This window comes from Flavobacterium sp. 316 (genome assembly GCF_000967805.1).
Taxonomy (GTDB): domain Bacteria; phylum Bacteroidota; class Bacteroidia; order Flavobacteriales; family Flavobacteriaceae; genus Flavobacterium; species Flavobacterium sediminilitoris.
Genome location: NZ_JYGZ01000001.1, coordinates 455,221 through 685,906 on the forward strand (window position 1 = coordinate 455,221; position 230,686 = coordinate 685,906).

The following is a 230,686-nucleotide window of genomic DNA, read 5'->3' on the forward strand; positions in this document are numbered from 1 at the left end:
CTAGGAGGAACCCCATTAGCAACAATCAATCACACCACCTTGTCATGTTGTAAGCATCCATAAGTAGCTCCACAAAACAATTCAAAGATTCTTTGAAACTGTAAATTTATTTCAAGAGACCACAAACCCACAAACCCACAACCTACAACCGAGAACAAAAAACAAAAAAACTCCCTGCTGAACAACAACAAGGAGTCTAAAAAATAACAGAGATCAAACAATTACAATACATCTAAAATATGCAAAACATTATAAGACTCATTTTTTAAAGAATACTGCACCCCATTAACCTCTTGGAAAAAAGTAATCCCAATCAAAAAAAGTTGTACACCCGTACCCGTAGGAACAGCAGTAGGAGTTAACACCGGTGAAACAGCCGTATAATTAATAGGAACATTCACCACCGCGCTATAAGCCAACTCAGAAACCTCCGTTTCAAAATCAATAGCCAAAGCAGCACTTTGAAAACTCACATGCGTAGCCCCTGGAGGAAAAAGCAATTGCTCAGCCGGAATAAAATCATTAATACTAACACCTCCCGTTGAAGTATCCAATACATAAGGAGCAAAAAACACAGTATTAAACGGAGCATTCGCATTAAAATCAAACCCCTTCAAAACCATCCTTCCCTCAAGAGAAGACAAACCAAGCCCCACTCTTCGCATACCCCTAGAAGAAGTTAAATCCAAATTCTTAATACGAGACATAACCGTTAGCAAACGACTAGAAAGCTTACTATCCTTAGCCTTGAAAACCATACTTCCCAAAGCCAAACGAAGCACCTTGCCACTCTTGCCACTATGCCCAAACTCCGTATTATTCTCGCGAGTACGAACAAAATTCGAGTCATTTTCAATACGCTCCTTAGAGATACCCCCTTTTCTGCGTACAAAAATCTTTCCATTTCTTTTGTAGAAAGTAAGATCCTCAACCGTACCTTCAATCTTGATAATTCCATTAATTTTTGCCATAGCATATAAAATTTAAGTGAAACAAAATGTGATCTCAAAATCACTTGTAAAACCAAAATCAAGCACAATGCCAAAGACCAAAAAAACAACCCAACACTTCTGTAATAGACTGATATTGCCGTTTTTGCCGAAAACAACAACAAGAAAGCTAAAAAAATGTTAATAGATAATTCCTACAAATAATTGGAATAATTATTGTCCTCAAAAAAACTATAAAGCTCTATCAAAGCCTTATCAAAGTCCTATCAAAGCCTAGGATAAGTGCAATAACACACCAGTAAGCAATAATGAAGTATAATCATAAAAATAAACAACATGAACAGAATTTGTATCTACCCAAAAGACATCCAGAGAATAACAGGAAAAAGCGAAAGACAATGCCGAAACATTATTGCTAACATAAAAAAACAACTAAATAAACAAAAACACCAAGTAATCACACTAGAAGAATTTTGTGAATACATGGGACTGCAAATAGATCAAGTACTACAATTCATTAAATAAGCAAGCAAATTACCACAATTCAAATGTAAAGGCAGTAATTCAAATAAGCGGTAATAGTAATAAAAATAAATAAAAAACAATTTCAAAAGAAGAAACACAAAACATTCTAATACTAAACTTCTTACAAGACCTTATTTTTGGGATATTTAACTCTTTTAAAATTTTGATAGTTATAGAAAATAAAATTCACAAAATTGTATTAAAAAAAATGTAATAAATTAAATACATTTGAGTTATTGATAAATAAACTTTTAAATTCAATATTTTTAGATAAATAAATGATTAAATCACCAACTCATAAAATATGTTTTATTGTTTTAAATATTTTAATAGTTTCTTTTGTTTCCTGTAATACTTTAAAAGTAAGTAAACACACAAATAAATACATAGAATATACTCATAACATAAATAAAGCAGAATCATACGTTTTGAATGGAGAAAACAGCAAGGCCTTAACGTATTATTCAAAAGCCCTAAATATAAAAGTAAAACCAATTGCTAAAAATTGTTTTACCGCAATGCAAGTAGCAGCCGTTGAAAATGATAAGAGACAATTTAAAAAATTCCTTATAAATGGAATGGAAAGAGGATTATTACCTGAATATTTTTATAAAGATACCTTATTAAATGAATATATAAATAAACATGTTGGTAAGGATTTTATTAAAAAAAAATTTCAGCTAGCTAACCAAAAATATAAAAACCAAATCAACCAATATATGGTTGACACAATTAATAAGCTTTCAGATTTGGATAATAAATGGAAGATACATTATTTAGACTCCTTGTCAAACATAGATACAGTTAATAAAGCACTTTATGAAAAAAAATATGATTCCATCGTTAAAGAAATTGTCGAAAATAAATTAATTCCAATAATTCAAGAACACGGATTCCCAGAAGAAAGAATGATTGATGTATATCGTATAGGAAGAAAAAACTCATATAGTTATACATTTGGAAATAACAAAGCGAAACTCATTTTAATTCATTATTACACTTTTCCAAGAGAAAATAATAATATTAACAATTTATTAAAAGAAGAAGTCTATAAAGGAAATTTACCATCAGATTTATATGCTGAAATTATTGACTTTTATGCTTTAAAAAGCGATTCTAAAAGTTATTATAACGAATGGCATCAAACAAAAGATTCAACTTTATTTGAAGAAATAGATCGTAAAAGATTAGAAATTGGTTTATTACCATTCAACGAAAAAGCAAAGAAATACGATAGAGGGAAAAAGACATGTAAAGAAATCAGAGAAAATAAAGCATATAAACAAATTAAACTTTTTTATTGGTGTGGATAAATAATTGATACTTTACAGTTTTTATACGTAGGTTTTTAGATTATCTGTGTAAAAAATCAATTTTCTTTTTGATACATTAAGCTATCTAAAACAGCAAGGTCTGCTTTAATTTTAGATATATTTTGACTAAAAGTAGCAATAGAAAAAAGTATGATGATGATTTGAAGTAGTTTTTTAATGTTATTTCCAAAATTCCCACCATTTTCGACTGCTAAGATTTATTGTAACATTGCCTATTTCATCAATATCCCAAATTGAAGTTGATTCAATTGTTATTGTATTTCTGTCTAAAAAATCAGAGATTTCTTCATTAAAATTCAATGTTTTATTTCCTAATCGGGGTATTGGTATAATGTCAGGTGCGTTGTTTTCAATTTTTAATATGCGTTCTTTTAATAACTTTAAAATCTCATTAGAATAAGTTGATTTTGTATTTTTTGGAATATTAAAATTTTCATCAAAATGAAAATAATCAGTTACAAGTATTGAAAAAAATTGTTTGTTCTTTATGTCATAATAAAACATTTCTGAAAATTTTTCATTTGACTGACTAAAAGCAATTTGTAGCCAATTTTGAACCTGTTCTTGATAGGTTATTTCTAATTCAGATTCATTCTCAAGCATAAAAAAATAATTTTAAAAAGTAAATATAAAACATTTCCAAAAACAAAACAGCCTCAATTATAGAAACTGAGGCTGTTTTTTATATCATTTAAAAAATATTATTTCTTCTCAATCCATTCTCTTGCATTAACAAAAGCTTCAATCCATGGAGAAACCACATCGTTTCTATCTTTTGGATAATGTGCCCAGTTCCAAGGGAAAGTAGAACGCTCAATATGTGGCATCATTACTAAATGTCTTCCAGTAACATCACACATCATGGCCGTGTTAAAATCAGAACCATTTGGATTAGAAGGATAACTTTCGTAACCATATTTAGCTACAATATTATATTGGTCTTCGCTATAAGGCAGATTAAACTTTCCTTCACCATGTGAAATCCAAACCCCTAATGTACTTCCAGCTAAAGTTTTCAACATTACCGAATTGTTCTCTTGTATCGTTACCGAAGTAAAACCACTTTCGTGTTTGTGCGAATCGTTATGCAACATTTTACCATGCACTTCATGCTCTGGATTAATCAACTCTAATTCCATCATCAATTGACAACCATTACAAATACCAACCGATAAAGTATCTTCTCTTTTGAAGAAGTTTTTCAAAGCGGTATTAGCTTTTTCATTGTATAGAAAGGCTCCAGCCCAACCTTTAGCACTTCCTAATACATCCGAATTAGAGAATCCTCCAACAGCACCAATGAACTGAATATCTTCCAAAGTTTCACGACCCGAAATCAAATCGGTCATGTGAACATCTTTAACATCAAAACCAGCTAAATACATCGCATTGGCCATTTCACGCTCAGAATTACTTCCTTTTTCACGAATAATAGCCGCTTTTGGTCTTGTTCCACTCGAAATAACAGGAGCCAATCCAGTAAAGTGAGTTGGGAACGTATAGTGCAACGGTTGATTGGCAAAGTTTTCAAAACGTTCTAACGATTTTCCATTTTTGGTTTGCTTTTGATCAAGTAGGAAAGAGGTTTCAAACCACTGTTCTCTATATTGGTTAATGTCAAAAGATAAAAGTCCAAGGTCTAAAGTAGTACTGTTAGAAACTTTTCCTAATTTAAATACTTCAACACCTGCTAAAGCTTTTTCAAAGGCAGCATCGTCTTTGGCTTGTAAAACAATTCCAATGTTTTCTGCAAAAAGGATTTTAACTAAGTCTTTTTCGGCAAACGAACTAAAATCTAATGCAGCACCAACATTTACATCAGCAAAACACATTTCTAATAAAGTAGTAATTAAACCACCACTTCCTATGTCATGTCCAGCAACAATTAAATCAGCTTTTATCGCTTCTTGAATAGCATTGAAAGCCTTTTTAAAGAAAGCACTATCTTTTATGGTTGGAGTTTCACTACCAATCTTATTTTGTATTTGCGCAAACGAACTTCCACCTAATTTAAAATCATCTTGCGATAAATTGATATAGTAAACAGAACCTTTATCGTTTTGGAAAACAGGTTCCACAACTTTAGTAATGTCATTACAGTTTCCAGCAGCAGAAATAATTACAGTTCCAGGAGCAATAACCTCATCATTAGGGTATTTTTGCTTCATAGAAAGCGAATCTTTCCCAGTTGGAATATTAATACCTAATTCAATGGCAAATTCCGAACAAGCTTCAACAGCTTCATACAAACGGGCATCTTCACCTTCATTTTTACAAGGCCACATCCAGTTGGCAGACAAAGAAACCGATTTCAAATTGTCTTTTAAAGGAGCAAAAACAATGTTAGACAAAGCCTCAGCAATAGCATTTCTACTTCCTGCTTTTGGATCAATTAAAGCAGAAATAGGAGAGTGTCCAATAGAAGTAGCAATACCTTCCTTTCCATTATAATCTAAAGCCATGACACCTACATTGTTTAAAGGCAATTGTAAAGGTCCAGCACATTGTTGTTTGGCAACTTTTCCACCTACACATCGGTCTACTTTATTCGTTAACCAATCTTTACAAGCAACTGCTTCTAATTTTAGAACCTCTTCTAAATAAGTAGGTATATTTTCTTGCGAATAAACTATTTCTGAATAATTTCTATCTATCGTTTTATCCGTCATAATAGTTTTAGGAGAACTTCCAAAGAAATCTTCTAAAGCATAGTCCATAGGTTTTGCACCAGTAGTTTTGCTTTCAAACGTAAAACGATGATCACCCGTTACATCACCCACCTGATACATAGGAGCACGTTCCCTGTCTGAAATGCGTTGTAAAGTGTCAATATCTTGTTTACCAATAACCAATCCCATTCTTTCTTGCGATTCGTTACCAATAATTTCCTTGGCAGACAACGTTGGATCACCCACAGGTAATTTGTCTAAATCAATTAATCCACCTGTTTCTTCCACTAATTCTGATAAACAATTCAAATGCCCACCAGCACCATGATCGTGAATAGAAACGATAGGATTGTTATCGCTTTCTACCAAACCACGAATAGCATTAGCAGCACGTTTTTGCATTTCAGGATTCGAACGTTGGATAGCATTTAATTCAATTCCCGAACTAAATTCTCCTGTATCTGCTGAAGAAACAGCAGCTCCACCCATTCCAATTCTATAATTCTCACCACCCAAAATGACAATTTTATCACCTTCTTGAGGTTTCTTTTTTATCGCTTGATCTAATTTTCCGTAACCAATTCCACCAGCTTGCATGATTACTTTATCGTAACCCAATTTACGAGCCTGCTCTTCATGTTCGAAAGTAAGAATAGAACCCGTAATCAAAGGTTGTCCAAATTTATTTCCAAAATCAGATGCCCCGTTAGAAGCTTTGATTAAAATATCCATTGGAGTTTGGTACAACCATTTTCTTTCAGCCATACCATTTTCATAACTTCTGTTGTTAGTCAAACGCGAATAAGAAGTCATGTAAACCGCAGTTCCAGCTAAAGGTAAAGAACCTTGTCCACCAGCTAAACGATCACGAATCTCTCCTCCAGAACCCGTTGCAGCACCATTGAATGGCTCAACAGTGGTTGGGAAATTATGAGTTTCCGCTTTTAAAGAAAGTACCGATTCAAACTCTTTTTTCTCGTAAAAATCAGGTTTATCTGCCGATTTAGGTGCAAATTGCTCCACTTTTGGTCCTTTTATAAAAGCAACATTATCTTTATAAGCCGAAACAATATCATTTGGATTTTCAGACGATGTCTTTTTAATTAATTTGAATAAAGACGTTACTTTTTCTTTTCCATCAATTACAAAAGTTCCGTTGAAAATTTTATGACGACAGTGTTCTGAATTCGCTTGTGAAAAAGCAAATACTTCAGAATCAGTTAACTTTCGTCCTATTTTCGCAGCTAAATTATTTAAATACTCAATTTCCTCATCATTTAGAGCTAACCCTTCTGTTTGATTGTATTTTGCAATATCATCAATTTCAAGAATAGCTTCAGGAGAAATATTAATAGTAAAAATTTCTTGATTTAATTCGGAATATTTCTGAAAAAGCATCGGATCAAAATCTAAATAAGCTTCTGTTACTTTTTCAAATTCTTCAATTCTAATAATGCCTTCAATCCCCATATTCTGAGTAATCTCAACAGCATTAGTACTCCAAGGTGTTATCATGGCAGCTCTTGGACCAACAAAAAAAGCATCAATTGATGCCTGAGTCTTGTTTTGATCATCTACAAGTAAAGAAGCGTTAAAAAGCCAATTTAATTTCGATACAGTTTCTACTGATAGTTCATTTTGAGATTGAACAGCAAATAGAGTAGCAGTTTCGTTTCCGAAAAAATGAATCATTGTGTTGTGTTGTTTTATTCCGTTGTGTCCCATACAATTTGGTCCACTTCAGGCGTTGTTGTTTATGATGCAAATTTATTTTAAAAATATTGAAGTTCAAAAGATATTTGTAGCAACTTGATAATAAAAAATAGAGATGACTCAAAAGGCTTGAATAATCCCAGATTATGCCTTAGACTTTGTTATGAGAGAAAGGGATGCAAAATAGTTGCGAAGTACGAAAGTCTTGACCCACAAATGTAGCATTGGCTGCATTGAGGATGTAAAACCGAATACTGAAGCAAATATAAAGTAGCCCTTTTTCGTAATAGAACTCTAATGTGTAATTTGAGATAATGAGATATTGTCACTTAATTTCTATTCTAAATTAAGACTCCCTTTTTTCTTTCTTTTTTTAAAAAAAAGAAGTAAAAAATAGTTGCATCCATTATTTTTTTGAACAATCTCCAGTATTTCTTTATAATTTCTGTTTAGCTAGAAAGGTTATTTTGGCGTTAGTTCGAGTATTTTTTGTGCAATAAAATGGAATAAAAAAGATCGAGAACGTTAATACATAAGTTCAATGAATAAATATGTGACATTTAAAGTTTTTCGTCAGTTCGAGTATTTTTTGTGCAATAAAATGGAACAAAAAATGTATCAAGAACGTTAATACATAAGTTCGAAGAATAAATATATGACATTTAAAGTTTTCGTCAGTTCGAGTATTTTTTGTGCAATAAAATGGAACAAAAAATGCATCGAGAACATATTAATGATGCTTCTCAATATAATTTCCCTTCATCCCTCTATAGAAAACCACTCGCCTCGAGGCAAAACCGAATGAAACAAAGCGAAGTGACCGATAATCAGATTAAACTTACATCAAGCACACGTTATTTATGTGTCTGTTAAACCTCAAAAACCCGATGTTAAGCTATTCAAATTCTTACAGTTAAACTACATCTAAAAAACAAACTTTCTTTAAATCACTTTAAAAAAGGTTGAGTCTTTATGCTTTTTCAGATTATTTTAAAAAAGGGGAGTTGTGCAGCAGTTACCATTGTTGGCAACAGTATTTTTATTCTCTGTCCTCATCCTTTTTCTCAACAATATAGTCTTCTATATCACTTTCTTCTGTTCTGACTTTTAAAGGGTCTTCAATTAGAATATCATTATAAGTTGTTTCAATATCAGGTTTGATATTTATCAATAAACTTCCTTCTTGCTTAAAAGTTTTTGAAACAAGTTTCCATTTAATAACAGCTTTGGATTCTCTAGGATAAGGTTTCAAAAAAATATCATCAGAAGCAAATGTGTCATCACCAACTAAAATACTTTTTCTAGGAACAATCTCTCCTGTTAAAGAGTCAGAATACAAAAAAGTGTCTGGTATTCTAGGGTTTAAATTTATTAATTCAAAACCTGTTGTTTTTTCATTAGTATCAGATAAGTCAGCGATTTCGCCTTCAAATTCAAGGAATATTTTGTATTCTTCAATTGGTGCATCTCCCGTATTATGTACCCTTAAATAAAATTGACAATAACTATAATTGATTTCAGTTTTGTTAGTGTTTACTGAAATTATACGAGCATAATTTTGTTGTTTCTCTAATAAGTCAAAAATTGGATTACCAAAAAGCGGATTTTGAGGTACGATTTTTTGTTTAAAATGTGTGATTCTTTTTCTAAACTTTGGAACTATTGTTAATTCTGTTGTATTGTCAGGAAAAGTTAAAGCTACTGAATGTGTAGATTTGAAGTTAATGCTATTCACATAGTAATTATAGGTTTCACGATTTTCTTCAATTAAGTCAACAATGTCCTCCCAAGAAAACAAGTGAACTTCAAAAAGATTAGCTTTTTTATGTTCTTGATTTTTTAATCTAACAACTTTTTCGATTTCAGAATCTTTTACGGCTGTAGTTGCAAAATATAGTTTTTTAAGTTTGGGTTCAAAAGATTTTGCTTTTTCAATTTCTCTTTCAATTTCTTTTTCAGATAATTGTTTGTGAGTGTATTCATCTTTTCCTTTGCATTGAATTCCATAATACTCATTATCAAAACTTGGAATTCCATAAACATCAACACCATTTTGTTCTTGACCTGCTCTTCCGTTTTTTTTAATTTCAGGACATTGCCAAATTTCTCCCCAAAGTTTTTTACAAAGAGATTCAAAGTCTTGCCAATTTTCAGGTCTTCCTAATGTCTTAGACGCTTTCATTATTTATATTGTTGCCAACGACCTCGGCTATGAGTAGTTGTGTGGGTTTTCACTTAACTTTGCAAGTACACATCAAACTGAAAATTCTAACGGATTTTCAGAAGTAGGCGAGAATAAGCAATTACTTATAGTCATTGTGTTTGTTGCACAACTCAAATATATAAAAAAGTTGTATAAAAGAAAGTTGTTTTGTAAATTTATTCAAGCAAGGCAAGAAGAGTTTTACTCCACAATTATTTTTTTCGGTTAATTTGTTGGACATGGTTCCAGCGGATAATTTTTACAGAAGTTTATTAACCGAACTCAATTTACATTTTTTATATAAATCCACTAAACATTATTACGGAAAAGAAGGGCAAGAGAGTATTGATCCTGCTGTATTCTTTAAGATTTTGCTGGTAGGCTATTTGAATAACATTAACTCCGACAGACAATTATGCTTATAGCCATTATGCAATAAGCACAGTCGATTAGGAGAAGCAAAATAGTAGATGTTAGCAATTTTCTCATTGATTGGCTTTAATAGTGTCTAAAGATCTCGTATAACTATCAGTTACGGATAATAAATATACGAAGATTTTCGATTTGCCCAAGCGTTAGTAATTCCATGTGGATTCGGACGCAGTCAAATCCCTGTAATTGTGGTTATACTTTGTTACCTACAGTTGTTTTCACTCCGCTTTATTCTTGGCTCACTTTTTTAATAAAAAGAGGTTGTCTTATAAAAACCTTTTAGGTTCTATAAAACAACCTCTATTGGAGTTGTTGTGTTACCAACAATATATCTTAAAACCGTTTATTACAATTATTGAACAACAAATACTTTAGTCGTGATGTTGTTTTCTTTATTTATTTTAACAAGATAAGTTCCTTTTGGAAACGTTGGAAAACGTTCTATACTTACAATCTCTTTTTCAAGTATTTTTTGCCCCACTATTGAATAAATTTCTATGGTAAAATTGTTTTCACCCTCTATTGTAAATGAACCGTTTGTAGGATTTGGAAATATTTTGAAGTTATATTCTTTTATTGTTATGGATAACGCTGTCTTATTTCCTAAGCCATTGCAAGTGTCAATACTGTAAGTATCCCAATCACTATTGCTAAATGATGTTTTAGGAGCTGTTGCTGTGCTTTTTCTTCTTAGGGTAATATCAGAAGCAAAGTTTGATGAACCTCCATTATAAGTGCCTATTATATCAATTAATACTCCATTTTTAAATAATCCTATAGGATCATTACCATTATAAGCCATTTCAGTAGCACTAGTTGTTAGATTTGCATTTGAATAGCAACTTGAAGAAATGGCACTATTAACAATTACATATTTGCCATTATTTGCGATAGTTCCACTCAAAGTTAACCCAGTACTCCAAGAACCAGAACCATTGGTTTGTTTTTTAATAGAATAGGAGGCTAAATTAATACTATTACCTGTTTCGTTCTTAATTTCAATCGCCTTATTGTTTGATGAACCTTCAATATATTCAGATAAATACAAGTCACTTTTTGTAGTGGTATTTCCTCCATCTGGATTGCTACCTCCAGAAGTTCCTCCCCAAATAGCATTTACGTAGCTTGGATTATCAATAAAGGGGTTTCTATTGTTTTGACGAGCATAAATGGCATTGTTTCGTTCAATTTCTCTTGCACTAACAGGATCTTGTGCATGCCATGCTAAAAGCATATTTAGGAAAGGAGTAGTAAAAACCTGTGTACTAGTATTATTAAACATATCGTAATTGTAATTTGCGACTGTATTTTGATAGCGTGTTGCAAAATAAAAATACATACGAGCTATATCTCCTTTAAAAGCATCTATAGGTTCAAAAACAGTCCCAGAATATCCAGAAACAGCACTTGTTCCTAATTTACTTCCATTTCTAGTTGTTATAGATGCTGATGCAACATCTCCGTGAGGATAATTAGAGCGAATACCATTTACTTTTCCATCTGTAGGTGTTATAAAATGAGCATCTGCAACCATTGGAGAAGCAGAATTAAATACAGATTGAGGAATCATGTGTTCCCTATTATAACAATTCCCTTCTACAGAGTAAGTACCACATTGATTTGAACCATAAGTAAAATTATAAGGATCTCTTCCATTTTGAATTTCAGAGTATAAATCGAAAATAGTATTATCATTTTCGTTTTGATGATCCCTGTCAGATGTGCTATATGTAGTCCATAAACCACTATATCCTCTATTGGTATGATTTTTAATTATATTGTAGAGTTGAGTTTTTAGTGTATAACCGCTACCAGTAGCAGCAGAATAATAACCACTTGGAGCTTGTGCGTAAGTAATACAGCTTGAGAGTATTACAAAAAATAATACGTTAATTTTTTTCATAATAGTGTGTTTTGGTTTTTAGTAAAATTAAACACAAAAATTAAATTTAAAATTAACGTATTATTAATTTATTAACATTTTTGTTAAGAATTTTTAAATAAAAGTTATTTTCTTCTTTTTAATAAGATTTCCATCGTTTTATATTCAACATTATCATAACCAGTATCATACATTTCTAATCTATGTGTGTCATTGTCAATATAAGTAATTACTTCTCTCATCACTTTCATTTTTTTTGTTACAGGGTCAATGCTTTGTCCTTCCATTTTTAAAACATTAGACTCCTTATCTAATTTTCCCCTCATAGTAGTAATACCAGAACTCATATTATCTATCCAAGTAGAAATGTATTCTTGTGATGCATTATCAAAAGACATCGTTCCTCTTCCTTCAAATGGCATACCCATAAAATCTCCTTTATGAATCATTTCCTGATGCAATCCATTAAGAATCATTCTATATTGGGCTGTTGCTTTTGTGGTTTCTGGTTGTGCGTCTGCACTCATCCACATAGTTAATTCTTCATCCCAAATACCATTATCCTTAGCTAAGTTTGTATGCATATCTGAAGGAGTCATATAATCCATCCATGCTTTATTTATTGTAGCAGAATCAGGAATTGAAACAGGTTCTTCAATTGCAATTTCTGTAGTATCAATGACTTCTTTAGTTACTTCAGGTTCAGGAGTTTCAACTTTTTTACAAGAAACAATACTTATTGAAACCAATAAGAGAGGTAGTGCTAATTTTTTCATAATTAAAAGTTTTTAGAGTTTGTTTAATCTTTGTTTAATCAAAGATAGTAAAATTATAAGCACCAATATCAGTAGGGTTTATTCTTGGATATCCTAGAATATCATTTGTTCCAGATGAGAAATTAAAATCTGCACTTCCTTTTGCAGCCGAATTTTCACCTATATATAATTGATTATCATTTGGGTTTTTAAAATCCGGTTTATTCGTGTTTGAATTTGTAGCAATTAGACAATTTGTGTATTTACTTCCTGTAAATTGATATTCTGGATGCGATGAAAACTGATTACTAAAATCATTAAATTTTATTAAACAATTATTAAACTGATAATTAAAATTAGAGTCACTTCCTTCTTTTTTTAATGAGATAGAATAGTTGGTAGAACTGTAAATAAGACAATTGTTGAAATTAGCCTGTGTTAAAGCATAAATAGGATTACCATCATAATCATCAATTACGATAGCAGTTTGATTTGGAGTAGGCCAATAGTTAGCAAAAGTACAATGAGTAAAATCATAGTTTCCTCCAAATGTACAAGCTAAACTAGACTGTCCAGAATTATTGATGACTATATTTGAACCTGTAATATTACCTGTTCTGGCTAAAATTCCGACGTTACTAGAATTGTATATTTGAACATTGTTCATGGTTAGTGTTGGAATGTTTGTTTCATCATTTCCTGTTACTAAAAAGCCTACAGTTGCATTTTTTAAGGTTAAATTAGTAATAGTATTATTAACACTTCCTTTAGTTAACCATATCGTTCCCCATTGCCCAGGTATTTCTGAAAAATTAGGTTCTAAACGATCTCCTTCAAAAATAACTTCATTTTCTAAATCATCAGTATTTGAAAGGGTTCCATTAACTTGTAAAGATGCGTTATTTGCAACTATTAACCCTGATTCGGCATGAAAATGTACTCTTGCTCCAGCATCTACAATAAGTGTTTTATTTGAAGGAACAACTGCATAACCATATATTACATAAGGTTTCAAATTGGTCATGTGCAATTCATTTCCGTTAATCGGATCCGTCTCATCGAGTACAGTTCCTCTAATTTCAATAGGATTTCCATCGTTATCTATTCCTAAATTTATTGTTTCATAAGTAAAACTTTCATCAGGATTTTGTGTTCTTTGAGGATATATGAAATAAGCATCTTGAATTAATGTTACTAATTCTACTTCTTGAGTTTGGCTACCTTCACCAAATAAAATAGTATCAGTATATAAAAAATCAGTTGGATCTGTGTCTATGACATCAGCAGTAACTTCAATAAAAATATACATACTATCTTTGGCTAACATTTCAACACCTTCAAATACTTTTCCAGGAACACCATCTACCATTAATCGATATTTTGAATTATTTCCATTGCCTAATTGTATTTTTGGAATCGAAATATTCTTATTACTTTTATTATAAACCTTTAAAGTGTATGTACTTGAACCAATATTTGTGAAAACAGTATCTAAATACACAGTATCTTTTGAAAAAGCTAAATTTCCAGTACTCGATTCAAAGTCAAAATCATTTCTACAAGAATAGAAAACAGTAAATAATAAGATGAATATATAAAAGTAATTTTTCATTAGATTTCTTAGATTAGCAATTTTGATTTGTAAATGTAATTATTTTTTTAAAAGTATAACGTAGTATATATTGATTTGTTATATGTGATTTTAGTTAGTAAGAATTTGTATTTTTGTGAAAAAGAAGATAATGTTTAATAGAGAAAAAATATTGGAAGTTTGTGAAAAAATGTCTCAAAATACATTAATGCAAACTTTAGAAATTGAATATATAGATGCTGGAGAAGATTTTTTAACAGCAAAAATGCCAGTAAATCCAAGAGTACATCAACCTATGGGATTACTTCATGGAGGAGCAAGTGTAGCTCTTGCAGAAAGTGTAGGTAGTGCTGCTTCAGTGATGTTTATTGATTCAGCAACACAAGAAGTTAGAGGTATTGAAATAAGTGCAAATCATTTAAAAAGTAAAAAAGAAGGAACTGTTTTTGCAACAGCTAAAATTATCCATAAAGGAAGAAGTATTCATTTGTGGGAAATTAAAATTACGGATGAAGAAGGTAGTTTAATTTCACTTTGTAAATTAACCAATATGGTTTTGTCAAGAAAATAATTATAATGCAGAGGATTTTATACGAAGCGAAAACGCAAATTAAAAAAGAATTACCTTTTGTTTTATATGCAAATCCTAATTCTAATAAATTAAATGCTTATTTTCAAAAAAATGATGAATTAGAAGTTTTTAAAGGACAATCTGGATTTGTTTTTGCTCCATTTTCTAATACTGAATCATACATTATTAGTCTTAGCAATAGTAATTTTCTTTCGGAATCTATTAAAAAAATTGAAATTGAAAATATCTTACTTGATATAAGTATTGATCAAAAAGCTAAAAAAAACTTTGAAGATTTAGTTAATAAAGGAATTGTAGAAATTAATAATAATCTTTTTGAAAAAGTAGTTTTATCAAGAAAAGTAGTAGTTCCTGTAAAAATGGATTTTGAAGCTACTTTTTTAAGATTATTACAGAGCTATAACACTGCTTTTAGGTATCTTTTTTATCATCCAAAAATTGGAATGTGGATGGGAGCAACACCAGAACAATTACTTAAAGTAGAAGGGGACAAGATAAGTACAGTTGCATTAGCAGGAACACAGTTGTACAAAGATTCATTAATATGGGAAGAAAAAGAATTGCAAGAACAACAATTTGTGAGCGATTTTATTATTCATGAAATTACACCTTTTGTAAAGAATATTACAATTTCCGAACCTTTTACGGCAAAAGCAGGAACACTAGCACATATTAAAACAACGATAAGTGCTTATTTAAAAGAAAAAGAATCTGCGAATAAATTATTATTTCAAATACACCCAACACCAGCAGTATGCGGATTACCTAAAAAAGAAGCAATGGCTTTTGTGTTGCAAAATGAAGGATATGATAGAAAATTTTACTCTGGTTTTTTAGGAGAGTGGAATATTAAGGATGAATCCAATTTGTTTGTTAATTTAAGATGTATGGAAGTTGAAGAAGAGAAAATTAACCTATATGTAGGATGTGGAATTACAAAAGATAGTAATCCAGAAAAAGAATTTTTTGAAACAGAAAATAAATTAGTTACAATGCTAAAAATAATAAAAGTATAACATGAAAATAGATATTTTAGCTTTTGGAGCCCATCCAGACGATGTTGAATTAGGTTGTTCAGGTACTATTGCGAAAGAAGTTTCTTTAGGTAAAAAAGTAGGAATTATAGATTTAACTAGAGGAGAACTTGGCACTAGAGGTTCGGCCGAAATTAGAGACGAAGAAGCAGCAGCAGCAGCAAAAATACTAGGCGTTACAATAAGAGAAAATTTGAAATTTAGAGATGGCTTTTTTGTTAATGATGAAAAACATCAATTAGAAGTTATAAAAAAAATACGAAAATATAAACCAGAAATTGTATTGTGTAATGCAATTGAAGATCGTCATATAGACCATGGTAAAGGAAGTAAATTAGTAAGTGATGCTTGTTTTCTTTCCGGCTTACCGAAAATTGAAACTATAGATGAAGAAGGTAATAAACAGGAATCTTGGAGACCAAAGCGAGTATATCACTATATACAATGGCAAAATATTGAACCAGACTTTGTTTTTGATATCTCAGGATTCATGGACAAGAAGATGGATTCGGTTTTAGCCTATAGTTCACAATTCTATGATCCAAAATCTAATGAACCAATTACTCCAATTACATCTAAAAACTTCTTAGATAGTATAAAATATCGCGCACAAGACCTTGGAAGATTAGTAGGAGTAGATTGCGCTGAAGGATTTACTGTAGAAAGGTATTTGGCAATCAATAGTTTAGAAAATTTAATATAATTTTTTTATTTTTTATTTGCAGAATCAAAGTTTTGCTGTATATTTGCACTCGTTAAACAAATGGTGATTGTAGCTCAGTTGGTTAGAGCATCGGTTTGTGGTACCGAGGGTCGTGGGTTCGAGCCCCATCATTCACCCTAAAATAAAAAAGTGTTGAAGTAATTCAACACTTTTTTTAGTTTATAGCAATTTGAATTACCATTACAATTCCAATGAATAAGATTAAAACCAAAGAAGTTTGTTTGAATCGTTCTTGTGGTATAAACTGTAAAATGTATTTTCCAATATAAGTACCAATTAATCCAATTATTAGTAAAAAGGGAACATAGATTAAATCGTGTTGGTGTATAAATCCGTTTTTGAAATAAACAATAGTACGTGTAAAATCAATAGCAAAATCGATAGCAGCAGAAGTAGCAATAAAAACGGTTTTTTCTAAATTAAAAGCTGCCATTGTAATACCTCTAATAGCTCCACCAGTTCCTAATAAGCCTGCTGTAAAACCAGATAAAACTCCACCTGTAATAGATTGCTTTGGTCCAGGTTTAATAACCAATTCTTTTTTTATTAGAAATAACAAACTAAAGCCTATTAAGAAAATAGCTAAAATGATTTTTAAAACATAAGAATCCAAATAGTTAGATAATATACCTCCAAGAATAACAAAAAGAACAGAAGGAACACCTATATATAACAATAATTTTTTATCCAATCCTTTTCGGAAAAGTGCAATTTTACTTAAATTACTAGATAAATGAAAAATAGCAGTTAAGCCTAATACCGTTTGAAAATCGAAGAAAAAACTGGAAATAGGGACAAAGAATACAGAAGAACCAAAACCACCAATTGTTCCGATAACTTCTGCTATTAGTGCAAAAAATAAAAAGAGATAATTGATTCTTTCAAACATAGATTCTTTTTTTTCAAATATAAATAAAAAAAACTCCTGAACATCAGGAGTTTTATAAATGTATTTTCTAATGCAAAAATTATAATTTATGCATATTTTGAGATAAAGTCTCAATGAATTTACTAATAGGTCCTTTAATCATCATTGCCATCATAGGGTTAAACTGACCTTCAAAAAGAAGCTGTACTTCACTTTTATTCTCTTCTAAAGAAATAATATTACCAGTTAAAGTAAAAGGTAACTTATCACTTGCAGCACCTAAAACTACTTTTGAATTTGGAGTTTGTTCTTTCATTTTTAATTTTATCTCTGGCATACCTTTTAGACCAAAAATGAAAGCATCTTCACCTAATACTTCAAATTTTGAAATAGTATCAGGCATTAACTTTTCAAAATTTTTAACATCAGTTAAAGCAGTGAATAAATATTCAGAAGATTTATCAACGGTTACTTTTGGGCTTTCTAAATTCATTTTATAGTTATATTTTATATATTATATTTCAACTTTCCAAGTAGAAGGGCTTTTTCTCCATTCTTGTAAATTTATTATTTCATCTTGATCGATATATTTTTTAGTAACAGCTTGTTTTAATAAATTTTCATAATCACTTAATGTGAATAAGTCAATGTTTTCTTCTTTAAAACGATTAATAGAAATATCAAACCCATATGTAAAAATAGCAGCCATTCCTTTTATAATAGCCCCTTCATTTTTAAGAGCTTCAACGGCCAATAAACTACTACCACCAGTACTAATCAAGTCTTCTACCACTACAACACTTTGTCCTTTTTGTAAAAAACCTTCAATTTGATTTTGACGACCGTGTTTTTTAGGTTCAGGTCTTACATATACAAATGGCAATCCCATATATTCAGCAACAAGTATGCCAATACCTATTGCTCCTGTGGCAACACCAGCAATGACATCAGGTTTTCCAAATTTTTTCTCAATATTCTTTGCAAATTCTTCTCTTATGAAATTCCTAACAGGTGGAAATGAGAGAACTATCCTATTATCACAATATATTGGAGACTTCCATCCAGAAGCCCATGTAAAAGGATTTTTAGAATTTAATTTAATTGCGTTTATTTGTAAAAGCAATTCAGCTGTTTTTTCGGCGGTGTTGTTATTAAAAATCATATTGCAAATGTATAAAGTTTTTGTGAACGATAAACCACTTTTTTTGACAAATAAAGTTCAAAAAGAGGTCAACTTTCAAATTTTTCTTTTAGAAAGTATTGATATTAAAAAGTTAATTGTAAAAATGTTTCAAAATAAAATTGAAAAAGCTTTTCTATATCATCCAGATGAAAAATTGATAATGAAGACATTAAAAGCTAAAATTCCAGTTGTAAAAGCAGGAGGAGGTTTAGTTTATAATGAAAAAGGTGAAGTATTGTTTATTTTTAGAAATGGAAAATGGGACCTTCCTAAAGGAGGAACTGAAAAAAATGAAACAATTGAAGAAACTGCAATGAGAGAAGTGGAAGAGGAAACAGGTGTTTCAGGGTTGTCAGTTGTAAAAAAACTCGAAAAAACATACCATGTTTTCAAACGAAACGGGCATTATAAATTAAAACAAACCTATTGGTTTGAAATGAAATCTACCTTTAAAGGTCTACCTAAAGGACAAGAAGACGAGGGAATTGAAAAAGTTGAATGGGTAGAACCAGAAAGGATTCCTGAATTATTAGAGAATTCTTATGAAAATATCAAGTTATTATTTGAAAAAGAAAACGTATAATATTTAGTTAGTAAAAAAAACTAAGGATTCTTAAGATATGATTAAGTTTCACTATTACAAGTTAGATTATTAAATCAAATAGATAAAAAATATTTATATTTGCCTACATGAAATGGTTAAACATCATATTATCTATCTACCTTATTATTTTGTCATGTATGCCTTGTACTGATGATGTAGTTAGTGCTGATGTTTCAAATTCTTCTCATTCTGAGTTAGCTTTAAATCATGAAAACCACTCACATGATGATAAAGAAGACACTTGTCCACCATTTTGTATTTGCAACTGTTGTGGAATACAAGTTATGACTTATTCAACTATTGTAACATTTGATTTTCCTTTTACATTTAAAATAATACAGCCTAAACATACTTTCTATAAATCAACACTATCTTCTAGTTTTTTTGGAAGTATTTGGCAACCACCTCAATTAGTATAATGAAATCCGAATAAGTTCGGATACTATCATTTGGCCTTTAAAGAAAATGTAAAGGCAATTAACTTATTATTTTCATTCATTATACTAAAAAATGTTAGATAAAATCATTCATTTTAGTATCAATAATAAATTTATTATTGGACTATTTACATTTATTTTAGTCATTGTAGGAGTATATTCAACCTATACTTTACCAATTGACGCCTTACCAGATATTACAAATAATCAGGTACAAATAATTACGACTTCACCTACATTAGCTACACAGGAAGTAGAACAATTCATAACCTATCCAATTGAACAATCGGTAAAATCTATTCCAAAGGTTATTGAATTACGTTCAATAAGTCGTTTTGGATTAAGTGTAGTTACCGTTGTTTTTGAAGAAAGTGCAGATATATATTGGGCAAGAGCTCAAATTTCAGAACGGATTAAGGAAGCTGAAAATGTTATTCCAGGAAATTTAGGAACTCCTGAAATGGCTCCAGTATCTACAGGCTTAGGCGAAATTTATCAATATGTTGTTTTTGCAGAAAAAGAGTATGAAGATAAAATAGATATTACACAATTAAGAACTATTCAAGATTGGATTATAAAACCACAACTTATAGGAACAAAAGGTGTTGCTGAAGTAAATACTTTAGGCGGAAATTTAAAACAGTATGAAATTGCCGTTCAACCAGATAAGTTGAAAAGTATGAATACTACAATTACTGAAATTTTTGATGCTTTAGAAAGTAATAATGAAAATACTGGTGGAGCATATATTGATAAAAAACCATATGCCTATTTCATTCGTGGAATAGGAATGGTAAACAGTATAGAAGATATTGAAAAAATAGTAGTTAAAATTCAAAATGGAATTCCAGTTTTAATTCGTGATGTTGCTAAAGTTCAAATAGGAAGTAGTATTCGTTATGGAGCAGTTACAAAAGATGGAAAAGGAGAAGATGTTTCTGGTATGGTAATGATGCTAAAGGGAGAGAATAGTGGGGAAGTGGTAAAATTGGTAAAAGATAAAATAGAGAAAATCAGAAAAACATTGCCTGAAGGTGTTGTTGTTGAACCATTTTTAGATAGAACTGTTTTAGTTGATAATGCCATTGGTACTGTTCAAAAAAATTTAATTGAAGGAGCTTTAATTGTTATTTTCATTTTAGTCTTATTATTAGGTAATTGGAGAGCAGGATTAGTAGTAGCTTCAGTAATTCCACTTGCATTATTATTTGCCATTTCAATGATGAAGCTTTTTGGAGTAAGTGGTAATTTAATGAGTCTTGGCGCAATCGATTTTGGACTTATTGTAGATGGAGCTGTTATTATTGTAGAAGCTATAATTCATCGATTACAGGTAGGTAAAAAAGGGAAACTCTCCAAGCAAGAAATGAATGATGAAGTATATCAAGCTTCTTCAAAAATAAGAAGTAGTGCTGCATTTGGAGAAATTATTATTCTAATTGTTTATCTGCCTATTCTAGCATTAGTAGGAATAGAAGGTAAAATGTTTGGCCCAATGGCTCAAACAGTCTCTTTTGCGATTTTAGGTGCTTTTATTTTGTCTTTAACTTATGTTCCTATGATGTCTGCTTTAGTGCTTAAAAAGCAAACAGGACATAAGAAAAATTTTAGCGATAAAATTATTGAAAAAATTCACAATATTTATGAACCTATTTTAGAAAAAGCATTAAAAATTAAGGTTGTAATTATATCTGTAGCTGTAGGGTTGTTTGCAATTTCGTTATTTATTTTTAATACTTTAGGAGGTGAGTTTATTCCAACATTAGATGAAGGGAATATTGCAACACATGTAATTATTGCTTCTGGTAGTTCACTGTCACAAGAAATTGAAACAACTACAAAAGCAGAACAGATTTTAAAAGCCAGATTTCCTGAAATAAAAATGATTGTTTCTAAAATTGGTTCAGCAGAAATCCCTACAGATCCAATGCCTATTGAAGCAGCCGATATGATGATTATCTTAAAAGATAAAGATGAATGGACTTCAGCAGAAACAAAAGAAGAGTTAATGGAAAAAATGGAACATGCTTTAGATGAAATTCCAGGTGTATTTACCGAATTTTCTCAACCTATTCAAATGCGTTTTAATGAATTAATGACTGGAGTAAGAAGTGATGTTGCTGTTAAAATATTTGGAGAAGATATTGACATGCTTGTTAGTAAAGGAGATGAAGTTGTGCAACTTATTAAAGATATTAAAGGAGTAACAGGAGTAAAAGCCGAACGTGTTGCAGGTTTGCCTCAAATTACAATTCGATATAATAAAGATAAAATGGCAGCTTATGGCTTAAATGTTAATGATTTAAACAGAGTTGTAAGAATGGGATTTGCAGGAGAAAAAGCAGGAGTTGTCTATGAAGGAGAAAAACGTTTTGATTTAGTAGTTCGATTAGAAAGTAATAATAGAAGTGATATTTCAAATTTACAATCACTTTTTGTTACATTACCATCAGGAAACCAAATCCCTTTAAATCAGGTTGCAGAAGTAAACTATGAAGATGGACCTATGCAGATTTCTCGTGAAGATGGAAAACGTAGAATTGTTGTAGGCTTCAACGTTCGTGGTGCAGATGTTAAAACAGTAGTTGAAAAAATTCAAGCTAAATTAGATACGAGTTTAAAATTACCAGATGGTTATTATACAACATACGGAGGACAGTTTGAAAATTTAGTTCAAGCAAATAAAAGACTTTCTATTGCAGTACCAATTGCATTAGGATTAATATTGGTCTTGCTATACTTTACTTTTAAATCAATGAAACAATCTTTATTAATTTTTACAGCTATTCCGTTATCAGCTATTGGTGGTGTATTTGCACTTTGGTTAAGAGGAATGCCTTTTAGTATTTCAGCAGGAGTAGGATTTATTGCTCTTTTTGGTGTTGCAGTTTTAAATGGAATAGTATTAATAGGATATTTTAATCAGTTAAAACAGGAAGGAATGGATAATATTTATGATAGAATTAAAGAAGGAACAAAAGTAAGGTTACGTCCAGTAATTTTGACTGCTGCGGTTGCATCATTAGGATTTTTACCAATGGCAATAAGTAGTAGTGCTGGAGCAGAAGTTCAAAAACCATTAGCAACAGTTGTTATTGGAGGACTTTTGACAGCTACATTATTAACCTTAATTGTGCTTCCTATTCTGTATTATTATTTAGAAAATGGAATAAAAAAATCAATTGGTATAAATACTAAAATTATTCCTATTGTTATACTTAGCTTGTGGTCAATGAATAGCAATGCACAATCTACACAAGAATTGGATATAAACAAAGCAATTGAATTAGGACTAAAAAATAATCAAAATGTTCAAGCTTCTGTTTTAGAATCTAAAATGGCAGAACAGTTAACAAAATCAGCATTTGAGTTACCTAAAACAGATATTTCAGGAACTTTTGGGCAAATTAATACATATTCTAATGATAAAAACTTCAGTATTAGTCAAAGTATTAATCCTTTTCAAATAGGAGCGAAGAAGAAACTGCTAAAAGAAAATAGTAATGCAAGTCAAAACAAATTAGGAATTGCAAAGCAAGAAATGATATTTAGTATTAGACAATCTTGGAATGAGATGCTATTTTTTCAAAAACAAAAAACATTACTTGAAGAACAAAATATTGTAATGCAAAAATTTGTAAAAGCGGCATCACTCAAATATTCAACAGGAGAAACAAATGCACTAGAAAAAAATATAGCAATAGCAAAACAGCAAGAATTAGAACAAAAGATAAAACAAAATAATACCCAAATTTCCATTGAAAAATCAAAACTAAAAATGTTAATGAATTTGGAAACAGATTTTGTAGCAGTTGATACTTCTTTTTTAGTATTACCAATAATTATATTAAAAGATAGCACTTATTTTGAAAGTAACCCTTCATTGCAATTAGCAAACAATCAAATTAAAATAGCAGAAGCAAATCATAAGCTTGAAAAATCAGCTTTGTATCCTGAATTTAGCGCGGGCTATTTTATGCAATCTATGGTTGGTGATCACGAAGTCAATGGACAAACCGTTAATTATGGAAACAACTTAGACTTTAAAGGGTTTTCAGTAGGAATTGCGTTACCCATTTTTGTAGGAAGTACTGTTGCAAAATCAAAAGCAACCAAAACAAGTATTGAAGTTGAACAGAAAAACTTTGAATACCTTCAAGAGCAAATAAAAAGTCAATATGACCAGCAAATGGAACAATTAAATACTTATAAATCATTAACAGATTATTATAGTACCATTGCCATTCCAAATGCAAACGATATTATTAAAAATGCTTCAAAAGGATATCAAAATGGAGCAATATCTTATGTTGAATATGTTAATAGTTTAGAAACAGCTTTACAAATTCAATTAAATAATACAGAAGCTGTTCGTAATTATAATCAAACTGTGATTAACTTACAATATTTAATCAATCAATAACATTAGAAATGAAAAAATCAAAAATCATATATATAATACTTGCTATTGCTACACTTGCTATAATTCTTTATTTTGCTTTTCGTCATACTGAAAATGACGGACATAATCATGATGGGCATAGCCATGATGAAACAGAAACTTTAGCAGAAGAGTCAGTATCAAATATTAAAGAAGTAGAACTAAATGAAGCTCAATTTAAAGCTGCAAATATTGAATTAGGAACTTTTTCTTTAAAAAATTTAAGTGAAGTAATTAATGCTAATGGATATACAAAATTGCCTCCACAAAATCAAGCAGATGTCTCAGTTCATACCACAGGAATCGTAAAATCAATTTTAATAGAAGAAGGTCAATATGTGAAAAAAGGACAAACAATAATAACTATTGAAAGTCCAGAATTTACAAAGTTGCAAGAAGCGTATCTTACTTCAAAGAGCAATTTAGAATTTTTAAAATTAGAATTTGAAAGACAAAAAACATTGAATGATGAAGAAGTGAATTCTAAAAAAGTATTTCAAAAAACAAAAGCAGATTATGAAATAGAAAAAGCTCGTTTTAGCTCTTTGCAAAAGCAACTCAATGTATTTAATATTAACGCAAGCGGACAAACTACTTCAGTTGTAAGTGTTGTTGCACCTATTTCAGGTTATGTAACCGAAATATATATTAAAATAGGCAGTAATGTGGAAATAGGAAAACCATTATTATCTATTGTAGATAATTCAAAATTACATGTTGATTTATTAGTCTATGAAAAAGATTTATATAAAGTAAAAGAAGGACAACAAGTACGATTTATATTAACAAATCAAGATAATGCTGAGGTTAAAGGAAAAATCTTTAGTGTAGGAAAAGCATTTGAAAATGATACCAAATCAATAGCGGTTCATGCCGATATTATTAATAAAGAACAAAGACTTATTTCAGGAATGTATGTAAATGCTTTAATAGATATTGGAACCAATGCAGTAAGTGCTTTACCAATTGATGCTATAGTAAAAGCCGATGGTAAAGAATTTATTTTTATTTTAGAGGAAAATATAGACGAATCAACCAAAAAAGAAAAAACGTTTCATTTTCAACGAATAGAAGTGAAAACAGGAACAAACCAATTAGGTTATGTACAAGCATCATTATTGCAAAAAGTAGATAAAAATGCAAAAATAGCTCTTAAAGGAGCTTATTATATTCAAAGTCACTTAATCAAAAATGAAGGTGGTGGAGGACATTCACATTAAGAACACTAAATATATTTATAAATTTTTAAAGACAAGAAAAATGAGAAAATCAATTGCAATTATGGTATTTGCTATTGCAACATTATCAATGACATCATGTAAAAATGAAGAAAAGAAAGTAGAAACAACAGAAGATCACACAGGTCATGATCACGCAGAAGGAGAGATGCACCTTGCCCATTATGTATGTCCTATGGATTGTGAAAAAGGGAAAGTTTATGAAGAAAAAGGAGCTTGCCCTGTTTGCAAAATGGATTTGGTTGAAGTAGAAAAAAATACTGAAGGACATAATCATTCTGAAGAAGGTCACGAAGGACATAATCATTAATAATAATGCACTTGGAATTACTTTTTAATTCCAAGTGCTATTTTAAACCTAAATTATTATGATTTCAAACAATATTAATTCCACTGATTGTTGTTCAAATGAAACAAAAGTAAATCATAATCATAAAGAAGAAAGCGATCATAATCATGATCATTCAAATGGTAATGAGAGCACTTTTAAAATGTTTTTGCCAGCAATAGTTTCATTTGTATTACTTATAATAGGAATATGTTTTGATAATTATTTTCCTCAGTCATGGTTTTCTGGCTGGACAAGAATATTATGGTATAGTATTGCTTATTTACCCGTTGGATTTCCTGTACTAAAAGAAGCTTTAATTAGTATAAAAAAAGGAGATGTGTTTTCAGAATTTTTTCTAATGTCGATTGCAACACTTGGAGCTTTTGCAATAGAAGAATATCCTGAAGGGGTTGCAGTTATGCTTTTTTATACTGTTGGAGAAGTATTTCAAAGTTTAGCTATTACTAGAGCTAAAACAAATATAAAAAGCTTATTAGATCAACGTCCAGATGAGGTTACTATTTTAGATGAAAACAATAAAACTACAACGGTAAAATCAGAAACTGTAAAAATCGGACAAATCATCCAATTAAAACCAGGAGAAAAAGTAGGATTAGATGGCGTTTTAATATCAGAATTAGCTTCCTTTAATACTGCTGCTTTAACAGGAGAGAGTAAACCTGATACTAAAAAGAAAGAAGATATTGTATTAACAGGAATGATAAATCTAAATACTGTTTCTCAAATAAAAGTGACAACAGCTTATTCAGATAGTAAATTATCTAAAATTTTAGAAATGGTTCAAGATGCTTCTTCTAGAAAAGCACCAACGGAATTATTCATAAGAAAATTTGCTAAAATTTATACTCCAATTGTGGTTGTTTTAGCCATTTTAATATGCTTGTTGCCTATTTTATTTGTTCAAGACTATATCTTTAGTCAATGGTTATATAGAGCTTTAGTCTTTTTAGTAATTTCTTGCCCTTGTGCTTTGGTAATTAGTATTCCATTAGGTTATTTTGGAGGAATTGGAGCAGCAAGTAAAAACGGTATTCTAGTGAAAGGAAGCAACTTCTTAGACATTTTGGCTACAATTCAAAATGTGGTTATGGATAAAACAGGAACCATGACAGAAGGCGTTTTTAAAGTTCAAGAAGTTGTTTTAAAATCAGAATCTAATAAAAATGAAATTTTACAAATAGTAAATACATTAGAAAATCATAGTACACATCCTGTTGCCACAGCTATTCATGAATTTGTTGGAGAAATAGATACGACTATACAACTTGAAAATGTAGAAGAAATCGCAGGTCATGGTTTAAAAGCAACTATTAATAATAAAGAAATATTAGTTGGTAATTTTAAATTAATGGATAAATTTTCTATTTCTTATGATATTGATCCAACGAGTATTGTATATACCACTATTGCTATTGCTTATGGTAATGAATTTATAGGATATATAACTATTGCCGATAGTATAAAAGAAGATGCTTCATCTACAATTAATAAGCTCGAGACATTAGGAATAAAATCAACTATGTTAAGTGGCGATAAAAGTTCAGTTGTACAATTTGTAGCCAAAACATTAAACATTAAAAATGCCTTTGGAGATTTATTACCAGAAGATAAAGTAAATAAAGTTAAAGAAATTATTGCAAAGAACGAAACAGTAGCTTTTGTAGGGGATGGAGTAAATGATGCACCAGTAGTAGCTTTAAGTAATGTAGGAATTGCAATGGGAGGATTAGGAAGTGATGCTACAATTGAAACAGCAGATATAGTCATTCAAGATGATAAACCAAGTAAAATACCAATGGCTATTGCTATAGGAAAACAAACTAAAAAAATTGTTTGGCAAAATATTATTTTAGCATTTGGAGTTAAAGCAATTGTTCTAGTTTTAGGAGCTGGTGGTTTAGCAACTATGTGGGAAGCTGTTTTTGCGGATGTAGGTGTTGCTTTATTAGCTATTTTAAATGCAGTTAGAATTCAAAGAATGAAATTTTAAATTATATAAGCCTCAGGTATAAAAATCTGAGGCTTATAATAATATTTTTAACTATTTTATTCTATAAACAGGATATTGCAAGTGGGCTTTTTCATAATATGGAGAATGTTTATAAACCCAATCTAATTGAGCTGTTCCGTTTTCAGTAAAAGTCTTGTCAGTTTGTTTCTTAGCGTCGAATTCGGCTTTTATAGTAGGGTTTTCATCTAAAAAAACTTTCGCTAAATCTTCAAAAACATAGGCTGAAAAATATTCTTTTTGCTGTAAAATAGGGTCAAAGAAATTCCAGTTGAAATAACTATCAATCGCTTCAGGTTCTAATGTTTCAAGTAAATATTTAACTCCTTTTTGTTGCGTTTTAATTAAAAAATCACCTTTTCTAAAGGCTATTTTTTCTATAGATTTAGAAACTTTAGTATTATAATGACCGTAGTGACCTTCATAAGAGTATTTTGAAGTTTCATAAGCCGTTATTTTATAGCTTTCTACTTCTATTATAGTATCATTTGAAAGGGCTTTCATTTCTATAGCATTCAATTTTAATAAATCTAAAATGGGCCATTGTGATTTTGAAACCACATAATATTCAGGAATTACGACTTCTTTCGTAGCTTTATAATCATTATAAAAAGGTATTTTTTTAGTAAAAGGCTGTTTTTTATCATAATATAAACGATTTTTACCTGATATTTCACTAGGTTTATAATCACCTTTGTATCCTTTAAATTCAATCTTAGAGACTTTGCTAGAATCAATTTCCCATTGTAATGGATATTTCATTCCAACTTTATAGTTCTTCAGGTTTTCCGATTTTAGTTTTTTTATTTTTTGATAATTAGCATCTACATAATTAACTGTACTAACCATATACTCATACGTAACATGAACTCTATCTTTATACGGTTTTAACATGTGTGTTTCTGGAACAGAACCAAGCGAATTAAACAAGGTTGTATAGCCTGTTGCATAGCGTGGAGAGTCCATAAACTGAGCAAAACCATCATCTGGTTTATCACCATGAACATTAACATAAGGAACACTTTCTATTTTTTTCTTTTTCAAATCTTTCATGATACTTGGATGCATTTCATTTTTATAAAATTCTCCCAATTTCCCGCCTAAACGTTCATGCTGAGTAGCAATACAAGTAAATGTGTATTGATAGTCAGCACCATTAGAAACATGATTGTCAATAAACATATCTGGATTAACTAAATGAAAAATCTCTTGAAAACTTCTCGAATTTTTAGAATCCGATTTTATAAAATCTCTATTTAAATCATAGTTACGAGCATTTCCTCTAAATCCATATTCTTCAGGTCCATTTTGATTGGCTCTCGAATGTGAATTACGGTTCAAACTTCCTCCAATATTATAAACAGGAATAGTTACAATAATAGTGTTTTTAGGTACTTTTATTTTAGCAGTTGCTAAATCTCTGAAATACATCATTGTAGCATCAATACCATCTGGTTCACCAGGATGAATACCATTATTAATTAAAATAACAGCTTTATTTTGATAATAATCAAAACTAGTATTTTGTGAGAAAGTAACAATGTGTAAAGGTTCTCCACTGTCTGTTAAACCCATTTCTTCTATCTGAATAGTATTAAATAGGCTAGTTAAAGTCTTATAATAAGCAATACAATCTTCATAAGTAGTTGATTGATTTCCATTTCCATTTTCGAAAGGAGTTTGTAAATTTTGTGAAAAGGTTAATGAAGTAGTTAATAAAAACAGTACTATTTTTTTCATGTTTATAGTTTTTCATTTTACTCAAATGTAAGGAAAAAATACATTCTTCAATTAATTGAATATCAAAATTCGGAAATCGTAAATCAAAGCCTATCTTTGCCAGATGAATAGAAATCCACTTTCCAATAATGTTCTTTTGAATTTAGACATTCAAAGACTAAACGAAATGCAAGAAGTAGCTCAAAATGCTATTTTAAATGATGCGAATGTTTTATTACTTTCTCCAACTGGTTCAGGCAAAACATTAGCTTTTTTATTGCCTATTTTCCAAATGTTGGAAGAAGAAATAAAAGGTGTACAAACTGTAATTTTAGTTCCTTCTCGTGAATTAGGTTTGCAAATTGAACAAGTTTGGAAAAAAATGGGGACTCATTATAAAGTAAATATGTGTTATGGTGGTCATTCAATTGATACCGAGATTAATAATTTAAGTAATCCACCTGCATTATTAATTGGAACACCAGGAAGAATTGCTGATCACTTGGATAGAGGAAGTTTTCAGACTGAAAATGTAAAGACATTAGTTTTAGACGAATTTGATAAATCTTTACAACTAGGTTTTCATGAAGAAATGTCTTATATCATTGGAAAACTAACCAAATTAAATAAACGTGTTTTGGTTTCGGCTACTTCCGGAGTTGAGATACCAAAATATACAAAAGTGGTTAACCCAACTATTCTTGATTTTATTGAAGAGGATAAACAAAATGTAAATTTAGACACTCGTATTGTTTTTTCGAAATCAAAAGATAAATTGGAATCGCTTTTTCAATTGATTTGCTCGTTAAATTCAGAATCGGCTATTATTTTTTGTAATCATCGAGAAGCGGTAGAACGTATTTACGATATGTTGCTTTCAAAAGGAGTACTTTCCACTTTTTATCATGGTGGTTTAGATCAAGACGAACGTGAACGTGCTTTAATACAATTTAGAAACGGAAGTGTTTCGTTTTTAATTACAACCGATTTAGGTGCACGTGGTTTGGATATACCAGAAATGAAACATGTAATTCATTATCATTTGCCTTCCAAAGAAGATGAGTTTACGCATAGAAACGGTCGTACAGCTCGTATGCTTGCAACAGGAACGGCTTATGTAATTATTCATGAAACGGAGAAAAAAACAGACTATTTTGATTATGGGAAACGAAGATTAGATGTTTCTAATGCGAAATCGTTACCTAAAGCTCCTGTTTTTCAAACCCTTTATATTAGTGGAGGGAAAAAGAATAAGTTGAATAAGTTTGATATTGTTGGTTTTCTTTCTCAAAAAGGAGAACTAGAAAAAGACGATATTGGTTTAATTGAAGTGAAAGATTTTATTTCGTTTGTAGCTGTTCGTTATACGAAAGTAAAAGAGTTACTTACCAAAATTAAGGACGAGAAAATGAAAGGGAAAAAGTATAAAATTGAAGTTGCAAGACAAGTGATAAAGAAAGAAGAAGAAGATGTGAAAACCCATCCAAAATTTACATCTCGAAAGGAGAGTAATAGAAGATAATTTATTTTGAACCATTAAGAAATTAAAAATCTGAAGTCTTGATTTCTTAATGGTTTATATCTCTAGTTATTCAAATGTGTTATTATTTGTTTTAAAGCCATTTTTGCTTCTTTCATAACTGGTAGTAAAGGCCAAATGTGTGGCATTTTTTTTCCTTCAATAACTTCAATGGTGTTTTTAGCATCGATTAATTTCTGAACGACTATTTTTTGGTCAGGATACGTAATGTCATTTTCAGCTAAGAATAAAATAGTATTTGGGAATCCATCAAAACTACCATTTATAGGAGAAAGCATTGTATTTTTTAAGTCATTATTTTCAGCACACATTCTTTTAGCACTTAGTACACCATTTTTGGACAGCATAGGATCGATTGCTTCTATTTTGTCTATTTGAGGATTAGACATGGTTGCATCCATTACAGGTGAAACGAGTATAATTTTATGCGGCAATTTATTATTATCTTCAATTAATCTTTGTATTAATGCAGTTATTAAAGTTCCTCCAACTGAATCACCTATAAGTATAATTTGTTTTGAGGAATACTTTTCTAGTGCAGTTTTATAAACCAAATCTATATTTTCTGATATTTCTTGAATTTTGTTTTCAGGAGCTTTTGGGTAATCGCACATCCAAACGATGTGATTTGTTTGTTTAACTATTTCTTTTATAGTATCCCAATGATGCTTAGCAGGACCTGAAATAAAAGCACCTCCATGAATATATAGAAGTAACTTATTAGTAGCTTCATTTTGGTTTATTTCTGTAATTTTAGTTTTTAAAATGGTAAAACGGTGTACATTATTTTTTCTAAAAAAGACATCTTTAGGGTGATGAATATCTTCTTTTCTTATTTTTTTGAAATCAATAGGGTCTTTACTGAATTTTTTTTTAATACCTTTTAGTTTTATAACTAGTAAAGTAATATAATAGCTTAAACTTAGTTTCATAACTAGTAATTCAATTGTATGTAAATATATTAAAAAACAATATATAAAGTCATACAGTTTATACCTGAATTTAAAGTTAGATTTTTTTAATACATTCGCATAAGAACGACAAATAGGTTCAATAAAATATGCAAAAAGAAAAGTGTTTATTATGTAATTCAACTGCAACGGTTTTTTGCGAAAAGCCACATCATTTATTTCACAGATGTGATACTTGTCAAGGTATTTTTAGACCTAAGCATACTTTTTATGATGCTTTTACAGAAAAGAATCATTACGAACAACATAATAATGATGTGAATGATACTGGTTACCAAAACTTTGTTGCTCCAATAGTGAATCAAATTCTTAGAGATTTTTCTTCAGAAGACAAAGGACTAGACTTTGGCTCAGGAACAGGACCAGTCATTTCTAAAATGCTAAAAGAAAAAGGATATCAAGTTGAAAATTATGATATATTTTTTGAAAATGTACCAGAACGATTAATTCAAAAATATAATTATATTTCTTGCTGTGAAGTGATGGAACATTTTCATGAACCTTTAAAAGAATTTACATTACTACATTCTATGCTTTTACCTAATGGGAAATTGTATTGTAAAACAGAACTTTTTAAAAATCAAATGCCTTTTGAAAATTGGTATTATAAAAATGATTTAACTCATGTTTTTATTTATCAAGAAAAAACATTAGATTGGATACAGGAAAAGCTACAATTTAAAAGTGTAGAGGTAAAGGATAAGCTAATTATTTTTGAGAGATGATTTTACTATTGATACTAAAATGATGATTTATTTTTTATTATATCGAGTATAAAGTTCTTTCTGTTTTCAATGCTGTCTTTTAAAACTTCAATCATTTCATAATCATATTTTAAATAAGTTTCTTTCATTTTATCAAATGTAAATAAAGCTTCTTCCCAAGTTTGTTTTCGTTCATTATCAGTTTCATAAATTTCTTTCCATGGTGGAAGAATAAAGACTCTCTTATTGTATTTGTGTTCATGAACTATTTTTTCCATCCTTTCAGATATTGGAATATTCTCCATGTTCATATAACATAAAGTATCTATAATTCCTCTATCAAAAACAACAATTTCATTCTGATTTTCGGAGTGAATTATGTTTTTATAACTTTTTACAGAAGCATTGAACATTAATTCTGCGTAATATTGTTTGTCTTTCCATGGTAATCTATTTCCTTTAATCTTAATTTGATTTTTTATAATTTTTCGAGCATCTTCGGAAACGGTTTGAATACCACATTTATTTAACTCATTTAACAAGTTTGTTTTTCCAACTCCAGGACCTCCTGTTATAACGTATAACTTGTTTTGGATGTTACTCAAAGTATAGTAGGTTAGGATTTGTAAGTATTAAAATTCACTTCGACTTTTTCAAATTTTTCATCTTTTGATAGAATAGAGTTTATTTTGTGTAAACATTCTTGATTATCTTTAGACATTAAGAAAGCTAAGTCCCAAATGTCTTTTGAATATAAAAATGTTCCCATATCTGAATCAATTTCAAATAGATATTCATCATTCATCCAAAGATCGCTAATTTCTGTAATTTTTGGATTTATTTCTACAATTGAATTAAATAAATCAGATATAAAATTTTCATTCTCAACGCCACTAATAAAAGCAATTAATAAATTTTTAGAATTATATTCGGGACGAAAATGGTATTTATATTTTTTGCTTTCCATAGAATTAGAATAGATTCAATTTTTATTGAAATAGTTTAACTTTTTATAGTGTTAGTTCTAGAACTTCACCAGGAAGCCCATCAAAATCTTTAAATTCTTTTGATGTAAATCCATTGTTTGTTAATATTTTTCTTGATGCTAAATTTTTAGGATCTATAATTGCAAAAATTCGTTGAATTGATTCTTGATTTCTCCCAATTTTTATTAATTGTTCTCCAATTTTATTTCCAATTCCTTTTCCCCAATATTTAGGAAGAATCATATAACCAAGTTCAACTTCTGGACTATTCTTTTCTTTAATTTCAAGTTTTGCTAATCCGATAAATTCGTTAGTTTCAGCGTTGAATACTTTAAAATTTCCAAAATGTTCATTAATTTGATTTTTTTCAATTAACTTCTCAAAATCAATTTTTGCTTCATCTACTTCAATTGCTCGTTCAGTAATCATTTCCATTACTTTTTCATTGTTAACCAATTGAAAAAAATAAAGAAAATCTTTTTCATTGAATTTTTCTAATTTAATTTTATTATCCAAAGTTTTAATTTTTATTAACTATTAGTTTGTACTAATTAATTCACTGTTGTGTTAGAATTTATACATAAAGTATTACAAATATAAAACTATCTTTTAGAAAAATATCAGAACTAATTAAGCTTATTTTTAAATAGAGAAGGAGTTATTTTTTATGATTATAATAGTAATGTGTTTTGTTATATGAATGAATAAAAGTGTCTATAAATGGTAATTTTATTTGTTTTTTGCTTCGAAATAATCCCAAGTTAGTTTTGCAATATCAGCAATTATTTTTTCGTTTGTTTCTGCACTTTCTTTCGAGTTCGTTACAAAAATGCTAATAATAAAAAAGTGTCCATTTTTTGTAAATACAATACCAATGTCATTTACTGCTGATGTTAATCCTTCACTGTTTGTATCTGAAGTTCCCGTTTTGTGAGCAACAATTGTTCCTATTGGCAATTTTCCTTTCAATCTTTTATTTCCTGTCCAAGTTTCTGACATCACTTTCCAAATAAAATTATGGCTTTCTTTAGAAAGTAATTTTTTCTTGTTATAATAAAATAATTCTAATAATTCACTTGCGGCTTTAGGTGTTATCCAGTTTTGAAATTGCACATTCCATTCTTTGTGCATTTCTTCTTCTGTTGCTTTTATTGAAATATTTTTAAAATTTATTGAGTAGAAATAGTCTTCAACTTTTTTTGTTCCTCCCAAGAGTTTTAATAATATATCGCAACCAATATTGTCACTGTCAGATACGGAGTATTTAATAACCTCAGATAACGATAATGTTGTTCCATTAGGATATTTTTCTCGAATAGGACTCCATGTATTTTGATGTAAATCTTCTTTTGTAATATTTATTTTTTGATTTAAAGATAATTTTCCTTTGTCAACTTCTGAAAGTACAGCTAGAGCAATAGGAAATTTATATACACTTTGCATTGGCAGGTGTTTGTCTCCATTAATAGATAAAGTATCTTTTGCATTATTTCCAATTATTGAAATTCCGACAGTGGCATTTTTTGTTGCAACTATTTTTTGTATTTTTTGTCGTAATGGTTCTATTGTTTGAGCAAAAGTCTGACAAGAGAGATATAGAATTAGTAAAGTTGTAAAGCGAAATGTCTTAATCATTGTTGTTTTAAATATTTTTAAGTGATTGACAAAAAGTAATTAATATTCAATAATTTGTAATAGTTTATAATTGGGATAAGCTATTATTTTGTTTATCAATTTACAAAATTAAGAAAACGACTTAAAATAAATATCTAAATCGTTTCTGTTTTTATAAACCGTTAATAGTATTATATTTCATCTTCATCATTTTCTAGAAATCTAAATTGATTTGCTTGTTGAAGTTTAGCTAATTGTGTTAATTCTGCTAAATAGTTTTGTTCTTGAATTGAAAAAGTAGTTGCTAATTTTGCAGAACCAGCAGAGCCTATTGCATCAAAAATTTCATCAATAATATTTAATAATGCATCTAACCATTTAGGTAGTTTTATTCCTAATGCTTCTAAAATCATTCGAAATATTTTTTTAATCTCTTTTACAATTCTTGAAAGTCCTAATTTTCCAAAAAGTGATCCTAAACTAGGGAAAATTCCTTTCGCATTTTGTACAAGAGAGATTCCAGAAGTAATATTTATAATTTGATTTACTTCTTTAATTTGTTGTCTTGAAGATTGCTCAACACTCTCTTTTACATACTTATTTAGTTCGGTTACTTGACTAATTAAAGTAGGAGAGAATGCTCTAATAACAGCTTTTTCATCTTCATCACTTGCATAATCAATTGCTTTTTTAGTATAACCAGATGTTAAATCTAAAAAATCATTTAAGAACTGTTCAAGTACATTGTTGCTTTTTGTTTCTGATGTTGCCATAATATTTCTTTTAAAGTTTAGACAAAGTTCAGAACATTTATTTGGTTGATTTACAGTTGTATAACCCTTTCTGTAAGGTTGATTCACTTAACTTTAAATAGATTGTATTTATTAAGTGATTAATTTGAGGTTTCATCTCTTAAATGTAGTATAGTATTTTTTTTCCTTTTGATAAGTTTGTCAATTCGTCTTTTGTTCTCTTGTTGCAATAATGAAGGATATAAATTCATTAAAATATTTACAAACATTATTGTTAATCCAAATAAATAGTTGTGAGAAATACTTTTATATATGGCAATAACAGTTACAAATATAAATCCAATTAGATGACTTATTTCAGCAATTGTCATTTCTTTTCGTATTTCAACCAATTCTGTTTTATTAGTCAACTTAATTTTTTGATTGAAGAATTTGAAAAAGGTATTTTTTACAATCCATTTAAAGTATTCAATCCCAATATTTTTATTCTCAATAAAATTTAGGTTTGATATTTTTTTGTAGTATTCAGTTTTCATTATAATACCATTAAAAATCATTCCAATTATCCAAGAGATAAATGATACTGATACTCCGAATGTCAAATATTTAATCATAAGTTGTTTTCAAATTGTAAAAATATTAGACTGTTTGCAGTTGTTGCGTAAATTTAGAATAAAATTTTAAAAGATAAAGTCCGTTCTCTAGTTTATATCCTATTCCAAGCATTAATACCAAAGTCAACCTTTTTTAAAACTATATCTTTGTCTAGAATATAAAATTTCAGTTTGAAAACAAAATTTGTCTGTAATAGAAATTTCACTCATGATTCCAAAATTTAAAGCTGAACAAGTTCTAATCTATTAGTATTCTTCACTAATATTTGTAAAATTAAGACCTCATTTAATATTAAATTTGATATCTTGAGTATTGATAGTTGTTACTCCAAATACTGTAATTACAGCTACTAAAAGTAATTTTTTCATAATTTTTTAAGTTTGTTTAATTTGATACAAAGCAAACTTGTTTTTTGGAGTTTAATTTTTTAGAATACTTTTAACTTTTTAACATGGTTTAAGAAATGAGTTATATAATATTAAGCTTTCAAATATTTGATTTGTAATTGTTTAATATTCTTTATACTATTTCCCAGGAACTACTTTATAAGTAGGATCTTCCATAATATTTACATCGATAATGGCTTCTGCATTTTTAAGTAATTCTACGCAGTCATTGCTTAAGTGTTTTAGATGTACTTTTTTACCAACAGCAGCATAGCGTTCTGTAATTTTGTTAACTGCATCAATAGCACTCATATCAGAAATTCTACTTTCTGCAAAATCGATAATTACTTTATTTGGATCGTTTTGTACATCAAATTTTTCTGAAAAAGCGGTTGTCGAACCAAAAAATAAAGGTCCGTATAATTCATAGTGTTTGACTCCATTTTCATCGATATATTTTCTAGCACGAATGCGTTTCGCACTTTCCCAAGCAAATACTAAAGCTGAAATTATTACTCCAATTAAAACGGCTAAAGCTAAATTGTGTAAAAAAACAGTAATTAATGTTACTACAAGCATTACGAAGATATCATGTTTTGGCATTTTGGTAAAGGCTTTAAAACTAGCCCATTCAAAAGTTCCAATGGCAACCATAATCATAACGCCTGTTAAAGCAGCCATAGGTAATAATTCAATTACAGGTGCACCTACTAGGATAATTACTAAAATGGTTAAAGCCGCTATTATTCCTGATAATCTAGCTCTTGAACCTGATGATAAGTTGACTAAAGTTTGGGCAATCATAGGACAACCACCCATTCCAAAGAAAAAACCATTGGCAATATTAGCGGTTCCTTGCGCTAAACATTCACGGTTGCTATTTCCTTTTGTTCCAGTGATTTCATCGACTAAATTTAAGGTTAATAAGCCTTCTGTTAAACCAACTGCCGCCATGATTAATCCATAAGGTAATATAATCTTTAATGTTTCTAATGTAAATGGAATTTCAGGAATATGAAAAGGAGGTAAGCTTCCACTTAAAGAGGCAATATCTATAACTTGTTTTGTATCAATATTAAAAACTAGTACTACTGCAAAAACCACTATAATAGCGACTAAAGAAGCTGGAATAGCTTTTGTAAATTTTGGTAAAATTAAAATTATGGCAATTGTTAGAGCTACTAATCCTGCCATAATAAAGAAAGGAGAACCTGTTAACCATTCTTTATTTCCATTGATAACTGTTTTGAATTGTTCCAATTGAGACATAAAAATGATAACGGCTAATCCATTAACAAATCCAAACATTACGGGTTGTGGTACTAATCGGATAAACTTACCAAGTTTTAGTAAACCAACTATAATTTGGATGATTCCAGCCATGGCTACCGCAGCAAAAACATATTCTAAACCATTGGATTTCATTAAAGCAATTAAAACAATAACTGTAGCACCAGCACCACCAGAAATTAATCCAGGACGTCCACCTAAAACAGCAGTGATTAATCCCATGATAAAAGCACCATATAATCCTACAAGAGGAGGGAAGCCTGCTAGGATAGCAAAAGATAATGATTCGGGAATCATAGTCATAGCCACTGTTAATCCGGCTAAAATTTCGGTTCTGTAATCTACTTTTTGTTTAAAATCGAATAGATTGAGTACTTTTTGCATTAGAATTTGAGCTTTGAAAAAATTAAGCGGCAAAGGTAAGGTTTTCAAATTTAAGGAGCAGCATAGTGTTTTAATGTGTTTTTAGTTCTTTATATTTTAAGAGGTTAATTTTTAGTTGATAAGTATATTCCATTTAAAAAAATAAGGAAACAACTAATAGATTGATGTTTAAAATGGGATAAAAACAATTCTCTTTATTGATTTCATAGTTTAATTTTTTTTAAAATTCCAATAAATTAAACAAAATAAGGTATGATTGTTATAAAATTTTATTTTTTGAATAAATTACAGAAAACCTGCCACTTAACTATTGGTTTTGTTTGGTACATTGCGTTATAATAAACAAACAAATAGATAATATGAAAAAAAATCTTTTAAAGCTAACCTTACTATTAGGTTTGGCAATTGTACTAGGATCCTGTAACAATGAACAGGAAAAGAATCCTCAAGAAGTAAATCCACAAACTTCTAATGATTATATAATAGGTCTAATCAAAAAGTGTGACGATTGTGAAGTTTCAACTTCCAAAACTTTTTTTTATTGTGGAATAAAAGCGGGTGCTTCTTATGTAGAAAATGATAGCCCATATCTTAATGATATTAAAGAAAGTATTTCAAACGGAACTCCAATTAAAATTTATTTTGATGAAAATGAGCCAGAAAGAATAATTTCTGTAGTTAAAATTTCAAATAGTGAAGAAAAGAATTGGAATTTAAATGTGAAATATGATGAAACACCATTTAAAACTATTGAGGATTTAAATAGGAAGGTTTCAACTCAAAAAGCTTCTAGTTTTGATTTCACAACAACTGAAGCAGTCAACTTTTTTAATGCTATGAAAAATAAAAGTTGTGCTATAAACAATCAAAATTTATGTATTCCATTTCAATATGCAAATGATGGTTGTTATGCAAGAGCCCACATGATGAGACAACACATGAATTATGCTAGTAAAGATTGTTATAAGATTTTTGCTTATGGAAATTTAAAAGTAAATACTTCGTCTACCGGAGTATGTGGTATTGCATGGAGGTATCATGTAGCTCCTTTAATTTCTGTTAATGGTGTTTGGAATGTAATTGACCCTTCTTTATTTAATCAACCTGTAACCATTACAACTTGGTTGAATAAAATGAAATATAACGGAGGTACTGTTGCTACAACAAGTTATCAAAATTCTAGCGTGTATTATTATGATTATGTTTCAAATTATACACAATATGATAATAACTATACAGATACTTATAGTACTTTGGCTAATTATAGATATAGACAAACTAGCTGTTCTTTTTAATACTAGTTGCTTTATTTGTGTAAAATCTAATTAGTAGTATATCAAATACATAATTGAGCTGTAATAATATGAATGGCTTTGTTAAAATTTTAATTTTTGACAAAGCTATTCTGATATTTAAATGTGAAATTTACGCACTAAGTTTCTATAATATTTTTTTTGCCTCTTTTGGATCGTTTAGATTTATCCAAAAAATATGCATAGCTTCATTTTTATCTCCTGTTCCGTTTTTATTAGTGTCTTGTTTGGCATAAATGTACATGATATCATTTTTATAATCATAAGTAGATTTAATGACGCCATAATCAGAAGGAATTAATTGAGTTTTTTTAGTATTTAATTTATCAAAGTGATATAATTTTCGTAAGTCTTTTTTATTGATTAATGTATCGTTATTTGTGTCTTCATCATAAACTGAAACCATGAAATAATCACGATGAATGGGTTTGTTTTTTAAAGAATCTTTTCTAACACCAGGATAATAGACTGTTTTTATTAATACAGGTTTTTTGAATAGAAAGCTGCTTTTTTCATTAGCTAAATTATAATGAGCAATGTTTATTAAATTATATCCATTTATAACATCCATTCCAGGCATAAAATACTTATAGTTTTCATCATCATCTCTATAGTTATAGTAACTACTATCTTCGTAGTAATTTATATTTTTGTCTGCTTCGGGTTTAATCTTATATATAGAAATTAAACGAATACTGTCTAATCCCGTAAGAATTACTTTATTTGATGTAGTTGTTAGATTTCTACTTGTTGCAATTGTATTTATAGTATCGGTATTATCTAATGCCTTTTGCTCATCTAAAGTTAGATAATCTGCATTTTTTATTTTATTCGATTTATCACAGCTTATAATACTTAATAAAAATAATAATGCTAAAACAACTTTTCTAATATACATATTTACTTTTTAACAATTACCGATTGAGGAACTAGTTTGGTTATATCTCCACCGTTTCTCAGAACATCTCTCACAATACTAGATGAAATATAAGAAGTGCGAGCAGCCGTTAAAAGGAAAACGGTTTCAATTTTCGATAAACTTCTATTGGTATGTGCAATTGCTTTTTCAAATTCAAAATCGGCTGGATTTCGAAGTCCTCTTAAAATAAATTCGGCATTTTCTTTTTTGCACAAATCTATAGTAAGTCCTTGATAAGTAATTACTCTTACTTTGGGTTCGTCTTTAAAGGCTTCTTCTATAAAGTGTTTGCGTTCTTCAAGTGAAAACATGTATTTTTTTTCAGCATTTACACCTATTGCAACAATTATTTCGTCAAATAGTGAAACACCACGTTTAATAATATCAAAATGTCCGTTAGTTATAGGGTCAAAAGATCCAGGGAAAATAGCTTTTCTCATGATAAAATTATTTTAAAGAGTCGGTTATGTTTTGAATATCTATATATGAATATTCACCTAAAATGTATTTGTATTGTCCATTTTTATTAATGATTAAAACACCGTAACAATTTCCTTTTTTGTCAAAGAAGTTTTTTAAGAAATAAAAACCTATATCATCATAATGTGTTTTGTTATCGAGTATTTTTTTCGCGGCTAATTTATCAGCATATACAAAAATGTTTCGATGATTTTCTGGATTTACTTTAGTGTATACTTTATTTGTTAACCAAGTATAACTCTTTTCTAATTCACCATAATTTTCATAAGAACAATAATCTTTAGGAAAACGATAGTTGATAATAATATATTCTTCTTCTGTCCAGTTGTAAGCGTCTTTTATAGCTGTTATTTGGTTTTGTGGAATTGTTTTTTCCTGTGCAAAGGCAAATTGTGCAGTAATAAAAAAGAAAAGGATTAGATTTTTCAGCATTTTAATTAATTTTTTAAGGCTTCTTCAATAGCATTTTCAAAAAGTTGAGCTAATGAAATTCCAGCTTCATTAGCTTGTTGAGGTAAAATACTTTCATTAGTTAGTCCAGGAACAGTATTCATCTCTAGCATGTGAGGTTCATTGTTAACAATAATAAATTCACTACGAGAAAAGCCTTTCATTTTTAGAACTTCATACGCTTTTTTTGCAACAGTTTCTATTTTATGTTTCAATTCGTCAGAAATTCTTGCAGGAGTAATTTCTTGTGATTGCCCTAAATATTTGGCTTCATAATCAAAGAAATCGTTGTCAGATACAATTTCGGTTATAGGTAATACTTTGGTCTCTCCTTTGTACTTGATAACGCCTACAGAAACTTCAGTACCATCTAAAAAGCTTTCTATAATAATTTCATTATCTTCTTTGTAGGCTATTTCAATTGCAGGTAAAAATTCTTCAATTGTTTTTACTTTTGAAATTCCAAAACTTGATCCTGATTTATTTGGTTTAATAAAGCAAGGTAATCCAATGGTTTTTAAAATTTCATCAACATTTATTTCATCACCTAAATTTAAATAATGCGAAGTAGCTGTTTTTATTCCGTATGGTTTTAAAACAGATAATAAATCACGTTTATTAAAGGTTAGAGCTGCTTGATAATAATCGCAAGATGTATGAGGCATTTTTAATAACTCAAAATAGGCTTGCATTAATCCATCTTCGCCTGGTGTACCATGAATCGCATTAAAAACCACATCAAAAAATATTTTTTCACCATTAATTGTAGTAGTAAAGTCGTTTTTATCAATAGGATATTCAATATTTTCTTTTACACAAACCCATTTTTCTTTTAAGATATGTATTGGGAATGCATTATATTTTTCTTTGTTCAAATTATTATATACAACACCACCGCTTGTTAATGAGATTTTATATTCGCTTGAATAGCCACCCATTATAATTGCAACGTTTTTCATTCTTATAATTTTTAATCGTATGACCACAAAATTACATTATTTATTCAAACTAAAAATCTTTTCGATTTCTTATATTTGCTGAAATAACTATAAATTATGAGTGTTATACATTTTTTAAAGAGCAAATCGTTTTTTATACAATTAGCTATAGCTTTTACTATAGTAATTGTATTAGGTTTTTTATTAATACAATTTTTAGATTTTAAAACGAATCATGGTGAAGAGATTACAGTTCCAGATTTGTCTAAGATGCAAATTACAATTGCAGATGAAAAATTAAAAGAATTAGGGCTAGAATTATTGCTTTTAGATACAGTAGATTATAGAAAAGATATGCCTCCTTATTCCGTAGTGGAACAAGATCCTAGAGCAGCAACAACAGTTAAAAATGGAAGAAAAATATATGTTAAAATAAATTCTGGAGGTTTTACAGAAGTTATATTGCCTCCATTTAAAGATAAAACATATCGTCAAATTAGTGCTAATTTGAAGTCATTAGGATTAAAAGAAGGAAGAGTTACGTATCGAAATTATATTGCAAAAGATGTTGTTTTGAGTATTTCTTCTGGAGGAAAAAATCTTAATGCAGGAGATAAGATAAAGAAGAATTCTACGGTTAATTTTGTTTTAGGAGATGGAAAAGATGTTTTTGATGGAACAAATTTAGGAGAAATGCCATCTATAGAAAACGATTCAATATAATAAAAGATTATGAGTGATAAAAATGTAGAGGAAATTGATGACGATTTGCATGAGCATTATCGTTTTGAGGTGTCAAAAGGACAACAAGCTTTGCGTATTGATAAATTTTTAATGAATTTAATTGAAAATTCAACACGAAGTAAAATTCAGAAAGCAGCCGATTCGGGAAATATTTTTGTAAATGATAATGTTGTAAAATCAAATTATAAGGTAAAGCCAGATGATGTAGTAACTGTAATGTTAGAACATCCACCTTATGAACATTTATTAGTAGGTGAAAATATACCTTTAGATATTATTTATGAAGATGACCAACTCATTGTGGTAAATAAACCAGCAGGAATGGTAGTTCATCCAGGTCATGGTAATTATTCTGGAACTTTAGTAAATGCATTAGCTTATCATTTTGATAATTTACCAATGAACAGTTCTGAGCGTCCTGGTTTAGTTCATAGAATTGACAAAGATACTTCAGGGTTGTTAGTAGTTGCTAAAACTGAGCTTGCAATGGATTATTTATCGAAACAGTTTGCTGCTAAAACATCAGAAAGAGAATATGTAGGAATTGTTTGGGGAGATATTAAGGAAGAAGAAGGGACTATAGAAGGAAATATTGATAGACATCCAACAAATAGAATGCAAATGACGGTTTATCCTGATGGAGAACAAGGAAAACCAGCAGTTACGCATTATAAAGTTTTAGAACGTTTAGGGTATGTTACGGTTGTTTCTTGTAAGTTAGAAACAGGTAGAACACATCAAATAAGAGTGCATATGAAATATATTGGTCATACTTTGTTTAATGATGAGCGTTATGGCGGTAATTTAATTTTAAAAGGAACAACTTTTACAAAATATAAGCAGTTTGTGGATAATTGTTTTAAAGTGTTACCTAGGCAGGCATTACATGCTAAGACATTAGGGTTTGAGCATCCTGTAACTAAAGAGTTTATGCGTTTTGATACCGAAGTTCCTACTGATATGCAAGAATGTATAGAAAAATGGAGAGTGTATTCTAAAGCACAAACTTTTACTGAGGAATAATATAAAAGACAAAAAAACATCGATTATAAAACGTTTTATAATCGATGTTTTTTTGTATCACATTTGAAACACAATTATTTTTTGTTTATGATTTTTAATGTTTCCATTATTTCAGGGTCTTCTTCTTTTATAAAATAATTGTATCGCGTTTTTTCAGATAGTGTAACATTAGGAGTGATTTTTTTTTCAGGAACTTTTTTGTAAACTTCGTCTGAAAGCGATAAAACAAGTATAGGAATTGTCATTGTTAAATTTGAAGTAGGTAATTTATATTCAAGAGAGTAACCTGCTGTTATTTCATGATGAGAACCGCCTATTTGTTCTCCAATAATTTCACCTCTTTGATTTAATTTGAATTGAGAAGAAAAGTAAGCTGAAGCAGATATTGTATTTCCACCTATTAACAAATAAACGTTTCCTTTAAAAGCATTTTCTTTAGGGTTTATAGTTTTATTATCAATATACTTTATAATGTATTGATCTCCAATTTTTTCTGCTCCTTGTTTTATATATTCAATAAAGCCAGGTAATGTATTGTTTTCATCTATTACTACTTCACTAGCTGCTATAATATGCTCAGTATGTGGGAAATTAAAATGATTAATTTTACCTATTACGTTATCAATAAATGGAGATTTAGCAATATAAGAATATAATAAAGCAGGTATTTCTATGTTTCCGCCAGAATTGAATCTTAAATCTATAATTAAATTTTCCGTTTTTTTATGTTTTATATCATTAAAGGTTGAATCTAAAAGTTTATTAAATTCAAGATAAGAGTTTTCTGTTTCACTTTCTATCCAGTTAAACGAATTGAATTGTAGATAATATGTATTTGAATCTGTAAAATAATTAGTGTTGATTTGATTTCTTAGTTCTTTTCTATGTAAAGGATAAATTCTCTCATTATTCATAACATTTAAGTAATCTTCAATTTTAATTCCATCAATTGTTGTTTTTAAAATTTGTGAATCATTCAATGATTTTCTATAAGTAATTTTAAATTGATTAGGGTTTCCAATTCGCAATAAATAGACTAAAGAAAATTGGCTTTCAAACATTTTGTAATCGTATGTTTCGTGTTCACCTTCTCTCATTAATCTTTTATATAAATCTGAAATGTTAACATCATTAATGCTTTCTATAATACTACCATATGGTATGCTTGTTTTTTTAGAATTGACAATTAGTTTCTTATTTATTACTTTTATAGGAATAGGAAAAACAGTATTGTTCTTTAAAAATGGCATCATTACATCTTCAGGAATATTGAATGCTGCATGTTCATCAAATTTTGAATTGATTTTAGAATCAAAAATGAAATTAAAAAAATCTATAATGGTTAATGAGTCTTTTTTTAATTCTGATGCTTTAACTTCAAAGAAGTTGTTTAAATTTATTTTATCTTCTTTAGTTAATTTAGTAGATAGTTGTAATGTTATATCTCTAATTATTTCTAAATCTTTTTTTAGATCTTTTGTAGCTTTCTTTTCTTGTGAAAAACTAAAGTTGAAGTAGTTTACTGAAATTAATAGATATAGGATTGTTTTTTTCATGATAAAAAATTTAAGGTTATTCTTTATCAAGAATTAGGCCAATATCGTTTTTTTATGATTTATATTATAGTGAAATAATATTGTTAATCTTGTTCTTTTTTCAACCATTTTTCAAATTTAGATTGAATTTCTTGTTTTTGAACTAAATAACTTTCATTATCAATTTCTTGTTTTTGCTTTGCCATTCTAATTATAGAAAGTTGATTTTGCAAAGGGTAGAATTTCATTAGTGTTACCAATTTGAAATTTTCGGTATAATAATTTGCTATAAAATCTAAACTTCTTTGTAATTTATTCTCTAATAATAGTTTGTTTGCATTAATTATATTATTGTTTTCAATTTTTGATACATGCCAATTTTTGATGTTCTTTAAATAGACATTTAATTCTTTTTGAAAATCTCCATAATTAAATATTCGTTCTTGTAAAAATAGAACTGCTCTTGTATTACTATCTAGATTTTCAATTATAGAATGTTCTTTTATTTGGTTTCTAATATTTTGTCCTTTAGTAAATCCAACTCCATAGCCTACAAGCCATTCTCCTTTTCGTTTAGAATAATCAAGTTTACGAGTATGTTCCCATAACATTAAATCAGTAAGTAGTCCGATTTGGAATCCGTAAATTTCTCCTTGAATTAGTGGTATATAATAGCCTCCCATTATTGTTTTATAATTTGTATTATAGCAAAATTATCAATAGCTTTTTTCCTACTAATTGATTTTCAATCTGATTTGTTTTTAAGTTTAATATATTGTGGTTTTAAATCTTCATTCTAAATAGTCTAACAAAAATCCATATTCTTCTTTTGATAAATTAAAATTATGATTGTATTCATAATCAGAATATTGGGTTAAATATTTTAAATCTGAATTGTTTATTTTGATTAAAGAATCTTCCTTTGTAATAAAATGAAACCAAAATTCTTCGGAACATTTCTCATATTTTAATTGTAAATTTCTAAGTGCAGGTCCAGTCATGTTTCTATCTAAACTGTGACAAGCTGCACAATTGCTGTTAAATAACTCTTTTCCTTTGATTGCATTTTCTGAGTAATTTTGTGACATAGTACCACAAATCATAGTGGATTCTGTATTTCCACAAACAAAATAATGTGAAGTGTTATTTTTATAAATTAGATATGAAATACCAATTGTTATAGCTAGAAAAGAACTAGATAAGAATATAAATTTATTTATGAATTTTGTAATGTTTGCTATTTTCAATATTGTTATGTATTAATAATAGAAAATAATTTTAGACTTCTTTATATTTTAATTTGCAAGTAGGACAAACTAATTCTGAGTTCTCTTCTTGTAATTGCAATCCTGATACGTTTTCTTTAAAAAGGAGTAATCATTTCTAATTACTCCAAATTTACATTTTTTAATTTTATTTTTCAGTATGTTTTTAGATATTCTCTAATTCCATAACAAGCAAGTACATCTTCTTCTGTAGCTGCTACAACTTATGTATTGTCTATTTCAGTAAGCTTCTCAATATAAGTTTTAGATGCGAAAATGGTTTTGTTACGGTTTATAATTTTTACATTTTTGGTAAATCCAGATTAAAACATTCTTTCTTCAAGAATTGAATTGTTTTTATTCTTTTATAATCTTATCTACTTTTGATTCATTTATATCAATTTTTCTAGCTGTTTTTGAGTGAAGGATTATACAATTATTTTTTAGGCTTTATTCTTTAATTTTTTATGATTTTTTCCCCACACTAAAAGTGAAATAGCTAAGAAAGGAATATCTTTTACTAAGAAAAATTCGGTTACAGGAAATCCATCTACCATTTTCCAAATACCAGGAGTAGTAGCTAAAAAGCTTAAAGTAGTTATAAAAATAATAGTAGAAGCTATACCTGCTATCTTACCAATTTTTACATTCCAAAATGAGACAATTAATCCAATGGCAATTATAATTTCTGAAATTCCTATTAAGTTTGATACTCCTTGCACTGATAAAATGGAATATAACCAATTCATTCCAAAATGATTTGCGACTAATGGTTCAATTGCTTTAGCTTCAAAAAGGGTAAATTTAAATAGTCCAATCCATAATAAAGTTATTGCTACACCAATTACACCAATTGTATATCCTAGTTTTTCTATATTTATATTTTTCATAAGTATTTGATTTGTATTTTTTAAATGATTTTTTATAGTTGGACAACAAAGTCGCCCAACTATTAGATTTTCTATTATTTTACTTCTGGAGCTAAAGGGAAGTCAATTGCAAAACCAGTAAGATTGTGAATGTAATTACTAATGATTTTATCTCCTACAATAATCACCACATCAATTAAGTTTGCTTCTGTGTAGCCTGCTTCAAAGAAAGTATTTTTAATTTCATTTGAAACATTTCCTTTGTTCTCAACAACGGCTTTTGTAAAAGTAACTAAGGCATTTAATTTTGAATCAAAAGGAATATTCCCTTGTCTAATTTCAATTATTTGGTCATCAGTAAAACCGTTTAATTTTCCTAAAACAGTGTGAGCTGATTGACAATATCTACATCCATTAATTTGGCTAGTTATTAAATTAATAATTTCTCTTTCTTTTGCTTTTAATGTAGATTTTCTATTTTGAAGAGCAAGATAATCGGCAAGTGCTGTATCATTTTTTGCAAAATAGGCATATAAATTTGGAACAAATCCTAATCCTTTTTCTAAATTATTAAAAATAGCTTGATTGTTTTTTGAAACTTCATTCTTTGTTGGAATCGAAAATTGTAAATCTGTAGTGTTCATATTATTCTTTTTTTATGTTATTAATTATGTACACTGCAAAGATGCGATAGAAAACAAGGCTAGGAGTAGACGTAAAATCCTTAGGTGTTAACAATTTTTCCCATAACGGATTTTTCTCTAAATTCTGAAGGCGAAACACCTTCATTGTTTTTAAAAAAACGACTAAATGTTTGAATGTCTTCAAAACCAATTTCATAAGTAATCTCTTTAATACTTAGATCAGTATATATTAAAGTACGTCTTGCTTCAAGCATAATTCGTTCTTGAATTAATTGATGTGGTGTTTTATCGCTCACTTTTGAGAAATAATTGGAAAGTGTTTTAGAAGATTTATTCATTAATGTAGCATAATCTGCTAACCTGTGATACGATTTAAAATGTTTCTCTACTAAATAATTAAATTCCCTTATCATATCAAGTTGTTTAAAATTGGGGATTTGTTTTTGCTCCTTATATATTCGAGTACACAAAATGAGGAAACGTTTTAACATTACTTCAAGCATTTCTAATTGCAGGTTATCTTTGGAATCGAGTTCCATTTCAAACATTCTCAATAGAATTGTAAATTTTTCGAGTTCTTCAGGTGGAATCATAAATGCAGGAACTTGTGAAGCACCAAAGAATAAAATTCCTTTGCAACCTACTTCACTATCATGATTAGCAATGCAGAAAAAAGCTCTGTTGAATCGAATAAGTTGAACTTCATTAATTTTGTTTATTTCAAGTTTATGAAATTCTGTCAGAAAGATAATAGTGCTTTTATTCGCTTTAAATTCAATATTGTCAATAGTTATACTATTATTATCAGAAGTAAACCACAATATCATTAAAGATTCGGGAATTTGTTCTTTTAGTATAATACAATTATCTTGAACAATGGTTTCAATATGTAGGTATTCATTGTTTTTTCCAGTATAAATCATAAAAAGAGACTATTTATATAAGTTCTGTTTCAATTACTACTGATGAAACTAATGTTTTGTGAACAGGACATCGTGATGCTATTTCTTTTAATTTTAGTCTTTGAGATTCGTCTAAATTTCCTTCAAAAGTTAATTTTTTAGTTATATAATCAATATATTGAGGTTGCTCATTATCCATATCTACTAGGTGTTTTTTAGAATGTGTTAAGTAGACATATACCTCTTTTAAATCCCATTTTTTTCTTTGTGCATATAATTTTAAAGTCATGGCAGTACAAGCTGCTAGACTAGCATTTAAAAATTCATAAGGACTAGGTCCAAAATTATCACCACCAAAACTTTCAGGTTCGTCTGCTACTAAATTATGAGAATTAGTTTGAATTTGTGTAGTAAAATTATATTCATTTAAATTAAGATATCCTACTACTTGTTCTCCTTCTGTAGAAAGCATTATATTTTCTTTTTCGGGAAGATAATGTAATACCCAATTGCTTATTAAATTGCCTGTATAACGACTATCTTTTTCATTTGTAAGTAAATGATCTGCTTTATTTAAGCTTATAAAGCTTTTAGGATGCATGGCATTATGATATATTTCATGAGCATTGTTTATACTCACAATAGTATCAATAGGACTGTGAAGAATTAGAATGGGTTTTCTTAACGAATGAATAACTTCGTTTAACTTAATAGTACTGAATCCTTCGATAAAATCATTATCAATATAAAATGGTCTGCCACCAATGTTAACTTTAACTTTTTCATTTGGTTTTAGATCTTCTATCTGAGTAATAAAATGTTTTTTTGTGTGTTCAATATTTGAAGGTGTTCCAATGGTTGTTACTGCTTTTATATCTGTTAATTTTGAAGCAGCAACAATAGCCGCAGCACCACCTAAGGAATGACCAATAAGTAATGAAGGAGCTTCAAAATGCTCTTTAAAATAGTTGTGAACAGTAATAATATCTTCAATATTAGCAGAAAAATGGCTTTCGGCAAATTCTCCTTCGCTTTTTCCTAAACCTGTAAAATCAAATCGAATTACACCAAAGCCATTTGCCGTTAATGATTTACTAATATTCCGAACTGCATTAAAATTGCTATGACATGTAAAACAGTGTGCGAACAATGCAAAATAATTGGGTTTTTGATTAGCTGGTAAATCTAAAGTGGCTTCTAAAAAAAATCCTTTAGTATTTTGAATTCTAATAATGTTACTTTTCATAATATCCTGTTTGTCATAAAAATACTAAAAATATTCAATAAGTCAATGCATTAGAACTAATGTATGGTTGTCTAAAAAAGAAAATAAATGCATAATATATTTTACTTTTAAATTAAAGTATATTTTATAATTCTATTTTTTTAATTTTTAATATTGTCTTATTAAGACTCAAATGGATGAAAAAATATCATTAAATATAAGTTATATCTAATTTTTTTTAGAAAATAAATTATAAAAAAGCTTTTTTGGTGTTTTATAATCAGGATGAATGAAATTTTTTAATTTATTAATAATGTTTTGTTAATAATTCTATTATAGATTTTAATTTTAAAATTCATAAGTTAGCAGTATATAAACAATTAAATATACAAATAATGAAATTTATTGGAAAAGTATTGATGCTTACTGCATTAAGTCTATTCTTTTCGTGTGAAACAGAAGACAGTGTTCAGGAAATGGCTACAGAAGCTAAAGTAGAAAATCAAAAAGTTGCAAGTAGAGTAGCAAGTTTTGATGTGTACATTAAATTGGTAGATTGGAGAACAGGTCAGGATGTGCCTGCTAGTACATTACCGGGATATGGTGCTACTAATTTAGCTACAGGAGAAACTTTTTTTGATTCTCAATATGAGCCAGGTCTTTTCGAAAGTCTTCCAGCAGGAACGTATAGATTTGATGCTCGTGATGGATATTTTGATGGAGCTTCATCTGCGGTTGTAGAAGTTAGTGCTGCTAACGAAACACCAGAAGGATGGGTTGTAGCAACATTAAGATATTGGTCAGAATAAATTACAATGCTATAATATTAAAAAACCTCATTTTATATAAAATGAGGTTTTTTTATGAATTTCTGTAGTTAATCTTTTTTTAAATTGATGATTATGGAAGTAGTACAGTCTTAGCGTTTGTAGTAGCTACTTGATAATGATCAGTTTATATTCTTCTATTTTTTGCAATAAAGCAGGACAAATAGGCTTATCCATAACCTTTTCTTTGATTCCCATTCTATGTGAAATTAGTATTTCAGCTAAGTCACCTGCAACGTATGAAGCATCACACTTATTTGCCTCTCTTGTTTGTTTTCCTTTAGGATGAACTTGACAAAAAGAATGTACTCTTTCATGAATTAGTGTATTCAATATTGAGTATTCATTTCTATTTAAATTCCATTTATTTAGTTTAGTTTTTTCAATGCATTGAGAAGTAACTGCTGTTGTAGATGATAATGGGTTAAATTTTCGCCATAGAAAAACGGAATCTTTATTAAATCCGCCTTTATTTTTATATTCAGACAAAAGCCAATCAGTATTAGATTTATAACTAGTAAGTTTTTCTCTTATATAATCTGTTCTTCCTTCACTCCAATCAATTTGTCCAGAAGTTTCTAATTCTGTTAATATTTTTTCAAACAATGGATCATTGATAATAGTTTGTTGAAGATTGATTGCTTTGTTTACAGTTTCATTTTGTGTGCCATTTGTTACAGTGCAACCCGTTAAAATTAGATATAAAAATATAATAAGTAAGTGTACTTTCATTTTGTGTTTTTTATTAGGGTTAGTTAGCTTATATTTATGCTAATTATCTCATTTTTAAAGTTGTTTCATACAAATGTAATTTGTTGTTTTTAATTATACAATACGTATAAATACGTGTTTTACGATTCTGTAATTGTAATGTGTGTAATTTATGAAAATGAAGTTTTTAGAAAAAAGTAGATAAACTTCTATAGTTATAATTATTATTTCAAAGTTAATTCCATTTCATATTGTTTAATGTACATTTTCATTCCTATGCTAGTTATAAAATTTAATGTTTCTTTTGATGTACTGTCAATATTTGTAGCAGAAATCTCTTTTCCAAAATGTATTGAGATGTATTCTAAAAGTTTTTTACCAACGCCTATTTTTCTATAATCTTTGTTAACGGAAAGTTGATATATTCTTTTTGTTTTTGGATTAAAAATGGTGTAACCTAATAATTTTTCATTTTCATATATTCCAATAGAAATATTAGATTTTTTTAGCTTTTCAACCGCTGTAACTGAGTTTTGCCATGACGGTTTCAGATCCCAAAAGGAATTAAGTTTTTGCCAATCATATTCTTCTAGTTTACTAATTTCATATTCTGAATTTGTATTGGTTAAATTTAATGAACCTTTGAAACAATTAAATTCTCTGATAATTTTAAATCCGATGTTTTTATATATTTTTATTGCAGTTTCATTTGTTGTAATCACTTCAAGTAATATTTTGTTAATATTGTTTTTGTATAAAATAGGTAAAACATATTCATACAATTTTGAAGTTAATTTATTTCCTCTTTTTGCTGGAATTACACCTGTTCCTGCATTGTAAACAGTCTTTAAGTTGTCAATTATATCATAACCATGAAGTATGAAAGCAATTAATTGGTTGTTTTCGAATGCGCCTACTGAAAATTCTAACTTTATACTATCACTTTGTATTTTGTCTTCTAATTGTTCTTTAGTAAGGTAAGAAGGTATGATATAATCAGAAAATGACGAATTGAAAGTTTCTAATAGCTCTTTAGTTGAAATATTCTCTAGTGTTCGTAGTGTTGTCATAAAATTAATGCTAATGGTCTTTATTATATGGAAAAAGGGTGAATTTTTTACTTAATAATTTTCCAGATTATTACTGACCTTTATTCTATAATTATACTGTAGTATTTAATCTGCTTTTTTTGAAGAAGTTATTTTTTCTTTTTTTAAGCTATGTAGCATCATTCCTATTATTACTAATACAATTCCAATAATCGAATAAATATCAGGTAAATGAATTTTTAAAATTATTATTTCTCCAATTAGAGCAAAAAGAACTTCTGCGGATTGAGTAGCTTCTACAGAAGCTAAAGCTTTTTCATCTTTTTGAACTCTATCGGTTGCCATAAAAAACAAAACAGTAGCAATTACACCTGAGCAAATTGCTACAATTAGTGTTTGATAGACTTGAGGTTCGTTTGGTAGTTCATTTATAGTTATTCCGTAAACCGACAATAATATCCAAAAAGGTAAACTAGCTATTGTCATTCCTAATGTTCTTTGCATAGCATTTAGTTTTCCATTAGTAACTTGCATCATTTTTCGATTGCCAATGGGGTAAGCAAAAGCAGCAATTAAAACAGGGATTATTCCAAGTATAAGTTGGTTAATTGAAATTGATTTGGCTTGACTTATTTGCATAATTAAAATACCTAATAATATTATTAATGAAAAAGCAAGTGCTTGAAAAGATAGCGTTTTCTTAAAACTTGTTTTATTGATAATTGGTGAAATTAGCATACCTGCTATAATAGTAACTTGCCAAGTACTAGCCACCAGCCAAGAAGGACCATAAGTAGCAGAAAAAGTTAATAATGCATAAAAGAAACCAAACCCTATTGTACTCCAAAGTATCCATTGCCAAGGCCTTTTCTTCATTTCTATTACTAATGGTTTTAGGTTTTTTCTAAAAAGAACCAAAATTAAAAGGAAAGGAACCATCCAAAAGAATCGAAGTGAAGCACTCCAAATCCAGTGTCCGCCTTCAACTGACATAAGTCTATTAAATACAAAAGTTACAGCAAAGAATAGGGTAGATAATAGACCCAAACAAATTGCAATTGATTTATCTGATTTCATTAATTATTGATGGTTTTTCAGTTTTTTGGGAATAAGTGTAAATAGAAATTATGATTAGAAATATAATTTTAATGTTACTCACTATATCATTGATTTGTTACAATAAGTAGCTTTTTCAAAATCTCTTATGTTAATAGAAATAATTGGAACTTCAGGAAACATTAATTTTAATTCGGTAATGATTTTTTCTGAAAGATTCTTTTTTTGAGAGATAGTTCGTCCTTCCATTATATTAGCGAAAATGTGGATGAAATCATCTTTAGTGTTTCCAATATTATAATACTCAAAAGGATTAATTCTTACTTTTATATCTCCTTTATCAAAAAGATTAGTTGATTCTGCTGTATCATATACTTTTTGTATAATTTCTTTAGGCGATTTTATTTTTATAATATTTTCTGAACAGTCAATTACAAAATGTGGCATAGGTTATTTTTTTAGTTATTTTTTAGTCCATTTGGACATGAGTTTTTCCTTTATTAAAGTGTGTTTTGTTAATATTGATAATGTTTCTTATTTTTCTTTTATCAATATGAAGATATAATTTAGAAACTTCGGGATTCATAAGTAAGGTTATAACCAAGTAAGTACTTATAATTATTGTTAGTTTTTATTCATTTTGTAAATCCATTCAATTCCGGCTTTTAATGCTTGATTTTCTTCAATTTCAAAATCAGGTAATATACTAGAACCATATTTTGTCATTTTCCTGTCTGCAAATGAAGATTCAGCCAGATTTATTATAGATCCATCTGATAGTTGATGTGAAACACATCCTGTAGAGACTCCAAAAGTTGGTTTGCCAAATGATTTTGAATTTTCTCTAGACTTTAAAGCTACAGTGATAGCTTCACCAGAACTTGCTGTTTGATTGTCAGTTAATATGGCTAAAAATTGATTGTTAAGATTTTCTTTTGAATTAATCGTAGTTTCCATAATAAGTTGATCTTCAATATATGCTTTTCCTTTAATTATTTTCCAAGCTTTATTGTTGTTATTAGCATCTATAAAATATCCTAAAGTTCCGTTTCCTATTAAAGGTTCTATTGCAAGTAGCATTGGCCACATATTTCCACCAAAATTGCCACGTAAGTCTATTACCCATCCTTTTAGCTCTTTTTGTGATTGTTTTTCTATTTTTTCTCTAATTTTTGTGATGTAGTTGTTATATTCATTTTCTGCTCCAATACAAAAAGGGATTCTAATGTATCCAATATCATTTGGAGTGATTTCATCAGAGAATATAGGTAAAGGTTTGTCTTCTGAATTTATTTCAGATTTTATTGCGGGTTTAAAGTAGCTATGGTTGTCATTAAGTTTTGATATAGCATAACTTATGGTAGAGTAGGTGTCTTGAATGGTTTTTGCATTCTGAGCTTTTTTAAATATATCAATTCTAAATTCGTTCCAGTCAATTTTACTTTTGTTTACTGATTTTTCTTCAAGTAAATCAAGAGTTTCTGTTAGATATTCAGATACTTCTTTGGGAATAGAATTTTGGGTTTGACAGCTTATAAAAGCTAGAATTAAAAAGAGGTAATGGAGAATTTTCATTTGTTGTTATCAGATTTAAAGCTAAAATGAATGATGGAGAGTCAAACAAAGCCAAAACAAATATAATGGAAACTTATGATTTCGGAGACTGAAACAGAGCGAACAGGCGAAGTAAAATCAGGTTTAATAATATCTGTCTTGTCCTGAAAGATGACTACAGGTTAAAATTGATTTTTAAGCTGATAATTTATATAACATATTTGGTGTTTTAAAGTTTAAAGATAAATGTAATTTTATTTCGTTGTATAAATTAATTTCATTTTTTGCAGTTTTCTTTGCGTGTGCTACGTTATCAAAGGTTTGTATTCTACATTTAGGCTACATCTAAAACAATATACCACTTTTAAAGTACTTTAAAAGTGGTATATTTTATGTATTTGCAGATTGTTTTTTAAAAATGGTAGTTGTGCAACAGCTACCGATGTTGTAAGTAGTTTTTATTTAAAAGATTGGGATATTTATTACGAATATCAATTCCATCTTTTATGTATAAACTGTCAGGATTATCAATAATAAATTCTTTTTCTGCAATAATTTTTAGAGAATCAATAAATTTTTCTCCTAAACGATTATCAATTTCTTTCCACATTTCAATTTCATAACAATTTCTTCTAAATCCACCCATAATTACACAATAATGGTCATAATTTTTTACATCAATATTTAATTTTTTTAAATGTTTTTTCATGCCAACAAATTCACATTCAGTTTCAGACATAAAATAAATAAGTTTGTTATTTTTTATATCAATTTTAGCCCTTTTAGTTTGGTTTATACAAAAAGTATCTAAAGTTTTAATATTTTTAATACTATCTTTTCCTTTAGCATAAAGTTCCATGTATTTATTAAGGTTATAAACTGTTTTTATTTTGTCTTCTTCTTTTTTCCTAATACAAGAAGTAAAACTTAATATAAACGATATGATTATTAAGGTAAAGATTTTCATAAAATTATTCATAACGTTCCGCCTTTAACGCTTTTCGGCTTTGTTTTGTTGTGGAAAAGTAAGCCAAATATTTCAAATTAAAATCAATATTAACAAGTACAAATTCAAACTTCGGTTGAGCCCTAAACTGTAATAGCGGAAACAGCTGTTAGCAATAGGTTTTTATAATTCATTCAATTCGTTTAATAACTCAAAAGCCATTAATTCAAAGCTTTCATATAATTCCTCAAAAGTGACAGTTTCGTCGTAAAGTGTTTCATGATCAAACATAACAATTGGACAATCATTTTTAATTTTTTGGTTTGTGTCAAAACATACAATTCCCCAATCACTATAATGAGCAAAGGGAATAAATCCTTTTTTTATTATTTCTTCAGGTTCCCAATAATCAAAATAGTATTCTGTCAGGTTACTTTTCCAATCTCTAATGCAATGTTTAAAAAAAGTTATTTCACCAACATTTTCTAATTCGTAAAAATGCTTGTATTTCAAAAAATCTTTATAAAGTCTAGGGTATTTGAGTTCAATCTGATTTTCTAGTTCAAGAATATCTTCATTAGTTACTTTGCTAGTAATAGCTTTCCATGGAATCCAATCGCTTTGTTGTTCGACAGAATTATCAATCATTTCGTTCGGCATATTCGAATGAGGTAGAAACATTAAATCAGACTTTTTTAGATTTATCAATGATTTATCTACATATTCAAAAATTTCTTTTCCATTCATATTTTAACCTTACTGCTAATGTTCCGGTGCTTGGCGAGGTTGAGAGCTTCGGAACTGATTATTTTCTGTTAAAGATAAAATTTCTTGCGAAATGTAAACGTGTATTTACTACAAAATTCGCAATCTTCCCAAACGCTTGTTAGCAGAAGTACTATTTTTTAATGATTATAAAAACAGAAAGTGTAGTCATTATTTCAAACGAAAAGACTGCATTTTACCGTATGTGAAAGACCGCCAGAACCATTCCATAGGTCCGTATTTGAAACGTCTTAACCACCATCGACTATACAAAAGTTGAAATCCGTAAATCATAAGTGTCATTAGCAAAAGCAGACCTGCATTTACTTTGCCTTCCAAATCAAAAATGCGGAAAAAGCCTACGCAAATTATTGTTTGTACAATGTAATTGGTCAAAGCCATACGCCCAACATAGCCCATAGGATTTAAGTATTTTGCCATGTTTTCACGCAAAGAAAGTAAAGACAAGGCACTCACATACACCGCCGCCAAAGCCATATCACTTAATCCCTTTAACAGGGTTTCCATTCCACTCGGTTTAGCGACAAAAACTGAAATAATCACTCTTAATCCTACCGAAACAATTAATCCAAAAATGATAATTTTTGGAAATAGGTCTTTGTATTGTCGCAATTTTTCAAAGACTTTGAGTTGTCCCGCAATTCTTCCCAAGAAAAACATTCCCATTACGAAAGGTCCCATATGTGTTAACCCAAACAAGATGCTTTTTAGAATACTATCAGACGGAGCACCGGAACCTTCACCAAAAACAGCGGGAAAGGTTGCAACTAAGCCCGATAAGACAAAGCATAATGCTGCCAAGACGAGTAGCCATTGATTGGACAATTTCCGAAATGCCAGCAAAACGAAACCTAACAAAGCATAAATTCGCAATACATCGCCCCACCAAAAGAATGAATGCAAAATACCAAAGCCTAAGAGTATCAACAATCTACGTGGATAAAAGGACAGAATATTACTTTCTTTGGCTTCGGCTCTTGATAATTGTACCGAAAATCCTAAACCAAATAAGAAGGAGAAGATGATATAGAATTTACCTTCCGTAAAATATTCGTTAAACCATAAAGCCAATTGGTCGTACCATTTTGGAGACTCCGAGTTTATAATCATTTGCGAAAAATCGTGATTGGGCAATGAAAACGCCATAATATTCACCGCCAAAATTCCAAATACAGCAAATCCACGCAGGATATCCAAAATGTAAATTCGCTCACTGAGTTGTACAATTTGTTGATTATCTTTTGTCATTAGAACTTATTTTAATGGTTAATCATTACTTTTTCAAAACGGAAAGAATAATCCAATCCATCGCTACTTGTATGTGGCATATGAGGATCTTGGTTGTGTGGGTTGAAAAACTCTACAATCTTAAAACCGCATTTATTCACATAAAAATGAATGTTCCGCTTCTCAAAATAAGGTGTGTGTGTTTCCCAAACCTTGGTTTCGGGATACATCTTTTCCACCATCGCCCACGCCTTAGTACCCACACCTTTGCTGTGGACATCGGGGTTGATGAAAAATAAGTCTAAAGAGTTGTGATGAGTTATTTTATGTATGGAAAGTATGATTCCGCCCACCCAAACGCCATTGTTCAGAATACGGTAAGCTACCGATTTTTCTCTATTAAGTGAATTCTCGATATCATTTTCTGGCAAAATCATTTCATCTGATTCTCCAAATTCTTCTGTATAAGCTCTCTGAAAAGCAATTTGATTGTATTTAATAAACTGCTGCTTATGTTCTTTTTCTAAAAGTTCTAAGGTGATTTGCATTTCATTTTATTTTGGGTAAAAATACAACGAAAGGAAAGGCAAGATTTTGACATTTGTCAAAAAAGGAGCTGACAGCAGAAAGGGATTGAAATGAGAATGTTATGTTACTTTTTGCGGATACGGCTTATTGTTTCGAGTGTTACACCCAAGTACGACGCGATGTGCCCCAACGATACCCGCTGCAATATTTGAGGATTATCTCGTACTAGTTCATCATAACGTTCGGTAGCTGAAAGAGTTTGTAAGGAGAAAATTCGGTCCTCCAAAGCAAGTGAATAGGCTTCGGTAGCCAATCGTTCTATAGTGTTGATTTCAGGATAAAGGTTACACAATTCATATAAATTTTTCCTTGAAATGGAATGAATGATACTATCTTCCAAGAATTGTATATTTTCTTTGGCAGGAAATTTAAAAAAGAAGGTTCTTGAAGAAGTAACTACTTCATTTTCTGTTGCGAAAAGGGAGTTTATTTCTTTATCTCCTTTTCGATAAAACATTCGAACTAATCCTTTTTCAATAATAAAAAGTCCAGAAGAAGTTTGTCCCTCTTTGATATAAAAACTACCTTTTTTATACTCATGTCGCACGACTCTATTCTGAAAATCCAGTTCAGCTTCTGGGGATAAACTTCCAAAATTTTTAAACTCTTTAACTAATAGATTCATTTGATATGCTAAACTTTTGTTGTTTGCTAAACTTTAACGGGAAGTCAAAGTATTTTTGCTAACGGTTGGTTGTGGCAGTTGCGTAAATTTAACCTAAAATTTTACAAGTACAAAACTCTTCGTAGAATTTTCGGAGACTCGAGTACTTTGTGTGAACTGGCGTAGCAAATTCCGAATACAAACTAAACCTAGCAATTGCTACAAATGGCTGTTGTGCGTTCGGCTTTTATATTTATTCTGAAAATTTATTTAGGATTTCCATTGCTTTTTCAGTGTCATTTTTGTCTACAAAAATATGGTCGTGATAGAATGCTGCAACTACATTACAACTAATTCCATTTTCAGACAAAGCTTTTGAAAAAGCAGCAGTTAGTCCAACAGCTTCTAATGAAGAATGAACTGTTAATGTAATCCACGAAGCAATAAAAGAATATTTTAGATTCAATTTGTCTGCAATTTCTATTTTAGTAATTATTGTAATACTTTCTTCTTCTCTGAAAGACATTACAATTTCATTCAATTTTATTTTTTCTAAATCTTCGACTTCGCAGAATACAAATTCGCCTACATTGTGTTTAGGTTTCATTGTTTTTAAAAGTATTTCTAAATTTTTTTCTCCGTTCATTTTTTTATTTTTTTTCTAGCGTTTTATTTGGCTAAAGTGATGCACAACGGTTTGAGGCTTGCCGAAGTGGGGGAATTAGACGAACAAATGTTCAGTTTTGCACAGGTACCAAATAGAATTACTAATGTTCAATTTAGCACATCTGACCCCATTTTGACAAATCCTTGTTAGCGGTTCGTTGTTCTACGCATTAAATTGTCTTAAATGGTGGTCATTATGTTTAAATGCAAAAATTCCGATTTGCTTCTTGGTCATTTTGCCAAAGAAGTCGTGAATGAAATTGTCGTTTGAATAGCTTTCGTAGGATTTAATCTGTTCTATCCAAATTGATTTTAGAGTTGTTAAGTCGTTAACTTTTTCCTTAACTGTAAATGCTTTTCCTGCTGGCATATTTTTGCCGATTGGCTTATCGTCTTTTGTGTTGCTCTTTAATGCCATTCTGCCAAATATTTTTCCAATAAAATCTTGTTTGTAAACAAAATCTTTCGTTCCTAAAACCCACTCGTTCCATATTGTACAGTGCTTGTGCATTTGATAAACATTCATCTTACCCCAAACAGGTTCGTTTTTTTCATTTAGTGAATTAATTCTCTGAACTAACTCATCTCTTGTAGATTTGTCAAATATTGTTTTCATTTGTCAAAGTTGTTTAAAGGCTGTAATGAAAAATAGTTGCCTGAATCATCTCTAAATAATGCTTCTGTACCATAGAATTCTTTTGTAGGGGGCTTAATAAATACTACTCCTTTTTCTTTCAGTTCTTCGTATGTAGCGAAAATGTCATTGCAGGTCAATACACCACAACCAAATATTCCTTTCTTAATAAGGTCAATTAATGATTCCGCAACTTCTTTTGGAAACATTTTGCTTACCTTGACTGGAAACAATACAAGCTGTAAGTCTGGTTGTTCAGGTGGTGAAACTGTCAACCAACGACTATCTGGTCCCATTGGAATATCGTCTACAAGTTTGAAGCCTAACTTGTTCACATAGAAGTCATAGGCGCTATCTTGGTCTATGACGTGAATGTTTGTAACTGTCAATTTTGTTATCATTGCTTTTTCTTTTTAATTATTAAACTCAATGCAAAGGTTAGCAATAAATTATTTATTCTCATCTCCAAAATTGCTATTCTTTGTCCAACCGTGCATAAATGAATAACAACTTGGTACAAAAGTTAAAGGCGAAGTTTCAATTTTCGCTTTTCTTTCATTGTATTGGTTTGTGTAATCGGAAGGAGTCTTGCCAACTAACTTGGTAAAGAGTCCGCTAAATGTGCTTACGCTATCAAAACCAACCAAAAAGCAAACACCTTTGACAGATTTGTTTAATTGCAAATATTGTTGAGCTTTTTCAATTCTTACTGTTGTGAGATATTGGTGTGGCGTTTTTCCGTAAATAGATTTGAATAATCTTATAAAATGAAATTTGGAAAAATATGCTTCGTTCGAAATGTTGTCAAGGTCAATTTTTTCAGAATAGAATTTGTCAATGTAAAGTTTGGCTTGAACAATTCGTCTGTACAAATAGATTTTTGGATATTGTTCTGTTGTCATTTTCTTGTCTTGTCAATATTTGTAGGATGTCGCTTTACAATGACCGCTAACGGTTTACAGCTAGCCGTCTGTGGCGACGATTTAAGAGTAGCTTTAACAAATATAAAATTTTTTTGGTTATCTGCGGTTTTTCCGAAGGAAAAACCAAACCCAAGCCATTAGGTTAACTACTGTTGTAGGTAGTTAAAAAGTAGTTTTATTAAATTTGTTGTCTTTTAATTCGTAACCCAAAATATCGTTACCAATTAGTTTTTCTTTTCCACTACAATCAGCACAAATAAATTTAGTAAATTCATTTTCAGAGGTTCTGGTAAAGCCTCGATAATTGTCATCTATTACCCAAAATATATCAGTATTTTTTATTCGTTTAAAAATTTTAACATCTTTAATTTCAGACCAAAATTCGATTTCAAATTCTTTGGTATCATCAATTATTCTTATTTTTTTGTAGTACTCTGGATCTCTGAATACTAATAAGTTTTCTGAAATTGATATTTTTATTTTGACATTTTTATCATTTATCTCATAACTTTCTTTAGGGAAGTTTGTAGCTAAAAAATATAAGCAAATCGAAATCAAGGTAAATATTATTAGTCTTTTCTTCAAAATTCAGTTATTAATTACCTATAACGTTCCAGCGCTTGGCGAGGTTGCGAGCTTCGGAATTGATTATTTTCTGTTAAAGATAAAATTTCTTGCGAAATGTAAACGTGAATTTACAATAAAATTTGCAATCTTGCCTAACGCTTGTTGTGCGTTCGTTATTTTTATTTTACAGATTTCCATACACCACAATATAATCTGCATATTTCAATTTTTCTTCTAACCATTCAATAAGTTCATTTCTAAATTTTGTAACTTTTAATTCTTCAAACTTTGATTGTCTGATTTTATCAGTTATTATTCGACAAGTTTTGTTATCGAACCAATTAGTTCCATAAACGTCAAAATTTTCTTCTATGCTATTATTCCAAGAATTTTGCAAAGGAAAGACAGACCTAAATGCATTTATTACATAATCAAAGTCAGCAGTTGGAATAAATGTGTCATTTCGCTTTTTTGTCTTATAATTTTCTCCGTCCTTATTTTCTGCCCATAGAATAAACCCGATTTCATTTCTTGGTGTTGGGTTTTCTCTGGTTGTGATAATTATTTGTTTAGAATTGATTTTCTCAATGGCTTTTGTCTTGTCATATTTACAGAAAATATAACTTTCTCTTGCAGTTTCAAAATCACATTCCGCTAATACGCTAATTTCCTTTATATTGTTGTTATGAAATTCTTGTTCACTTGCGTCAATATCACCGTTATTTTCTTTCAAAAGAATTATTGCAATGTCTAATGGAATTGCAATTTTACTACGTAATATTTTTACTTTTTCACTATCCATTCGGTTCGGGTTATAATGATGCGCAACGTGTTGTCGCTTGTGGCAGTTACGTAAATTTAAGACAAAAGTTTACAAGTACAAAAATCCTCGTTGAATTTTTGGAGACTCGAGCACTTTGTGCGAACTGGCGTAGCAAAATTCTGAAGTTTGCCCTTGCCTGAGCCATTACTTTTAACTGCTGTTGTAACTAGTATTTTATCTTTTTAAGTTAGCCATAAATTTTTCGGATAATTTAATGTCTCTTAATAAAAAAAGACCTAAAATATAATCAACATTTTCATATTTATAGTTTAGTCTTTTCAGATTGAAATTAACATTTTCTTTTTTCCAATCAATTTCGTTAATGACTTGAGGATTTGAATTGTTTTTTTCATAATTAAATTCACCAAGTTCTGCAATTAAGTTTTCTCTAACTTTTTCAAATTCTGTGGTTTCAAAGCTATCTTTTGTCAGTGGATTACCAAAATTTATTTCAATTGCTATTAATTTATTTTCAAAGTAAACAAGATTAATGTTGTTTATTTCGATAGTCCCGATTTTAAATATTTCATTCCCAATATAAGTATATGAAATAATTCCATCTTTTTTAGATCTTTCTTCTAATTCAGTTGAATTTTCATAGCTTGGACCAAATTTAAATTTATCTAAAATATCTGATGTTTTTGTTTGACAAACACAATTAATACTTATTAGCATTGTTATGAAAAGAATACTTTTTTTCATCGTTTTTTTATTCTCCACAATGCATTATTCTTTGTCTTTCTTCAAAGTGTTTTAAAATAATTCCACTTACTGGATTTATATGCAAAATTTCTTCATCAGAGAAACACTTTTCTTTGTAAAGAGTATTGAATATAATCCAATGATACTCCTTTGTTTTAGTGTCAAATTCTAGCCTTCTTGAAAATGGTTCAACAGGGGTTTTCAAGTTTTGTTTCTTAACGATGCTATCAATCTTATTTTCGGATAACCAGTCAGAAGGTTTGTTTTTTAAAAGAAATTTAGGAATTTGGTCAATGTAAACTCCTCTAATTAAATTCAGGTTTGAGTCCAATTCTACATAAACAGTTTTTGTTGTGTACGGATATTTAAAATCAGGATGATTTAACACAAAATTTATATGTTTCCCATCGATGAATTTTCCTTTCGTTTTTCTCCCTTTGCTAATATCTTTCCATTTATATTTTCCAGAGTTAGTTTGGTATTTATAGTCAGAATTTGGTCCAAGTTCAAAATATTTAAACAAGGAATCTCCAACCGCTTCTTTCAAATATAGTTCGGCTTTTTGAATTACTTCCGAAGTTGGATAAGACTGTGAAAAAGAGGATTGACAGATGAATGTTAAAATGAAAATTGTTAATATTCTATGCATTTCTCAAATGTGTGGCAACGTTTTGGTGCTTCTGGTAGTTGCGTAAATTTAATACAAAATATTACAAGTACAAAACTCCTCATGGAATTTTCGGAGACTCGAGCACTTTGTGCAAACTGGCGTAGCAAAATTCTGAGCACAAACCTAACTTAGCAATTGCTACAAACGGTGATTCTGCGTTCGTTTTTTATTCATTTATAGATTCTATTTCACCAGTTTCGTATAATTTTTCAATTAAAGATTTAAGTTGTTGTCAATTAATTTCTTCTATTTCTTTTTTGTATTTTTCAGTAGATTTCATGTAAGATAAAAGAAACCAAGAATTAATTTGTCCAAATTCAGGTTGATTACTTAGGACAACTTCAACTTGTTGTTTATGTTTCTTATTATAAAATCCACATTCACAACCGTGAAAAGCGTAATTCCAGCGTTTAGAAAGTTCACCATTTATTGGTATTTCTTCGTTATTTCTTGAAATTAATTTTTCATAATCTTTTTTATTTTCAATATCAAGCCCATATTTTTCTGCAAGTTTACGCATCAATTTTTTTCCGTCACTTCTATAATCAATTATGGCTTCTTTAACAACATCAAGTTTTATTTTGATATTGTTATTTTTAAAGAATTCCAACCAATTTTTTATTGTTTTTTTGATGTATATTTTTTGTTTAACGGTTTTCTGAAAATGAAGCACAACTAGTTTATAAACGCACAAATCAAACTAGTTTTATCCCTAATTGGCATGTTATGCGTATGTTTTTGTTTGAATTTATGCGTATAATTTTTAATTATGTAATTCAAATATAAAAATATTTGCTATATATCGAATGGATTGATAATGTTTTTCAATGATGTGCTGCTGACGTGTGTGTATCATTGTTGTTTTTGGACTACTGTTCCCTAATAAATCTTGAATTTAGCGCAAATCAGTTCCGTTTTTACTTCGGTTTCTTGTATAATTTTAAAAAAAGCTTAATTGCATTTATAAATTGTCTTTGATAAGGGCTCAAAAAATTATTGTTAATAATAGATTCAATAGTTATTGTGGACGGTTGTTAGTAGACAATTTTATTTTTAGGAAAAGTTGTGACAATTTTTTTTTGTTTTTTTTGTTTTGTCACAAATCTGTGACAATTCATGTTCATGAAAATAATTTTGTCACAGATTTGTGACAAAACTTTTTTAAGTTAACTATTTTGTCACAGCTTTTGATTGGATATAATTTAGTAGCATCTAACTTATATAGTGAAAAGAACATTATAACTAATGCATCAAAAGCTTATTCAAAATGAAACCTATGCCAAGAAAATGGTTCGATTGCGAAGTCAAATAGTAGAACCTGCTTATAGGAATACTAGTAAATTTTACAAATATGAAGCGAGTCAATACAAAAGGTATTAAAAATGCAAACAAACATGTACTCATGGCAAGTTTAACCTATAACTTGAAGAAATATTTACGTTTTACCATCTAAAAACCAAGTGTTTTAGCCCAAGTTATTTCCTTAAAACAAGAGAAATACCTTCTCTCTATAAAAACGATGTTTTACAACTTTAAAAACACGATTGTAAGCTATTCTAATAGTAGCATTTGTATGGCAACTAAAAAATAACCTCCTTTAAATTGCTTTAAAAGAGGTCAAAATTTATGATTTAAAAAAAATAAGGGTTGTGTAACAGCTACCGGTGTTGTATGATGGGGCTATTTTAAATTAAAAACCCTATTTATTTTTACTTTATACAAGCTAAAACTTTAGAAGTTTTCAGTAAGTGCTAAACACAAAATATTTCAACTAGTTAAAGTAATTTTTAGAAATATATCTTTAACTAAAGATTTTAGTCTTAAAATTGTAATTAAGATTTTGCTTATGTAAAGTAAATGTTGCAGAGAATTAATTTATCTCATAGTTCTCTTAGATATATCCTCGTTATATTTTAATACAAATAAGTCAATCTTATCTTCAACTAAATTACCATCTTTATCTATAACATTATTTTCAATCAAGAATTTAACTCTTTGCTTCCAAGAATCGAAAGGTTGAGCTACTTCTAGTTTTTTATTATATTTTATAAAAAATATTTTTAAATAATCATCATCACGAGTTTCTCTAGTTTCGTTATCGTGATAAAAAATAAAAATTTCTTCATCATTTGTATTTAATCCATATAAATGAATTTCACCACTGTAATTTTTTAATTCATAATTCATAATTTCTTTATCATCTAAAATCAACTTGTTTTTTTTAAGTTTTACATTTTGAGAAAAAACTGAATAATTAATTGATAATAAAAGCAATAATAATAATTTTAATTTCATCTTGTTTTATTTAATTTGTGAGTATTTAAAATCTACTGATACAGTAAATTTTATAGTTACTAATAGATTAATTACTTTAATTTGCTAATTTAAAAATATTTTTGAGAAAAATATAAAAGCTAACGCGAAATTTTTTTGTTAACGATTTTCAAGGCACTATTATATGACGTCCAAGCCGACTGTTGGGAGACCGTCGTGCGAATACAACAATATTTTCACGACGGTCGAGCGAAGTCGAGCCTGACATTGGGAGAAAGAGTCCTAAAGGGCGATTTTTCCCAACTAGTTTATAAACGCACAAATCAAACTAGTTTTATCCCTAATTGGCATGTTATGCGTATGTTTTTGTTTGAATTTATGCGTATAATTTTTAATTATGTAATACAAATATAAAAATATTTGCTACATATCGAATGGATTGATAATGTTTTCCAATGATGTGTTGCTGACGTGTGTGTATCATTGTTGTTTTTGGACTACTGTGCCCTAATAAATCTTGAATTTAGCGCAAATCAGTTCCGTTTTTACTTCGGTTTCTTGTATAATTTTAAAAAAAGCTTAATTGCATTTATAAATTGTTTTTGATAAGAGCTCAAAAAATTATTGTTAATGATAGATTCAAGAGTTATTGTAGACGGTTGTTAGTAGACAATTTTATTTTTAGGTAAAGTTGTGACAATTTTTTTTTATTTTTTTTGTTTTGTCACAAAACTGTGACAAAATAATTTTTATGAACATGAATTGTCACAGATTTGTGACAAAACTTTTTTAAGTTAACTATTTTGTCACAGCTTTTGATTGGATATAATTTAGTAGCATTTAACTTAGCAAGTACACACCAAACTGAAAATCCGTGAGGATTTTCAGAGAAGTAGGTGAGAACAAGCAATTACTTATAGCCATTGTTGTGTGCCGTTTTTTTTCTCTGTTTATATTTTCTTTTTGTACGGATTAATTTATATCTAAAATCATCGTAAAATAAACTAATTAATAAAATTATTGCTCCGAAAATCAGAGTGTTTAATTTTAAGTTAAGTCTTGAGTAAAGATAACCACCTATTATTCCTCCAAGAAAGAAGAAGCAAATTATATAAATCCGCAGTTTTATTGTCGATTTAATTTTTTCACTATTCGGATGAGATTCAGGAAAGAAAAGTTGCGATAGTTCAATTCCTAAATCCGTGAATAGTCCTGTCAAATGTGTTGTCCTTACGATAGCATTTGAAATTTTTGTCACAAAAGAGTTTTGAAGTCCCATTGCAAAAAGTAGCAGGCAAACAACTAAATCAGGGTATTTTATTTCTCCAGTATTGCTTAAGATAGCAATTGATAATAAAATCAGACATTCAATTATTGTTGGTAAAACAAAAACATTAAGTTTTCTATTTTGCTTGAATTTTTCGATTAGGAAACTTGATAAAAAAGAACCAAAGAGAAAGGAAAAAATAAAAAGAAAGTAAACTGTTCCTTTCCAAAATTCGAAATTTGAAACATCACTAATAAAAAGAGCAAAATGACCAGTTACATTGGTTGACAATTGTTTAAAAGCTAAAAACCCTGTAACATTCACAATTCCAGCGACAAAAGACAAAATCGTAGCAATTCGCAGATTGTGTTTTAAAGTTCTGCTTTTGCCTTGATGTCTAAACATTTTATTTCCATTTAGTTTGGTTTTTCAAATTGCACGCAACTAGTTTATATACGCTATTCTATTTCGCTTATCGCATGCTATATTGTTGTATATGCAATACAGAGTACCATTTTCATATACTCTCAAATATACTAAAAATACATTATAAGTCATCAAACGGGCTTTTAATTTTTTGAATAGAATTGATACTTACGTGAGTATATATTTCGGTAGTCTGGCTACTGCTATGCCCTAAAAATTCTTGTATATAACGTAAGTTGGTTCCGTTTTCTAGTAGGTGTGTTACATAGCTGTGACGCAGCCATTTAATGTAACGGGTTTGTTAATTTTGGCTTCTTTTGTTGCTTTTTTTATAACTTGTTGTAAGCTTCTAGGAGTGGGTTTACCTAAATAATGTCCTTCAAGAAGATAGGTTTTGGGCTTATGTATTTTATAATACTCGGTAAAAGTTCAAGTATTTTTGGACTTAACGGAACAATTCTGTCTTTTTTTTATTTGGCTTGTTGTACGAAAATAATGCTTTTTTTTGAATCAATATTTAATATTTTTAATGTCAATAATTCGCCCGACGCCACATTTGAGAACGAAAAAGTCCGGTTTGTATATACACAAACCGGACTTTTAAATATATTGTTTCTTGTTTTCTATAAGTGAATTACTTCTCCATAAGCATCGGCAACAGCTTCCATTACTGCTTCACTCATTGTTGGGTGAGGGTGAACAGCTTTTAAGATTTCGTGTCCTGTAGTTTCTAGTTTACGTGCTACAACTGCTTCTGCAATCATATCAGTAACTCCAGCACCTATCATGTGACAACCTAACCATTCGCCATATTTAGCATCAAAGATTACTTTTACAAATCCGTCTGGTGTTCCAGCTGCTTTTGCTTTTCCTGAAGCAGAGAAAGGGAATTTACCTACTTTGATTTCATATCCTTTTTCTTTAGCTGCTTTTTCGGTTAATCCAACAGATGCAATTTCTGGAGTAGCATAAGTACAGCCTGGAATATTTCCATAATCTAATGGTTCAACATGTAAACCAGCTATCTTTTCTACACATAGGATTCCTTCGGCAGAAGCAACGTGTGCTAATGCCTGTCCTGGTGTAACATCTCCAATTGCATAATATCCAGGAACGTTTGTTTGGTAGAAATCATTTACTAAGATTTTGTCTCTGTCTGTAGCAATTCCTACTTCTTCTAGTCCTATGTTTTCAATATTTGTTTTGATTCCAACCGCAGAAAGTACAATATCAGCTTCTAAGATTTCTTCTCCTTTTGCTGTTTTAACGGTTGCTTTTACACCTTCTCCTGTAGTGTCTACTTTTTCTACAGATGAGTTTGTCATTATTTTGATTCCTGCTTTCTTTAAAGAGCGTTCAAATTGTTTAGAAATATCTTCATCCTCAACAGGAACTACATTTGGCATAAATTCTACAATAGTTACTTCTGTACCCATTGCATTATAAAAATGCGCAAATTCCACTCCAATGGCACCAGAACCTACTACAATCATTTTTTTAGGTTGTTCTGCTAGTGTCATTGCTTGGCGATAACCGATTACTTTTTTACCATCTTGTGGTAAGTTTGGTAATTCACGAGAGCGAGCACCTGTAGCAATGATAATATTATCAGCAGTATATTCTGTTACTTTTCCATCAGCAGTTGTAACAGCTACTTTTTTACCTGGTTGTACTTTTCCAAAACCATCAATTACATCGATTTTGTTTTTTTTCATTAGGAATTGTACTCCTTTGCTCATACCGTCAGCTACGCTTCTTGAACGCGCTACTACTGCCGAAAAATCTTTATCTACGTTATCTACTTTTAATCCGTAGTCTGAAGCGTGTTTAAGATAGTCAAAAACTTGTGCCGATTTTAATAAGGCTTTTGTTGGGATACATCCCCAGTTTAAACAAATTCCACCTAAATTTTCTTTTTCAACAACGGCTACTTTAAAGCCTAATTGTGAAGCTCTAATTGCTGTTACATATCCTCCAGGACCACTTCCTAAAACTATGATATCGTATTTCATTTCGTTATTTTTTAACTTTTAGTATCAGTTTGCGAATTTAAGGAAATTTTTTAGAATTTTTTATTTTGTTTTAAGTTAACTGCTAACAGAAGTTTGATATTTGTTTGTTAAGTATGTAATATACCGAACTAAAATTATTCATACTTTATATATTCTGGTTTTGATAGTTGAAAAGTAGGCATTTGTATTTCGGTGTTGTCTATTGCATTTGTTTTGAATAAATTTTCACCTTCAAATGGGATAGAAGGGTAGTAGGCAAAAGAGATTTGGAAGCTATTAAAGACTAAATAGTCATTGTTTATAAGTACGCCTATTGCTACTTTAGAGTATGTTTTACTTTTTAGAAATGACTTTGAATTATCGGTTAATGAGCCTAGCGATAGGTTCATGTATGGACTAAAACGGAATCCTATCCAGCTTTTAGGAATATAAGTTTGCGTTTGTAGTGTTAAGAGCCATTTTTTTGTTCCTGTAATACGTGATGTGAATTTTCGTAAACCATAGTCTCCATCTAAATTTAGTTTGTCTTTTTCTGAAGGGTTTCGGTTATTTCCAATGATGAAATAGGGTACAATAAATTGACGTACTTTCCAACTACCAATATGCCATAGTGGACTTAAATAATTGAATCCAATTTTATAAGCTAATTGATTTGTGTTACCATTGTTTAAAAAGCTTCCCCATTCTGAAAAGCCGCTTAAATATCCAAAATTAAATTTTTTGCCATAGGAAATTTTAGCACCAATATAAAAATTATGAGTATCGTTTCTGTCTTGATATCCTAATGTAAGTGCATAAGTATAGCCATAAGGAACATCTTCTATAATATCATAGTTATAGATAAATGTGTCTTGATAATATCTTTGTGAAGAAATACCAATATGTGCTATAAAGTTTTTTGAATTGCTAAAATAGTGATAGGGATCTAAAAAGGTAGGAGGCTCTTGAGTGTATTGCTTATTATTGTAAGTGAATGCTGCAATTAAATTTTTTGTCTTGTTTTTATATGTTTTTTCTTTATTTAGTTTAAAAGCTCTTCCATACCAATATTCTTGATATTCTGATTTTACTGGGCTTGTGTTGAGTGTGTCTGCAATATAAAAATATTCAGTTGCTAATCTGTTTTCAAAATAAATACCACCTGCGTTTTTGGTTAAAGGAGAAAAGAAGGGACGTGATAGTCCAACACTGCGATTGCTATCTCCATTAAAATCGTTTTCATAATTTAAATTTAATGAGATATAAGTTCTTCTAATATTATTAATATTATAATTGGTACTTATGGCTTTCTCATTGGTATCAATTTTCTTTTTGTAATTAGCAGAAATTTGATGACCTATTCCAAAAACATTTCTTTCAGTTAGTTTTGCATTCCATTGATTTGTAGAAATATTTCCCGATGGAATCAACGTCCATGAGTCTAAAACTCTAACAGCAATGTCAATGGAATCATTAGCTTCATCAATAGGAATTGGTGAAATAATTACTTTTCTAGCATAGCGTTGGCTACGAATTAAACGTTCTGATTCTGTTAAAAAAATACTATCGCAAATATCATTTTGTTTAAAAAGCAATAGGTTTTTAATAGTCTGTTCTCGTGTTTTAAAATGCAAACTATTTCCAATTTTATCTATTTTCTTTTTAGGTTTTTTAGCACTATCCTCTACAGAATAACCAAAAGGGTCTAATGTTTCTATATAAATATTACGAATGATTTTTCCATTGGCAATATTATGTTTGATATTATTATTAGAGGTTTTAGTTTCTTTTTTTGATTCCTTATTGATTGCTGAAGCTTTAAAAATCAGGTCGTAAACCCATTTGTTTACTTTTCCTTTTTTAGAAATTTTGTGTGCTTTTTTGTATAGTGCTAGTGAATCTTTTTCTGTTTGTGTGCTTTTTTTTATGGTATCGTTTGTTTGCGCAGAACAAATATGAAATGTGCAGAGCATTAGAACTATAAAAAAACAATGCTTCATAATTGTTCTTTAAATTACTTTTGTTTCAAACTGCGCTTCATAAAGGTTTTTATAATATCCGTTTTCTAGTTTTAATAATTCATTGTGAGATCCAGATTCGACTATTTTTCCTTTATCCATTACAATAATTTTATCTGCTTTTATAATAGTTGCTAAACGATGCGCTATTACTATTGACGTTCTTCCTTTTGTGATTTTTTCGGTTGCTATTTGTATCAATTCTTCCGAATAGCTATCAACTGAAGAGGTTGCTTCGTCTAATATAAGAATACTTGGATTACTAACGTAGGCTCTCAGAAAAGCGATTAATTGTCTTTGACCAGATGATAGCATTACACCGCGTTCTTTTACATTATAATCATATCCATTTGGTAAACTCATAATAAAATTGTGAACACCTATTTTTTTAGCAGCAATTAATACATCTTCTCTGGTTATTGAAGAGTTGTACAAGGTAATATTGTTATAAATTGTATCGGCAAAAAGGAAAACATCTTGTAAAACAATGGCTATTTGTTTTCTTAAACTATCTAATTTATAATTTTTAATATCAATTTCGTCTACACAAATAGTTCCAGAATCAATTTCATAAAATCGGTTTAATAAGTTAATGATTGTTGATTTTCCTGCTCCTGTGCTTCCTACAATTGCAATGGTTTCTCCAGAACGAACGTTCAAATTAACTCCTTTTAATACTTCTTCACCTTTTATATAGCTAAAACGGATGTCTTTAAATGAAATATTTCCTTTAAATTGAGTAGCATCTTTGGTTCCCTTATCTTGAATTTGACTATCTGTTTCTAAAACTTCAAAAACACGTTCGGCAGCAATAATCCCCATTTGCATTACATTAAACTTATCGGCTATTTGACGTAATGGATTGAATAACATAGAAATTAACATGGTATAGGCAAATAAGTCTCCGAAAGTTGTTGCAGAGTTTCCACTTAAAATATCTAATCCACCATACCAAACTATAGCTCCAAGTGTTAATGATGAAACAATATCAGCAATAGGGAAGAAGATGGAGTTATATAAGATGTTTTTTAACCAAGCTTTATTGTGTTTTTGATTAATTTCTTTGAATTTTTCAGCTTCAATAGTTTCACGATTAAAAAGTTGCACAATCTTCATACCTGTTAATCGTTCTTGTACAAAAGTATTTAAATTGGAAATTTGATTTCGCACTTCATTGAATGCTACTTTCATTTTCTTTTGAAAAATATTAGTAGCGTAAATTAAAATTGGCATGGCCAAAAGTACGATAAGGGTTAATTTCCAGTTCATATATAGCATAATACCAAGAACCACAATCATTTTTAAAATATCACTTACAATCATGAAAAGTCCTTGACTAAAGATACTAGCAATAGATTCTATATCTGAAACAGTTCGTGTAACAAGTTTTCCAACAGGCTCGGTGTCAAAATATTTCATTTTGAATGAGGTAATATGTTTAAAAAGCTTGTCTCGAATGTCTTTTATAATATCTTGGCCTAACCAGTTTGCCCAATAGGTGAAGTAGAATTGTGAACTTACTTCAAGAATTAATACAAGACTCATTAAAATAATATAGTATAATAAGCCTTCTGCATCATGATTTTTCAAGTAATCATCAACAGTTTGTTTTAATAGATAAGGTCTTATTGCAGCAAAAATGGATAATAGAATAGCCCAAACAATAACCCAATTAAACCTTTTTTGATATGGTTTTGAATATTGTAGTACTTTTTTTAATGATTTGGACTTTATTGCACTCATATTTTTATTTTCACTACTGAATTTTTTATTCTTTTCTGTTTTTTTAATTGCTTTTCGGCTTAAATATATGGATATTTTACTTTTACTAAATATAATCCGTGTGCAGGAACTGAAAAACCAGCTTCCTTTCTGCTTTTACTTTCAATTATTGCTTTAAAATCGGTAATAGAAACTTTTCCTATTCCTATGTTTATCATTGTTCCTACAATCGCTCTAACCATGTTGCGAAGAAATCGATCTGCTGTAATTGTAAATACTAAATGATGTCCGTTTTGTTGCCAAAAAGCTTCAGAAATTTTACAATTAAAAGTATTAACATCGGTATGTACTTTTGAAAAACATTCAAAATCTATATATTCAAATAGAATTTTACAAGCCTCATTCATTTTATTTACATCAAGTGTATTGTAGTAATGCCAACTTCCTTCGTGTAAAAAAACGTCTTTAAAAGTATGTATATAATATTCATAAGTTCTACTTATGGCATCAAAACGAGCATGAGCATCATTATGAACCTTAAAAATAGTATAAATGACAATATCTTTTGGTAAGTATGAATTTAGTTTTTTTATCCAAAAAGCCGTATCAATTTCATTGTCATAATCAAAATGTGCATACATTTGTTTTGCATGAACACCGCTGTCAGTTCTGCCAGCTCCAACAATTTCTATAGTGGTTTTAAATAATAGATTTAAGGCTTTGTCTAGTGTTTCTTGTATAGAAATAGCATCAGGTTGTTTTTGAAACCCAAAATAATTTTTCCCATTATACGCGAACTCAATAAAATATCTCAAGATAGGTTTATTTTTAGCAAAGCCACAAAGTTACAAAATTCCAATTCCAAAAATCAATTTATAAATCCCAAACTTTGTTAAGAAAGTATAAAATTTTGTACAATTGAATTACAAACAATGTATTATTTTTGCTAGATGAGAAAAATACTATTACTTTCAGATACCCATAGTTATATAGATGATCAGATTATGAAATATGTTCGTCAAGCAGATGAAGTTTGGCATGCAGGAGATATAGGAGATTTGATAGTAACAGATACTATTAAAAAAGAGAAACCTTTACGAGCTGTTTTTGGCAATATAGATAATCATGAAGCTCGGAAAGAGTTTCCTTTGCATAATAGGTTTATGTGTGAAGGAGTTGATGTTTGGATTACTCATATAGGAGGTTATCCAGATAAGTATAATGTTGAAGTAAGAGAGGAAATAAGAAAAAATCCTCCAAAGCTTTTTATTTGTGGACATTCGCATATTTTAAAAGTGATGCCTGATAAAAAATTGAATTTGCTACACATGAATCCAGGAGCAATAGGCAAACATGGATTTCATCAAGTACGAACAATGTTGCGCTTTGAAATTGATGGTGATAAAATTCAGAATTTAGAAGTGATTGAAGTAGGGAAGAAGTAGTAATTCATTTTTGTTTGTAAAAGTAAAAATGAATGTTTAATTTTTCTAAAATTTTTTCTATATTTGACATACTTCATAGTTACTATTTCGCATAGCGACAATTTTAAATTTTAACTATGAATACAGACTTAATAAAACAAAAGAGTAAAGCTCAAAAATATTCTGAAGCTCTTCATCTTTTATTAGAACACACAAAAGAGGACATTATTGAAAGTAATCTTCTCGATGATTTGTTATATGATTATTTTTCGAAAGAGAAAATACATTCTGAAACACTTGAAATAAAATTATCAGAATTATTTCCTGAAAACTTTGTAAAAGCTGTTAGAACAACCCAAGTTTTTCTTGATACTAATCGATTAACTTTTTTTAAGAATCTTCCATTACTACAAAAGTTCATGGAACATTTAATGTTATGGGAAAATCTTCAAAAAGAGGAGCTCAAACTGTGGAATACTATTTCAAAAGAATCATCTGAATTATTTAAATTTGAAGTAGATTATGTTTTGTCAGAAGTTGTATTTTGGCTTGAAAATGAAAGATATTCGGATAATTCTCAACAAAATCTAACTAAATTAGGCACTGTTTATAATTTTTTTATAGAATTCTATTGGCATTCTGCAAAAGAACCTGTGAACATAGCGCTAGAAAAATGTAGTCAAACTTTTCACAAATTAGTATTTGAAAAGATAAAAAGTAATAAAATAATTGATCCCAAAATTCATTCTATTTTAACAGCTATTAGGCATTGGATCTCATTTAATGAAGATGTATTGCAAGCATATTGCTTTGATTTAGAAATTAATCCATTAATTGAAAATGATTGTCTTTACTTTGTTCAAAATCCGAAACATTATTATAAGTGGAAACTCGATGGATTACGATATAATAAAGTCAGTTTTGATTACCAATTAAAAGCGCAAGAAGCAATTTCAAATCTGATTATCCAAAATAAATTGATAATTCCAGGGAAAACCGAATCTGATTTTGAGATGAATTTTGATGCTGCCGTCAAGTTGAAAAAAATTGAACTTTTTCTGCACGATACAACAATTCCTAATTATATACATAATGGAAAAAAAATAAGCATAGATAGGATTTTTCATGGTATTAGTACTTATTCAACTCATAAATTATATCGATATGAAAATAATATTGAGCAATTTAAAAGCATCAGTACCAATTGGTTTGATAATTATTTAAAAATAATAGCACTTTCAGTAAAAAATAAAATAGAAATACTTCCCTATTTATTAATAAATAAAGAGACTTATGTAGCTCTTGTTAAAGATGTAACTGGTTTTTCAGAGGAAGATACCTCTCTTTCATTTGATAGTCTATCTTATGAAATAAATAAAAAGAAGGATTTTGATAGATTTAATATCAATTATAATATTTGGACAAAACCATTCCTAAAAACAGGTAACTTATTCTTTTGTCCCATGCTTTTTTTAGCAACTAATGATTGGTTTTTTGCTGCTACACAAATGGCTATTCAGCATTTAAATTGGAATTTTTCAGAAAGAAAAAGTACAGCAACTGAAATGGAAATATATTTAGGCAATACGTTTGAACAAAAAGGATACAAAGTAAAAGTAATAGAAGACAAAGAAGCAAATTCGGTTAAAGGAGATGTAGATATTATAATTGAAGACGCAAACACAACGCTTTTTATACAGTTAAAAAGGACTTATCTCAGGTTGTTGACAAAAGACGCTTTTAATGAATCAGTACAATCTGATAAGAAAGCTAGTGAACAATTGAATGATGCTGAAATATCACTTAAACAAGAAAATAATATTTATAACTTGAAACAAAAACCTGTTAAATGGATTGTTTCTACTTCTTTTGAAGGTATAAATACGAATGTTAAAGGCTGTAGAAAGATAAACTATTTTGATTTGCTTTTTGCTTTAGAAAATAATAAAATAAAATCATTAGCAGAATTAATTGCTCATCTTGAAAAAGACAGAAATATGATTAGTCTTGATGATTTAGAAAATAATTTAGATGTTTTAAAAAATTTTGGCTTACCATTAAAGCTTAAAGAACCAGAAACGTTCAAACAATGTGTATATCATTTTAAAAAAGATACAAATTATATTGAAATGTTAAATAAAGGAATTTCATTATATAGTAAGAATGTCATTAAAGCAATAAAGATACTTGAACAGTGTGCAAAGATTAATGAGAATGATGTTACTGTTTATGCGACTTTGGGTAATTGCTATGCTAATTTAAAAAAAGTCGCTTCTATGAAAAAGGCATTTGAAAAAGCATTGGCAATAATTCCAAATGATCCTTATGTAAAAAGAAATTATGCTTTGGCTTTAATTGAAAATGAAAGCTATTATGATGGATTAATCAAACTATTAGAACTAATAGAAGACTATGGTTATATTGAAGATGTTCTTTTTATCTTTAAGAATAAATTTTCTACTTATAAAAATAGACTTACTATTGAAGAAAGAAAAGCAATACAAGAACGATACAATTTTATTTAAGTATATTGAAATAACTATAAGTATAAAAATAAAAATCCGAATCAATTAAGATTCGGATTTTTAACGCACTAATAAACTAAGATGTTAGGTTTATCGCAATCGATCCACAGATTTTACGAGATCTTCGTCCTTTTTAATTGCTCTGTTTGCCAGAACAAGTAAAACGATAGAAATGGCAGGAAGTACAATCCCAATACCTTTCTCTGAAACTTCCGTTTCTCCAGATAAGCTTAGTGTTCGATACACAAAAAATCCTAGTAAAATAAAGTTTAATATTATTGACAACCTGTTTAAAACAAATTGTGTTTGTCTTTTTTTATAACTAAATATACTAATTAGGGTTAACAATGATATTGATCCAAATAAAACCATATATGATACAGACGAAGTAAAGTATACAGCAACTTCATTTCCTGCTTCTTTCCACAAAGGGAAAAAGAAAGGGAGTATTGCTGTCATTGCAATACTAATAATCAAATATAAAGTTTGAATTCTTTGAATCATTTATTCTTACTTATTAACAAAGCAAAAATAGTTTTTCTTTTTTTAAAAAACTATTGTTTTATTCAATTTTATTCGTATTATTGCATAGTACAAGCGTAAGTACTTCATTCTACGATTTGTATAATCTCAAAAAAAATCTCATTATTTTTTTGTTAACCTATCAAAAATAATTTATTCATTATATATCCATGTTTGATATTGAAGTATTAAAAGAGATGAAACTCTCTGACTTACAAGAAATTGCAAAAGTTGCAAAAGTTAAAAAATATAGAACACTAAAAAAAGAAGACCTTATTTATCAAATTTTAGATGTTCAAGCGGCTAACCCTGATACAATTAAGGCTGAAGATAGCTTTAAAAAGGAAGTAGAAGCCGATACAAAGCCTAAAAGAACTAGGGTTTCAACTACTAAAGTAGAGAAGAAAGTTCAGCCAGTTAAAGAAGAAACTCTTTTCTCAGAAGAAAAAGAAATTCCTGTAAAACCAATAGCTAAACCAATTCCAAATAAACCTGTTAAACAGGCTCCTGCTAAAGTAGTTAAAGAGAAGCAAGCTCCTATTGCTAAAGAAGAAGTTTCTAAAGAGGTTGTAGAAAAGAAAGATAATCCCAAAGAAGTATTATCAGAAGCAACAAAACAAAGCACTCCAGAAACACCATCTGCTAAACAAAATTTACCTCAAAAAAATGTAAATCATAAAGCAAATCAGAATAATCCAAATCATCCTGCATATAAAAAGCCAAATGGTAATAATGGAAATTCAAATCCTAAAGCAAACTTTAGAGAACCAGATTATGAATTTGATGGAATTATTGAAAGTGAAGGTGTTTTAGAAATGATGCCAGATGGTTATGGTTTTCTTCGTTCATCAGATTATAATTACTTAGCTTCACCAGATGATATTTATTTATCAACTTCTCAAATAAGATTATTTGGATTAAAAACAGGAGATACAGTAAAAGGAGTAGTACGTCCTCCAAAAGAAGGAGAAAAATATTTCCCATTAGTTAGAGTCTTAAAGATAAATGGTCATGATCCTCAAGTTGTTCGTGATAGAGTATCATTTGAACACTTAACGCCTGTTTTTCCTAAAGAAAAATTTAGACTAGCAGAAAAAGGAAGTACATTGTCTACTCGTATTATTGATTTGTTTTCTCCAATAGGAAAAGGACAACGTGGAATGATTGTTGCCCAACCTAAAACAGGTAAAACAATGTTGCTAAAAGATGTAGCAAATGCAATTGCAGCTAATCATCCAGAAGTATATATGATTGTTTTGCTAATTGATGAAAGACCAGAGGAAGTTACAGATATGCAACGTAGCGTTAAAGCAGAAGTTGTAGCCTCTACTTTTGATAGAGAACCACAAGAGCATGTGAAAATTGCTAATATCGTTTTAGAAAAAGCAAAGCGTTTAGTAGAATGTGGACATGATGTTGTAATTCTTTTAGATTCAATTACTCGTTTAGCAAGAGCTTATAATACGGTACAACCTGCTTCAGGAAAAGTGTTGAGTGGTGGAGTTGATGCAGGAGCTTTGCAAAAACCCAAACGTTTCTTTGGAGCTGCTCGTAATGTAGAAAATGGAGGTTCTTTAAGTATTATTGCAACTGCACTTACAGATACTGGTTCTAAAATGGATGAAGTTATCTTTGAAGAATTCAAAGGAACAGGTAATATGGAGTTACAATTAGACAGAAGAATTTCTAATAAACGTATTTTCCCAGCAATTGATCTTGTTTCGTCTAGTACACGTAGAGATGATTTACTATTAGATGATAATGCTATTCAAAGAATGTGGATATTACGTAAATATTTAGCAGATATGAATCCTATTGAAGCTATGGAGTTTATTGAGAAAAGAATTAAAACTACTCGTAATAACGAAGAGTTTTTAATTTCAATGAATGAATAGTTAAAAACAGATTTACTATATAACAAAAAAGTTGTGATTTTATAATCACAACTTTTTTGTTATATATGCTTTTAAAAAAACAGAGATAACAAACCTGTTATCTCTGAACCTCGTTGATTGACATTGTAATTTATTCGCACCAAACAACTAAGTTTACCACTATTATTCCATTTTCGTTTTCTAAACTTCTTGAAAGTGTTATATTTTTTGAAGAAGTGCCACAAAAATAATCATCATAAGAATCAAATGTATAGTTTCCTGGTTCTAAAGAAGTAAAACAAGTACCCTCTTGATTATCTGGATACAAATATTCTCCAGTTGTAGTATTGTGGCAGTAAAACCCAGCCGTATATGTTGTTGGATTTCCATTATTGTCGACAGCTTGAATGCAAACATTGAAAGGTTTTATCGCTTGTTTTATCGCTTCAATTTGATTAATAATATTTGTAGCAGTATTGTTTTGGGCGTTTAAGGTTGTTCTAAAATCAGCTAATAAGTTAATTGCAGTATTTGTATTTCCATTATTAATTGCTGTTGACATATTATTAGTTAAAACCAATAATTCATCATTAAAACTTAATAAAGAATTAACTAAAGGCGTAATTTCTAAAGCAGAAAAAGGAACTGTGGAATTATTACTAGCAATAGCGATGTAATTGTTTATTTCATCTACGAAATCTTGCACCATATTTACATGGTAATTTACTTTGGTTGCAAATGCCGTAGCATTTGGATTTCCTAATATTGTTAACTCTTTTCCTAATTGATTAACCGCTTCATTAACTATTGAAACTTCTTCTTGTACATTTTCTGTTGATTGTATAGCATAGTCTAAATTTTGTTGAGTAATTAACTGTGCTACAGATTCTTTAATACTAAAAATAGATAGTACTAAAGCAAATAAAATAATTTTTTTCATGTTTGTTTATTTGTTTTTAAATTTGTTTGTAGTTCAAAGATATTACTTTGTTTTCAAATGTAAGGCTTCATTTATATTACTAAATCTTTAAATATGTAAGATGTTTACTATAAAATGTATTTTAGTAAACTATAAAATGATATATTTTTAACGTCTATTAGATGAAGTTTACCTTAGCCTTACTTATAAGATGATTGTGTATAATATGATTTTGTATGTAGTAAAAAAAATCACCCAATATTAAACTGAGTGATTTTAAGGTTGAATAGCGAGTAATTTTTAAAAAAGAACATTTTCAGAATTATCTTTATAATAAGTATTATACTTATCTGTTATGTTTTAAAATTAATCAAGACAAAAATAGATGTTAGTTTGGGTTTGTTTATAGGTATAAATACCTGTTTTTATACTTTATTAAAATAAAAAACACCTAATATTGTTTTACAAATATTAAGTGTTTTCATAATTAAAAAAGTAATTATTTGTTATTGACCATCTGCATTGTTGGTTTGAGTTGTAGCTTCTTTAATAGCTTTTTGATTTCTTACGAAATTTTCTGATTGCTCTTCACTAGCACCATATAATTCAGGATGTAAGTATGTACCTTTAAATTCTTTTTCTTTTTCAGGAATGATTCTATTTTCATTTGCAAATTTATCAGCTCTTACTGCTGTTATTTGCCAGCTTACTTCAACATTTGGAGTACTAGTTTGTATTACAAATTTGTTTCCTGAAATTTTTTCTTTAATAATTGCTTGTGAGAAAGAACCTATACTAGTTAATTGATATCTAAAGTCTTTATTTGCTGCTTCAAAATACTTAGGTAAAGTTACAGTAACGTATCCATTGTTATCAGTTGTAGCATTTCCAGAGTAAATATTCATCATTTCAGGTGATTCTACAAAACTGTGGATTAAATATTGGTTTTTAGGATCTAATGGATGATCAATTTTAAATGTACCACCGCCTTTTGCTATATTACCTGTAACATTTAAATTTCCAATAATATTTACATCTCCTGTAAAATCTGAATTTCCATCTACAGAAAGCTGAACTCCAGTGTTCATATTGTAATTAGTTCCTAATCTCAATTGTCTTAAATTAGTATTTCCTTCTCTACCGAATCTTGCAATTGTATCTGAAGTTGGACATCCTCCTATTATATAAAGGTTGTTTAAGGCTCCATTGTGTTGAAGTTTGATACCACATTCAGAAGAAGAATAATTAGTGTCTTCTGCAAAATGTAGTTCTCCAGAGTTTACATTGTTAAAATTGTTCATGTTACCAATAGCCATTTTTGGTGATCCTGTATTGGTTACATAAAAATTTAAGTTTGAATTATTTACATTTGGACCTACTACAACACTTCCAGTATTTGTATTATTAATATTGTTACCATTAGTAGTCCATTCTGCACCTGCAACTCCACCTGAGTTTTTTGAAAATAATGCATAAGGCACACTTAGTAATTGACTTTCTCCAGTTATAGTATAAGAAGTTCCACCAGTTGGATCTGTTTCAGTTTTAATAAAATAAGAACCCGTAGACCAATCAATAGTTGTGAAATCACCAGATACTACTGTTCCATTTCCTATTTCAATGCTAATAAGACCGTTTGTATTTGTGGTTGGTGTTTGAGTTTCAACATAAACAGGTGTTCCTGTAGAAGATCCTTCTAAAATGCTTATTTGCATTCCTACAGTAGTTGAAACGATTAAAGCATCACTAGCATCTCTTACTACTGCTTGATAGCTCATTTTTTCTGGAGCTTGACTAAATATATTTAATGAAAATGCAATAATTGCTAAAAAAGAGTATAATTTTTTCATGGGATTATTTTTTAATTATTTTATATGTTTTTATTTCTTGATTTTGGTTTAGGATTTTTAGAAAATAGATTGATGATGGTAGTGAAGAAACAGATATATTTGTTTCATTGCTCGTAATTTTTTCACTTTTATATACTTTACCATTTAAATCTATTATTTGGAAGTGTAAAGCTAAATTGTTGTCATTAATTAAATTTAATGTAAGGTTATGGGCTGTTGGGTTTGGATATATTTTTACATCTTGTATTAAGTTTGTAAAATTTTCAGTACCTAAAACTTCTGAAATTTCGTAAGGTTGTTGAACACCTTGAGAAATACTTCCATTTGATCCAGTTTGAGTAAGGTATACGACTTGTCCTACTGAGTAGGAAACAGAGCCGTTAGAGCCTGTTAAGTTTCCGCCAGCCGAGGTAGGGGATTCTTGCGCTAAACAATTTAATATACTGAATGTACAGCATGTAATTGTTAATAGTAGTGTTTTTTTGTTTTTTACCATAGTATCATTTTTTTAATTACATTAATATAATTGACAAAAATTAGTAGGTTAAGTAATTTAAGTATTATGTTAAATAATAGGTTTAAATTAAATATTTATGTTAAAATTAATTAAAAATATTTATTTTTTAGCTTTTATTCTGTTTTTATTATATCTAATACAAAAATACTTATAAAAAGAAAAAAGGAAATAGGTATAAATACCTGTTTTTATCATATAAAAAAAAATCCTCAAGTTAATGAGGATTGATATGTAATGAATAATTTATATGGAATATTCCATATATTCGGCTGTTTTCTTTGCTATCTCTTTACCATGTAATTTTTCTACTATATGAAATGATAAATCAATTCCAGCAGATATTCCACCAGAAGTATATACTTTATTAGATGAAACAAATCGCTTTGATTTTTGTGGAAAACCATTTGTTACAATTTCACTCATGTGCTTATAAACGTCTTTATGTGTGCAGTATGGTTGATTATCTAAAACACCTAATGCTCCAAGTAATCGTGATCCAGAACATATACTTAATGTAAATTCTGTGTTTTCATGAATTTTTTTAATCCAATTTAAAATTTCATGATCTTTCATTTGTTCAACAGTTCCAATTCCTCCTGAAATAATTAAAATATCAATAGGAGGACAGTTATTAAAGTCAAACTTTGGATTAATTGATAGACCGTTTACTGCTGAAATAGGTTTAAGTTCTTTCGCTATAGTGAAAACATTGAATAGTTTATAATTATTTAGTTCTGAAGTAACAGAAAAAACTTCAAATGGTCCTGCAAAATCTAAAACTTCTGCTTCGTTAAAAATTAATATTCCAACGTTTCTCTTCATATAAATTTAGTTAGATGTTTTTCTTCAAATATAAAAAGAATTCTTTCTATATGTAGTCTATTTTGTTTAGGATTCTGTTCTCTAAGTTTCCAAATATTTTTAAAATAAGATAGTTTTCCTAAACTTATGCTAAATTTTTTGTAGAGATTTTTATTGTCAGTAACTTTATACAAATCAATAAAAATATAAGTATGCAGATTCAAATAAACACGGACAAAAACATTGAAGGAAACGAGCGATTAGTTAATTTCTATACTTCGGAATTAAAAAATGAATTATCTCGTTTTGATGATAAAATAACTAGAATAGAAGTTCATTTTGGAGATGAGAATAGTGAAAAATTTGGTAAAAATGACAAAAGGTGTTTAATTGAAGTTAGAATAGCTAAAAAACAACCCTTAGCTGTTACGGATTTTGCCGATACTATTGAGAAAGCATTTTTTGGAGCACTTGAAAAAGTTAAAAAAGTTATGGGAACAACCTATGAAAAAATGCGAGAAGCTTAATAAGTGATACTCTTTACAGTTAAACCCAATCATTTAAATGATTGGGTTTTTTTATTTGATTGTGTTTTATAATAGACTGAAAAAGCAAAAACACCCAACATTTTTTCACAAATGCAAGGTGTTTTTTAACCAACTAACCAACTATATTATATGTTTACTGTTTCTTTTTTTAAGATTGATTTCTAAAAACTAATTTTCCATCAAAACTGTCTAATAAAATAATACTATCATTACTAATTGTACCAGAAAGTATTTCTTTAGATAATTGATTTAAAACCTCTCTTTGAATAACTCTTTTTACAGGTCTTGCTCCAAATTCTGCATCATATCCTTTTGTAGCTAAATAATCAATAGCTTCAGGTGTTGCATCCATTGTAATATGTTGATGCGCTAACATTTTAGTTAATCCTTTTAATTGTAATTGTACAATTTGACGAATATTATCTTGTGTTAACGGTGTAAACATTACAATTTCATCAATACGATTTATGAACTCTGGTCGAACTGTTTGTTTTAATAATCCTAAAACTTCAATTTTAGCAGCTTCAGTTGCAGCATCTATACTTCCTTTTAAATTTTCAAATTTTTCTTGTATAATATGACTACCCATGTTTGAAGTCATTATGATAATTGTATTTTTAAAATCAGCTAAACGTCCTTTATTATCTGTAAGACGACCTTCATCTAGTACTTGTAACAAAATATTAAAAGTATCTGGATGCGCTTTTTCAATTTCATCTAATAAAACTACTGAATATGGTCTTCTTCTTACAGCTTCCGTTAATTGTCCACCTTCATCATATCCTACATATCCAGGAGGAGCTCCAACTAATCTGCTTACGCTATGGCGTTCTTGATATTCACTCATATCAATACGTGTTATGGCATTTTCATCATCAAAAAGATATTCTGCTAATGCTTTTGCTAATTCGGTTTTACCAACACCAGTTGTTCCTAAAAACAAGAAAGATCCTAATGGTTTTTTTATGTCTTGTAAGCCAGCACGACTTCTACGAACAGCATCAGAAATTGCTTCAATAGCTTCTTCTTGTCCTACAACTCTTTTGTGTAATTCATCTTCTAATTTTAAGAGTTTTTCACGATCGCTTTGTAGCATTTTAGTAACCGGAATTCCAGTCCATTTTGCTACAACTTCAGCAATATCTTCATTTGTTACTTCTTCTTTTATTAAAGAAGTTCCAGATTGATTTTCTTGTAACTGAATTTGTAAAGCATCTAATTTCTCTTGAGATTGTTTGATTTTTCCATATCTAATTTCAGCTACTTTTCCATAATCACCATCTCGTTCAGCTCGCTCAGCTTCTCCTTTATAATCTTCAATTTCTTGTTTAATAGATTGAATGCTATCTACTACATCTTTTTCTGATTTCCATTTTGCATAGATTTCATTTCGTTCTTCTTTTAAGTTTGCTAACTCTAAACCAAGTGCTTTTAGCTTTGTTTCATCATTTTCACGTTTTATAGCTTCAATTTCAATTTCCAATTGCATAATTTTTCGATCCAAAACATCTAATTCTTCGGGTTTTGAATTAATTTCCATACGCAATTTTGAAGCGGCTTCATCCATTAAATCAATTGCTTTATCTGGAAGAAAACGATTTGTAATATAACGTTGAGAAAGTTCTACTGCGGCAATGATGGCATCATCTTTAATACGAACTTTATGATGTGTTTCATATTTTTCCTTTATTCCACGTAAAATTGAAATTGCACTTTCAGTGTCAGGTTCGTCAACATTAACTTTTTGAAAACGACGTTCTAATGCTTTGTCTTTTTCAAAATATTTTTGGTATTCATCTAAAGTAGTTGCACCGATAGCTCTTAATTCTCCGCGGGCTAATGCTGGCTTTAAAATGTTTGCTGCATCCATTGCGCCTTCTCCACCACCTGCACCAACAAGTGTATGGATTTCATCAATAAAAAGAACGATGTCTCCTTCTGCTGAAGTTACTTCTTTTACGACTGATTTTAAACGCTCTTCAAATTCACCTTTGTATTTAGCTCCAGCAATTAATGCTCCCATATCTAAAGAGTAGATGATTTTGTCTTTTAAGTTTTCTGGAACATCACCATCTACAATACGATGTGCTAAACCTTCTGCAATAGCTGTTTTACCAACTCCAGGTTCACCAATCAACATTGGATTGTTTTTTGTTCTTCTTGTTAAAATTTGTAATACTCTTCGGATTTCTTCATCACGACCAATAACGGGATCTAGTTTACCATTTTTAGCTAATTCGCAAAGGTTTTTAGCATATTTGTTTAATGCATTATAGGTTTCTTCGGCTGAAGCTGATGTTACTCGCTCTCCTTTTCGAAGTTCTGTAATAGCACTATCTAATCCTTTTTCTGTTACACCTTGATCTTTTAAAATTTGTGCAACTTTACTTTTCGATTTAAAAATAGCTAATACAAGGTGTTCAATGGATACAAATTCATCATTTCTTTTTTTAGCAATGATTGAAGCTTCATTTAAAGCTAAACTTGCTTCTCTAGAAAGCATAATATCTGTTCCTGAAACTTTAGAAAAACTTTGTAAAGTGCTATCTAAAACTTTTTTGAACAACTCAACATTTACATTGAGTTTTTTTAGAAGGAATGGTGTCACATTTTCATCGACTTCTAGTATTCCTTTAAAAATATGTTCATTTTCTATTTGTTGATGACCATAACTTTGAGCAATTTGTTGCGCTTGTTGTATGGCCTCTTGTGATTTTATTGTAAAATTATTAAAGTTCATATTGTCTTATTTATTTTATGTAGATTGATTTAGTCTATTCTTTATATTTGTAAAGTTTGTATTATTATTAATTTCAAATGTATTTAGTCAATTTACGTTCCAATTCATTTTTTATGTCAAAATGACGTATTTTTTGCTATTTTTATCTTTTTAAACATCAAAAACAAGTCATATTGGCTTATTTTTTGCTATTTTGACTGAACCAATATTCAATATTATGAAACCAATATTTTTATTTTTCTTAATTTTATTTTCTTGTAATGAGAAAGTGAAAGAAACTGAAACTATAATTGAACACATAAAATTAGAGAAAGGGGATTTAAAATTGCCTAATTATGAGTTACTAACAGATTTGAATATAAAACTTGAACAGCCCAAACCAGGTGAATGGTTATATAATAATCATGAAAAAGAACAATCTTATAGTGATTATATAAAATCAAATCCTGTTTCCCCTTTTAAAGATATAAATATCATTTATATTCAACCTATAGGTACTTTTACTCCTTGGGAACAAAAAATAATAAATTGGAACACAGAATACATTGAACTTTTTTTTAATTTAAAAACGGTTCAACTTCCTTCTATTTCAGAAAATAGTATACCTAAAACTCAGCAAAGGTTTCATAATGGTAATAATCAGTTAAATGCATCATATATTATTAATAGTATATTACCTAAAAAAACACCAAAAGATGGAATTGTTATTATGGGAATTACTGCAAAAGATTTGTATCCTAGACCATCATGGAATTTTGTTTTTGGATTGGCTAGCTATAAAAAGAGAACTGGTGTTTCTTCTATTTTTAGATACTCAGATGGATCAATAGATGAAACAAATTATTCCAAATGTTTAATGCGTATTATAAAAACATCGGTTCATGAGATAAGTCATATGTTTACAATTAAACATTGTACTTACGCTATTTGCTTGATGAATGGTTCAAATAATTTAAGAGAATCTGATTCTAGACCAAATGCACTTTGTACTGAATGTTTGTCAAAATTATCATGGAATTTGAATTTTGATAATGTGGCTAGATTAAATAAATTAATTTCTTTTATGGAGAAGCATCATTTAAATGAAGACGCATCTATTTTAAGTAAACAAAGAGATATTATGCTTATTAATAAATAACCTTTTTAAGGAATTTTTGTTATGTAAATATGTAAAAAAGCTAATTTTAAAGCTTTTGTATTTTAGTAACTTTGTAAAAATAAAAAGATAATTATGAGTTTTTTAAAAAATATATTTGGTGGAAGTTCAAATGAGGATAAAGAAAATAGGGAAGAGGCTAAGTTTTACACTTTAGACAGTCAGTCGCAATTAGATGAAATTGATGCTATTTCAAAAGATAAACCTGTAGTGCTTTTTAAACATAGCACAAGATGTATTATCAGTAGAACTGTTTTGAGACAATTTGATAATGGATTTAATTTTAGTGATTCGGAATTAGACTGGTATTTACTGGATTTATTAAATCATAGAGATATTTCTAATGAAATAACAAATCGTTATGGAATAATGCATCAATCTCCTCAAATTTTAGTTGTAAAAGAAGGAAAGGCAGTTTATAATGCTTCACATGAAGGCATTGCTGTTGAAGATTTAAAACAATTTGTATAAAAAAAACGCTTTCAAATTTGAAAGCGTTTTTAATTTTTAATTATTGTTTAACGAATTTCTTTAAGTATTCTTTATTATCAATAGTGAAATTGATAAAGTAAATACCACTAGCAAATTCAGAAATATTAAGTTGTTGTTGGATTAAGTCATTATCTGAATTTAATTTCATGTTTTTAATACGTTTTCCAGAAATGTCAAAAATATCTAAAGTAACGTTTTTACTTTGAACATTATTAATTTCAAATGTAATTTCATTTATTGCAGGATTTGGATAAAGTGAAATTTCACCATTAAATTCTAACTGTTCATCATTCTCATTACTCGCTTTTGCAGCACAACTAGTTGCTGTTACAGATCTGCTTCCGTTTGAGTTATTTAATGTTCCAGAACTATTTTTAGCCTTAATATAATAGGTATAAACTGATCCTGCATTAATTAAATATGTATTTAAAAATGAATTTCCTGTTACATTACTAGCATATAGATTTCCGTTTCTATAAATATCATAAGAAGTTGCATTTGCAGAAGTAGTCCATGTTAAGTTAATTGCACTTGTTGATCCACTGCATGTTGCTGAAGCTGTTAAAGTAAATGATCCTGGAGTACAAGCAGCAGTTCTAGTTAGTGTTCCATTTGAATTATTTATAGAACCAGATGCATTTTTAGCTTTAATATAATAAGTATATGTAGTTCCAGAAGTTACGTATGTATTTAAGAAAGAAGTTCCTGCTATGTTACTAGCATATAGAGAACCATTTCTATATATATCGTAAGAAGTTGCATTAGCAGATGATGTCCATGTTAAATTAATTCTACTAGAATTGTTAACACATTCTGGTGTTGCAGTTAATGAAAAACTACCAGGAGCAGAAGAAGCGCTACAAGTAATATTTAGGTTAGATTTTAATGAATTGAAGTAAGATAATGCAAATTTATCTCTCCAAGTATTACTATTTAACTTTGCAGCATCTGTGGAGTGGTCTACAAACCCTATTTCGTTTAAACAAGCTGTTGCTGATGAATAACGTAAAACGCCTAAATGGTAAGATAAATAAGAATTATCTTCTACACAACGTCTGTTATTAAAAGAACCATTAGTAACCATATCTGCTTGAATTTTTTTAGAAAAATTGATATCTGGAGTAGTGCTAGTATCATCATAAGTACAATAGAAAGTTTCAGTACCAGTTCCGCCACCAGCATTACAATGAATACTAATAAGTCTATCTGCATTCCAGTTGTTTGACATTTGCGCTCTTTGTGTAACTGAAGTCCAACCATTTATGTTTGTTGTTCTAGTCATATTTACAGTTAAAGCAGAACAGTTATTTTGTATTAATGTTTTCGTTTTTAAACCTACTGCTAATGCAGTTTCTATTTCTGTTGCAGTTCTTCCATCTGGATTGTTACTTGTAGAAGAGCCATATCCATGACCTGGATCTATTACTATTATTTGTGCATTTATGCAAAATGAAAACAATAATATGGTAAGTAGTGTATATAGATTTTTCATAATCGTCTTATTTTATGTTAAATGAATATATTCGGCCTGTTTTATCATCAGAGAAAAGTATTCTATCATTTTCTATAAATGAAGGAAACATTTCTGAAAAAACTTCTGTATTAGTAAGTTTCTTTGGACTATATTTTGCTGGACTGAATATATAAATTTCAGAATTATCTATAGTGTGACCATCAGAGCTTTGGTCTAAAAAGCCAATTAAATAGTTATCGTTTGGAGACCATGATGTGGCAATTCCAGTTCCTATTTTTATACTTTCTTCTTTCCCATATATATCATATACATATATATCTGCACCGTTGTGTACTGCTACTTTTTTTGAATCATGAGATAATAGTGCATTGTAAAATTGTCCCTCATCATTAGTTACAACCCAATCTTTTTGAGAAATTAAATCCCTAGCATGAATTTTTAATGTTTCTAAATTTGTATAAACAACGATTTGAGATTCATTCTCTTTGTAGAAACCATTAAAGGAAGGTAAATAATTATGATTAATCTCAGGAAGTTCAGTAATTTCTTTATTGTTTATAGTATAGCTATACGTTTTTGAATTAGAATAGAATTCATCCTTGTTTTTTTGTTTAAAATAGAATGATTCGCTATTTCTATCCCATGAATAGCCGTAACCACTACCTTGTTTTTCAGAAATTTTATTGACTTCTTGCGTGCTTAAATTTAATAAAAACACACCGTTAAAATGTTCATTGGTTAGTAATACAAATTTCCCATTTGGTGATACTACAGGATTTGTAAAATAACCTTCTAAATTGATTCTTTCAAGATTTTTTAATTCTTGAGCATTGCTTATAGTAATACTAAAAGCAAACAGAAAATAGTAAAATAGTCTTTTTTTCATGTTTATTTGTTTTATATTATACAAGGTAAATGTAATATATTATTTAAAAAAAATGTTAATTATTTTGTAAAATAAACATTAAAAACAAAAAAACACATTGTTTTGGCAATGTGTTTTAACTATTATATAGATAATATTACTATCTAAATCTATTATTTGTTATAATTCCTTTTAGTTTAATTTTTAAATCTTCCCCTGTATCATATATCATCTGTTCATTACTAGGAAAAGGAACAGCTCGTCTTTCAAAATATTGGTAATAATCAGCTTCACAAGCACGTTTGTCACCATTATAATTAGCATAGATGTAATCAAAAATAAATTCACTAGTAATAGGAAAAGCATTAATTAATTGATTGGTTCTAAAATCTACATAATCTATTTTAGCTGTTACTTGGCATGATTTGAATTGTGTAAATTCGTAAATATTAACTTTAATTGTTTTAAAGTTGTCTACTTTAATTGCGTTTCCAATACTATCTTTCACTACATTTCCATTCGAATCTAAAAGTGTTTTTGTTCCATCTTTAATTTGCTTTTCTTTAATGAATTGTTTTTCACGAACCTGTTCAGGAGAAATAACAATACCTCTAAAGTTAACAATCATCCCATAGTCATAGTTAATGTTTTTTTGACGATTGTTATGATACACAGTCCATTTATCATTTATTCCATACGTACTAAAATCTAGTAAATCATCTTGTAAACGAGTAGGGATAACCATATTTGTTTCATTTTTTGTATATACATGAACAAAATCGGTTCCTTTTAATTGAGCTTGATCCATTAAAGCTCTCACGTCTTTATAATTAGGATTTAATTCATCTAAATAACGTAAATCATCAAAAGCTTGGCGAAAATCCATTTTGTTTTGAGAAGTCATTAATTTTTTTGCATTTATGTATAAAAAACCAGATAAATTATTTTTACTGCTAATAATTTCATCAGAATAATCATCCATAGGAAAAATAGCATTTCTACCTTCTTTTAATAAAGGAAGAGGGAGTAATGGTTTAATTCTTTCCTGACGCGATCTCATTTTACTATACAAATTGTAAATACGTTCATAATTTGCAGGATTATTTTCTTTAATTAATAAGTTTAAAGAAGATTGATCACGTTCTTTAGCTTTAGCAAATGATTCTTCTAAAAGATAAACATAGTCTTGTTTTCCTTTGGCTGTTTTGTTTGTACGTAATGCATCTACTGCATTTTCAATTGCACCGTCGTAGTTTCCATTACTAAGCATAGATTGTGTTTGTTTTACACCACAACTAATGATTAATAAAAATAGAAGAATAAAAGTAATTTTTTTCATAAATAAATTATTTTGGCAAAGATAAAATTTTTTAGAAGTAGAAAGGCGGCTCTCTGTTATATCTTTTTGTTTTTTTTAGCAAGACAAAAAAGATGCCAGTTTTATTTGATCTAAAAAAAACTCCAAAAAATATTTTTTGGAGTTTTTTATGAATTTTAATTATTATTTTAAAATTTTAAATCTACAGCAGGAAGTAGTTTACTAGAACATTCACCAAACCCAATTCTTATGTCAGAATTTTGGCAATATCCTCTAATGATTACAGTGTCATTATCGTTAATAAATTTTCTTTCACTACCATCATTTAGTTTTATAGGATTTTTTCCACCCCATGTTAATTCTAGCATTGAGCCAAAAGAATCTTCTGTTGGTCCAGAAATAGTTCCACTTCCCATCATGTCACCAGAATTCACTCTACAACCATTGACAGTATGATGAGTTAACTGTTGGCACATTGACCAATACATATATTTAAAATTAGAATTAGAAACCACAGTTTCTTCTGCATTTTCTGGCTGAATCGCTACTTGTAAATTAATATCAAAAGCATGATCGCCACTTTGTTGTAAATAAGCTAATGGCTCTGGATTTTGCTCTGGACCTTTAGTTCTAAAAGGTTCTAAAGCATCCATTGTTACAATCCATGGAGAAATTGATGAGGCAAAGTTTTTAGCTAAAAATGGTCCTAATGGAACATATTCCCATTTTTGAATGTCACGAGCACTCCAGTCATTAAAAAGAACCATTCCAAAAATATAATCTTCTGCTTCACCTATAGGAATTGCTTCACCCATTAAGTTTGCGTCAGTAGTTATAAACGCTGTTTCAAGTTCAAAATCGACTAATTTTGATGGTCCAAAAACAGGTTGTGTTTCACCAGCAGGTAATGTTTGTCCGTTAGGTCTTCTTACTGCAACTCCACTAGGAACAATAGTTGAACTTCTACCGTGATATCCTACAGGAATATGAAGCCAGTTTGGTAATAATGCATTATCTGGATCGCGAAACATTTTACCTACGTTTGTAGCATGTTCTTTAGAGCTATAAAAATCAGTATAGTCACCTATTTGAACAGGTAATAACATTTCTACATCTTTCATGTCGAAAATAATAATATCGCAATGTTTTTTATTATCACGAAGTTTAGGATTTTCAGCATCAAAAATATGTGCTAATCGGTTTCGTACTAATCGCCATGTTTTTTTACCATCAGAGATAAAGTCATTAAGAGTATCTTGCATGAACATATCATCTGTAAGCTCAATTCCTTCAAAATATCCTAATTGTTGTAATGCCCCCATGTCTATTGCAGAGTTACCTATTCTAGTTCCTATGGTAATTACATCTTCTTTAGTAATGAAAACACCAAAGGGAATATTTTGAATAGGGAAGTCACTGTTTTCAGGGACATTTATCCATGATTTTCTCTTCGGATCGTTTGCTATATTTGGCATAATATAATGTTAATTTGTTGTTGAAAAATTATATACCAAATATAAACTTTACTGGTTATTTAACAAACCTTTTTTGTAAATTTGAATAAATTTTAACGAATTACTAAGAAATGCAACGCGACGAACAAATTTTTGACCTGATTCTTGACGAGCAAGACAGGCAAATTCACGGAATTGAACTAATTGCCTCAGAGAACTTTGTAAGTGACCAAGTGATGGAAGCTGCGGGTTCTGTATTAACAAATAAATATGCTGAAGGATATCCAGGTAAGCGTTATTATGGAGGATGTGAAGTAGTAGATATTGTAGAACAAATAGCAATAGATAGAGCAAAAGCATTATTTGGGGCTGAATATGTAAATGTTCAACCGCATTCGGGTTCTCAGGCAAATACAGCAGTGTTTGCAGCTTGTTTGCAACCAGGTGACAAAATATTAGGTTTTGATTTATCACATGGTGGTCATTTAACTCATGGTTCACCAGTTAATTTTTCAGGTAAGTTATATTCTCCTTCATTTTATGGAGTAGAAGAAGAAACAGGATTATTAAATTACGATAAAATTCAAGAAATTGCATTAGCTGAAAAACCAAAAATGATTATTGCGGGAGCTTCTGCTTATTCTAGAGATATGGATTTTAAACGTTTTCGTGAAATTGCAGATAGTGTAGGGGCTTTATTATTAGCAGATATTTCTCATCCAGCAGGATTAATCGCAAAAGGATTATTAAATGATCCAATTCCTCATTGTCATATTGTTACTACTACTACTCATAAAACATTAAGAGGTCCTAGAGGTGGAATGATTATGATGGGTAAAGATTTTGAAAATCCATGGGGTTTAAAAACACCTAAAGGTGAAACTAGAATGATGTCTCATATTTTAGATATGTCTGTTTTTCCTGGAAATCAAGGAGGTCCTTTAATGCATATCATTGCGGCTAAAGCTGTTGCCTTTGGAGAAGCTTTAACAGATGAGTTTTTCAGATACACTATGCAAGTTAGAAAAAATGCACAGGCTATGGCTGCTGCATTTGTGAGTAGAGGATATAAAATTATTTCTGGAGGAACAGATAATCATATGATGTTGATTGACCTAAGAAATAAAAATATTACTGGAAAAGAAGCTGAAAATGCATTAGTAAAAGCTGAAATAACAGTAAACAAAAACATGGTTCCTTTTGATGATAAATCACCATTTGTAACATCAGGAATTCGTGTAGGTACATCAGCAATTACTACTCGTGGTTTAGACGAAAACGATATGGAAGTTATTGTAGCTTTAATTGATAAAGTAATCATGAATCATACTGATGAAGCAGTCTTAGAACAAGTTGCTGAAGAAGTAAATGATTTAATGGGTGAAAGAGCTATGTTTGTTTTTTAATTGAAAAGAAACAATATAATTATAAAAAACTCCTGAGAAATCAGGAGTTTTTTATGTTTAACTATTCTTGTAGTTCGTAGAAATCGAGTTTGCCGATTTTTATTTTTAAATTTTTTACTACTTCAATTGCTTTGTAGGGTTCTTTTATTTTTTCATTATTAATTTGAACTGCTCCGCTTTCTATAAGTCGTCTAATTGCAGAATTGGATAAATCATTTTTGAAAATTTTGCATAATTCTACTGTTGTTATTGCTTTTGTCTGTAAGTTTAAAGTACTTATTGAAATTTGTTTAAAGTTTTTATCTTCAAATTTTTTATTTTGAAATTGATTTGTAAAAAAAGCTTCTGCCTCTATTGCTGCTTTTTCACTATGATATTGTGTTATAATATTTTTTGCAATTATCTTTTTAATATTCATTGGATTTTCTCCATTTGTCAATTGTAGACTTATTTGTCGTTTTTCATCTTCTGAGAAATGGGTTGTTAAATTTAAAAACTCCATTATTAAACTATCAGGTATTGACATGGTTTTTCCAAACATATTGTTAGGCTCGTCGGTTAGTCCGATAGTGTTATTTAAAGACTTACTCATTTTTTCAACGCCATCAGTTCCTCTTAAAAGAGGCATACACATTACAGTTTGTGGTGCCATTTCATGTGCTTCTTGTAATTGTCTTCCCATTGCACAGTTAAATAATTGATCAGTTCCTCCCATTTCAATGTCGCATTTTAATTGAACAGAATCAAAGCCTTGTAGAATAGGGTAAATGAGTTCATGCATTGCAATAGGTGTGTTTTCGGTAAAGCGTTTGTTAAAATCCTTGCGTTGCATGAGTTGAGCTAGCGTTATTTTAGACATAAGTTGTAAAACTTCCGAAAACGGTAAACAATCTAACCAATCGGAATTGAAAACGATTTTTGCTTTATTTATGTCTATAATTTTGGAGAGTTGTTTTATATAAGTTTCAGCATTTTGTTGTACTTCTTCTATACTTAATGGTTTTCGGCTTTTATTTTTTCCTGTTGGATCTCCAATCCTAGCAGTAAAACTACCAACTAAGATTATAATTTGATGCCCATGATCTTGAAATTGTCTCATTTTTTTAAGCACAACAGCATGTCCTAAATGTAAATCAGGAGCAGTAGGGTCAAAACCTAATTTGATTTTTAATTTTCGATTTTCATTTTTGGCTTCTTGTAGTTTTTGTTCTAATCCGTTTTCAGGTAATATAATTTCTACATTTTCTTTTAGTAATTCTAGTATTTCCATTTTTTTTAAATAAAAAAGCCCGAACGTTATGTTCGGGCTTTAAGTTTATAGTGTATTAATTTTATATCAACAATGTTGTTTAGTCTTATATACATATACATTTATGCCCATTATTGAGCAATAATAGGTACTGAAAAAAGGCAAACGTAATATGTTTTTTAGGAATTTCATTCTAATACAAATATACATTTTTTTTTAAATTCTTACAATTTTTTGTTTTTTAGTAAAACTGATTTATAATTTTTTTAAAAAATTTAGATTGGCATCTTTTTTGTTTTTCGATAAAGTAGTGTTCCATATTTTTATAATTCTTGTGTCATTTCTTTTTTTTATTTCAATTTGCCACGCTTTTTGTTGCAAATTCAAAAAAAAAATAAAATTTGCAACAAAAAGCGTGGCAAATTTATTTTTTGAAAATTAAAGACACAAATTTTAGGAACGAAAGTAAAACATCACTACAAAATAATTTAGATATGAAAAAAGAAACCATTTTTAAAGCAAAAATGCTGATACCACAAGAAGAAATGGCAATGTTGCTTAATGTAAGTAGGAGCCAATGGTCTATGCATAAAATAGGATATCGTGGTTTACCTGTTAAATCGAGAGAAAAATTTGGTTTTTTATTAAAGGTTGCCAGTGAATTGCCATTGGAAAGTCTCCATAGAAAAACAATTGAAAAACAACAAATACAAGAACAACTTGTAAAGTTAGAAGCAGAATTAAAAGATGTTGTTATAAAGCAATTTCGTTTACAAAAAAAGTATAAAGAAACAGAAAACAAATACCAAGCAGCAATGCGAACAATAGATTTTGTAAATTTAGCATTGTCTAAAAAAAAGTTTGTGGATTTTGAATATGAAACCTTAAAAATAATAGAACGTAAAGCTATGGAAACGGTAAAGAGGTACAGTCTATATGAACAAACTCAGTTAAAAATAAAACTTAAAACTTTAGAGCTTCAGCATAAATTATTAGAGAAAGCATTAGTTAATAAGTAATGTCAACTCTTCTATCAACTTACAGTTAAAACCAAATTATATATTAAACATTGTAGTGAGAATATAAACGGTTTGCTTCATTTTTTCTATTTATTTTGGAGTTTAGTAACCCGAGCTAAAGACGAACTGAGGAAGTATTTTAATTCATTGTTTTTGCTTCGCATGCAATAAAACCTTAGCTGTGTTCACGTAGTTTTTATTTATAGAATTCATATTTGTAGAAATATTTATTTACAATTTTTTCATTTGATCTATAATATTTTATTTTTTCTTTAATGATACTTCCTTTTTCATTATAATAAAATTCTTGAATTATAGATGGTTTTTGAGAGTTATACAGATATGTAATTATTTTTTTAATGTAATCATCTTTCCCGTATTTATAATCATATTTATAATCTACTTTACCATCTCGTATTATCATTTCTTTTATTAATCTGCCTTTTTTATCATATTTATATAGCATTATATAATCAACTTTTTTTAACATTTTGATTTTATCTTGAGAAATTCTTACACTTTGTGAAAGCTTATTTTTGTTGTAAGAATATAAAAAATTAAAAGTATTTTGAGATTCTTCAGAAACAGAATATATTAAATTATTGTCATCATCATAAAAAGAATGTTCTGTCCATTCTTTTTGATTTAAACTATTAAAAGACATTTCTTTAATTAAATTTCCAATTGAGTCATATTCTTTTTCGAATTCTAAATATTTATCTGCAAGTTCTTCAATTCGGATTATTTCATCATTATTTATCAAATCATTTATAGATTCAATTTTAAAGATGTAAGAATATGGATTTGTATTAGTTAATTTTTCATCATCTTCAAAATTATTGTTCTTCGTATATATTTTTTTATTAAAACCATTTTTATCATACTCATAGTAATCAATATTTATTCCAACGTTAGAATGGAGATAATATTTTTTAGATATTTTGTTGTTTTTTTCAAAAATATTTGCTCGTATAGTTGTTAAATATTTATTATTCCAATTTTCACCAACATATTCATTTGAATAACTAAATATCAAATTTTTTACTGAATCAAATTCGCGAATATTTATAATAGTATCTGATTTATACTGAGTGATTTTTTTAATCTTTTCAGGAATATTCTTTTTTTCAAAGGTTAATTCGGTTGGATTAACTTTTGATTGACTAAATAAAAAAAAATGAAAAAGAATAAATATTAATGTTAGATTTGATTTAAGCATTTCTTTAAATTATGTACAGCGTCAGTTTGTATAAAACCTCCATTTATTTTAATTTGTATTATAAAATCAATTAAAAATAGCGTATTTAAGCTACACTAAAAAACTTTTTTGAATGTAATCATTCAACATTAATTGGCTTAAGCTAAAAAATAAGTTTTTGTAAAAGATAATTTTATAGGTAAGGTCAAGTATGCCTAAAAGTGAAGTTAAACATTAAAAAAATAACAGAAAAACTACTCTAAAAAAAAGAGGCATAATAGCCTCTTGATTTTCTCTTTCATAATTTTTTGATAATTCCATAAGGGTGAATTCGGAGTCGGTTTACTTCATTTTTTCTATTTATTTTGGAGTTTAGTAACCCGAGCTAAAGACGAACTGAGGAAGTATTTTAATTCATTGTTTTTTTTTCAAAGATAGTATTGTGTGTGGGGTATTTCACAAAATAATAAAAGGGTATTGTTGTTGGTTTTAACCCAAATTATGCATTAGACATTATTTGGGTTTAAAACATTTGTTTTCTTTTTTTGTGGAAATGGTACTCTTTTAGAGTAAATAGTTTTTTAATTGATTGGTTTCGCTAAGGATATATTTTGGGGCTACTATTTTTAGTTCTTCTTCATCTCTGAATCCCCAAGTAACGGCAATGCTATCGATATCTGCATTTTGTGCGGTTACTATATCAACTTCTGTATCGCCAACAAGAACTAATTTATCTAGAGGTAGTTTTAATGTGTTTGCAATGGCTAATGCTCCTTTTGGATCTGGTTTTTTATAGCTATCGGATTGTCCTATTATTTGTTTGAATTTTATTGTTGGGAAAAAATGTTCGGCACATTTGCAAGTGAGTTCATGGGATTTATTAGAAAGCAGTGCTATTGGTTTTCCAGTTGATTGTAGTGTTTCCAGAAGTTCTAAAATGCCTGTATAAACTTCGGAATGTGTTGTGTAGTTGTTTTGATAGTTTAGATGAAATTCCTTTCCTATTTGCATTATTGTTTCTTCTTTTCTATGGTTTTGCGGAAGACATTGTGCTATGAAGTTTTGGGCTCCATTGCCAATAAATTTTCGATATTTTTTTGAGGTGTGTGTTGGGAAATTATTTTTTTTCAAGAGTTCGTTCATGATATGGGTATAAATTCCTAGTGTATTTAGTAGGGTTCCGTCTAAATCGAATAGTATTCCGTCATATTTTTTTTGGATCGTCATGTCTTATTTGCTTTTTGAATTATTGGAAGTTTGTTTTAAGTGTTTTTTTATAATATTTTCAATTTTAAAAGTAATTCAATTATTTTTGAAAAAACTTCCAGTAACGTATATTTTATTAGATTTAAATCGGGCTGTTATTTAATTAATGAGAGGCTGTCTCAAAAGTTAGATCTTATTCAACTAAACTTGTTTACTACGTTAGTTCACTTTGTTTGTGCTTGTTTCTTTAAAATACAGAATTTCAGCATTCATTAGATTCCAAAATAAATCCGAAATGACAAGTTTCATTACTTTTCAGACAGCCTTTTTGCTTGCAATTTTTATTTGTTTTTTTTCAATTCATTTTTCATTGCTTCTACTGTTTTTCCACCAACAGCAATGTCGCTGTCGGGTATTTCTTTTATGGAAACGAAGAAATATTCTTTCGGAATTCCAGTAATTTCTACTGATAGTTGTGTTAATTGTGCTATTAGTTTTTGTTTTACTTTTTCGTCGAGCTGACCAGATTCGAATGATAGGTATGGCATATTGTTTTCTTTTATTAATTATATACTTGTTGTTTGTACTTTTATTATAGAAAAATGTTCTAAACTACGGTTGGTTTTTGTGTACTTTTCTTTGTTGTTTTTTGAAAATTAAACATGGTATTATTGTTGGCTAGGTCTTGGGTTGGAATTTCTTGATAAATGTTCCAATGTGCAGCAATTTGTCCGTTTTCCATTTGAAAAAGATCATATAATGCCGATTTTTTTCCAGCATATATTCCTTCGCTAATAGAAAGGACAAAGTTTCCTTCTCCAAAAATAGCATGTTGTTCTTTATAGTGTGGGAAGAAAACACCGTCTTGGATGGCTTTTATCAAACTAGGAATTCCATCTACTAGTTGTGGATGATGTTGTTGAAAATTGGCTTTAAAATATTGAGGTATGATTGCTATTGTTTTGTTTATGTTTTTGCTAATGAGCTGATTAAATAGGGCTGTTATAGTTGATTTATTGGCTGCTGTTTTTTCTTTATCTTTTATTTTCGTTTCACCGTCAAACAAAGATCTTTTAGATGGGTTTAGTGGTGTTGTTTCTGTCATTACATTCCAATGTTCTGTAATGATTCCAAAGGTATCGAAACGGATGATATGAAAAGCCACTGCTTCGTTGCAACCCAGTGGAGTTGCGTTTTTCCATTTGTGATGCATTATTATGTGAGAACCATCTTCTAGCATACGAATATTTTCTATTTTACTGCCATGCTCTTTTAGTTTGGGTAGCATGGCAACAAATGCGGCTCTGCCAGTTGGAACTTTTAGATTGTGTTGAATATAGTTTTCATGTATCATATACTCAATAGTTGCCTCATCGTAGGCGTTCACTGCGGTATAATATGCTTTTGCTTTTCTTTTATTTGTCATTCTTTGTTTTATTTATTGGTTGCTTTTTATGTAAAGCTTTACAAGAGAAAACGGATATTATGCGTTTGCAACAAACTTATTGTTAATGGTGATTTCATATCAAGAAAAAAATCATCATTTTCTTTTACAGTAAATTCAAATCACAACTCGTATAATATTTACTTTTTGGACTGTTTGTTTTTTAATTAAACGAGCATTGAATTTTCATTTTTAGTGTATTTATGGAGAAAATGATTTATTAAATCATCAATTTCATTTAAAGTTCCCGCTGCTTCAATATAGGAATCGGGTCTTACTAAAATGATTTGATTTTTATAATAATCACTTGCTGTCCAAAGTTCGTTGGCTGAATTGTTGGATTGAATTTGTATTAATTCTACAAAATCGGGTAATTCTATTTCTATTTTTTTATTGCTAAAACAGAGTAGGGTGAACTTTGTATAGTTTAAAAGCGTATAGAGACGATATTGTTTGTTTCCATGGTTTACATCGATGTCATAGATTCTTGAACCCGCTAATCCACTTTCACTGTAGCGAATTCCCATACCTGTAATGTTTCCTGCTCTTTTTTCTACAATTTTGACATAATCTTTAGCGTGTGTGCCATCTTCTGAATATTTTGTTGAACGAACAAGTTCTCCAGAACTTTTTATTACACTTAGTGCTACTGGTTTTCTTTCATTTTCATAGGATTGAAGTAGGCTACTGTCGGCTCCATGATTTTCTATCATACTGATTTTCCAAATTAAGTTGAATGCATCTGCTAAACCAGTATTAAGGCCTTGTCCTCCGTTTACTGAGTGGATATGGCAGGCGTCTCCTGCAAGAATTACTCGGTCTTGAATAATATAGTTTTCGACTACAGATTCTTTTACTGAGAAATGTGAAAACCAAACGAGTTCTTTAATTTTTATGGTGTGTGGTGCCATTGCAATATTTATTCTTTCCATTGCATCTTCTATAGCAAAATCTTTTCTGTCCATTCTAATGTAGAATCGGTCTATTTTTCCTTCTCTAGGAATCCAAGCAACGTCTGAAGTTTCCGATTGAAAAACAATGATTTCTGGAACTTTTGTAAAATCGGTTTCAAAAACAGCATCGATTACAGCCCATATAATTTGTGGACGTGAAATTTCAAACGGTATGTTGAAATGGTTTCTAACAAAGGAGTGCGACCCATCGGCTCCAATTAGATAGTTTGATTTTACAATATCTCCATTAGAAAGGGTACATTCACATCCTTTTTCTGTCACTTGAATAGTTTCTATTTTTGTTTGTCTGATTACAGGAGCATTAATTGCTTTTAGTTTTCCATCTAATAGTTTTTCAATAAATGCTTGTCCTAACATTAAAAAATGTTTGTGGAAACAACCTTCAAGTTCGTCCCACCAATTCGATTGACGAGAGACAAATTTTCCCTTTTCCCAAATTGAACTGGTGTTGCAGGGTAATCCCTGTGGGTATAGTTCTTTAAATAAATCAACAATTTCTAGTAGTTGCAATGTTCTTGCATTGAGTGCGTCTGCTCTTCCTACTTCTAATGGTCCTTCCGATTTATCTATTATGGTAGTTTTTAAGCCTGAAAGCGCTGCTAAATAGGCACAAGCTAGTCCTACTGGTCCAGCACCTACTATGAAAATATCTGTTTCTATTGTTCTCATTTTGTATATATTAGATGGGGATTGTTTAGTGGAGGTGTTCCAAGTAGTTGTATGCGTCTAAGATGTCTTGGTGCTCCTTTAGTAAAAGGTTCTCTTCCGTGTAATAATGTACTATTGTCTGAAAACACAATATCTCCTGTTTCCCATTGGTGAGTGTATAGGTATTGTGGTGAATAAAGGGTTTGGTTAAGGTTTTGAATAAAACTTGCCACTTCATCTTCTGGTATGCCTTTTACTTCAAAGCCTGGGTGATTTACGAAAGAAGTATCGTTACTGTTTGGTGGTTCACAAAAGCGTATTACTGAATATTCTTTTTCATAGTGTTTATCAATGATTGGAGCTATTGTTTTACTATCATAGAACTCCATTTTTCGAGAATATTCACAGGTTATTTTACCCCAATATTCTTTCTCGGTTGCCGATGCGTTTTCTAAAATTTTTTTGGTGTTGGTAAATGTGGTTCCACCGCCATTATTCTCTCCTGGTGCGTTTATGCAATGAAATACTTGTGTTTCACAAATTTGTTTGCGATACATGCCGTCCCAATGTAGTGGAATATAACTATTGTCGAAAATATGATCTTCTGGATTTTCTTTTTCTACAAGTTCTAAGACTTTTCCAAAAGGCCAAAGGCAAATTTCTCCAAATTTCTCGCAATATTCTGAAAACTCTTCTGCGCTAGCAAAGCTTGTAAAGCCTCTCAAAGCAACTAAATGCTCATTGGATAGGATCTCTCTTAGTTCTTTAATGTCTAAATCGAGAATATTTGTTTTTCCATTAATTGGTTCGATCAATAGACCGAACGGATTTAATTTTGTTGTTTTAAAGTTCATGTTTTGTTGTTTTTTAATTTTGTGAAATAAGCTCATAGTGACTAGAACGTCCATATTCGTCAAGTACTAATTTTGAATTTAATTTTTTTACTTCGCTGTGTTTCATTAGTATGAATCCTTTGTTTGTGTTTACTGCTACTGCGTGCCAAGGTGTTGTCCAAGTTTCTATTCCTAAAAGTTGTATTCCAATTTTTTTGGCACCACAGGCTTGTGGGTGGATTGATAAACGAATAGCATCGGGAAATTTTTCTGCAATTAAGTCAGTCCAAGCATTACTTCGTATAATGGCTAAGTAGGCTTTTTCTTTACACTCTTTTTGTATTGCACTTTTAGATTGTGTTTGCCCAGGGAACATTTGATCTTCAACTAAAAAACGAGTAAGACCGCAATACATTCGGTTGGCTTCTATATCATCTGGATCTATTGCATCTTTTCCTCCTCTTTTTATTTTATCTTTTAAAAGATTTAGATCTTGACCGTAGTTTTTTAGTAATTCTGTACGTGCTTGATCAAAATCATGTATTTTTTTTATATCATCGAGGTTGAATGTTGAAAGTGCTGTTAACTTTAATTCATCTATGAGGCGGTCAATTTCGATTTGATATGCGGTTAAATGTTCTTCTGAAATGCCCACAATATCACTAAAAACCCTTCCGTCTGAACATATAATTACTTCTGCTCCAGGTTCGTAAATTTCTTGTATTTGTGAGCATAGGTCATTTAAAAATTGTAATGCTTGTTTTTCTGCCATGTCTGGAAGATATCCTAAAACTTTGGCTAGGTTGGGAGATTTTCCTGGAAACCCAGGTAATACAAATCTTATTTTTTTGTTTTGCATTATTGCTGTAGCCACTTTGTTTTTATGTGGGGCATGACATTTTGGACATTCTGTTGTGCAATTGTCTTGACATTCTTCAATCATTCTTCGAAATTGCATAACTCTACTTAAAACTGATTTGGCAAGATGGGTTGCTTCATTGGTACTAACGGCTGCTTCCTTTTTGATTTTTTCCATGATAATTTGTTTGATAGTTTAAGTGAATTCTAATTATAGGGCGTTTTCTTTTTGTGGATTTGTTGTGTATTGTTTTTTCTTTTTTCTTTTTTTAAAAAATGGCAATAATTATCCCTTCAAAAAGTTGACTTTTTTAAAATTTTTGTAATTTTTAGAATTTAACTTTGCTTAATTTTTTGTTTGTTTGAAGTACAAAGTTTGTTTTTATGTGTGTAAAAAACATTGAACTAGTTCAATAAAAAGGATTGTTTTACTACCTTTTTTAGGGTATTTTGTTTTAAAAAACATTGATAGTTTGTCCTTATTGAAAAAGGAGTTTGGGTTTGATTTTTTTAAAATAGGAGGGAGTAATACTAAAAAAGACTTCTGAGAATATTCAGAAGTCTAATGATATTTATTGTTGTTACTAGTGGTTTAATTATTGAATTCGAAACTACCTTCAATAGGTATTCCTGTCCTTTTCCCTCTTGGGCTTTCTTCGTCTGTATAGCTTAAATAAGTGATTACTTTTTTACTTTTGGTGTCAACTACTTGACTTATTGTTGTTCCATCTATTTCAATCCAATTAATAAAAAATTGATTTTGATTTAACAGATTGTAATTTACTTTTTCGTCTCCTTCGGCTATATTTCCTGCACTATCTGTTGTTTTCCAGTGTAGTGTACTATCTGAAATGTAAAAAACTTCTGCTTTTAATTCTGGATAGGTAATGATTGCTTTTTTTCCTATAATGCTATAATCATTAGTGGTGGTGGTTGGTAGAATTTCTCCTTCTTTTTTTTCGCAAGCAATAAAAAGTGTTAGGAGGCTTATTTGTGCTATTATTTTTTTCATGGTTTGAATTTAATTAGGAAATGGATTGTTTGTATTCAATGTTTTTACTTATAATGACTTCTTGATAGAAAGCTCTTGCAATTGCTACTGAGGATTGAGATTGCTTTTCTTTTACTAAATAATCATCGTTATTATTATAGCTTATACTACATGTTAACAAAATGACGATTGATAGTAGTTTAAAAATGTTCTTCATCTTTATTCTATTTTTTAATGAATGCAAAGTTGAGGTTTATTGATGTTATATGCATTGAACAAGTTCAATAAATCATTTTTACAGTTTGTTTTTTTGACATTTTGTGATTTTTCTGCGAATTTTGCTTAAAAACTCATGACTGATGCCAAGATAAGCTGCAACTTGAACATTGGTGAGTCGTCTGTGAAGTTCAGGATATTTTTCTATAAAATCAATATAGCGTTGATCTGCTGTTTTGCTAAGATTGTCTATCATTCTTCTTAGTAATGCTACATGCGATTTTTGGGTCATTATTCGGAACAATTTTTCTACTTGTGGTAGGTTTTCATAGGCAAATTCTTTGTCTGCATTAGATATTATTAATATTTCGCTATCTTCTAGTGCTTCAATAAATAAACCAGAGGGTTTTTGATTTGTAAAGCTATCAATATCGGTTATCCACCAATCTTCTATAGCAAAATGGAGTACTTGTTTTACTCCTTTTTTGTCGATGTGGTAAACCTGAAAGAGCCCTTTGTTTACAAATCCTTCAAATTTGCAAATTTCTCCTTTTTGTAATAAAAATTTTTTCTTCTTGATTTTCTTAATTTTAAATAAATTACAGAATTGATCCATTTCAGTATCGGAAAGGTTTATATGTTTTTGAATGTTTTGTTTAAGTTGGTTTGTCATAAAAATTATAAGCTAATACTGTGAGTTTATTCGATTGAAATTGTAAAAAAGACTTTGTTTTTTAGTATTCTTCTGTAACGTTTTGTTGGATATAATTTTCAGAATTGTAATCGTTTATATATGGTAATTTATGAAGAGTTCAAGTGTTTATTTGAACTCCTTTTTTTCCTTTTTCCTTTTTCCTTTAATTTTTGGTTATTTTGATAGTTTTTTTGAGATCATTACCTATAGTTTTATAGGAACAATATTGTGGTATTGATCCTGATTTTTGATTAGTTTCCATTTTGATGTTACAAATTTGGAAGTTTGGAAGTTGTTGGGTTCCAATAACAAACTAGAGTAGTGCGTTATTATGAATTTTTATGTTACTCTAATTTTTTTGTATTGTAACGTTTACTTGTATAATGATGCTATACTATCCGTAATAGGCTAATGTTATTAGCTTATTATTCCCGTATCTATTTAATTTTTAGAAGTATCACTTCTTGAAATAAACCTTTTAGGATTTCGATTTAAATTTCGATTTGGATTTTGTTTTTAAGAAATTTGAGACATTATTATTACTGTTGTAGCTTATTGAAATAATGTGAATTGATAGTGTTTTAAATGTGTTTTTCATATTTGAACTTGTTTGTAATACAAATCTCCGATGTATAATTGTAAAAAACATTGAACTAGTTCAATAAATATAAACTTATTTACTATTTGTAATTTTTCTACGAATTTTACTTAAAAATTCGTGGCTAATACCTAAATAAGCAGCAATTTGCAGATTACTGAGTCGTAATTGAAGGTCGGGGTATTTTGTTATGAAATCGAGATAACGTTGATCAGCTGTTTTACTAAGGTTATCTATCATTCTTCTTTGTAGTGCTACATGTGTTTTTTGTGTCATTATCCGGAACAATTTTTCTACTTGCGGCAAATTTTCATAGGCAAATTCCTTATCTTTTTTAGCTATTAAGAGTATTTCGCTGTCTTCAAGTGCTTCAATGAATAGGTTAGAGGGGCTTTGATTTGTAAAGCTATCAATGTCTGTAACCCACCAGTTTTCAATTGCAAAATAGAGTACTTGTTTTCCCCCTTTTTTGTTAATATGGTAAATGTGAAACAATCCTTTGTTTACAAAGCCTTCAAACTTGCAAATTTCTCCTTTTTGTAATAGAAATTTTTTCTTTTTTATTTTCTTTGCTTTAAAGAGGTTACAAAATTGCTCTATTTCATTTTCTGAAAAGTTTACGTTACTAAGGATGTTTTGCTTAAGTAGATCTTTCATCAAATATAAATGGATAAGAAGAGAATATTGTTTTGTTACAAATTTAATAGAATTTAGCAATTATTTATCTAACCATCTTTTAAATTCGGGCGTAATTGAAGTACTGGTTGTTACTTTATTTTTATAGTTTTTTATTTTTATAAGTAATCTATCATTGAAATACGTTTCTATTTTTTCAATGTAATTGATGTTTATTATTTCTCCTCTATTTATTTGAAAAAAAATATTAGGATTTAATTCATCAACTAAATCACTTATTTTTTCTCTAAATATATGCTCTTTTCCATTTTCATCAATAGCGACACATTTTCCTGAATCAGATAAAAATGCTGAAATAGTATTAGCATTTAGAATAGTTATTTCGTTGTTATTTTTAACTATAATTCGTTCTTTATATACTTTGTTTGTTTTAAGTAGAGTATTGGCAATTTTTTCCCAGTTTATGTTTTTTTCTTTTCCTTGTAACGTTTTAAGCTTTTGCATTGCAATTTCAAATCGGCTATAGCTTATAGGTTTTAATAGGTAGCCAATTCCATTTACATCAAATGCATCTTGATAGAAAGTGTCATAAGCTGTTGTGAAAATAATAGGACATTTGATAAGATCATTTCTTAATACAGAAAACACATTTCCATCAAGTAGTTCTATATCTGAAAAAACAAGATCTACCTGATCGTTTTCATTGTACCATTTTTTTATTTCTTCTTTGCTTTTTAAATGGGCAACAATCTCTATTGAGCTATCAAATTTTTGAAGATGATTACTTATTATTTCTGCATTTAGATCTTCATCTTCAATGATTATAACTTTCATAATTTATTTTATAATAGGAATTCTAACGAAATATTCTGTTTCTGTCTTTTCAAATTCTAAAGTGCAATTGAATAATAATTTATACTGATCTTTTAAATATTGATTGCCTATGTAAGAACTTGTATTTGTTTCTATTGGTTTTAGTTTGTTTTTTATGATAATTGTGTCTTCAATTCGCTCTAAATATACTTCTAAGGGATTATTTTCATTCCCGTAATTATGTTTTATTGCATTTTCAATACACAATTGTAAAGAGCAAGGTAAGATATAGCCTAATTCGTTTTCTATTTTAATATGTATAATATAAGCATTATTAAATCGTTTCTGAATTAATAATATGTATGATTTTATAAACTTTATTTCTTCGCTCAATGTTACTATTTCTTTTTGATTATGCTTTAAATAGTAGCGATATACATCTGAAAAATTGTCAATAAAAGTTTCCACTTCGTCAGGTTTCTTTTTGATTAAACTAGATAATATACTTAGGTTATTAAATAAGAAATGTGGTTCTAAATTTTTTTGTAACATTTTTGATTTAAAAACTTCCTTTTCTTTTTCTAAATGCTCAATATTAACCGCTAGTTTTTTAGAATTTGAAAAATGAAGATAAGCAATAGTATATCCACTAATATATAAGTGATTCATTGTTATTCCAAATACTATATTGCCAATTATCATATTAATACTTGTACTGAAATTGTAAATTAAATATCTATAAAGAACGTAATAAACACTAACCATTATAGAAAAGATCAATAAGGCTAATAAAAATGTCATTCCAATTTTTATAATTCTTTGAGTGTATATTTTTGAAATAATTTTCCAAGATAAATAAGTACTTAGGAAGGAAATTATAGAAATAATTATACTAAATATATGACCATCAATGTCATAAAAATCAACACTACCAAATTTTTTAGTTTGATGGAGTGTATAGGTCTGAATAGTACTTAATATAATTATAATAACTAAAACGACAATACTATTTTTAAGAAGTGAAATAATCTTTGCTTGCTTCATTTTGCAAATATATTGGTTGAAAGATAAAAAAGTGCAGCGAATAACTACACTTTTTTATCTTTTAAATTATTTTTCTACTATTAAAAAATCTTTTGTTTCACCTTTATCGTTTATAGTCTGAAATTTTGGTTCACCTTTATCATCAACATAAATCATCATTTTTAATTGGCCATCTGAATTTGCTATAAATAATCCTTGCGAATTTCCTCTTGTTTTACCAAGGAAAACAAGTTGCTTACTGCCATATTTTTTATGAATTTCATTCATCTTTTGTTTTCTTAATTTAACATCTTCAATCTTTTCAGCTTCAGTTATTAATTCATTACTTTTACTATAAGTACTTTCTTCTGGGTAATTATTAATTTGTAAACCTCTTTGTGATTGTATTTTGCCTTCTTTAACAAATTCTTGATTTGATAATTGTACTACCTGATCATTTTCATATTGATCCATAGATATAGACATTCCAGCTATAATTCCTTCTTCTGTTTTTTTAGATTGGTAAATTAAACCACCACATTCATCTCCTTCATCATTAAAAAATATCATTCCTGATGGTCTTTCTCTTTTTTCTGTATCTTTTCCATTCATTCTCCCTGAATGTTGTTTTTCTCTATTACTAATTACCATTCTAATAGTTCCATCATTCTCTAGAATGTTAATTCGTTTCACATTAATTTCTTCAAAACTTTCTATTTTTTTCATTTTATGAAATGAAAAAAGAAATAGTGACGCCATAATAATTGTCATTAGTGTTGAATAGGCTGTAAGTGCTTTTACTTTTGATGCTGTTGTTCTCATTTTTTTGTTTTTAAATTGATAATTATAAGGCAAATCTACAGGAGCAGCTTTAATTTTAAAATCAAAAAGAGATGAACTGAGGTAAAAATGAAATGAAATAGGGGAAAAGTAATTTGAAGCTTTTTTATTATTGTTTTTAAAAGAGTATTAGGTTTGTTTTTTCAATTTCATATATAAAATAGGAAAGGGCTTTCCTGAAAAATCTAATTCTGAACGATCAATAATTTCAAAACCAAAATGTTTGTAAAATCCAACAGCTTGCTCGTTTTGCTCGTTTACATCTACATTGGTTATTTTTAGTTCATTGATAGCATAATGCAATAGTTTTTTCCCAATTCCAATTCCTCTTGCAGTAGGATGTATAAATAACATTTCTAAATTCTGTTCTGCTACACCAAGAAAACCAATAATTTCATTTTGTTCGTTTCTTGCACTTCTCAATTCTACGGCATCTAAATAATTGTTTAAAATAAGCGGTTTAAAATATTGAATATCTTCTTCTTTTAAAAAATGATGTGTTGCTCTTACTGATGCTTCCCAAACAGCAATAACATTTAAATATTCCGATTTTTGTATTGTATCAATTCTAAACATTACTTTTTAAATTTATTTTAATTTATAATATTGTTTAATACTATAGATTATTGCTATCATTAATCCGATAAAACCACCTATATAACTAAAATTATGCATAGAGCTAACCATAATGAAGCTATTTGTATCAAGAAGATTTTTTGGAAAGAACCAATGGGAAGGAATATTATTTATAAGGAATGTTTTACCATAGAGTAACCCTATGAAACCTACAAATAATGCAATTCCAGTATTGATAAAAATAGCAATGAATGTTGTTTGTATCATTTGTTTTCCATTTTTATGGATAAACAACCCGATAATTCCTAAAAAAGAACCAATTATTAAACCAACCCACCATGTTGCAAGTGTTCCTACAATAGTTGCTCCAAATCTAGGGTTTCTTAGTTTTATTTCTGGATTTTCAATTGTTCCAATGTTTTCTCCTAATCCCCAATTTTCTAACCCGAATTGAATGAATTTAAATTTTGTATAGTATTCTTCTGAAATTGTATAAGTAATTTGATCATGAATAATACCATATAGTCCTCCTAAAAATGGAGAAATAATGATAATTAATAAGAATGCTAAAAATTTATACATTTTAATAGATACTTAAAATTTATATAAGAATTGGATTTATTAGTAATTTTTTTTACAAAAATAACTCTTTTCTGACAAAATATGATTTAGATACTATATGCAGTTATAATTTTTTTTGATACAAATTACAAACCAAAAGATATTGTTTTTCGTACTTTTGAAAAATAGAAAGTTAAGAATATGAAAATAGTTATATCTCCAGCAAAATCATTAGATTTTGAATCAAAATTACCAACAAAAGTATTTACACAATCTGATTTTTTATCTAAATCAGAGACCATTCATAAAACCTTAAAAAAGAAAAAACCAAAGCAGTTAATGGATTTAATGTCTATTTCTGAAAAATTAGCCGATTTGAATTGGCAACGCAATCAAGATTGGCAAACTCCATTTACTCCAGAAAACGCTCGACCTGCTGTTTATGCTTTTAATGGAGATGTTTATACGGGCTTAGATGCTTATACTATTCCAACAGATAAATTAGATATTTTACAAGATAGATTACGCATTCTATCAGGTTTGTATGGTGTTTTAAAACCATTAGATTTAATGCAACCTTATCGTTTAGAAATGGGTACATCACTAGCAATAGGTGCAAAGAAAAATTTGTATGAATTTTGGAAAAAAACAATTACAGATGCTTTGAATAAAGAACTTTCAAAAGATGAATTGTTTTTAAATTTAGCCAGTAATGAATATTTTAGTGCGGTTGATACAAAAGCTTTAAAAGTACCTGTTATTACTCCAGAATTTAAAGATTATAAAGATGGAAAACTAAAAATGATTAGTTTTTTCGCTAAGAAAGCCAGAGGTTTAATGGTGCGTTATATTATTGATACTAATGCAGAAACAATTGAAGATTTGAAAAAATTCAATTATGAAGGCTATGCTTTTGATGGAAATTTGAGTAAAGGAAATACTTTAGTTTTTACAAGATAGAAATTATAAAAACTACAATTATAAATGATGATTTTTATTATTGTAGTTTTTTTTAATGGTACATTTTTTAACTGTAGAACAAGGAAAAGTATACTTTTTCTAAAAGCGCAATTGTATAAGTTAAAAATAACTTTTTTAAGCGATACTATTTTTATAAAATTGTGCTAACCTCAAAAAGTAAACCTCTTTTAACGTGATTTAAAAAAGGTTTATTTTAAAAAATTAGTTTTTTAGATGGGTTGCTCAACAGTTACCGATATTTTATTTTGGTCTGTGGAGTGGTTCCCAAATGAGTCTTATAAATGCACTGAAACGTTGGTTCTCCCTTGCAATAGGTATTCCCGTTACAATTCCAAGCATTGTTTGGTTAGTAATTTCAAGTCGCATTTGCGGTCGTATAGTCATATCGAAATCTTTTTTGTCTATGGTCTTGTTAAGTTCAATTCCTACAAAATTTCTCGTTCCTGTTATCATATAATGAAAACTGGTGTTGATATCGTAAGTGGTGTGAAAATGATTGGTTCTAAAATTTTGTTCAATCATTGGACCGGTATAAATTAACGAGTGAAAATTGTTGCCCCATCGTTTGGCAACGACCAAAAATGGGTTATAAACATTCCCTTTTATGAATGGTTTTCCAAAATTCCTAAAGTCGGAAAGTTCAAACTCGTTGATGTAACCGATTGCCATTGAAGTGGCTATTTTTTCATTGACAAAAAACGACCATTGGGTTGCCAATTTTATACTGTTCAGTTTGTTAGATGGCATGGAATCTTTTGGCGTTCCGTTTATGTCCGAATGAAAGGTAAACGGCAATTCTACTTCAAATCCGAGTCGGTTTATCGGTGCCCATTCGTACTCTACAAGAGCTTCGTATTCATCAAATTTTAGTTTGTCGGTCATACCAAAACCGATATTCCATTCTTTTTCGCCCTTTCTCGCTCCAAGGTCTCGTATTAGGTCAATGTATAAAGGTTCTGCGTGTAGCACTTTTGGCAGTTCGTGGTGCAATTCTACTTCTTCAATGTAAAGGCTGTCTTTTGTAGCGTTGGTTATTTGGGCCAAAACGCAAGTTGATGATGCCAAAAATAGTAAAGGCATCAAGATTTTTTTGATATTCATTTTCTTGATTTGGTTTTTATAAATGAAAAATGTCGTCTGAGTTTCTTTTACAGAATAGACGATTAACTTTTTACTTTAAAGGCAAATCAAACTTCGGGTGGAGGACTGAATATTTTACAGAATGCTTGGGAAGCAGGTTCTTTGTAATGTGGTAATGTTTTTTGGGTTGCTTGATATAAAGCGTTTAAATTGTGTTTGAATACAGGATTAAGAACAACCCAATCTATGTTTATTGTCTTTTTCTTGCTGTGTTCTTCAGTATCGGGGTCGTCATATTCGGCAATGGCATTTTCAAAACCGAGCAATTTTTCAATTACGAATTCTACAATGCTTTCTTGTTCGTTATAGGTTAAATCTTCCGGAATGTGGTTTGGATTTGGGTCAGGATTGTCAATGCTAACATTGAGTAAATGCAAAGCTAATAAGCCCCAAATTAAACGATAAAATGTACTATTTCGGATTTTGTCTATCAATTTCCTTTTGGTGTTTTATATGTTTGCTAACGTTTTTCCACTTGGAGAGGTTGCGAACTTCACAAATATAACAAAAAGGAAAATATTGAAAAGCGTATTTTTTTGTAAATTTATTCATGTAAGGAAAGAAGAATTTTACTCCACAATTATTTGTTTCGTTTAATTTGTTGGACATGATTTAAACAATATCAACTCTTTATTAGTAGAACAGGTGTTTTTAAGGTTGTTCAAAACAGTGTTGAAAATGTGTATAACCAAACGCAAGTATCCAAGTATGAGTCTAATTAAACAAGCTAATAAACATTTACTAATGGGAAAAAAGTACACCTTTTTCTAAAACCACAATTGTATAAGTTAAAAATGGCTTTTTTAAGCGATACTATTTTTATAAAACTGTGCTAACCTCAAAAAATAAAACTCATTTAAAGTGATTTAAATGAGTTTTATTTTATTTATTTAGTAGACAACTATGTCGCCAATTAATTATATACCATGTTATTTGGTTGTTCTTCTTCTATCTTTATAATTACTTTTCCTACTGTTTTTGATGCTTCAATATAATCATGAGCATTTACAATATCATTAAGCATGAATTCTTTGTCAATTTCTACTTTAAGAATGTTTTCTTTCATTAATTTCAAAAGGTCTTTAAGTGCTTCTTGGTTTGGGTGCACTGATACAAATTTTGCTCGTTTATATCTTAATAATTCCTTTATCATTGTTCCTGTTGGAGTTGTCCCAATATATATCCCATTCGGAGCTAAAAGATGCTTTGTTTTTTTATAAGAGGTATTAAATACAACATCAAAAATAATATCGAAAGTCGACGTCGTTTTTAGAAAATCTCCATTTTGATAGCTTATAGTAAAATCCGCACCTAGCTGTTTGCAGAAATCTAGATTTTTGGTACTTGATACACTTGTAACTTTTGCGCCATATGCTTTTGCTATCTGTATGGCTATATGACCAACTCCACTGCTTCCACCATTGATTAAAACCCTATCATTCTTTTTCAGACCGCCTAATTTTAATAGTGCTAACCATGCAGTTGTTCCAGCCATTGGTAATCCAGCTACCTGATTAATAGGAATGTTATTAGGGATTTTAACTACACTATCTGCTTTTACAACAATATATTCACAAAGAGAACCTCCTTCAAAATTACCTAACAATCTGACAACTTTATCTCCAATATTTAAATTTTTAATATCATTTGATTTCTCTTCAATAATGCCAACAACATCAAACCCTTGTTTTGTTCTTGGTTTTATTAAACCTGAAACTAATCTAAAGTCACCTTTGCGATTTTTCCAATCTATTGCATTTAAAGAAGAGTAACATATTCTAATTAGTAACGAATTTTTCTTTCTTATACTAGGTTTTTCTGTTTCTTCGATTTTTAACACACTACTGTTCCCGTAATTACTGTATAAAACTTGTTTCATTATCTATATTTTTTGCAAATATAGATTCAAGTTTTAATGTAATTATTGGTATATACCAACTATTCGATTACCACATTATTAAATAGTTTTGAAAAATTTGTTGGATTCATACCTAAAAAATTAGCAATGTCTTTATGAGGTATAGAATTAATAAGGTGTGCATTATATCGCATGAAATCTTTATATTTTTCCTCAATAGAATAAGTTGACTGCTTAATAAACCTATCTGTTATATTGTTTACTAATCCCATTAGTGCTTCAATTAAAAAATCTTGGATATCTTTATGTTTAGTGGTTTGATTAATAAAGTTATCATATGATATTCTATAGAATTTACTGTCCGTAATGCATTCAAAATAGTACTTCGACGGTTTTTGTGTTAGAAAAGATTCTGGAGCACACGTAAAATGATTAGCTTGAGTAAAAGAAATAATGCATTGTCTTTTATCAACTAAATAATAGGCTTTTTGGACACCTGATATGGTAAAATATAAATATTTATCTTTCTTTTCGGGTATGGATAAAATAGAGTTTTTAGAGAACGAAACAATCTCAAATTGAGCAACAAAGTCATTAAGAGCAGTAATAGATACTTTATGTGTATCTGTTATTATCTTTTTAAGTTCTTCCATATTTTATTCTTGTTAATCGCCCTCTTCGAATACCTCTCAACGTGTTGCCGCTATATTCCTGTGGTGTTAACTGAAAATTGAGCCATTACAAATATAGACAAACTTTGGGAAATCGGAAGATTTTTCCAGGCGAAAATCGACCAAGCTATTGAGTGTAGGAGCTGTTAAGGCTTGTTGCTTTTTTAAGTCAGTTGCCTGAATTCGGTACGGAAAAGTAATTCTGCAATCAATTTTCAAAGCTCGTACGGAGTTCAGTATTTCAATTTTCTATGTGCTGATTTTAACGTATCGATTTACTTTCTGCGTTCGCTCGATATTCAGTGTTACGTTTATTGATAAAGTTCGGAAAAATTAAATGCAAAGTTTGCAACTTAAATGAAAAAATTAACTGTAATAGTTTTATTTCCTATGTATCAAATGCAAATATCATTTTAACGAATAGGCATTAATGTGTCAGCCTTACTAATTGTGAAATTAATTTGAGGATAAGTAAAATTAATGCTTCTGTTTTCTTGACTTCTTAACATAAAAAACTCTTTCTTTTGATTTTCGTCAGCTAATTCAAGTAAACTTCCACATGAAAGGTATGGCATTTTATTTTTAAATTTAATAAAGGTTTTAGATTCTCTAAAAGTTATACCTAACCATCTATTATCAGTTTGTTTTTCTTTCTGATTTAGTGTTGAATCTAAGATGATTTTATGTGAAAAGTTTGTATTAGCTTTTACTGAAAATAGTACAAATGAATTATGCGTTAAAGAAATATCAAATTCTTCATTTGTGGTCTTATTCTGTATTTTTAATATTCTAATATGTGGTTTCTCTAACTTGCTAGGTTTTTCATAGCATGAGAATAATCCGATATAAGAATCATCTACTAAATCGAGACATTGGTCAGAATGGTATTTCATTTTAGAGTATGAGTTGTCATAGATTTCAATTAAAGCATTGTTAAACTTAATTTCAGGAAAATACACAAAATTACTATTAATACTTTTTATTATTTTACTATGCAAATCAGAGAATTCATGAGCTGGAATGTTATATTGAGTCGTTGTTCTAACAATAGGAATACCTTTATCACTTGCCTTAACTAAATGGTTTCCAATCCTACCTTTTCCAACATTTTCAAAATTGATTTGTGTGGATAATTCATTGAAGAGATTATGTTCAAATGGTAATGTTATTTTTTTAAATTCATTTTGATTCATCTGTAATCGTTTAATATATGGGTTTTTGATAATCTCCAGAATTCATACTGAAGTGAACTATACCATAATCTATATTTTTTTCAGTTTTATTTTCTTTATAATAAGAATCTCTTAAATCCTCCATGTTCTCATTATTCATGAGCTCTAATGGAATTAAATTCCCATTTTCCTTTATGTAGGTTTTATTATTTTCATATACTGCCTCTAAGTTTGAACAACGGATTACATAGCCCATTCTTATAGGAGTTTTATCGATATTTAATACAGAAGGTTTTATTTCATGCGTGTAAAGTCTATTCGTAGAAAGTGGTATTGAAAAAACAGAATTTGGGTATAAGGTTACACTAAATTCCTTAATTAAAGATTCATCTTTGACTGTTTTTTTTAGCTTAAAGAAAAGTCTGGTTAATCCACTCGATTTTTTGTAAACCCAATCAAACTTATCTGTTTTTGAAGGTGACAATTGATCAAAATTTGTTTTATCATAAAAAGTACAAAACGTTATAAGACCTTCTTTTGCCATATCTTTAGTTTTATCTGAATGAGCACTAATTTTTGCTTTGACTTCTTTTGAATTTAAGTCATTTTTTTTGTTTAAATAAATTTGTGCAAGCACATGATTCAATTCTGTTTTTTTTTCAAAATCAAATTTTATGGCTTCATTTAGAGAGTCAATAATTAGGTTATCAGTTTTTCTGAAATTATCTGTTGGACCTGTTAAGTTACTTGAACACCTTAATAGATGAAAATTTAGAGATTCATTTTCTCCTTTTATTTGTTTTGTAATTTGACTTAAATAAATTCCTTTTCTCAAAGCCATTGATTCTTTGTTTGACTCTGTTAAATTTTGAAACTCGTGTTCTGATTCTATTTTTTCAAAAAAATCATCATTATCGAAAAACCGTCTATAATAAACTCCTGCATCATGTATATTTATTGGCACTTGTCCAAGTCCAATTATTGAAAAATTTTTAGTTGTTAAATCTTCATAATTTGAAGATAAATCTCTGACTATAAAAATTGATTTTGTTTCATTTTTTAAATGTTTAGTATCTCCAATTGCGTAAAGTCTTACTTGGTTTTGAATCTTTGGAATTTCTGAAAGTTTTTTTACAACTATACCACAAAAATTATTTACTAGATATTTTAAATCGTCTGAATCATCGTTCTCTTTTGATAAGTCAATTAAGTAATTTTTGTTTTTAGATATGCTATTTTCAAAGTCAAATTTATTCATTATGTTTAGATTCTACAAGGTTTTGTTTAATTGTGAGTAACGGTCTGTGTACATGTGTCAGGAACGGAAAAAGAAGCGGAAACTTTCAAATTTGCACTGACCTAAGCAAAACCGATTTTTTTATTTGCTAATTTACATTTTTCAAAGTAAATAAAAAATGATTTTTACGATATAGAAAACCGAAACTTCGATTTAGCACAACCTGCTTTTGCTCATATACGATGTTAGCTACAGTTCTTTTTCTTCAATCGTTCTGAATGTTAAGTTTACTCTCAGTTTTGTTACTTTTTTGGTGGGTGGAAGTCTATGCAACCAATTTGTTTGCGTGGTGTTTTTCATTACTAATAAACTTCCGTGTTGTAGCATAATTTCTACTTTTTCTTTGACTTGTTTGTGTTTAAAAGCAAATTTTCGTTCTGCTCCGAAACTCAATGAACCGATTGCTCCATCTTTCTTTAAATCGGTTTCACTATCGCTGTGCCAAGCCATTCCTTCATTTCCATTGTGATATAGATTAAGCAAACATGAGTTAAAAGTTTCGCTTGTTTCTTTTTCAATTAATATTTTTAATTCTAACAGTTCTTTTGTCCAAGGCAAAGCGTATTTTGAAGTATTGGAATAAGTGTATTTAAAAGGCTTGTCGCCATACCAAGCAACTTTTCGTTTGGTAATGATTTTCTTTCCGAAAATAATAGCTTCATCATTGCGCCATTCGATAGTTTCCAATAGTTTTTTAAGATAGAAATCTGCTTGCTCTTTTTCTAAAATTTGTCCGTGATAATTGACAGTTCCGTCTTGTGGTAACCAATTTTTTGTTTTGTCTATAGTTGGGTTAAATAAGTCCATTCTTCCATTTTTTGTATTCGGTTTTCATACAATGTCCGCAAGGTCGAAAGTCGTTTTCAATAGCTTCTTTCTCTGTCATAAAGAAAACTCTGTTTTCTCTTTTCATTCGTTTGCCAGATTTGCAGTTGAGTAAACCGTAAATTTTTAGTTTAATATTACCCCCTAAACCAATTTTCTGTTGTTTGATTTTACTTTGCAAATCGCTGTCGGATATTTCGCTGTGCCTTATCATTATTAACTTAAAGCATCGTGAAAAATAATCCCCAAAGTAAAACGCTCGCCCGATTTTACTTCGCTTACACCGTGTTTCATATTTACCCGATAATAACCTTTCGTTCCTTTTTCGGGTTTGAAATTGGTCGTAAAAATCAGCATATCGCCTTTTCTTGGTTTTAGAACTATGGCTTTGGATTGTGCTCTTGGAATTTGCTGTGTCAATACAAATTCGCCACCTGTAAAATCTTGATCAGGTTCGTTTAAAAACAAAACTGTTTGAATGGGAAAATAAATATCTCCATATAAATCCTGATGTAATGTATTGAAACCGCCTTTGCCGTATTTCAAAATCAAAACAGTTGCTTTTTGTTGTTCGTTTTGGTGGCATTGTTGTAATAATTCTGCGTGTTCCAATGGAAATTGCTTGTCAATATTTAACGCCCTAAACCACGTATTTGCAATGGGTGCAAGTTGCGGATAAATGTTTGTTCTGATTTGCTGAATAATTTCGGGCAACGGATAGTTGAAATACTTGTATTCGCCTAAACCAAAACGGTAGCGTTCCATTACTACCGTTTTTCTGTAAGTGTTTGGGTTGTTATATTCTGCTTTCAATGCATCGCATTGTTGGTCTGACAACAGATTGGGAAGAATGGCATAACCGTTTGTGTGCATTGTTTCAGTTATGTTTTGCCAATCTGCTTCCTGTAACTTTTGCTTTATCATCTTATTACTGAAATTCCTGCGTCCACTGTTAATTCTGTGCCGTGAATGTAACTGGCTTCCTGCGATGCAAGGAACAATACTGCGTTAGCGATTTCGGTAGGTTCGCCTAATCTTTTAAAAGGTATCGTTGGAACAATTCCTTGCAAAGCACCTGCAATTTGTTCAGCATTCAAGCCTGTATTATTAAAGATGTTGGTTTTGATGTGTCCAGGACTAATGCCGTTTACACGGATACCTTTTTCCGTGAACTCTGAAGCAAAAGTTTTGATGAATGACTGCACTGCTGATTTTGCTGCCGAATAAACAGAAAAATTTGGTGTTCCAAATTCTGTAACAAATGAAGTATTGAATACAACAGCACTTCCGTTTTTCATTAAAGGCAAGATTTGCTGAACGGTAAAAAATGTTCCTTTTACCAACAAATTGAACAACTCGTCAAAATGGACTTCATCTGCAAACTCAACAGGAGCAAACTTTCCATAACCAGCATTGGCAAAAAGTAAATCAATGTTTTCCGTATACTGTTTTACTTGTTCCTGCAAAAGCAATATGTCTTTCATATTACCTGCGTTTGAAACGATGCCAAATGCATTTGTTCTTAATTGTTCTACGGCTTTGTTTACGGTTTCGGCACTTCGTCCTGTAATGATTGCTTTACCACCTTCGTTGATGAATTGTTGGGCTGTGGCAAATCCCATTCCGTTTGTTCCGCCTGTTATCAGTGCGAATTTGTCTTTAAATCTTTGCATTATTTTTTTGTTTTAAAATTCTGATGCAAAGATTGCAATGTATGCTGTGGCAGAAAACCCGAAACTTGCTACATTTCCAAAATATCGGTTTTTGCACTTTCCCAACCGATGATAGCTGTCTTTCGTGTATTGCCCCACATATAACCGCCAATATTGCCCGTTGATTGGATAACACGATGACAAGGAATAAGAAACGCAACGGGATTGTTACCGATAGCCGTGCCAACGGCTCTGGAAGCATTTGCGTTGCCGATTTGTTCGGCAATGTTGCCGTAAGTAGAAAGTTGCCCCATTGGAATTTTCAAAAGTGTTTCCCAAACTTTCAACTGAAAATCTGTGCCTTTTAAATGCAATTTAATTTCAGGTAATTTATTCCAATCGTTTTGGAAAATGAACAACGCATTTTGTTGTATTAAATCCAATTTTCGCTGAAATGTTGCGTTGGGAAATTTTTGTTTAAGGTCGTTTAATGCGTTGGTTTCACCATCGTTGAAAGCCATATAGCAAACGCCTTTTGTGGTTGAAGCAACAATCAAATTCCCAAAAGGACTTTCTGCAAAACTGTAATTGATAGAAAGATTTTTTGCACCGTTTTTATATTCGGCTGGTGTCATTCCCTCAATGCTTACAAATAAATCGTGCAGCCGTCCTGTGCCTGAAAGCCCTGTTTCAAAAGCGGTGTCAAAAAGTGTAGCTTGTCGGTCAGTCAATAATTTTTTAGCGTGTTCAATGCTGATGTATTGCAAAAACTTTTTGGGTGTTGTTCCTGCCCATTCGCTAAATAAACGCTGAAAATGAAATGGACTTAAATGCACTTGTTCGGCAACTTCGTCCAAATTTGGTTGCTCTTTGAAATTGTCCTTTATATAATCAATCGCTTCCGCAATTCGATTATAATTGAGTTGTTGTTGCTCGTTCATTGTCCTGAATTTTATAATGCAAATGTCCGAATGGTTTTGCTTTTATAAAATCCGAAACTTGCTATGTTTTTGTCAAAGTGTTTTTTTGCAGACGTTTTTTAGAGTTATAGCTAAGGTTTCGTCTTTAGTTTGCCGCTTGTGGCAGTTTTTATTTATAGCATAAATTACCATTTTCTTCATTTAGATATTTTCTAAATTTATTCAAAACTTCAGAATATTGATTTTTATCGAAGATTATTTCACTCGAATTCATAAACCATTGTACATTTTTTCCAATTGATTTAGGCATATTTTCACCATTCCCAATATCTAAGCCAAACCTTTTCCAATATACATAATTATTATCTGTTACTGTTTCCGCAATTATTACATCGCAAAGTAAATCTAAATCTTCTCCACACATTAGAATAGGTAAAAATGTAGTTTGATCTATTTCTGGTAAAGTTCTTTTCCATATAGTTTCTCTTTCAGAAGGATTGCTTAGCCAATTTAAGAAGGTACTCACTAGACCTTTTTTTATTTCAATATTTAAATTTTTAAGAATCGTTTCTTCCAAAGAAATGCCATCTATTAAAATATCATAATAGTTATAATTTGTAAATGGATTTACTAAAATATTTGTTTCGATTCTGCTTATCATAAAATTGCCACTAAAGGTCAAGTATAAGCGCAGTAGCGGAGAAGAAAAACTTGAGTTTTCCGTTTAGTAACTGTTTAGCCAAAACCTTATTTTATTTACTAATTTACAAAAAAGGAAATGAGAATAAGGTTTTGGTGGTGTAAAAAAATACAGACTTTGGTTCAGGCTCTTTCCCCGCTATTGCATTTATACAATGTGCTTGTTCCACAACTCTCTCAAAGATAACAAAAAGGATATATTGAAAAGCGTATTTTTTGTAAAATTCTTCATGTAAGAAAAGAAGAATTGTATTCCACAATTATTTGTTTGGGTTAATTTGTTATATCTAGTTCCAGAAGATAATTTATATATATAATTACTAACCGAACTTGATTTACATTTTATTTATAAATCCACTCAAAAATGCTATGAAAAAGAAGGACAGAAGAGTATTGATTCAGTTGTGTTTTTCAAGATTTTGTTGGAAAGGTTATTTAAACAACATCAACTCTCTATTAGCAAAACATGTGTTTTATATAGAGATGAAGTATTTTTAAGTTTCTTCAAAGTAGTGTTGAAAATGTGTGTAACCAAACACACGTATCGAAGCAGTGAATCTGATTGAAAGAATTGTCCATTTAGAATACAATGTTGTGGAAAAAGTACCAAGTTTAAAAAACTAGACGATAGTATCTACAAAGTACACTACTACCGCATGTATCAAAAGCTTATCCAAAAATCAACCTATGTCAAGAAAATGTCAAGAGTGCGAAGTAAAACGATAGAACCTGTCATTGAAACCTTGGTCAACTTCATGAAATATAAAATGCGTGAACATATGAGGCATTAAAAATGCAAATAAACAAGTCTTAATGGCGAGTTTAATCTATAACTTGAAGAAATACTTGCACTTTACCATCAAAAAACATCTATTTTTATGTCAAGTTATTCCCTTGAAATAAGAGAAGAACTTTGTTTTTACAAAATCGGTTCTTATAGACTTCAAAAACTCGATTGTAAGTCAACTAAATTTTTACTTTTCTTTCCATAAAAAATGCCCCAAATAGTGTCTAATTTTTTGGGGCATGTTCAAAATGAGGTTTATTTTATTAATTATTTTAAAAAAATAGTTTTTTAGAAGGGTTGTGCAACAGCTACCATTGTTGTATACAGTTATTCTTTTTTATATTTGCCTTTAAATTTGCCTTGTTCAAATATTAAACTGCTTCCATCAGAAGAAAATATAAACGATATAGATTCTCCATACATTTGTTCCATAACAAATCGGTTATTTCCTTTGTAAATAAGAGGCTCTTTAAATTCTCCTTTTATAATATGAATCAAAGTAGTTTCATCTTGGATAAAAACTACTTTATCCTTTTCGTCTTTTTCATAAACATATGTTCCAACAAATTTTTCAACCTCGGTCTCTGATAATTCTATTACTGCATCATTGAAGTATAATTTAATAATTTCTAAATATAAATCATTGATATCAATTTTAGCTCCATTTGAAATTAAGGTAAAAGCTAAATCTTCTTTAGGGAAGTAAATAGAGGTAGATCTAAACTCATCTATATGCCCTCGATGTCCAAATCCATTTCGGTCAGTAATTTTGTATTGAAATAGCCCCATTCCATAACTATCTTCAATGGTTTTCATTAAAGCTAAACTTTCTGTTGAAAGTAATTTACCTGTAAATAAGGCGGTCATAAACTTGTTTACATCTTTTGGTGTTGAAATAATTGAACCACTTCCAATAAGTATAGACATATCAGTTTCTGCAAATTTGGTCTGTTTTTCAGAAAGGTTATAAGAATTGGATTCGTTGTCGTTTAGGGTTATTTGTTTGCCATGATAGGTGTCTTCTAAGTCTAATGGTAAAGTGATTTTCTCTAGTAAAACATCTTTAAAAGATTTATTATATTTTTTCTCAAGAATTTGTGATAATAGGAAATAATTAGAATTACTATATTCTCCTTGAGTGTTAGGTTCAAAATCACTTTCATAATTTGATATTATTGAGAGAAGATCGTTAGAGGATTTAAATTGTGTTCTATACTTAAAGAGTTTTTCATCTTTTGTAAAATTATGAATACCACTTCTGTGTTGAAGTAAATTAGCAACAGTAATTTTGTTAGCATTTTTTATGTTTGGAAAGTATTTCTCTATGGTCTCATTGAGAGATATCTTATTTTCTTCAATTGCTTTAAAAATTAGTACTGCAGTAAACGTTTTTGAAATAGAACCAATTCTATATTTCGTTTTTGGATCTGCTTTCTTTTTGGATTCAATGTCACTATATCCAATGGTTTTTGAGTAAATGGATTTTCCTCTATGAGCTAATTCTAAACTTCCCATAAATTTTCCATTTTTCTCATAAATAGTTAAGAGACTATCTATTTTTAAGGTAGAGTTTTTAGGATTTTTCTGATTTAAAGAAGTGTTTTTTTCCTTCTCTTTGCAGGAAAAAACTAATAAAACTGTAATTAATAATAAAAAATTTGCTTTCATTTTTTGATTGATTTGATGAAGAACAAATTTATAAAATAGTATTATGTAATGCATAGCACTATTTGTATTTAGCTTTTAATTAACAATTTTGTTATTGAAAGTAAGAATTATGATGTTCAGTTTTATAATTGTGTACAACTCTTAATATATATAAATATTTTTTTAAGAGTTTTATTATTTAAATAGTTGGTATTTTAAGAGTCCTATGAAATCTAATAAATATTTACAACATATCAAGTCGGTTAACAATTTTTCGAATTGATTTATCAGCAATATATAAATATTGTTTTGTTACTATTATGACCTATAATTTTTGAATGCAGTATATTTAGAATAAAGAGAGGATATTTTGCCTTAAACGAAACTCATTTAATCTGATTTTCTTTAATTGATTGTTAAACCTATTGTTTTCTTTTTTTCAATAATAACTATAAGTATGTATCCAATGGTATAGCATATTAGATCGATCCATGAGAATGAAGTTCCAATTATTATTCGAGCTATTTTATACTGTTCTAAGCCTAGTCTTTCAACAATATTAAAATATTGAAGGGTTTCGATTGTAAAAGAAAAGAGGAGAACAAATAGGGCAACAATTGCTACGCGTGATTTTATGAATGATTTTATGAAGCAATATAGAAGTATTACTACTAAAACATCACCTAAATAGGGTCTTATAAAAGTATCTTTTATGTATAGTGCAATTATAACTTCAATAGCAAAGATAAATAGTGTTAATATAAAATAGTTTTTATTGAATGTTAACATTTGTAAGAATTAATTATTTTACTTTTCCTTTTTTAAAATCTCTTTAACTGCTTCTTGATACGCTCTAGGGCTTTGGGCTTTTTTAATTTTTTTGAATGTTTTTTGAGGATCGGAAAAAGAATTTGAAAAGTAGCCCCAAAAACCTAGCATTTTCATTCGTATAGGTGTTGGACCAGAGAGAGCTGCATCATATTCTTGATAAATGGTGTCGTGAAATTCACTGAAAATTTGCCATCGGTCTTTTGGATATTCAATAGTATTGTTTTTGATCATGCTTGGTAAAAAAGGATCAGCAATTAAACCGCGACCTATCATAAAATGATCTATATTTGGAAAGCGTTCTTGCATTTCTCTATATTTAGCTACAGAAGTAATATCACCATTATAATATAACTTATGTTTGGTATTTTCGGTACAACGTTGAAAAGCTTCTAAATTAACTCCTCCATTGTATAATTGTTTTCCAATTCGGGCATGAATGGCAATATTTTTTAAAGGATATTTGTCCAAAATGGGAAAAACATCTAAAATTTCTTCTGGATTTTCGTAGCCCATTCTCATTTTCATGGAAACAACGACATTAGTTTCGCTATGTGCTCTTTCTAAAATATGGTCAATTTTTGTAGGCTGGCAAATTAGTCCAGAACCCATGCCTCTTTTGGTTACCATTGGATATGGACAACCTAAATTCCAGTTGAGTTCTTTGTATCCCAATTCTTGGATGTACTTGACTACAAATAGAAACTCATCAGCATCATTAGTCATTACTTGTGGAATGAGTTCCAAAGTATTGTTATTTTCTAATTGTAAATCAAGTTGGTACGAATTTTTTATAATTAATTTTCCATCTAAACGAATATATGGTGCATAATAAGTATCAATACCACCGAAATATTTATGTAAAGCATTTCTAAATCGGAAATCGGTAAAACCTTGTAAAGGCGATGAGAGTAGAGTAGGAGTCATATATTTATTTGAATGGCAAAGATAATAGAAAAGGTGTTGGTTGTTTTATATCAAAAATAAAAAATCCCAAAAACCATTAGGAATTTGGGATTTAATCTCAAAATTTTGAGATTGGAATTTGTTTAATTATTTCACTTCTTCTGATGAAGTGTTATCATCATTAGTTTTGGCAATTTCAGTTGGTTTTACTTCTGTGGCTTTATCATCACCTTTCAGATATGTTGGTAAATTTAAACCAGCCATATTGAATAAATCATTTAATGGTGGAACTGTTTTCATCATACCAGAAACGAAATTGGCAGTTGAACCATTTCCATCTTGATTATTTCCAGAGTCCCAAACTGTAATTTTATCAATTTTGATGTTTTTAACTGCTTCCACTTGGGTTTTAACCAATTCTGGTAATTTTTCAATTAACAATAATTGGAATGCTTTTGTTGGATCACCACCAGCAGCACTAACCACTTCACGATAACCTTCTGCTTGTTTGGTTAAGATTTCAAATAAACCTTTTGCTTCTGCTTCCATTTTTGCAAAAATAGCATCTGCTTCTCCTTTTGCTTGAACTCTTGTTTTTTCAGCTTCAGCTTGTGCATCAATAATTGCTTTTTGTTTTGCAATTTCAGCAGGAATTACAATATTAGCATTTTGTGTAGAACGTTCTCTTTCGGCACGTGCTTGTTCCGCTTTTTGTTCCGCTACATATGATTCTTCTAAGGCTCTTGCACTTTGTACTTTTTCAGAAGCTAAAGCGATTCTTAATGCTTCTGCTTCACGTTCACGACGAGTTGCTTCTGATTGTGCAATGGCAATTTTAGCCTCATTTTCTCCTTGAATAGCAATAGCATTTGCTTCTGATGTTTTTACACGTGTATCTCTTTGCGCTTCTGCTTTACCAATACTTTCGTCTTTAAAGGCTGCGGCAATACTTACTTCTCTGTCTTTATTAGTAATTGCAATTTTTACATCACGATCTCTATGTGTTTCGGCAATTTGAACGTCTTTCTCACGATCAGCCATTGCTTTTCCAGTTTCTCCAATTTTTTCTTGTTCAGCTACTGAAATTTTAGCCTCGTTAATGGCTTTTGCAGCAGCTTCTTTTCCTAATGCTTCAATATAGCCTGATTCGTCTTTAATATCGGTTACGTTAACGTTAATTAATTTTAAACCAATTTTCTTTAATTCTGAATCTACGTTTTTAGAAATGTTATCTAAGAATTTATCTCTATCTGAGTTGATTTCTTCAATAGTCATTGTTGCAATTACTAAACGCAATTGACCAAATAAAATATCTTTTGCTAATTCTTGAATCTGATCTGGTGAAAGTCCTAATAAACGTTCAGCAGCAGTATTCATACTATCTGTTTCTGTTGAAATTGCAATGGTGAAACGACAAGGAACATCAACACGAATGTTTTGACGAGAAAGAGCATTTGTTAAGTTTGCTTCAATAGAAATAGGTTTTAAATCTAAGTATTGATAATCTTGAATTACAGGCCAAATAAAGGCACCACCACCGTGAACACATTTAGCGGATGTGCCACCTGTGCGACCATAAATAACTAAGATTTTATCCGACGGACATCTTTTGTAACGTGAAATTAAGGTAACAAAAGTTACGAATAGCACAAATGCGGCTACAACAATAATAATTAATTCAGACATAATTTAATATATAAGGATAAGGATTAAAATTTTTCTACAATAAGGATACTATTTTCTATAGCAATAACTTTGACAACAGAACCTGATGGGATTTTTTCAGCATTAGTGGTCATAGCTTCTAATTCATGGAAAGCTCCGTTTACACTAATTTGAATTTTTCCTTTTCCTAATTTATTTTCAGGAATAGTTAAATAAACATCGGCTGTTTTGTTTAATGTATTTTCTAGTTTAAAGCTATTATCTTCAGATAGTTTTAAAATTTGTTTTATTAGTATAAAGAATACAGCAACAAAAATAATTCCGACTAATACTGAAATAATGATTAAGATGGTTTTGTTCTCAAATTTGTGATAAAATGATATTCCTGTCCAACTAAATCCTAGTAAAAAATTGATTAAGTTTCTAAGAGTAAATAGTTCAAAAGGCATATCTCCTGCATCACCTCCGTCAGAATCAGCATCCGATTCAGCTCCTCCTAAACCAATGAAAGTAGCAATTGTTTGTAGTGAAAAGAAAATACTCACTGGTAATGCAATGTACCAAAACGCCTTTAATAAAGGCTCATAGTTTTCTAAAAAGTTCATAGTTGTAAGTTAGTTATGGTAATTATACGATTACTTTTACAAAAAAGTTACAAAATGATGTTAAAAAACTATAAGCTTTATATTATGAGTATATTATTTAATAAATGAAATGAAGTTTTTAATTTTTGAAACAGGGTTATTTTTTAAAAATTTGATGAATGCACTACCAATGATTGCTCCTTTTTGATATTTTGTGGCTTGTTGAAATGTTTCGTTGTCTTTAATTCCAAATCCAACAATTTGTGGATTTTTTAAATTTAAGTTAGCAATTCTTTTAAAATAGTCTAATTGTTCTATTCCAAAACCAGACTGGCTTCCTGTTACGGCTGCTGTGCTTACCATATAAATAAAACTATTAGAGATAGTGTCAATTTGTGTAATGCGTTCGTTTGAGGTTTGAGGTGTAATTAAAAAGATATTTTTTAGGTCATGTTTTTCAAAAATAAATTTGTATTCATTTTGGTATACATCTAAAGGTAAATCGGGAATAATTAAGCCATCAATTCCAATTTCTGCACATTTTTGACAAAATTTTTCAATTCCATATTGCATCATTGGATTAAAATATCCCATTATAATTAATGGAATTTGTATCGTTTTTCTAATATCTTTTAATTGGTTGAATAGGATAGTTGTTGTCATTCCATTTTCAATTGCAATTGTAGAACTTTCTTGGATTGTTGGTCCATCAGCTAGAGGATCTGAAAATGGCAGTCCTATTTCGATCATATCTACTCCACTTTGTTCTAATTCTTTGATAATAGGTACAGTATCATTTAAATTAGGGTAGCCAGCAGTAAAATATATAGATAATAATTTTTTATCTTCTAAAAGTTTTGCGTTTATTCTTTTCATTTTATTGTTTCTAAATTTTTTAGAATTTGAAATAATCGATGTATGTGTTTAAATCTTTGTCACCACGACCAGAAAGGTTAATTACCACTATATCTGTTGGTCTAAATTGTTTTTTATCTAATACCGCAAAGGCATGAGCCGTTTCTATTGCAGGTATAATTCCTTCTGTTTTACAAATATTTAAACCAGCTTGCATAGCTTCATTATCAGTAATAGCTATAAATTCAGCGCGATTAGAATCGTGTAAGTGAGCATGTAAAGGTCCTACACCTGGATAATCTAAACCAGCAGAAATAGAGTAGGGCTCTGTGATTTGTCCGTCTTCAGTTTGCATTAGCAAAGTTTTACTTCCGTGAATAATTCCGATTTTGCCTAATACTGATGTAGCAGCACTTTCACCAGAATCAACTCCATGACCTGCTGCTTCAACTGCAATTAATTTTACGTTTTCATTATCTAAAAATTCATAGAAAGCACCAGCAGCATTACTACCTCCTCCAACACAAGCAACTACATAATCAGGATTTTCCTTATCTTCTTGGTCTAATAATTGGGTTTTAATTTCTTTTGAAATTACACTTTGAAATTTTGCCACCATATCTGGATAAGGATGAGGGCCAACGACTGAACCGATAATATAAAAGGTGTCTAATGGATTGTTAATCCAATCTCTAATGGCTTCGTTTGTTGCATCTTTTAAGGTTTTTGATCCTGAAGTTGCAGGTCGGACAGTTGCGCCTAACATTTTCATACGAGCTACATTTGGAGCTTGACGTTTAATGTCTATTTCTCCCATGTAAACGATGCATTCTAATCCCATTAAGGCACAAACTGTAGCTGTAGCTACACCGTGTTGTCCTGCTCCGGTTTCGGCTATAATTCTTGTTTTACCTAATCGTTTTGCCATTAGAATTTGCCCAATCGTATTGTTTACTTTGTGAGCTCCTGTGTGACATAGATCTTCTCTTTTTAGGTATATTTTTGTATTGTATTTTTCTGACAACCGTTTTGCGAAATACAATGGTGTTGGTCTGCCTACATATTGTTTTAATAATGTGTTGAATTCTTCTTTAAATGAAGGTTCATTCATTATTTTTAAATAATTTTCTTTTAATTCTTCCACATTTGGATATAACATTTCAGGGATAAACGCTCCACCAAATTTTCCATAAAATCCATTTTCGTCTACATTATATTTCGTCTTCATATAATAATCTTTTTAGTCTTCTTAATTTAGAATAATTTTTAAATCCTGTTCTTCTTTCAAATCGGCTATTTACATCAATTCCGTAACAATATTTGGCTATACCAGTACTTAAAAATGATTTTATTGCATCAACACTTGTTAATCCTATTCCGCCACTTAAGAAAAATGGTTTTGATAGTTTATAATTTACTAATAAATCCCAGTTAAATGAGATTCCATTTCCGCCAGGTAATCTTCCTTTCGTATCAAAAAGAAAGAAATCTACATTGTCTTCGTATTCTAAAAGTTTATCGAAGTTGAAGGTTTCATCAATTGAAAAAGCTTTAATGACTTCTACATTTAATTCCTTAATTTCTTTACAAAAATTAGGAGATTCTATGCCATGTAATTGAATAGCATCAAATTTGAATTGATTAATTTTACTTTTAATGACTTCAATGTTTTCATCTACAAATACTCCTACTTTTTTTATGTGTTTTGGAATTTCAATTATTTCATCATTATCATATTTTCGTAATGATTTTTTCCAAAAAATAAAGCCTAAATAACTTGGTTCTAATGAGCAGATTTCCTGAATATTTTCTGGAAATTTCATACCACATATTTTTAGTTTAACGTCCATCATAATATAGTTTTATTAATAAATTCTTTTGCTGCTAAACCTGGGTTTTCTGTTTTCATGAAGTGTTCTCCCATTAAAAAGCCTTGGTAACCAAATTGTTGTAGTTCTTTTATTACATCAACTGTTTCAATACCACTTTCTGATACTTTAACAAATTCATCAGGAATTAATGAGGATAGTTTTTTACTAAAATCTAAACTTACTTCAAAGGTTTTTAAATTACGATTATTTACACCAATCATGTCTAAACTATACATAATTGATTTTTCTAATTCTTCTTGGTTGTGTACTTCGAGTAGAACTTCTAATGCTAAACTTTGTGCAAATTCTGATAATCGTTTAATTTCTTCTCTTGATAAAACGGCTGCAATTAGTAATATAACATCTGCTCCGTGTGCTTTTGCTTCTAAAATTTGGTATTCATCAATTATAAATTCTTTGCGTAATAAAGGTATGTTTACAGAAGCTTTTGCTAATATTAAATCATCTAATGAGCCACCAAAATACTTTCCATCAGTTAAAACTGAAATTCCAGAAGCTCCTGCATTTTGATAGCCAATAACAACGTCTTCAACAGAATGTTTATTATTGATAATTGATTTTGAAGGTGATCTTCTTTTATGTTCTGTGATGATACCTGATAAGCTATTTTTTAATAGTTTACTCATAGAGTATGTACGACCATTAAATAAAACAGAAGCTTCAAGTTGAGAAACAGGAATAATTGATTTTTTTACTTCAACTTCTCTTTTTTTATCAATAATAATTTTATCAAGTATGTTCATTTTATTTTTATGTTTTTACTTGCATTCGATTGATTTCTCGAATTTATACAAGTTTTTTTAATTTTTACTTATTGTTATTAATTTATTTAATTTTTCAAATGCTTTTCCGCTATTTAAGCTTTCTTGTGCTTTTGCTAATGCGTCTTCATAGGTAGATTTTTCGACTGTTTGTATGGCAATTGCAGCATTTACACAAACCACATTATTTTGTTCTGATGATCCGTTTCCTGAAATTACTTTATGAAAAATTTTAGCCGATTCATCAACTGTTTTTCCTCCTTTTATGAATTCTAAATTAATTTTTGGTAATTTGAAATCTTCGGGTTTTAAGATTATTTCAGATGAATTAGATATAATTTTTACATCATCCGTTAGAGATACTTCATCAAATCCGCTTAAACCGTGTAAAATGCTATAGTTTGTATTTGTATTTTGGTATAAATAGGCATACATTCGAGCTAATTCTAAACTAAATACACCTACCATTTGATTTCTTGGAAATGATGGATTTACCATTGGACCAAGCATATTGAAAAACGTTTTTACACCTAATTCTTTTCGAATGGGACCAACATTTTTCATTGCAGGATGAAATAATGGTGCGTGAAGAATGGCAATATTTGTTTCTTCAATTGATTTTGTTAAGAAATCGATGTCATTTGTGAATTTTACACCCATTTGTTCCATTACATTGCTTGATCCTGAAATGGAAGAAACTCCGTAATTTCCATGTTTTGCTACTTTAATTCCTGCTCCAGCAACAATAAATGAGGCTAAAGTGGAAATGTTGAAAGTGTCTTTTCCATCTCCACCTGTTCCGCATAAATCAATTGTATTGTAAGCAGAAAAGTCTACAGGAATGCAAAGTTCAAGTAAAGCTTCACGAAAACCTGAAAGTTCTTCAATAGTGATGCTTCTCATTAGATAAACGGTAAGAAATGAAGCTATTTGACTGGAATTATAGTTTCCTGATGATATGTTGACTAATACTTCTTTTGCTTCTGTTTTTGATAGTATTTCGTGATTTATAAGTCGATTTAGTATTGTTTTCATTTTTTAAATGATTAGTTTCCTTCGATAAGCTTAGGATAATGATTAATAATAATTAGTGTTTTTTATGCTAATTGTTTAACCAATTTTCTAATATTTTTTTTCCGTGAGGTGTTAAAACACTTTCTGGATGATATTGCACACCTTTAACATCATACGTTTTGTGTCTTAAAGACATAATTTGTCCGTTACTGTCTACCGATGTTATTTCTAATGAATCGGGAAAATTTTCAGGACTAACAACCCATGAATGATAGCGACCTACTTCAATATTTTTTGGAATATCTGTGAATAATGTGTCTTGAACAATATTTGTAACATTTGTGGCTATTCCATGATATACTTTTTCTAAGTTTATTAGGTTTCCTCCAAATACTTCTCCTATTGCTTGTTGACCAAGGCATACTCCAAGTATGCTTTTTGTGGGAGCATATTTTTTTATGACTTCCTTTAATAATCCAGCTTCATCGGGAATTCCTGGACCAGGCGAAAGTAAAATTTTGTCAAATTGTTCTAATTCTTCTAATTCAAATTCATCATTACGAAAAACGGTAACTGTTGCATTTAAATCTTCTAAATAATGTACTAAATTATAAGTAAAGCTATCGTAATTATCGATGACTACTATTTTCATTTTATTGTTTTGTTTCATTTTTTCGTTCATTTATATGGTTTCTGCAATTTCAAGTGCTTTTTGTAATGCTCCTAGTTTGTTATATACTTCTTGCATTTCATTTTCTTCAGATGAGCTTTCAACTATTCCTGCTCCAGCTTGAAAATGTAATTCGTGATTTTTGCTTAGAAAGCTTCTAATCATAATTGCATGATTAAAGTTTCCTTCAAAATCCATGAATCCAATAGCACCACCATAAAAGCCTCTATTTGTTTTTTCTATTTTTTCTATTAACTCCATTGCTTTGTATTTTGGAGCACCACTTAGTGTTCCTGCTGGAAATGTTTTAGAGACTAAATCCATAAAATTGTAGTTTTCTTTTAGTTTTCCAGTTACTTTTGATACTAAATGTATTACATGTGAAAAGAATTGTACTTCTTTGTAATTTTCAACTTTAACTTCATTACAATTTCTGCTTAAATCATTGCGAGCAAGATCTACAAGCATTACATGTTCGCTATTTTCTTTAGCATCTTCTCCTAGTCTTTTAGCTAATTCTGCATCTTTTTCATCGTTTCCAGTACGTTTAAATGTTCCTGCAATAGGATGAATTTCTGCATGTTTATCTTTAATGACTAATTGTGCTTCTGGTGATGATCCGAATATTTTAAAATTTCCATAATCAAAATAAAATAAATAGGGAGATGGGTTTATGCTTCGTAGAGCTCTATAGACATTAAATTCATCTCCTTTAAATGGTTGGGAAAATTTTCTCGATAGTACTAATTGAAATACATCACCTCTATGACAATGTTTTTTTGCTAAGGTTACATATTCTTTAAATTGATCATCTGTTAAGTTTGAATAACCATCTTTTGATTTTGTAAAGCTAAACGAAGCGAAGTTTTTAGCTTGAAGTAATTGGTTAATTTCGTCAGTATTATTTGTGTTATCAATGCTATGACAAAAAATATAAGCTTCATTTTTAAAATGATTTATGGCTATAATATTTTGATATATAGCATAGTATATTTCTGGAATTTCATTTTTGTGAGGCTTATTTCCGATTTTTATAGTTTCAAAATGTTGTATTGCATCGTAAGATATATAGCCAAATAATCCATTGTTTATGAATTTAAATTTTGATTCATCAGTTTTAAATTGCTTTGAAAAATTTTCAAGTTCATTTATTACATTGATTGATTTGTCAATGGGAATGATTTCAGAATGATTATTTGGAAATATAGTTTCAATTTTTTGATTTTCAACTTTGAATGATGCAATAGGGTTGAAGCAGATGTAGGAGAATGTATTATCATTTGCATGGTAATCACTACTTTCCAATAGAATACTATTTGGGAATTTATCTCTTATTTTTAAATATACACTTACAGGTGTAATTGTATCTGCTAGTATTTGTTTGTGTGATGTGTGAAGTTTGTATGTTTTCATATTGTGTGTTTTCTTTTTACTAAGTTCTATTTATGGCATAAAAAAAAGGCTTGTCGTGATTGACAAGCCTTTTATATGTATTATATTTTTTAAATTATACTATAGCAGGATTTGCTCACGACGTTTGACGTAAGTTGTTCCACCACCAAGTATTGTTTAAAAACGGTATCATTTATTTTTTAATTAAGGCACAAATATAGCAAAAGTTTATTTTTATATACAAGTTTTGTATAAAAAAGTCTGAAAAATATTTTTTAAAACTCTTTTGGATTAATTATTTTGTACATGATTTATCTGTTATAATACACAACAATTGAAGCTTTTTCAATAGTATTTTGCCATAAATAGTATCCTACAATTTCAGGATTAGTACTTTCTGTTAATCCTAATTTATCGGTTTTAAGAGCATGAATGGTAATAATGTAAGCATGAATTCCGTGACCTTCAGGAGGACATGGACCACCATATCCGTTTATATTATAACTCGTTTTACTTTGAATAACATTTTTTGGAGTTAAATTTAAACTCATATTTCCAGCATTGGAAACCAATTCATTTATGTTTGAAGGGATATCAAAAACAACCCAATGCCAAAAACCACTTCCTGTAGGAGCATCTGGATCATACATAGTAATGGCAAAACTTTTGGTTCCTTTTGGAGCGTTTTCCCACGATAATTGAGGTGAAACGTTTTCGCCTGAACAACCAAAACCATTAAATTCTTGTTTTTTTGTGGATTGACCGCCTACGTCTTTACTTTTCAAAGTAAATGTTTGTGCTTGACTGAATGTTGTAGTCAATAAAAGTAATACTAAAGTTAATTTTTTCATGATATTTTAATTTAATTTGATGCTTCAAAATTAAATTAACACGAATTAAATTAATTGTTCTAAATGGTCAAAAAATGTTGCTATTGGTTCAATTCTTGAATTTGATATTGCTTAGGAGTAATACCAAATTTATGTTTGAAAGATTGTGTAAAACTAGAAAGACTTTCATAACCTATTGTTGCATAAACATCTATCGGTCTCTCTTTTTCAATAAGTAACATTTGAACTGATTTTTCTAGTCTTCTTTCTTGTATCCATTTACTTGGAGACATACCATAAATTTTATGAAATTCTCTTTTGAAGGTTGATAGACTCATGTGTGATAAAAAAGCTAATTCTTCCAATGTTAATTTGGAAAAAATATTATTTTCAACTGCATTTTTTAAGCGAATATGGTGTTTTTGAACAGGAATAGTATTGAAAAAAATCAGAATTTCAACTCCTTTTTCTTGAATCAAATAATAAAGAATTTCTTCTAGTTTAAGCTTCAAAAAATCTTCATTTATTTTGGTATTTGAATTTAATAATTGTTCCATAGAGATCACAAAATTTTTAATGAAACTATCATATTCTATGACTTTAAACTTTTTGTGTGCTTGTTTTTTTTGAAGATTAGAATCTGTAAAAAGTTCATATTTCCTTTTAAAATTTTTAATAAAGTCATCATTGAAAAAAAATAAAAGGCTGACATATTTTTGATTGTCTGATAATTTTTCAGACATGAGGCAATTTCCTGATTTTGCTATTACAAACTCATTGTTTGTAATAGCTTTCGAGTAATTTTCATGATACAGCTCTTTAGAACCTTCGAGTAAGAAACTAATTAAATTTGCATTTAATTGAATTTTAGTTTTATTTGAATGGGCATCACTTATAAAATAATGAACATAGACTTCTGGTAATGTCTTTTTGGAAAAGAAATAGTTTGGTAATTCTAATTTAATCATAACTTTATTTTGAGTTATAAAAATACTAAAATTAAATGTTTCTAAAAGGTCAAAAAAAAATGCCCAATTAATGGACATTTTTCTATTTATAACAGTTTGTTATTTTTATTAGAAGTTTAGTGTAACATCTAATTCAAATTCATCATAGATTGTTTTGTCTCCTAGATTATCAAAAAATGAACCTGAACCATATTTAATATCATATTTAGCTCTATCTACAATTAATTTAGTTGTAGCCGAATTACCATTTATAGTAATGTCAAAAGTAATAGGGTTTGTTTTTCCTTTGATTGTTAAATCTGCTGTTACAGTAGAAGTGTTGTTTCCTTTATCTGTTAATGTTTTGAATACTAAAGTTGCAGTAGGAAATTTTTCAACACCAAAGAAATCATCTGATTTTAAATGTCCGTCTAATTTTCCTTTGTAGTCACCTGTTAAATCAGTTGTATTAATACTTGTCATGTCTACAACAAATGTTCCACCTACTAATTTTTTCTTTTTGAATACTAAAGCTCCTTCTTTTAAATCAATAGTACCATTGTGTTTTCCAGTAACTTTTTTACCTAACCATTCAACTTTACTTTTTTGAACATTTACTTTTTTAGTAGTTTGAGCAGATACTGATACTGTAACTAGTGTTACTAATGCTAATGCAATTGTTTTTAAATTTTTCATTTTTCTGTTTTTTTTGTGTTTATAATTATAGTGTAATAAATAATTCTTCGTTTGATTTGCGAACTTTTGCATAATGTTGTGTAACATCTTCCTCATGACGATACCCAACAGTTGCTATTAATGACGCATTTAGTCCAAGTTTGTCTAAACCTAAAATCTCATTATATTTTTCTGGTTCAAATCCTTCCATTGGTGTTACGTCAATTCTTAATTCAGCAGCAGCATTTAATAAGTTAGCCATTGCTAAATAAGTTTGTTTAGAAGTCCAAACTGTTTTTTTGTCTTGTGAAAGAGGAACAATTTTAGATTTCATAAAGTCGCTATAACCTTTTAAATCTTCAATATTTAAATCTCTTGTTGTTGCAATATTGTTTAAATAGTCGTCAATATGATTTTCTTGAATGTCTACAATATTTGCAAAAACAAATAGGTGTGAAGCATCAATAATTTGACTTTGTCCCCATGAAACAGGTTGTAATTGTTTTCTAATTTCAGGATTTTCAATTATAAATACTCTATAAGGTTGTAATCCGTAAGAAGATGTACTTAATCTAATTGCTTCCTTTAGTGTTTCTAAATCTTCTGTTGTGATTTTTTTTGTGCTATCAAATTTTTTTGTAGCATATCGCCAGTTTTGGCTTTCAATGAATGTGCTCATATTTAAATTTCTCTAAGTTTTTCTAATAAATTATTTAATTGTTCTAATTCTAAGTTTGATAAGTTTTTTGTAAAAATTTTATCGTGTTCTTCTATAATTGGATCAAGTTCGGAAAGAACATCTAATCCTTTTTGTGTAATATTAACTTCAATTTTACGTCTATTATTTGGACAAGTATTGCGCTTTACCATATCTTTTAATAATAGTTTATCAATTAATCTTGTCGTATTACTGTTTTTTGTAATCATTCTTTCTTGAATATCTTGCATATTCAAATGTTTTCCTTTTTGACCTCTCAGTATGCGAAGAACGTTATACTGTTCGCTTGAAATTTCATAAGGCTTTAATAATTCACTGAATTTGTCACTAATAAAATTTCGGGTAAATGTTAAGTTTAGCATGACTTTCTTTGTTATACTTAGTTTTACTGTACTTTTTATTTCTGCTTCAATATTCATTTGTATGTACTTTATTTGTATGTACAAATGTAATACATTTTTTTATTTGTATATACAAGTATGTAATAAAATTTTGTTAAATTTTTATATTGAGATAGAGTAAGGGTTAAATTTGATAATTAAACTTAGCTAGGATGCGATATTTATTTTTTACGTTTATATTTTCATGGTATGCTTATTCTCAAAATGAAGTGAAACCTATAAAGGTTTATGAAATAGATGATATTAAAGTGGAATCATATAATTATGAAGGATTTGAAAATTTCATGAATATGAAAGATGAGTACACTTATATAATTAATTTTTGGGCTACTTGGTGTGCGCCTTGTATAAAAGAATTACCTTATTTTGAAGAAGTAGGAGAGGATTATAAAAACAGAAATGTAAAAGTAATTTTAGTTAGCTTAGATTTTCCAAAGCAAGTAGAAAAGGGACTAATTCCTTTTATTAATAAAAAGAAATTAAAATCTACAGTTATTCATTTAGATGATCCAGATGCAAATTCTTGGATTGAAAAAGTTAGTGAAAGTTGGTCAGGCGCTATTCCTGCAACCATTATTTATAATAAAAATAACTCAAAATTTTATGAACAGTCATTTACACATGATGAATTAGAAAAAGAGTTGAATAAAATGTTAAACCAATAAAAGTATATTATGAAAGTATTTAAGATTATTTTTTCTATGTTTTTGCTAATGCTTGTTAGTGCATTTACAATTAATACATTTAGTTCGGGTTATGATATTAATGATGTAGCCACTGATTTTAAGCTTAAAAATGTTGATGGTAAGTTTGTTTCTTTAAGTGATTATAAGGATGCAAAAGGATTTATTGTAGTTTTTACGTGTAATCATTGTCCGTATGCAGTTGCATATGAAGATAGAATAATTGAATTAGATAAAAAATATAAAAAATTAGGTTACCCTGTAATTGCTATTAATCCTAATAATCCAGAAGTTCAAGATAAAGATAGTTATGAATTGATGAAAGTAAGAGCTAAAGAAAAAGGTTTTACTTTTCCTTATTTATTTGATGAGGGACAAAAAATATATCCTCAATATGGTGCTACAAAAACACCACATGTTTATGTATTACAAAAAGGAAAAGAAGGTAACAAAGTAAAATATATAGGAGCAATTGATGATAATCATTCAGACAAAAGTGCTGTAAAAGTAAAATATGTAGAAAATGCGGTTGATGCTTTATTGAAAAATAAAGAAGTGACTGTAAAAGTTACAAAAGCTATTGGATGTTCAATCAAAGCATAGTATTTTTGAATCAAAATTATTAGAATGAATTTAGATCAACAGCAATGGTGGAATCAGTTTTTAACTGATGAAAAAGGAATTATAGTAGATGTTCGAACAGAAGAAGAGGTTAATAGAGGAAGAATTCCAGGTTCTATTAATATCGATATTTTTAAAGGACAAGGATTTATTTATCAGGTTGAAGAATTAGATAAGGAGAAAAATTATTATGTTTATTGTGCAGCAGGTTCTAGAAGTGCAAATGCATGTAATATTATGAGAGAACTTGGTTTTACAAATGCTTATAATTTAGTAGGTGGTATTTCTGAATGGGAAGGACCAATTGAGAATTAAGAAATCATAAACTAATAAAAAAGGAAGACAATTTGTCTTCCTTTTTTGTATTATTAAATTAGAGTAAATTAGTTTACAATGATTTTTTTAATGATTTTTCCATTGTCAGAGGCAATTTCTACTAAATAAAAACCACTAGATAAATTAGAAACTTGATAAGTTTCATTACTAATAGTATTTGGTTGTTCAATTTTTTGAATTATTTGACCATTTACATTATATATAATTATACTTTTTAAAGTTGCTGCTGTTGAAATATAAAATTCATTTATAGTTGGATTTGGATAAACAGTGATATTTTCAACAGAAGTAAAATCAGGAGTATTTAATGTTGCACATTGAGAATTATATATTTGGCAAACGTATTCTGGATGATCTATAAAAGGATTCCTATTATTCTGATATGTGTAAATAGCATTATTACGATCAATCTCTTTTTGAGAAACAGGATCATTAAAATGCCAATCTAATAAAGTATATAAAAAAGTATCTGTCAAAACTTGATCTGATGTTCCATTGAACATATCATAATTCCAATTAGTAACTTGTGTTTCATATCGAGTTATAAAATAAAAATAAATTCGAGCAATATCTCCTTTAAATTCATCAATTGGTTCAAAAACAGTATTACTATATCCTGAAAACAATCCAGTATTGATATTATTTCCTAATTTAGACCCATTTCTAGTTGGATTTGTAATTCCACTTTGTGAAACTAAATTAGCACCAACATAACCAAAAGGATGGTTACTTCTAAATCCATTTACACGTCCATCTGTAGGTAGTAAATGGTGTGCATCACCTCTCATAGGAGCATTTTGGTTAAAAATAGATTGAGGAATAACATGTTCTTTATTATAGCAAACACCTTCTCCATTATAATTGCCACATTCATCAATTACCGGAGTATAATTATATGGATCAATTCCAGTAGGGTTTTCAGAATAGATGTCTAAAATAGTACTGTTATCATTTTCATAATAAAGATCTAAATCATTTGTAGCCGTAAATGCATCAAAAGCATCATAGCCTTGATCATTATGATTTGTTATAATATTATATAATTGTGTTTTTAAAGTATATCCAGATCCAGTTGCTGTATCATAATATCCTGTGGGGATTTGCGAAAAGCTGTAACTTAACGTTAATAGTAATAAAAGGGTAAAGTTTTTTTTCATAGTTAAGTGATAAAAAGTGTTATATTTTTCGTTCTAAGAGTGCCATATAAAATCCGTCAAATCCACTTTGATGCGCTAAAACTTTTTTTTCTTTTACAAAAGTAAAGTTTTGTCCCGCTTCCGTAGTTAAGAAGTGTTTAACTTGTTCTTCGTTTTCTGAAGGAAGTACTGAACATGTTGCATAAACCATTTTCCCACCTGGTTTTACAATTTTTGAGTAGTTTTGTAATACTTCTGCCTGTACTTTTTTGATATTATCAATAAATTCAGGTTGTAGTTTCCATTTACTATCAGGATTACGTTTCATAACTCCTAAACCACTACATGGTGCATCTATTAGTACTCTATCTGCTTTTTCATGTAGTTTTTTTATCACCTTTGTAGAATCGATCACTCTAAATTCTACATTATGTACTCCATTTCGTTTGGCTCTTAATTTTAATTGTTTTAATTTACTTTCATAAATGTCCATTGCAATTAACTGCCCTTTGTTCTCCATTAATGAAGCCATGTGAAGTGTTTTTCCTCCAGCTCCAGCACATGTATCTACAACACGCATACCTGGTTTTACATCTAAAAAATAAGCTACTAATTGTGAAGATGCGTCTTGTACTTCAAAATAGCCTGCCTTAAAAACATCTGTCATGAAAACGTTAGCTCTTTCTTTTAAAATTAATGCATCTTCATAATCTTTTGAAATATTTGTTTCAATATTCAAATCCATTAAAATAGCTCTTAATTTTTCCTTTGTAGTTTTTAATGTATTGACTCTAAGGATAACTTCAGCTTGTTTATTTTGAGCTTCAAGTTCTTTGGTCCAAATAGTTTCGCCAAGTTCTTTAACACCTAATTCGTCCATCCAATCAGGAATTGATTCTTTGAATTTTCTAATTTTTGATAATTCATCAAATTTACCTTTAATTTTTCTAGCAGGTGTATTTTCAAAATACTTCCAATCAGGTAAATTAATACCTCTTAAAACAGCCCAAACGGCAAATATTCTCCAAATATTATCTCTATCGTATGGCTCTCTTACTTCAGCAATTTCAGCATATAGACGTTTCCATCTTACAATTTCGTATATTGTTTCTGCTACAAATTTTCTATCACTGCTTCCCCAACGTTTATCTTTTTTTAAAGCTCTTGCTACTACTTTGTCTGCATACTCTCCTTCATTAAAAATAGCTAATAATGAATCTATAACAGTAAATACTAAGTTTCTATGTAATCTCATTTTTTATTTAATCAGCTTGCAAAGATAAGTAATTAATACAAAAAAAGCTGTCTATTTTGACAGCTTTCTTTATTGTTATGATCTACCTCCTCGACCGGAATTTTCTCGACCAGATGAAGAACTTCTGCTTCCGCTAGAATTTCCGCTCTGTCTTGTTGTACTTCTTGTTTGAGTACTACTTCTATTTGAACTAGAACTTCTAGATTCTGAGTAGTTTTTTGGAGTACTATTTCCTCTTGAAGACCCTATATTAGCATTACTTCTCGTTGAAACTCTTGGCGAACTTATACTAGAACTAGTATTACTTCTTGTTGAAGTAGAAACTCTAGGTGAACTTATGCTAGAATTAGTGTTACTTCTTGTCGAAGTTGAAACTCTAGGTGAGCTTATGCTAGAATTAGTGTTACTTCTTGTCGAAGTAGAAACTCTAGGTGAACTTATGCTAGAATTAGTGTTATTTCTTGTTGAAGTAGAAATTCTAGGAGTTGTACCATTTATATCATTTCTTCTTGTAGAAGATGTTCTTGTACCATTTTCATTTGAACTAATTCTATTATTTCTTACTGATGAAGAGTTTCTATTGCTTGTTAGTTCTCTAGAACCAGAAACACGAGTTCTTATATTTCTATTTTGATCTAATTCGTATCTGTTTGAATACCCACTATTTCTATAGCTAAAAGACCTGTTAGGATATCTTCTTTCATAAGCATTTGCTCTTCTACCATAGTAGCTGTTATAGGCATAAGCACATCTTCTTGTCGATACATAATTGTAAGTATTACCAAAATTAATATGTATTGCTATATGATTACGATATCTAAAAATTGGAAAAGGACGATAGTAAGTATAATATGTAGGATAATAATTCCAATACCAAGTTGAATAATATGGACGATAGTTTGATATCCAAAAATTGGTGTAAATTACTGGTCTGTGAACATATACAGGCTCATAAATATAGTTATCTCCATACATATAAACATCACCTACAACTTGAACTTGTATATTATTGTTATTATCTTTTTCAACTTCTACAGAAGCTACATCTTGATATAGATCTTTGTCTAAAACTGCTTGTATAACAATAATATGTGCATTTCCTTCAATAGATTCGATAACTCTTAGATAATCTACATAATTATCATTGTTTAAATCTAAATTTGATATTTGCGATTTAGGATCATTTAATCGTCTTTCAAAGTCTTCTAAATCTGATGCATCACCAAAAATGGTAGCAACGGCTCTTAAATCTAAGTTATCACTAATATCACTGTTATTTGCTCTAACTGTAGTTTTATCTTGCGCAAAAGAAGTAATTGCAAAGAGAAAACTAAATATTCCTGTTATTAAATTCGTTTTCATATCATTCAATATTTATTGTTACATTTGAATGATTTCAATTATTATGCCAAAAATAAATTAGGAGATTTTTTTAAGCGTATTTTTATCTTTTATAAGTATTTTTTTACCTATAATATCAATGTACCCATTTTTATTAAAGTCTGATAATAAACGAATACAACTTTCTGTTGCAGTACCAATCATTCCAGCCAATTCTTCTCTAGATAATTGTATTCGGATGGTTCCATCAATATTTGTTCCAAATGATTGTTCTAAATATAATAAGGCTTCTGCTAAACGTTGCTTAACTGTTTTTTGAGCCATATCAACCATGTGATCATCAGATTCTTTTAAATCTCCACAAATTGTTTTCATAACATTCATTGAAAAATCATTGTTTTGATTGAAGAATTGTAAAATTTCGTTTTTTGGAACAAAACAAACTTCCATGTCTTCTAATGCTATAGCAGATAAGTTTGCAGATTCTTCACTTATCATAGAACGTTGCCCTAATAATTCACCAGGTTTAACCAATTTTACTATTTGATCCTTACCATTAGAGCTTAATTTTGATAGTTTACAAACACCGTCTTTAATGCAAAATATACCATTTAAGGTTTCACCTTCTTCAAAAATTGGCTGTCCTTTTTTTATAGTATATGATGTCTTACAATTAGCAACTTTTATAAGCTCATCTTTTGTTAAAGCTTTTATCGAACTGAATTGCCTAACTATACATTGTTCACATTTGCTCATAATTGGGATGTTTTTATTCTCACAAAGATAATCAAAGTATGATAAATATCATATTTTAAATTGATTCCTTTTGCAACCTTTGTTATAGGTAAAATGAGCAAATTTATGGATACAAAAGAATGTTTCCATTGTGGTAATAAAATTATAAAAAAAGACGAAATTATTTTTGATGAAAAATCTTTCTGTTGTAATGGTTGTAAAACGGTTTACGAGATTTTTAGTCAAAATGATTTGGCATGTTATTATGATTTTCAAAATGCTCCTGGAGCAACACCACAAGAAATTAATGGAAAATATGATTTTTTAGAAGATGAGAAAATTATTTCCAAACTTCTTGATTTTCAGGAAGATAAAACAAATATTGTTTCACTTTTTATTCCTCATATACATTGTAGTTCGTGTATTTGGATTTTGGAAAATTTACAAAAACTTCAAAAAGGTATAAGTACTTCACAAGTTAATTTTCCAGAAAAGAAAGTGAGAATTACTTATGATGCAACAAAAGTTTCGCTTAAAGAATTGGTACTTCTATTAAGTTCTATAGGCTATGAACCTTACATTAGTTTAGATAATTTTGATGAAGGAAAAAAGAAGGTAGATAGAAGTTTAATTTATAAACTTGGGATTGCTTTTTTCTGTTTTGGAAATATTATGTTACTATCTTTTCCAGAATATTTTGAGGTAGAAGAATTTTGGATTAATCAATATAGAGGTTTCTTTAGATGGTTAATTTTTGCATTATCGCTACCTTCATTTCTATATTCAGCAAGTGATTATTATGTTTCAGCTTATAAAAGTATAAAATCTAAAATGCTGAATATTGATATTCCTATTGCTTTAGGAATATTAGTAATGTTTATAAGAAGTACAATTGATATTCTTTTCGATTATGGACAAGGTTTTTTCGATAGCTTAACAGGTCTTATTTTCTTTATGTTATTAGGTAAATTATTTCAACAAAAAACCTATAGCTTTTTATCCTTTGAAAGAGATTATAAATCTTATTTCCCAATTGCAATTACAAAACTGACAAGTGAAAGAAAAGAAGTACCAGTTCAGGTTTATGACATAGAAAAAGGAGATCGATTAGTTATTAGAAATCAAGAATTAATTCCTGTAGATGCTATTTTAATAACAGAAAAAGCATCAATTGATTATAGTTTTGTTACAGGAGAGGCAATTCCTATTGAAAAGAAATCGGGCGATAAGGTTTATGCAGGAGGAAAAATTATAGGAAATGTAGTAGAATTAGAAGTCTTATTTTCTGTTTCTCAAAGTTATCTAACACAACTGTGGAGTAATGATGTTTTTCAGAAGAAAATCGATCAAAAACATAAAACTATAACTGACACAGTCAGTCGATATTTTACACCTATTTTATTATTATTAGCTTTTGTAGCATTTGGTATTTGGCTGTTTATAGATGTTTCAATGGCTTTTAATGTATTAACCGCAATTTTAATTGTTGCTTGTCCATGTGCTTTAGCATTAACAGCTCCTTTTACTTTAGGAAATGTATTGCGAATAATGGGAAATCAGAAAATGTATCTTAAGAATGCAACTGTTATTGAGCAATTAGCTAAAGTTGATACTATTGTTTTTGATAAAACAGGCACAATTACTTCTAATAAAAAATCTTCAGTCAATTTTTATGGTAAAGAATTTTCTAATGATGAATTAAAATTAGTAAAAAATGTAATTAGAGGATCAAATCATCCTTTAAGTAGAAAAATATACGATTTTATACCAAATATTGAGAAAATTGATATTGATGAATTTAATGAAATAACAGGAAAGGGAATAATTGCTAAAGTCGAAAATAATATAATAAAAATCGGATCGTCATCATTGGTGAATTATTTAGAGAATGAAACATCAAAGCAAACTAGAGTTCATATTAAGATTAATGATGTTTACAAAGGTTATTATTATTTTGATAACCAATATAGAAGCGGATTGGAAGAATTATTTGAAAATTTGAGTATTCATTATGAATTAAAAATTCTTTCAGGAGATAATGACGGAGAAAAGCAAACATTACAAGAATTATTACCTGAAAAAACAGAATTGATTTTTAATCAAAAACCAGAACAAAAACTAGAATATATAGAGAAGTTGCAACAGAAAGGAAAAAATGTAATGATGATCGGAGATGGATTAAATGATGCAGGAGCATTAGCGCAAAGTAATGTAGGTATATCTATTTCAGAAAACGTCAATGTATTTTCTCCTGCTTGTGATGGAATTATGGATGCAAGTCAATTTTCGAGAATAGGGTATTACTTGAAATTTTCAAAAAATGCAATGCGAATTATTTATATGAGTTTTGGACTTTCATTATCGTATAACTTAATTGGATTATCGTTTGCAATTACAGGAAATTTATCGCCATTAATAGCTGCAATTATAATGCCTTTAAGCTCTATAACAGTAGTTAGTTTTGTTACAATAATGTCTAATTATTATGCAAAAAAGAATTGATGTTGTTTTTTTGAACACACATGATAAATGTCATATTTTATGAATAAAGCTAGAAGTACATTTGTTTTATAATTTAAAGGTATGAGTGTAATTTATATATTAATCACAATCAGTATAGTTGTTGCTATTGGCTTTTTGATTGCTTTTATAAAGGCAGTAAAAAGTGGTCAATATGATGATGATTATACACCATCGGTCAGAATGTTATTTGACGATGAATTAAAAAAGAGTTCTGAAAAAACAATAAAAGTAGAAAAACAAAAAACAATCTAAATTATGGAGATGCAACAATTTTATTACGACAACAAAATTGTAAAGAAGTTCCTTTATGCTAGTATACTATTTGGAGTTGTAGGTATGTTAGTTGGATTAACAGTGGCATTTATGTTTATTTTTCCAAATATGACCGATGGAATTCCTTGGTTAAGTTTTGGTAGATTAAGACCATTACATACAAATGCAGTCATTTTTGCCTTTGTAGGAAATGCAATATTTGCAGGAATATATTATTCTTTACAACGTTTGTTGAAAACAAGAATGTATAGCGATGTATTAAGTAATATTAACTTTTGGGGTTGGCAATTAATTATAGTTGCAGCAGCCATTACATTACCTTTAGGATATACTACTTCAAAAGAGTATGCCGAATTAGAATGGCCTATTGATATTGCAATAGCAATAATTTGGGTTGTTTTTGGTATCAATATGATTATGACAATTCTTCGTAGAAGAGAACGTCATTTATATGTTGCAATTTGGTTTTATATCGCCACTTTTGTAACAGTTGCCGTACTGCATATCTTTAATAGTTTAGAATTACCTGTTTCTGCAATGAAGAGTTACTCTGTTTATGCAGGAGTTCAAGATGCTTTAGTACAATGGTGGTATGGACATAATGCAGTAGCCTTTTTCTTAACAACACCATTCTTAGGTCTAATGTATTATTTTGTTCCAAAAGCAGCTAACAGACCTGTATATTCTTATAGATTATCAATTATTCACTTCTGGTCGTTAATTTTCTTATATATCTGGGCTGGACCACATCACTTATTGTATACAGCTTTACCAGATTGGGCTCAAAATTTAGGAGTTGTATTTTCAATCATGTTAATAGCACCATCTTGGGGAGGAATGATTAATGGATTGTTAACATTAAGAGGTGTTTGGGATAAAGTAAGAACAGAACCAGTATTAAAATTCTTCGTAGTAGGTATAACAGGTTATGGAATGGCTACATTTGAAGGACCAATGTTATCCCTTAAAAATGTAAATGCAATTGCTCACTTCACAGACTGGATTGTTGCTCACGTTCACGTAGGAGCTTTAGCATGGAACGGATTTATGACATTTGGTATGATTTATTGGTTAATACCAAGAATGACAAAAACAAAATTATATTCTACAGCATTAGCTAATTTCCATTTTTGGATAGGTACTTTAGGAATTATTTTATATGCACTTCCAATGTATGTTGCAGGATTTATGCAAGCATCTATGTGGGATCAATTTAAACCAGATGGAACATTACAATATGGAAATTTCCTTGAAACAGTTACCGAAATTATGCCTTTCTATTTAATGAGAGCAATTGGAGGAACGTTATTCGTAATAGGTTTACTAGTATTAGTTTATAATATTATTAGAACTGTAATGGCAGGAAAAGCTGTTGAAGACGAATTAGCAGAAGCTCCAGCATTAGTAAAAATTTCATCAGGAAGATTAAAAGGAGAAAAATTTCACCCATGGTTAGAAAGAAAACCTATTCAATTAACCATTTTAGCAACTATTGCAATATTAATAGGAGGAATTATTCAAATTGTACCTACAATTATGGTAAAATCTAATATACCTACAATTTCAAGTGTAAAACCATATACTCCATTAGAATTAGAAGGTAGAGATATTTATATACGTGAAGGGTGTAATAACTGTCACTCACAAATGATTAGACCTTTCCGTTCAGAAGTAATGCGTTATGGAGAATATTCAAAAGGAGGAGAATTTGTTTATGATCACCCTTTCTTATGGGGATCAAAACGTACAGGACCAGATTTAGCTAGAGAAGGAGTTCCTGGTAAACCAAACAATGGTGGACGTTCAGATGATTGGCATTTTAATCACATGTGGAATCCTCAAAGTACTTCAGATGGATCTATTATGCCTGGATATAAATGGATTATCAGAAATTCATTAGATAAATCATCAACTCAAGATAAAATGAGAGCAATGCAATCTTTAGGAGTTCCTTATACTGATGTTGAAGTAGCTACTGCAATGGATTCTATAGAAAAGCAAGCCTCTAAAATAGGAGATAACTTGATGAAAAATAAAGACATTAAAAAATCTTTTGAAGAACAAAAAAGATTACAAGGTAAAGAGTTTGTTCCAGTAAAAGACAGAGAAATTGTAGCCTTAATTGCTTATTTGCAACGTTTAGGAACTGATATAACAAAACAAGATAACGCTAAATAATTTGAGATATGTTGAAGTTTATAAAACATAATTTAGAAACCATTTCAGGAATTGAAATATATCCAATTATTTCATTAGTAATTTTCTTTACCTTTTTTGTAGGACTTTTTATTTGGGTCTTTAGTTACAAGAAAGATAAGATTAAAGAACTAAGTGAATTGCCAATTAAAGACTAATTTTTTAAAGATTTTAAAATGAAAAACTTAATTCCTTCATACGTTAGAGTTCCACTAATTTTTGCAGTAGTTTTTGCAGGAATGGAATTCTTCATAGACTCAGGAGATAAACCTGCTTTTATAAAATATCCAATGGTTTCTTTGTTTTTAGGTGTTTTTTTATTCCTTTTAGTAGCCATAGAGATAGTTATAAGTGCAGTTGATAAAGTTACATATCAATTATTAACAGAAGAGCAGAAAAAACAATTAGAAGAAGCACAATCTATATCCTTTACAGAAAGTAAATTTTATAAAAGTTTAACACGCTCTAAATCTATAGAACAAGAAGCAGATGTAATGCTAGATCATGATTATGATGGTATTAAAGAGCTAGATAATGTATTACCGCCATGGTGGGTATATTTATTCTATGGTTGTGTAATTTTTGCAGTTGTATATTTAGTACGTTTTCATGTTATAGGCGATTATACTCAAAAAGAAGAGTATGAAATGGAAATGATGAAAGCAGAAAAAGAACATGAAGAATATTTAAAAACAGCTCCAGACTTAGTAAATGTTGATAATGTTGAATTATTAACTGATGACGCAAGTATTGAAGAAGGAAAAAAAGTTTTTGAAGCGAATAATTGTTTTTCTTGTCATGGACAAAATTTACAAGGAGGAATAGGTCCAAATCTAGTCGATAAATTTTGGATAAATGGAGGAGGAGTTAAAAATATCTTTAAATTAGTTTCTGAAGGAAGTACAACAAATCCGGTTATGGCACCTTGGAAAGAAGTAATAAAACCTTCTGATATTCAAAAATTAGCTAGTTATATTATATCATTAGAAGGTTCGAATCCAAAGGAAGCTAAAGAAGCAGAAGGTGAAATTTGGGGAGAAAAGACAATAGAAGTTATACCAACCGAACAAGTTGAAATTGTAACGGATTAACTACAAAATAAATAATTAAGAGATTTAATGTACATTAAATCTCTTAAACAATTTTATATAAGATGGAAAAGTTACCTGATGAAAGTTTTAGAGATACTATAGGGACGATTAATGAAGAAGGGAAAAGAAATTTCATTTTTCCTAAAAAACCTAATGGTAAATTCTATGATAAGCGAAAAGTAGTAAGTTATATTCTTTTGGTTTTTTTATTATTAGCACCTTTCATTAAAATAAATGGTAATCAGTTTTTATTATTTAATGTTTTAGAGCGAAAATTTTCAATATTCGGATTTCCATTTTGGCCACAAGACTTTTATTTGTTTGTTATTTCAATGATAATAGGAGTTGTAGGACTTACATTATTTACAGTTGCTTTTGGAAGAATATTTTGTGGTTGGTTTTGCCCGCAAACCATTTTTATGGAAATGGTTTTTCGTAGAATTGAATATTGGATAGATGGAGATAGAGGTGCTCAAATGCGATTAGCGAAACAAGAATGGAATACTGAAAAAATTAGAAAAAGAATTACAAAATGGATTATTTTCTTTCTTATTTCATTTTTAATAGCAAATGTATTTTTAGCTTACCTAATAGGAAGTGATAAATTATTAGAATACATAGGCGAAGGACCTGTAGAAAATAAAAGTACTTTAATTGCTCTATTGATTTTCACAGGAGTCTTTTATTTCATTTTTGCATGGTTTAGGGAACAAGTGTGTATTATAGCCTGTCCTTATGGAAGAATGCAAGGTGTACTATTAGATAATAAATCTATAAATGTTGCTTACGATCATGTAAGAGGTGAAGGAGAAAAAGGAAGAGCAAAATGGGATAAAAGAGAAGACAGAACTACTTCTGGAAAAGGTGACTGTATCGATTGTAAACAATGTGTTCATGTATGTCCAACAGGAATAGACATTCGAAACGGAACACAATTAGAATGTATCAATTGTACTGCTTGTATTGATGAATGTGATACCATTATGGATAAAGTAGGTTTACCTAAAGGATTAATTCGTTATGCAAGTGAAGATGAAATAGTTAAAAAAGAAAAATTTAAGTTAACAGCTAGAATGAAAGGTTATATAGCTGTGCTTACAATATTAATAGGATTATTAGTAGGTTTACTTTTCTTACGTAATGATGTAGAAGCTAAAGTACTTCGCTTACCAGGACAGTTATACGAACAAAAAGGAGAAATGATTAGTAATGTTTTTACCTATAAAATAATTAACAAAACCGTTAAAGATTTTGACAAAATTACAATTAAATTAGAAAAACCAAATGGAATAGTAAAACTAGTAGGAAATACTCATATTAAAATTCCAGCTGAAAAAACATTCCAAGGAACATTATTTATAGAAATTAAAGCATCAGAAATAAAAGGAGACAAAATAAAAATAAAATTAGGCTTCTATAATGATGATAAATTAATTGAAACAACAAAAACAACTTTTTTAGGACCTAGATCTTTTAATTAAGTCTTAAAATTAAAATATATTAAAAATGAAAATAAATTGGGGAACAGGAATTGTAATTGCATTTATATTGTTCATAACATTCATTTTATATTTTGTATTAAAAGTACAATTAAATGATAATTATGATAGAGAACTAGTAGTAGAAGATTATTACCAACAAGAACTTAAAGTGCAAGGAAATATTGAAAAATCTTCCAATGCTAATGCTTTAATTGATAAAATTAAAATTGAAAAAGTATCAGAAGGAATTCAGGTTTCCTTTCCAGAAAGCTTTGATTATAGAACTATTAAAGGAAAAGTGTCCTTATATAGACCGTCTAACCAGAAATTAGATTCTGAAATGCAAATTTCATTATCTTCTTCACATTTGCTCATACCTAAAAGTAGTTTGGTAGGCGGTCTTTGGGACATTACTATTGATTGGGAATATCAAGGAGTTTCATATAGAAATAAAAAATCAATTTATTATTAGAAAATGATGTACTGACTGTATATAGTGTACGATTCTTTAAAAATACAAGTAAAACAAGATACAGTTTATAATAATACATTTTAAAAATGCTTTACACAGCTATCATATTTGGATTAATAAGTAGTTTTCACTGCATAGGAATGTGCGGACCAATTGCTATGATGCTACCTGTTGATAGAAATAATGAAGCAAAAAAAATAACACAATTAATTGTGTATCACTTAGGCAGATTGATAGCCTATAGTACTTTAGGATTAGTTTTTGGTTTGTTGGGTGAAGGTTTTTTCTTGGCAGGAATGCAACAACAGTTATCAATAATTGTTGGAATAATAATGATTATCATTGCATTAACGCCAGAAAAGACTTTAGCCCAATATAATTTTTCAAAACCTGTATATAAAATCATTTCAAAAGTGAAATTAAATCTAGGTAAACAGTTTAAAAATAGAAGCTATAAATCTTTTTTCACTATCGGATTATTAAACGGATATTTACCTTGCGGAATGGTTTATGTCGCTTTATTTGGAGCATTGGCTATGCCAAACATACAATATAGTATTCTATATATGTTACTTTTTGGTTTAGGAACCGTTCCAATGATGAGTTTAGTAGTTATCATTTCTAATTTACTTACAAATCCTGTTCGAAATACTATCCAAAAAATGATTCCTATAATTGCAGTTTTTATAGGAATATTATTTATTATTAGAGGCCTAGGTTTAGATATTCCTTATATTTCACCAGGAACAACAAGTCTTTTTGTCCAAGCAGAAGCAGATTGTCATTAAAAAAAATATCATTAAAAAAGTTAATATTTTTAAAATTAAATTGTAAATTGGCTAAATCAATATAAACAATTTAATTATGAAAAACTTAAAGAAATTAGGTAAATGCCTAAGTAAAGAAGAACAAAAAACAATCAATGGTGGTTGGAAAACTAAAGAAAGCTGCGACGCTATGGGTGGATTCTGGGGAAAGATGGCAGATTCAGGTATTTGGTGTTGTACTATTCCAGATGTACATTCATATTGCCCACCAAACTAATATATTTTAAGCAGCAAATAATAAAAAAAACAACCTTAGGGTTGTTTTTTGTTTTTCTAAATATTTAAAAAATCCTTAAATAGTCATAGAAAACAATTGTGTTTGTGGTGCTTTTCGTTTTAATCGTAAATCAAAAGCCATACAAATATTACGCACAAATGGTTTTCCTTTTTCTGTAACAATTATTGATTGATTTTTAAATTTTAACAAACCATCTTTTTCCATTTCAGTAAGATTTGATAGGACAGTTTCTATTTCAGAAAAATAAGTATTAGCATCATTCCAAGAAGTTTTAAATTGGCACATTAAATTTAAAATATGTTTTCTAATAATTAAATCTTCTGAATTCAAAATATGACCTCTAAATATAGGTAGTTTGTCTTCGTCTAATTTAGCATAATAATCTTCTAGAGTTTTTTCATTTTGTGCAAAAGCATCCCAAGAATCACTAATAGATGAAACACCTAAGCCAATCATTACTTCTGTTTTAGATGAGGTATAACCCATAAAATTTCGATGTAATTTTCCTGTTTCAAATGATTTAGTCATACTGTCACTTTTCAAAGCAAAATGATCCATTCCAATTTCAGTATAATTATGTTTCAAGAGTTCCTTTTTTCCAATTTCATATAATTTTCGCTTTACATCATCTTTTGGTAAGTCTTCATCTTTAAAACCTCTTTGTCCATTGCCTTTTATCCAAGGAACATGAGCATAACTATAAAAAGCAATTCTATTTGGTTGTAATGAATTTGTTTTAGCAATCGTATCTAAAACATCTTCTAATGTTTGAAAAGGTAATCCAAAAATTAAATCGTGACCTATTGAAGTATAACCAATTTCTCTTGCCCAAAATGTTACTTTTGCAACATTATGAAAAGGTTGATTTCGATGAATAGCTTTTTGTACCTTTTCAGCATAATCTTGTACACCAAAACTAACTCTTCGAAATCCTAAATTATATAATGTTTGTAATTGTTCGTAAGTAGTATTATTAGGATGACCTTCAAAACTAAACTCATAGTCTTTAGCCTTGTTTGCATTTTTAAAAAGACCATTGATTAAAGAAGTTAAATTATCAGATGAAAAAAAAGTAGGTGTTCCGCCTCCTAGATGTATCTCTTTAATATTAGGTCGTTGAGGTAATAATTCACAATATAAATCCCACTCTTTTAAAAGAGCAGTAATATAAGGCTTTTCAACATCATGTCTCTTTGTAATTCGTTTATTACAACCACAAAAAGTGCATAAACTTTCACAAAAAGGTAAATGAATATAAAGGCTAATACCTTCAGATTTATTAGTCGCAATAAAAGATTGTATCACCGCATTTTTCCATTGATCTATAGAAAAAAGATTTTCTTCCCAATATGGAACTGTTGGATAACTTGTATATCTTGGACCAGGAACATTATATTTTTGAACTAATGACATCTTTCAAATTGTTTCATCAAAAATAAGTATAGGTAATAAGTAGAAAAATGATAATTATCATATCTATAATATTTTATTAATAAGTTGTAAATTCGCCTTTCAATTAATTAAAATGAGAAAAAAGCTACTTCTTTTTAGTCTACTAACTATAGTATTATCCTGTAAAGAGCAAATTTTAAAACAAGGATCAAAGCAAATTACCTTTACAAAAATTATAAGTGAAGAAATTTATAATGATTCAATTAGCATTAGGGCTATTGTTTTAGATAGTAATCAATTATGGTTTTCAGGAAATAACGGAAAATATGGAGCTATCGATTTGGTTACTCAAAAAAAATTTAGAGGAAGAATAAATAAAGACTCACTTCATCCTGAATTTAGAAGTATTGCTAAAACAAAAGATGCTATTTTCATTTTAAGTGTTGCAAATCCTGCATTATTGTATAAAATATCTAATGATAGAAAGGTAGTAAAATTAGTATATCAAGAAGAAAATGAAAAAGTATTCTATGATAGTATGCAATTTTTAGATACTAATTTTGGAGTAGCTATGGGAGATCCTGTTTCAAATTGCTTGAATATCATAATTACTAATGATGGAGGAAATACTTGGCAAAAAATACCATGTGATAAATTACCTAAAGTAGAAGAAGGAGAAGCCGCTTTTGCAGCAAGTAACACTAATGTGATGTTGAGAAATAACAAAATAATTATCGTTTCAGGAGGAAAAAAATCACGTTGCTTTGTAAGTGAAGATAAAGGAAATACTTGGCAAGTATATAATACACCAATTGTACAAGGAAAAACTATGACAGGAATTTTTACGGCTGATTTTTATGATGAGAATATAGGCTTTATTGCTGGTGGCGATTATGAAAAACAAGAAGATAATTCTAATAATAAAGCCATTACAAAAGATGGTGGGAAAACATGGCAATTAGTAGGGCAAAGTCAAGGATTTGGATACGCTTCTTGCATTCAGTTTGTACCAAATAGTAAAGGAAAATCTTTAATTTGTGTTGGAGGAACAGGTGTTCATTATTCAAACGATAGTGGAAATACTTGGAAAAAAATGTTAGAAGACAAAGATTTATATACTATTCGCTTCCAAAATGACTCTATTGCTTATGCAGGTGGAAAAAATAAAATTGTAAAACTAACGATTGAATATTAACAGTTTATTAAATGTACTATTAATTGTCAGTTTAAAAAAATAATTTAATTTTGCCTTGAAATGTTAAAGAAACAGGTAAAATATTTATTTTTATTAATTGGTATCTTATCAATAGGATACAATACTACTTTTATACCTGTTGTAGATAGTAGTAGTCATTCTCATGCTGTTCTTGAAAACGCTACTACAAAAAATCTTAATACTGATGTTTTAGATAACACATTAAAAGTTAGAACATCACTTCCCATAATTGATAATAATAAGCATAAAATACATGCTACTGATAATGAAGGAGAAGAAGATGAATTAATATCTTTTAAAAAAGAAGTACAATTAAGTGCTTTCTTCAATATACTTTGTTATACTCAAGCTTCCAATTATTTTTCTGATTATATTAAAAATCGTTTCCTTTTCTTTAAACGATTTAAAGGCTTTTATTCATATAAAAAACACATCATATTTCAAGTATTTAGAATATGATTCTTAAAAAGGCAAAATCTTATTGCCTACCTACAATTTGTTTCGGAAACAAATAAAAATATCCCATTGCAAAATTTGCTATTGGGAAAAGTATGTGTTGTTTAAATCAACATATCTTAAATAAAAAACCAAACCATATTTAATCAAAACCAAATTATCATGAAAAAAGTACTCATGTTAGTGAGTTTCTGTGCCTTGTTATTTAATACAAGTTGTAAAACAGAGAAAAAAGAAAAAGAAGAGGAAACAAAATTTTTAGTTACTAATCCAATTAGAAAAGATACTGTTATCACAAAGGATTATGTAGCTCAAATCCAATCCATTCGTCATATTGAATTAAGAGCGCAAGAAAAAGGGTATTTGCAAAACATTTATGTTGATGAAGGTCAGTTTGTAAAAAAAGGGCAATTATTATTCCAAATAATGCCAAAATTATATGAAGCAGAAATGCAAAAAACAAAGGCTGAGGCAAAATTTGCAGAAATTGAATATTTAAATACTAAAAAATTAGCAGAAAGTAATGTAGTAGCTCCAAATGAGTTAGCTATGGCTAAAGCAAAGTTAGACAAAGCCAATGCTGAACTTGCATTAGCAAATGTTCATTTAGAATTTACTCAAATAAGAGCTCCATTTGATGGTATAATAGACCGTTTTCATGTACGTTTAGGGAGTTTAGTGGATGAAGGAGATTTACTTACAAACCTTTCTGATAATAGTGAAATGTGGGTATATTATAACGTTCCAGAAGCAGAATATTTAGATTATAGAGCAAAATTTAAAAATACCGATGTTAAACCAAAAGTTAAACTTTTAATGGCAAATAATCAATATTTTGATTATCCAGGTGTAGTGGAAACAGTAGAAGCAGATTTTGATAATGAAACTGGAAATATTCCATTTAGAGCAACATTTCCAAATCCGAATGGTTTGTTAAGATATGGCGAAACAGGTAGTGTACAAGCAATTATTCCAATAAAAAATGCTCTTTTAATTCCTCAAAAAGCAACATTTGAAGTTCTTGATAAAAAGTATGTTTATGTGATTGATAAAAACAGTCAAGTTAAATCTAGAGCCATTACTATTGCAGCAGAATTACCTCATATATATGCAATTAGTGAAGGACTTTCAGAAGGAGATAAAATTCTTCTTGAAGGATTACGTCTTGTAAATGAGAATGATAAAATAGAATATAAAGTTGAGAACCCAGAAACTGTAATGTCGCATTTGGAGTTATATGCCGAGTAGTATAAAATTTAAAAAGAGAAAAAATGTTTAATAGATTTATACACAGACCCGTATTTGCGATTGTAATTTCAATCATAATATTATTTGTAGGGTCATTAGCAATCAAACAGCTTCCCATTTCACAATTTCCACAAATTGCACCAACAACGGTAAATATCTTTATTGCATATCCAGGAGCAAGTGCAGATGTATTAGTAAAATCAACTTTAATTACGCTAGAAAACTCAATAAATGGAGTTGAAGGAATGCGTTATATGGCAACCGATGCAACTAGTGCGGGTGAAGCAACACTTAGAATTATTTTTGAACCTGGAACCGATCCTAATCAAGCTGTTATTAGGGTAAAAACAAGGGTAGATCAAGTTATGCCACTTTTACCAGAATTGGTTCAGCGTGAAGGTGTTGTAATCACACCAATTCAGCCGAGTATGTTAATGTATGTGAATCTTTATTCTAAAAGCAAAAGTATGGATGAAAAGTTTCTATACAATTATGCTAATGTGAAAATGATTCCTGAAATTAATAGAATTAAAGGTGTAGCAAGATCGCAAATATTAGGGAGTCGCACATATGCAATGCGTGTTTGGTTAAACCCAGATAGAATGAGAGCCTATAATATTTCTATTGATGAAGTAATGGAAGCTTTACAAGAGCAAAGTATTATTGGTCGTCCTGGTAGAATTGGGCAAAGTTCAGGTATTTCTGCTCAATCACTAGAATATGTTCTAACCTATAAAGGAAGGTTTAATGAACCAAAACAATATGAAAATGTTATTATTCGTGCTAATGCAAATGGAGAAAGTATTCATTTAAAAGATATTGGTTCAGTAGAATTAGGAAGTGAATTTTTTGATATTTATTCAAATTTAGATGGTCATCCTTCTGCTGCAATCGTATTAAAACAAAATTATGGAAGTAATGCAAGTGATGTAATTGAAGAAGTAAAAGCAAAGCTTGAAGAAATGAAAGCTACTTTTCCACCAGGAGTAGATTATAAAATTAGTTATGATGTATCTCAGTTTTTAGATGCTTCTATAGAGCAAGTAATTCATACATTACGTGATGCATTTATTTTAGTTGCACTGGTTGTATTCATTTTCTTAGGTGATTGGCGTTCCACGTTAATACCTATTTTAGCCGTCCCTGTTTCATTAATTGGTGCATTTTTTGTAATTCAGTTTTTTGGGCTTTCAATCAATTTGGTAACATTGTTTGCTTTAGTATTAGCAATTGGTATTGTTGTCGATGATGCCATTGTCGTCGTTGAAGCCGTACATGCCAAGTTTGATGAAGATCATACTATTTCACCATATTCAGCAGTTAAAAAAGTATTGGGTGAAATTAGCGGAGCAATTATTGCAATTACAGCGGTAATGGTTTCGGTATTCTTACCAATTTCCTTCATGTCTGGACCTGTTGGAACATTTTACAGACAATTTTCAATTACAATGGCAAGTTCAATTGTAATTTCGGCTCTTGTTGCTCTTACTTTGACACCTGTACTTTGTGCAATGTTATTAAAGAATCATCATGCGCAAGCTCATAAGAGCAATATGTTGACTAAAATTTTAGATAAATTTAATGCAGTATTTGATAAACTTACAGGAAAATATGTAGCTGTATTAAAAAGAATTGTTAATAGAAGATGGTTAACTTTTGGTATATTATTAGCATTTTGTGCAGGTATTTTTTATACAAGTGAAATTCTCCCTTCTGGATTTATTCCAAGTGAAGATCAAGGAACAATTTATGCCATTATACAAACACCACCTGGAGCAACATTAGAAAGAACTAATCAGGTTTCTCAAAAACTTCAAAAAATTTGTGAAGAAGTTGAAGGAGTTGAATCAGTTTCTTCTTTGGCAGGTTATGAAATTATGACTGAAGGTAGAGGGTCTAATGCTGGAACATGTCTTATTAACTTGAAAAAATGGTCAGATCGTGATCATACTGTTAAAGAGATTATGGAAGAATTGGAAGAAAAATCTAAAGGACTTGGAGCTATCGTTGAGTTTTTTGAACCACCTGCAATTCCTGGTTTTGGATCTTCTGGAGGTTTTTCCATGCGTTTACTAGATAAAACAACAAATACAGATTACCAAGAATTTGATAAAGTGAATAAACAGTTTATGGAAAATTTAGGCAAGCGTAAAGAATTAGCAGGCTTGTTTACTTTTTTTGCAGCAAATTATCCACAATATGAACTAGAAATCAATAATGATTTAGCTATGCAAAAAGGTGTTTCAATTGGTAAAGCAATGGAAAACCTTAACATAATGATTGGTAGTACTTACGAACAAGGTTTTATTAAGTTTGGTCGTTTCTTTAAAGTTTATGTGCAATCTGATCCTAAATTCAGAAGACTTCCATCTGATATTTTAAATCTTTATGTCAAAAATGATCATGGAGAAATGGTACCATATTCAGCATTTATGAAACTTAAAAAAACACAAGGACCTAATGAAGTAACACGCTATAATATGTATAATTCCGCAGCTATTCAAGGTCTTCCAGCTAAAGGGTATACAACTGCGGATGCGATTAAAGCTATTAAAGAAGTTTCAGCTCAAACATTACCAAAAGGATATGATATTGCTTGGGAAGGTTTGTCGTATGACGAAGCTGGTAGAGGAAATGAATCACTTTATGTATTTTTAATAGTATTGGTTTTCGTTTATTTTGTTTTAGCAGCTCAATATGAAAGTTTTATTATTCCACTTGCAGTAATATTTTCATTACCTGTTGGAGTTTTTGGTTCTTTCGTATTATTAGAATTAATGGGACTTCAAAATGATATTTATGCACAAATCGGACTTATTATGTTAGTTGGATTATTAGGTAAGAATGCTGTATTAATTGTTGAATTTGCAGTTTTAAAGCGAAGTCAAGGATATACCATTTTAGAAGCTGCAATTGAAGGTGCTAAAGTTCGTTTTAGACCTATTTTAATGACTTCATTTGCTTTTATTGCTGGATTAATTCCTTTAATTATTGCTACTGGTGCTGGAGCAATTGGAAATCGTACAATTGGTGCTTCTGCTTTAGGAGGTATGTTATTCGGAACGATTTTCGGTGTAATCATTGTTCCAGGTTTGTATTTTATTTTTGCCTCATTAGCAGATGGAAGAAAGTTAATTAAAGATGAAGATGAAGGATCTTTAACAGAAGATTTTGTACATCAATTAGATAGTTTTCCAGAAGAAGAATAAACGAAAAAATAATGATAAAGATGCTTAACAAAAAGATATATTTATATGTAGGTATTGCCTTCATATTATTGAATTTAGCTAGTTGTAAAACACCAGAAATGGTTGAAAAAATAGCTAATGCTAATGTGCCAGAGCAATATAATTCATCTCAAGACACTATCAATTCAGGAAAAATGAAATGGGAAGATTATTTTGCCGATCCGTATTTGAAGAGTTTAATTGATACTGCTTTAAAAAATAATCAAGAATTGAATATCACGTTGCAAGAAATTGAAATTGCACGTAATGAAATTCGAGTAAGGAAAGGAGAATATTTACCATTTCTAGGAATTAAAGGTTCAGCAGGACTTGACAAAGTTGGTCGTTATACAAGTAAAGGAGCAAATGATGCTACGACTGATATTAAACCTGATACTGAAATGCCAGAACCATTACCAGATTATATGATCGGAGCTTATGCAAGTTGGGAAGTTGATATTTGGGGGAAATTACATAATGCTAAAAAATCTGCGGTTAGCAGATATTTAGCAACAGTTGAAGGAAAAAACTTTGTAATAACAAATCTTATTGCAGAAATTGCTAATTCATATTATGAGCTATTAGCGTTGGATAATCAATTAAATTTAGTTAAACAAAATATTGATATTCAGAACAATGCACTTAAAATTGTAAAATTGTTAAAAGAATCTGCACGTTCAAATGAATTAGCTGTAAAACGATTTGAAGCTCAGGTATTAAACACACAAAGTCTTCAATTTACTATTGAGCAAAGAATAGTAGAAACAGAGAATAAAATTAACTTTTTATTAGGTAGATATCCACAACCTATAGAAAGAGATGTAACTATTTTTAATAATTTAAGTTTAGAAAATATTAGTGCTGGTTTACCTTCAGAGTTATTAGCAAATAGACCAGATATTAAACAGGCAGAATTAGATTTGGCTGCTGCTAAATTAGATATTAAAGTTGCTAAAGCACGTTTTTATCCTTCTTTAGGTATTTCCGCTGGAATTGGTTTTCAAGCTTTTAACCCTTCATATTTGATTAAAACACCACAATCATTATTGTATTCAATTGCTGGAGATTTGGTAGCACCATTAATCAATAGAAATGCGATAAAAGCAACTTATTATAATGCAAATGCAAAACAAATTCAAGCAGTTTATAATTATGAACGTACTATTTTAAATGCTTATGTTGAAGTAGCCAATCAATTGTCAATGATTAAAAATATGTCAAAAACATATGACTTTAAATCAAAACAAGTTGATGCACTTAATACATCAGTAATTATTTCAAACGATCTTTTTAGGTCAGCTCGTGCTGATTACATGGAAGTGTTGTTAACACAACGTGATGCTTTGGAATCTGAATTTGATTTAATTGAAGCTAAAATGAAATTGATGAATGCTAAAGTTAACATTTATAAAGCTTTAGGAGGTGGATGGAATTAAAAAAGTGAGTTAGTTTAAATATATAAAGCCATCTTGTAAATTTCAAGATGGCTTTTATGTTAAAAATTAGAGTAGAACTTAGAAATCTATTCCATAACAATCTATATCAAAAAAAAAAGCACTAAAAAGTGCTTTTTTAATTAATCTCTACGATCTCTATATTGTTTAAAAAGTTTTCTATTAAACTCATCTTCTACCTTCTTTAATTTTACTACTTTTTTTGCAGGAAGTACATTTAATAAATCTTTTATATATTTCTTTTTTAGATTATGCATTTCATCTTCATTGGCTTCCATTTTTTTAACAAGTTGTAAAGCTTCTTTTTCTGAAAGTTTTTCAATTTCACTACTTTCATATTGATTGACAATTGCTTTCATTTTATTATGCCTAATTTCAAATTGTTTATCATCATACGAATTATAAACAGGCCAAAATTTTTGCGCTTCTTCTGTTGTTAAATTTAATTCTTCTGTTATAAAAGCTACTTTTAATGCTTTTATTTTTTCTTTTTTTTCTTTAAACCCTTGTGAAAAAGAGAAAGAGGAAATGAATAATAATAGTAATGCTATTTTTGTTTTCATACTTTATTGATTTAAATAGTAATCTAAGTTTTGTGTGTCTAATAAATAAGCTTCAATGTCATCATCATTAAGAGACAAATCATCCTCTAAAGCAATTATGTCCTCATTAGACAATCTATCTACAATTTCATAAGTAGAATATTCCGTGCTTAAATAAGATTCTAATGTGGCTGTTTCTAAAGGTTTAGCTTTTGATAAATTAAAATAAACAGGAATAGCAATCATTGCTAATAAAACAGCGGCTATACTTGAAAACCATATTTGTTTTCTGTGAAATATAGAAACTACTTTTGTTTCTTTTTTAGGCAATTGCATCATCATCCTCTCTTCAAATTGCTCAAAATAGTTTTCGGGAATTTTAAATCCAGATTTTACTTTCGGTTCATTATCTAATTTTAAATCTTTCATATATATAGGACAAAATTAACTATAAATGGTTTAATTCTTTTTTAAATATTCTTCAATTTTTTTAACAGCTAAATGATAACTAGCTTTTAATGCTCCAACAGATGTATCTACAATTTCTGATATTTCTTCATATTTTAGCTCTTCAAAATATTTCATTTTAAAGACTAATTGTTGTTTTTCAGGTAATATAGCTATTGCTTTTTGTAATTTTAATTGAATTTCATCACCATCAAAAAAAACATCACTTTCTAGTTTATTTAATGCTTTTTGTTGTACTTCTTCATTTGAAATACCTTGTTTTTTAGATTTTTGTTGTAAAAAATTTAAAGCTTCATTTGTTGCAATTCTATAAATCCAAGAAAACAATTTACTTTCTCCTTTAAATTTTGAAATATTTTGAAATATTTTTATAAAAGTATTTTGTAAAATATCATCAGTATCATCATGGTTTAATACAATATTCCGAATATGATTATACAATGGTTTTTGATATAATTGCAATAATTCCCGAAAAGCTTCTTGTTGCGTTTTCGGATTTAGTAAAGCTTCAATAAACACTTTTTCGTCTTGCAATTTATAATGTTTTAATCTTTAGACTAAAGATAACGAAAAAGGTTTAATCCTTCTGAAATGAAAATTATAAATACTATTTTTGCACAAACAACACAATACAACAATGCTTAAAACAGTTATTTTTGATATGGACGGTGTAATTGTAGATACAGAACCCGTTCATAAATATGCTTATTATAAACATTTTGAAGAATTAGAAATTGAAGTTAGTGATGAGTTATATGCTTCATTTACAGGAAATTCTACTCGAAATGTTTTTCAAAAAGTTAAAGAAAATTTTCAATTGCAACATGAAGTTGAAGATTTAATTCTAAGAAAACGTTTCCTCTTTAATGATGCTTTTGATACTAAAGAAGACTTACATTTAATAGAAGGAGTTGAAGATTTAATAAAAGAATTACATTATAATGAAGTTGAATTAATTTTAGCATCTTCAGCTTCAAAAGGTACAATTCAAAGAGTTTTTAATCGTTTCAATTTACATCAATATTTTACACATACTGTAAGTGGTGAAGATTTTCCAAAATCAAAACCACATCCTGCTATTTTCTTGCATGCTGCAAGTTTGTCAATACATCCAAAAGAAAATTGTATTGTTATTGAAGATAGTACAAATGGAGTAGAAGCAGCAAAAGCTGCGGATATTTATTGTGTCGGTTATAGAAGTAGTAACTCTAATCTACAAGATTTAGCTAAAGCCGATAGAATAGTTAACCATTTCAATGAACTAGATGTTTTAAATTTAAAAAAAGGTTTTTAATTTAAGGCTTCTTTATATCTTTTTAAGCATTTTTCACGTGCTTCTTTATGATCAACAATGGGTTTTGGATAGTTTGATGTTTCTAATTCTGGAACCCATTTTTTAATATATTTTAAGTCTTTGTCAAATTTTTTAATTTGTTCTGTTGGGTTAAAAATTCTAAAATAAGGAGCAGCATCAACACCAGAACCTGCTGCCCATTGCCAATTACCAACGTTACTAGCTTGTTCATAGTCTAATAGTTTTGTTGAAAAATAAGTTTCTCCCCAACGCCAATCTATTAATAAGTGTTTACAAAGGAAACTAGCAACTATCATTCTCACTCTATTGTGCATGTGTCCTGTTGCATTTAATTCTCGCATTCCAGCATCTACAAATGGATATCCTGTTTTTCCTTCACACCATTTTTGAAATAGAGCTTCATTATTGTCCCAAATTATTGCGTCATATTTAGGTTTAAAACTTTGATTTATGGTATGAGGAAAATGCCAAAGTATTTGCATGAAAAATTCTCTCCAAATGAGTTCATTTAAGAAAGTTTCATTCTTAGATAGTTGTGCCTTTTTAACCATTTCACGAACAGATATAGTTCCAAATCTAAGATAAACTCCTAACATTGATGTTCCATTTAAACTAGGGAAGTTTCGAGTATTCTCGTAATTTTCTATAAGTTTTTCTGAAATATCAAATTTTGAAATTTTTAAAGCACTTTTTTCAAATCCAATAGTTTCTAATGAAGGAAATGAATAAGAATGTGATACAATTTTATCTAAAAAATCTTCTGAATTATAATAGAGTAGAGTAGTAGTACTTAATTTTTGTTTCCACTTTTTTGAAAAGGGAGTATAAACTACATAAGGTGAATTATCATCTTTTACAATTTCATTTTTTTCAAAAATAACTTGATCTTTCAATGTTTTGAATGAAATATCATTTGCTTTTAAAATCTGATAAATATTTTTATCGCGTTTTCGAGCGTATGGTTCGTAATCATGATTAGTATAAACGGATGTTATTTTATTTTCAGTAATTAGTTTTTCAAATACTGTTTTTGGATCATCAAAAAAAATAGCCAATGATTTTCCAACCTGATTTAATTGTGATTGAATGTTTTTTAATTGATTATAAATAAAAGTAACCCGTGAATCATTTCTAGGTAATTGAGAAAGAATAGCAGGATCAAAAATAAAAATAGGTAAAATAGAATTATTTTCATAAAGTGCATGAAATAACCCTACATTATCTTGTAATCTTAAATCTCTTCTAAACCAGAATATTGTCATTATTGATATTTTATAGCTTAATTTTAATGTTGAAATTCACCAAATAACTCAATCAATTTTTTTCGTCTATATTCAAAAATTTCATCGAGTTTAGGTTTTACTAATATTGGATGAACTAATTGACCTAAAATACCCATTGGAATCTTATAATCAATAATATCTTCCATTTCTATTCCACCTGGAATTTCTTTTAAAAAATGTTTATGATGCCAAAGAGAATATGGTCCATAACGTTGTTCATCTACAAAATATTTTTTGTCTTGAACATGAGTAATTTCAGTAACCCATTTTGTTGGAATACCTAAAATAGGAGTAACAATATATTGTATCATTTGCCCAGAAAACATAGGTTTATCAGCACCAGATAATATGTTGAATCCCATATAATCAGGAGTTATTATCTTTAGATTTTTTGGATTTGATAAAAACTCCCAAGCTTCATCTAATGTAATGGGTAAATTTTGTTTTTTATGAAGTGTATAAATTTTCACTACAGAATGTTTTGTTTAACAAATATATAAAAATATTAAACAAATATTTTTTAATTTTAGGAATAGCTTAACATATTCATTCTACATTTTTAGTAATTTCGTAAAAATTCATAATTATAACTTATACAAATAAAAATCAAGATGAAAAAGGTATTCATAATGGCATTGTTTGCATTATCTACGCTAACAATTAATGCCCAAGTAGAAACTCCACAAGCAAGTCCTGCTGCAAAAGTGGATCAGGTTGTAGGTTTAACAAATGTAAAAATAGATTATTCAAGACCAGGAGCAAAAGGGAGAACAGTTTACGGAGATTTAGTTCCTTATGGAAAGAATTGGAGAACAGGAGCAAATGCCAATACTGTAATTTCATTTGATGAAGACATTAAAGTTAATGGTAAAGATTTAAAGAAAGGGAAGTATGCTTTATATACAACTCCAAAAGCAGATAGTTGGGATGTAATTTTTTATACAGCAACAGATAATTGGGGATTACCAGAAAAATGGGATGAAAGTAAAGTAGCTTTAAGAACTACTGTAAAACCTGAAACGTTGAATAAATCTGTAGAATCATTTACTATTTCAATAAATAGTTTAACAAATGATAGTGCTACTTTAGATTTAGCGTGGGAAAGAACAACTGTTTCTGTTCCATTTACTGTTCCTACAAATGAAATAGCAATGAATAGTATAGAAAAAGCGTTAGCTGGACCAACTTCTAGAGATTATTTTTCAGCGGCTCAATATTATTACCAATCAAATAATGATTTAAATAAAGCATTAACTTGGATAAATAGTGCTGTTGAAATGACTCCAACAGGAGCAGATACACCATTTTGGTATTTACGTTTAAAATCATTGATTCAAGCGAAATTAGGAGATAAAAAAGGAGCAATTGCTACAGCTAAATCTTCTTTGAATGCAGCGGTTAAAGCAGGAAATGCTGATTATGAAAAAATGAATAAAGATAGTATTGCAGAATGGTCTAAATAATCATTTAAAACTATAAATAAAAAATCCGAACTTCTAAAAAGTTCGGATTTTTTTGTTTACTATTGAAAATACTCATAATAGATTTAAGAGTTGTTTTATTCTTTAACTATTATTTATTTCAGTTTCTTGTTTGGTTTTATTTAAAATTAATTGAATAATAGATGAAATAACTAAAGTTAGTAAAACACCAATGAAGTTTAGCCATAGATAACTTAGCTTTTCACTATCATTTGGTTGAATATGAATAGCAAAATAATAGATAATAAAAATAAGTGTTTGACTTATACATGCTCCTATAAAAATAGCTTCACCTTTTATATATTTAATATAGAATCCGACTAAGAAGATGCCTAATACAGTTCCATAAAAAACAGAACCGATTATATTTACTAACTGAATTAGGTTTTCAAAAAGGGAACTTATACAGGCAAAACCAATAGCAATAATTCCCCAAAATAGCGTAAAGTATTGTGTAGCATAAACATAGTGTTTATCAGATTTATCATTTACATTCCTTTTATATAAATCTATTGCTGTTGTTGCTGCAAGAGAGTTTAATCCTGAAGCACTAGAAGACATTGCGGCACTAAAAATTACAGCTAACAATAATCCTAACAATCCTTTTGGTAAGTAATGTAAAATAAAATATAGAAAAACATAGTCTTTATCATTTGTTTCAGAACCAGTATCTACTTTCTTAATTATTTCTTTTGCCTCTTCTCTTAACTCTTTTTCTTTTAATGAAAGTGCAACCATTTGTTTTCTTAATGTAGGATTGTCAAAATCATTATGCTGAAGTTGTTCAATATAAATTTTATTAACTACTTTTTTCTCTTCATTAATATGATCTAATTCACTTTCTAAATTTTCATAAGATTTTTTATGAGTAGATTCTTTTACTTTATTAACATTATTTGGATTAAAATGCAAAGGTGTATCGTTAAATTGAAAGAATACGAAAACTAAAACACCAGTTAAAAGGATAAAAAATTGCATTGGAACTTTTAAAAATCCATTCATTATTAATCCCATTTGACTTTCTTTTACTGATTTTCCAGAAAGATAACGTCCAACTTGTGATTGGTCTGTTCCAAAATAAGATAACATTAAGAAAAATCCACCTGTAATTCCACTCCAAAAGGTGTAACGTGTTTCAGGATTATATGAAAAATCTAGGATATCCATTTTACCATTGGCTCCAGCTACATGGAGTGCATTTGTAAAATCTAAGTCTTCAGGTAAATAATCAAGAATTAAGAAAAAGGTAATAAACATTCCCGATATGATAACAAACATTTGTTGCTTTTGAGTTACGTTTACTGCTTTTGTTCCACCTGTTACGGTATAAATAATTACTAAAACACCTATAATAATATTAAGCATTGTTAGATTCCATCCTAATAATGCAGAAAGAATAATAGATGGTGCATAAATCGTAATTCCTGTTCCTAAGCCTCTTTGAAAAAGAAAAAGAACAGCAGCAAGAGTACGAGTTTTTACATTAAAACGTTGCTCCAAATATTCATAAGCAGTATATACTTTTAATTTATGATATATAGGGATAAAAGTATAAGCAATAACAATCATTGCAAGTGGTAAACCAAAATAGAACTGAACGAATCCCATTCCATCATGATAAGCCTGACCTGGAGTTGATAAAAAAGTAATAGCACTGGCTTGCGTTGCCATAACAGAAAGGCCTACGGTGAACCATGGTGTTTCGTTATTGTCTAAAAGATAGTCTTTTACATTTGCGCTTCCTTTCGTTTTTAATGCACCGTAAATAACAATAAAAAGTAGTGTACACGATAGTACAATCCAATCTAAATTTTCCATATTAAGAGTAAATTTCCATTAAAATATAGAAAATCAAAATGTATAATGCATTTATAAGTAACACAAAATTGTAACTTCTTTTCCATTTATTTTTTTCTTCCATAGCAAGTTATTTGTCTAATGATATTAAATTAGCAAGTAGTCTATAAGCTCCAGAAACACCTTCTGGTAATTCTCTAAAAAAGCTTAAGCCAGTATAAATATAGTTTCCTTTTCCATGTTTTGCAATTAAAAGTGCACCTTCCTTTTGATTTTCTCCTTCATCTGCTGCACTTAAAATAGGAGTGAAAGAAGTACTCCATTTATTTGGATAATATAAACCTTGCTCTTGAATCCAATTTTCAAAATCCTTAGTAGTTATTTTATTTGGTGCATTTAAAACAGGATGATTTGGGTTTAGAAAAGTGATTTTTGCTTTTTCATTTGTTACTCTATCTCTAGAAATTACTAATTCATAAGGAGCAACTTCTTTAGTTAATAACCCATTAGTTGTATTGTATTGAACAATTAAATTTCCGCCATTTGAAACATATTGAAAAAGTTCTTTGTTTTTAAATTTTAGCTCTTCAATAGTATTAAATGCTCTAATTCCTAAGATTACAGCGTCGAATTTATTTAAATTTTCAACAGAAATTTCATGTGGATTGATATATGTTATTTGATATCCAATATTTTCTAAATTTTTACCAACTTCATCTCCAGCGCCAATTAGATAGCCAATATTTTTACCTTTAATTTGAATGTCTAGTTTTACTAATTTTCCTTCTGATGGTTGTAAAATAGTTTGTTTTGGTATATGATCATATTTAATTTCTACACATTCTAATTGATGTTTTTCAGTATTGGTATTTATTTCAACAGAAAAATCGGTGCTACTTTCATTTTTTGGTGGAAAAACTTTAAATAAGATTGTTTTTTCCTCATTTTTTGAAGCAATTGAAAAAGGAATTTCTTTTGGTTCAACTTTCCAGCTAGAATCTAAAATTAACTTTGCAGTTCCTTTACTATTTTCTTTATTAGATTTTAATTTTACTATAATTTCTTTTGGTTCATTATTATTAAAAATGGAAACTTTATTGACTATTTCAGATGTAACTTCCGGTAAAACTGAAAAAGGGATATAAGTTTCTCCTTTTTCAGGATCATTTTTTTTATAGACTAAATTTTTCACAAAATCGATTTTTGTTCCTTCAATTTCTATCGAAAAAATGATAGGAAATTGTAATTTTTCTTCTGGAAGAATTCTAATAGATTTATTAGATACTTGATACATTCCTACAGTTGGTTTTTCTTTTAACCAAAATAGATTTGTGTATTCAATTGTATTTGGAATTTTAAAGTTTTTTTCTTCAAAGTTTACTTTTTCATTATTTAGTAATACTTTGTTTTCTGTCTTCTTATTCTGATTAAGAATAGAAATATTTAAAAGTTTTACATTTGAATTACTTCTATTTATCGCTTCAAAATTTATTGTGATAGTTTCATTTTTAGTAGCTTTTTCGGTTGAAGTAATGGCTTCTAAATATAAACCACTACAAGCTTCAATAATTTTAGATATTTGATTGGTTTTGGTTGTTTTCCAATAACTATCATCTAATTTTTGAATTAATAGATAGGCTTTAACTAATTCAGGAATATGATTAGATGGATTTTTAAAATCAAAATTTACTTCAATTTTATTTAATATTTGTCCAATTGTTGCTCCATTTTTTATTCTATTCCATGAAGTATCAATTCCTTCAAAAATATTAGAAGCATTAGGTAAACTTCCTTTTAAAAGTTCTAAATATTCTGTTTCACTCCCTCTTGAACCTGTTGCTCCAAAACCTTGACATTTATGTTGGCTTCTACTTAAAGCTGCAATTTCATGATTACTTTTTCCTTTTAGTGGATAATATACATTTGCATTAAATGTTAATAAATTTGATTTATCTGCTTTTTCAAAGGCTTCTTCACTCCCATAAAACCACCATGATGTATTAAAAAAGACTCTACTTGGCTTTGTTGATAATTTATTATAAGCTTCTAAACTCAATATTGCAGAAGCTGTGTGATGTCCGTGAGTTGTACCAGGAGTTCTATGATTAAACCTATTAATAACAATATCTGGTTGAAATGTTTCCATTACTTGTATAACATCTTCTAAAACTTGCTCTTTGTTCCAAATAGAAAAGGTTTCATTAGGTTCTTTTGAATAGCCAAAATCATTAGCACGAGTAAAAAATTGGTTTCCACCATCAATATTTCGGGCAGCTAATAATTCTTGCGTTCTTATTGCTCCTAATTTTTCTCTTAATTCAGGTCCTATTAAATTTTGACCACCATCTCCACGTGTAAGTGATAGATAAGCTGTTTCAGCATGATAATGATTAGCGAAATAAGTAATTAATCGAGTGTTTTCATCATCTGGATGAGCGGCTACATAAAGTACTTTTCCTAAAAAATTTAATTTTTGAATGGCTTCATAAATTTCATTAGAGTTTGGTTTTTTGGGAGCTTGTGCTTGAACGAAAAGAGTAAAAAGTAAAAGGAATAAAGGATATTTTTTTATCATTTTTTTATAGTTTTTAAAACTCTAAATTTAAAATTAGGCTTAAAAATAAAAAAGGAAGATTTAAATTCTTCCTTTTTAACATTATTTTATAAGATGATTTTAATCTGTAAATTCTTGATCTTCAAAATTTGATTTCACAATAAGAATTCCTTTTTGCATTAATAAATTATTTGGATAGGTAATTTGTTCATCATCACTTGTTTTTAAAATAATATAAAAGGCTTTAATATCTTCAATTTCTCCTTCTAAAGGATAATCTTTATCTAATATTTTTATTTTATCTCCAATTTTGAATGGATAAGAGAAGAATAAGATAATTCCAGCTGAAATATTGCTTAAAATAGACCATTGTGCAAAAGAAGCAACACCCACAACTGCAAAAACTGATGATACAAAAATGAAAATTTGTTCTTTTTCTACACCCCAAATTATAATGATTGAAAAAATAGCTAATAATCCAAGTAGGATATTAATGTATTTAATTACAAGATTTGTTCTATGTTCTAAAGATTCATTTACCCGAGCAAATTTTTTAACTACTTCCGAAGAGAATAATTTCAAAATAAAGAAAATACAAATAGCAATGAATGTTAGTATTTCTTGATGTAAATATGGGTTTTCAATAAATTTAAGCATAATCTAACAGTTTTGAATAAACTTTTTCAACAGGTAAACCAACAACATTTGTATATGAACCTTCAATTTTTGAAATGCCTATTAGACCAATCCATTCTTGAATACCATAAGACCCTGCTTTATCAAATGGTTTGTAATGATCCAAATAATAAGTTATTTCTAAATCTGATAACATTTTAAATGTTACATGAGTTATTTCGTGAATTGTTTCTACTCTATTTTTAGTTTTAAAAGAAACAGATGTAATCACTCTATGCGTTTTTCCCGACATAGATTGCAACATTTTAAATGCATCATCGTAATTTTTTGGTTTACCTAGTGCTTTCTCTTCATGCCAAACAATTGTGTCACTTGTGATTAAAATGTCTTTTTCTTGAAGGTTTTCAAAAGCATTTGCCTTTAATTCAGATAAAAAATTCGTTATTTCTTCTGCTTTTAGAGTATCTGGATATATTTCTTCAACTTCTTTTAGTTGAATAGTAAAAGGAACATCCATTTCTTTAAAAAATTGTTGTCTTCTTGGTGAACCAGAAGCTAAAATGATATTATATTGATTTAATTTGTCTTTAAGCATTTTTTATAGAATAAGTTACAACAGCAATCGATAAAATTCCAAAGAAAAGAACTAGTTTTAAAACTAAACTTAAATGTTTAAAATCTTGCTTGGTTTTTGCGCTCCATAGTTTAATAATACAATAGAGTAGAGGACCTACAATAAATAATAATCCATAATATAACACATAATCATAATCTAATAAGTTTTCATTAATGTAATAAATTAATAGAATAATAGGAATAAGAATTAAAAAGCTAACTAGTTTTGCTGTTCTAGTTTCTCCTAAAAGAATAGGTAAGGTTTGAATTCCTGAAGCATAATCACCATCAGTGTCTTCAATATCTTTTATAATTTCTCGTATAAAATTAATAATAAAGGCGAATATTGCATAATCAAATAGTACTCCAAAAGCTTGTCTCATTTGGATTGTGTTTCCTTCATAAGTAGCTGGAAATAAATCAAAAACGCCAAGAATAATTATACTGAAGGATAGAATGAAAGCAACTGTAATATTACTTATGATTAGAATTCTTTTGAGATATGTTGAATAAATATACAATAAAGCTGCTATAAAAATAAAAATAGTAAATAAGCCTTTTTTACCAACAGCATTTGATAAGTAAAATCCAATTCCTACACCAATAATATTTAAAGTTACATAAATATTATAAGCTATACTTTCAGAAATTGATTTCCCTACAATTCTATCTTTTGGTTTCGAAATTTCATCATTCTCTTGATCTATTATATTGTTAATCACATATCCAGCAGCAGCAATACAAACTGTTGAGAGAACTAATAGTATAAATTGGAAAGTTGAAAGAGACAGAAAATTGTTTGTTGGTGTTAAATTTGTATAAGTTGCCGATTTTAAATATGTATATCGAAAAAGTACTTGCATGAAAGCAAGTATAAGTAGGTTTTGAAAGCGTATTAATTTTAAGTATTTCATATTTTTTTTAGTAATTAGGGTCAGTATTTAGTAATCAGTGAATAGTGGTCAATTATTTATCTGATTTTACACCAAATTTTGTAGGATTTAGAATCATATAATTTATTAGTTTTCCTTTTTTATTATTTCTTTCAATCAAAGATTGGTAAACATTATTAGTAATGTATTCACAAGCTTTAAAGAATTCAAGCTAAGTTTGCGTCTCTGAATTTTCAGCATCACAATCGGTTAACTTGCTACGAAAATACTTTTGGATAATCTCTTTTTTATAGGCTTCAGCAATATTAGCACAAACACTTCTTGAACTCCTTCTAATTTAATCAGTTAAAGAATATTTTTCTTCTTGTGGAAAGAACTTAGATATTTTAAAAATTAACATAGCCATTTCAAAACTTTTTTTATAAGCCAATGAGTCTTGATATTTCATTTCAATTAAATTTTATTGCTAATAAACTGAACACTAATAACTGATTACTTTAAATTAATCATATTTAGCATCAAAATGAGCCATCCATTTTCCTTGTACTTTCATTACTTGTTCAATAACATCTCGTACACATCCATTTCCTCCATTGATATGAGAAATATATTTACTTAAATTTTTAATTTCTGGAGCTGCATTTTGAGGACATGTTGGTAAACCTACTAATTTCATTACATGATAATCCGGAATATCGTCACCCATATATAACACTTGTTCAGGTTTAATATTGTAAATATCTATAAATTCTTTAAAGGTTTCTACTTTATCGGAAACCCCCAAATGGATGTCAGTTATTCCTAAATTACGTAAACGAACACGTACTCCTTCATTACTTCCACCAGAAATAATACAAACGGTATAACCATTTTCAACAGCCGCTTTCATGGCATATCCATCACGAATGTTCATATTTCTAAGCATTTCACCTGTTTGTGTAACATGAATAGTTCCATCTGTAAGTACACCATCAACATCAAGGATGAAAGTAGTGATTTCGTTCATTAGTTCTTTATAACTTTTAGACATTTTGTATCGATTGGGTTAATAATTTATATAATTCTTGATAGTTTGAATTTTGTAGAAATTCAATATGTTTTTCAATGGTTTTAGTATCATTTCTCAACGCTGGTCCAGTTTGTGCTTCTTTTGGAGATAATTCAGTTATTTTATTAGCAGTTTCAATTATTAAAGGTTGCAATATTTCAAATGGGACTCTGTTTTCGTTACAAATTTGATTTCCAATTTGATATAAATGATTCACAAAATTACACACAAAAACAGCAGCTACATGTAAACTTTTACGTTGTTCAGACGAAATAGCATAGGCTTTTTTTGAAATTAAGTTTGCCAATATTTCTAAAGTTTTATAATCACTTTCATTTTCCGTTTCCAAACAAATTGGAATAGTTGAAAAATCTACAACTTTAGATTTACTAAACGTTTGCAAAGGATAAAAAACACCTTTTCTATTCTTATTATCTAAAACGGAAAGTTCAGAAGTACCAGATGTATGTACCACTAAACGATTTTTAAAAGGCAAATTACTTGCAACTTCTGCAATAGCATTATCAGAAACTGAAATAATATAAACATCCGCTTCTTCAATTTCGTCATAATTTGAAGTAATTCGATTTTCGGTAATTAAATGAGAAATATTATTTTTATTACGAACAAAAACTTGAACGATAGTTACTTCGTCTGTTTTTAACATTACTTTTAATAGGTGTTGGGCAACATTTCCGTTACCAATAATTACAACTTTAATCATGAGGCTAAAATACTACTTTTTTAGAAAAGACATTGTTAAGGATAAGTCAATCTTATTTAATTGTTAACAAGAGAAAGAAATAAAGAATTATCTTAATAATTTCTACTATTTTTGTTAACTTAAATTTATATGATGAAGAAATTATACTTTTTACTATTTGTTTTGTTCGGATTGCATGTACATGCACAGATTGTTAATATTCCAGATGCTAATTTTAAAGCGAAACTGTTGAGTGCAAATTCAACAAATACTATTGCAAAAGACTTAACTGGAGAATGGTTTAAAATTGATGCTAATAATGATGGTGAGATTCAAGAGAGTGAAGCTTTACAGGTTAGTTACTTAGCTGTTACTGATTCAAATATTGCTAATCTTGATGGTTTAAATTATTTCAATAATCTGACAAACTTAGATTGTGCTAGAAATATATTAACTGATATAGATGTAAATCAAAATATTTTATTAGAAACGTTTAGCTTTTCTGGTAATCAATTAACTACTATCGATTTGAGCCAAAATATTAAATTAAAGCATTTAGCATTTTCAGGTAATCAATTTGTTACAATTGATTTAAGTTCAAATAATGAGCTGGTTAGTTTATGGTTTTCATATAATCCATTAACTTTTATTTCAATTAAAAACACAAAAATAATTACTGCAACAACTTTTTCAAATTGTCCAAATTTAGTATATATATGTGCGAATGAAAATCAAATTCCTGATCTTCGATATAAGATACAAAGTTATGGTTATAATAATTGTGAGATAAATTCATACTGTTCATTTGTTCCTGGTGGGGAATATTTTTTAATTGAAGGGGAAGCAAGACTTGATAATAACTTGAATGGTTGTGATATATTAGATGTTGACTATGAAAATTTATATTTTAATCATTTTATAAATGGAAATTTAGTAGGAGCATATATTTCAAATTCTACAGGCTTTTATTCTATTCCAGTTCAAGAAGGTTCTCATACTATAACTCCAAATTTAGAAAACCCAACCTATTTCAATATTTCTCCAACAAGTCTTACGGTTGATTTTCCAACACAAGCAAGCCCATTTACTCAAGATTTTTGTGTTACTGCAAATGGAGTTCATTCAGATGTTGAAGTAGTTATTTTGCCAACAGTTCCTGCAAGACCTGGTTTTGATGCTAAATATAAAATTTCGTATAGAAATAAAGGAAATCAAGTTGAAAATGGAAGTGTTTCTTTAACTTTTGAAGATACCGTTTTGGATTATCTTTCTTCAAATCCTGTTTTTAATAGTGCTACAACAAATAGTTATACATGGAATTATAGCAATTTACAACCGTTTGAAACTAGAGAAATTGAAGTGTTTTTTAATGTAAATTCTCCAATGGAAACTCCAGCAGTTAATATTGATGATGTTTTAAATTATACTGCTACTATTGCAACTTCAAATACAGATGAAACTCCTGATGATAATGAATTTACATTAAATCAAATCGTGGTTGGTTCTTATGATCCAAATGACAAAACGTGTTTAGAAGGGGAAACTGTTGGTCCAAACATGATAGGTGAGTACGTACATTATTTAATTCGTTTTGAAAATACAGGAACTTATCCTGCTGAAAATGTTGTGGTAAAAGACATGATTGATTTGACTAAATTTGATTTGTCTACTTTAATCCCATTAAAAGGAAGTCATGAGTTTTATACTAGGATTAAGGATAATAAAGTAGAATTTATTTTTGAAAACATCAATTTAGACTTCAATGATGCTACAAATGATGGTTATGTAGCTTTCAAAATTAAAACAAAATCTAATTTAACTGTTGGAAGTGCTTTTTCAAATAATGCCAATATTTATTTTGATTATAATTTTCCAATTACAACAAATACTTACACGACTACGATTCAGGCTTTAAGTATACAAGATTTCGATTTTAGTTCAAAATTTACTTTATATCCAAATCCAGTTCAAGATGTATTGCATTTCAATTCAAAAGAGAATATAACTATTCAATCGGTTGAAATTTATAATATGTTAGGTCAAGTTGTATTAACAGTTCCAAATGCAACGAAATCAATTGATGTTTCTAATTTAACTAAAGGAAATTATTTTGTAAAAGTGAATACAGAAAAAGGTAGTTCGAATACCAAATTTGTAAAAAAATAGTTTTTTACTTATTAAAAAAACGTTAAATTTTATTTAAATCCCAATTCTGATCGAATTGGGATTTTTTCTTTTTATAGTAGTATTTTTTTTATTCTTTTTTAAAACTCATTCTATAAATTATTTTAAATGCATTTTTTGAGTTAATTCATTCCTTTTCGAGTAGCTAAATATTGAATTTTGTAGGATTAGTTGGAAATACAGTATGTTGAGTTATTCGTAATATAAAGTACATTTGTGCATCCAAATCTAATATTTATGAACAAAAAATACGTTTTATTTACGATTTTATCAGGATTTTTTATGTGTGCCCAAAATGTAAATTTACCTGACATTAATTTTAAAGCTAAGTTATTAACTGCTAATCAAGGAAATACTATTGCAAAAGACTTAACTGGAGAATGGTTTAAAATTGATGCAAATGATGATGGAGAAATACAAGTAATTGAAGCAGAAGAAGTAAGTTATTTAAATCTTAATAATTCTAATATTTCAGATTTAACAGGAATAGAAAATTTTATTAGTTTAACAGGATTGAATTGTTTTACTAATGAATTGACTTCATTAAACGTTTCTAATTTAATAAATTTAAAAACGTTGCATTGTGGTGCTAATCAATTGACATCATTAGATGTTACTGGATTGATTAACCTAAAAGAGTTAAGTTGTTCAATTAACCAATTAGTTGTGTTAGATGTTTCTAGTTTGTCTAGTTTAGTTGCCTTGGATTGTAAAAATAATCCAATTACGTCACTAGATTTTTCTAATTTAATAAATTTAAGAAAGTTAAATTGTTCAGAAACTCAGTTGATTTATTTGAATTTGAAAAACAATAATCCATCTCTAATTGATGTATATTCTGAAAATACTCCCAATTTGGCATATATATGTGCAAATGAAGAGGATATTTCATGGATTCAAAATACTGTTGATAGTTTTGGATATACTAATTGTAATATAAATAGTTATTGCGATTTCACACCAGGAGGAACATATTATGAGATTACAGGAAATATAAAATATGATTTTAATGGTAATGGTTGCGATGTTGATGACTCTTTATATCCTAATCTTAATTTTTCAATTGCAAACGGAACAAATACAGGTAGTTTTATTGCTAATGGTTCAGGTAATTTTAATATTCCTGTAGATGCTGGGACACATATATTGACACCAAACCTTGAAAATCCGAGTTATTTTACTATTTCTCCAGTAAATATAACAGTAGATTTTCCTACACAGGTAAATCCTGCTTTAAAAGATTTTTGTATTATTTCAAACGGTGTCTATTCTGATGTTGAAGCAATTATTATAACAAGAATTGCTGCAAGACCAGGTTTTGATGCACATTATAAAATTTCGTATAGAAATAAAGGTACAGAAGTAGAAAATGGAACAATTACATTTACTTATGATGCTACAGTTTTAGACTATGTTTCTACTAATCCAGTTTTTGAAAGTCAAACAGTAAATACTTTTACCTGGAATTATAGCAATTTACAACCTTTTGAAACGAGAGAAATTGAAGTCGTTTTGAATGTAAATTCTCCAATGGAAACTCCAGCTATTAATAATGGTGATATTTTAAATTATTCTGCTGTTATTTCAACTTCAAACACAGACGAAACACCAAATGATAATGAATTTACATTAAACCAAACAGTTGTAGGTTCTTATGATCCAAATGATATAACGTGTTTAGAAGGAGAAACGATTGCTCCAGATATGATAGGCGAATATGTTCATTATTTAATTCGTTTTGAAAATACAGGAACATATTCTGCTGAAAATGTTGTAGTCAAAGATATGATTGATTTATCTATGTTTGATTTAACCACTTTAGTTCCATTAAAAGGAAGCCATGATTATTATACAAGAATTAAGGATAATAAAGTAGAATTTATTTTTGAAAACATCAATTTAGATTTTAATGATGCTACAAATGATGGTTTTGTAGCTTTTAAAATTAAAACAAGATCAAATTTAGTTGTTGGTGATACTTTTTCAAATGATGCCAATATTTATTTTGATTATAATTTTCCGGTTACAACAAATACTTATACTACAGCTATTCAAGCTTTGAGTGTACAAGATTTTGATTTTGGTTCGAAATTCACATTATATCCAAATCCAGTTCAAGATGTTTTAAATTTCAATTCAAAAGAGAATATTGCTATCCAATCGGTTGAAATTTATAATATGTTAGGTCAAGTTGTATTAACAGTTCCAAATGCAACGAAATCAGTTGATGTTTCTAATTTAACTAAAGGAAATTACTTTGTAAAAGTGAATACAGAAAAAGGAAACTCAAATACTAAGTTTATTAAGGAATAATTTTCTTTTGTATAAATAATTCAATAAAAAACTCGTTTAGAAATTCTAAACGAGTTTTTTTATAGATTATATTAGTCTTATCTCAAACTAGCTCCTAATTGGTTTTCGAAATTAGTTTGTAGTTTAGACATGATTTTTTCAATTTCCTTATCATTTAAGGTTTTGTTCTCATCTTGAATAATGAAACTAACAGCATATGATTTTTTACCTTCTGGTAAGTTTTTACCTTGGTATACATCAAAAAGATTAATATCTTTTAATAGCTTCTTTTCAGTTTGTTTAGCAATTTTATAAACTTCTTCAAAGGTTGTTGCATTGTTTAATAATAAGGCTAAATCTCTTCGTACTTCAGGGTATTTTGGGATATCAGTAAACTTAATTTTGTTAGAAACGTATTTTTGAATTTTTCCCCAATTAATATCAGCATATAAGACTTCTTGTTTAATATCAAAGTGTTTTAAAATTGATTTCTTAACAGTTCCAAATTCTACAATAACTTCTTTTCCTATAGCTAAACTAATTCCTTCTGAAAAAATATCATTTTCTACTGGTAAACTAGATATTTTACTATCTAAACCAACTCTTGATAAAATAGAGTTTATATATCCTTTAAATAAGAAGAAATCAGATTTTTGCTGAGTTTGAACCCAATTTTCTTCTGTTCTATTTCCTGTTACAAACAACGTAAGGTGCTTATTTTCTTCATATCCAGAAGGTAAATTATGATAGGTTTTCCCAAATTCAAATAATTTTAAATCGCCACGTTTTCTATTTATATTGAATGAAATAGCTTCTAAACCAGAAAATAACATAGATTGACGCATTGCAGACAAATCGTTGCTTAATGGGTTTAACATTATTACATTGAATTCTTCTTTTAAATTTTCAGATAGCTTAATATAATTAGGTGTTGTTAAAGAATTAGCCATCATTTCATTGAAGCCTAATGAGCATAGTTGATTTGCAACAATATTTTGTACTTTATATTCTTCTGTTCTTGAAGAATTTGCAATTGTAGCATTTAACTTTTCAGTAAATTTAATATTATTGTAACCGTAAACTCTTAGAATTTCTTCAATAACGTCTATTTCTCTTTGAACATCAACTCTATAAGAAGGAATAACTAATCCTAAACCAGCTTCAGTAACGTTTGTAACTTTAATATCTAAAGAAACTAATATTTTTTTGATTATTTCTTTCGGTAATTCTTCTCCTATTACTTTTGTAACTTTTTCAAAATTTAAGAATACTTGGAAGTCTTCTATTTTCTTAGGGTAAATGTCAACAATATCCGATGTTATTTCTCCACCAGCAACTTCTTGTATTAATAATGCAGCTCTTTTTAAAGCATAAGATGTTATTGTAGGGTCTATTCCTCTTTCAAAACGAAAAGAAGCATCAGTATTTAAAGCATGTCTTTTAGCTGTTTTTCTTACAGAAACAGGGTTAAAATAAGCACTTTCTAAGAAAATAGCAGTTGTATTTTCATTAACTCCAGAATCTTTTCCTCCAAAAACGCCAGCTATACACATTGGTCCATCTGCATGACAAATCATTAGATCTTCTGCATCTAAAGTACGTTCTACATCATCAAGTGTTGTGAATTTTGTTCCTGCTTCAACTGTTTTAATGATTACCTTGTTTCCTTTTATCTTATTAGCATCAAAAGCATGTAATGGTTGACCTAATTCATGTAATACATAATTAGTAACGTCTACAATATTGTTTTTTGGAGTTAACCCAATTGCTTTTAATCTATTTTGTAACCATGACGGAGAAGGTTTCACTGTAATATCAGAAATGGTAACACCACAATAGCGTGGAGCTAGTTTGTCATCTTCTACAGAAACATCTACTTTCAGAGTACGTTTATCAACTTTAAAATTACTTACAGATGGAGTTATTAATTCAATAATTTTATCTTTAAGTACTAACCCAGCTTTTAAATCTCTTGCTACTCCAAAATGACTCATCGCATCGGCACGATTTGGAGTTAAACCAATTTCGAAAACTTCATCTGTTTCTACATCAAAAACATCTTTCCCTAATGTTCCAGGCTTAAGATCTTCGTTAAGAATCATAATTCCATCATGACCTTCTCCAAGTCCTAGTTCATCTTCAGCGCAAATCATTCCGAAACTTTCTTGACCTCTTATTTTTCCTTTCTTTATTTCAAAAGCGTTTCCTTCTTTATCGTATAGTTTGGTTCCTATAGTTGCTACAGGAACTTTTTGTCCAGCAGCTACATTTGGTGCACCGCAAACAATTTGAACAGGTTCTTTTCCATCACCTAAATCAACAGTTGTGATTTTTAATTTATCTGCATCAGGGTGTTTTTCACATGTTAATACATGTCCTACAACAATACCTTCTAATCCTCCTTTTAAGCTTTCAAACTTGTCAACGCCTTCTACTTCTAGTCCTAGGTCTGTTAGTAGAGAAGATGTGTCCTCTGAATTCCAATCTATTTTAATGAATTGTTTTAACCAATTGTATGAAATACGCATTTTGTATCGAATTTTAAAGTTGCAAAGATAAGTATTGTAGCTTTTAGTTTAAAATATATTTTTAGTAAAATCCTTTTTCTTATTTATTGATAATTTAACTTTTTTATAGTAGTATTTTTATGTTTTTTGTAAAAAAAACACGTTAAAATAGCTTTAATATCAAATTTGTGCTATAAAATGGATAAAATGTGCTATTAATAATTAGGTATTGAAATTAAATTTGGAAAGAATCAAAAAAAATAAAATTATGAGTAATTTAATTCAGAGACCAAATTTTAAAGAAAAGTATGATAATTATATTGGAGGTAAATTTGTAGCTCCAGCTTCAGGACAATATTTTGATGTTTATTCTCCAATTGATGGAAAAGTTTTTACGCAAGCTGCTCATTCATCAAAAGAAGATTTAAATTTAGCTGTTGATGCTGCTAGTGAAGCATTTACATCATGGAGTCGTGTTTCATCCACAGAAAGGAGTAATTTGTTAAATAAAATTGCTCAGATTATGGAGGATAATTTAGAATATTTAGCCGCAGTGGAAACTGTAGATAATGGAAAAGCAGTAAGAGAGACTTTAGCTGCTGATTTACCTTTAGCAATTGATCATTTTAGATATTTTGCTAGTGTTATTAGAGCAGAGGAAGGTTCGTTAAGTGAATTAGATGAGAATACTGTTTCTCTAATTGTAAATGAACCTTTAGGTGTAATTGCTCAAATTATTCCATGGAATTTCCCAATTTTAATGGCAGTGTGGAAGTTAGCTCCAGCTTTAGCTGCTGGAAATTGTGTGGTTTTAAAGCCAGCAGAGAATACTCCAATTTCTATATTAGTTTTAATGGAATTAATAGGTGATTTATTGCCTGCGGGAGTTTTAAATGTTGTTAATGGTTTTGGAGCAGAATTGGGAAGAGCTTTAGTAACCAATCCTAAAGTAGTTAAAGCTGCTTTTACAGGTTCAACAGCAACAGGTCGTTTAGTAATGCAATATGCAACTGAAAACATTATTCCTGTTACTTTAGAGTTAGGAGGAAAATCACCGAATGTCTTTTTCCCTTCAGTAATGGATCATGATGATGCTTATTTAGATAAGGCAATAGAAGGAGCTGTTCTATATTGTCTAAATCAAGGTGAAATTTGTACTTGTCCATCTCGATTATTAGTTCATGAAGACATTTATGATAAGTTTATAGAACGTGTTTTGCAACGAGTTGCTGCAATTAAAATAGGTAATCCTTTAGATCCAACAGTTATGATGGGAGCACAGTCTTCAAAAGTGCAAAAAGATAAGATTATGTCTTATTTAAAATTAGGAAAAGAAGAAGGAGCAGAATTATTAATTGGTGGTGATGAAAATGTATTAGGAGGTGAGTTAAGTGAAGGTTATTACATTCAACCAACCGTATTTAAGGGACATAATAAAATGCGCATTTTTCAAGAAGAAATTTTTGGTCCTGTTTTAGCAGTAACAACATTTAAAACAACAGAAGAAGCTTTAGAAATTGCAAATGATACCATATATGGTTTAGGAGCAGGTGTTTGGACTCGTGATGCACATGAATTATATCAGGTTCCAAGAGCTATTAAAGCAGGAAGAGTTTGGGTAAATCAATATCATGCTTATCCAGCAGGAGCACCATTTGGAGGCTATAAACAATCTGGAGTTGGTAGAGAAAATCATAAAATGATGTTAGATCATTATCGTCAAACTAAGAATATGTTAATTTCTTATGATAAAAATAAACTAGGGTTCTTTTAATAAGAGATTTTTAAGCCCAGTTTTTTAAAACTGGGCTTATTATTAAATGAGTAATTTATGGAAAAAATTAAAAGATTAGATGTTACTGATACTGCTTTAGAATTAGTAGAAAATTTAAAAACTAAATTTGGAGATTTGATGTTCTATCAAGCAGGTGGATGTTGTGAAGGTACACAACCACAGTGCTTTGAAAAAGGTACTTTTTTTCCAAGAACGAATGATGTCTGCATTGGTCAAATTATAGGATTTGATTTTTGGATTGATAAAGATTTATTTGAATATTGGAAACATGCCCATTTTACTTTAGATGTTATGGATGGAATAGGAGCAGGTGGGTTTTCGTTAGAAACACCTTATAATAAGACATTTATTGTAAAATATAGAATTTTTAATGAAGATGAATTGAATAATTTAGAAGAGATTCGATTAAATACGTATGATTAATCAGCTGTAAAATTCATTAGTTGATACTGTTTTGGTGTTACACCTTCATATTTTTTAAATAATCGAATGAAATAGTTGCAGTCTTCAAATCCGGTTGCATAAGAAACTTCGTTAATTTGAATTTTAGGATTGCTTAGTAATTTTTTCGCAAATTTTATTTTTTCGTTTAATATGTATTCAATAGGGCTTATTCCTAGCTCTTTCTTAAAATTTCTATAAAAGGAAGTAGTACTCATACATGCTTTTTCACATAAATCTTTTAATTGTATTGGATTTTGAATATTGTTTTTGATATATTCAATACTGGCTACAATAGGACTATCAATGTTTATAGTTTTCGAATTATTAAAACGTTTAACCGTTTGTGTTTGAATAATTCGTATTATTAATTCTTGCAAGGTCAAATCAGCAAGAGCATCTTTTGTAATAGACGTACCCATACATTCTTTGATAAGTTTGTTAATTGTATTGGCTAATTCTATATTGTTATAAAAGAAGTAGTTTTCATGATCTAATTTCCATAAATTGTTTTTCCCTTCTTTTGGATATTTTTCATTTAAAAAAGAAAGAGTATCTGTTATTACTTTGTTATCAATAGCTAAAGCAATACATTGTGTTGGGTTTTCTTTTGATGCTTCTGGAAAATCGATTTTCATTTCAACATTTGAAGGAACTATTACAGTTTCACCAGGTAAATATTCAAACTTTGGTTCATCAAATAAATGCATTACTTTTTTACCTCTTAACATACTTGTTACTACTAAATCATTAAATTTTAGAGGTACTAAATCCGATTTTTTATAGGTTTCAAAAATGTTTAATTCGCAATGGTCTAATGAGAAAATAGTCCTATTTTCCACTAATGTTTTTAATGATTTTTCATGTGTAAGTGAGGGTTTATCAAGTAATGTTTTTATTGACATAATACTATAAAAATTTGGAACTCCAATTTAAGAAATTATATGATATTATAGTATTAAAATTCTCTAAAAAATAGGTTTCTAAAGAATTTCTTCAACATGTTTTTTAATATTACTTGCTATTTTATCTGTTGGTAAATCATTTGCATCATTTCCAAATGGATCTTCAATTTCTTCGGCAATAAGTTCTAAACTAGCTAAAACATAAAAGGTAAAAACTACAACAGGAATTACATAATATCCTAAATTGAATACATAACCAAATGGCAATGTCATGATATAAAAGAAAATAAATTTCTTTATAAAAGCACTGTAAGAGTAGGGAATGGGTGTGTTTTTGATTCGTTCACAAGCTCCACAAATATCTGTAAAAGATTGCATTTCATGATTAATTATAATTAATTGATCTCCTGAAATTTTCCCACTTGTGTGTAAATCATTAATTTTTTGAATAAGCATTTTTGCTACTTGATTAGGACGATGTTTGTGTTGGTCGATTTGTAGTTCTAAATCATCAAAAAGCATTTTTGCAGTTTTATCATCTGTTAAATGTTTTTGCAACATAGATGCGTAGCTAGGAATTATTTTTCTAAAAAAGGCTCTGTCATTTTCATCTTTTAATATGGCTGATAATTTTAAAGCTAAATTTCTGCTATTGTTTACTAATGCTCCCCAATGCTTTCTTCCTTCCCACCAACGGTCATAAGCTGTATTTGTCCTGAAAACTAATAGTAAGGAGATTACGAAACCTAACATTCCATGCATTATGGTAATGTTTTTTACATGACTAGCTTCGGATAGTTTCCAATATTCTATTTCTAAATAAGCTACAGCATAAGAATATAAACCAATGGTAATCATCATTGGAATTAAGGTTCTAAAAGTATCTGATTTATGAAATCTGAATATAAAAGTAATCCAGTCTTTTGGGTTATATTGTACCATATTTTTAGTAAGGTTTATTTTTAAAAACACAAAATTAACAAATTAATTTAAGCTTAGTGTTCCTGCTAGTTCTTTTAGGTTAATTTCTGATAATTTTGTTTGATATTGTGCATTTGAATAGCGCACAGAAGCTTCTATGAAATTTTGTTGTGCAGTTCTAAATTCTATTGTAGTAATGGTTCCAATTTTAAATTTTGCTAATGTAATATCAAGATTTTGTTTTGCAATTTCAGCGTTTTGTTCTTCTACTTTTACTAATTCTAAGTTGGTTTCATAACTTGCAAATAAGGAAGCAATTTGCGATTCTAATGTTACTTTTTGTTGTTCTAATAGAAAAGTAGCGTTTTCTACTTCATATTTGGCTGCTCTTTCATTTTTATTTTGTAAAAAACCATTGAAAACAGGAATACTAGCCGAAATACCGTAAACAAAACCTTGTCCAGATGATTGTGTAATAAAACCTAATGAAGCTTCTGAGCGAGAAAAGTTATAACCAGAAGTTAATCGGACTGTAGGATAACGGTTTCCTTTTACGTTTTTCAAATTTAAATCAATTAGTTTTTTTGATAAAATTTGGGTTTGTAATTGTGGATTTTGTTGTAGAGCCATTTCCTTTAGTTCTTCATAATTTAGATCTTCTTCTATAAGTATATCTTGAATGACTTTAAAATCGGTTTGAACTTCTCTGGCTAATAGTTCATTGAGTTTAATTTTGGTTGTTTTATAAATTTCTTTTTGCTTTAATAAAAGGCTTTTGTCAGTATTTAAATCTACTTGAGCATTTAGCACTTCTAATTTTGATGCTTTTCCAATGGTAAATCGATTTTGAGCTGTTGTGAGTCTTTGATTGGAAATAACAATTGCGCTATCAATTGATGCCATTACTTGTTGCTGTTGTACTAAGTCATAGTAAGTAAGATACACATCGCTTATTTTTGATAGTATTGAAGCTTGAAGTTCTGTTTTCCCTTGTTGTTCTAACACTTCAAGTTGTTCTTTTTTTACGAACATTCTCAATCCATCAAAAATAGTCCAATCTAATCCTATTCCATAATTTAAATTGAAATTTTTAGCATTGTTAAGTGTTCTTACTGAACCATCTGCTTGAGTTTGACTTGTGTTTAATTGACTATTATTATTTGTTAAGGTTGCATTTATAGATGGAAGTAAGCCAGCATTAGCTAAATTATTATTGGTTTCATCAATCTTTAAATTATTTGTTGCAATTTTAATTTCATAATTGTTTTCTAATGCTATTTTTATAGCGCTTTCAAGAGTTAATGTTTCTTGTGCTTGAAGTTGAAAACTAAAAGAAAAAAGGAGTATGTATTTTAAAATATTAGGCATCATTTTATTTTTCTAAATTATCAAATTCAGGGCGATGTTTCCTTTGTTTAGACCATAATAAATAAATAGTTGGAATAACAAATAAGGTAAGTACTAATGAAAATAAAGTTCCTCCTACGATTACAACACCCATTCCCATTCTACTAGCTGAAGCTGCTCCTAATGATAGGGCTATTGGTAAAGCTCCTAAAGCAATGGCTAAACTTGTCATTAGAATAGGTCGCAAACGAGCTTCTGAGGCTTCAATAATAGCTTCATACTTTGATTTTCCTTGTTCCCGAAGTTGATTAGCAAATTCTACAATTAAAATTCCATTTTTTGTTACTAGTCCAATTAGCATAATGGTTCCAATTTGACTAAAAATATTCCATGTTTGCCCAAATAACCATAGTGAAAATAATGCTCCTGCAACTGCCATTGGAACTGTTAATATGATGATGAATGGATCAATAAAGCTTTCAAACTGAGCGGCTAATATTAAAAAGATTAATAATAAAGCTAGTCCAAATGCAAAAGAGGTGTTTGAGCTACTTTCTACAAAGTCTCTAGATTCTCCCCCTAAATCGGTTGTAAATGTATCGTCTAACACTTTGGTTTTTATTGTATTCATGGCTTCAATTCCATCATTTATACTTTTTCCAGGCGCTAAACCAGCACTTACTGTTGCAGACATGTATCGGTTATTGTGATAGAGTTGTGGAGGATTGCTTTGTTCTTCAATTGAAACCACGTTATCCATTTGGATTAATTCTCCTTTATCATTTTTAACAAAAATTGAGGTTAAGTCTAATGGACTCGCTCTGTCTTCTTGTAAAAATTGTCCGATTACTTGATATTGTTTTCCATTTTTCATGAAATAGCCAAAACGTTGACCACTAAGTGATAATTGTAGATTTTGTGCAATATCAATAACTGAAATTCCTAAACTTTTGGCTTTTTCTCTGTCAATAGTAACATTGATTTCAGGTTTATTGAATTTTAAATTTACATCTACCATGGAAAATGTTTCATCTTTAGCTGCCTCTTCCATAAAAACTGGAATTTTTTCTTGTAGTTTTTCAAAGTTTTGAGCTTGAATAATATATTGTATGGGTAAACCACCTCGTCTGCTTACAGATATAGTAGGCTGCTGGATTACAGAGGTTTTAACATCAACATATTTTTTTGTCCATTTAGATAATTCATCAGCAATATCCATTTGAGAGCGTTCTCTTTCACTAGGGTCTTTTAATGATATTCTAATGAAACCACTGTTTACTGACGACGAGCCTCCAAATCCAGGTGATGATATTACAAGACTTACTTTTTTTTCGGGTATAGAATCGTCTACTAATTGCGATATTTCTTGCATAAATCTATCTGTGTATTCATAAGTAGCTCCTTCTGGAGTTGACATTCTCATGACGAAACTGCTTCGATCATCTAAAGGTGCTGTTTCTTTTTGAATAACATTAAAGAATAGATATATTAAACCAAAGCAGAATATTATAATTGCAAAACTAATCCATTTGTGTTTTACAAATCTTTCTAAATAAGTTGCATAGCCTGAGTTTAGTTTTTCAAAATAGGGCTCGGTTATATCATAAAATTTAGTTCTTTTTTGTTCACCACCTTTCATTAAATAGGCATTTAACATAGGTGTTAATGTTAATGAGACAAAAGCTGAAACAAGTACTGCTGCTCCTATGACGACTCCAAATTCTCGAAATAATCTTCCTACGAATCCTTCTAAAAAGATAACAGGTAAGAATACCGCTGCTAGTGTTATAGATATGGAAATTACGGCAAAAAAGATTTCATTGGAGCCTTTTATCGCTGCTTCAATAGGACTCATTCCTTCTTCTACCTTTTTGAAGATATTTTCTGTTACTACAATCCCATCATCAACGACTAAACCTGTTGCTAAAACAATAGCTAATAGTGTTAATACATTAATAGAGAAACCAAATAACCACATTATAAAAAAGGTAGCTATTAAGGAAACAGGAATATCAATTAATGGACGAAATGCTATTGCCCAGTTTCTAAAGAATAAATAAATGATTAGAATTACTAATATAATAGATATTAATAGGGTCTCTGCTACTTCGGTTACTGATCGTTTTACGAAAACAGTTGTGTCAATCGCTATGTTTAATTGGATGTCTTTTGGTAAATCCTTTTTTAATTTTTCAAATTCTTCATAAAAAGCATCTGAAATATCTATATAGTTCGCTCCAGGAAGTGGCACTATTGCTACTGCTACAAGTGGTTTGCCAGATTGTGTAAGTTGCGTCTCAATGTTTTCAGGACCTAGAATTGCGTATCCTATATCGCTTAGTCTTATTATTTTTTCTCCATCGGAACGAATTATAATGTTATTGAATTCTTCTGCTGAAGATAGGTTTCCAAGGGTTTTTACGGTTAATTCTGTATTATTTCCTGTGATTTTACCTGATGGTAATTCTACATTTTGTTCGTTTAAGGCTTTTCTAACATCAGAAACGGTTATACCATAAGATGATAGTTTGTTTGGGTTAATCCACAATCGCATGGCATAACGTTTTTGTCCCCAAATTTGAATACCACTTACTCCTGGAATTGTTTCTAAACGTTGTCCTATGACATTTTCGGCATAATCGCTTAGTTCAAGTGCATTTCGAGTTTCACTTTGAACGGTCATGGATATAATGGCTTCGCTATTAGCATCTGCTTTTGAAACTATAGGTTGGGAATCAATGTCTTCGGGCAGATTTCGTATAGCTTGAGATACTTTATCTCTAACATCATTAGCAGCTTCTTCTAAGTCTTTTTCTAGATTAAATTCGATCGTAATAGAACTACTTCCTTGGTTACTAGAGGAAGTTATGTTTCGAATTCCATCAATAGAGTTTATGGCTTTTTCTAATGGTTCTGTAATTTGAGATTCTATAATATCTGCATTAGCACCTGTGTAATTTGTTCGAATTGAAATTTGGGCTGGATCTATAGAAGGATATTCTCTTACTCCTAAAAATTTATAACCAATGAAGCCAAATAGTATTATGGCAAGATTCAATACTATTGTTAAAACAGGTCTTTTTATACTTAATGTAGATAGGCTCATGTGAATTTTTATTTAAGTAAACTTCTTAATTGTTTGACTTATTGAATTGTAACATTTAAAGGAGTTTCTGGTTTCAGTCCCATTATTCCACTTGTTAATAATGTGTCTCCTGCTTTTAGACCATTTAAAATTAGTATTGATTTTTCTGTTCTAGTGTCTGTTTCTACTAGTATTTCTTTGGCTTTTCCTTTTTCTGAAATAAATACTTTTTTACCGTTTTGTATTGGAATTATAGCTTCTGTAGGAATTAGAATAGCATTTTCAATTTCGCTTAATGGTAGTTTTACGTTTGCGTATGTGCCTGGAAAAAGTTTTCCTTCGTTGTTTTCTGCTTTTGCTCGTACTAAAAGAGTTCTGGTATTGATGTCTACACTAGGTTCTATTGCGTAAATAATGGCTTTGAATTTCTGTGTTGACCCTGAAACGGTAAAAGTTATTTCTGTGTTTGTTTTTATTTCAGAGGAGTATTTTTCAGGTATAGAAAATGTAATTTTTAATGGATTTAAATTTACTAGATTGGTAACAACAGTAGTAGGAGTGAGATATGTACCTGGTGATATGTTTCGCAATCCTATTTTTCCAGAAAAAGGAGCTTTAATATTTGTTTTGGCAATTTGAGCTTGAATTAATTGTGTTTGCGATTGTAGGCTTCTATATTCGGCACTAGCAATATCATATTCTTCTTGACTAATGGCCTCTTTTTCTAGTAGAAGTTTAGCTCTTCTTTCATTTTCACGAGCTAAATTTTGTTTTGTAATGGCTTGGGCTAATTGTGCTCTTAATTCACTATCATTTACCTTCAATAGAATTTGTCCTTTGTTTACATTGGTTCCTTCTAAAAATGATATTTTTTCTACAATTCCAGATACTTCGCTTCTTATTTCTACTTGCTCGTTTGCTTCTATTGATCCTGAAACGGAAATAATATTAGAAAATTTTTCTTCTTTAACAATAATTCCTTTAACCTGTGAAAGAGGTTTTTTAGCATTTTCATTTTTTGTTTTATTGTTTGTTGAAGAATTGCTTAGTATTCTATAGCCAATTAGTCCTAAAAATGAGAGAATTAAAAGTGTAAAGAGTATTGTTTTTACTTTCATTATTTTTGTATAAGTTTTCCTTATGACAAATCTAATAGTTCAAAGTATATAAAGCGAATTCGTTACAATTTTTTTAACATTTGTAGATACAAATATGATGATTTTCTATACTACAATGTTTTAGTTGTGGAATATTCCATTTTTATTTAAGTTAAGTGTGAAAAATATTTTTCTATCATTTTTTCATCAAAATATTTCACTTAAATACACAATTAAAAATATCCAACTTGTTGATAGTAAGGTGTAAAATAGAGAGTAAATTAAAGAAAGCGTTAGGTCTCCTTTTGTTTTACTTGATTTTGATAATATAAATTTTAATCCTCGAAAAAATATCCAATAAAGCATCGCTAGAAGTATAAAAACAGAAAACAAAAATATAATTTCTAATACAATTAAAAGAACAAAAATGAATATTGTCATTCCAATCCAAAGTAGTATTGAGATAATTATTCCTCCAATTTCATCTCCAATGGAAATATCGGGTAAGTTAGGTAATATATTAGATTGCGTAATCCAATTTTTTGTTTTAACGTTTTTAAATTTCGGAAAATTGTTAGTTAATCGAATTCCTTTGTAGAGTCCATAAGTCATGAAGAAAAAAAGAATAGTTCCAATTATTGATAATGAAATATATAAATTAGAAGTTACTGTTCGATTATAATTTTTTCCAGTAAGGTAAACAGTTAAAATAGTAATACCAATTACGAATAGTGAAATTATAAAAATAGATTTTCCCTTTAGATATGCTTGTTTGATCTTCAATTTTGTTTTTTTATATAATTAAAAACTAAGAATTATAGATTTTAATTAGTTGTGTAATTTTAAATTTAGTAGAACCATCAAGAATAATTTTTGAAAGAATAATATTTAATCCATTATTTTATTTAGATCCTAAAACTAAGAAAATGAATATATTGATAAAGTTTTTCAATATAATTATGTTTAACTTGTTTGCGTATATAACAAATTATATTCTTTATATTTACAAACGTAATCTATTCTTTTTAAACTCGCAATACGTATTTATATGTACTTGAACCCCTTTTTAAGTTAATGATTTATTGAGTAATTTTTGGTAGTGTAGAAAAGTGATTTGTTTTTGATTAAGTTTTAATGATTAATAATTGTCAGTTTAGTGACTATTTAAATTCTATTTTAAAAATAGAAAAAACTTCAAAATTCTAAACTAAATTTTCTATTTTTTTTCTATATTTGCATGCAATTTAACTACAAATTGCAAGATGAAAGCACACACTACTAAAATTATTGGAGAAGGATTAACTTATGATGATGTTCTTCTAATTCCAAATTACTCTCAAATACTTCCAAGAGAAGTTAGTATTCAATCAAAATTTTCAAGAAATATTACTTTAAATGTTCCTATTGCATCTGCTGCAATGGATACTGTTACTGAAAGTGCTATGGCAATTGCAATGGCTCAAGAAGGAGGAATTGGAGTGTTACATAAAAATATGTCAATTGAACGCCAAGCTGCAGAAGTACGCAAAGTAAAACGTGCTGAATCAGGAATGATCATCGATCCTGTAACATTGCCTTTAACTGCAACAGTAGGTGATGCGAAAAGAGCTATGAAAGAGCATAGTATAGGAGGAATTCCTGTAGTAGATGATAACATGACACTAAAAGGAATTGTTACGAATAGAGATTTACGTTTCGAAAAAATTAATGATAGACCCATTACAGAAGTAATGACTTCAAAGAATTTAGTAACAGCTACAGTAGGTACAACATTACAACAAGCAGAAGAAATACTACAAGATCATAAAATTGAAAAGCTATTAGTAGTTTCAGAAGGAAATAAACTAGCAGGGTTAATCACTTTTAGAGATATTACAAAATTAACGCAGAAGCCTATTGCAAATAAAGATACGTATGGACGTTTAAGAGTAGCAGCAGCTTTAGGAGTAACAGCAGATGCAGTAGAAAGAGCAAGTGCACTGGTAAATGCAGGTGTAGATGCTGTGATTATAGATACAGCACACGGACATACAAAAGGAGTGGTAGATGTATTAAAAGCTGTAAAAACAGCTTTCCCAAATCTTGATGTAATTGTTGGGAACATTGCAACACCTGAAGCGGCACAATATCTAGTAGATAATGGAGCTGATGGAGTAAAGGTAGGAATAGGACCAGGTTCAATTTGTACAACTCGTGTAGTAGCAGGAGTAGGTTTTCCTCAATTTTCCGCTGTTTTAGAGGTTGCAGCCGCTATAAAAGGAAGTGGAGTTCCTGTTATTGCAGATGGAGGAATTCGTTATACAGGAGATATTCCAAAAGCAATGGCAGCTGGAGCTGATTGTGTAATGCTAGGATCTTTATTAGCAGGAACAAAAGAATCGCCAGGAGAAACTATTATTTTTGAAGGAAGAAAATTTAAATCATATAGAGGAATGGGATCTGTTGAAGCGATGAAAGAAGGTTCAAAAGATCGTTATTTTCAAGATGTAGAAGACGATGTTAAAAAACTAGTTCCAGAAGGAATTGTAGGACGTGTTCCATACAAAGGAGAATTAGCAGAAAGTATGTTACAGTTTATTGGTGGACTTCGTGCAGGAATGGGGTATTGTGGTTCAAAAGATATCCCTACACTTCAAGAAACAGGTCGTTTTGTAAGAATTACGGCAAGTGGAATAGGGGAAAGTCATCCGCATAATGTAACCATTACTAAAGAAGCTCCTAATTATTCAAGATAATACTTTTTTAGTTTTTAGATTATAATGCGAAAAGCTATCTATTTAATGTAGATAGCTTTTTTTATTTTTAAATATCGAAATCAATAATTAATATTTCAAGAAATTATTAATTACTACAGTATTAGCTTTGATATCATGCATTAGATTATATAACCCAAAGAAGGTTCTGTTAATGTAAATAAAGTGCTTAGAACCTCTGTTACCATTCATATTTCTAATTTCTGTACTTTTAGAATAACGTTCACCTAATTCAGCAATTTTTCCAAAGAATGTTTCATCTGAAAAGTCAAAAATTTCATTATGAAAAGGTTGAGTAAATAGGCTTAACATTTCATGAAATAAAGTAGAAAAGAAAACTTTTTCTTCTTTTGTGTCTTCTGGTTTTAAAATTTCCAACTCATAGAGTTTTTCTTCAAAAAAAACAGGATTATTAATGTTCTCTTTTTTAGCCAATTCAAAATAAGGTGTATAAAAATCATCAGGTACAGTTTTCATACAACCAAAATCGAGAATAATTAGTTTTCCTTCATCAGATACTAAGAAATTTCCAGGATGCGGATCGGCATGTACTTTTTTAATAACGTGCATTTGATACATATAAAAATCCCAAAGAGCTTGACCTATAGTATTTGCTGTTTCTTGATTGGTATTTATAGCTGTAAATTCAGATAAATGTTTTCCTGACATCCAATCCATGGTAATGATTCGTTCAGATGACCATGCTTCATAATATTCTGGAAAAGATAAATTAGGCAAATGTTTACAAGCTGTTGCTATTTCTTTACTTTGTTTTACTTCGTTTATATAATCGGTTTCTTCAATTAATTTATTTTCTACTTCTTTAAAATATTTATCGGAGTCTTTCCCTTTGATATTAAACATTTTAATAGCTATTGGTTTAACTAATGCTAGATCTGAAGAAATACTATCTGCTACACCTGGATATTGAATTTTTACTGCTAATTTTTTGCCATTTAATTCGGCTTCATGTACCTGACCAATACTAGCTGCATTTATAGAAGTAGCATTAAATGTGTCAAAAATTTCATATGGACTTTTTCCGAAATAATTTTTAAAGGTTTTTATGACTAATGGAGCTGATAATGGTGGAACGAAAAACTGAGCTAATGAAAATTTTTCTACATAAGCTTTGGGTAGAATACTTTTTTCCATACTTAGCATTTGCGCTACTTTTAAAGCACTTCCTTTCATTTGTTTTAAACCATCATAAATATCTTCGGCATTTGAAAGGTTTAGGTTTTCTTTGGCTTCTTCTTCTGTTTTAGTCAGTTTATCACCATAATATTTTAAGTAATTAACACCAACTTTTGCTCCTGTTTGAATTAATTTTGAGGCACGTTGTATTTTTGAAGTAGGAATGCTATCTAATGTTTTCATAACTATACTTTTACTTTTTCGTTCCAAAGAAATTTTCCAAAATCAATGATGTTTTTTAATGGTGTTAAATCCATTAAATCAAAGCTAGCATGCACTGATTTTTCAATAAAAATATCAGTTTTTTGAAAAGAAGGTGAAGTGTCGTCTATCCAAAACTTTAAAGTCATGAGAAATTGAATCCAGGCCATTTCAGAAATGCTTTTTTGTTGGATTTTTTCAATAGATTCTTGTGGAATTTTAATAGGTTCGAGTGCTAGTTCTTCTATAAAATGCTTAAAATGTGAGCGTAAATCACTTAGTTTTTTTAAGTTTTTAAGTTGATTTTTATCTTCATGTAGTAAATAAATAATTAAACTTCTATTTGCTGTTAATTGTTCAAAATAAGTAAAATAGAAGCTTAATACTTTTGTTTTAGCATCATAAATATTGTATTCTTCACTGTCAGATAGTAACTTTATTGTACTTTCAAAAAAAGTAGTAAAAATAGACTGTTCAATTTGTTCTAAACTAGTGAAGAATTGATAAAATTGTGATTCTTCAACTTTGAGGTGTTGACAAAAAAGATAAATAGAACTTGGTCTTTTACCACTTTCTAAAATTATTTTTGAATATTCAGAAATAATACTTTGTTTGTTGAAATTGATTTTTTTAGCCATATCAATTGATTTTATCTCAAAGATACCGCTTTTTATAATCTGTATTATCTTAACATTAGTTAAACAAAATATAAATTAATGAAGTTGAAATACTTTTATAAATTATAGTTATTCTTCTTTATTTTTTATTTGTTGACTATCTCTAGTGTTCTTTTGTACTGTAATAGCACCAAATATGGCCAGAAGAAATGAAAAAGCATAAAACCCTTTTTCACTAGGTAGTAATGTTGCATTCCACAAGCCAATAACTAATAATGCAATTGATAATATTGTAGCAAACCAACAAATACCATAGTATAATTCTGTTACTGGAATATTTTCTAATCGATCTCTTACGCTTTTTTGTAATGATATTACAGCAAACAATCCAAACATTAGAATAGTAAAGTAATAGCCTTTTTCATTTAAAAGCATTTCAGCTCTAAATAACCCGATTAAGTATCCTGCCATTCCTGCTCCTAAAGCAATCCATGATGCTGCAATAAATGCATTTGACGGTTTTTGATTCATATTTTGTTATTTTATTTAGATAAATGTAAGATATTTTTTATTGATTTCTAAAATTTATTAACTCAATTTTAAGAAAGTTGAAAATAAAAATAAAACTTTAAAAATATAAAAGTGTTTTTTTAATCTACTTTTAAAATAGTTAATTTTTCTATCCATCGGATATCAGAATGATAAAAACGAAATAATTTTTTGTCTTTATGATCAAATCTTCCTTTTGAGTTTGTGAAATTTAATTGATATTTAGTGTTAATATCATTTTCTGCATCAGTGTAAAAGTGTATAATATTTTTAATTATTTTCCAAGTACCTTTTCCACAGCTGTTTTCATTAATACTTTGAGGTTGACCAATATTTCTAAAATAATGAAAGGTAAATGTACTATCTGCATTAATTTCTAGTTTGTATTGAAAAATTTCTCCTGTAATAGCTTTAATTTCCTTTTCATAATTGCCTATATAGTTGTTTTTTTGTGCTTTAGATACAATAGAGATTAGCAAAAAGGGTAGTAAGAGTATTATTGTTTTCATATTATTTTTTTAGTATTATTTCATATTTTTTCTTGCTAAAAGTGTCCTCAATATATAATTTAGTATTGGTTTCAGTAATTTTTATTTGGATGTTTTTCGACGTTATTTCTATATTATTTACTGTTTTGTCATTCTCAACTAATGTGGCTTGTTTTAGTATTAATTTTGTTAATGAATTGTTTTTAAGGTTTAGAATTAGGCATTTATTTTTAAAATCAAGAATGGTCTCTATATTATTTACAAGATAATGTAGCTCTTCACTTGCTACACTTATGTATTTATTTGGAATATTTAAAAAAGCGCTTTGATTTGTATTGATTTCAATTTTTGGTTGTAAAACATTATCAACTTGTTCAATAATATTATCATTAAAAAATTTCTTTATGTTTTCAAGTGATTTCTCATCTGATTTATCTTTAAAGAATGTTTTAAATAGAATAGGCATTAAATCTTCATCAAAATGATCATATAGTGCATTTGTTAAATTTTCTATTTTTTCATTCATTGTTAATGACTCATCTTCATTTAAAACCTCATCTAACGATAGTTTTAAATTTGAGTTTACTTGCTTGTTTATTTCGTTAATAACTAATGAATATCTATTATCAAAAGGATCTTTGTATAAATTATATAAAATTTCTCTTACTATATCTGTTTCGGTATAGTTATTTATTTCAGTAGCAAGAGTAAAATATGTATAAGGTGAAAAGGTTTCTTCATTTAAATCAAACTCATGATTATATGAAAGATATTGAAAATAGTAATTGACATAAAATAGATGTTCTTTTACAGGTTGTTTCGTTTTATAATCGAAAAATTCAATTGAAAAAGAATCTGTAAATGGAAGATTGAATTTTAAATTATTTTTTGACTTTATTTCAAACTGGTAACTAGAATGGTGTGAGTTATTACCTCCTGGAATTAAATTATAGATAAGTAAATCTGAACATATTTGTTCAATAAATGCTTTTGATTTTTCCATTTTAGAAGGAAAATTAGTATCTATATCATATAAATTTTTTAGCAGATTTTGTGAGTGACTAATAGTTGTGATAAAAAACAAGTATAGTATATATTTTAATTTCATTATATTCTTCTTTTATAATCAATATTAATCATTTTTTAGTTAATTTCTATAATTAAAAATAATCTATCATGTTTTTTCTACTTTTTATTGTAAGATTACTGCCTTATAAAAATCTAGTAATTCCATCATTTAGTTTATCAAATTCTTTGAGTATTCCAAAAGGTAATAGAAAACAAAAAGATTTCCCAAATTGTCTTGGATAAATGATATTATAATTTCAATTTTACGTGTTTAAAATTATGAATGTACTATAAATGTACTGAAAGGTTGTTGTAATTAAATTTTATAATATGAAGAATGATAAATATTTTAAACATCCAAATCAAACAATTTTTTTAATAATTCGAGATTAGGATTAATACTTTTTAATTTTTCATATTTTTCAATAGGAGTAAAGGCATATTTTGTTTCTGTAGTTTCATTTACAATTACTTCAATAGTAATATCATGATTGTGTAATTTACCTCTTAAATAACCTAAAAGTTCATTGTTACCTGATAAAAATTCTTCTCTAGTGCTTTGGTTTGGTAATTCTAATTTAATAATTGTTCCTTCAAGTTTTGGATCATTCATTTGCATATAAGTTGCCATTAACCTTTTTCCTTGATTAGTTAAACGCTGTGCAAATTTATCCCAAATTAAACGCATATCGGTTTCTGTAAAAGCTTCTGTTGGTAATTCATCACGATGTTTCACATGATTCATTTGTTTAGCTTCTAATTCCTTTTTAGCCCTAATACTTGATAATGAAAGAGCGGAAATAGTGTTTTTAGAACCAATTTCAGTTTTTAAATTCTGAATAATAGGTTCAGGTTTAATTTCTACTGCTGGAAGAATAGTATTAGGTTTGTTCTCAGCAATAGTTTCTTTGTTTTCTGTAGGTTTTACTTCTGTTTTAGGATTATTTTGCTTTACTTCAGTAATAGAATAATCTGCATTTCTAAAATAAGTTGCTGGAATTATAAAGGACTTAACTTTTTTTTTTCTCCATCAAAAGTGATAGAGGCTAATTGCATTAAGCAAAGTTCTACCAAAAGACGCTGATTTTGACTGTTTTTATACTTTAAATCTGTTTCGTTTGCTAATTCAATACCTTTTAATAAAAAATCCTGTGTTGCTTTTTGCGATTGTTCAGCATATAAAGCCTGTGCTTTTTCACCAGCTTCTAAAAGTGATAATGTAGCAGGATTTTTACAAACTAATATATCTCTAAAATGAGAAGCTAAACCAGAAATAAAGTGATGTCCATCAAACCCTTTCGCTAAAATGTCATTGTAAGCAATTAATAAATCTGGAATCTTATTTTCTAAAATTAAATAGGTTATTTTAATATAATATTCAAAATCTAAAACGTTTAAGTTTTCTGTAACAGCTTGTCTTGTAAGGTTATTTCCACAATATGAAACCACTCTGTCAAAGATAGATAAAGCATCTCGCATAGCTCCATCTGCTTTTTGAGCAATAATATGTAATGCGTCATCTTCAAAAGTAACGCCTTGTTCTTTTGCTATTTCAGCTAAATGTTCTTTCGCATCATTAACTGTAATTCTTTTGAAATCAAATATTTGACAACGAGAGAGAATGGTAGGTATAATTTTATGCTTCTCAGTAGTTGCAAGAATAAAAATAGCATGTTTAGGTGGTTCTTCCAATGTTTTAAGAAAAGCATTAAAAGCGGCTTGAGATAGCATGTGCACCTCATCTATAATATAAACTTTGTATTTCCCGGTTTGTGGAGGTATTCTTACTTGATCAATAATACTTCTAATATCATCAACACCATTATTTGAAGCAGCATCTAATTCAAAAACATTAAAAGAAAAATCTTCATTAGGATCATCATAATCTTCTTGATTAATTTTTCGAGCTAAAATACGAGCACAAGTTGTTTTACCAACGCCTCTAGGACCAGTAAAAAGCAAAGCTTGTGCTAAATGATTGTTTTCAATAGCATTCAACAAAGTACTGGTAATCGCTTTTTGTCCTACAACATCTTTGAAAGTTTGTGGACGATATTTACGGGCTGATACAATAAACTGTTCCATACGAAAAATTGAATCACAAATATAGTTGTAAATATTACAATTGGCAAGTGTGAACCTTAAAAAGCATTAGTTTAATGACAATAATGAGAAGCACCATTTTTATCTAGTATAATATTGTTTATTTTTCCAAAACCAATATTAATATATTCCTCTTTTTTAGTAATAATTGAATTTGAAATATTAGCAGAATAGTTATTACTAGAACGAATATTTACTAGTCTAACAATCATTGTTGAAGAATTAATATCATATTTTTTAAAACGACGATGTTTTTCAATTGAAAACTTTTCATCGCAATTAATTAAATCTGTTCCGTTATAAATAGAGAGGTTATAATAGTAATCTAATAAATAATTATTTTGTTTTTGAAAGCTACACAAAATAGTGTGTTTTGTTTTATCAAATGTTCCTTTTTCTAAGCCAAAGTAACTATCAATTTCTTCTTCAGGCAAATTAAAATAGACATTTACAACTGCTTCATTTTTTAGTAAATTATTCTCTTTATAATTCTGAAATACTTTAACTGATATATATAGTAAAGCAATCAAAATAAGTACGAAATAGAAAAATTTCTTCATTTATTTTTTTTATTTCGCTAAAAATACTAAAAAATTACGAATGTTTTTTAATAGATAAATCTATTAAAACCTTACTAGCTTCAGAAATAGAATTAGCAGACGAACCTGTAACAAATACACCTTTCTCTCCAGATTTTGATTTTATTCCATAAACAAAAGCTTCATCATCAGGATTAGAATCTCCTTCATATCTATAAATATGAACAATTTCAAAATCTTTAGGGTTCTCCATTATTTCATTTTCATGGATATTATAATCATAAACAAAGCCTTTTTCTTTCAATAAAGTTAAAGCTTCAGAAACAGACGCATAATGATATATTTTTGACATGGTTTTAAGTTTAAATGTTCATTTCTATAAAGTTACGATTTTTATAAAGCTTTCTATAGAAAGTAATGTTAAAGTAGTCTTTAAAAGTCAGTTTTTAATTTTACAGTAGTGAATATCATTTTTTTTAAGTTATTTGTAAATAAGCTCATATCTGTTGAAGAATTAGGTCCTTCTAGAGATGCTATAAATTGGGCATAGACAGATTTATTCTGATGTAAATAAAAGCACATTTAATAACTTACAATTCGACTTAGGAATTATTTCAGATGCTTATGGATGTTTTTTTACTTCTACAGGATTGATAAACTTAAAATAAGTTAATGAAAACCCTCTATTCTTAAAAAATGAGATTGTATCATTAGAGATTCTATTGCATAAGGAAGGTTTAATACCTATATTTGCCTCGCAGACCGCCTTATCGTCGTCTTGGTAACAAGAAGGAGGAAAGTCCGGACACCAAAGAGTAGCATAATGGGTAACGCCCATCCGCTGAAAAGTGAGGACAAGTGCAACAGAAAGTATGTACAGATAATGCTGTAGTGAAACCAGGTAAACTCTATGCGGTGAAATGTCAAGTATATCAACAATTTTAGTTTAGGCTAAATAAGAATTACTCGTTCGATGTTGAAGGGTAGACAGCTTGAATTTTGCAGTAATGTAAAATCTAGATAAATGATAAGGGTTATGCTCTTGCATAATACAGAATCCGGCTTATAGGTCTGCATTTTTTTATATTAGATCTCCAAAATGTTATTTATTGGTTAAAAAATAAATATTTATTGTTTTAAAAATAAAATTTATTAACTTTAGTAAAAAACAATATTTATGGAAATTAAGGAGTTAAAAATAGAATTAATAAAAAAAATTTTAACAATTGATAGCGTTGAAATAATTGAAAGTATTACTTCTTTTGTTAATGATGAAATTGAGCTTGATTCAGGTTACAACAAAAACTTTATTGACAATGAAGATGAAGAAACTCAAAAAGGAATTGAAACAATTCTAAAAATGGTTAATGAGTTTAAATAAGTCTTTCAAAAAAGAAATAGATTTAAATAAACAGTATTTATTATTACTACTGTTTATTTAAATTATTATTGTGTAATATCATGAAAATTATAAATCATTTTCATTTTCCTCATCGCCTACTTCTTCATCATTTGATTCAAATTCAAAAAAAGAAAATACTGTTCCACCATAATGCTTGGCGAATGAAAAATTACTCAAATGGTTAAGTTTAGTGTGTTTTGAATGTTCAATAATTAACATACCTTCTTCTTCAATTATCCCTTTGTCAAATATTTGAATAGCTATTTTTTCAAAATTATCTTGTGATAAATCATAAGGAGGATCAGCAAAAATAATATCAAAAGACGAATTACAACGATCTAAATATGAAAAGACATCAGATTTTATGGCCGTAATGTCTAATTCTAATTCTGTAGCTGTTTTTTTTATAAAATTTACACAACCAAAATCAGCATCAACAGCAATTACACTTATATTTCCTCTTGAGCCAAATTCATAGCCTATATTCCCTGTTCCTGCAAACAATTCTAATACTTTTAAATCGCTAAAGTTGAAATAGTTATTAATAATATTAAATAGAGCTTCTTTAGCCATATCTGTAGTTGGTCTAACGGGCAATTTTTTTGGAGCAACTATTCTTCTTCCTTTGTGTTTTCCTGAAATGATTCTCATGAATGAAATAATATGAAGTTATTACGAATTTCAATATCTGTTTTACCAATTACATTTATTAATTTTTCTGTATTTAATAAATCACAATGTCTAATAAATTTATATGCGATTTTGAAATAATCACTAGATTTTTCTATGTTTCCTAGTAATTGTGTTGAAATTGTTTCCGGACTCAACTGTAATTGTTCATAGGTAAATAATAAATAATAAATAAAATCTTCAGGAGTTGAATATTCAAAAGAATTAAATAAAAATAATAACTGATTTTTTACAACAATTATTTGAAAACTATCAGGTTGAAAATGAACAAAAACTTGTTTATCATTATTTCCAATTGAAAGATCTAAAATCTTTTTTACTAAGATAGTGTTTACATTTTTGTAATCAAAACTACTAAATTGATCAAGTAAAAAATTATTGATATTTACGTATGGAACATAAACATTATTAATATTATAATTTTCAATACTATCATAATTGAATAAATCTGTTTCAAAAACTTTTACATTATACTGAAGATAACTTCCTATTTGATTCACATCAAAAAGAGCATCAGGAACAAAGGTGTTTAAATTATTATCGTGTAAAACAATAACTTCATCATAAGAATTAATCAAAATGGGATTATCAATAAAAACTTTCCAAAGTTGCTCTTCTATAACTTTATTTTTTTCAAACTCAATATTATTGTGAGTAATGACTTTTTTTGTAATTAAATCGAAAACACAAAAAGAAAGTCCACTCAGAGATACCTGAATGGACAATTTTTTATAATTTTTTTGTGTAATATCGTTAGTCGTTATTACCATATCTTTTTGGCCAGTTTCCAGTTAGTGTAATTTCTACTAAAGAACCTAGTGTTATTTTATCTCCATTAATTTCATTGATATCTTCTACTTTATTTTCTTGAGCTAATAAATCTTCATCTAAACCTTCAAGTAAAGCATTTTTATCGATTGTAGCTTGAAAAACAGGTAATTTAGTCTCATTTCTAATTACAAAACTTGTTTTCATTTCTACAGGAACTTCTATTTCTTTAAATTTAACAAGACCTAAATGTTTGTATCTATCATTATCTTTAAATAAAGAATCTTTTACAGTTACATATCCTAAAGTGTCTTTAATAATGATATCTTTATAGAAACCACCTTTACCAGTAGCATCAGTAATAATACCAAAAGCTTTATTTTTAACTACATCAATAACTGCAGTATCTTTTCTAGTTACAATTGCAAATTTATCAGTTTCAATAAATTTGACAAGCTTATCAAAAGAATCTGCATATTCACCATAAACCGTTTTGTAACCTAACTGCGCTTTTTTGATATCAATCATTTTTTGCACAGCTACTTTATAACGATCATTTTTAGCTTTATCAAATTCAATAGGTTTCATTATTGAATTGTAGATAAGATAACCTAAGAAAAATGTGGCAGCCCATAAAAGTATAGAAACTACAATTCTAGCACCACTAGGTAAAAATTTATCAATAAGTTTAACTAAGCCTACAGCAACAAGGCCAGTTATAATTACATAAAGGATTAATAGTAACATTTATATTAGTTTTTTAGTTAAAATGGTACGCAAATCTACAATTTTTTTTTCTACTCAAAAGAAAATCTTTAAAAAATCATCTGTATATTTGAAAAATTCTACAAGCCAATTTAAAAAAATAATGACTTCTGCACTGTTTTACAAAACGTTACGCGATAATTTTCCATTTGATCCAACTCTTAAACAAGACATTTTTTTTCAAAAAATTGCTGATTTTGTCTTAAAAAAAGAAAATGATGAAATATTTATTTTAAAAGGATATGCTGGAACAGGAAAAACTACAATTATTTCCACTTTAGTTAACTATCTTAAAAATGCAGATAAAAAGTATGTTTTACTTGCACCAACAGGAAGAGCTGCAAAAGTGATAAGTAACTATGCTCAAAAACCAGCATTCACAATACATAAAAGGATTTATTTCCCCAAAAAAAATAGTTCTGGAGCTGTCTCTTTCACTTTACAACAAAATAAGTTTAAAAACACAATTTTTATTGTTGATGAGTCTTCAATGATTTCAGATACTTCTCAAGAATCTAAATTATATGAAAATGGATCTCTTTTGGATGATTTAATATTTTATGTAGATTCTGGAGTTAATTGTAAATTAATATTCATAGGAGATACTGCTCAGTTGCCACCAGTTAATTTGGATGTAAGTCCAGCTCTGAATGGTGATTTATTATCATTACATTTTAATAAAGAAGTGCAACAAATTGAATTAGACGAAGTAATGCGTCAATCTGAATCTTCAGGAATTTTATTTAACGCAACTGAAATGAGAGAGTTATTAAAATCTCATTTTATAGATACATTTAAATTTCAACTACTTTCTTTTAAAGATATTGTTAGATTGCAAGATGGATATGAAATACAAGACGCTATTTATCAATCTTTTGAAGCAAATGGAGAAGAAGAAACAGCTTTTATTGTTCGCTCAAATAAAAGAGCAAATCAATATAATCAGCAAATAAGATCTAAAATTTTAGGTAGAGAAGGAGAGCTTTCCACTGGAGATTTAATGATGGTCGTAAAAAATAATTATTTTTGGCTAAAAGAAAGCTCAGATGCTGGTTTTATTGCGAATGGCGATATTATTGAAATTTTAAAAATTATTAATATTCAAGAATTATATGGATTTAAATTCGCTAATGTAAAAATTAGAATGATTGATTATCCAGATCAACCTGCATTTGAAACGGTTTTACTTTTAGATACTGTGAATAGCGAGTCGCCTTCATTAACTTATGATGAATCTAATAAATTATATCAAGAAGTAATGAAAGATTATGAAGAAGAAAAACAACAGTATAAAAAGTTTTTAAAAGTGAAAAATAATCCTCACTTTAACGCTTTACAAGTGAAGTTTTCTTATGCTATAACTTGTCATAAATCACAAGGTGGACAATGGAATACAGTTTTTATAGAACAACCGTACTTACCAAATGGAGTAGATCAAGATTATCTTCGTTGGTTGTATACAGCTGTAACCAGAGCAAAAGAAAAATTATATTTAATAGGTTTTAAAGATGAATCTTTTGAAAATTAACTGTTTATGATTGAAACAATTGTTAGTATTTGTTTAGGAATTGGTCTTGCTGCTTCAGCAGGATTTAGAGTTTTTGTACCTTTATTTGTATTAAGTATTGCTACACATTATGGGTATGTACCTGTTGGAAATTCTTTTTTATGGATAGGAAGTACAACTGCAATGATATGTTTAGGAATTGCAACGATTGTAGAAATCATTGCTTATTATATTCCGTATATTGACAATTTATTGGATACTATAGCAATTCCGTTAGCTACAATTGCAGGAACAATTGCTATGGCTTCTACAATGATAGATATTGATCCAATGTTAACTTGGGGATTAGCTATTATTGCTGGTGGTGGTTCTGCTGCTGCTATTTCTAGTGCTACAACTGCTACACGAGCTACATCAACTGTAACTACAGGAGGAATAGGAAATTCCGTTGTTTCTACAACAGAAACAGCTACAGCTTCTTTTGTCTCGGTGACAGCTATATTTTTACCAGTATTGGCTTTATTACTTGTTATTTTAATTGTTTTTATTGGAATTAAAGTATTTAGAAAATTTTTTAATAAGAATAAATAATAAAGCTGCATTTTTAAAATTAAACGTATTTTTGATTTATATAAAAAAGAACCAATGAAAATAATTGCAGTAATTCCTGCTCGATATGCATCTACACGTTTCCCAGCTAAATTAATGCAAGATTTAGGTGGGAAAACAGTAATTCTAAGAACTTATGAAGCCGCTATTAATACAAATTTGTTTGATGATGTTTTCGTAGTAACTGATTCGGAACTTATTTATAATGAAATAGTTAAAAATAATGGAAAAGCCATTATGAGTATTAAAGAGCATGAAAGTGGAAGTGATAGAATTGCAGAAGCGGTTGAAAATATGAATGTTGATATTGTTATTAATGTTCAAGGTGATGAACCTTTTATTAATGCAGAACCGCTTCAAAAAGTGATAGAAGTTTTTAAAAAAGATACTGAAAACAGAGTAGATTTAGCTTCATTAATGTTTGAAATAAAAAATAGAACAGATATTGAGAATCCAAATAATGTAAAAGTAATTGTAGATCAACAAAATTTTGCACTTTATTTTTCACGTTCTGTAATTCCATATCCTAGAGAAGAGAACGTAGGTGTTCGTTATATGAAACATATTGGTATTTATGCTTTTAGAAAACAAGCCTTGCTAGATTTTTATAGTTTACCAATGTTATCTTTAGAAGCATCAGAAAAATTAGAACAACTTCGCTATTTAGAATATGGAAAGCGTATAAAAATGGTAGAAACAACGCATGCAAGTATTGGAATTGACACTCCAGAAGATTTGGAAAAAGCAAGGCAAATGCTATAGAATATGCCAGATATGTTGAAAAAAGATTTTAGTTTAATAGGATTAGGAATCTGCTCTTGGATTGCTATAGTGAGTTTGGCATATACTTTACAAATTATATCTATAGATCTTTTTATTATAAATAATATAGATTATGATTATGCAAATGTAATTCAGCATTTTTTATACAATTTCATAATTGTTGTTTTATATTATATCTTTTTAAAATCTTTAAAAGATATACGATATTTAAACTATAAAAAAGTAATAAAATATTTGATTGTTAGCTTTGTTCTTATCCAAGTTTTACAATTTCTTTATGCATTTTATGTTGGAGATTATATTTATGAAAATTAGAATGAAAATTGGAAATCTTTTTATGATTCTAAAAATAAATTATTTTTAAGTATTTACGTGCCTATAATTGGAGAATTACTTAGATATATTTGCATTGCAATTGTATTCTATCAATTTTATAAAAATCAAGATTAATTTCTTTTTTCAATTAAAATTAATTGATTAAAATGTTCAACATTTGAAAAAGTTTTACAGTAATATTCTCCATTTTTAAAATGTTGCATAAAAATAGTATTTCTATTAATTACCTTTTCATCAAGTATCATTGTATTGAATAAAATGAATCCATTATTATTAAGTAATCTTTTAATATTATAAATAAAATCTTTTTCAAATAAAAAATTAGGCATTACAATATCTTCAAAAATATCAATAATAATTAAATCATATTTTTTGGAACTTTCTGTAACAAATTTAGAAGCATCAGCAATGATAGTCTTATAGTTTTTAATTTTATTTAATCCAAAATATTTATTTGCAATATCAATAATATTCTCATCAATTTCTACTCCTGTAATTTCTCCTTTAAATTTTATCTCATCGACTAATGTTTTTATTACGCTTCCACCAGCAACACCTAAAATTAGAATATCAGACATGGATTGAACCTTTTTAAATCCAATAGTAATTAATCCTTTTCTTAATACTTTTTGTAGACTCCCATAAGAATAATTAGTATTTTTAGAGTCTAAAACTAGTTTTCCATTATTCCAAGTCACTTCAATATTGTCACTGATAGCCGATCTTTTTTCAAAAATGGTAATAGGAAATAAGAAGCTCAATATTTGTTTAATCATGTAAAATACTTTCTATTTGTAAATATAATTTTAATTTTACACCAAATCATAACTAATGAAGCAAAAAATATATAGATTTATATTTTGTACTCTTTTTGGATGGAAAGTAGTAGGTGATATTGATCGAGAAATAAAAAAATGTATCCTAATTGCAGTTCCTCATACTAGTTGGTGGGATTTTTTCTTAGGTATTTTTTCCAGAGGTATTTTAAATATAGAAATTAATTTTTTAGCAAAAAAAGAATTATTTATTTTTCCGTTTAGCTATTTCTTTAAATGGGTAGGAGGAGCTCCATTAAATAGAGGTAAAAAAGAGAATAAAGTAGATGCTATAGCTAAAATTTTTAAAGAAAAAGAACTATTTAGATTAGCACTTGCTCCAGAAGGTACACGAAAAAAAGTAACACAATGGAAAACGGGTTTTTATTATATGGCATTGAAAGCTAATATTCCAATAATTCCAGTTGCATTTGATTATGGGAAAAAAGAAGTAGTTTATAATGAACCATTTTATCCAACAGGAAATATTGATGAAGATCTGAAAAAATTACAAGCTTATTATAAAGGAGTAATTGGTAAAATTCCTGAATATAGTTTTACACCTTAAAAAAAATTAAAACCAAAATTAAGTTTTAAACGTAAATATGTTTTTAATCAACTATTAAAACATAAATATTATGAGAAACTTAATTTTTTTAGGCATTTTTGCCTCATTGTCATTAACATCATGTTCTGATGATGATATTATTTCCGAAATTTTAACATCTGAACTAAAATTAGTTACTTCAAGTAATACTACAGGTAAAATTTCTTATACTAACTTACTTTCAGTAAATCCTACTGCTATTTCATTTTCTGTGAATGGAACAGATAATGATGGAATTTTTTATAATACAGATACGGATGAAATTATTTTAGCATCAAGGACAAATAATCGTTTGGAAACCTATTCAGGATTAAAAAATGCTGTTTCATCTAATATGGATAATTTGATGTTAGCTAATTTTAGTGCTAGTACAGATTTTAATAATGCTAGAGAAATTGCAGTATCAGGAGATAAAATTGTAGTAACGCAAGATCAAGCAGCAAGTAATGGAGATACTAATAAATTATTTGTATATCAAAAAAGCGTTACAGGTTATACCTTACTAAATCAATATACTTTAAACTTTAAAGTTTGGGGAATTCATGTAAATGGAAACGATTTATATGCTGTAGCTGATTTAACCAGTGATATTGTAGTTTTTAATAATTTCTTTTCTTTAGCTTCAGGAAGTATAATGCCTTCGAAAAGAGTTACAATTGAAAATTTAATAAGAACACATGGAATCACATATTCAGCAATGGATAATGTAATGATTCTAACAGATGTTGCTAGTGCTGCGGATGCAACAGATGGTGGTTTAGTTATTATTAATAATTTTTCTACTATTTTGAATTCAACAGCCAATATGGGAACAATTTCAACAACTAATCAAATTAGATTATATGGTTCTAATACAACCTTAGGAAATCCCGTTGATGTAGCCTATGATTATGATACAAATAGAATTTATGTTGCAGAAAGAGCAAATGGAGGTGGAAATGTTCTAACATTTAATTTTCCTTCAAGTTCAGGAAATATAGCACCTATATCTACAAGAGCAGAACCAGGAGTTGCAGCAGTATATTTAGTTAAAAAATAAAAATATTTGAGTTAGTTTTAAAAGCGTTCATTCTTAATTTAGAATGGCGCTTTTTTTATTGTCTAGAGTTATATTTCTTAAAAGTTCCATCTTTATAGAAAACGACTATGTATTCTATCAAATTATTTGCCGCTTCAAAATTTTGCATATTTGAAAAAATTTCTGAAGATTTTTCATTTATGGTTTTTTTTTCAACTGTTTCAATTTCACTAAATAGGTCAACATTATTTTTTAGACTGGTATCATTTTGAAAATTTTCATTTTGAAGAATAGGTGATATCTTTTCTTCTTCTTCATTATTTTTTTCTGATTTAGGAAAAGTTCCCTTACCATTTAATATCCAATATAAATCTACATCAGGAAAAACCTCAATGACTTTTAATATAAAATCAAGGCTTGGTTTATTCCTTCCAGAGAGTAGGTGTGATATACTAGAACGTTGTACATCTATCTTATCTGCAAAAGCGGAAGCTGATAAATTATAATATTCAAGTAATAATTCAAGTCGTTTAATGAAATCTTCAATGTTTACCATTGTAAACTAATTTTAAATAGATTATTGTTTACAAATGTAACGAAATGAATTCAAAACACCAAATATAGTACAATATTTTAATTAAAAATATAAATAAACACTTCATATAATGATATGTAATGAACTGATAAGCAGTAAATTGATACAATTAAGTAATTATCTATCAATATTAAGTATAAGGAATTGGTATTTATAAACAAAAAGCGTAATTCGATGTTAACATTTGTGAACTAATTCAAATCAAACACTGTTTACAAATGTAAATAATATCTTGTTTACATTTGTAACATAATATAAAGCAATGAATAATTTACAATTAGCAACAGAATATTTAGAGAAAAAAATAAGTGGAAGATATATCACAAATGAGCATATAGCTCCTTTATTGAAATCATTATCTAATAAATTTAAGATAGAAACAATAGGTAAATCTGTTTTAGATAAAGATATTTTTAGTGTCAAATTTGGTATTGGAAAAACAAAGGTTTTAATTTGGTCGCAGATGCATGGAAATGAATCTACAACAACCAAAGGTTTATTTGATTTTTTTAATTATTTATCATCAAATCATGAAAATGCTGAATTAATTTATAAAAATTATACACTATATAGTATTCCAATATTAAATCCTGATGGAGCAGAAGCTTATACAAGAGTAAATGCTAATAAAGTAGACTTAAATAGAGATGCTTTTGAGAATACTCAACCAGAAAGTGTTTTATTAAGAACAATTTTTGAAAATTTTAAACCTGATTTTTGTTATAACCTACACGACCAAAGAACAATTTTTGGAACAGAAGGCTTTAATTTACCCGCTACAGTCTCTTTTTTAGCACCAGCATATAATAAAACCAGAGATTTTAATGATGTAAGATACAAGGCTATTCAGGTTATTAATAAAATGAATGAGAATTTGCAAAAATTTATACCAAATCAAGTAGGTCGATTTGATGATTCATTTAATATTAATTGTATTGGAGATTATTTTACTTATAGGAATGTACCTACAGTGCTTTTTGAAGCAGGTCACTATAAAGATGATTATCAGCGTGATGAAGTAAGAAAATATATATTTTGTTCTCTTTTGTCTTCATTTAATTTATCACACGAAAGCCTTGTAGTAAACAGGGAATTAGACAATTATTTGCAGATTCCTCAAAATTCAAAGTGTTTTTATGATTTTCTTTATAAAAATGTTAGGTTTATTGACAATTCTGAAGAAAAAACCATTAACTTTGCAGCGCAATATGTTGAGACTTTGCAATCCAATACCATACATTTCGAAGCACAAGTTATTCAAATAAATGATTTAGAAAATCATAATGGGCATCTTGAATTTGATTTTAAAGATACTATTTTTAATACAAATGAGGTTAAAATCCCAGAAATAGGGGATAAATTGCCTGTTTTTTGATAAAAATAAGTTAAATTTAGTATTAGAAAGTAATAACAGCATTAGCATTACGTTGTATTAAATAAATTTTTATTATATACTTTTTATGAGTAAGTTTCGTTTAGATGAAGTTGATCATCAAATTTTAGACATGTTGATTGACAACACAAGAGTTCCTTTTACAGATATAGCAAAAAAGCTATTAATATCTGCGGGAACAGTTCATGTTAGGGTAAAAAAAATGGAAGATGCAGGGATTATACAGGGTTCATCTTTGACTTTAGATTATGAGAAATTAGGGTATTCTTTTATTGCTTATGTAGGGGTTTTTCTTCATAATACATCGCAAACTAAATTTGTTTTAGAAAGAATAAATCAAATACCTTATGTTACTGTAGCTCATATTACAACTGGTAAGTTTAATATTTTTTGTAAAATTAGAGCAAGAGATACAAAGCATGCAAAAGAAGTTATTTTCATGATTGATGATATTGATGGTGTATATAGAACTGAAACCATGATTTCACTTGAAGAGAGCATTAATGATAAGAAACGATTAATGCACACAATTTTTAAAGAGCTTTAATATTTAATCCCGATATGTTTATCGGGATTTTTTTATACTTAGAATATGGAATTAAATAAAAACGAATTTGCTCCCTATTATGCAACTTATATATCAAAATCAATCTTTTTCAAAGACATTGTTAAAAGTTTAAAAGAGCAAGAAGAAGAATTAGATGCTTTTTTTAGTAATATTCCTGTTGAGAAGCATGAATTTAGATATGAAGTAGGGAAATGGACTATTAAAGACATTTTATTGCATTTAATTGATGCTGAAAGGGTGTTTTCTTATAGAGCGCTTAGAATTTCTAGAAATGATAAAACTGAAATGCCAGGTTTTGAAGAAAATGATTATGTATTAAATGCAAGTGCAAACAACAGAACTATAGAAAACTTATTATTAGAATATAAATCGGTAAGAAGCGCAACAATTTCATTGTTTACTAGTTTTACTGAGGAACAAAAAATGAGAATAGGTACAGCTTCAAATTCTACAGTTTCAGTGAGAGCATTAGGTTATATCATTTTAGGTCATGAATTGCATCATGTATCAGTAATAAAGGAAAGGTATTTATAAAATAAAAAAGACATGTATTACATGTCTTTTTTATTTAATTTTCGTCAGAATCATCTGTTTCATCAGCGATTTCTAAATCATTTAATGATTCTAATGATTCGTCTACTACATCATCTTCATCGTCTTCATCATAGTTTTCAATTCTGTCAGCTAGCTTAGTACTTACCTTTACAAGGAAAATAGTGTCTTCCGTGCGTACTTCTACAGCTTCAACTGATTCATTTTTAGCGTTTTTAAAACGAATGATGTCAGATTCATCATAACCTTCTGGAAATTTATCGACTAATAAGGTCAAAATTTCGTTTGTTAATTTTGCGTAATCAACAATTACTCTTTTCATTTGGGTTCTTTTTAATCAGGTATTTTTGTCAAATGTAATATCCCTATTGTAATAATCAAATAGTTTTTTAATTTTTTTTTCAAAAAAATTACCATCCTAAAATGTAAGCAAAAATCAAAGGAACAACAATTGTTGCATCAGATTCAACTATGAATTTAGGAGTTGTTATATCTAGTTTTCCCCAAGTAATTTTTTCATTAGGTACCGCACCTGAATATGAACCATAACTTGTCGTAGAATCGGAAATTTGACAAAAATAACTCCAGAATGGGATATCATGCATTTCCATATCTTGATAAAGCATTGGTACAACACAAATAGGGAAGTCACCTGCAATTCCACCACCAACTTGGAAAAATCCAATTCCTTTTCCTGCACAGTTTTTAGGATACCAATCTGCTAACCATGTCATGTATTCAATTCCACTTTTGGTTGTAGATGCTTTAAATTCTCCTTTTATACAATAAGAAGCAAAAATATTCCCCATTGTACTATCTTCCCATCCAGGAACTACAATTGGTAAGTTTTTTTCTGCTGCCGCAACCATCCAAGAATCTTTAGGGTCAATTTCATAATATTGCTCTAAAACGCCTGAATTTATCATTTGATACATAAATTCATGAGGGAAATATCTTTCTCCTGATTTGTCTGCTTTGTTCCAAATATCAAATAAGTGAGATTGTAAGCGTCTAAATGCTTCTTCTTCTGGAATACAAGTATCTGTAACTCTGTTATAGTGATTTTCTAATAAATCCCATTCTTCTTGTGGGCTTAAATCTCTATAATTAGGTACTCTTTTATAAGAATTATGCGCTACTAAGTTCATAATGTCTTCTTCAAGATTAGCTCCTGTACATGAAATAATATGAATTTTGTCTTGACGAATCATTTCTGCTAATGATTTTCCAAGTTCTGCTGTACTCATAGCACCTGCAAGAGTAACCATCATTTTTCCATTATCTAATAAATGTTCTTCATATCCTTTTGCAGCATCAACTAATGCAGCAGCATTAAAGTGTAGATAATGCTTTTCTACAAATTGACTAATTGGTCCTTTATTCATCTCTTTTTGATATTATTTGTTTTTATTATAACCTAAAATGTTTAAAACATCATTTGCATTTTGTTGCTCTGAAAAAATTTCAGTTGCTAAAATTCCATTTTTATCACGATCAATTAGAATGTGTTTTGGTTGTGGAATTAAACAGTGATGTAATCCTCCAAATCCTCCAATTGTTTCTTGATAAGCACCTGTATTGAAGAATCCAATATATAATGGCTTTTCTTTGTTATATTTTGGTAAATAAACTGCATTCATATGTTGTTCTGAATTGTAATAATCATCACTATCACAAGTCATTCCACCTAGAAGTACTCTTTCGTAAGTGTCATTCCAGCGATTTACAGCTAACATTACAAATCGTTTGTTGATAGCCCAAGTATCTGGTAATGTTGTAATGAAAGAAGAGTCAATCATATTCCAATTTTCTCTATCATTTTGTTGCTTTTGATATAAAACTTCATAGATAGCACCTCCAGATTCACCAACCGTAAATGAACCAAATTCTGTATAAATATTCGGTACAGGAACTTCAGCTTCATCACAAGCAATTTTTATTTGATTCAGTATTTCATCAATCATATATTGATAATCATATTCAAAAGCTAATGAGTTTTTGATTGGAAAACCACCACCAATATTTAAACTGTCTAATGAAGGACATTCTTTTTTTAATGAAATGTATACTTTCATACATTTTAAAAGTTCATTCCAGTAATAAGCAGTATCTCGTATTCCTGTATTAATAAAAAAGTGAAGCATTTTTAGTTCTACTTTTTTATTTTCTTGAATTTGTTTTCTGTAGAATGGAACTATATTCTTATATCCAATACCTAATCTTGAAGTATAGAATTCAAATTTAGGTTCTTCTTCAGCAGCAATACGGATTCCAATCTTAATTTTACTTTTAATTTGTTCTTGTAAAAGATCTAATTCTTCGTAATTATCAATAATAGGAATAGTATTTTTATGACCATTATTAATTAATCGTGCAATGTTTTCAATGTATTGATCACGTTTAAATCCGTTACATATAACAAATGTGTTCTTGTTTATTTTTCCTTCTTCAATCAGTTTTTCTACAATATTTATATCAAAAGCAGATGAAGTTTCTATGTGAATGTTATTTTTTAGAGCTTCGTTTAAAACAAATTCAAAATGAGAACTTTTTGTACAATAGCAATAGAAATATTTAGCATCATAATCATGCTTTTCCATTGCATTTCTAAACCAAGTTTTAGCTCTTTTTATGTTTTTAGAAATTTTTGGTAAATAAGTAAATTTCAACGGTGTACCATATTCTTCAACTAATTTCATTAAGTCGATTCCGTGAAATTGAAGTGTATCTTTCTGTAATGTAAATTCTTCTTGTGGAAAATAAAATGTTTGATTTATTAAATCATAATATTTTGTATTCATTTGAATAATAATGTTTTAAGTGTTTTGAAAATTAGAATAATTGATCTGTAATTATATCTGCTCTTCAAACCCTAATATTTGCAAAAATGATAAGTAACTTTTCATTAAATGCTTTTAATAATTCAAATAAATGAATAAAAGAACTTGCTTTAGAATTTAATTTGCTATAAGATAGAGATGCTGAATAAACACCTCTTTGTTTTGTAATTATATTTAAAGATCTCTTTGTTTTTCTTTCTTTCATTATAGTACAAAGGTAAAAATATTTTTATGCTATTTTCAAACTATATTATTAAAAAAATATTATGATTTATAATTTTCAAAAGCTTTAAAAATCAATTCATTATAACTTTGTTCGTTAATTTTTATTTTTCCAATACCATTTAATAAGGCAAACTGAATGGTTCCAAATTCATTTTTTTTGTCATAAATCAATAAATCTATACAATTTTTGATATCAACTTCATTAAATTCTATAGGATCGTAGATATCACTAATTACATATTTTAATTCTTGATATTCTTCATCAGTTAACAGTCCTTTCTCTTTAGATATAAAACCTTCTAAAATCATTCCTATTGCAATAGCTTCTCCATGTAGTAAGTTTTGTTTTTCTGTATTTTCAAGAAAATAACTTTCAATTGCATGTCCTAATGTATGTCCAAAATTTAGTGATTTTCGAATTCCATTTTCAGTTATATCTTCAGAAACTATTTTGTTTTTTATCTCAACTGATTCATGAATTAAACTGTTTAAATCATTTGTATTTAAGGAAGATACATTTTTTAATTTATTCCAATATTCTCTGTTAAATATTAATCCATGTTTTAACATTTCTGCAAATCCAGAACGCATTTGATTTCCAGGTAATGTTTCTAAAAATAATGTATCAATAATTACGGCTTTGGGTTCTCTAATAATTCCTATTTGATTTTTTAGATTTCCTAAATCGACTCCATTTTTTCCACCTATTGATGCATCTACCATTGATAATAGAGTAGTGGGTATGTTTATAAAATCAATCCCTCTTTTGAAAGTACAAGCAATAAATCCACCAATATCTGTAATAACGCCTCCACCTAAATTAAGAATGATACTTTTTCTATCTCCTCCTAATTCAGTTAATGAATGCCAAATTTGTAAACACGTTTCTATGTTTTTATTTTCTTCTCCTGCTTCTAGCTCTATTATTTCGATTTCTACTTCTGTAGATAACATTGATAAAAATTTTGGTAGACAATGATTTGAAGTATTCTCATCAACTAGAATAAATATTTTCGAATAGTCTTTTGGAACTAGAATTTCAGATAAATATTGATATCCTTTTTCGTTAAAAAAAACGTGATAATTATTAGCTATAATAGTCTGCATTGTTTTTATTTTCAATTTATTGCAAAATAAGGCATTTTTTATTTAAAATTACAATGCTCTAAAGTATATTTGCATTCCAAATTAGTACTAAAAGATGGAAAAAATATTTAATAATACTGAGGTTGCTTTTTCATTAAAAAGTGATACTGAACTAGAAAGAGCTTATTTTTTATTTAAATTGATTGAGAGTCAGCCACTAGTTAGAATAGGAACTGCTGTTACAAATTTTGCTTTAAAAGCACATTTACCAGTTGAAGGTTTAATAAGAAGTACCGTTTTTGATCACTTTTGTGGTGGAATAAATGAGAATGATTGCCTTTCTGTTGTTGATAAGATGTTTACAAAAGGAGTTTCTTCAGTTTTGGATTATTCAGTAGAAGGTAAAGAAGAAGAAGCTCAGTTTGATGCTGCTTTAGATATGACATTAAAGACAATTGAATTTGCTAAAGAACGTTTAGCTATTCCTTTTGCTGTTTTTAAGCCAACAGGTTTTGGTCGTTTTGCATTATATGAAAAATTAGGAGAAGGTAAATCATTATCTCCAGAGGAGCAGATTGAATGGGATAGAGTAGTAGCTCGATTTGATAAAGTTTGTAGTGTTGCACATGAAAAAGATGTAGCCCTGTTAATTGATGGAGAAGAAAGTTGGATGCAAGATGCTGCTGATGATTTAGTGGCTGAAATGATGAGAAAGTATAATAAAGAGAAGGCTATTGTTTTTAATACTTTACAAATGTATCGATGGGATAGACTTGATTATCTTAAAAAACTATACACTTTAGCTAAAGTTGATGGTTTTTACATAGGAATGAAATTAGTTCGTGGTGCTTACATGGAGAAAGAAAACAAACGTGCAGAAGAAAAAGGCTATCCAACACCTATTTGTGCTAGTAAACAAGCTACAGATGAAAATTATGATGCAGCAGTTGTTTATATGTTAGAAAATATAGAGAAGATGGCTATTTTTGCAGGAACACATAATGAAAATAGTTCATATCGTTTGATGGAATTGATGGCCGAGAAAGGTATTGCTAAAAATGATGCTCGTATCTTTTTTGGACAATTATTTGGAATGAGTGATAATATTAGTTACAATTTAGCAGAGAGTGGTTATAATGTAGCAAAATACCTTCCTTTTGGTCCTGTAAGAGATGTTATGCCATATTTAATAAGAAGAGCAGAAGAAAACACTTCTGTTGCAGGACAAACAAGTAGAGAACTTGATTTGATTAAAAAAGAAAGAGCTAGAAGAAAGTTATAAAACTAAAAAATCCCTCATTTTGAGGGATTTTTTAGTTTATCATAAGAATTTATAATAGTTTTTAAAACTCTTTAAGTTTAATATCAATTCCATTTGGATATTACAACGTTTGTATGGTGTAGGCTGTCCTGTTAAATGGAGTTGATAAAAGGCATATTTGAAACTAAAAATATTTCAAAAGGCTTTATTATTAATGTGGAAATTCCTTTAGCTTAATTTATAAAATGATACCCTTTTTCTATTGCTTTTAAGATTAAATCAGGTGTTCTATTTACACCCATTTTTATCATCAATCTTTTTGTGTAATAATGAATTGTATTTAAACTTAAACCTAATTCGTAGGCAATTTCTTTTGCTGATTTAGCATTACAAATTAAAGTTAGTAACTGTTCTTCTCGTGGTGATAACTTTATTTTATCTCCCGATATATTGTATTCTAATAATATATCAGAAACACTACTACTAACTCTATTCTTTAAAGGAAACTCTATTAAATTTTGAAAAACTTCAATGATTTCATCCATGCTTTCATGTTTTGTAACATATCCATTTGCTTCATATTTAAAAGAATCTGAAATTATTTTTGGTTCAACAGATGAACTTAAAATAATTATTTTTAATTCTTCTTTATTGTATCTTTTTCTACATTCTTTTAATACATTAATTCCATTTTCATCGTTAATATACATGTCTAAAAATAAGAAATCTAATTTCTCATTTTGCAAAAGTGAAAACAATTTTTCTGAATTATTAAAAATATAAATTTTATCATATCCTAATTTCAAATTTAAATTTTCTTTTAACAATTCAGCAATTAAAGCATGGTCCTCTAAAATACCTATCTTCATTTTATTTTATCTTTAAATCTTTTCAATTTACATCTTTTTTTAATAAAAAAAATATTTTCAAAAATGTCTTATTCTCCTTTTAGGAGATTAACTTTTAAACTTCCTTATTTTGAGTATTTGCTAAAGTAATTTATATTCTTGTGTGAGAAGTGTTTTGATCTTGTATATTAGTTTCTAATTTGAATAAAATTTGTCTTTCATCTATTAATATTTCATTCATATGGTCTATGACTACTTTAGGCCTTACTGGATGATTATTATATTTAGATATTTACAATTATGCACCATAATGATTTGTAATTTGGTATTTTTTTATTATTATGAACTTTAAAATCTTAAAAATGTAAACTTTGGTTTTTTATAGAATCATTTTTAGTCATTATATTTTTTGAAGTATTTAAAACACAAAAATCTTTATTTTTATTTCAATAATTAGGATTTTTCTATTTTTAAAATTAATATAGTTTATTATATTAATTTTAATATAATATTACTAAAAAGCTTTAAGTTGAAGGTAAAAAAAAACACTCTAAATGGAGTGTTTTTTGTGGGCGATGAGGGGTTCGAACCCCCGACCCCCTCGGTGTAAACGAGGTGCTCTGAACCAGCTGAGCTAATCGCCCTAATAAATTGCAATGTTTAATTCCGTATTGCGAGTGCAAATATACAAGCTTTATTTATATCTGCAAGCTTTTTAATGAAAAAATTATTTTTTTTCTATTTTTTCTAAAAGTACTTTTGAACTGTAATTTATTACAGTAACGCTAATGTTTTCATCCTTAGTTGTTTTTCCTTCAATAAGGTATATTTTTCCATTTTTATAAGGTTTATTACTTTTTGAAAAATCTACATCTCCATATTGCAATGTTTTCTTTATATCTTCCAAGCTTATCCAATTTTCATTTAAAATTGTTTTTACTTCTGATGAATAATCTAATGGTTTATTTCTTAGTTCTTTTAAAACACGACAGTTTGGTAAGTAACAAAATTCAACTCCTTTAGCATCGGCTTTTGCTCCTAAAAACTTAATAACAAAAAATATTCCTAATAATAATCCAAATAAATAGTAGGCTAGGCGAAATTTTAATTTCATTTTATTTTATTTTTTGCAAATATAGTATTTTTTGAATCGGCATTGACTATAGAAATATTGTCCTTTTTATACAGGATTTACTAATTAACAAAATATTATGAAATACTTTTAGAATACAATAAGATTAATATCTCGATATTCAAGATTAAACCAATCTGCAATAGATTTATTAGTTAAAAGACCATGATAGAAATAAATTCCATTTTTGAGCCCTCTATTGCATCGAATAGCACTTTCAATTCCTCCATCTTCTGCTATTTGAAGTAAAAAAGGTGTAATAATATTACTTATTGACATTGATGCTGTTTTAGAATAGCGAGAAGGAATATTTGGAACACAATAGTGAATAATATTATTCTTTATAAATGTAGGTTTTTCATGAGTTGTAATTTCAGATGTTTCAAAACAGCCACCAGTATCAATACTTACATCAACTATAACAGCTCCTTTTTTCATGTGTTCAACCATAGTTTCAGTAACAACAATAGGAGTTCTATTTTTACCTCTCATTGCTCCAATAGCTACATCACATCGTCTTAATGCTTTTAGAAGTGCTTTTTCTTGAATGGTTGATGTAAAAATACGTTGGTGTAATGCATTCTGAAGTCGTCTAAGTTTTGTAATAGAATTGTCAAAAACTTTTACACTTGCACCTAATCCGATTGCTGTTCTAGCAGCATATTCTGCTACGGTTCCTGCTCCAAGAATTACAACTTCTGTAGGTGGAACACCTGTAATATTTCCAAATAAAAGTCCTTTTCCTATATTTTGATTAATCATTAATTCAGCAGCAATATGTATTGATGCAATTCCTGCAATTTCTGATAATGATTTTACTGCTGGATAAGATCCATCTTCATCTTTAATGAATTCAAATGCTAATGCTGTTATTCTTTTTGTAGCTAATGCTTCAAAATAAGCTTTCCTTTGAGTCTTTAATTGTATTGCAGAAATAATAATTGTTTGTGGGTTCATCATTTCGATTTCAGGTAGAGTAGCAGGTTCTACTTTTAAAATCATAGGACAACTGAAAACTTTTTTAGTATCGTTTGTAACTTCTGCTCCAGCTTCAGAATAATCTTTATCACTATAACTAGAACTTTCTCCTGCTCCAGCTTCAATCATAACTCTATGTCCATGAGAAGTCATAGAACTAACAGCATCTGGTGTTAAGCAAATGCGTCTTTCTTGATAAGCTGTCTCTTTGGGAATTCCAATAAATAAATCACTTTTATGGGTAATAATTTCCAATTTCTCTTCCTGAGGTAGCAACTGCATTTTTGAAAACGGACTGTATATTGACATGATAGGTTAATGTAAAGTTGAGCCAATTTAGGGATTTTTTTGATAAGAGAAAATAGATGATTAAGAAAAGAATCAATATTTTTATCAACTCTTTCATATTTCTATTTAATTCTTTAAAACTAATGTTCTAGATTTATCATTGTTTATCTTTAGATAAATCGCAGCATGATCTATAGGAATAAGATTTGGGGTTTTTTCTGGCCATTCTATAAAACACCAATTTCCTGAATAAAAATATTCATCAATTCCCATATCATAAGCTTCTGCTTCACTATTTAATCTATATAAATCAAAATGATAAACTATTTCACCATTTTTAGTTTCATATTCGTTTACTAATGAAAATGTAGGGCTACTCGAATTAGATTGCACTCCTAATTCATTAACTAAAGCCTTAATTAGAGTAGTTTTTCCAACGCCCATTTCGGCATGAAAAGTAATTACTTTTTTTAATAAAGGTGTTTCTAGTATTTGTTTTGCAACATTCTGTATTTCTTCAAGAGTAAAGTTTATATTCATTTGTAGCTTGGTTTTAAATAAATAAAAAGGTTATTGTCAAAATTATTAAATAAGAGACAATTTACCTTTTTATTTACTAAATATTGTTATTTAGGTTCAAAAACTAAAAACGGAATAATCATTTCTTCTAAGGAAATTCCTCCATGTTGATAGGTATTTCTATAGTAACTTACATAATGATTATAGTTGTTTACATAAGCTAGAAATAAATCATTTTTTGCAAAAATAAAAGAACTGCTCATATTTAATGCTGGCAATCCTATTTTTTTAGGATCTTTCACTGCATAAACATCTTTATCTTCATAGGTTAAGCTTCTTCCTGTTTTATATCTTAGATTTAAACTTGTATTTTTATCTCCAATAACTTTTGAAGGGTTTTTACAATTTATAGTTCCATGATCTGTAGTTATAATTAGTTTAAAACCTTGTTTTTGTGCTTGTTGAATAATATCTAGTAATGGAGAATTTTTAAACCAACTTACAGTTAATGAACGATATGCTTTGTCGTCTGAGGCTAATTCTTTTACAACTTCCATTTCGGTTTTTGCATGAGATAGCATATCTACAAAGTTATACACAATTGTAGTTAAATCATTTCCTTTTAATCCTTTGAAGTTTTCTGCTAATTTTTTACCATCTTTAAAGTTAGTAATTTTATAATATTCTTGTTTAATATCTAACCCTAAACGTTTTAATTGTTCTGTTAAAAATTCACCTTCATATAAATTTTTCCCTCCATCATCAATATCGTTTTTCCAATATTGTGGAAACTTTTTTTCCATTTCTAAAGGTGTTAATCCTGAGAAAATAGCATTTCTAGCATATTGTGTTGCTGTTGGCAGAATAGAGTAGTAGCTTACTTCTTTTTCTAACTTATAATGATTATTTACAATGCCTTCAAAAGCTTTCCATTGGTCGTAGCGCAAATTGTCAATAACAATAAAAAGTATTGGCTTTTCTTTTTTTCTAATTTCAGGCGCAACTAATTCTCCAAATATTTTATGTGATAAAACGGGTTTATCATCAGTATTATCAAACCAATTTTCATAATTTCGTTCTATAAATTTTCCAAATTGGGTGTTAGCCTCAACTTTTTGACTTTCTAATATTTCAACCATACTTTGGTCTTCAATATTTTCAAGTTCCATTTCCCAATATACTAATCTTTTGTATAATTCAATCCAATCTTCAAATGAATTTACCATTGCCATATCCATTGCGATTTTTCTGAATTCTTTTTGATAATCTAATGTTGTTTTTTCAGAAATTAAGCGAGAATGATCTAAATTTTTCTTTAAACTTAACAGTATTTGATTTGGATTGACTGGCTTTATAAGGTAATCAGCTATTTTAGAACCAATAGCTTCTTCCATAATATATTCTTCTTCACTTTTAGTAATCATAATTACAGGTACAGAAGATTTTTTTTCCTTTATTTCAGAAAGGGTTTCTAAACCACTTAAACCAGGCATGTTTTCATCTAAAAATACAATGTCAAAATTGTTTTCTTCAAACATATCAATTGCATCTTGTCCATTATTGCATGTTGTTACTTCATAGTTTTTCTTCTCTAAAAATAATATATGTGGTTTTAATAAGTCGATTTCATCATCAACCCATAAGATTTTAATTTTATTCATTGTTATTCTATTTCTATGCAAGTTAATATATCTTCAACGAGAATGTATTAAAAATAGTATAAAGTTTTGTTTTTTTATCTTATTTGTAATTACAAGGTTAATGACTAACTTAACTAATTGTTTCATATTAAAAGAACTATGACTTACTATGTAATATTTAATTCCTACATTTGTTATCCTAAAATTTAAACTTGTGATTGAAACCAACAAATTAAAAATTTTTAATGATCCTATATATGGTTTTATAACCATCCCGAATACCTTAATATATGATTTAATACAGCATCCTTATTTTCAAAGGTTAAGGCGAATTTCTCAAATGGGAATGTCGTATTTAGTTTATCCAGGAGCACATCATACACGCTTTCATCATGCATTAGGCTGTTTACATATTATGCAAAAAGCCATTCAAACATTAAAATTTAAAGCCATAAAAATTTCTGAAGAAGAAGAAAACGCTTTATATATTGCTATTCTTTTACATGATATTGGACATGGACCATTTAGTCATGCAATGGAACATAGTATTGTTGAAGATGTTCATCATGAAGAGTTATCCTTATTATTTATGGAACAATTAAATAATGAGTTTGAAGGAAAATTATCTTTAGCTATACAAGTCTTTAAAGGAGAGTATCATAGAAAGTTTATGTTACAATTAATTTCTAGCCAATTAGATATGGATAGAATGGATTATTTACGTAGAGATAGTTTTTATAGTGGTGTTGCAGAAGGAAATATTAATAGTGAACGTTTAATTCAGATGATGAATGTTCAAGATGATATATTAGTTATTGAAGAAAAAGGAATTTATTCTGTTGAGAAATTTTTAGTAGCTCGTAGATTGATGTATTGGCAAGCTTATTTGCACAAAACTAGCGTTGTAGCAGAACTTACTCTGACTAAAATATTGAAAAGAGCAAAAGAATTAGCTCAAAAAAGTATTCCTTTAGAAGCTAGTAAACCTTTACAGTATTTTATGAATAATAAAGTATCTTTAACTGATTTTAATAAAGCTATTTTAAACACATTTTCTCAATTAGATGATTACGATGTACTAAGTGCTATAAAAGCTTGGCAATTTCATGACGATTATGTTTTATCAACTTTATGTAAAATGATTATTAATCGTGATTTATTAAAAATTAGGATGCTAGATGAAAAACCGAATAAAGAAATTTTAAATTCTTATAAGAATATTTTATTAAAATCGCATCCATTAACAGAAAAAGAAATTGACTATTTTGTATTTAAAGGAAAAGTCAAAAATCAGGCATATAGTAAAGAAAGTGAGCCTATTAGAATATTGAAAAAGGATAAAACTATTGAAGATGTTGTTCAAGCATCTGACCAATTAAATTTAAAAGCATTATCGAAACCAGTGACAAAATATTTTATATGTTTTCCAAAAGTAGTTTTAGAAGTATAAGTATTTAATTAAATTTTATATTTTTGTCAGAATGAATTAGAGTCAGCTCTATTTTTTAGGAAAAAATAGAAAGTATTTTTCCCTCTAAAAAAGGATAATTTTAAATAAAGTGAATGAAATTTACAGCAGAACAAATAGCAGGTATTTTAGAAGGAGAGGTTGTTGGTAATACTAATGCAGAAGTTTATAAATTAGCCAAAATAGAAGAAGGAACAGAAGGTTCTTTAACTTTTTTAGCAAATCCAAAATATATAAGCCATATATATACAACAAAGGCTACGATTACTATTGTTAATAAAACGTTTCAACCAGAACAAGAAATAAATACAACATTAATTAAGGTAGAAGATGCTTATAAGTCATTTTCAAAATTATTAGAATATTATAACCAAGTTAAATTAATGAAATCAGGAATTGAACAACCTTCAATGATTTCAGATAATGTGACGTATGGAGAAGGATTATATCTTGGAAGTTTTTGTTATATTGGGAAAAATGTTTCTATTGGAAAAAACGCAAAAATTTACCCCAATAGCTTTATAGGTGATAATGTCGTAATAGGTGATGATTGTGTATTTTTTGCAGGAGTTCGTATTTATTCGGAAACAATTATTGGAAACAATTGTACAGTGCATTCAGGATCAATAGTTGGTTCTGATGGATTTGGTTTTGCTCCACAAGAAGATGGAACTTATCAAAAAGTACCACAAATAGGTAATGTTATTATTGAAGATAATGTTGAGATTGGGGCTTGTACTACGATTGACAGAGCCACTTTAGGATCAACAATTATTAGAAAAGGAGTAAAATTAGATAATCAGATTCAAATTGCACACAATGTTGAAATTGGAGAAAATACAGTAATTGCCTCTCAAACAGGTGTTGCTGGGTCAACTAAAATTGGTAAAAATTGTATGATTGGCGGTCAAGTGGGAATTGTAGGTCATATTACTATAGGAGATAATGTTAAAATTCAAGCCCAATCTGGAATAGGAAAAAGTTTACAAGATGGAGAAGTAGTTCAAGGAAGTCCTGCTTTTAATTATGCTGATTTCTCTAAATCATACGTGCATTTTAGAAATCTTCCAAAAATAGTCTCTGATTTAGAAAAAATAAAAAAGAATAACTAAATTTTACAATAATCATGGTTAAACAAAAAACCATCGCTAGCGAAATTTCATTAACTGGAGTAGGTCTTCACACTGGTCAAGAAGTAACAATGACATTTAAACCAGCACCTATTAATAACGGCTATACTTTTGTAAGAGTTGATCTAGAAGGTCAACCTATTATTGAAGCAGATGCCAATTATGTAGTGAATACACAAAGAGGAACAAACCTAGAAAAAAGAGGTGTTAAAATTCAAACATCTGAGCATGTATTAGCTGCTTTTGTAGGATGTGATGTAGACAATGTAATCATTGAATTAAATGCATCTGAACCACCAATTATGGATGGTTCATCTAAATACTTTGTAGAAGCAATTGAAAAAGCAGGTATAGT

224 protein-coding genes, 2 tRNA genes, 1 other RNA gene and 2 pseudogenes (1 of these 229 cut by a window edge) are annotated in these 230,686 nt (G+C 28.9%); 68 read left to right on the top strand and 161 right to left on the bottom strand.

What is annotated here, in order from left to right; translation table 11 throughout:
• Window positions 1-221 precede the first annotated feature (221 nt).
• A complete protein-coding gene (locus SY27_RS02050) occupies window positions 222-971 on the bottom strand; it encodes a hypothetical protein (RefSeq protein WP_045966932.1) in 750 nt (249 codons plus the stop codon).
• Window positions 972-1,286: 315 nt separating this feature from the next.
• On the opposite strand from SY27_RS02050, the gene SY27_RS18435 reads away from it, so the two are divergent.
• Entirely contained in the window at window positions 1,287-1,475 is a 189-nt protein-coding gene (locus SY27_RS18435; RefSeq protein ID WP_082084288.1) for a hypothetical protein, read from the top strand.
• Between the two features lie 278 nt (window positions 1,476-1,753).
• Window positions 1,754-2,788 carry a hypothetical protein gene (locus SY27_RS02055; RefSeq protein WP_045966934.1) on the top strand — a complete coding sequence of 345 codons (1,035 nt, stop codon included), beginning with the start codon at window positions 1,754-1,756 and terminating at the stop codon, window positions 2,786-2,788.
• 180 nt (window positions 2,789-2,968) lie between these two features.
• On the opposite strand, the gene SY27_RS02060 is transcribed toward SY27_RS02055, so the two are convergent.
• From SY27_RS02060 to SY27_RS02070, 3 genes are all read right to left on the bottom strand, one after another.
• Window positions 2,969-3,412: a hypothetical protein gene (locus SY27_RS02060; protein WP_045966935.1), complete on the bottom strand. Its 444-nt coding sequence runs from the start codon at window positions 3,410-3,412 to the stop codon at window positions 2,969-2,971.
• 98 nt (window positions 3,413-3,510) lie between these two features.
• Window positions 3,511-7,170: a phosphoribosylformylglycinamidine synthase gene (gene purL / locus SY27_RS02065; RefSeq protein ID WP_045966937.1), complete on the bottom strand. Its 3,660-nt coding sequence runs from the start codon at window positions 7,168-7,170 to the stop codon at window positions 3,511-3,513.
• Window positions 7,171-8,230: 1,060 nt separating this feature from the next.
• Window positions 8,231-9,373 carry a hypothetical protein gene (locus SY27_RS02070; RefSeq protein WP_045966939.1) on the bottom strand — a complete coding sequence of 381 codons (1,143 nt, stop codon included), beginning with the start codon at window positions 9,371-9,373 and terminating at the stop codon, window positions 8,231-8,233.
• A 260-nt stretch (window positions 9,374-9,633) separates the two neighbouring features.
• On the opposite strand from SY27_RS02070, the gene SY27_RS18445 reads away from it, so the two are divergent.
• On the top strand, window positions 9,634-9,819 hold the full coding sequence (locus SY27_RS18445; RefSeq protein WP_082084290.1) for a transposase: 186 nt from the start codon (window positions 9,634-9,636) through the stop codon (window positions 9,817-9,819).
• Between the two features lie 359 nt (window positions 9,820-10,178).
• Here the strand turns inward: SY27_RS18445 and SY27_RS02075 are convergent, their stop codons facing one another.
• From SY27_RS02075 to SY27_RS02085, 3 genes are all read right to left on the bottom strand, one after another.
• The gene (locus SY27_RS02075; protein ID WP_045966941.1) at window positions 10,179-11,729 is read right to left on the bottom strand and encodes an endonuclease; all 1,551 of its coding nucleotides are present in this window, start codon (window positions 11,727-11,729) and stop codon (window positions 10,179-10,181) included.
• A 104-nt stretch (window positions 11,730-11,833) separates the two neighbouring features.
• Window positions 11,834-12,484 carry a DUF1579 domain-containing protein gene (locus SY27_RS02080; protein ID WP_045966943.1) on the bottom strand — a complete coding sequence of 217 codons (651 nt, stop codon included), beginning with the start codon at window positions 12,482-12,484 and terminating at the stop codon, window positions 11,834-11,836.
• 34 nt (window positions 12,485-12,518) lie between these two features.
• On the bottom strand, window positions 12,519-14,075 hold the full coding sequence (locus SY27_RS02085; protein ID WP_045966945.1) for a hypothetical protein: 1,557 nt from the start codon (window positions 14,073-14,075) through the stop codon (window positions 12,519-12,521).
• Window positions 14,076-14,205: 130 nt separating this feature from the next.
• On the opposite strand from SY27_RS02085, the gene SY27_RS02090 reads away from it, so the two are divergent.
• From SY27_RS02090 to SY27_RS02105, 4 genes are all read left to right on the top strand, one after another.
• Window positions 14,206-14,625, top strand: a complete 420-nt coding sequence (locus SY27_RS02090) for a PaaI family thioesterase (protein ID WP_369793048.1) — start codon at window positions 14,206-14,208, stop codon at window positions 14,623-14,625.
• A 5-nt stretch (window positions 14,626-14,630) separates the two neighbouring features.
• Window positions 14,631-15,662 (top strand): isochorismate synthase, encoded by a 1,032-nt coding sequence (locus tag SY27_RS02095; RefSeq protein WP_045966947.1) that lies wholly within the window; start codon window positions 14,631-14,633, stop codon window positions 15,660-15,662.
• A gap of 1 nt (window position 15,663) precedes the next feature.
• The gene (gene bshB1, locus SY27_RS02100) at window positions 15,664-16,383 is read left to right on the top strand and encodes a bacillithiol biosynthesis deacetylase BshB1 (protein ID WP_045966949.1); all 720 of its coding nucleotides are present in this window, start codon (window positions 15,664-15,666) and stop codon (window positions 16,381-16,383) included.
• A gap of 62 nt (window positions 16,384-16,445) precedes the next feature.
• Window positions 16,446-16,521: transfer RNA gene (locus SY27_RS02105), tRNA-His, on the top strand.
• A 37-nt stretch (window positions 16,522-16,558) separates the two neighbouring features.
• On the opposite strand, the gene SY27_RS02110 is transcribed toward SY27_RS02105, so the two are convergent.
• The 3 genes from SY27_RS02110 to pyrE form a co-directional block, all read right to left on the bottom strand.
• The gene (locus SY27_RS02110; RefSeq protein ID WP_045966951.1) at window positions 16,559-17,293 is read right to left on the bottom strand and encodes a sulfite exporter TauE/SafE family protein; all 735 of its coding nucleotides are present in this window, start codon (window positions 17,291-17,293) and stop codon (window positions 16,559-16,561) included.
• Window positions 17,294-17,372: 79 nt separating this feature from the next.
• The gene (locus SY27_RS02115; protein ID WP_045966953.1) at window positions 17,373-17,765 is read right to left on the bottom strand and encodes a hypothetical protein; all 393 of its coding nucleotides are present in this window, start codon (window positions 17,763-17,765) and stop codon (window positions 17,373-17,375) included.
• 21 nt (window positions 17,766-17,786) lie between these two features.
• A complete protein-coding gene (pyrE, locus tag SY27_RS02120; RefSeq protein WP_045966955.1) occupies window positions 17,787-18,434 on the bottom strand; it encodes an orotate phosphoribosyltransferase in 648 nt (215 codons plus the stop codon).
• 7 nt (window positions 18,435-18,441) lie between these two features.
• Between pyrE and SY27_RS02125 the strand changes: the two genes are divergently transcribed.
• From SY27_RS02125 to SY27_RS02150, 6 genes are all read left to right on the top strand, one after another.
• Window positions 18,442-19,038: an NUDIX hydrolase gene (locus SY27_RS02125; RefSeq protein WP_045967456.1), complete on the top strand. Its 597-nt coding sequence runs from the start codon at window positions 18,442-18,444 to the stop codon at window positions 19,036-19,038.
• Between the two features lie 107 nt (window positions 19,039-19,145).
• The gene (locus SY27_RS18450; RefSeq protein WP_045966957.1) at window positions 19,146-19,478 is read left to right on the top strand and encodes a DUF6660 family protein; all 333 of its coding nucleotides are present in this window, start codon (window positions 19,146-19,148) and stop codon (window positions 19,476-19,478) included.
• A gap of 91 nt (window positions 19,479-19,569) precedes the next feature.
• Window positions 19,570-23,919: a CusA/CzcA family heavy metal efflux RND transporter gene (locus SY27_RS02135; RefSeq protein WP_045966959.1), complete on the top strand. Its 4,350-nt coding sequence runs from the start codon at window positions 19,570-19,572 to the stop codon at window positions 23,917-23,919.
• Window positions 23,920-23,927: 8 nt separating this feature from the next.
• Window positions 23,928-25,157 carry an efflux RND transporter periplasmic adaptor subunit gene (locus SY27_RS02140; protein WP_045966961.1) on the top strand — a complete coding sequence of 410 codons (1,230 nt, stop codon included), beginning with the start codon at window positions 23,928-23,930 and terminating at the stop codon, window positions 25,155-25,157.
• Window positions 25,158-25,197: 40 nt separating this feature from the next.
• Window positions 25,198-25,485, top strand: coding sequence for a heavy metal-binding domain-containing protein (locus SY27_RS02145; protein ID WP_045966963.1), 288 nt, complete (start codon window positions 25,198-25,200; stop codon window positions 25,483-25,485).
• A 58-nt stretch (window positions 25,486-25,543) separates the two neighbouring features.
• Entirely contained in the window at window positions 25,544-27,517 is a 1,974-nt protein-coding gene (locus SY27_RS02150) for a heavy metal translocating P-type ATPase (RefSeq protein WP_045966965.1), read from the top strand.
• 51 nt (window positions 27,518-27,568) lie between these two features.
• Here the strand turns inward: SY27_RS02150 and SY27_RS02155 are convergent, their stop codons facing one another.
• A complete protein-coding gene (locus SY27_RS02155) occupies window positions 27,569-29,275 on the bottom strand; it encodes a M14 family metallopeptidase (RefSeq protein WP_045966967.1) in 1,707 nt (568 codons plus the stop codon).
• 103 nt (window positions 29,276-29,378) lie between these two features.
• Between SY27_RS02155 and SY27_RS02160 the strand changes: the two genes are divergently transcribed.
• On the top strand, window positions 29,379-30,776 hold the full coding sequence (locus SY27_RS02160) for a DEAD/DEAH box helicase (RefSeq protein ID WP_045966969.1): 1,398 nt from the start codon (window positions 29,379-29,381) through the stop codon (window positions 30,774-30,776).
• 62 nt (window positions 30,777-30,838) lie between these two features.
• Here SY27_RS02160 and SY27_RS02165 read toward each other — a convergent pair whose 3' ends face one another.
• On the bottom strand, window positions 30,839-31,915 hold the full coding sequence (locus tag SY27_RS02165; protein WP_255350294.1) for an alpha/beta hydrolase fold domain-containing protein: 1,077 nt from the start codon (window positions 31,913-31,915) through the stop codon (window positions 30,839-30,841).
• On the opposite strand from SY27_RS02165, the gene SY27_RS02170 reads away from it, so the two are divergent.
• A complete protein-coding gene (locus SY27_RS02170) occupies window positions 31,855-32,490 on the top strand; it encodes a class I SAM-dependent methyltransferase (protein WP_045966973.1) in 636 nt (211 codons plus the stop codon). The two genes, SY27_RS02165 and SY27_RS02170, sit on opposite strands and share 61 nt — an antisense overlap.
• 14 nt (window positions 32,491-32,504) lie before the next feature.
• On the opposite strand, the gene SY27_RS02175 is transcribed toward SY27_RS02170, so the two are convergent.
• The 7 genes from SY27_RS02175 to SY27_RS02205 all read right to left on the bottom strand — a co-directional run bounded on the left by SY27_RS02175 (window position 32,505) and on the right by SY27_RS02205 (window position 38,496).
• The gene (locus tag SY27_RS02175; protein ID WP_045966974.1) at window positions 32,505-33,074 is read right to left on the bottom strand and encodes an AAA family ATPase; all 570 of its coding nucleotides are present in this window, start codon (window positions 33,072-33,074) and stop codon (window positions 32,505-32,507) included.
• Window positions 33,075-33,085: 11 nt separating this feature from the next.
• Complete coding sequence (locus SY27_RS02180; protein WP_045966976.1) at window positions 33,086-33,436, bottom strand: hypothetical protein; 351 nt, start codon at window positions 33,434-33,436, stop codon at window positions 33,086-33,088.
• A gap of 43 nt (window positions 33,437-33,479) precedes the next feature.
• Window positions 33,480-33,971, bottom strand: coding sequence for a GNAT family N-acetyltransferase (locus SY27_RS02185; RefSeq protein WP_045966977.1), 492 nt, complete (start codon window positions 33,969-33,971; stop codon window positions 33,480-33,482).
• 213 nt (window positions 33,972-34,184) lie between these two features.
• Window positions 34,185-35,090, bottom strand: a complete 906-nt coding sequence (bla, locus tag SY27_RS02190) for a class A beta-lactamase, subclass A2 (protein WP_045966979.1) — start codon at window positions 35,088-35,090, stop codon at window positions 34,185-34,187.
• A gap of 170 nt (window positions 35,091-35,260) precedes the next feature.
• Window positions 35,261-35,842 (bottom strand): hypothetical protein, encoded by a 582-nt coding sequence (locus tag SY27_RS02195; RefSeq protein ID WP_045966981.1) that lies wholly within the window; start codon window positions 35,840-35,842, stop codon window positions 35,261-35,263.
• A 119-nt stretch (window positions 35,843-35,961) separates the two neighbouring features.
• On the bottom strand, window positions 35,962-36,435 hold the full coding sequence (locus tag SY27_RS02200) for a hypothetical protein (protein WP_045966983.1): 474 nt from the start codon (window positions 36,433-36,435) through the stop codon (window positions 35,962-35,964).
• Between the two features lie 525 nt (window positions 36,436-36,960).
• Complete coding sequence (locus SY27_RS02205; RefSeq protein ID WP_045966985.1) at window positions 36,961-38,496, bottom strand: SulP family inorganic anion transporter; 1,536 nt, start codon at window positions 38,494-38,496, stop codon at window positions 36,961-36,963.
• Between the two features lie 359 nt (window positions 38,497-38,855).
• Here SY27_RS02205 and SY27_RS02210 point away from each other — a divergent pair, with 359 nt between their 5' ends.
• Window positions 38,856-39,791, top strand: a complete 936-nt coding sequence (locus SY27_RS02210; protein WP_045966987.1) for a protein-glutamine glutaminase family protein — start codon at window positions 38,856-38,858, stop codon at window positions 39,789-39,791.
• Between the two features lie 145 nt (window positions 39,792-39,936).
• Here SY27_RS02210 and SY27_RS02215 read toward each other — a convergent pair whose 3' ends face one another.
• Genes SY27_RS02215 through SY27_RS02230 form a run of 4 tightly spaced genes read right to left on the bottom strand, consistent with a single transcriptional unit; the run spans window position 39,937 to window position 42,617 of the window.
• Window positions 39,937-40,707 (bottom strand): hypothetical protein, encoded by a 771-nt coding sequence (locus tag SY27_RS02215; protein ID WP_052705083.1) that lies wholly within the window; start codon window positions 40,705-40,707, stop codon window positions 39,937-39,939.
• A gap of 2 nt (window positions 40,708-40,709) precedes the next feature.
• Window positions 40,710-41,168: a pantetheine-phosphate adenylyltransferase gene (coaD, locus tag SY27_RS02220; protein WP_045966989.1), complete on the bottom strand. Its 459-nt coding sequence runs from the start codon at window positions 41,166-41,168 to the stop codon at window positions 40,710-40,712.
• A gap of 7 nt (window positions 41,169-41,175) precedes the next feature.
• A complete protein-coding gene (locus SY27_RS02225; RefSeq protein ID WP_045966991.1) occupies window positions 41,176-41,640 on the bottom strand; it encodes a hypothetical protein in 465 nt (154 codons plus the stop codon).
• 5 nt (window positions 41,641-41,645) lie between these two features.
• Window positions 41,646-42,617 carry a D-alanine--D-alanine ligase gene (locus tag SY27_RS02230; protein WP_045966992.1) on the bottom strand — a complete coding sequence of 324 codons (972 nt, stop codon included), beginning with the start codon at window positions 42,615-42,617 and terminating at the stop codon, window positions 41,646-41,648.
• A gap of 96 nt (window positions 42,618-42,713) precedes the next feature.
• Between SY27_RS02230 and SY27_RS02235 the strand changes: the two genes are divergently transcribed.
• Together SY27_RS02235 and SY27_RS02240 are read left to right on the top strand one after the other, a co-directional pair.
• Window positions 42,714-43,319 carry a PASTA domain-containing protein gene (locus tag SY27_RS02235; protein WP_045966994.1) on the top strand — a complete coding sequence of 202 codons (606 nt, stop codon included), beginning with the start codon at window positions 42,714-42,716 and terminating at the stop codon, window positions 43,317-43,319.
• 9 nt (window positions 43,320-43,328) lie between these two features.
• A complete protein-coding gene (locus SY27_RS02240) occupies window positions 43,329-44,363 on the top strand; it encodes an RluA family pseudouridine synthase (RefSeq protein WP_045966996.1) in 1,035 nt (344 codons plus the stop codon).
• 74 nt (window positions 44,364-44,437) lie between these two features.
• On the opposite strand, the gene SY27_RS02245 is transcribed toward SY27_RS02240, so the two are convergent.
• The 7 genes and pseudogenes from SY27_RS02245 to SY27_RS02275 all read right to left on the bottom strand — a co-directional run bounded on the left by SY27_RS02245 (window position 44,438) and on the right by SY27_RS02275 (window position 50,824).
• Complete coding sequence (locus SY27_RS02245; protein WP_045966997.1) at window positions 44,438-45,919, bottom strand: S41 family peptidase; 1,482 nt, start codon at window positions 45,917-45,919, stop codon at window positions 44,438-44,440.
• Window positions 45,920-46,002: 83 nt separating this feature from the next.
• Window positions 46,003-46,581, bottom strand: a complete 579-nt coding sequence (locus SY27_RS02250; RefSeq protein WP_045966998.1) for a hypothetical protein — start codon at window positions 46,579-46,581, stop codon at window positions 46,003-46,005.
• 290 nt (window positions 46,582-46,871) lie between these two features.
• Window positions 46,872-46,959 (bottom strand): annotated as a pseudogene (locus tag SY27_RS19250) (cytochrome c family protein); the annotation flags it as partial.
• Window positions 46,960-47,606: 647 nt separating this feature from the next.
• Entirely contained in the window at window positions 47,607-48,053 is a 447-nt protein-coding gene (locus SY27_RS02260) for a DUF417 family protein (protein WP_045967000.1), read from the bottom strand.
• A 74-nt stretch (window positions 48,054-48,127) separates the two neighbouring features.
• A complete protein-coding gene (locus SY27_RS02265) occupies window positions 48,128-48,676 on the bottom strand; it encodes a carboxymuconolactone decarboxylase family protein (RefSeq protein WP_045967001.1) in 549 nt (182 codons plus the stop codon).
• A gap of 80 nt (window positions 48,677-48,756) precedes the next feature.
• A complete protein-coding gene (locus SY27_RS02270; protein ID WP_045967002.1) occupies window positions 48,757-49,599 on the bottom strand; it encodes a helix-turn-helix domain-containing protein in 843 nt (280 codons plus the stop codon).
• A gap of 13 nt (window positions 49,600-49,612) precedes the next feature.
• On the bottom strand, window positions 49,613-50,824 hold the full coding sequence (locus SY27_RS02275) for a bifunctional alpha/beta hydrolase/OsmC family protein (RefSeq protein ID WP_045967003.1): 1,212 nt from the start codon (window positions 50,822-50,824) through the stop codon (window positions 49,613-49,615).
• 374 nt (window positions 50,825-51,198) lie between these two features.
• On the opposite strand from SY27_RS02275, the gene SY27_RS02280 reads away from it, so the two are divergent.
• Window positions 51,199-51,612, top strand: coding sequence for a hypothetical protein (locus SY27_RS02280; RefSeq protein WP_045967004.1), 414 nt, complete (start codon window positions 51,199-51,201; stop codon window positions 51,610-51,612).
• A 126-nt stretch (window positions 51,613-51,738) separates the two neighbouring features.
• Here the strand turns inward: SY27_RS02280 and SY27_RS02285 are convergent, their stop codons facing one another.
• The 26 genes from SY27_RS02285 to truA form a co-directional block, all read right to left on the bottom strand.
• Entirely contained in the window at window positions 51,739-52,362 is a 624-nt protein-coding gene (locus tag SY27_RS02285; protein ID WP_045967005.1) for a hypothetical protein, read from the bottom strand.
• Window positions 52,363-52,565: 203 nt separating this feature from the next.
• Window positions 52,566-53,411, bottom strand: coding sequence for a GNAT family N-acetyltransferase (locus SY27_RS02290; protein ID WP_045967007.1), 846 nt, complete (start codon window positions 53,409-53,411; stop codon window positions 52,566-52,568).
• Between the two features lie 105 nt (window positions 53,412-53,516).
• Window positions 53,517-54,467 (bottom strand): multidrug resistance efflux transporter family protein, encoded by a 951-nt coding sequence (locus SY27_RS02295; protein ID WP_045967008.1) that lies wholly within the window; start codon window positions 54,465-54,467, stop codon window positions 53,517-53,519.
• An 81-nt stretch (window positions 54,468-54,548) separates the two neighbouring features.
• A complete protein-coding gene (locus SY27_RS02300) occupies window positions 54,549-54,893 on the bottom strand; it encodes a 5-carboxymethyl-2-hydroxymuconate Delta-isomerase (RefSeq protein ID WP_045967010.1) in 345 nt (114 codons plus the stop codon).
• A 177-nt stretch (window positions 54,894-55,070) separates the two neighbouring features.
• Window positions 55,071-56,021 carry a S41 family peptidase gene (locus tag SY27_RS02305; RefSeq protein ID WP_045967011.1) on the bottom strand — a complete coding sequence of 317 codons (951 nt, stop codon included), beginning with the start codon at window positions 56,019-56,021 and terminating at the stop codon, window positions 55,071-55,073.
• 415 nt (window positions 56,022-56,436) lie between these two features.
• On the bottom strand, window positions 56,437-56,967 hold the full coding sequence (locus SY27_RS02310) for a hypothetical protein (RefSeq protein ID WP_152640681.1): 531 nt from the start codon (window positions 56,965-56,967) through the stop codon (window positions 56,437-56,439).
• A 162-nt stretch (window positions 56,968-57,129) separates the two neighbouring features.
• Window positions 57,130-57,693, bottom strand: coding sequence for an SMI1/KNR4 family protein (locus SY27_RS02315; RefSeq protein WP_052705085.1), 564 nt, complete (start codon window positions 57,691-57,693; stop codon window positions 57,130-57,132).
• Window positions 57,694-57,882: 189 nt separating this feature from the next.
• Window positions 57,883-58,980, bottom strand: coding sequence for a DUF418 domain-containing protein (locus SY27_RS02320; RefSeq protein WP_045967015.1), 1,098 nt, complete (start codon window positions 58,978-58,980; stop codon window positions 57,883-57,885).
• 11 nt (window positions 58,981-58,991) lie between these two features.
• Window positions 58,992-59,507: a GNAT family N-acetyltransferase gene (locus SY27_RS02325; RefSeq protein ID WP_045967016.1), complete on the bottom strand. Its 516-nt coding sequence runs from the start codon at window positions 59,505-59,507 to the stop codon at window positions 58,992-58,994.
• Between the two features lie 104 nt (window positions 59,508-59,611).
• Window positions 59,612-60,172, bottom strand: a complete 561-nt coding sequence (locus SY27_RS02330; RefSeq protein WP_045967018.1) for a Crp/Fnr family transcriptional regulator — start codon at window positions 60,170-60,172, stop codon at window positions 59,612-59,614.
• A gap of 232 nt (window positions 60,173-60,404) precedes the next feature.
• Entirely contained in the window at window positions 60,405-60,797 is a 393-nt protein-coding gene (locus SY27_RS02335; protein WP_045967020.1) for an ACT domain-containing protein, read from the bottom strand.
• 183 nt (window positions 60,798-60,980) lie between these two features.
• A complete protein-coding gene (locus SY27_RS02340; protein WP_045967022.1) occupies window positions 60,981-61,433 on the bottom strand; it encodes a DUF1569 domain-containing protein in 453 nt (150 codons plus the stop codon).
• Window positions 61,430-61,852 carry a VOC family protein gene (locus SY27_RS02345; RefSeq protein ID WP_045967024.1) on the bottom strand — a complete coding sequence of 141 codons (423 nt, stop codon included), beginning with the start codon at window positions 61,850-61,852 and terminating at the stop codon, window positions 61,430-61,432. The genes SY27_RS02340 and SY27_RS02345 overlap by 4 nt, the downstream gene beginning before the upstream one ends.
• Window positions 61,853-61,900: 48 nt before the next feature.
• The gene (locus SY27_RS02350) at window positions 61,901-62,353 is read right to left on the bottom strand and encodes a helix-turn-helix transcriptional regulator (RefSeq protein WP_045967025.1); all 453 of its coding nucleotides are present in this window, start codon (window positions 62,351-62,353) and stop codon (window positions 61,901-61,903) included.
• Between the two features lie 183 nt (window positions 62,354-62,536).
• A complete protein-coding gene (locus tag SY27_RS02355) occupies window positions 62,537-62,959 on the bottom strand; it encodes a hypothetical protein (protein ID WP_235270878.1) in 423 nt (140 codons plus the stop codon).
• 166 nt (window positions 62,960-63,125) lie between these two features.
• A complete protein-coding gene (locus SY27_RS02360; protein WP_045967029.1) occupies window positions 63,126-63,743 on the bottom strand; it encodes a hypothetical protein in 618 nt (205 codons plus the stop codon).
• Window positions 63,744-63,938: 195 nt separating this feature from the next.
• Entirely contained in the window at window positions 63,939-64,466 is a 528-nt protein-coding gene (locus SY27_RS02365; RefSeq protein ID WP_152640682.1) for a hypothetical protein, read from the bottom strand.
• 7 nt (window positions 64,467-64,473) lie between these two features.
• On the bottom strand, window positions 64,474-65,115 hold the full coding sequence (locus SY27_RS02370; protein ID WP_045967033.1) for a hypothetical protein: 642 nt from the start codon (window positions 65,113-65,115) through the stop codon (window positions 64,474-64,476).
• Window positions 65,116-65,368: 253 nt separating this feature from the next.
• Window positions 65,369-65,746 carry a hypothetical protein gene (locus SY27_RS02375; RefSeq protein ID WP_152640683.1) on the bottom strand — a complete coding sequence of 126 codons (378 nt, stop codon included), beginning with the start codon at window positions 65,744-65,746 and terminating at the stop codon, window positions 65,369-65,371.
• Window positions 65,747-67,011: 1,265 nt separating this feature from the next.
• On the bottom strand, window positions 67,012-67,431 hold the full coding sequence (locus tag SY27_RS02380; protein ID WP_045967037.1) for a hypothetical protein: 420 nt from the start codon (window positions 67,429-67,431) through the stop codon (window positions 67,012-67,014).
• A gap of 889 nt (window positions 67,432-68,320) precedes the next feature.
• A complete protein-coding gene (locus tag SY27_RS02385) occupies window positions 68,321-69,082 on the bottom strand; it encodes a YoaK family protein (protein ID WP_045967038.1) in 762 nt (253 codons plus the stop codon).
• Between the two features lie 142 nt (window positions 69,083-69,224).
• On the bottom strand, window positions 69,225-69,392 hold the full coding sequence (locus tag SY27_RS19255; RefSeq protein WP_369793052.1) for a tyrosine-type recombinase/integrase: 168 nt from the start codon (window positions 69,390-69,392) through the stop codon (window positions 69,225-69,227).
• A 334-nt stretch (window positions 69,393-69,726) separates the two neighbouring features.
• Window positions 69,727-71,115 (bottom strand): dihydrolipoyl dehydrogenase, encoded by a 1,389-nt coding sequence (gene lpdA / locus SY27_RS02395; RefSeq protein WP_045967043.1) that lies wholly within the window; start codon window positions 71,113-71,115, stop codon window positions 69,727-69,729.
• Between the two features lie 134 nt (window positions 71,116-71,249).
• Window positions 71,250-73,094 carry a hypothetical protein gene (locus SY27_RS02400; RefSeq protein ID WP_045967044.1) on the bottom strand — a complete coding sequence of 615 codons (1,845 nt, stop codon included), beginning with the start codon at window positions 73,092-73,094 and terminating at the stop codon, window positions 71,250-71,252.
• A 9-nt stretch (window positions 73,095-73,103) separates the two neighbouring features.
• The gene (locus tag SY27_RS02405; protein WP_045967045.1) at window positions 73,104-74,855 is read right to left on the bottom strand and encodes an ABC transporter ATP-binding protein; all 1,752 of its coding nucleotides are present in this window, start codon (window positions 74,853-74,855) and stop codon (window positions 73,104-73,106) included.
• Between the two features lie 59 nt (window positions 74,856-74,914).
• Complete coding sequence (gene truA / locus SY27_RS02410; RefSeq protein WP_045967046.1) at window positions 74,915-75,649, bottom strand: tRNA pseudouridine(38-40) synthase TruA; 735 nt, start codon at window positions 75,647-75,649, stop codon at window positions 74,915-74,917.
• 135 nt (window positions 75,650-75,784) lie between these two features.
• On the opposite strand from truA, the gene SY27_RS02415 reads away from it, so the two are divergent.
• Together SY27_RS02415 and SY27_RS02420 are read left to right on the top strand one after the other, a co-directional pair.
• A complete protein-coding gene (locus SY27_RS02415; protein ID WP_045967047.1) occupies window positions 75,785-76,279 on the top strand; it encodes a metallophosphoesterase in 495 nt (164 codons plus the stop codon).
• A 116-nt stretch (window positions 76,280-76,395) separates the two neighbouring features.
• Complete coding sequence (locus tag SY27_RS02420) at window positions 76,396-78,783, top strand: tetratricopeptide repeat protein (protein ID WP_045967049.1); 2,388 nt, start codon at window positions 76,396-76,398, stop codon at window positions 78,781-78,783.
• A gap of 90 nt (window positions 78,784-78,873) precedes the next feature.
• Here SY27_RS02420 and SY27_RS02425 read toward each other — a convergent pair whose 3' ends face one another.
• A complete protein-coding gene (locus SY27_RS02425; RefSeq protein WP_045967051.1) occupies window positions 78,874-79,287 on the bottom strand; it encodes a DUF4293 domain-containing protein in 414 nt (137 codons plus the stop codon).
• Window positions 79,288-79,475: 188 nt separating this feature from the next.
• Here SY27_RS02425 and rho point away from each other — a divergent pair, with 188 nt between their 5' ends.
• Window positions 79,476-81,200, top strand: coding sequence for a transcription termination factor Rho (gene rho, locus SY27_RS02430; RefSeq protein ID WP_045967053.1), 1,725 nt, complete (start codon window positions 79,476-79,478; stop codon window positions 81,198-81,200).
• Between the two features lie 130 nt (window positions 81,201-81,330).
• On the opposite strand, the gene SY27_RS02435 is transcribed toward rho, so the two are convergent.
• The 4 genes from SY27_RS02435 to SY27_RS02450 form a co-directional block, all read right to left on the bottom strand.
• A complete protein-coding gene (locus tag SY27_RS02435) occupies window positions 81,331-82,119 on the bottom strand; it encodes a hypothetical protein (RefSeq protein ID WP_045967060.1) in 789 nt (262 codons plus the stop codon).
• Between the two features lie 485 nt (window positions 82,120-82,604).
• The gene (locus tag SY27_RS18970) at window positions 82,605-83,948 is read right to left on the bottom strand and encodes a hypothetical protein (RefSeq protein WP_052705088.1); all 1,344 of its coding nucleotides are present in this window, start codon (window positions 83,946-83,948) and stop codon (window positions 82,605-82,607) included.
• 4 nt (window positions 83,949-83,952) lie between these two features.
• On the bottom strand, window positions 83,953-84,444 hold the full coding sequence (locus tag SY27_RS02445) for a T9SS type A sorting domain-containing protein (protein WP_045967080.1): 492 nt from the start codon (window positions 84,442-84,444) through the stop codon (window positions 83,953-83,955).
• A gap of 264 nt (window positions 84,445-84,708) precedes the next feature.
• On the bottom strand, window positions 84,709-85,287 hold the full coding sequence (locus SY27_RS02450) for a DJ-1/PfpI family protein (protein WP_045967082.1): 579 nt from the start codon (window positions 85,285-85,287) through the stop codon (window positions 84,709-84,711).
• A gap of 191 nt (window positions 85,288-85,478) precedes the next feature.
• On the opposite strand from SY27_RS02450, the gene SY27_RS02455 reads away from it, so the two are divergent.
• On the top strand, window positions 85,479-85,793 hold the full coding sequence (locus tag SY27_RS02455) for an HPF/RaiA family ribosome-associated protein (protein ID WP_045967084.1): 315 nt from the start codon (window positions 85,479-85,481) through the stop codon (window positions 85,791-85,793).
• Between the two features lie 169 nt (window positions 85,794-85,962).
• On the opposite strand, the gene clpB is transcribed toward SY27_RS02455, so the two are convergent.
• Window positions 85,963-88,554 (bottom strand): ATP-dependent chaperone ClpB, encoded by a 2,592-nt coding sequence (gene clpB / locus SY27_RS02460; RefSeq protein ID WP_045967086.1) that lies wholly within the window; start codon window positions 88,552-88,554, stop codon window positions 85,963-85,965.
• Window positions 88,555-88,771: 217 nt separating this feature from the next.
• On the opposite strand from clpB, the gene SY27_RS02465 reads away from it, so the two are divergent.
• Complete coding sequence (locus SY27_RS02465; protein WP_052705090.1) at window positions 88,772-89,692, top strand: archaemetzincin; 921 nt, start codon at window positions 88,772-88,774, stop codon at window positions 89,690-89,692.
• Window positions 89,693-89,785: 93 nt separating this feature from the next.
• Window positions 89,786-90,181, top strand: coding sequence for a bacillithiol system redox-active protein YtxJ (gene ytxJ, locus SY27_RS02470; RefSeq protein WP_045967088.1), 396 nt, complete (start codon window positions 89,786-89,788; stop codon window positions 90,179-90,181).
• Between the two features lie 40 nt (window positions 90,182-90,221).
• Here ytxJ and SY27_RS02475 read toward each other — a convergent pair whose 3' ends face one another.
• The 4 genes from SY27_RS02475 to fahA all read right to left on the bottom strand — a co-directional run bounded on the left by SY27_RS02475 (window position 90,222) and on the right by fahA (window position 95,334).
• The gene (locus SY27_RS02475; RefSeq protein WP_045967096.1) at window positions 90,222-91,694 is read right to left on the bottom strand and encodes an N-acetylmuramoyl-L-alanine amidase; all 1,473 of its coding nucleotides are present in this window, start codon (window positions 91,692-91,694) and stop codon (window positions 90,222-90,224) included.
• Window positions 91,695-91,701: 7 nt separating this feature from the next.
• A complete protein-coding gene (locus SY27_RS02480; protein WP_045967097.1) occupies window positions 91,702-92,562 on the bottom strand; it encodes a hypothetical protein in 861 nt (286 codons plus the stop codon).
• A 139-nt stretch (window positions 92,563-92,701) separates the two neighbouring features.
• Window positions 92,702-93,880 carry a hypothetical protein gene (locus tag SY27_RS02485; RefSeq protein ID WP_045967098.1) on the bottom strand — a complete coding sequence of 393 codons (1,179 nt, stop codon included), beginning with the start codon at window positions 93,878-93,880 and terminating at the stop codon, window positions 92,702-92,704.
• Window positions 93,881-94,047: 167 nt separating this feature from the next.
• Window positions 94,048-95,334: a fumarylacetoacetase gene (gene fahA / locus SY27_RS02490; RefSeq protein WP_045967099.1), complete on the bottom strand. Its 1,287-nt coding sequence runs from the start codon at window positions 95,332-95,334 to the stop codon at window positions 94,048-94,050.
• Between the two features lie 110 nt (window positions 95,335-95,444).
• Between fahA and glyA the strand changes: the two genes are divergently transcribed.
• Entirely contained in the window at window positions 95,445-96,719 is a 1,275-nt protein-coding gene (glyA, locus tag SY27_RS02495) for a serine hydroxymethyltransferase (protein WP_045967101.1), read from the top strand.
• Between the two features lie 61 nt (window positions 96,720-96,780).
• On the opposite strand, the gene tyrS is transcribed toward glyA, so the two are convergent.
• Window positions 96,781-97,989, bottom strand: a complete 1,209-nt coding sequence (gene tyrS, locus SY27_RS02500) for a tyrosine--tRNA ligase (RefSeq protein ID WP_045967103.1) — start codon at window positions 97,987-97,989, stop codon at window positions 96,781-96,783.
• Between the two features lie 473 nt (window positions 97,990-98,462).
• On the opposite strand from tyrS, the gene SY27_RS02505 reads away from it, so the two are divergent.
• A complete protein-coding gene (locus tag SY27_RS02505; RefSeq protein ID WP_152640684.1) occupies window positions 98,463-98,987 on the top strand; it encodes a hypothetical protein in 525 nt (174 codons plus the stop codon).
• A gap of 196 nt (window positions 98,988-99,183) precedes the next feature.
• On the opposite strand, the gene SY27_RS02510 is transcribed toward SY27_RS02505, so the two are convergent.
• The 16 genes from SY27_RS02510 to SY27_RS02580 all read right to left on the bottom strand — a co-directional run bounded on the left by SY27_RS02510 (window position 99,184) and on the right by SY27_RS02580 (window position 113,117).
• A complete protein-coding gene (locus tag SY27_RS02510; RefSeq protein WP_045967107.1) occupies window positions 99,184-100,206 on the bottom strand; it encodes a hypothetical protein in 1,023 nt (340 codons plus the stop codon).
• Window positions 100,207-100,749: 543 nt separating this feature from the next.
• A complete protein-coding gene (locus tag SY27_RS02515) occupies window positions 100,750-101,412 on the bottom strand; it encodes an HAD family hydrolase (protein ID WP_045967109.1) in 663 nt (220 codons plus the stop codon).
• Between the two features lie 320 nt (window positions 101,413-101,732).
• Window positions 101,733-101,939: a tautomerase family protein gene (locus SY27_RS02520; RefSeq protein ID WP_045967110.1), complete on the bottom strand. Its 207-nt coding sequence runs from the start codon at window positions 101,937-101,939 to the stop codon at window positions 101,733-101,735.
• Window positions 101,940-101,998: 59 nt separating this feature from the next.
• Window positions 101,999-102,817, bottom strand: a complete 819-nt coding sequence (locus tag SY27_RS02525; protein ID WP_052705094.1) for a nuclear transport factor 2 family protein — start codon at window positions 102,815-102,817, stop codon at window positions 101,999-102,001.
• A 185-nt stretch (window positions 102,818-103,002) separates the two neighbouring features.
• The gene (locus SY27_RS02530; RefSeq protein WP_045967111.1) at window positions 103,003-104,478 is read right to left on the bottom strand and encodes an FAD-binding protein; all 1,476 of its coding nucleotides are present in this window, start codon (window positions 104,476-104,478) and stop codon (window positions 103,003-103,005) included.
• Window positions 104,475-105,311: a TauD/TfdA family dioxygenase gene (locus tag SY27_RS02535; RefSeq protein ID WP_045967462.1), complete on the bottom strand. Its 837-nt coding sequence runs from the start codon at window positions 105,309-105,311 to the stop codon at window positions 104,475-104,477. The genes SY27_RS02530 and SY27_RS02535 overlap by 4 nt, the downstream gene beginning before the upstream one ends.
• Window positions 105,312-105,324: 13 nt before the next feature.
• The gene (locus SY27_RS02540) at window positions 105,325-106,326 is read right to left on the bottom strand and encodes an L-tyrosine/L-tryptophan isonitrile synthase family protein (protein ID WP_045967112.1); all 1,002 of its coding nucleotides are present in this window, start codon (window positions 106,324-106,326) and stop codon (window positions 105,325-105,327) included.
• A 414-nt stretch (window positions 106,327-106,740) separates the two neighbouring features.
• A complete protein-coding gene (locus SY27_RS02545) occupies window positions 106,741-107,160 on the bottom strand; it encodes a hypothetical protein (RefSeq protein ID WP_045967113.1) in 420 nt (139 codons plus the stop codon).
• Window positions 107,161-107,173: 13 nt separating this feature from the next.
• Window positions 107,174-107,356, bottom strand: coding sequence for a hypothetical protein (locus tag SY27_RS18640; RefSeq protein ID WP_152640685.1), 183 nt, complete (start codon window positions 107,354-107,356; stop codon window positions 107,174-107,176).
• 78 nt (window positions 107,357-107,434) lie between these two features.
• Window positions 107,435-108,028: a Crp/Fnr family transcriptional regulator gene (locus tag SY27_RS02550; RefSeq protein ID WP_045967114.1), complete on the bottom strand. Its 594-nt coding sequence runs from the start codon at window positions 108,026-108,028 to the stop codon at window positions 107,435-107,437.
• A 694-nt stretch (window positions 108,029-108,722) separates the two neighbouring features.
• Entirely contained in the window at window positions 108,723-109,304 is a 582-nt protein-coding gene (locus SY27_RS02555) for a Crp/Fnr family transcriptional regulator (protein ID WP_045967463.1), read from the bottom strand.
• A gap of 60 nt (window positions 109,305-109,364) precedes the next feature.
• Complete coding sequence (locus SY27_RS02560; protein WP_045967116.1) at window positions 109,365-110,117, bottom strand: LytTR family DNA-binding domain-containing protein; 753 nt, start codon at window positions 110,115-110,117, stop codon at window positions 109,365-109,367.
• Between the two features lie 3 nt (window positions 110,118-110,120).
• On the bottom strand, window positions 110,121-111,140 hold the full coding sequence (locus tag SY27_RS18070) for a sensor histidine kinase (protein WP_052705095.1): 1,020 nt from the start codon (window positions 111,138-111,140) through the stop codon (window positions 110,121-110,123).
• Between the two features lie 66 nt (window positions 111,141-111,206).
• Complete coding sequence (locus SY27_RS02570; protein WP_045967118.1) at window positions 111,207-111,941, bottom strand: hypothetical protein; 735 nt, start codon at window positions 111,939-111,941, stop codon at window positions 111,207-111,209.
• A 147-nt stretch (window positions 111,942-112,088) separates the two neighbouring features.
• Window positions 112,089-112,535 carry a GNAT family N-acetyltransferase gene (locus SY27_RS02575; RefSeq protein WP_045967120.1) on the bottom strand — a complete coding sequence of 149 codons (447 nt, stop codon included), beginning with the start codon at window positions 112,533-112,535 and terminating at the stop codon, window positions 112,089-112,091.
• A 12-nt stretch (window positions 112,536-112,547) separates the two neighbouring features.
• Window positions 112,548-113,117, bottom strand: coding sequence for a hypothetical protein (locus tag SY27_RS02580; protein ID WP_045967121.1), 570 nt, complete (start codon window positions 113,115-113,117; stop codon window positions 112,548-112,550).
• A gap of 180 nt (window positions 113,118-113,297) precedes the next feature.
• Between SY27_RS02580 and yaaA the strand changes: the two genes are divergently transcribed.
• Entirely contained in the window at window positions 113,298-114,056 is a 759-nt protein-coding gene (gene yaaA, locus SY27_RS02585; RefSeq protein ID WP_045967122.1) for a peroxide stress protein YaaA, read from the top strand.
• 261 nt (window positions 114,057-114,317) lie between these two features.
• Here the strand turns inward: yaaA and SY27_RS02590 are convergent, their stop codons facing one another.
• The 29 genes from SY27_RS02590 to SY27_RS02730 form a co-directional block, all read right to left on the bottom strand.
• Window positions 114,318-115,178 (bottom strand): HAEPLYID family protein, encoded by an 861-nt coding sequence (locus SY27_RS02590; protein ID WP_045967124.1) that lies wholly within the window; start codon window positions 115,176-115,178, stop codon window positions 114,318-114,320.
• Window positions 115,179-115,264: 86 nt separating this feature from the next.
• Entirely contained in the window at window positions 115,265-115,651 is a 387-nt protein-coding gene (locus SY27_RS02595; RefSeq protein ID WP_045967125.1) for a hypothetical protein, read from the bottom strand.
• Between the two features lie 479 nt (window positions 115,652-116,130).
• A complete protein-coding gene (locus SY27_RS02600; protein WP_045967126.1) occupies window positions 116,131-117,096 on the bottom strand; it encodes an NAD(P)-dependent alcohol dehydrogenase in 966 nt (321 codons plus the stop codon).
• Between the two features lie 59 nt (window positions 117,097-117,155).
• Window positions 117,156-117,728 carry a Crp/Fnr family transcriptional regulator gene (locus SY27_RS02605; RefSeq protein ID WP_045967128.1) on the bottom strand — a complete coding sequence of 191 codons (573 nt, stop codon included), beginning with the start codon at window positions 117,726-117,728 and terminating at the stop codon, window positions 117,156-117,158.
• A gap of 431 nt (window positions 117,729-118,159) precedes the next feature.
• On the bottom strand, window positions 118,160-118,939 hold the full coding sequence (locus tag SY27_RS02610; RefSeq protein ID WP_045967129.1) for an alpha-ketoglutarate-dependent dioxygenase AlkB: 780 nt from the start codon (window positions 118,937-118,939) through the stop codon (window positions 118,160-118,162).
• Between the two features lie 10 nt (window positions 118,940-118,949).
• A complete protein-coding gene (locus SY27_RS02615) occupies window positions 118,950-120,176 on the bottom strand; it encodes a hypothetical protein (protein WP_052705097.1) in 1,227 nt (408 codons plus the stop codon).
• A 228-nt stretch (window positions 120,177-120,404) separates the two neighbouring features.
• Window positions 120,405-121,022: an alpha-ketoglutarate-dependent dioxygenase AlkB gene (locus SY27_RS02620; protein WP_045967130.1), complete on the bottom strand. Its 618-nt coding sequence runs from the start codon at window positions 121,020-121,022 to the stop codon at window positions 120,405-120,407.
• Window positions 121,009-121,254 (bottom strand): Ada metal-binding domain-containing protein, encoded by a 246-nt coding sequence (locus tag SY27_RS02625; RefSeq protein WP_045967132.1) that lies wholly within the window; start codon window positions 121,252-121,254, stop codon window positions 121,009-121,011. The genes SY27_RS02620 and SY27_RS02625 overlap by 14 nt, the downstream gene beginning before the upstream one ends.
• Window positions 121,255-121,256: 2 nt before the next feature.
• Window positions 121,257-121,964 carry a 2OG-Fe(II) oxygenase gene (locus tag SY27_RS02630; protein WP_045967134.1) on the bottom strand — a complete coding sequence of 236 codons (708 nt, stop codon included), beginning with the start codon at window positions 121,962-121,964 and terminating at the stop codon, window positions 121,257-121,259.
• Entirely contained in the window at window positions 121,961-122,713 is a 753-nt protein-coding gene (locus SY27_RS02635) for an SDR family oxidoreductase (protein ID WP_045967135.1), read from the bottom strand. Before SY27_RS02635 ends, SY27_RS02630 begins: the two co-directional genes overlap by 4 nt.
• Before the next feature lie 68 nt (window positions 122,714-122,781).
• Complete coding sequence (locus tag SY27_RS02640; RefSeq protein ID WP_045967137.1) at window positions 122,782-123,633, bottom strand: methylated-DNA--[protein]-cysteine S-methyltransferase; 852 nt, start codon at window positions 123,631-123,633, stop codon at window positions 122,782-122,784.
• Between the two features lie 148 nt (window positions 123,634-123,781).
• Window positions 123,782-124,273, bottom strand: coding sequence for a hypothetical protein (locus tag SY27_RS18075; RefSeq protein WP_052705100.1), 492 nt, complete (start codon window positions 124,271-124,273; stop codon window positions 123,782-123,784).
• Between the two features lie 1,152 nt (window positions 124,274-125,425).
• Complete coding sequence (locus SY27_RS02650; protein ID WP_052705102.1) at window positions 125,426-126,766, bottom strand: serine hydrolase; 1,341 nt, start codon at window positions 126,764-126,766, stop codon at window positions 125,426-125,428.
• Window positions 126,767-127,150: 384 nt separating this feature from the next.
• Window positions 127,151-127,534 (bottom strand): DUF2809 domain-containing protein, encoded by a 384-nt coding sequence (locus SY27_RS02655; protein WP_045967140.1) that lies wholly within the window; start codon window positions 127,532-127,534, stop codon window positions 127,151-127,153.
• Window positions 127,535-127,552: 18 nt separating this feature from the next.
• Window positions 127,553-128,500, bottom strand: coding sequence for a tRNA-dihydrouridine synthase (locus SY27_RS02660; RefSeq protein WP_045967142.1), 948 nt, complete (start codon window positions 128,498-128,500; stop codon window positions 127,553-127,555).
• Between the two features lie 126 nt (window positions 128,501-128,626).
• Window positions 128,627-130,165, bottom strand: a complete 1,539-nt coding sequence (locus SY27_RS02665; RefSeq protein WP_045967143.1) for a flotillin family protein — start codon at window positions 130,163-130,165, stop codon at window positions 128,627-128,629.
• 23 nt (window positions 130,166-130,188) lie between these two features.
• On the bottom strand, window positions 130,189-130,749 hold the full coding sequence (locus SY27_RS02670) for an NfeD family protein (RefSeq protein WP_045967145.1): 561 nt from the start codon (window positions 130,747-130,749) through the stop codon (window positions 130,189-130,191).
• A gap of 93 nt (window positions 130,750-130,842) precedes the next feature.
• Entirely contained in the window at window positions 130,843-131,604 is a 762-nt protein-coding gene (gene trpA / locus SY27_RS02675; RefSeq protein ID WP_045967146.1) for a tryptophan synthase subunit alpha, read from the bottom strand.
• Window positions 131,605-131,623: 19 nt separating this feature from the next.
• Complete coding sequence (gene trpB / locus SY27_RS02680) at window positions 131,624-132,811, bottom strand: tryptophan synthase subunit beta (protein ID WP_045967150.1); 1,188 nt, start codon at window positions 132,809-132,811, stop codon at window positions 131,624-131,626.
• Window positions 132,795-133,406 carry a phosphoribosylanthranilate isomerase gene (locus SY27_RS02685; RefSeq protein WP_235270879.1) on the bottom strand — a complete coding sequence of 204 codons (612 nt, stop codon included), beginning with the start codon at window positions 133,404-133,406 and terminating at the stop codon, window positions 132,795-132,797. The genes trpB and SY27_RS02685 overlap by 17 nt, the downstream gene beginning before the upstream one ends.
• A gap of 26 nt (window positions 133,407-133,432) precedes the next feature.
• Entirely contained in the window at window positions 133,433-134,218 is a 786-nt protein-coding gene (trpC, locus tag SY27_RS02690) for an indole-3-glycerol phosphate synthase TrpC (RefSeq protein ID WP_045967154.1), read from the bottom strand.
• A gap of 57 nt (window positions 134,219-134,275) precedes the next feature.
• On the bottom strand, window positions 134,276-135,271 hold the full coding sequence (trpD, locus tag SY27_RS02695) for an anthranilate phosphoribosyltransferase (protein ID WP_045967157.1): 996 nt from the start codon (window positions 135,269-135,271) through the stop codon (window positions 134,276-134,278).
• 67 nt (window positions 135,272-135,338) lie between these two features.
• Window positions 135,339-135,902: an aminodeoxychorismate/anthranilate synthase component II gene (locus tag SY27_RS02700; RefSeq protein ID WP_045967467.1), complete on the bottom strand. Its 564-nt coding sequence runs from the start codon at window positions 135,900-135,902 to the stop codon at window positions 135,339-135,341.
• A gap of 30 nt (window positions 135,903-135,932) precedes the next feature.
• Complete coding sequence (locus tag SY27_RS02705; protein ID WP_045967159.1) at window positions 135,933-137,333, bottom strand: anthranilate synthase component I family protein; 1,401 nt, start codon at window positions 137,331-137,333, stop codon at window positions 135,933-135,935.
• Window positions 137,334-137,623: 290 nt separating this feature from the next.
• A complete protein-coding gene (locus tag SY27_RS02710) occupies window positions 137,624-138,163 on the bottom strand; it encodes a YbhB/YbcL family Raf kinase inhibitor-like protein (protein ID WP_045967160.1) in 540 nt (179 codons plus the stop codon).
• A gap of 80 nt (window positions 138,164-138,243) precedes the next feature.
• The gene (locus SY27_RS02715) at window positions 138,244-139,110 is read right to left on the bottom strand and encodes an AraC family transcriptional regulator (protein WP_045967468.1); all 867 of its coding nucleotides are present in this window, start codon (window positions 139,108-139,110) and stop codon (window positions 138,244-138,246) included.
• A gap of 108 nt (window positions 139,111-139,218) precedes the next feature.
• Window positions 139,219-139,785: a YceI family protein gene (locus SY27_RS02720; RefSeq protein ID WP_045967469.1), complete on the bottom strand. Its 567-nt coding sequence runs from the start codon at window positions 139,783-139,785 to the stop codon at window positions 139,219-139,221.
• Window positions 139,786-139,810: 25 nt separating this feature from the next.
• The gene (locus SY27_RS02725; protein WP_045967161.1) at window positions 139,811-140,443 is read right to left on the bottom strand and encodes an NAD(P)H-dependent oxidoreductase; all 633 of its coding nucleotides are present in this window, start codon (window positions 140,441-140,443) and stop codon (window positions 139,811-139,813) included.
• A 2-nt stretch (window positions 140,444-140,445) separates the two neighbouring features.
• The gene (locus tag SY27_RS02730; RefSeq protein WP_045967163.1) at window positions 140,446-140,901 is read right to left on the bottom strand and encodes a MarR family winged helix-turn-helix transcriptional regulator; all 456 of its coding nucleotides are present in this window, start codon (window positions 140,899-140,901) and stop codon (window positions 140,446-140,448) included.
• A 134-nt stretch (window positions 140,902-141,035) separates the two neighbouring features.
• Here SY27_RS02730 and SY27_RS02735 point away from each other — a divergent pair, with 134 nt between their 5' ends.
• The 3 genes from SY27_RS02735 to SY27_RS02745 are packed head-to-tail and all read left to right on the top strand — an operon-like array spanning window position 141,036 to window position 142,502.
• Complete coding sequence (locus tag SY27_RS02735) at window positions 141,036-141,548, top strand: TlpA disulfide reductase family protein (protein ID WP_045967165.1); 513 nt, start codon at window positions 141,036-141,038, stop codon at window positions 141,546-141,548.
• A 9-nt stretch (window positions 141,549-141,557) separates the two neighbouring features.
• A complete protein-coding gene (locus tag SY27_RS02740) occupies window positions 141,558-142,169 on the top strand; it encodes a thioredoxin family protein (protein WP_045967170.1) in 612 nt (203 codons plus the stop codon).
• Between the two features lie 24 nt (window positions 142,170-142,193).
• Window positions 142,194-142,502, top strand: coding sequence for a rhodanese-like domain-containing protein (locus tag SY27_RS02745; RefSeq protein WP_045967171.1), 309 nt, complete (start codon window positions 142,194-142,196; stop codon window positions 142,500-142,502).
• A 68-nt stretch (window positions 142,503-142,570) separates the two neighbouring features.
• Here the strand turns inward: SY27_RS02745 and SY27_RS02750 are convergent, their stop codons facing one another.
• From SY27_RS02750 to SY27_RS02765, 4 genes are all read right to left on the bottom strand, one after another.
• The gene (locus SY27_RS02750; RefSeq protein ID WP_045967173.1) at window positions 142,571-143,680 is read right to left on the bottom strand and encodes an endonuclease; all 1,110 of its coding nucleotides are present in this window, start codon (window positions 143,678-143,680) and stop codon (window positions 142,571-142,573) included.
• A gap of 19 nt (window positions 143,681-143,699) precedes the next feature.
• On the bottom strand, window positions 143,700-144,914 hold the full coding sequence (locus tag SY27_RS02755) for an RsmB/NOP family class I SAM-dependent RNA methyltransferase (RefSeq protein ID WP_045967174.1): 1,215 nt from the start codon (window positions 144,912-144,914) through the stop codon (window positions 143,700-143,702).
• Between the two features lie 75 nt (window positions 144,915-144,989).
• Window positions 144,990-146,276, bottom strand: coding sequence for a hypothetical protein (locus SY27_RS02760; RefSeq protein WP_045967175.1), 1,287 nt, complete (start codon window positions 146,274-146,276; stop codon window positions 144,990-144,992).
• A gap of 57 nt (window positions 146,277-146,333) precedes the next feature.
• Complete coding sequence (locus SY27_RS02765) at window positions 146,334-147,011, bottom strand: Crp/Fnr family transcriptional regulator (RefSeq protein ID WP_045967176.1); 678 nt, start codon at window positions 147,009-147,011, stop codon at window positions 146,334-146,336.
• A 105-nt stretch (window positions 147,012-147,116) separates the two neighbouring features.
• Here SY27_RS02765 and SY27_RS02770 point away from each other — a divergent pair, with 105 nt between their 5' ends.
• From SY27_RS02770 to SY27_RS02810, 9 genes are all read left to right on the top strand, one after another.
• Window positions 147,117-149,492, top strand: coding sequence for a heavy metal translocating P-type ATPase metal-binding domain-containing protein (locus SY27_RS02770; protein WP_045967181.1), 2,376 nt, complete (start codon window positions 147,117-147,119; stop codon window positions 149,490-149,492).
• Between the two features lie 81 nt (window positions 149,493-149,573).
• Entirely contained in the window at window positions 149,574-149,765 is a 192-nt protein-coding gene (gene ccoS / locus SY27_RS02775) for a cbb3-type cytochrome oxidase assembly protein CcoS (RefSeq protein ID WP_045967183.1), read from the top strand.
• A 3-nt stretch (window positions 149,766-149,768) separates the two neighbouring features.
• Window positions 149,769-151,964, top strand: a complete 2,196-nt coding sequence (gene ccoN / locus SY27_RS02780; protein WP_045967185.1) for a cytochrome-c oxidase, cbb3-type subunit I — start codon at window positions 149,769-149,771, stop codon at window positions 151,962-151,964.
• Between the two features lie 8 nt (window positions 151,965-151,972).
• The gene (locus tag SY27_RS02785; RefSeq protein WP_045967186.1) at window positions 151,973-152,140 is read left to right on the top strand and encodes a cytochrome c oxidase subunit IV; all 168 of its coding nucleotides are present in this window, start codon (window positions 151,973-151,975) and stop codon (window positions 152,138-152,140) included.
• An 18-nt stretch (window positions 152,141-152,158) separates the two neighbouring features.
• Window positions 152,159-153,073, top strand: coding sequence for a cbb3-type cytochrome c oxidase N-terminal domain-containing protein (locus SY27_RS02790; protein WP_045967188.1), 915 nt, complete (start codon window positions 152,159-152,161; stop codon window positions 153,071-153,073).
• Between the two features lie 62 nt (window positions 153,074-153,135).
• Window positions 153,136-154,554, top strand: a complete 1,419-nt coding sequence (gene ccoG / locus SY27_RS02795; RefSeq protein ID WP_045967190.1) for a cytochrome c oxidase accessory protein CcoG — start codon at window positions 153,136-153,138, stop codon at window positions 154,552-154,554.
• Window positions 154,555-154,579: 25 nt separating this feature from the next.
• Window positions 154,580-155,026 carry a FixH family protein gene (locus SY27_RS02800; protein WP_045967192.1) on the top strand — a complete coding sequence of 149 codons (447 nt, stop codon included), beginning with the start codon at window positions 154,580-154,582 and terminating at the stop codon, window positions 155,024-155,026.
• An 86-nt stretch (window positions 155,027-155,112) separates the two neighbouring features.
• Window positions 155,113-155,814, top strand: a complete 702-nt coding sequence (locus SY27_RS02805) for a sulfite exporter TauE/SafE family protein (protein WP_045967194.1) — start codon at window positions 155,113-155,115, stop codon at window positions 155,812-155,814.
• Between the two features lie 76 nt (window positions 155,815-155,890).
• Window positions 155,891-156,070, top strand: coding sequence for a hypothetical protein (locus tag SY27_RS02810; protein ID WP_045967195.1), 180 nt, complete (start codon window positions 155,891-155,893; stop codon window positions 156,068-156,070).
• A 75-nt stretch (window positions 156,071-156,145) separates the two neighbouring features.
• On the opposite strand, the gene hemN is transcribed toward SY27_RS02810, so the two are convergent.
• A complete protein-coding gene (gene hemN, locus SY27_RS02815) occupies window positions 156,146-157,504 on the bottom strand; it encodes an oxygen-independent coproporphyrinogen III oxidase (protein WP_045967196.1) in 1,359 nt (452 codons plus the stop codon).
• Between the two features lie 112 nt (window positions 157,505-157,616).
• Here hemN and SY27_RS02820 point away from each other — a divergent pair, with 112 nt between their 5' ends.
• The 5 genes from SY27_RS02820 (at window position 157,617) to SY27_RS02840 (ending at window position 165,066) form a co-directional block, all read left to right on the top strand.
• Window positions 157,617-158,678 carry an oxidoreductase gene (locus tag SY27_RS02820; RefSeq protein ID WP_045967197.1) on the top strand — a complete coding sequence of 354 codons (1,062 nt, stop codon included), beginning with the start codon at window positions 157,617-157,619 and terminating at the stop codon, window positions 158,676-158,678.
• A 60-nt stretch (window positions 158,679-158,738) separates the two neighbouring features.
• A complete protein-coding gene (locus tag SY27_RS02825; protein ID WP_045967198.1) occupies window positions 158,739-159,158 on the top strand; it encodes a hypothetical protein in 420 nt (139 codons plus the stop codon).
• A 159-nt stretch (window positions 159,159-159,317) separates the two neighbouring features.
• The gene (locus SY27_RS02830; RefSeq protein WP_045967200.1) at window positions 159,318-160,403 is read left to right on the top strand and encodes an efflux RND transporter periplasmic adaptor subunit; all 1,086 of its coding nucleotides are present in this window, start codon (window positions 159,318-159,320) and stop codon (window positions 160,401-160,403) included.
• 23 nt (window positions 160,404-160,426) lie between these two features.
• The gene (locus tag SY27_RS02835) at window positions 160,427-163,612 is read left to right on the top strand and encodes an efflux RND transporter permease subunit (RefSeq protein ID WP_045967202.1); all 3,186 of its coding nucleotides are present in this window, start codon (window positions 160,427-160,429) and stop codon (window positions 163,610-163,612) included.
• Between the two features lie 20 nt (window positions 163,613-163,632).
• On the top strand, window positions 163,633-165,066 hold the full coding sequence (locus tag SY27_RS02840) for a TolC family protein (protein WP_045967204.1): 1,434 nt from the start codon (window positions 163,633-163,635) through the stop codon (window positions 165,064-165,066).
• Window positions 165,067-165,206: 140 nt separating this feature from the next.
• Here the strand turns inward: SY27_RS02840 and SY27_RS02845 are convergent, their stop codons facing one another.
• Genes SY27_RS02845 through SY27_RS02855 form a run of 3 tightly spaced genes read right to left on the bottom strand, consistent with a single transcriptional unit; the run spans window position 165,207 to window position 166,628 of the window.
• A complete protein-coding gene (locus SY27_RS02845; RefSeq protein ID WP_045967206.1) occupies window positions 165,207-165,647 on the bottom strand; it encodes a sensor of ECF-type sigma factor in 441 nt (146 codons plus the stop codon).
• Between the two features lie 3 nt (window positions 165,648-165,650).
• Window positions 165,651-166,055 (bottom strand): hypothetical protein, encoded by a 405-nt coding sequence (locus SY27_RS02850; protein WP_045967208.1) that lies wholly within the window; start codon window positions 166,053-166,055, stop codon window positions 165,651-165,653.
• A gap of 30 nt (window positions 166,056-166,085) precedes the next feature.
• A complete protein-coding gene (locus tag SY27_RS02855) occupies window positions 166,086-166,628 on the bottom strand; it encodes an RNA polymerase sigma factor (protein WP_045967210.1) in 543 nt (180 codons plus the stop codon).
• Between the two features lie 103 nt (window positions 166,629-166,731).
• On the opposite strand from SY27_RS02855, the gene SY27_RS02860 reads away from it, so the two are divergent.
• Window positions 166,732-167,388 carry an HAD family phosphatase gene (locus SY27_RS02860; RefSeq protein ID WP_045967212.1) on the top strand — a complete coding sequence of 219 codons (657 nt, stop codon included), beginning with the start codon at window positions 166,732-166,734 and terminating at the stop codon, window positions 167,386-167,388.
• On the opposite strand, the gene SY27_RS02865 is transcribed toward SY27_RS02860, so the two are convergent.
• Both SY27_RS02865 and SY27_RS02870 read right to left on the bottom strand, forming a co-directional pair.
• Window positions 167,385-168,671: a deoxyribodipyrimidine photo-lyase gene (locus SY27_RS02865; RefSeq protein ID WP_045967214.1), complete on the bottom strand. Its 1,287-nt coding sequence runs from the start codon at window positions 168,669-168,671 to the stop codon at window positions 167,385-167,387. The genes SY27_RS02860 and SY27_RS02865 overlap by 4 nt on opposite strands.
• A gap of 23 nt (window positions 168,672-168,694) precedes the next feature.
• The gene (locus SY27_RS02870; RefSeq protein WP_045967216.1) at window positions 168,695-169,162 is read right to left on the bottom strand and encodes an SRPBCC family protein; all 468 of its coding nucleotides are present in this window, start codon (window positions 169,160-169,162) and stop codon (window positions 168,695-168,697) included.
• 141 nt (window positions 169,163-169,303) lie between these two features.
• Here SY27_RS02870 and SY27_RS02875 point away from each other — a divergent pair, with 141 nt between their 5' ends.
• Window positions 169,304-170,155, top strand: coding sequence for a DUF2911 domain-containing protein (locus SY27_RS02875; RefSeq protein WP_045967218.1), 852 nt, complete (start codon window positions 169,304-169,306; stop codon window positions 170,153-170,155).
• A 102-nt stretch (window positions 170,156-170,257) separates the two neighbouring features.
• Here SY27_RS02875 and SY27_RS02880 read toward each other — a convergent pair whose 3' ends face one another.
• The 8 genes and pseudogenes from SY27_RS02880 to SY27_RS02915 all read right to left on the bottom strand — a co-directional run bounded on the left by SY27_RS02880 (window position 170,258) and on the right by SY27_RS02915 (window position 178,440).
• A complete protein-coding gene (locus SY27_RS02880) occupies window positions 170,258-171,991 on the bottom strand; it encodes a sodium:solute symporter (RefSeq protein WP_045967220.1) in 1,734 nt (577 codons plus the stop codon).
• Window positions 171,992-172,100: 109 nt separating this feature from the next.
• Entirely contained in the window at window positions 172,101-174,545 is a 2,445-nt protein-coding gene (locus tag SY27_RS02885) for a PIG-L family deacetylase (protein ID WP_045967222.1), read from the bottom strand.
• A 99-nt stretch (window positions 174,546-174,644) separates the two neighbouring features.
• Window positions 174,645-175,181, bottom strand: a complete 537-nt coding sequence (locus SY27_RS02890; RefSeq protein WP_045967226.1) for a mechanosensitive ion channel domain-containing protein — start codon at window positions 175,179-175,181, stop codon at window positions 174,645-174,647.
• Window positions 175,174-175,755, bottom strand: coding sequence for a Maf-like protein (locus tag SY27_RS02895; RefSeq protein ID WP_045967228.1), 582 nt, complete (start codon window positions 175,753-175,755; stop codon window positions 175,174-175,176). Before SY27_RS02895 ends, SY27_RS02890 begins: the two co-directional genes overlap by 8 nt.
• Entirely contained in the window at window positions 175,748-176,689 is a 942-nt protein-coding gene (locus SY27_RS02900; RefSeq protein ID WP_045967230.1) for a geranylgeranylglycerol-phosphate geranylgeranyltransferase, read from the bottom strand. Before SY27_RS02900 ends, SY27_RS02895 begins: the two co-directional genes overlap by 8 nt.
• A 190-nt stretch (window positions 176,690-176,879) precedes the next feature.
• Window positions 176,880-177,116: pseudogene (locus SY27_RS19260) on the bottom strand (four helix bundle protein).
• 54 nt (window positions 177,117-177,170) lie between these two features.
• Entirely contained in the window at window positions 177,171-177,698 is a 528-nt protein-coding gene (locus SY27_RS02910) for an HAD family hydrolase (RefSeq protein ID WP_045967231.1), read from the bottom strand.
• Complete coding sequence (locus SY27_RS02915) at window positions 177,691-178,440, bottom strand: Rossmann-like and DUF2520 domain-containing protein (RefSeq protein ID WP_045967233.1); 750 nt, start codon at window positions 178,438-178,440, stop codon at window positions 177,691-177,693. The genes SY27_RS02910 and SY27_RS02915 overlap by 8 nt, the downstream gene beginning before the upstream one ends.
• A gap of 129 nt (window positions 178,441-178,569) precedes the next feature.
• Between SY27_RS02915 and SY27_RS02920 the strand changes: the two genes are divergently transcribed.
• Both SY27_RS02920 and SY27_RS02925 read left to right on the top strand, forming a co-directional pair.
• A complete protein-coding gene (locus SY27_RS02920; protein ID WP_369793051.1) occupies window positions 178,570-180,585 on the top strand; it encodes a T9SS type A sorting domain-containing protein in 2,016 nt (671 codons plus the stop codon).
• 255 nt (window positions 180,586-180,840) lie between these two features.
• Window positions 180,841-182,916 carry a T9SS type A sorting domain-containing protein gene (locus SY27_RS02925; RefSeq protein WP_045967237.1) on the top strand — a complete coding sequence of 692 codons (2,076 nt, stop codon included), beginning with the start codon at window positions 180,841-180,843 and terminating at the stop codon, window positions 182,914-182,916.
• A 77-nt stretch (window positions 182,917-182,993) separates the two neighbouring features.
• Here the strand turns inward: SY27_RS02925 and pheT are convergent, their stop codons facing one another.
• Window positions 182,994-185,423, bottom strand: a complete 2,430-nt coding sequence (pheT, locus tag SY27_RS02930) for a phenylalanine--tRNA ligase subunit beta (protein WP_045967238.1) — start codon at window positions 185,421-185,423, stop codon at window positions 182,994-182,996.
• A 247-nt stretch (window positions 185,424-185,670) separates the two neighbouring features.
• On the opposite strand from pheT, the gene SY27_RS02935 reads away from it, so the two are divergent.
• Both SY27_RS02935 and SY27_RS02940 read left to right on the top strand, forming a co-directional pair.
• Entirely contained in the window at window positions 185,671-187,176 is a 1,506-nt protein-coding gene (locus SY27_RS02935; RefSeq protein ID WP_045967239.1) for an aldehyde dehydrogenase family protein, read from the top strand.
• Window positions 187,177-187,233: 57 nt separating this feature from the next.
• Window positions 187,234-187,620, top strand: coding sequence for a DUF779 domain-containing protein (locus tag SY27_RS02940; RefSeq protein WP_045967241.1), 387 nt, complete (start codon window positions 187,234-187,236; stop codon window positions 187,618-187,620).
• Here SY27_RS02940 and SY27_RS02945 read toward each other — a convergent pair.
• The 6 genes from SY27_RS02945 to SY27_RS02970 all read right to left on the bottom strand — a co-directional run bounded on the left by SY27_RS02945 (window position 187,617) and on the right by SY27_RS02970 (window position 195,776).
• Entirely contained in the window at window positions 187,617-188,543 is a 927-nt protein-coding gene (locus tag SY27_RS02945; protein ID WP_082084291.1) for an AraC family transcriptional regulator, read from the bottom strand. The genes SY27_RS02940 and SY27_RS02945 overlap by 4 nt on opposite strands.
• 78 nt (window positions 188,544-188,621) lie before the next feature.
• Window positions 188,622-189,485 carry a bestrophin family protein gene (locus SY27_RS02950; protein ID WP_045967243.1) on the bottom strand — a complete coding sequence of 288 codons (864 nt, stop codon included), beginning with the start codon at window positions 189,483-189,485 and terminating at the stop codon, window positions 188,622-188,624.
• Between the two features lie 42 nt (window positions 189,486-189,527).
• Window positions 189,528-190,835 (bottom strand): TolC family protein, encoded by a 1,308-nt coding sequence (locus SY27_RS02955; RefSeq protein ID WP_045967249.1) that lies wholly within the window; start codon window positions 190,833-190,835, stop codon window positions 189,528-189,530.
• Window position 190,836: 1 nt separating this feature from the next.
• The gene (locus SY27_RS02960; protein WP_045967251.1) at window positions 190,837-193,917 is read right to left on the bottom strand and encodes an efflux RND transporter permease subunit; all 3,081 of its coding nucleotides are present in this window, start codon (window positions 193,915-193,917) and stop codon (window positions 190,837-190,839) included.
• A 38-nt stretch (window positions 193,918-193,955) separates the two neighbouring features.
• Window positions 193,956-195,014 carry an efflux RND transporter periplasmic adaptor subunit gene (locus SY27_RS02965; RefSeq protein ID WP_045967253.1) on the bottom strand — a complete coding sequence of 353 codons (1,059 nt, stop codon included), beginning with the start codon at window positions 195,012-195,014 and terminating at the stop codon, window positions 193,956-193,958.
• A 186-nt stretch (window positions 195,015-195,200) separates the two neighbouring features.
• Window positions 195,201-195,776: a hypothetical protein gene (locus SY27_RS02970; RefSeq protein WP_045967255.1), complete on the bottom strand. Its 576-nt coding sequence runs from the start codon at window positions 195,774-195,776 to the stop codon at window positions 195,201-195,203.
• Window positions 195,777-196,255: 479 nt separating this feature from the next.
• Between SY27_RS02970 and guaB the strand changes: the two genes are divergently transcribed.
• Entirely contained in the window at window positions 196,256-197,728 is a 1,473-nt protein-coding gene (gene guaB, locus SY27_RS02975) for an IMP dehydrogenase (protein WP_045967257.1), read from the top strand.
• An 87-nt stretch (window positions 197,729-197,815) separates the two neighbouring features.
• Here guaB and SY27_RS02980 read toward each other — a convergent pair whose 3' ends face one another.
• The 5 genes from SY27_RS02980 to SY27_RS03000 all read right to left on the bottom strand — a co-directional run bounded on the left by SY27_RS02980 (window position 197,816) and on the right by SY27_RS03000 (window position 201,906).
• A complete protein-coding gene (locus SY27_RS02980; RefSeq protein ID WP_045967259.1) occupies window positions 197,816-199,126 on the bottom strand; it encodes an AarF/ABC1/UbiB kinase family protein in 1,311 nt (436 codons plus the stop codon).
• Window positions 199,127-199,128: 2 nt separating this feature from the next.
• On the bottom strand, window positions 199,129-199,782 hold the full coding sequence (locus SY27_RS02985) for a TetR family transcriptional regulator C-terminal domain-containing protein (protein WP_045967260.1): 654 nt from the start codon (window positions 199,780-199,782) through the stop codon (window positions 199,129-199,131).
• Window positions 199,783-199,890: 108 nt separating this feature from the next.
• On the bottom strand, window positions 199,891-200,292 hold the full coding sequence (gene yiaA, locus SY27_RS02990) for an inner membrane protein YiaA (protein ID WP_045967261.1): 402 nt from the start codon (window positions 200,290-200,292) through the stop codon (window positions 199,891-199,893).
• Between the two features lie 119 nt (window positions 200,293-200,411).
• Window positions 200,412-200,819 (bottom strand): hypothetical protein, encoded by a 408-nt coding sequence (locus tag SY27_RS02995; protein WP_045967263.1) that lies wholly within the window; start codon window positions 200,817-200,819, stop codon window positions 200,412-200,414.
• A 1-nt stretch (window position 200,820) separates the two neighbouring features.
• The gene (locus SY27_RS03000; RefSeq protein ID WP_152640686.1) at window positions 200,821-201,906 is read right to left on the bottom strand and encodes a hypothetical protein; all 1,086 of its coding nucleotides are present in this window, start codon (window positions 201,904-201,906) and stop codon (window positions 200,821-200,823) included.
• Window positions 201,907-201,974: 68 nt separating this feature from the next.
• Between SY27_RS03000 and SY27_RS19175 the strand changes: the two genes are divergently transcribed.
• On the top strand, window positions 201,975-202,109 hold the full coding sequence (locus tag SY27_RS19175) for a hypothetical protein (RefSeq protein WP_255350295.1): 135 nt from the start codon (window positions 201,975-201,977) through the stop codon (window positions 202,107-202,109).
• Window positions 202,110-202,215: 106 nt separating this feature from the next.
• Here the strand turns inward: SY27_RS19175 and SY27_RS03005 are convergent, their stop codons facing one another.
• From SY27_RS03005 to SY27_RS03020, 4 genes are all read right to left on the bottom strand, one after another.
• Complete coding sequence (locus SY27_RS03005) at window positions 202,216-202,611, bottom strand: hypothetical protein (protein ID WP_052705109.1); 396 nt, start codon at window positions 202,609-202,611, stop codon at window positions 202,216-202,218.
• Window positions 202,612-202,865: 254 nt separating this feature from the next.
• Window positions 202,866-203,951 (bottom strand): DNA polymerase III subunit gamma/tau, encoded by a 1,086-nt coding sequence (gene dnaX / locus SY27_RS03010; RefSeq protein WP_045967268.1) that lies wholly within the window; start codon window positions 203,949-203,951, stop codon window positions 202,866-202,868.
• A gap of 71 nt (window positions 203,952-204,022) precedes the next feature.
• Window positions 204,023-204,529: a hypothetical protein gene (locus SY27_RS03015; protein WP_045967270.1), complete on the bottom strand. Its 507-nt coding sequence runs from the start codon at window positions 204,527-204,529 to the stop codon at window positions 204,023-204,025.
• Window positions 204,530-204,563: 34 nt separating this feature from the next.
• On the bottom strand, window positions 204,564-204,860 hold the full coding sequence (locus SY27_RS03020; protein ID WP_045967271.1) for a hypothetical protein: 297 nt from the start codon (window positions 204,858-204,860) through the stop codon (window positions 204,564-204,566).
• Between the two features lie 402 nt (window positions 204,861-205,262).
• On the opposite strand from SY27_RS03020, the gene rnpB reads away from it, so the two are divergent.
• Window positions 205,263-205,590, top strand: an RNA gene (gene rnpB, locus SY27_RS18085) — RNase P RNA component class A.
• A gap of 95 nt (window positions 205,591-205,685) precedes the next feature.
• Window positions 205,686-205,889 (top strand): hypothetical protein, encoded by a 204-nt coding sequence (locus SY27_RS03025; RefSeq protein WP_045967272.1) that lies wholly within the window; start codon window positions 205,686-205,688, stop codon window positions 205,887-205,889.
• An 87-nt stretch (window positions 205,890-205,976) separates the two neighbouring features.
• Here SY27_RS03025 and SY27_RS03030 read toward each other — a convergent pair whose 3' ends face one another.
• From SY27_RS03030 to SY27_RS03040, 3 genes are read right to left on the bottom strand one after another with little or no spacing between them, the layout of a single operon-like run.
• A complete protein-coding gene (locus SY27_RS03030) occupies window positions 205,977-206,561 on the bottom strand; it encodes an RsmD family RNA methyltransferase (protein WP_045967273.1) in 585 nt (194 codons plus the stop codon).
• The gene (locus tag SY27_RS03035) at window positions 206,558-207,370 is read right to left on the bottom strand and encodes a DUF3822 family protein (protein WP_045967274.1); all 813 of its coding nucleotides are present in this window, start codon (window positions 207,368-207,370) and stop codon (window positions 206,558-206,560) included. Before SY27_RS03035 ends, SY27_RS03030 begins: the two co-directional genes overlap by 4 nt.
• Window positions 207,354-208,115 carry a hypothetical protein gene (locus tag SY27_RS03040; protein ID WP_045967276.1) on the bottom strand — a complete coding sequence of 254 codons (762 nt, stop codon included), beginning with the start codon at window positions 208,113-208,115 and terminating at the stop codon, window positions 207,354-207,356. The genes SY27_RS03035 and SY27_RS03040 overlap by 17 nt, the downstream gene beginning before the upstream one ends.
• Window positions 208,116-208,236: 121 nt before the next feature.
• Here SY27_RS03040 and SY27_RS03045 point away from each other — a divergent pair, with 121 nt between their 5' ends.
• Genes SY27_RS03045 through SY27_RS03060 form a run of 4 tightly spaced genes read left to right on the top strand, consistent with a single transcriptional unit; the run spans window position 208,237 to window position 211,347 of the window.
• Window positions 208,237-209,661 carry an ATP-dependent RecD-like DNA helicase gene (locus SY27_RS03045; protein ID WP_045967471.1) on the top strand — a complete coding sequence of 475 codons (1,425 nt, stop codon included), beginning with the start codon at window positions 208,237-208,239 and terminating at the stop codon, window positions 209,659-209,661.
• A 6-nt stretch (window positions 209,662-209,667) separates the two neighbouring features.
• Window positions 209,668-210,231, top strand: coding sequence for a DUF4126 domain-containing protein (locus tag SY27_RS03050; RefSeq protein WP_045967278.1), 564 nt, complete (start codon window positions 209,668-209,670; stop codon window positions 210,229-210,231).
• Window positions 210,232-210,285: 54 nt separating this feature from the next.
• Complete coding sequence (gene kdsB, locus SY27_RS03055) at window positions 210,286-211,011, top strand: 3-deoxy-manno-octulosonate cytidylyltransferase (RefSeq protein WP_045967280.1); 726 nt, start codon at window positions 210,286-210,288, stop codon at window positions 211,009-211,011.
• Window positions 211,012-211,023: 12 nt separating this feature from the next.
• Complete coding sequence (locus tag SY27_RS03060) at window positions 211,024-211,347, top strand: hypothetical protein (RefSeq protein ID WP_152640687.1); 324 nt, start codon at window positions 211,024-211,026, stop codon at window positions 211,345-211,347.
• A gap of 131 nt (window positions 211,348-211,478) precedes the next feature.
• On the opposite strand, the gene SY27_RS03065 is transcribed toward SY27_RS03060, so the two are convergent.
• Entirely contained in the window at window positions 211,479-212,144 is a 666-nt protein-coding gene (locus SY27_RS03065; RefSeq protein WP_045967284.1) for a spermidine synthase, read from the bottom strand.
• A gap of 55 nt (window positions 212,145-212,199) precedes the next feature.
• Between SY27_RS03065 and SY27_RS03070 the strand changes: the two genes are divergently transcribed.
• Together SY27_RS03070 and SY27_RS03075 are read left to right on the top strand one after the other, a co-directional pair.
• Complete coding sequence (locus tag SY27_RS03070; RefSeq protein WP_045967285.1) at window positions 212,200-212,751, top strand: 1-acyl-sn-glycerol-3-phosphate acyltransferase; 552 nt, start codon at window positions 212,200-212,202, stop codon at window positions 212,749-212,751.
• Window positions 212,752-212,821: 70 nt separating this feature from the next.
• A complete protein-coding gene (locus tag SY27_RS03075; protein WP_045967286.1) occupies window positions 212,822-213,829 on the top strand; it encodes a hypothetical protein in 1,008 nt (335 codons plus the stop codon).
• Between the two features lie 55 nt (window positions 213,830-213,884).
• Here the strand turns inward: SY27_RS03075 and SY27_RS03080 are convergent, their stop codons facing one another.
• Window positions 213,885-214,364 (bottom strand): helix-turn-helix transcriptional regulator, encoded by a 480-nt coding sequence (locus tag SY27_RS03080; RefSeq protein ID WP_045967288.1) that lies wholly within the window; start codon window positions 214,362-214,364, stop codon window positions 213,885-213,887.
• 301 nt (window positions 214,365-214,665) lie between these two features.
• On the opposite strand from SY27_RS03080, the gene SY27_RS03085 reads away from it, so the two are divergent.
• From SY27_RS03085 to SY27_RS03095, 3 genes are all read left to right on the top strand, one after another.
• A complete protein-coding gene (locus SY27_RS03085; RefSeq protein WP_045967289.1) occupies window positions 214,666-215,778 on the top strand; it encodes a M14 metallopeptidase family protein in 1,113 nt (370 codons plus the stop codon).
• Window positions 215,779-215,863: 85 nt separating this feature from the next.
• A complete protein-coding gene (locus SY27_RS03090; RefSeq protein WP_045967291.1) occupies window positions 215,864-216,343 on the top strand; it encodes an Lrp/AsnC family transcriptional regulator in 480 nt (159 codons plus the stop codon).
• 45 nt (window positions 216,344-216,388) lie between these two features.
• The gene (locus tag SY27_RS03095; protein WP_045967292.1) at window positions 216,389-216,898 is read left to right on the top strand and encodes a DinB family protein; all 510 of its coding nucleotides are present in this window, start codon (window positions 216,389-216,391) and stop codon (window positions 216,896-216,898) included.
• A 34-nt stretch (window positions 216,899-216,932) separates the two neighbouring features.
• Here the strand turns inward: SY27_RS03095 and SY27_RS03100 are convergent, their stop codons facing one another.
• From SY27_RS03100 to aroB, 4 genes are all read right to left on the bottom strand, one after another.
• Window positions 216,933-217,238: a hypothetical protein gene (locus SY27_RS03100; protein WP_045967293.1), complete on the bottom strand. Its 306-nt coding sequence runs from the start codon at window positions 217,236-217,238 to the stop codon at window positions 216,933-216,935.
• Window positions 217,239-217,326: 88 nt separating this feature from the next.
• Window positions 217,327-218,301: a deoxyhypusine synthase family protein gene (locus SY27_RS03105; RefSeq protein WP_045967295.1), complete on the bottom strand. Its 975-nt coding sequence runs from the start codon at window positions 218,299-218,301 to the stop codon at window positions 217,327-217,329.
• Window positions 218,302-218,313: 12 nt separating this feature from the next.
• Entirely contained in the window at window positions 218,314-219,717 is a 1,404-nt protein-coding gene (locus SY27_RS03110) for an arginine decarboxylase (protein ID WP_045967296.1), read from the bottom strand.
• A 303-nt stretch (window positions 219,718-220,020) separates the two neighbouring features.
• On the bottom strand, window positions 220,021-221,088 hold the full coding sequence (aroB, locus tag SY27_RS03120; RefSeq protein ID WP_045967299.1) for a 3-dehydroquinate synthase: 1,068 nt from the start codon (window positions 221,086-221,088) through the stop codon (window positions 220,021-220,023).
• 94 nt (window positions 221,089-221,182) lie between these two features.
• On the opposite strand from aroB, the gene SY27_RS03125 reads away from it, so the two are divergent.
• Window positions 221,183-222,349 (top strand): proline dehydrogenase family protein, encoded by a 1,167-nt coding sequence (locus tag SY27_RS03125; RefSeq protein WP_045967300.1) that lies wholly within the window; start codon window positions 221,183-221,185, stop codon window positions 222,347-222,349.
• A gap of 212 nt (window positions 222,350-222,561) precedes the next feature.
• On the opposite strand, the gene SY27_RS03130 is transcribed toward SY27_RS03125, so the two are convergent.
• From SY27_RS03130 to SY27_RS03155, 6 genes are all read right to left on the bottom strand, one after another.
• Window positions 222,562-223,197: a response regulator transcription factor gene (locus SY27_RS03130; RefSeq protein WP_045967302.1), complete on the bottom strand. Its 636-nt coding sequence runs from the start codon at window positions 223,195-223,197 to the stop codon at window positions 222,562-222,564.
• A 548-nt stretch (window positions 223,198-223,745) separates the two neighbouring features.
• Window positions 223,746-223,820 (bottom strand) — tRNA-Val (locus SY27_RS03135).
• Between the two features lie 83 nt (window positions 223,821-223,903).
• Window positions 223,904-224,290: a DUF4258 domain-containing protein gene (locus SY27_RS03140; protein WP_045967304.1), complete on the bottom strand. Its 387-nt coding sequence runs from the start codon at window positions 224,288-224,290 to the stop codon at window positions 223,904-223,906.
• A gap of 108 nt (window positions 224,291-224,398) precedes the next feature.
• The gene (locus SY27_RS03145) at window positions 224,399-225,595 is read right to left on the bottom strand and encodes an alanine dehydrogenase (protein WP_045967305.1); all 1,197 of its coding nucleotides are present in this window, start codon (window positions 225,593-225,595) and stop codon (window positions 224,399-224,401) included.
• Between the two features lie 105 nt (window positions 225,596-225,700).
• Window positions 225,701-226,114, bottom strand: a complete 414-nt coding sequence (gene tsaE, locus SY27_RS03150; protein WP_045967306.1) for a tRNA (adenosine(37)-N6)-threonylcarbamoyltransferase complex ATPase subunit type 1 TsaE — start codon at window positions 226,112-226,114, stop codon at window positions 225,701-225,703.
• 86 nt (window positions 226,115-226,200) lie between these two features.
• A complete protein-coding gene (locus tag SY27_RS03155) occupies window positions 226,201-227,754 on the bottom strand; it encodes a bifunctional response regulator/alkaline phosphatase family protein (protein ID WP_045967308.1) in 1,554 nt (517 codons plus the stop codon).
• A gap of 193 nt (window positions 227,755-227,947) precedes the next feature.
• Here SY27_RS03155 and SY27_RS03160 point away from each other — a divergent pair, with 193 nt between their 5' ends.
• The 3 genes from SY27_RS03160 to SY27_RS03170 form a co-directional block, all read left to right on the top strand.
• Window positions 227,948-229,183: an HD domain-containing protein gene (locus SY27_RS03160; protein WP_045967309.1), complete on the top strand. Its 1,236-nt coding sequence runs from the start codon at window positions 227,948-227,950 to the stop codon at window positions 229,181-229,183.
• 113 nt (window positions 229,184-229,296) lie between these two features.
• Window positions 229,297-230,313, top strand: coding sequence for a UDP-3-O-(3-hydroxymyristoyl)glucosamine N-acyltransferase (gene lpxD / locus SY27_RS03165; protein WP_045967311.1), 1,017 nt, complete (start codon window positions 229,297-229,299; stop codon window positions 230,311-230,313).
• Between the two features lie 14 nt (window positions 230,314-230,327).
• Window positions 230,328-230,686 carry the start of a bifunctional UDP-3-O-[3-hydroxymyristoyl] N-acetylglucosamine deacetylase/3-hydroxyacyl-ACP dehydratase gene (locus SY27_RS03170; RefSeq protein WP_045967312.1) on the top strand. It continues 1,033 nt past the right edge of the window, so only the first 359 of its 1,392 coding nucleotides appear in the window; the start codon lies at window positions 230,328-230,330; its stop codon lies off the right edge, out of view.

Excerpts from the sequence above, each read along its gene's own strand:
- SY27_RS02945 (WP_082084291.1), bottom strand. The coding sequence starts at position 188,543 with ATGTCAATAAAAACATTACTTGATAAACCCTCACTTACACATGAAAAA.
- clpB (WP_045967086.1), bottom strand. The coding sequence starts at position 88,554 with ATGAACTTTAATAATTTTACAATAAAATCACAAGAGGCCATACAACAA.
- SY27_RS02925 (WP_045967237.1), top strand. The coding sequence starts at position 180,841 with ATGAACAAAAAATACGTTTTATTTACGATTTTATCAGGATTTTTTATG.
- SY27_RS03040 (WP_045967276.1), bottom strand. The coding sequence starts at position 208,115 with ATGTTACTATTAATCCTTTATGTAATTATAACTGGCCTTGTTGCTGTA.
- SY27_RS02230 (WP_045966992.1), bottom strand. The coding sequence starts at position 42,617 with ATGAAAAACGTTGCAATTATAATGGGTGGCTATTCAAGCGAATATAAA.
- SY27_RS02760 (WP_045967175.1), bottom strand. The coding sequence starts at position 146,276 with ATGAAAACGAATTTAATAACAGGAATATTTAGTTTTCTCTTTGCAATT.
- SY27_RS19175 (WP_255350295.1), top strand. The coding sequence starts at position 201,975 with ATGTTTTTTCTACTTTTTATTGTAAGATTACTGCCTTATAAAAATCTA.
- SY27_RS02370 (WP_045967033.1), bottom strand. The coding sequence starts at position 65,115 with ATGCATAGAATATTAACAATTTTCATTTTAACATTCATCTGTCAATCC.
- SY27_RS02225 (WP_045966991.1), bottom strand. The coding sequence starts at position 41,640 with ATGCTGAAAAATCTAATCCTTTTCTTTTTTATTACTGCACAATTTGCC.
- SY27_RS02150 (WP_045966965.1), top strand. The coding sequence starts at position 25,544 with ATGATTTCAAACAATATTAATTCCACTGATTGTTGTTCAAATGAAACA.
- SY27_RS02740 (WP_045967170.1), top strand. The coding sequence starts at position 141,558 with ATGAAAGTATTTAAGATTATTTTTTCTATGTTTTTGCTAATGCTTGTT.
- SY27_RS02515 (WP_045967109.1), bottom strand. The coding sequence starts at position 101,412 with ATGACGATCCAAAAAAAATATGACGGAATACTATTCGATTTAGACGGA.
- SY27_RS02915 (WP_045967233.1), bottom strand. The coding sequence starts at position 178,440 with ATGATTAAAGTTGTAATTATTGGTAACGGAAATGTTGCCCAACACCTA.
- SY27_RS03015 (WP_045967270.1), bottom strand. The coding sequence starts at position 204,529 with ATGAAGAAATTTTTCTATTTCGTACTTATTTTGATTGCTTTACTATAT.
- SY27_RS02295 (WP_045967008.1), bottom strand. The coding sequence starts at position 54,467 with ATGAAATCAGATAAATCAATTGCAATTTGTTTGGGTCTATTATCTACC.
- SY27_RS02325 (WP_045967016.1), bottom strand. The coding sequence starts at position 59,507 with ATGCAAATCACCTTAGAACTTTTAGAAAAAGAACATAAGCAGCAGTTT.
- SY27_RS02670 (WP_045967145.1), bottom strand. The coding sequence starts at position 130,749 with ATGAACTTTTTAGAAAACTATGAGCCTTTATTAAAGGCGTTTTGGTAC.
- SY27_RS02730 (WP_045967163.1), bottom strand. The coding sequence starts at position 140,901 with ATGAATATTGAAGCAGAAATAAAAAGTACAGTAAAACTAAGTATAACA.
- SY27_RS02960 (WP_045967251.1), bottom strand. The coding sequence starts at position 193,917 with ATGAGCCTATCTACATTAAGTATAAAAAGACCTGTTTTAACAATAGTA.
- SY27_RS02965 (WP_045967253.1), bottom strand. The coding sequence starts at position 195,014 with ATGAAAGTAAAAACAATACTCTTTACACTTTTAATTCTCTCATTTTTA.
- SY27_RS02640 (WP_045967137.1), bottom strand. The coding sequence starts at position 123,633 with ATGAACGAGCAACAACAACTCAATTATAATCGAATTGCGGAAGCGATT.
- SY27_RS03090 (WP_045967291.1), top strand. The coding sequence starts at position 215,864 with ATGAGTAAGTTTCGTTTAGATGAAGTTGATCATCAAATTTTAGACATG.
- fahA (WP_045967099.1), bottom strand. The coding sequence starts at position 95,334 with ATGCCAAATATAGCAAACGATCCGAAGAGAAAATCATGGATAAATGTC.
- coaD (WP_045966989.1), bottom strand. The coding sequence starts at position 41,168 with ATGAGAAAAGCTATTTTCCCTGGATCTTTTGACCCTATAACTAACGGA.
- SY27_RS03060 (WP_152640687.1), top strand. The coding sequence starts at position 211,024 with ATGTTGAAAAAAGATTTTAGTTTAATAGGATTAGGAATCTGCTCTTGG.
- SY27_RS03130 (WP_045967302.1), bottom strand. The coding sequence starts at position 223,197 with ATGAAGATAGGTATTTTAGAGGACCATGCTTTAATTGCTGAATTGTTA.
- SY27_RS03085 (WP_045967289.1), top strand. The coding sequence starts at position 214,666 with ATGAATAATTTACAATTAGCAACAGAATATTTAGAGAAAAAAATAAGT.
- SY27_RS18075 (WP_052705100.1), bottom strand. The coding sequence starts at position 124,273 with ATGATAAGCAGAATCGAAACAAATATTTTAGTAAATCCATTTACAAAT.
- SY27_RS02180 (WP_045966976.1), bottom strand. The coding sequence starts at position 33,436 with ATGGAAAGCAAAAAATATAAATACCATTTTCGTCCCGAATATAATTCT.
- trpD (WP_045967157.1), bottom strand. The coding sequence starts at position 135,271 with ATGAAAACAATACTAAATCGACTTATAAATCACGAAATACTATCAAAA.
- SY27_RS02075 (WP_045966941.1), bottom strand. The coding sequence starts at position 11,729 with ATGAAAAAAATTAACGTATTATTTTTTGTAATACTCTCAAGCTGTATT.
- SY27_RS02705 (WP_045967159.1), bottom strand. The coding sequence starts at position 137,333 with ATGAAAACATACAAACTTCACACATCACACAAACAAATACTAGCAGAT.
- SY27_RS02235 (WP_045966994.1), top strand. The coding sequence starts at position 42,714 with ATGAGTGTTATACATTTTTTAAAGAGCAAATCGTTTTTTATACAATTA.
- SY27_RS18070 (WP_052705095.1), bottom strand. The coding sequence starts at position 111,140 with ATGAAGCAAGCAAAGATTATTTCACTTCTTAAAAATAGTATTGTCGTT.
- SY27_RS03110 (WP_045967296.1), bottom strand. The coding sequence starts at position 219,717 with ATGAATACAAAATATTATGATTTAATAAATCAAACATTTTATTTTCCA.
- SY27_RS02550 (WP_045967114.1), bottom strand. The coding sequence starts at position 108,028 with ATGACAAACCAACTTAAACAAAACATTCAAAAACATATAAACCTTTCC.
- SY27_RS02140 (WP_045966961.1), top strand. The coding sequence starts at position 23,928 with ATGAAAAAATCAAAAATCATATATATAATACTTGCTATTGCTACACTT.
- hemN (WP_045967196.1), bottom strand. The coding sequence starts at position 157,504 with ATGTCATTAGTTCAAAAATATAATGTTCCTGGTCCAAGATATACAAGT.
- SY27_RS02265 (WP_045967001.1), bottom strand. The coding sequence starts at position 48,676 with ATGAACACTACAGATTTACAATTTTCGATTCCAACAAAGAATGAAGTT.
- SY27_RS02625 (WP_045967132.1), bottom strand. The coding sequence starts at position 121,254 with ATGATAAGGCACAGCGAAATATCCGACAGCGATTTGCAAAGTAAAATC.
- SY27_RS02785 (WP_045967186.1), top strand. The coding sequence starts at position 151,973 with ATGTTGAAGTTTATAAAACATAATTTAGAAACCATTTCAGGAATTGAA.
- SY27_RS02700 (WP_045967467.1), bottom strand. The coding sequence starts at position 135,902 with ATGAAAATAGTAGTCATCGATAATTACGATAGCTTTACTTATAATTTA.
- SY27_RS02135 (WP_045966959.1), top strand. The coding sequence starts at position 19,570 with ATGTTAGATAAAATCATTCATTTTAGTATCAATAATAAATTTATTATT.
- SY27_RS02955 (WP_045967249.1), bottom strand. The coding sequence starts at position 190,835 with ATGATGCCTAATATTTTAAAATACATACTCCTTTTTTCTTTTAGTTTT.
- SY27_RS03005 (WP_052705109.1), bottom strand. The coding sequence starts at position 202,611 with ATGAATCATGTGAAACATCGTGATGAATTACCAACAGAAGCTTTTACA.
- SY27_RS02260 (WP_045967000.1), bottom strand. The coding sequence starts at position 48,053 with ATGAAAAATATAAATATAGAAAAACTAGGATATACAATTGGTGTAATT.
- SY27_RS02860 (WP_045967212.1), top strand. The coding sequence starts at position 166,732 with ATGCTTAAAACAGTTATTTTTGATATGGACGGTGTAATTGTAGATACA.
- SY27_RS02415 (WP_045967047.1), top strand. The coding sequence starts at position 75,785 with ATGAGAAAAATACTATTACTTTCAGATACCCATAGTTATATAGATGAT.
- SY27_RS02885 (WP_045967222.1), bottom strand. The coding sequence starts at position 174,545 with ATGATAAAAAAATATCCTTTATTCCTTTTACTTTTTACTCTTTTCGTT.
- SY27_RS02160 (WP_045966969.1), top strand. The coding sequence starts at position 29,379 with ATGAATAGAAATCCACTTTCCAATAATGTTCTTTTGAATTTAGACATT.
- SY27_RS03145 (WP_045967305.1), bottom strand. The coding sequence starts at position 225,595 with ATGTCAATATACAGTCCGTTTTCAAAAATGCAGTTGCTACCTCAGGAA.
- SY27_RS02535 (WP_045967462.1), bottom strand. The coding sequence starts at position 105,311 with ATGAACTTTAAAACAACAAAATTAAATCCGTTCGGTCTATTGATCGAA.
- SY27_RS02170 (WP_045966973.1), top strand. The coding sequence starts at position 31,855 with ATGCAAAAAGAAAAGTGTTTATTATGTAATTCAACTGCAACGGTTTTT.
- SY27_RS02985 (WP_045967260.1), bottom strand. The coding sequence starts at position 199,782 with ATGGCTAAAAAAATCAATTTCAACAAACAAAGTATTATTTCTGAATAT.
- dnaX (WP_045967268.1), bottom strand. The coding sequence starts at position 203,951 with ATGGAACAGTTTATTGTATCAGCCCGTAAATATCGTCCACAAACTTTC.
- kdsB (WP_045967280.1), top strand. The coding sequence starts at position 210,286 with ATGAAAATAATTGCAGTAATTCCTGCTCGATATGCATCTACACGTTTC.
- SY27_RS02245 (WP_045966997.1), bottom strand. The coding sequence starts at position 45,919 with ATGAAAAAAACAATCCTATATCTATTAATTTCAGTAAACTACTTCAAC.
- SY27_RS02320 (WP_045967015.1), bottom strand. The coding sequence starts at position 58,980 with ATGACAAAAGATAATCAACAAATTGTACAACTCAGTGAGCGAATTTAC.
- SY27_RS02210 (WP_045966987.1), top strand. The coding sequence starts at position 38,856 with ATGAAAAAAAATCTTTTAAAGCTAACCTTACTATTAGGTTTGGCAATT.
- SY27_RS02285 (WP_045967005.1), bottom strand. The coding sequence starts at position 52,362 with ATGAAAGTACACTTACTTATTATATTTTTATATCTAATTTTAACGGGT.
- SY27_RS02750 (WP_045967173.1), bottom strand. The coding sequence starts at position 143,680 with ATGAAAAAAAACTTTACCCTTTTATTACTATTAACGTTAAGTTACAGC.
- SY27_RS02725 (WP_045967161.1), bottom strand. The coding sequence starts at position 140,443 with ATGAGCACATTCATTGAAAGCCAAAACTGGCGATATGCTACAAAAAAA.
- SY27_RS02200 (WP_045966983.1), bottom strand. The coding sequence starts at position 36,435 with ATGATTAAATATTTGACATTCGGAGTATCAGTATCATTTATCTCTTGG.
- SY27_RS02715 (WP_045967468.1), bottom strand. The coding sequence starts at position 139,110 with ATGATTAAATTAGAATTACCAAACTATTTCTTTTCCAAAAAGACATTA.
- SY27_RS02620 (WP_045967130.1), bottom strand. The coding sequence starts at position 121,022 with ATGGACTTATTTAACCCAACTATAGACAAAACAAAAAATTGGTTACCA.
- trpC (WP_045967154.1), bottom strand. The coding sequence starts at position 134,218 with ATGAACATACTTGATAAAATTATTATTGATAAAAAAAGAGAAGTTGAA.
- SY27_RS02600 (WP_045967126.1), bottom strand. The coding sequence starts at position 117,096 with ATGAAACAAGTTTTATACAGTAATTACGGGAACAGTAGTGTGTTAAAA.
- SY27_RS02820 (WP_045967197.1), top strand. The coding sequence starts at position 157,617 with ATGAGAAAAAAGCTACTTCTTTTTAGTCTACTAACTATAGTATTATCC.
- SY27_RS02480 (WP_045967097.1), bottom strand. The coding sequence starts at position 92,562 with ATGAAAAAAAGACTATTTTACTATTTTCTGTTTGCTTTTAGTATTACT.
- SY27_RS03020 (WP_045967271.1), bottom strand. The coding sequence starts at position 204,860 with ATGTCAAAAATATATCATTATGCGTCTGTTTCTGAAGCTTTAACTTTA.
- SY27_RS03035 (WP_045967274.1), bottom strand. The coding sequence starts at position 207,370 with ATGGTAATAACGACTAACGATATTACACAAAAAAATTATAAAAAATTG.
- rho (WP_045967053.1), top strand. The coding sequence starts at position 79,476 with ATGTTTGATATTGAAGTATTAAAAGAGATGAAACTCTCTGACTTACAA.
- SY27_RS03105 (WP_045967295.1), bottom strand. The coding sequence starts at position 218,301 with ATGAATAAAGGACCAATTAGTCAATTTGTAGAAAAGCATTATCTACAC.
- trpA (WP_045967146.1), bottom strand. The coding sequence starts at position 131,604 with ATGAAAAGAATAAACGCAAAACTTTTAGAAGATAAAAAATTATTATCT.
- SY27_RS02380 (WP_045967037.1), bottom strand. The coding sequence starts at position 67,431 with ATGAAATTAAAATTATTATTATTGCTTTTATTATCAATTAATTATTCA.
- SY27_RS02335 (WP_045967020.1), bottom strand. The coding sequence starts at position 60,797 with ATGAACGGAGAAAAAAATTTAGAAATACTTTTAAAAACAATGAAACCT.
- SY27_RS02940 (WP_045967241.1), top strand. The coding sequence starts at position 187,234 with ATGGAAAAAATTAAAAGATTAGATGTTACTGATACTGCTTTAGAATTA.
- SY27_RS02575 (WP_045967120.1), bottom strand. The coding sequence starts at position 112,535 with ATGTTTAGAATTGATACAATACAAAAATCGGAATATTTAAATGTTATT.
- SY27_RS02545 (WP_045967113.1), bottom strand. The coding sequence starts at position 107,160 with ATGAAAAAAATAATAGCACAAATAAGCCTCCTAACACTTTTTATTGCT.
- aroB (WP_045967299.1), bottom strand. The coding sequence starts at position 221,088 with ATGCAGACTATTATAGCTAATAATTATCACGTTTTTTTTAACGAAAAA.
- SY27_RS02085 (WP_045966945.1), bottom strand. The coding sequence starts at position 14,075 with ATGAAAAATTACTTTTATATATTCATCTTATTATTTACTGTTTTCTAT.
- ytxJ (WP_045967088.1), top strand. The coding sequence starts at position 89,786 with ATGAGTTTTTTAAAAAATATATTTGGTGGAAGTTCAAATGAGGATAAA.
- SY27_RS02060 (WP_045966935.1), bottom strand. The coding sequence starts at position 3,412 with ATGCTTGAGAATGAATCTGAATTAGAAATAACCTATCAAGAACAGGTT.
- SY27_RS02830 (WP_045967200.1), top strand. The coding sequence starts at position 159,318 with ATGAAAAAAGTACTCATGTTAGTGAGTTTCTGTGCCTTGTTATTTAAT.
- SY27_RS03000 (WP_152640686.1), bottom strand. The coding sequence starts at position 201,906 with ATGAAATTAAAATATATACTATACTTGTTTTTTATCACAACTATTAGT.
- purL (WP_045966937.1), bottom strand. The coding sequence starts at position 7,170 with ATGATTCATTTTTTCGGAAACGAAACTGCTACTCTATTTGCTGTTCAA.
- SY27_RS02810 (WP_045967195.1), top strand. The coding sequence starts at position 155,891 with ATGAAAAACTTAAAGAAATTAGGTAAATGCCTAAGTAAAGAAGAACAA.
- pheT (WP_045967238.1), bottom strand. The coding sequence starts at position 185,423 with ATGCGTATTTCATACAATTGGTTAAAACAATTCATTAAAATAGATTGG.
- ccoS (WP_045967183.1), top strand. The coding sequence starts at position 149,574 with ATGAGTGTAATTTATATATTAATCACAATCAGTATAGTTGTTGCTATT.
- SY27_RS02155 (WP_045966967.1), bottom strand. The coding sequence starts at position 29,275 with ATGAAAAAAATAGTACTGTTTTTATTAACTACTTCATTAACCTTTTCA.
- SY27_RS02650 (WP_052705102.1), bottom strand. The coding sequence starts at position 126,766 with ATGAAAGCAAATTTTTTATTATTAATTACAGTTTTATTAGTTTTTTCC.
- SY27_RS02995 (WP_045967263.1), bottom strand. The coding sequence starts at position 200,819 with ATGAAAACAATAATACTCTTACTACCCTTTTTGCTAATCTCTATTGTA.
- SY27_RS02845 (WP_045967206.1), bottom strand. The coding sequence starts at position 165,647 with ATGAAAACAAAAATAGCATTACTATTATTATTCATTTCCTCTTTCTCT.
- SY27_RS02615 (WP_052705097.1), bottom strand. The coding sequence starts at position 120,176 with ATGAATAAATTTGACTTTGAAAATAGCATATCTAAAAACAAAAATTAC.
- SY27_RS02340 (WP_045967022.1), bottom strand. The coding sequence starts at position 61,433 with ATGAAAACAATATTTGACAAATCTACAAGAGATGAGTTAGTTCAGAGA.
- SY27_RS02745 (WP_045967171.1), top strand. The coding sequence starts at position 142,194 with ATGAATTTAGATCAACAGCAATGGTGGAATCAGTTTTTAACTGATGAA.
- SY27_RS02800 (WP_045967192.1), top strand. The coding sequence starts at position 154,580 with ATGAAAATAAATTGGGGAACAGGAATTGTAATTGCATTTATATTGTTC.
- lpdA (WP_045967043.1), bottom strand. The coding sequence starts at position 71,115 with ATGAAATACGATATCATAGTTTTAGGAAGTGGTCCTGGAGGATATGTA.
- SY27_RS02305 (WP_045967011.1), bottom strand. The coding sequence starts at position 56,021 with ATGAAAATTCTCCATTACCTCTTTTTAATTCTAGCTTTTATAAGCTGT.
- SY27_RS02525 (WP_052705094.1), bottom strand. The coding sequence starts at position 102,817 with ATGACAAATAAAAGAAAAGCAAAAGCATATTATACCGCAGTGAACGCC.
- SY27_RS02655 (WP_045967140.1), bottom strand. The coding sequence starts at position 127,534 with ATGTTAACATTCAATAAAAACTATTTTATATTAACACTATTTATCTTT.
- SY27_RS02365 (WP_152640682.1), bottom strand. The coding sequence starts at position 64,466 with ATGAAAAAAAGTATTCTTTTCATAACAATGCTAATAAGTATTAATTGT.
- SY27_RS02510 (WP_045967107.1), bottom strand. The coding sequence starts at position 100,206 with ATGCTTAAATCAAATCTAACATTAATATTTATTCTTTTTCATTTTTTT.
- SY27_RS02275 (WP_045967003.1), bottom strand. The coding sequence starts at position 50,824 with ATGAAAAGTAACATTATTAGAATTCAAAATACTAAAGGATTTTTTTTA.
- SY27_RS02250 (WP_045966998.1), bottom strand. The coding sequence starts at position 46,581 with ATGGGAGGCTATTATATACCACTAATTCAAGGAGAAATTTACGGATTC.
- SY27_RS02345 (WP_045967024.1), bottom strand. The coding sequence starts at position 61,852 with ATGATAACAAAATTGACAGTTACAAACATTCACGTCATAGACCAAGAT.
- SY27_RS02360 (WP_045967029.1), bottom strand. The coding sequence starts at position 63,743 with ATGGATAGTGAAAAAGTAAAAATATTACGTAGTAAAATTGCAATTCCA.
- SY27_RS02205 (WP_045966985.1), bottom strand. The coding sequence starts at position 38,496 with ATGCAAAAAGTACTCAATCTATTCGATTTTAAACAAAAAGTAGATTAC.
- SY27_RS02330 (WP_045967018.1), bottom strand. The coding sequence starts at position 60,172 with ATGAATCTATTAGTTAAAGAGTTTAAAAATTTTGGAAGTTTATCCCCA.
- SY27_RS02215 (WP_052705083.1), bottom strand. The coding sequence starts at position 40,707 with ATGTATATTAGAAAAGTTGTTTTAGCATTATTATTTTTATTAAGTATT.
- SY27_RS02445 (WP_045967080.1), bottom strand. The coding sequence starts at position 84,444 with ATGGTAAAAAACAAAAAAACACTACTATTAACAATTACATGCTGTACA.
- SY27_RS02530 (WP_045967111.1), bottom strand. The coding sequence starts at position 104,478 with ATGAGAACAATAGAAACAGATATTTTCATAGTAGGTGCTGGACCAGTA.
- SY27_RS03080 (WP_045967288.1), bottom strand. The coding sequence starts at position 214,364 with ATGGTAAACATTGAAGATTTCATTAAACGACTTGAATTATTACTTGAA.
- SY27_RS03100 (WP_045967293.1), bottom strand. The coding sequence starts at position 217,238 with ATGAAAAGAGTAATTGTTGATTACGCAAAATTAACAAACGAAATTTTG.
- SY27_RS18450 (WP_045966957.1), top strand. The coding sequence starts at position 19,146 with ATGAAATGGTTAAACATCATATTATCTATCTACCTTATTATTTTGTCA.
- SY27_RS02790 (WP_045967188.1), top strand. The coding sequence starts at position 152,159 with ATGAAAAACTTAATTCCTTCATACGTTAGAGTTCCACTAATTTTTGCA.
- SY27_RS02485 (WP_045967098.1), bottom strand. The coding sequence starts at position 93,880 with ATGAAAAAAATTACTTTTATTCTTCTATTTTTATTAATCATTAGTTGT.
- SY27_RS03095 (WP_045967292.1), top strand. The coding sequence starts at position 216,389 with ATGGAATTAAATAAAAACGAATTTGCTCCCTATTATGCAACTTATATA.
- SY27_RS02875 (WP_045967218.1), top strand. The coding sequence starts at position 169,304 with ATGAAAAAGGTATTCATAATGGCATTGTTTGCATTATCTACGCTAACA.
- SY27_RS03075 (WP_045967286.1), top strand. The coding sequence starts at position 212,822 with ATGAGAAACTTAATTTTTTTAGGCATTTTTGCCTCATTGTCATTAACA.
- bshB1 (WP_045966949.1), top strand. The coding sequence starts at position 15,664 with ATGAAAATAGATATTTTAGCTTTTGGAGCCCATCCAGACGATGTTGAA.
- SY27_RS02310 (WP_152640681.1), bottom strand. The coding sequence starts at position 56,967 with ATGAAAATCTTTACCTTAATAATCATATCGTTTATATTAAGTTTTACT.
- SY27_RS02405 (WP_045967045.1), bottom strand. The coding sequence starts at position 74,855 with ATGAGTGCAATAAAGTCCAAATCATTAAAAAAAGTACTACAATATTCA.
- SY27_RS02145 (WP_045966963.1), top strand. The coding sequence starts at position 25,198 with ATGAGAAAATCAATTGCAATTATGGTATTTGCTATTGCAACATTATCA.
- SY27_RS02560 (WP_045967116.1), bottom strand. The coding sequence starts at position 110,117 with ATGAAAGTTATAATCATTGAAGATGAAGATCTAAATGCAGAAATAATA.
- SY27_RS02555 (WP_045967463.1), bottom strand. The coding sequence starts at position 109,304 with ATGAAAGATCTACTTAAGCAAAACATCCTTAGTAACGTAAACTTTTCA.
- SY27_RS02665 (WP_045967143.1), bottom strand. The coding sequence starts at position 130,165 with ATGTCTGAATTAATTATTATTGTTGTAGCCGCATTTGTGCTATTCGTA.
- SY27_RS02825 (WP_045967198.1), top strand. The coding sequence starts at position 158,739 with ATGTTAAAGAAACAGGTAAAATATTTATTTTTATTAATTGGTATCTTA.
- SY27_RS02315 (WP_052705085.1), bottom strand. The coding sequence starts at position 57,693 with ATGAATGGAAAAGAAATTTTTGAATATGTAGATAAATCATTGATAAAT.
- SY27_RS02570 (WP_045967118.1), bottom strand. The coding sequence starts at position 111,941 with ATGAGAACAACAGCATCAAAAGTAAAAGCACTTACAGCCTATTCAACA.
- guaB (WP_045967257.1), top strand. The coding sequence starts at position 196,256 with ATGAAAGCACACACTACTAAAATTATTGGAGAAGGATTAACTTATGAT.
- SY27_RS02935 (WP_045967239.1), top strand. The coding sequence starts at position 185,671 with ATGAGTAATTTAATTCAGAGACCAAATTTTAAAGAAAAGTATGATAAT.
- SY27_RS02850 (WP_045967208.1), bottom strand. The coding sequence starts at position 166,055 with ATGAAAGATTTAAAATTAGATAATGAACCGAAAGTAAAATCTGGATTT.
- SY27_RS02465 (WP_052705090.1), top strand. The coding sequence starts at position 88,772 with ATGAAACCAATATTTTTATTTTTCTTAATTTTATTTTCTTGTAATGAG.
- SY27_RS18640 (WP_152640685.1), bottom strand. The coding sequence starts at position 107,356 with ATGAAGAACATTTTTAAACTACTATCAATCGTCATTTTGTTAACATGT.
- SY27_RS02770 (WP_045967181.1), top strand. The coding sequence starts at position 147,117 with ATGGATACAAAAGAATGTTTCCATTGTGGTAATAAAATTATAAAAAAA.
- SY27_RS02900 (WP_045967230.1), bottom strand. The coding sequence starts at position 176,689 with ATGAAATACTTAAAATTAATACGCTTTCAAAACCTACTTATACTTGCT.
- SY27_RS02910 (WP_045967231.1), bottom strand. The coding sequence starts at position 177,698 with ATGTCTAAAAGTTATAAAGAACTAATGAACGAAATCACTACTTTCATC.
- yaaA (WP_045967122.1), top strand. The coding sequence starts at position 113,298 with ATGAAAATAGTTATATCTCCAGCAAAATCATTAGATTTTGAATCAAAA.
- SY27_RS03125 (WP_045967300.1), top strand. The coding sequence starts at position 221,183 with ATGGAAAAAATATTTAATAATACTGAGGTTGCTTTTTCATTAAAAAGT.
- SY27_RS18445 (WP_082084290.1), top strand. The coding sequence starts at position 9,634 with ATGGTTCCAGCGGATAATTTTTACAGAAGTTTATTAACCGAACTCAAT.
- SY27_RS02090 (WP_369793048.1), top strand. The coding sequence starts at position 14,206 with ATGTTTAATAGAGAAAAAATATTGGAAGTTTGTGAAAAAATGTCTCAA.
- SY27_RS02880 (WP_045967220.1), bottom strand. The coding sequence starts at position 171,991 with ATGGAAAATTTAGATTGGATTGTACTATCGTGTACACTACTTTTTATT.
- SY27_RS03140 (WP_045967304.1), bottom strand. The coding sequence starts at position 224,290 with ATGAAATTAAAATTTCGCCTAGCCTACTATTTATTTGGATTATTATTA.
- SY27_RS02095 (WP_045966947.1), top strand. The coding sequence starts at position 14,631 with ATGCAGAGGATTTTATACGAAGCGAAAACGCAAATTAAAAAAGAATTA.
- SY27_RS03030 (WP_045967273.1), bottom strand. The coding sequence starts at position 206,561 with ATGAGAATCATTTCAGGAAAACACAAAGGAAGAAGAATAGTTGCTCCA.
- SY27_RS02835 (WP_045967202.1), top strand. The coding sequence starts at position 160,427 with ATGTTTAATAGATTTATACACAGACCCGTATTTGCGATTGTAATTTCA.
- SY27_RS02720 (WP_045967469.1), bottom strand. The coding sequence starts at position 139,785 with ATGAAAAATTTAAAAACAATTGCATTAGCATTAGTAACACTAGTTACA.
- SY27_RS02660 (WP_045967142.1), bottom strand. The coding sequence starts at position 128,500 with ATGACTCCTACTCTACTCTCATCGCCTTTACAAGGTTTTACCGATTTC.
- SY27_RS18970 (WP_052705088.1), bottom strand. The coding sequence starts at position 83,948 with ATGAAAAAATTATACTCTTTTTTAGCAATTATTGCATTTTCATTAAAT.
- SY27_RS02580 (WP_045967121.1), bottom strand. The coding sequence starts at position 113,117 with ATGTATAAATTTTTAGCATTCTTATTAATTATCATTATTTCTCCATTT.
- ccoN (WP_045967185.1), top strand. The coding sequence starts at position 149,769 with ATGGAGATGCAACAATTTTATTACGACAACAAAATTGTAAAGAAGTTC.
- SY27_RS02805 (WP_045967194.1), top strand. The coding sequence starts at position 155,113 with ATGCTTTACACAGCTATCATATTTGGATTAATAAGTAGTTTTCACTGC.
- tsaE (WP_045967306.1), bottom strand. The coding sequence starts at position 226,114 with ATGAATATAAACTTTACTCTTGAAGAAATACAGAATGTTGCAAAACAA.
- SY27_RS02755 (WP_045967174.1), bottom strand. The coding sequence starts at position 144,914 with ATGAGATTACATAGAAACTTAGTATTTACTGTTATAGATTCATTATTA.
- SY27_RS03070 (WP_045967285.1), top strand. The coding sequence starts at position 212,200 with ATGAAGCAAAAAATATATAGATTTATATTTTGTACTCTTTTTGGATGG.
- SY27_RS02950 (WP_045967243.1), bottom strand. The coding sequence starts at position 189,485 with ATGGTACAATATAACCCAAAAGACTGGATTACTTTTATATTCAGATTT.
- SY27_RS02505 (WP_152640684.1), top strand. The coding sequence starts at position 98,463 with ATGAAAAAAGAAACCATTTTTAAAGCAAAAATGCTGATACCACAAGAA.
- SY27_RS02765 (WP_045967176.1), bottom strand. The coding sequence starts at position 147,011 with ATGAGCAAATGTGAACAATGTATAGTTAGGCAATTCAGTTCGATAAAA.
- SY27_RS02055 (WP_045966934.1), top strand. The coding sequence starts at position 1,754 with ATGATTAAATCACCAACTCATAAAATATGTTTTATTGTTTTAAATATT.
- SY27_RS02270 (WP_045967002.1), bottom strand. The coding sequence starts at position 49,599 with ATGATTTATACTGGAAAAAACAATGAATACCTACATATTGAAACCATT.
- SY27_RS02450 (WP_045967082.1), bottom strand. The coding sequence starts at position 85,287 with ATGAAGAGAAACGTTGGAATATTAATTTTTAACGAAGCAGAAGTTTTA.
- ccoG (WP_045967190.1), top strand. The coding sequence starts at position 153,136 with ATGGAAAAGTTACCTGATGAAAGTTTTAGAGATACTATAGGGACGATT.
- pyrE (WP_045966955.1), bottom strand. The coding sequence starts at position 18,434 with ATGATTTTTAATAACAACACCGCCGAAAAAACAGCTGAATTGCTTTTA.
- SY27_RS03155 (WP_045967308.1), bottom strand. The coding sequence starts at position 227,754 with ATGAATAAAATTAAAATCTTATGGGTTGATGATGAAATCGACTTATTA.
- SY27_RS02520 (WP_045967110.1), bottom strand. The coding sequence starts at position 101,939 with ATGCCATACCTATCATTCGAATCTGGTCAGCTCGACGAAAAAGTAAAA.
- SY27_RS02710 (WP_045967160.1), bottom strand. The coding sequence starts at position 138,163 with ATGAAAAAATTAACTTTAGTATTACTTTTATTGACTACAACATTCAGT.
- SY27_RS03045 (WP_045967471.1), top strand. The coding sequence starts at position 208,237 with ATGACTTCTGCACTGTTTTACAAAACGTTACGCGATAATTTTCCATTT.
- SY27_RS03050 (WP_045967278.1), top strand. The coding sequence starts at position 209,668 with ATGATTGAAACAATTGTTAGTATTTGTTTAGGAATTGGTCTTGCTGCT.
- SY27_RS02050 (WP_045966932.1), bottom strand. The coding sequence starts at position 971 with ATGGCAAAAATTAATGGAATTATCAAGATTGAAGGTACGGTTGAGGAT.
- SY27_RS02635 (WP_045967135.1), bottom strand. The coding sequence starts at position 122,713 with ATGCAAAGATTTAAAGACAAATTCGCACTGATAACAGGCGGAACAAAC.
- SY27_RS02980 (WP_045967259.1), bottom strand. The coding sequence starts at position 199,126 with ATGAAAACATTAGATAGCATTCCTACTTCAAAAATACAACGTGCCTCA.
- SY27_RS02865 (WP_045967214.1), bottom strand. The coding sequence starts at position 168,671 with ATGACAATATTCTGGTTTAGAAGAGATTTAAGATTACAAGATAATGTA.
- SY27_RS02840 (WP_045967204.1), top strand. The coding sequence starts at position 163,633 with ATGCTTAACAAAAAGATATATTTATATGTAGGTATTGCCTTCATATTA.
- SY27_RS02685 (WP_235270879.1), bottom strand. The coding sequence starts at position 133,406 with ATGAAATTTCCAGAAAATATTCAGGAAATCTGCTCATTAGAACCAAGT.
- SY27_RS02630 (WP_045967134.1), bottom strand. The coding sequence starts at position 121,964 with ATGATAAAGCAAAAGTTACAGGAAGCAGATTGGCAAAACATAACTGAA.
- trpB (WP_045967150.1), bottom strand. The coding sequence starts at position 132,811 with ATGAAGACGAAATATAATGTAGACGAAAATGGATTTTATGGAAAATTT.
- SY27_RS02385 (WP_045967038.1), bottom strand. The coding sequence starts at position 69,082 with ATGTTTAGACATCAAGGCAAAAGCAGAACTTTAAAACACAATCTGCGA.
- SY27_RS02110 (WP_045966951.1), bottom strand. The coding sequence starts at position 17,293 with ATGTTTGAAAGAATCAATTATCTCTTTTTATTTTTTGCACTAATAGCA.
- tyrS (WP_045967103.1), bottom strand. The coding sequence starts at position 97,989 with ATGGAAATACTAGAATTACTAAAAGAAAATGTAGAAATTATATTACCT.
- bla (WP_045966979.1), bottom strand. The coding sequence starts at position 35,090 with ATGATTAAGACATTTCGCTTTACAACTTTACTAATTCTATATCTCTCT.
- SY27_RS02080 (WP_045966943.1), bottom strand. The coding sequence starts at position 12,484 with ATGAAAAAATTAGCACTACCTCTCTTATTGGTTTCAATAAGTATTGTT.
- SY27_RS02290 (WP_045967007.1), bottom strand. The coding sequence starts at position 53,411 with ATGACAACACTACGAACACTAGAGAATATTTCAACTAAAGAGCTATTA.
- SY27_RS03025 (WP_045967272.1), top strand. The coding sequence starts at position 205,686 with ATGGAAATTAAGGAGTTAAAAATAGAATTAATAAAAAAAATTTTAACA.
- lpxD (WP_045967311.1), top strand. The coding sequence starts at position 229,297 with ATGAAATTTACAGCAGAACAAATAGCAGGTATTTTAGAAGGAGAGGTT.
- SY27_RS02280 (WP_045967004.1), top strand. The coding sequence starts at position 51,199 with ATGAAATTTATTGGAAAAGTATTGATGCTTACTGCATTAAGTCTATTC.
- SY27_RS02400 (WP_045967044.1), bottom strand. The coding sequence starts at position 73,094 with ATGAAGCATTGTTTTTTTATAGTTCTAATGCTCTGCACATTTCATATT.
- SY27_RS02455 (WP_045967084.1), top strand. The coding sequence starts at position 85,479 with ATGCAGATTCAAATAAACACGGACAAAAACATTGAAGGAAACGAGCGA.
- SY27_RS02435 (WP_045967060.1), bottom strand. The coding sequence starts at position 82,119 with ATGAAAAAAATTATTTTATTTGCTTTAGTACTATCTATTTTTAGTATT.
- SY27_RS02300 (WP_045967010.1), bottom strand. The coding sequence starts at position 54,893 with ATGCCACATTTTGTAATTGACTGTTCAGAAAATATTATAAAAATAAAA.
- SY27_RS02425 (WP_045967051.1), bottom strand. The coding sequence starts at position 79,287 with ATGATTCAAAGAATTCAAACTTTATATTTGATTATTAGTATTGCAATG.
- SY27_RS02240 (WP_045966996.1), top strand. The coding sequence starts at position 43,329 with ATGAGTGATAAAAATGTAGAGGAAATTGATGACGATTTGCATGAGCAT.
- SY27_RS02115 (WP_045966953.1), bottom strand. The coding sequence starts at position 17,765 with ATGAATTTAGAAAGCCCAAAAGTAACCGTTGATAAATCTTCTGAATAT.
- SY27_RS18435 (WP_082084288.1), top strand. The coding sequence starts at position 1,287 with ATGAACAGAATTTGTATCTACCCAAAAGACATCCAGAGAATAACAGGA.
- SY27_RS02735 (WP_045967165.1), top strand. The coding sequence starts at position 141,036 with ATGCGATATTTATTTTTTACGTTTATATTTTCATGGTATGCTTATTCT.
- SY27_RS02540 (WP_045967112.1), bottom strand. The coding sequence starts at position 106,326 with ATGGAAAAAATCAAAAAGGAAGCAGCCGTTAGTACCAATGAAGCAACC.
- yiaA (WP_045967261.1), bottom strand. The coding sequence starts at position 200,292 with ATGAATCAAAAACCGTCAAATGCATTTATTGCAGCATCATGGATTGCT.
- SY27_RS02590 (WP_045967124.1), bottom strand. The coding sequence starts at position 115,178 with ATGAATATCAAAAAAATCTTGATGCCTTTACTATTTTTGGCATCATCA.
- SY27_RS02890 (WP_045967226.1), bottom strand. The coding sequence starts at position 175,181 with ATGCTTAAATTTATTGAAAACCCATATTTACATCAAGAAATACTAACA.
- SY27_RS03065 (WP_045967284.1), bottom strand. The coding sequence starts at position 212,144 with ATGATTAAACAAATATTGAGCTTCTTATTTCCTATTACCATTTTTGAA.
- SY27_RS02070 (WP_045966939.1), bottom strand. The coding sequence starts at position 9,373 with ATGAAAGCGTCTAAGACATTAGGAAGACCTGAAAATTGGCAAGACTTT.
- SY27_RS02125 (WP_045967456.1), top strand. The coding sequence starts at position 18,442 with ATGTATAAAGTTTTTGTGAACGATAAACCACTTTTTTTGACAAATAAA.
- SY27_RS02610 (WP_045967129.1), bottom strand. The coding sequence starts at position 118,939 with ATGAATCAAAATGAATTTAAAAAAATAACATTACCATTTGAACATAAT.
- SY27_RS02475 (WP_045967096.1), bottom strand. The coding sequence starts at position 91,694 with ATGAAAAATCTATATACACTACTTACCATATTATTGTTTTCATTTTGC.
- SY27_RS02420 (WP_045967049.1), top strand. The coding sequence starts at position 76,396 with ATGAATACAGACTTAATAAAACAAAAGAGTAAAGCTCAAAAATATTCT.
- SY27_RS02920 (WP_369793051.1), top strand. The coding sequence starts at position 178,570 with ATGATGAAGAAATTATACTTTTTACTATTTGTTTTGTTCGGATTGCAT.
- glyA (WP_045967101.1), top strand. The coding sequence starts at position 95,445 with ATGCAACGCGACGAACAAATTTTTGACCTGATTCTTGACGAGCAAGAC.
- SY27_RS02895 (WP_045967228.1), bottom strand. The coding sequence starts at position 175,755 with ATGCTTAAAGACAAATTAAATCAATATAATATCATTTTAGCTTCTGGT.
- SY27_RS02195 (WP_045966981.1), bottom strand. The coding sequence starts at position 35,842 with ATGGCAACATCAGAAACAAAAAGCAACAATGTACTTGAACAGTTCTTA.
- SY27_RS02605 (WP_045967128.1), bottom strand. The coding sequence starts at position 117,728 with ATGGAAGAACTTAAAAAGATAATAACAGATACACATAAAGTATCTATT.
- SY27_RS02350 (WP_045967025.1), bottom strand. The coding sequence starts at position 62,353 with ATGACAACAGAACAATATCCAAAAATCTATTTGTACAGACGAATTGTT.